Source organism: Polynucleobacter victoriensis (assembly GCF_900187875.1).
Classification (GTDB): Bacteria; Pseudomonadota; Gammaproteobacteria; order Burkholderiales; family Burkholderiaceae; genus Polynucleobacter; species Polynucleobacter victoriensis.
Genome location: NZ_FYEX01000001.1, coordinates 396,943 through 626,303, shown reverse-complemented (window position 1 = coordinate 626,303; position 229,361 = coordinate 396,943). Strand labels below are relative to the sequence as shown.

At 42.8% G+C, this 229,361-nt stretch carries 235 protein-coding genes, 2 tRNA genes, 1 other RNA gene, 2 pseudogenes and 1 riboswitch (2 of these 241 only partly in view); of the genes and pseudogenes, 142 read left to right on the top strand and 98 right to left on the bottom strand.

The features are described from left to right. A protein-coding gene (gene holA, locus CFR83_RS03270; RefSeq protein WP_207758561.1) for a DNA polymerase III subunit delta crosses the window boundary here: on the top strand, positions 1-341 show its end. The gene continues 745 nt to the left of window position 1, outside the view; 341 of the gene's 1,086 nt are visible here — the last part of the coding sequence; its start codon lies beyond the left edge, outside the window; the stop codon is at positions 339-341. 4 nt (positions 342-345) lie between these two features. On the opposite strand, the gene CFR83_RS03265 is transcribed toward holA, so the two are convergent. Continuing rightward, positions 346-903 carry a 5'-methylthioadenosine/S-adenosylhomocysteine nucleosidase family protein gene (locus tag CFR83_RS03265; RefSeq protein ID WP_088812544.1) on the bottom strand — a complete coding sequence of 186 codons (558 nt, stop codon included), beginning with the start codon at positions 901-903 and terminating at the stop codon, positions 346-348. Positions 904-915: 12 nt separating this feature from the next. On the opposite strand from CFR83_RS03265, the gene CFR83_RS03260 reads away from it, so the two are divergent. The 9 genes from CFR83_RS03260 to CFR83_RS03220 all read left to right on the top strand — a co-directional run bounded on the left by CFR83_RS03260 (position 916) and on the right by CFR83_RS03220 (position 7,863). Then, positions 916-1,434 carry an adenine phosphoribosyltransferase gene (locus CFR83_RS03260; protein ID WP_088812543.1) on the top strand — a complete coding sequence of 173 codons (519 nt, stop codon included), beginning with the start codon at positions 916-918 and terminating at the stop codon, positions 1,432-1,434. A 44-nt stretch (positions 1,435-1,478) separates the two neighbouring features. Next, entirely contained in the window at positions 1,479-2,774 is a 1,296-nt protein-coding gene (locus tag CFR83_RS03255) for a glutamate-5-semialdehyde dehydrogenase (protein ID WP_088813180.1), read from the top strand. Positions 2,775-2,847: 73 nt separating this feature from the next. Further along, the gene (locus CFR83_RS03250) at positions 2,848-3,294 is read left to right on the top strand and encodes a CopD family protein (RefSeq protein WP_243383331.1); all 447 of its coding nucleotides are present in this window, start codon (positions 2,848-2,850) and stop codon (positions 3,292-3,294) included. A 24-nt stretch (positions 3,295-3,318) separates the two neighbouring features. Continuing rightward, complete coding sequence (locus CFR83_RS03245) at positions 3,319-4,722, top strand: THUMP domain-containing class I SAM-dependent RNA methyltransferase (RefSeq protein WP_088812542.1); 1,404 nt, start codon at positions 3,319-3,321, stop codon at positions 4,720-4,722. Between the two features lie 88 nt (positions 4,723-4,810). Next, positions 4,811-5,044 carry a hypothetical protein gene (locus tag CFR83_RS03240; RefSeq protein ID WP_088812541.1) on the top strand — a complete coding sequence of 78 codons (234 nt, stop codon included), beginning with the start codon at positions 4,811-4,813 and terminating at the stop codon, positions 5,042-5,044. Positions 5,045-5,048: 4 nt separating this feature from the next. Then, positions 5,049-5,432, top strand: a complete 384-nt coding sequence (locus tag CFR83_RS03235) for a type II toxin-antitoxin system death-on-curing family toxin (RefSeq protein ID WP_088812540.1) — start codon at positions 5,049-5,051, stop codon at positions 5,430-5,432. 29 nt (positions 5,433-5,461) lie between these two features. After that, positions 5,462-5,632: a rubredoxin gene (locus CFR83_RS03230; RefSeq protein ID WP_088812539.1), complete on the top strand. Its 171-nt coding sequence runs from the start codon at positions 5,462-5,464 to the stop codon at positions 5,630-5,632. An 85-nt stretch (positions 5,633-5,717) separates the two neighbouring features. Further along, on the top strand, positions 5,718-7,016 hold the full coding sequence (hemL, locus tag CFR83_RS03225; RefSeq protein WP_088812538.1) for a glutamate-1-semialdehyde 2,1-aminomutase: 1,299 nt from the start codon (positions 5,718-5,720) through the stop codon (positions 7,014-7,016). Continuing rightward, positions 6,979-7,863, top strand: coding sequence for a symmetrical bis(5'-nucleosyl)-tetraphosphatase (locus CFR83_RS03220; protein ID WP_341476331.1), 885 nt, complete (start codon positions 6,979-6,981; stop codon positions 7,861-7,863). The genes hemL and CFR83_RS03220 overlap by 38 nt, the downstream gene beginning before the upstream one ends. A gap of 8 nt (positions 7,864-7,871) precedes the next feature. Here CFR83_RS03220 and CFR83_RS03215 read toward each other — a convergent pair whose 3' ends face one another. Continuing rightward, positions 7,872-9,392 carry a cryptochrome/photolyase family protein gene (locus CFR83_RS03215; RefSeq protein ID WP_088812536.1) on the bottom strand — a complete coding sequence of 507 codons (1,521 nt, stop codon included), beginning with the start codon at positions 9,390-9,392 and terminating at the stop codon, positions 7,872-7,874. 110 nt (positions 9,393-9,502) lie between these two features. On the opposite strand from CFR83_RS03215, the gene CFR83_RS03210 reads away from it, so the two are divergent. From CFR83_RS03210 to CFR83_RS03195, 4 genes are all read left to right on the top strand, one after another. Then, a complete protein-coding gene (locus tag CFR83_RS03210) occupies positions 9,503-10,096 on the top strand; it encodes a YqgE/AlgH family protein (RefSeq protein WP_088812535.1) in 594 nt (197 codons plus the stop codon). Next, a complete protein-coding gene (gene ruvX / locus CFR83_RS03205) occupies positions 10,096-10,521 on the top strand; it encodes a Holliday junction resolvase RuvX (RefSeq protein ID WP_088812534.1) in 426 nt (141 codons plus the stop codon). Before CFR83_RS03210 ends, ruvX begins: the two co-directional genes overlap by 1 nt. A gap of 50 nt (positions 10,522-10,571) precedes the next feature. Continuing rightward, complete coding sequence (gene pyrR / locus CFR83_RS03200) at positions 10,572-11,105, top strand: bifunctional pyr operon transcriptional regulator/uracil phosphoribosyltransferase PyrR (protein ID WP_088812533.1); 534 nt, start codon at positions 10,572-10,574, stop codon at positions 11,103-11,105. A gap of 94 nt (positions 11,106-11,199) precedes the next feature. After that, positions 11,200-12,165, top strand: coding sequence for an aspartate carbamoyltransferase catalytic subunit (locus CFR83_RS03195; protein ID WP_088812532.1), 966 nt, complete (start codon positions 11,200-11,202; stop codon positions 12,163-12,165). A 52-nt stretch (positions 12,166-12,217) separates the two neighbouring features. Here the strand turns inward: CFR83_RS03195 and CFR83_RS03190 are convergent, their stop codons facing one another. Both CFR83_RS03190 and CFR83_RS03185 read right to left on the bottom strand, forming a co-directional pair. Continuing rightward, positions 12,218-12,802: a recombinase RecT gene (locus CFR83_RS03190; protein ID WP_088812531.1), complete on the bottom strand. Its 585-nt coding sequence runs from the start codon at positions 12,800-12,802 to the stop codon at positions 12,218-12,220. Continuing rightward, entirely contained in the window at positions 12,799-13,755 is a 957-nt protein-coding gene (locus CFR83_RS03185; RefSeq protein ID WP_088812530.1) for a YqaJ viral recombinase family nuclease, read from the bottom strand. The genes CFR83_RS03190 and CFR83_RS03185 overlap by 4 nt, the downstream gene beginning before the upstream one ends. 82 nt (positions 13,756-13,837) lie before the next feature. Here CFR83_RS03185 and CFR83_RS03180 point away from each other — a divergent pair, with 82 nt between their 5' ends. From CFR83_RS03180 to CFR83_RS03115, 14 genes are all read left to right on the top strand, one after another. Continuing rightward, positions 13,838-14,083, top strand: coding sequence for a helix-turn-helix domain-containing protein (locus CFR83_RS03180; protein ID WP_088812529.1), 246 nt, complete (start codon positions 13,838-13,840; stop codon positions 14,081-14,083). Between the two features lie 2 nt (positions 14,084-14,085). Then, complete coding sequence (locus tag CFR83_RS03175; protein ID WP_088812528.1) at positions 14,086-14,934, top strand: hypothetical protein; 849 nt, start codon at positions 14,086-14,088, stop codon at positions 14,932-14,934. A gap of 46 nt (positions 14,935-14,980) precedes the next feature. Next, positions 14,981-15,295: a VanZ family protein gene (locus tag CFR83_RS03170; RefSeq protein WP_165765046.1), complete on the top strand. Its 315-nt coding sequence runs from the start codon at positions 14,981-14,983 to the stop codon at positions 15,293-15,295. A 146-nt stretch (positions 15,296-15,441) separates the two neighbouring features. Then, positions 15,442-16,503 carry a dTDP-glucose 4,6-dehydratase gene (rfbB, locus tag CFR83_RS03165; protein ID WP_088812526.1) on the top strand — a complete coding sequence of 354 codons (1,062 nt, stop codon included), beginning with the start codon at positions 15,442-15,444 and terminating at the stop codon, positions 16,501-16,503. Between the two features lie 37 nt (positions 16,504-16,540). Next, positions 16,541-17,554, top strand: a complete 1,014-nt coding sequence (gene rfbD, locus CFR83_RS03160) for a dTDP-4-dehydrorhamnose reductase (protein ID WP_088812525.1) — start codon at positions 16,541-16,543, stop codon at positions 17,552-17,554. Then, the gene (gene rfbC / locus CFR83_RS03155; RefSeq protein WP_088812524.1) at positions 17,554-18,108 is read left to right on the top strand and encodes a dTDP-4-dehydrorhamnose 3,5-epimerase; all 555 of its coding nucleotides are present in this window, start codon (positions 17,554-17,556) and stop codon (positions 18,106-18,108) included. The genes rfbD and rfbC overlap by 1 nt, the downstream gene beginning before the upstream one ends. A 64-nt stretch (positions 18,109-18,172) precedes the next feature. Further along, on the top strand, positions 18,173-19,615 hold the full coding sequence (locus CFR83_RS03150; protein WP_088812523.1) for a mannose-1-phosphate guanylyltransferase/mannose-6-phosphate isomerase: 1,443 nt from the start codon (positions 18,173-18,175) through the stop codon (positions 19,613-19,615). Continuing rightward, positions 19,612-20,976: a UDP-glucose dehydrogenase family protein gene (locus CFR83_RS03145; RefSeq protein WP_088812522.1), complete on the top strand. Its 1,365-nt coding sequence runs from the start codon at positions 19,612-19,614 to the stop codon at positions 20,974-20,976. The genes CFR83_RS03150 and CFR83_RS03145 overlap by 4 nt, the downstream gene beginning before the upstream one ends. A 2-nt stretch (positions 20,977-20,978) precedes the next feature. Beyond that, positions 20,979-21,986 carry an NAD-dependent epimerase gene (locus CFR83_RS03140; protein ID WP_088812521.1) on the top strand — a complete coding sequence of 336 codons (1,008 nt, stop codon included), beginning with the start codon at positions 20,979-20,981 and terminating at the stop codon, positions 21,984-21,986. A gap of 91 nt (positions 21,987-22,077) precedes the next feature. Beyond that, on the top strand, positions 22,078-23,103 hold the full coding sequence (locus CFR83_RS03135) for a polysaccharide biosynthesis protein (protein ID WP_165765045.1): 1,026 nt from the start codon (positions 22,078-22,080) through the stop codon (positions 23,101-23,103). Positions 23,104-23,117: 14 nt separating this feature from the next. Then, positions 23,118-24,269, top strand: a complete 1,152-nt coding sequence (locus tag CFR83_RS03130; protein ID WP_088812519.1) for a DegT/DnrJ/EryC1/StrS family aminotransferase — start codon at positions 23,118-23,120, stop codon at positions 24,267-24,269. A gap of 5 nt (positions 24,270-24,274) precedes the next feature. Then, a complete protein-coding gene (locus CFR83_RS03125; RefSeq protein WP_088812518.1) occupies positions 24,275-25,021 on the top strand; it encodes a hypothetical protein in 747 nt (248 codons plus the stop codon). 1 nt (position 25,022) lies between these two features. Beyond that, positions 25,023-26,051: a glycosyltransferase family protein gene (locus CFR83_RS03120; protein ID WP_088812517.1), complete on the top strand. Its 1,029-nt coding sequence runs from the start codon at positions 25,023-25,025 to the stop codon at positions 26,049-26,051. Between the two features lie 59 nt (positions 26,052-26,110). Further along, positions 26,111-27,055, top strand: a complete 945-nt coding sequence (locus CFR83_RS03115; protein WP_088812516.1) for a hypothetical protein — start codon at positions 26,111-26,113, stop codon at positions 27,053-27,055. A gap of 39 nt (positions 27,056-27,094) precedes the next feature. Here CFR83_RS03115 and CFR83_RS03110 read toward each other — a convergent pair whose 3' ends face one another. Beyond that, positions 27,095-27,835: a TylF/MycF/NovP-related O-methyltransferase gene (locus CFR83_RS03110; RefSeq protein WP_088812515.1), complete on the bottom strand. Its 741-nt coding sequence runs from the start codon at positions 27,833-27,835 to the stop codon at positions 27,095-27,097. A 115-nt stretch (positions 27,836-27,950) separates the two neighbouring features. On the opposite strand from CFR83_RS03110, the gene CFR83_RS03105 reads away from it, so the two are divergent. The 14 genes from CFR83_RS03105 to CFR83_RS03040 all read left to right on the top strand — a co-directional run bounded on the left by CFR83_RS03105 (position 27,951) and on the right by CFR83_RS03040 (position 41,499). Continuing rightward, positions 27,951-28,946: a glycosyltransferase family 9 protein gene (locus CFR83_RS03105; RefSeq protein WP_088812514.1), complete on the top strand. Its 996-nt coding sequence runs from the start codon at positions 27,951-27,953 to the stop codon at positions 28,944-28,946. After that, on the top strand, positions 28,936-29,466 hold the full coding sequence (locus CFR83_RS03100; protein WP_088812513.1) for a GNAT family N-acetyltransferase: 531 nt from the start codon (positions 28,936-28,938) through the stop codon (positions 29,464-29,466). Before CFR83_RS03105 ends, CFR83_RS03100 begins: the two co-directional genes overlap by 11 nt. A 26-nt stretch (positions 29,467-29,492) precedes the next feature. Then, positions 29,493-30,374 (top strand): hypothetical protein, encoded by an 882-nt coding sequence (locus CFR83_RS03095; protein WP_133062456.1) that lies wholly within the window; start codon positions 29,493-29,495, stop codon positions 30,372-30,374. Between the two features lie 92 nt (positions 30,375-30,466). Next, positions 30,467-30,922 (top strand): acyltransferase, encoded by a 456-nt coding sequence (locus CFR83_RS08450; protein WP_279304971.1) that lies wholly within the window; start codon positions 30,467-30,469, stop codon positions 30,920-30,922. Beyond that, positions 30,913-31,770 carry a hypothetical protein gene (locus CFR83_RS03085; protein WP_088812510.1) on the top strand — a complete coding sequence of 286 codons (858 nt, stop codon included), beginning with the start codon at positions 30,913-30,915 and terminating at the stop codon, positions 31,768-31,770. Before CFR83_RS08450 ends, CFR83_RS03085 begins: the two co-directional genes overlap by 10 nt. A gap of 121 nt (positions 31,771-31,891) precedes the next feature. After that, positions 31,892-33,589 (top strand): ATP-binding cassette domain-containing protein, encoded by a 1,698-nt coding sequence (locus CFR83_RS03080; protein WP_088812509.1) that lies wholly within the window; start codon positions 31,892-31,894, stop codon positions 33,587-33,589. 95 nt (positions 33,590-33,684) lie between these two features. Beyond that, complete coding sequence (locus CFR83_RS03075; protein ID WP_165765044.1) at positions 33,685-34,350, top strand: class I SAM-dependent methyltransferase; 666 nt, start codon at positions 33,685-33,687, stop codon at positions 34,348-34,350. Then, on the top strand, positions 34,347-35,144 hold the full coding sequence (locus CFR83_RS03070) for a class I SAM-dependent methyltransferase (RefSeq protein ID WP_088812507.1): 798 nt from the start codon (positions 34,347-34,349) through the stop codon (positions 35,142-35,144). The genes CFR83_RS03075 and CFR83_RS03070 overlap by 4 nt, the downstream gene beginning before the upstream one ends. A 4-nt stretch (positions 35,145-35,148) precedes the next feature. Then, positions 35,149-36,237 carry a glycosyltransferase family 4 protein gene (locus CFR83_RS03065; protein WP_088812506.1) on the top strand — a complete coding sequence of 363 codons (1,089 nt, stop codon included), beginning with the start codon at positions 35,149-35,151 and terminating at the stop codon, positions 36,235-36,237. Then, positions 36,238-36,993 carry a class I SAM-dependent methyltransferase gene (locus CFR83_RS03060; protein ID WP_088812505.1) on the top strand — a complete coding sequence of 252 codons (756 nt, stop codon included), beginning with the start codon at positions 36,238-36,240 and terminating at the stop codon, positions 36,991-36,993. Between the two features lie 15 nt (positions 36,994-37,008). Next, complete coding sequence (locus CFR83_RS03055; RefSeq protein ID WP_088812504.1) at positions 37,009-37,881, top strand: glycosyltransferase family 2 protein; 873 nt, start codon at positions 37,009-37,011, stop codon at positions 37,879-37,881. An 11-nt stretch (positions 37,882-37,892) separates the two neighbouring features. Next, entirely contained in the window at positions 37,893-39,032 is a 1,140-nt protein-coding gene (locus CFR83_RS03050; protein ID WP_088812503.1) for a glycosyltransferase, read from the top strand. 14 nt (positions 39,033-39,046) lie between these two features. Beyond that, positions 39,047-39,607: a sugar transferase gene (locus tag CFR83_RS03045; protein WP_088812502.1), complete on the top strand. Its 561-nt coding sequence runs from the start codon at positions 39,047-39,049 to the stop codon at positions 39,605-39,607. After that, complete coding sequence (locus CFR83_RS03040) at positions 39,604-41,499, top strand: polysaccharide biosynthesis protein (RefSeq protein WP_243383329.1); 1,896 nt, start codon at positions 39,604-39,606, stop codon at positions 41,497-41,499. The genes CFR83_RS03045 and CFR83_RS03040 overlap by 4 nt, the downstream gene beginning before the upstream one ends. On the opposite strand, the gene CFR83_RS03035 is transcribed toward CFR83_RS03040, so the two are convergent. Further along, entirely contained in the window at positions 41,489-42,739 is a 1,251-nt protein-coding gene (locus CFR83_RS03035) for an O-antigen ligase family protein (RefSeq protein WP_088812501.1), read from the bottom strand. The two genes, CFR83_RS03040 and CFR83_RS03035, sit on opposite strands and share 11 nt — an antisense overlap. Continuing rightward, positions 42,736-43,485, bottom strand: coding sequence for a glycosyltransferase family 25 protein (locus CFR83_RS03030; RefSeq protein WP_088812500.1), 750 nt, complete (start codon positions 43,483-43,485; stop codon positions 42,736-42,738). The genes CFR83_RS03035 and CFR83_RS03030 overlap by 4 nt, the downstream gene beginning before the upstream one ends. 105 nt (positions 43,486-43,590) lie before the next feature. Here CFR83_RS03030 and galE point away from each other — a divergent pair, with 105 nt between their 5' ends. Continuing rightward, positions 43,591-44,595 (top strand): UDP-glucose 4-epimerase GalE, encoded by a 1,005-nt coding sequence (gene galE, locus CFR83_RS03025; RefSeq protein ID WP_088812499.1) that lies wholly within the window; start codon positions 43,591-43,593, stop codon positions 44,593-44,595. A 20-nt stretch (positions 44,596-44,615) separates the two neighbouring features. Further along, positions 44,616-45,524: a DUF6492 family protein gene (locus CFR83_RS03020; RefSeq protein WP_133062455.1), complete on the top strand. Its 909-nt coding sequence runs from the start codon at positions 44,616-44,618 to the stop codon at positions 45,522-45,524. Here the strand turns inward: CFR83_RS03020 and CFR83_RS03015 are convergent, their stop codons facing one another. Further along, positions 45,525-46,577, bottom strand: coding sequence for a hypothetical protein (locus tag CFR83_RS03015; protein WP_088812497.1), 1,053 nt, complete (start codon positions 46,575-46,577; stop codon positions 45,525-45,527). A gap of 6 nt (positions 46,578-46,583) precedes the next feature. Further along, entirely contained in the window at positions 46,584-47,309 is a 726-nt protein-coding gene (locus tag CFR83_RS03010; protein ID WP_088812496.1) for a glycosyltransferase family 25 protein, read from the bottom strand. 59 nt (positions 47,310-47,368) lie between these two features. Here CFR83_RS03010 and CFR83_RS03005 point away from each other — a divergent pair, with 59 nt between their 5' ends. After that, a complete protein-coding gene (locus CFR83_RS03005; protein WP_088812495.1) occupies positions 47,369-48,688 on the top strand; it encodes a glycosyltransferase family protein in 1,320 nt (439 codons plus the stop codon). A gap of 8 nt (positions 48,689-48,696) precedes the next feature. Here the strand turns inward: CFR83_RS03005 and CFR83_RS03000 are convergent, their stop codons facing one another. Genes CFR83_RS03000 through CFR83_RS02990 form a run of 3 tightly spaced genes read right to left on the bottom strand, consistent with a single transcriptional unit; the run spans position 48,697 to position 51,534 of the window. Beyond that, complete coding sequence (locus CFR83_RS03000; protein ID WP_088812494.1) at positions 48,697-49,704, bottom strand: hypothetical protein; 1,008 nt, start codon at positions 49,702-49,704, stop codon at positions 48,697-48,699. A 1-nt stretch (position 49,705) separates the two neighbouring features. Continuing rightward, a complete protein-coding gene (locus CFR83_RS02995) occupies positions 49,706-51,175 on the bottom strand; it encodes an MBOAT family O-acyltransferase (RefSeq protein ID WP_088812493.1) in 1,470 nt (489 codons plus the stop codon). A gap of 14 nt (positions 51,176-51,189) precedes the next feature. Then, entirely contained in the window at positions 51,190-51,534 is a 345-nt protein-coding gene (locus CFR83_RS02990) for a zinc ribbon domain-containing protein YjdM (RefSeq protein ID WP_088812492.1), read from the bottom strand. A gap of 76 nt (positions 51,535-51,610) precedes the next feature. On the opposite strand from CFR83_RS02990, the gene waaC reads away from it, so the two are divergent. Both waaC and CFR83_RS02980 read left to right on the top strand, forming a co-directional pair. Beyond that, on the top strand, positions 51,611-52,690 hold the full coding sequence (waaC, locus tag CFR83_RS02985) for a lipopolysaccharide heptosyltransferase I (protein WP_088812491.1): 1,080 nt from the start codon (positions 51,611-51,613) through the stop codon (positions 52,688-52,690). A 25-nt stretch (positions 52,691-52,715) separates the two neighbouring features. Continuing rightward, positions 52,716-55,163, top strand: a complete 2,448-nt coding sequence (locus CFR83_RS02980; RefSeq protein ID WP_088812490.1) for a Tex family protein — start codon at positions 52,716-52,718, stop codon at positions 55,161-55,163. A 44-nt stretch (positions 55,164-55,207) separates the two neighbouring features. On the opposite strand, the gene CFR83_RS02975 is transcribed toward CFR83_RS02980, so the two are convergent. Both CFR83_RS02975 and CFR83_RS02970 read right to left on the bottom strand, forming a co-directional pair. After that, positions 55,208-56,695 carry a TolC family protein gene (locus tag CFR83_RS02975; RefSeq protein ID WP_243383328.1) on the bottom strand — a complete coding sequence of 496 codons (1,488 nt, stop codon included), beginning with the start codon at positions 56,693-56,695 and terminating at the stop codon, positions 55,208-55,210. 50 nt (positions 56,696-56,745) lie between these two features. Beyond that, a complete protein-coding gene (locus CFR83_RS02970) occupies positions 56,746-57,417 on the bottom strand; it encodes a protein-L-isoaspartate O-methyltransferase family protein (RefSeq protein WP_088812489.1) in 672 nt (223 codons plus the stop codon). 194 nt (positions 57,418-57,611) lie between these two features. On the opposite strand from CFR83_RS02970, the gene CFR83_RS02965 reads away from it, so the two are divergent. The 4 genes from CFR83_RS02965 (at position 57,612) to CFR83_RS02950 (ending at position 61,871) form a co-directional block, all read left to right on the top strand. Continuing rightward, positions 57,612-58,934 carry an efflux RND transporter periplasmic adaptor subunit gene (locus CFR83_RS02965; RefSeq protein WP_088812488.1) on the top strand — a complete coding sequence of 441 codons (1,323 nt, stop codon included), beginning with the start codon at positions 57,612-57,614 and terminating at the stop codon, positions 58,932-58,934. 35 nt (positions 58,935-58,969) lie between these two features. Continuing rightward, on the top strand, positions 58,970-59,671 hold the full coding sequence (locus tag CFR83_RS02960) for an ABC transporter ATP-binding protein (protein ID WP_088812487.1): 702 nt from the start codon (positions 58,970-58,972) through the stop codon (positions 59,669-59,671). Then, complete coding sequence (locus CFR83_RS02955) at positions 59,668-60,888, top strand: ABC transporter permease (protein ID WP_088812486.1); 1,221 nt, start codon at positions 59,668-59,670, stop codon at positions 60,886-60,888. Before CFR83_RS02960 ends, CFR83_RS02955 begins: the two co-directional genes overlap by 4 nt. Positions 60,889-61,001: 113 nt before the next feature. After that, positions 61,002-61,871, top strand: coding sequence for an undecaprenyl-diphosphate phosphatase (locus tag CFR83_RS02950; protein WP_088812485.1), 870 nt, complete (start codon positions 61,002-61,004; stop codon positions 61,869-61,871). On the opposite strand, the gene CFR83_RS02945 is transcribed toward CFR83_RS02950, so the two are convergent. Further along, positions 61,834-62,283, bottom strand: a complete 450-nt coding sequence (locus tag CFR83_RS02945; RefSeq protein ID WP_133062454.1) for a bactofilin family protein — start codon at positions 62,281-62,283, stop codon at positions 61,834-61,836. The genes CFR83_RS02950 and CFR83_RS02945 overlap by 38 nt on opposite strands. A 113-nt stretch (positions 62,284-62,396) precedes the next feature. Between CFR83_RS02945 and trmB the strand changes: the two genes are divergently transcribed. After that, a complete protein-coding gene (trmB, locus tag CFR83_RS02940; RefSeq protein ID WP_088812483.1) occupies positions 62,397-63,203 on the top strand; it encodes a tRNA (guanosine(46)-N7)-methyltransferase TrmB in 807 nt (268 codons plus the stop codon). A gap of 56 nt (positions 63,204-63,259) precedes the next feature. Here the strand turns inward: trmB and CFR83_RS02935 are convergent, their stop codons facing one another. After that, positions 63,260-64,651, bottom strand: coding sequence for an NAD-dependent succinate-semialdehyde dehydrogenase (locus tag CFR83_RS02935; RefSeq protein ID WP_088812482.1), 1,392 nt, complete (start codon positions 64,649-64,651; stop codon positions 63,260-63,262). A gap of 460 nt (positions 64,652-65,111) precedes the next feature. Here CFR83_RS02935 and CFR83_RS02930 point away from each other — a divergent pair, with 460 nt between their 5' ends. Then, positions 65,112-65,888 (top strand): lytic transglycosylase domain-containing protein, encoded by a 777-nt coding sequence (locus tag CFR83_RS02930; RefSeq protein ID WP_207758547.1) that lies wholly within the window; start codon positions 65,112-65,114, stop codon positions 65,886-65,888. 113 nt (positions 65,889-66,001) lie between these two features. Here the strand turns inward: CFR83_RS02930 and nusB are convergent, their stop codons facing one another. The 11 genes from nusB to glyA form a co-directional block, all read right to left on the bottom strand. Next, a complete protein-coding gene (nusB, locus tag CFR83_RS02925; RefSeq protein WP_088812480.1) occupies positions 66,002-66,490 on the bottom strand; it encodes a transcription antitermination factor NusB in 489 nt (162 codons plus the stop codon). Positions 66,491-66,526: 36 nt separating this feature from the next. Further along, positions 66,527-67,018 (bottom strand): 6,7-dimethyl-8-ribityllumazine synthase, encoded by a 492-nt coding sequence (gene ribH / locus CFR83_RS02920; protein ID WP_088812479.1) that lies wholly within the window; start codon positions 67,016-67,018, stop codon positions 66,527-66,529. Positions 67,019-67,054: 36 nt separating this feature from the next. Beyond that, positions 67,055-68,188 (bottom strand): bifunctional 3,4-dihydroxy-2-butanone-4-phosphate synthase/GTP cyclohydrolase II, encoded by a 1,134-nt coding sequence (ribBA, locus tag CFR83_RS02915; protein WP_088812478.1) that lies wholly within the window; start codon positions 68,186-68,188, stop codon positions 67,055-67,057. Positions 68,189-68,239: 51 nt separating this feature from the next. Further along, positions 68,240-68,857, bottom strand: a complete 618-nt coding sequence (locus CFR83_RS02910; RefSeq protein ID WP_088812477.1) for a riboflavin synthase — start codon at positions 68,855-68,857, stop codon at positions 68,240-68,242. 22 nt (positions 68,858-68,879) lie between these two features. Beyond that, positions 68,880-70,004 (bottom strand): bifunctional diaminohydroxyphosphoribosylaminopyrimidine deaminase/5-amino-6-(5-phosphoribosylamino)uracil reductase RibD, encoded by a 1,125-nt coding sequence (ribD, locus tag CFR83_RS02905; protein ID WP_088812476.1) that lies wholly within the window; start codon positions 70,002-70,004, stop codon positions 68,880-68,882. Positions 70,005-70,052: 48 nt separating this feature from the next. Continuing rightward, on the bottom strand, positions 70,053-70,670 hold the full coding sequence (locus CFR83_RS02900; protein WP_165765043.1) for a pilus assembly FimT family protein: 618 nt from the start codon (positions 70,668-70,670) through the stop codon (positions 70,053-70,055). Next, on the bottom strand, positions 70,642-71,103 hold the full coding sequence (locus CFR83_RS08375; RefSeq protein ID WP_165765042.1) for a hypothetical protein: 462 nt from the start codon (positions 71,101-71,103) through the stop codon (positions 70,642-70,644). The genes CFR83_RS02900 and CFR83_RS08375 overlap by 29 nt, the downstream gene beginning before the upstream one ends. Continuing rightward, the gene (locus CFR83_RS02895; RefSeq protein ID WP_088812474.1) at positions 71,060-71,698 is read right to left on the bottom strand and encodes a PilW family protein; all 639 of its coding nucleotides are present in this window, start codon (positions 71,696-71,698) and stop codon (positions 71,060-71,062) included. The genes CFR83_RS08375 and CFR83_RS02895 overlap by 44 nt, the downstream gene beginning before the upstream one ends. Then, positions 71,695-71,904, bottom strand: coding sequence for a prepilin-type N-terminal cleavage/methylation domain-containing protein (locus tag CFR83_RS02890; protein WP_088812473.1), 210 nt, complete (start codon positions 71,902-71,904; stop codon positions 71,695-71,697). Before CFR83_RS02890 ends, CFR83_RS02895 begins: the two co-directional genes overlap by 4 nt. 92 nt (positions 71,905-71,996) lie before the next feature. Beyond that, entirely contained in the window at positions 71,997-72,443 is a 447-nt protein-coding gene (gene nrdR / locus CFR83_RS02885) for a transcriptional regulator NrdR (protein WP_088812472.1), read from the bottom strand. Between the two features lie 22 nt (positions 72,444-72,465). Continuing rightward, positions 72,466-73,713: a serine hydroxymethyltransferase gene (gene glyA / locus CFR83_RS02880; RefSeq protein WP_088812471.1), complete on the bottom strand. Its 1,248-nt coding sequence runs from the start codon at positions 73,711-73,713 to the stop codon at positions 72,466-72,468. 98 nt (positions 73,714-73,811) lie between these two features. On the opposite strand from glyA, the gene CFR83_RS02875 reads away from it, so the two are divergent. The 8 genes from CFR83_RS02875 (at position 73,812) to queC (ending at position 79,987) form a co-directional block, all read left to right on the top strand. Then, complete coding sequence (locus tag CFR83_RS02875) at positions 73,812-74,579, top strand: SDR family oxidoreductase (protein WP_088812470.1); 768 nt, start codon at positions 73,812-73,814, stop codon at positions 74,577-74,579. Between the two features lie 44 nt (positions 74,580-74,623). Further along, positions 74,624-75,280: a protein TolQ gene (gene tolQ, locus CFR83_RS02870; RefSeq protein WP_088812469.1), complete on the top strand. Its 657-nt coding sequence runs from the start codon at positions 74,624-74,626 to the stop codon at positions 75,278-75,280. Positions 75,281-75,293: 13 nt separating this feature from the next. Next, a complete protein-coding gene (locus CFR83_RS02865) occupies positions 75,294-75,716 on the top strand; it encodes an ExbD/TolR family protein (protein ID WP_088812468.1) in 423 nt (140 codons plus the stop codon). Positions 75,717-75,731: 15 nt separating this feature from the next. Continuing rightward, the gene (tolA, locus tag CFR83_RS02860; protein ID WP_243383327.1) at positions 75,732-76,556 is read left to right on the top strand and encodes a cell envelope integrity protein TolA; all 825 of its coding nucleotides are present in this window, start codon (positions 75,732-75,734) and stop codon (positions 76,554-76,556) included. Positions 76,557-76,567: 11 nt separating this feature from the next. Further along, complete coding sequence (gene tolB / locus CFR83_RS02855; protein WP_243383326.1) at positions 76,568-77,881, top strand: Tol-Pal system beta propeller repeat protein TolB; 1,314 nt, start codon at positions 76,568-76,570, stop codon at positions 77,879-77,881. Positions 77,882-77,999: 118 nt separating this feature from the next. Next, the gene (gene pal, locus CFR83_RS02850) at positions 78,000-78,482 is read left to right on the top strand and encodes a peptidoglycan-associated lipoprotein Pal (RefSeq protein WP_088812466.1); all 483 of its coding nucleotides are present in this window, start codon (positions 78,000-78,002) and stop codon (positions 78,480-78,482) included. A 23-nt stretch (positions 78,483-78,505) separates the two neighbouring features. After that, positions 78,506-79,249: a tol-pal system protein YbgF gene (gene ybgF, locus CFR83_RS02845; protein ID WP_088812465.1), complete on the top strand. Its 744-nt coding sequence runs from the start codon at positions 78,506-78,508 to the stop codon at positions 79,247-79,249. A gap of 6 nt (positions 79,250-79,255) precedes the next feature. Next, complete coding sequence (gene queC, locus CFR83_RS02840; RefSeq protein ID WP_243383325.1) at positions 79,256-79,987, top strand: 7-cyano-7-deazaguanine synthase QueC; 732 nt, start codon at positions 79,256-79,258, stop codon at positions 79,985-79,987. A 105-nt stretch (positions 79,988-80,092) separates the two neighbouring features. Here queC and adk read toward each other — a convergent pair whose 3' ends face one another. The 6 genes from adk to CFR83_RS02810 all read right to left on the bottom strand — a co-directional run bounded on the left by adk (position 80,093) and on the right by CFR83_RS02810 (position 84,092). After that, a complete protein-coding gene (gene adk, locus CFR83_RS02835; protein ID WP_088812464.1) occupies positions 80,093-80,758 on the bottom strand; it encodes an adenylate kinase in 666 nt (221 codons plus the stop codon). Between the two features lie 188 nt (positions 80,759-80,946). Beyond that, a complete protein-coding gene (gene kdsB, locus CFR83_RS02830; protein WP_088812463.1) occupies positions 80,947-81,702 on the bottom strand; it encodes a 3-deoxy-manno-octulosonate cytidylyltransferase in 756 nt (251 codons plus the stop codon). A 29-nt stretch (positions 81,703-81,731) separates the two neighbouring features. Then, complete coding sequence (locus CFR83_RS02825; RefSeq protein ID WP_088812462.1) at positions 81,732-81,902, bottom strand: Trm112 family protein; 171 nt, start codon at positions 81,900-81,902, stop codon at positions 81,732-81,734. An 18-nt stretch (positions 81,903-81,920) separates the two neighbouring features. Further along, entirely contained in the window at positions 81,921-83,000 is a 1,080-nt protein-coding gene (gene lpxK / locus CFR83_RS02820; RefSeq protein WP_088812461.1) for a tetraacyldisaccharide 4'-kinase, read from the bottom strand. A gap of 8 nt (positions 83,001-83,008) precedes the next feature. Beyond that, complete coding sequence (locus CFR83_RS02815; RefSeq protein ID WP_088812460.1) at positions 83,009-83,464, bottom strand: ExbD/TolR family protein; 456 nt, start codon at positions 83,462-83,464, stop codon at positions 83,009-83,011. Between the two features lie 10 nt (positions 83,465-83,474). Next, on the bottom strand, positions 83,475-84,092 hold the full coding sequence (locus CFR83_RS02810; protein ID WP_088812459.1) for a MotA/TolQ/ExbB proton channel family protein: 618 nt from the start codon (positions 84,090-84,092) through the stop codon (positions 83,475-83,477). Between the two features lie 296 nt (positions 84,093-84,388). On the opposite strand from CFR83_RS02810, the gene xseA reads away from it, so the two are divergent. Both xseA and CFR83_RS02800 read left to right on the top strand, forming a co-directional pair. Continuing rightward, the gene (gene xseA / locus CFR83_RS02805; RefSeq protein ID WP_088812458.1) at positions 84,389-85,612 is read left to right on the top strand and encodes an exodeoxyribonuclease VII large subunit; all 1,224 of its coding nucleotides are present in this window, start codon (positions 84,389-84,391) and stop codon (positions 85,610-85,612) included. Between the two features lie 128 nt (positions 85,613-85,740). Beyond that, positions 85,741-86,319: a urate hydroxylase PuuD gene (locus tag CFR83_RS02800; RefSeq protein ID WP_088812457.1), complete on the top strand. Its 579-nt coding sequence runs from the start codon at positions 85,741-85,743 to the stop codon at positions 86,317-86,319. Positions 86,320-86,377: 58 nt separating this feature from the next. Here CFR83_RS02800 and CFR83_RS02795 read toward each other — a convergent pair whose 3' ends face one another. Further along, entirely contained in the window at positions 86,378-86,863 is a 486-nt protein-coding gene (locus CFR83_RS02795; RefSeq protein WP_088812456.1) for a YajQ family cyclic di-GMP-binding protein, read from the bottom strand. Positions 86,864-86,912: 49 nt separating this feature from the next. Here CFR83_RS02795 and murB point away from each other — a divergent pair, with 49 nt between their 5' ends. Beyond that, a complete protein-coding gene (gene murB / locus CFR83_RS02790; RefSeq protein WP_088812455.1) occupies positions 86,913-87,920 on the top strand; it encodes a UDP-N-acetylmuramate dehydrogenase in 1,008 nt (335 codons plus the stop codon). Positions 87,921-87,964: 44 nt separating this feature from the next. On the opposite strand, the gene CFR83_RS02785 is transcribed toward murB, so the two are convergent. Further along, complete coding sequence (locus CFR83_RS02785) at positions 87,965-88,855, bottom strand: AEC family transporter (RefSeq protein ID WP_088812454.1); 891 nt, start codon at positions 88,853-88,855, stop codon at positions 87,965-87,967. A gap of 27 nt (positions 88,856-88,882) precedes the next feature. On the opposite strand from CFR83_RS02785, the gene xerD reads away from it, so the two are divergent. Continuing rightward, on the top strand, positions 88,883-89,860 hold the full coding sequence (gene xerD / locus CFR83_RS02780) for a site-specific tyrosine recombinase XerD (RefSeq protein ID WP_088812453.1): 978 nt from the start codon (positions 88,883-88,885) through the stop codon (positions 89,858-89,860). 14 nt (positions 89,861-89,874) lie between these two features. Next, positions 89,875-90,474, top strand: coding sequence for a glycerol-3-phosphate 1-O-acyltransferase PlsY (gene plsY / locus CFR83_RS02775; RefSeq protein WP_423808375.1), 600 nt, complete (start codon positions 89,875-89,877; stop codon positions 90,472-90,474). An 87-nt stretch (positions 90,475-90,561) separates the two neighbouring features. Here the strand turns inward: plsY and CFR83_RS02770 are convergent, their stop codons facing one another. From CFR83_RS02770 to cadR, 5 genes are all read right to left on the bottom strand, one after another. Next, a complete protein-coding gene (locus CFR83_RS02770; protein WP_088812451.1) occupies positions 90,562-90,990 on the bottom strand; it encodes a universal stress protein in 429 nt (142 codons plus the stop codon). An 83-nt stretch (positions 90,991-91,073) separates the two neighbouring features. After that, entirely contained in the window at positions 91,074-92,753 is a 1,680-nt protein-coding gene (locus CFR83_RS02765) for a tetratricopeptide repeat protein (protein WP_088812450.1), read from the bottom strand. Positions 92,754-93,225: 472 nt separating this feature from the next. After that, positions 93,226-93,540, bottom strand: coding sequence for a hypothetical protein (locus CFR83_RS02760; protein WP_088812449.1), 315 nt, complete (start codon positions 93,538-93,540; stop codon positions 93,226-93,228). A gap of 3 nt (positions 93,541-93,543) precedes the next feature. After that, positions 93,544-93,696, bottom strand: a complete 153-nt coding sequence (locus CFR83_RS08370; protein ID WP_165765041.1) for a hypothetical protein — start codon at positions 93,694-93,696, stop codon at positions 93,544-93,546. 51 nt (positions 93,697-93,747) lie between these two features. Then, complete coding sequence (gene cadR, locus CFR83_RS02755; RefSeq protein ID WP_088812448.1) at positions 93,748-94,197, bottom strand: Cd(II)/Pb(II)-responsive transcriptional regulator; 450 nt, start codon at positions 94,195-94,197, stop codon at positions 93,748-93,750. Between the two features lie 167 nt (positions 94,198-94,364). On the opposite strand from cadR, the gene CFR83_RS02750 reads away from it, so the two are divergent. Then, on the top strand, positions 94,365-96,527 hold the full coding sequence (locus tag CFR83_RS02750) for a heavy metal translocating P-type ATPase (protein ID WP_243383324.1): 2,163 nt from the start codon (positions 94,365-94,367) through the stop codon (positions 96,525-96,527). Between the two features lie 188 nt (positions 96,528-96,715). Here CFR83_RS02750 and CFR83_RS02745 read toward each other — a convergent pair whose 3' ends face one another. Together CFR83_RS02745 and CFR83_RS02740 are read right to left on the bottom strand one after the other, a co-directional pair. Further along, positions 96,716-97,108 (bottom strand): hypothetical protein, encoded by a 393-nt coding sequence (locus CFR83_RS02745; RefSeq protein WP_243383323.1) that lies wholly within the window; start codon positions 97,106-97,108, stop codon positions 96,716-96,718. A 73-nt stretch (positions 97,109-97,181) separates the two neighbouring features. Then, complete coding sequence (locus tag CFR83_RS02740; protein WP_088812447.1) at positions 97,182-97,388, bottom strand: hypothetical protein; 207 nt, start codon at positions 97,386-97,388, stop codon at positions 97,182-97,184. Positions 97,389-97,529: 141 nt separating this feature from the next. On the opposite strand from CFR83_RS02740, the gene CFR83_RS02735 reads away from it, so the two are divergent. The 6 genes from CFR83_RS02735 to CFR83_RS02710 all read left to right on the top strand — a co-directional run bounded on the left by CFR83_RS02735 (position 97,530) and on the right by CFR83_RS02710 (position 104,338). After that, positions 97,530-97,865 carry a DUF2946 family protein gene (locus CFR83_RS02735; protein ID WP_088812446.1) on the top strand — a complete coding sequence of 112 codons (336 nt, stop codon included), beginning with the start codon at positions 97,530-97,532 and terminating at the stop codon, positions 97,863-97,865. Positions 97,866-97,936: 71 nt separating this feature from the next. Then, positions 97,937-99,220, top strand: a complete 1,284-nt coding sequence (locus tag CFR83_RS02730) for a TolC family protein (RefSeq protein WP_088812445.1) — start codon at positions 97,937-97,939, stop codon at positions 99,218-99,220. Positions 99,221-99,228: 8 nt separating this feature from the next. Next, positions 99,229-99,804, top strand: coding sequence for a hypothetical protein (locus CFR83_RS02725; protein ID WP_088812444.1), 576 nt, complete (start codon positions 99,229-99,231; stop codon positions 99,802-99,804). Beyond that, positions 99,801-100,832 carry an efflux RND transporter periplasmic adaptor subunit gene (locus tag CFR83_RS02720; RefSeq protein ID WP_088812443.1) on the top strand — a complete coding sequence of 344 codons (1,032 nt, stop codon included), beginning with the start codon at positions 99,801-99,803 and terminating at the stop codon, positions 100,830-100,832. The genes CFR83_RS02725 and CFR83_RS02720 overlap by 4 nt, the downstream gene beginning before the upstream one ends. A gap of 9 nt (positions 100,833-100,841) precedes the next feature. Then, positions 100,842-103,964, top strand: coding sequence for an efflux RND transporter permease subunit (locus CFR83_RS02715; protein WP_088812442.1), 3,123 nt, complete (start codon positions 100,842-100,844; stop codon positions 103,962-103,964). 2 nt (positions 103,965-103,966) lie between these two features. Next, positions 103,967-104,338, top strand: coding sequence for a hypothetical protein (locus CFR83_RS02710; RefSeq protein WP_088812441.1), 372 nt, complete (start codon positions 103,967-103,969; stop codon positions 104,336-104,338). A gap of 68 nt (positions 104,339-104,406) precedes the next feature. Here the strand turns inward: CFR83_RS02710 and CFR83_RS02705 are convergent, their stop codons facing one another. The 3 genes from CFR83_RS02705 to CFR83_RS02695 all read right to left on the bottom strand — a co-directional run bounded on the left by CFR83_RS02705 (position 104,407) and on the right by CFR83_RS02695 (position 105,737). After that, entirely contained in the window at positions 104,407-104,775 is a 369-nt protein-coding gene (locus tag CFR83_RS02705) for a hypothetical protein (RefSeq protein ID WP_088812440.1), read from the bottom strand. A 22-nt stretch (positions 104,776-104,797) separates the two neighbouring features. Further along, complete coding sequence (locus tag CFR83_RS02700) at positions 104,798-105,163, bottom strand: DUF6876 family protein (RefSeq protein WP_088812439.1); 366 nt, start codon at positions 105,161-105,163, stop codon at positions 104,798-104,800. A gap of 112 nt (positions 105,164-105,275) precedes the next feature. Then, positions 105,276-105,737, bottom strand: a complete 462-nt coding sequence (locus tag CFR83_RS02695) for a DUF6641 family protein (protein ID WP_088812438.1) — start codon at positions 105,735-105,737, stop codon at positions 105,276-105,278. 978 nt (positions 105,738-106,715) lie between these two features. On the opposite strand from CFR83_RS02695, the gene CFR83_RS02690 reads away from it, so the two are divergent. Continuing rightward, positions 106,716-107,282 carry a tyrosine-type recombinase/integrase gene (locus CFR83_RS02690; RefSeq protein WP_088812437.1) on the top strand — a complete coding sequence of 189 codons (567 nt, stop codon included), beginning with the start codon at positions 106,716-106,718 and terminating at the stop codon, positions 107,280-107,282. Here the strand turns inward: CFR83_RS02690 and CFR83_RS02685 are convergent. Genes CFR83_RS02685 through CFR83_RS02675 form a run of 3 tightly spaced genes read right to left on the bottom strand, consistent with a single transcriptional unit; the run spans position 107,279 to position 109,901 of the window. Further along, positions 107,279-107,953 carry a hypothetical protein gene (locus CFR83_RS02685; RefSeq protein ID WP_088812436.1) on the bottom strand — a complete coding sequence of 225 codons (675 nt, stop codon included), beginning with the start codon at positions 107,951-107,953 and terminating at the stop codon, positions 107,279-107,281. The two genes, CFR83_RS02690 and CFR83_RS02685, sit on opposite strands and share 4 nt — an antisense overlap. A 41-nt stretch (positions 107,954-107,994) precedes the next feature. After that, positions 107,995-108,468, bottom strand: a complete 474-nt coding sequence (locus CFR83_RS02680; RefSeq protein ID WP_088812435.1) for a hypothetical protein — start codon at positions 108,466-108,468, stop codon at positions 107,995-107,997. A gap of 50 nt (positions 108,469-108,518) precedes the next feature. Further along, a complete protein-coding gene (locus CFR83_RS02675; protein ID WP_088812434.1) occupies positions 108,519-109,901 on the bottom strand; it encodes a tyrosine-type recombinase/integrase in 1,383 nt (460 codons plus the stop codon). Positions 109,902-110,388: 487 nt separating this feature from the next. On the opposite strand from CFR83_RS02675, the gene CFR83_RS02670 reads away from it, so the two are divergent. From CFR83_RS02670 to CFR83_RS02650, 5 genes are all read left to right on the top strand, one after another. Further along, positions 110,389-111,450, top strand: coding sequence for a tyrosine-type recombinase/integrase (locus CFR83_RS02670; protein ID WP_165765040.1), 1,062 nt, complete (start codon positions 110,389-110,391; stop codon positions 111,448-111,450). Between the two features lie 14 nt (positions 111,451-111,464). Then, on the top strand, positions 111,465-112,244 hold the full coding sequence (locus CFR83_RS02665; RefSeq protein ID WP_088812432.1) for a hypothetical protein: 780 nt from the start codon (positions 111,465-111,467) through the stop codon (positions 112,242-112,244). Between the two features lies 1 nt (position 112,245). Continuing rightward, complete coding sequence (locus tag CFR83_RS02660; protein WP_088812431.1) at positions 112,246-112,572, top strand: hypothetical protein; 327 nt, start codon at positions 112,246-112,248, stop codon at positions 112,570-112,572. 511 nt (positions 112,573-113,083) lie between these two features. Next, positions 113,084-114,169 carry a hypothetical protein gene (locus tag CFR83_RS02655; protein ID WP_088812430.1) on the top strand — a complete coding sequence of 362 codons (1,086 nt, stop codon included), beginning with the start codon at positions 113,084-113,086 and terminating at the stop codon, positions 114,167-114,169. A gap of 224 nt (positions 114,170-114,393) precedes the next feature. Further along, the gene (locus CFR83_RS02650) at positions 114,394-115,053 is read left to right on the top strand and encodes a recombinase family protein (protein WP_088812429.1); all 660 of its coding nucleotides are present in this window, start codon (positions 114,394-114,396) and stop codon (positions 115,051-115,053) included. A gap of 2 nt (positions 115,054-115,055) precedes the next feature. Here the strand turns inward: CFR83_RS02650 and CFR83_RS02645 are convergent, their stop codons facing one another. The 4 genes from CFR83_RS02645 to tsaE form a co-directional block, all read right to left on the bottom strand. Further along, a complete protein-coding gene (locus tag CFR83_RS02645; protein WP_088812428.1) occupies positions 115,056-115,619 on the bottom strand; it encodes a peroxiredoxin in 564 nt (187 codons plus the stop codon). 167 nt (positions 115,620-115,786) lie between these two features. Further along, positions 115,787-115,862: transfer RNA gene (locus CFR83_RS02640), tRNA-Lys, on the bottom strand. Between the two features lie 44 nt (positions 115,863-115,906). Next, positions 115,907-117,229: an N-acetylmuramoyl-L-alanine amidase gene (locus CFR83_RS02635; protein ID WP_088812427.1), complete on the bottom strand. Its 1,323-nt coding sequence runs from the start codon at positions 117,227-117,229 to the stop codon at positions 115,907-115,909. After that, a complete protein-coding gene (gene tsaE, locus CFR83_RS02630) occupies positions 117,226-117,738 on the bottom strand; it encodes a tRNA (adenosine(37)-N6)-threonylcarbamoyltransferase complex ATPase subunit type 1 TsaE (RefSeq protein ID WP_088812426.1) in 513 nt (170 codons plus the stop codon). The genes CFR83_RS02635 and tsaE overlap by 4 nt, the downstream gene beginning before the upstream one ends. Positions 117,739-117,771: 33 nt before the next feature. On the opposite strand from tsaE, the gene queG reads away from it, so the two are divergent. The 3 genes from queG to CFR83_RS02615 all read left to right on the top strand — a co-directional run bounded on the left by queG (position 117,772) and on the right by CFR83_RS02615 (position 120,041). After that, positions 117,772-118,899, top strand: coding sequence for a tRNA epoxyqueuosine(34) reductase QueG (gene queG / locus CFR83_RS02625; protein WP_423808370.1), 1,128 nt, complete (start codon positions 117,772-117,774; stop codon positions 118,897-118,899). Between the two features lie 70 nt (positions 118,900-118,969). Continuing rightward, complete coding sequence (locus tag CFR83_RS02620; protein ID WP_088812424.1) at positions 118,970-119,677, top strand: AzlC family ABC transporter permease; 708 nt, start codon at positions 118,970-118,972, stop codon at positions 119,675-119,677. Then, positions 119,670-120,041: an AzlD domain-containing protein gene (locus CFR83_RS02615; protein ID WP_243383322.1), complete on the top strand. Its 372-nt coding sequence runs from the start codon at positions 119,670-119,672 to the stop codon at positions 120,039-120,041. The genes CFR83_RS02620 and CFR83_RS02615 overlap by 8 nt, the downstream gene beginning before the upstream one ends. An 8-nt stretch (positions 120,042-120,049) precedes the next feature. On the opposite strand, the gene CFR83_RS02610 is transcribed toward CFR83_RS02615, so the two are convergent. Beyond that, entirely contained in the window at positions 120,050-120,238 is a 189-nt protein-coding gene (locus tag CFR83_RS02610) for a YgaP family membrane protein (RefSeq protein ID WP_088812423.1), read from the bottom strand. A 10-nt stretch (positions 120,239-120,248) separates the two neighbouring features. Next, positions 120,249-120,587 carry an ArsR/SmtB family transcription factor gene (locus CFR83_RS02605; protein WP_243383321.1) on the bottom strand — a complete coding sequence of 113 codons (339 nt, stop codon included), beginning with the start codon at positions 120,585-120,587 and terminating at the stop codon, positions 120,249-120,251. A 188-nt stretch (positions 120,588-120,775) separates the two neighbouring features. Between CFR83_RS02605 and CFR83_RS02600 the strand changes: the two genes are divergently transcribed. Together CFR83_RS02600 and CFR83_RS02595 are read left to right on the top strand one after the other, a co-directional pair. Beyond that, positions 120,776-121,183, top strand: coding sequence for a GlcG/HbpS family heme-binding protein (locus CFR83_RS02600; protein WP_088812422.1), 408 nt, complete (start codon positions 120,776-120,778; stop codon positions 121,181-121,183). Positions 121,184-121,240: 57 nt separating this feature from the next. After that, on the top strand, positions 121,241-122,614 hold the full coding sequence (locus CFR83_RS02595) for a DEAD/DEAH box helicase (protein ID WP_088812421.1): 1,374 nt from the start codon (positions 121,241-121,243) through the stop codon (positions 122,612-122,614). Positions 122,615-122,647: 33 nt separating this feature from the next. Here CFR83_RS02595 and gluQRS read toward each other — a convergent pair whose 3' ends face one another. Beyond that, entirely contained in the window at positions 122,648-123,553 is a 906-nt protein-coding gene (gluQRS, locus tag CFR83_RS02590) for a tRNA glutamyl-Q(34) synthetase GluQRS (RefSeq protein ID WP_088812420.1), read from the bottom strand. A gap of 3 nt (positions 123,554-123,556) precedes the next feature. Between gluQRS and dnaE the strand changes: the two genes are divergently transcribed. Beyond that, a complete protein-coding gene (dnaE, locus tag CFR83_RS02585; protein ID WP_088812419.1) occupies positions 123,557-127,054 on the top strand; it encodes a DNA polymerase III subunit alpha in 3,498 nt (1,165 codons plus the stop codon). A gap of 27 nt (positions 127,055-127,081) precedes the next feature. Here the strand turns inward: dnaE and CFR83_RS02580 are convergent, their stop codons facing one another. From CFR83_RS02580 to CFR83_RS02570, 3 genes are read right to left on the bottom strand one after another with little or no spacing between them, the layout of a single operon-like run. Continuing rightward, a complete protein-coding gene (locus CFR83_RS02580; protein ID WP_088812418.1) occupies positions 127,082-128,176 on the bottom strand; it encodes a glycosyltransferase family 9 protein in 1,095 nt (364 codons plus the stop codon). A 12-nt stretch (positions 128,177-128,188) separates the two neighbouring features. Further along, a complete protein-coding gene (locus CFR83_RS02575) occupies positions 128,189-128,971 on the bottom strand; it encodes a glycosyltransferase family 2 protein (protein ID WP_088812417.1) in 783 nt (260 codons plus the stop codon). Beyond that, positions 128,968-129,729: a glycosyltransferase family 2 protein gene (locus tag CFR83_RS02570; RefSeq protein ID WP_088812416.1), complete on the bottom strand. Its 762-nt coding sequence runs from the start codon at positions 129,727-129,729 to the stop codon at positions 128,968-128,970. The genes CFR83_RS02575 and CFR83_RS02570 overlap by 4 nt, the downstream gene beginning before the upstream one ends. A 38-nt stretch (positions 129,730-129,767) precedes the next feature. Between CFR83_RS02570 and msbA the strand changes: the two genes are divergently transcribed. After that, complete coding sequence (msbA, locus tag CFR83_RS02565; protein WP_207758546.1) at positions 129,768-131,573, top strand: lipid A export permease/ATP-binding protein MsbA; 1,806 nt, start codon at positions 129,768-129,770, stop codon at positions 131,571-131,573. Here the strand turns inward: msbA and rng are convergent. The 8 genes from rng to CFR83_RS02525 form a co-directional block, all read right to left on the bottom strand. After that, positions 131,570-133,033, bottom strand: a complete 1,464-nt coding sequence (gene rng / locus CFR83_RS02560; protein ID WP_088812415.1) for a ribonuclease G — start codon at positions 133,031-133,033, stop codon at positions 131,570-131,572. The genes msbA and rng overlap by 4 nt on opposite strands. 25 nt (positions 133,034-133,058) lie before the next feature. Next, complete coding sequence (locus CFR83_RS02555) at positions 133,059-133,691, bottom strand: Maf family protein (RefSeq protein ID WP_088812414.1); 633 nt, start codon at positions 133,689-133,691, stop codon at positions 133,059-133,061. Between the two features lie 20 nt (positions 133,692-133,711). Next, on the bottom strand, positions 133,712-134,155 hold the full coding sequence (rlmH, locus tag CFR83_RS02550) for a 23S rRNA (pseudouridine(1915)-N(3))-methyltransferase RlmH (RefSeq protein ID WP_088812413.1): 444 nt from the start codon (positions 134,153-134,155) through the stop codon (positions 133,712-133,714). Between the two features lie 31 nt (positions 134,156-134,186). Next, positions 134,187-134,588, bottom strand: coding sequence for a ribosome silencing factor (gene rsfS, locus CFR83_RS02545; RefSeq protein WP_088812412.1), 402 nt, complete (start codon positions 134,586-134,588; stop codon positions 134,187-134,189). Continuing rightward, positions 134,588-135,307: a nicotinate (nicotinamide) nucleotide adenylyltransferase gene (nadD, locus tag CFR83_RS02540; protein ID WP_088812411.1), complete on the bottom strand. Its 720-nt coding sequence runs from the start codon at positions 135,305-135,307 to the stop codon at positions 134,588-134,590. The genes rsfS and nadD overlap by 1 nt, the downstream gene beginning before the upstream one ends. After that, positions 135,307-136,236 carry an oxygen-dependent coproporphyrinogen oxidase gene (gene hemF / locus CFR83_RS02535; protein ID WP_207758545.1) on the bottom strand — a complete coding sequence of 310 codons (930 nt, stop codon included), beginning with the start codon at positions 136,234-136,236 and terminating at the stop codon, positions 135,307-135,309. Before hemF ends, nadD begins: the two co-directional genes overlap by 1 nt. Before the next feature lies 1 nt (position 136,237). Next, positions 136,238-137,512, bottom strand: coding sequence for a phosphoribosylamine--glycine ligase (gene purD, locus CFR83_RS02530; protein WP_088812410.1), 1,275 nt, complete (start codon positions 137,510-137,512; stop codon positions 136,238-136,240). Positions 137,513-137,583: 71 nt separating this feature from the next. Beyond that, positions 137,584-138,306 carry a YebC/PmpR family DNA-binding transcriptional regulator gene (locus CFR83_RS02525; protein WP_088812409.1) on the bottom strand — a complete coding sequence of 241 codons (723 nt, stop codon included), beginning with the start codon at positions 138,304-138,306 and terminating at the stop codon, positions 137,584-137,586. 138 nt (positions 138,307-138,444) lie between these two features. Here CFR83_RS02525 and CFR83_RS02520 point away from each other — a divergent pair, with 138 nt between their 5' ends. The 4 genes from CFR83_RS02520 (at position 138,445) to CFR83_RS02505 (ending at position 141,365) form a co-directional block, all read left to right on the top strand. Beyond that, complete coding sequence (locus tag CFR83_RS02520; RefSeq protein WP_243383319.1) at positions 138,445-139,434, top strand: quinone oxidoreductase family protein; 990 nt, start codon at positions 138,445-138,447, stop codon at positions 139,432-139,434. A gap of 33 nt (positions 139,435-139,467) precedes the next feature. Beyond that, positions 139,468-140,346, top strand: a complete 879-nt coding sequence (locus tag CFR83_RS02515) for an NAD(P)-dependent oxidoreductase (RefSeq protein WP_088812408.1) — start codon at positions 139,468-139,470, stop codon at positions 140,344-140,346. 50 nt (positions 140,347-140,396) lie between these two features. Continuing rightward, positions 140,397-140,482: transfer RNA gene (locus CFR83_RS02510), tRNA-Leu, on the top strand. A gap of 55 nt (positions 140,483-140,537) precedes the next feature. Continuing rightward, a complete protein-coding gene (locus tag CFR83_RS02505; protein ID WP_088812407.1) occupies positions 140,538-141,365 on the top strand; it encodes a 23S rRNA (adenine(2030)-N(6))-methyltransferase RlmJ in 828 nt (275 codons plus the stop codon). A 54-nt stretch (positions 141,366-141,419) separates the two neighbouring features. Here the strand turns inward: CFR83_RS02505 and CFR83_RS02500 are convergent, their stop codons facing one another. The 3 genes from CFR83_RS02500 to lptF all read right to left on the bottom strand — a co-directional run bounded on the left by CFR83_RS02500 (position 141,420) and on the right by lptF (position 144,723). Next, complete coding sequence (locus tag CFR83_RS02500; protein ID WP_088812406.1) at positions 141,420-142,361, bottom strand: CysB family HTH-type transcriptional regulator; 942 nt, start codon at positions 142,359-142,361, stop codon at positions 141,420-141,422. 83 nt (positions 142,362-142,444) lie between these two features. Then, positions 142,445-143,605 carry an LPS export ABC transporter permease LptG gene (lptG, locus tag CFR83_RS02495; protein WP_088812405.1) on the bottom strand — a complete coding sequence of 387 codons (1,161 nt, stop codon included), beginning with the start codon at positions 143,603-143,605 and terminating at the stop codon, positions 142,445-142,447. A 2-nt stretch (positions 143,606-143,607) separates the two neighbouring features. Next, positions 143,608-144,723, bottom strand: a complete 1,116-nt coding sequence (gene lptF, locus CFR83_RS02490; RefSeq protein ID WP_165765039.1) for an LPS export ABC transporter permease LptF — start codon at positions 144,721-144,723, stop codon at positions 143,608-143,610. A gap of 115 nt (positions 144,724-144,838) precedes the next feature. Here lptF and CFR83_RS02485 point away from each other — a divergent pair, with 115 nt between their 5' ends. The 7 genes from CFR83_RS02485 (at position 144,839) to CFR83_RS02455 (ending at position 152,244) form a co-directional block, all read left to right on the top strand. Continuing rightward, positions 144,839-146,335 carry a leucyl aminopeptidase gene (locus CFR83_RS02485; RefSeq protein ID WP_088813168.1) on the top strand — a complete coding sequence of 499 codons (1,497 nt, stop codon included), beginning with the start codon at positions 144,839-144,841 and terminating at the stop codon, positions 146,333-146,335. A 10-nt stretch (positions 146,336-146,345) separates the two neighbouring features. Further along, positions 146,346-146,810, top strand: coding sequence for a DNA polymerase III subunit chi (locus tag CFR83_RS02480; protein WP_088812403.1), 465 nt, complete (start codon positions 146,346-146,348; stop codon positions 146,808-146,810). 41 nt (positions 146,811-146,851) lie between these two features. Further along, positions 146,852-147,637, top strand: a complete 786-nt coding sequence (gene lgt, locus CFR83_RS02475; protein ID WP_088812402.1) for a prolipoprotein diacylglyceryl transferase — start codon at positions 146,852-146,854, stop codon at positions 147,635-147,637. 96 nt (positions 147,638-147,733) lie between these two features. After that, positions 147,734-148,402, top strand: a complete 669-nt coding sequence (locus CFR83_RS02470) for a GntR family transcriptional regulator (RefSeq protein WP_165765038.1) — start codon at positions 147,734-147,736, stop codon at positions 148,400-148,402. A gap of 29 nt (positions 148,403-148,431) precedes the next feature. After that, on the top strand, positions 148,432-149,685 hold the full coding sequence (locus tag CFR83_RS02465) for a malonyl-CoA decarboxylase (protein WP_243383316.1): 1,254 nt from the start codon (positions 148,432-148,434) through the stop codon (positions 149,683-149,685). Between the two features lie 43 nt (positions 149,686-149,728). Further along, on the top strand, positions 149,729-150,721 hold the full coding sequence (locus tag CFR83_RS02460) for a Bug family tripartite tricarboxylate transporter substrate binding protein (RefSeq protein WP_088812400.1): 993 nt from the start codon (positions 149,729-149,731) through the stop codon (positions 150,719-150,721). 2 nt (positions 150,722-150,723) lie between these two features. After that, a complete protein-coding gene (locus CFR83_RS02455; protein WP_088812399.1) occupies positions 150,724-152,244 on the top strand; it encodes a malonate--CoA ligase in 1,521 nt (506 codons plus the stop codon). 81 nt (positions 152,245-152,325) lie between these two features. On the opposite strand, the gene CFR83_RS02450 is transcribed toward CFR83_RS02455, so the two are convergent. From CFR83_RS02450 to CFR83_RS02435, 5 genes and pseudogenes are all read right to left on the bottom strand, one after another. Further along, on the bottom strand, positions 152,326-153,147 hold the full coding sequence (locus CFR83_RS02450) for a sulfite exporter TauE/SafE family protein (RefSeq protein ID WP_088812398.1): 822 nt from the start codon (positions 153,145-153,147) through the stop codon (positions 152,326-152,328). A gap of 11 nt (positions 153,148-153,158) precedes the next feature. After that, positions 153,159-153,470: a hypothetical protein gene (locus CFR83_RS02445; protein ID WP_243383315.1), complete on the bottom strand. Its 312-nt coding sequence runs from the start codon at positions 153,468-153,470 to the stop codon at positions 153,159-153,161. Positions 153,471-153,494: 24 nt separating this feature from the next. After that, positions 153,495-153,714: non-coding RNA, 6S RNA (gene ssrS / locus CFR83_RS08495), on the bottom strand. Between the two features lie 102 nt (positions 153,715-153,816). Further along, positions 153,817-154,026, bottom strand: a pseudogene (locus CFR83_RS08490) (cell division protein ZapA); the annotation flags it as partial. Beyond that, on the bottom strand, positions 154,023-154,259 hold the full coding sequence (locus CFR83_RS02435) for a hypothetical protein (protein WP_207758570.1): 237 nt from the start codon (positions 154,257-154,259) through the stop codon (positions 154,023-154,025). The pseudogene CFR83_RS08490 and the gene CFR83_RS02435, both read right to left, overlap by 4 nt. A 12-nt stretch (positions 154,260-154,271) precedes the next feature. After that, positions 154,272-154,497: riboswitch (cobalamin riboswitch) on the top strand. 82 nt (positions 154,498-154,579) lie between these two features. Between CFR83_RS02435 and CFR83_RS02430 the strand changes: the two genes are divergently transcribed. From CFR83_RS02430 to CFR83_RS02420, 3 genes are read left to right on the top strand one after another with little or no spacing between them, the layout of a single operon-like run. Beyond that, positions 154,580-156,529: a TonB-dependent receptor gene (locus CFR83_RS02430; RefSeq protein ID WP_088812395.1), complete on the top strand. Its 1,950-nt coding sequence runs from the start codon at positions 154,580-154,582 to the stop codon at positions 156,527-156,529. Next, entirely contained in the window at positions 156,529-157,488 is a 960-nt protein-coding gene (locus tag CFR83_RS02425) for a FecCD family ABC transporter permease (protein WP_088812394.1), read from the top strand. The genes CFR83_RS02430 and CFR83_RS02425 overlap by 1 nt, the downstream gene beginning before the upstream one ends. Continuing rightward, positions 157,485-158,273: an ABC transporter ATP-binding protein gene (locus CFR83_RS02420; protein WP_088812393.1), complete on the top strand. Its 789-nt coding sequence runs from the start codon at positions 157,485-157,487 to the stop codon at positions 158,271-158,273. Before CFR83_RS02425 ends, CFR83_RS02420 begins: the two co-directional genes overlap by 4 nt. Positions 158,274-158,298: 25 nt before the next feature. On the opposite strand, the gene CFR83_RS02415 is transcribed toward CFR83_RS02420, so the two are convergent. The 6 genes and pseudogenes from CFR83_RS02415 to metG form a co-directional block, all read right to left on the bottom strand. After that, the gene (locus tag CFR83_RS02415) at positions 158,299-159,189 is read right to left on the bottom strand and encodes a helical backbone metal receptor (RefSeq protein WP_088812392.1); all 891 of its coding nucleotides are present in this window, start codon (positions 159,187-159,189) and stop codon (positions 158,299-158,301) included. Between the two features lie 5 nt (positions 159,190-159,194). Continuing rightward, positions 159,195-160,043 carry a pantoate--beta-alanine ligase gene (panC, locus tag CFR83_RS02410; protein WP_088812391.1) on the bottom strand — a complete coding sequence of 283 codons (849 nt, stop codon included), beginning with the start codon at positions 160,041-160,043 and terminating at the stop codon, positions 159,195-159,197. Positions 160,044-160,076: 33 nt separating this feature from the next. Continuing rightward, positions 160,077-160,913: a segregation and condensation protein A gene (locus tag CFR83_RS02405; RefSeq protein ID WP_088812390.1), complete on the bottom strand. Its 837-nt coding sequence runs from the start codon at positions 160,911-160,913 to the stop codon at positions 160,077-160,079. After that, positions 160,910-161,092, bottom strand: a complete 183-nt coding sequence (locus tag CFR83_RS02400) for a DUF3460 family protein (protein ID WP_088812389.1) — start codon at positions 161,090-161,092, stop codon at positions 160,910-160,912. The genes CFR83_RS02405 and CFR83_RS02400 overlap by 4 nt, the downstream gene beginning before the upstream one ends. Positions 161,093-161,121: 29 nt before the next feature. After that, positions 161,122-162,849 (bottom strand): SulP family inorganic anion transporter, encoded by a 1,728-nt coding sequence (locus tag CFR83_RS02395; RefSeq protein ID WP_243383314.1) that lies wholly within the window; start codon positions 162,847-162,849, stop codon positions 161,122-161,124. Beyond that, positions 162,849-164,513, bottom strand: a pseudogene (metG, locus tag CFR83_RS02390) (methionine--tRNA ligase); the annotation flags it as partial. The gene CFR83_RS02395 and the pseudogene metG, both read right to left, overlap by 1 nt. A 62-nt stretch (positions 164,514-164,575) precedes the next feature. Between metG and apbC the strand changes: the two are divergent. The 17 genes from apbC to CFR83_RS02305 all read left to right on the top strand — a co-directional run bounded on the left by apbC (position 164,576) and on the right by CFR83_RS02305 (position 181,323). Beyond that, positions 164,576-165,664 carry an iron-sulfur cluster carrier protein ApbC gene (gene apbC, locus CFR83_RS02385; RefSeq protein ID WP_207758544.1) on the top strand — a complete coding sequence of 363 codons (1,089 nt, stop codon included), beginning with the start codon at positions 164,576-164,578 and terminating at the stop codon, positions 165,662-165,664. Positions 165,665-165,668: 4 nt separating this feature from the next. Continuing rightward, positions 165,669-166,190, top strand: a complete 522-nt coding sequence (locus tag CFR83_RS02380) for a DUF3305 domain-containing protein (RefSeq protein WP_108720855.1) — start codon at positions 165,669-165,671, stop codon at positions 166,188-166,190. Then, complete coding sequence (locus tag CFR83_RS02375; RefSeq protein WP_088812386.1) at positions 166,190-166,831, top strand: DUF3306 domain-containing protein; 642 nt, start codon at positions 166,190-166,192, stop codon at positions 166,829-166,831. Before CFR83_RS02380 ends, CFR83_RS02375 begins: the two co-directional genes overlap by 1 nt. 67 nt (positions 166,832-166,898) lie before the next feature. Then, complete coding sequence (locus CFR83_RS02370; RefSeq protein ID WP_243383313.1) at positions 166,899-168,971, top strand: 4Fe-4S binding protein; 2,073 nt, start codon at positions 166,899-166,901, stop codon at positions 168,969-168,971. Between the two features lie 8 nt (positions 168,972-168,979). Then, on the top strand, positions 168,980-169,627 hold the full coding sequence (locus CFR83_RS02365) for a TorD/DmsD family molecular chaperone (RefSeq protein WP_088812384.1): 648 nt from the start codon (positions 168,980-168,982) through the stop codon (positions 169,625-169,627). A gap of 135 nt (positions 169,628-169,762) precedes the next feature. Next, positions 169,763-169,960 carry a formate dehydrogenase gene (locus CFR83_RS02360; protein ID WP_088812383.1) on the top strand — a complete coding sequence of 66 codons (198 nt, stop codon included), beginning with the start codon at positions 169,763-169,765 and terminating at the stop codon, positions 169,958-169,960. Positions 169,961-170,014: 54 nt separating this feature from the next. Further along, the gene (locus tag CFR83_RS02355; protein WP_088812382.1) at positions 170,015-172,996 is read left to right on the top strand and encodes a formate dehydrogenase subunit alpha; all 2,982 of its coding nucleotides are present in this window, start codon (positions 170,015-170,017) and stop codon (positions 172,994-172,996) included. Positions 172,997-173,021: 25 nt separating this feature from the next. Continuing rightward, positions 173,022-173,651: a formate dehydrogenase FDH3 subunit beta gene (gene fdh3B, locus CFR83_RS02350; protein WP_088812381.1), complete on the top strand. Its 630-nt coding sequence runs from the start codon at positions 173,022-173,024 to the stop codon at positions 173,649-173,651. Next, complete coding sequence (locus CFR83_RS02345; RefSeq protein WP_088812380.1) at positions 173,648-173,878, top strand: hypothetical protein; 231 nt, start codon at positions 173,648-173,650, stop codon at positions 173,876-173,878. Before fdh3B ends, CFR83_RS02345 begins: the two co-directional genes overlap by 4 nt. Before the next feature lie 26 nt (positions 173,879-173,904). Continuing rightward, entirely contained in the window at positions 173,905-174,936 is a 1,032-nt protein-coding gene (locus tag CFR83_RS02340; RefSeq protein ID WP_088812379.1) for a formate dehydrogenase subunit gamma, read from the top strand. A 27-nt stretch (positions 174,937-174,963) separates the two neighbouring features. Continuing rightward, a complete protein-coding gene (locus tag CFR83_RS02335; RefSeq protein ID WP_088812378.1) occupies positions 174,964-175,218 on the top strand; it encodes a hypothetical protein in 255 nt (84 codons plus the stop codon). A 119-nt stretch (positions 175,219-175,337) separates the two neighbouring features. Further along, positions 175,338-176,120, top strand: coding sequence for a formate dehydrogenase accessory sulfurtransferase FdhD (locus CFR83_RS02330; RefSeq protein WP_088813163.1), 783 nt, complete (start codon positions 175,338-175,340; stop codon positions 176,118-176,120). Continuing rightward, positions 176,104-176,700, top strand: a complete 597-nt coding sequence (gene mobA / locus CFR83_RS02325; protein WP_088812377.1) for a molybdenum cofactor guanylyltransferase MobA — start codon at positions 176,104-176,106, stop codon at positions 176,698-176,700. Before CFR83_RS02330 ends, mobA begins: the two co-directional genes overlap by 17 nt. 89 nt (positions 176,701-176,789) lie before the next feature. After that, a complete protein-coding gene (locus CFR83_RS02320) occupies positions 176,790-177,164 on the top strand; it encodes a DsrE family protein (protein WP_088812376.1) in 375 nt (124 codons plus the stop codon). A 7-nt stretch (positions 177,165-177,171) separates the two neighbouring features. Beyond that, positions 177,172-178,239 (top strand): selenide, water dikinase SelD, encoded by a 1,068-nt coding sequence (selD, locus tag CFR83_RS02315; RefSeq protein WP_088812375.1) that lies wholly within the window; start codon positions 177,172-177,174, stop codon positions 178,237-178,239. 39 nt (positions 178,240-178,278) lie between these two features. Next, positions 178,279-178,848, top strand: coding sequence for a dCTP deaminase (gene dcd / locus CFR83_RS02310; protein WP_088812374.1), 570 nt, complete (start codon positions 178,279-178,281; stop codon positions 178,846-178,848). Between the two features lie 225 nt (positions 178,849-179,073). Further along, positions 179,074-181,323 (top strand): arginine/lysine/ornithine decarboxylase, encoded by a 2,250-nt coding sequence (locus CFR83_RS02305; protein ID WP_088812373.1) that lies wholly within the window; start codon positions 179,074-179,076, stop codon positions 181,321-181,323. 114 nt (positions 181,324-181,437) lie between these two features. Here CFR83_RS02305 and argH read toward each other — a convergent pair whose 3' ends face one another. Next, the gene (argH, locus tag CFR83_RS02300; protein WP_088812372.1) at positions 181,438-182,868 is read right to left on the bottom strand and encodes an argininosuccinate lyase; all 1,431 of its coding nucleotides are present in this window, start codon (positions 182,866-182,868) and stop codon (positions 181,438-181,440) included. A 41-nt stretch (positions 182,869-182,909) separates the two neighbouring features. Here argH and hemC point away from each other — a divergent pair, with 41 nt between their 5' ends. The 6 genes from hemC to msrA all read left to right on the top strand — a co-directional run bounded on the left by hemC (position 182,910) and on the right by msrA (position 188,520). Further along, positions 182,910-183,857, top strand: a complete 948-nt coding sequence (gene hemC / locus CFR83_RS02295; protein WP_243383312.1) for a hydroxymethylbilane synthase — start codon at positions 182,910-182,912, stop codon at positions 183,855-183,857. 13 nt (positions 183,858-183,870) lie between these two features. Next, positions 183,871-184,665: a uroporphyrinogen-III synthase gene (locus tag CFR83_RS02290; protein ID WP_088812370.1), complete on the top strand. Its 795-nt coding sequence runs from the start codon at positions 183,871-183,873 to the stop codon at positions 184,663-184,665. Between the two features lie 15 nt (positions 184,666-184,680). Beyond that, on the top strand, positions 184,681-185,388 hold the full coding sequence (locus CFR83_RS02285) for a uroporphyrinogen-III C-methyltransferase (protein ID WP_088812369.1): 708 nt from the start codon (positions 184,681-184,683) through the stop codon (positions 185,386-185,388). Positions 185,389-185,390: 2 nt separating this feature from the next. Continuing rightward, a complete protein-coding gene (locus CFR83_RS02280) occupies positions 185,391-186,584 on the top strand; it encodes a heme biosynthesis HemY N-terminal domain-containing protein (protein WP_088812368.1) in 1,194 nt (397 codons plus the stop codon). An 81-nt stretch (positions 186,585-186,665) separates the two neighbouring features. Then, positions 186,666-187,967 carry a DNA polymerase Y family protein gene (locus CFR83_RS02275; protein WP_088812367.1) on the top strand — a complete coding sequence of 434 codons (1,302 nt, stop codon included), beginning with the start codon at positions 186,666-186,668 and terminating at the stop codon, positions 187,965-187,967. Positions 187,968-187,977: 10 nt separating this feature from the next. Then, complete coding sequence (gene msrA / locus CFR83_RS02270) at positions 187,978-188,520, top strand: peptide-methionine (S)-S-oxide reductase MsrA (protein ID WP_088812366.1); 543 nt, start codon at positions 187,978-187,980, stop codon at positions 188,518-188,520. Positions 188,521-188,533: 13 nt separating this feature from the next. On the opposite strand, the gene pdxH is transcribed toward msrA, so the two are convergent. Then, complete coding sequence (pdxH, locus tag CFR83_RS02265; RefSeq protein ID WP_088812365.1) at positions 188,534-189,169, bottom strand: pyridoxamine 5'-phosphate oxidase; 636 nt, start codon at positions 189,167-189,169, stop codon at positions 188,534-188,536. A 23-nt stretch (positions 189,170-189,192) separates the two neighbouring features. On the opposite strand from pdxH, the gene CFR83_RS02260 reads away from it, so the two are divergent. After that, a complete protein-coding gene (locus tag CFR83_RS02260) occupies positions 189,193-189,984 on the top strand; it encodes a tRNA threonylcarbamoyladenosine dehydratase (protein ID WP_165765037.1) in 792 nt (263 codons plus the stop codon). Positions 189,985-190,019: 35 nt separating this feature from the next. Here the strand turns inward: CFR83_RS02260 and cphA are convergent, their stop codons facing one another. Both cphA and CFR83_RS02250 read right to left on the bottom strand, forming a co-directional pair. After that, positions 190,020-192,584, bottom strand: a complete 2,565-nt coding sequence (gene cphA / locus CFR83_RS02255) for a cyanophycin synthetase (RefSeq protein WP_088812362.1) — start codon at positions 192,582-192,584, stop codon at positions 190,020-190,022. Positions 192,585-192,592: 8 nt separating this feature from the next. After that, complete coding sequence (locus CFR83_RS02250; RefSeq protein ID WP_088812360.1) at positions 192,593-194,743, bottom strand: cyanophycin synthetase; 2,151 nt, start codon at positions 194,741-194,743, stop codon at positions 192,593-192,595. Between the two features lie 154 nt (positions 194,744-194,897). On the opposite strand from CFR83_RS02250, the gene CFR83_RS02245 reads away from it, so the two are divergent. From CFR83_RS02245 to ald, 5 genes are all read left to right on the top strand, one after another. After that, positions 194,898-197,198 carry a cyanophycin metabolism-associated ABC transporter gene (locus tag CFR83_RS02245; protein ID WP_423808369.1) on the top strand — a complete coding sequence of 767 codons (2,301 nt, stop codon included), beginning with the start codon at positions 194,898-194,900 and terminating at the stop codon, positions 197,196-197,198. After that, positions 197,191-197,658 (top strand): cyanophycin metabolism-associated DUF1854 family protein, encoded by a 468-nt coding sequence (locus CFR83_RS02240; protein ID WP_088812356.1) that lies wholly within the window; start codon positions 197,191-197,193, stop codon positions 197,656-197,658. Before CFR83_RS02245 ends, CFR83_RS02240 begins: the two co-directional genes overlap by 8 nt. Positions 197,659-197,665: 7 nt before the next feature. Further along, entirely contained in the window at positions 197,666-198,811 is a 1,146-nt protein-coding gene (locus CFR83_RS02235; protein ID WP_088812355.1) for a hypothetical protein, read from the top strand. A 256-nt stretch (positions 198,812-199,067) separates the two neighbouring features. Continuing rightward, a complete protein-coding gene (locus tag CFR83_RS02230; RefSeq protein ID WP_088812353.1) occupies positions 199,068-200,441 on the top strand; it encodes an amino acid permease in 1,374 nt (457 codons plus the stop codon). Then, positions 200,438-201,553, top strand: coding sequence for an alanine dehydrogenase (ald, locus tag CFR83_RS02225; RefSeq protein ID WP_088812352.1), 1,116 nt, complete (start codon positions 200,438-200,440; stop codon positions 201,551-201,553). Before CFR83_RS02230 ends, ald begins: the two co-directional genes overlap by 4 nt. A 104-nt stretch (positions 201,554-201,657) precedes the next feature. Here the strand turns inward: ald and CFR83_RS02220 are convergent, their stop codons facing one another. The 3 genes from CFR83_RS02220 to CFR83_RS02210 are packed head-to-tail and all read right to left on the bottom strand — an operon-like array spanning position 201,658 to position 205,867. Beyond that, positions 201,658-202,641: a class 1 fructose-bisphosphatase gene (locus CFR83_RS02220; protein WP_088812350.1), complete on the bottom strand. Its 984-nt coding sequence runs from the start codon at positions 202,639-202,641 to the stop codon at positions 201,658-201,660. 14 nt (positions 202,642-202,655) lie between these two features. Further along, positions 202,656-205,247: an aminopeptidase N gene (gene pepN / locus CFR83_RS02215; RefSeq protein ID WP_088812348.1), complete on the bottom strand. Its 2,592-nt coding sequence runs from the start codon at positions 205,245-205,247 to the stop codon at positions 202,656-202,658. A 41-nt stretch (positions 205,248-205,288) separates the two neighbouring features. Beyond that, entirely contained in the window at positions 205,289-205,867 is a 579-nt protein-coding gene (locus CFR83_RS02210; RefSeq protein ID WP_088812346.1) for a TMEM165/GDT1 family protein, read from the bottom strand. A 198-nt stretch (positions 205,868-206,065) separates the two neighbouring features. Between CFR83_RS02210 and CFR83_RS02205 the strand changes: the two genes are divergently transcribed. The 3 genes from CFR83_RS02205 (at position 206,066) to CFR83_RS02195 (ending at position 208,554) form a co-directional block, all read left to right on the top strand. Next, complete coding sequence (locus CFR83_RS02205; RefSeq protein WP_088812344.1) at positions 206,066-206,494, top strand: rubrerythrin family protein; 429 nt, start codon at positions 206,066-206,068, stop codon at positions 206,492-206,494. Between the two features lie 102 nt (positions 206,495-206,596). Beyond that, complete coding sequence (locus CFR83_RS02200) at positions 206,597-207,934, top strand: (Fe-S)-binding protein (RefSeq protein WP_088812342.1); 1,338 nt, start codon at positions 206,597-206,599, stop codon at positions 207,932-207,934. Between the two features lie 23 nt (positions 207,935-207,957). Next, entirely contained in the window at positions 207,958-208,554 is a 597-nt protein-coding gene (locus CFR83_RS02195) for a DUF3501 family protein (protein ID WP_088812340.1), read from the top strand. Between the two features lie 45 nt (positions 208,555-208,599). On the opposite strand, the gene CFR83_RS02190 is transcribed toward CFR83_RS02195, so the two are convergent. From CFR83_RS02190 to CFR83_RS02180, 3 genes are all read right to left on the bottom strand, one after another. Further along, entirely contained in the window at positions 208,600-209,301 is a 702-nt protein-coding gene (locus CFR83_RS02190; RefSeq protein WP_088812338.1) for an ATP-binding cassette domain-containing protein, read from the bottom strand. Then, positions 209,294-209,989 carry an ABC transporter permease gene (locus CFR83_RS02185; RefSeq protein ID WP_165765036.1) on the bottom strand — a complete coding sequence of 232 codons (696 nt, stop codon included), beginning with the start codon at positions 209,987-209,989 and terminating at the stop codon, positions 209,294-209,296. Before CFR83_RS02185 ends, CFR83_RS02190 begins: the two co-directional genes overlap by 8 nt. 92 nt (positions 209,990-210,081) lie before the next feature. Then, positions 210,082-210,900 carry an ABC transporter substrate-binding protein gene (locus CFR83_RS02180; RefSeq protein WP_088812336.1) on the bottom strand — a complete coding sequence of 273 codons (819 nt, stop codon included), beginning with the start codon at positions 210,898-210,900 and terminating at the stop codon, positions 210,082-210,084. 72 nt (positions 210,901-210,972) lie between these two features. Here CFR83_RS02180 and CFR83_RS02175 point away from each other — a divergent pair, with 72 nt between their 5' ends. Beyond that, positions 210,973-211,986: a substrate-binding domain-containing protein gene (locus CFR83_RS02175; RefSeq protein WP_088812334.1), complete on the top strand. Its 1,014-nt coding sequence runs from the start codon at positions 210,973-210,975 to the stop codon at positions 211,984-211,986. Between the two features lie 5 nt (positions 211,987-211,991). On the opposite strand, the gene CFR83_RS02170 is transcribed toward CFR83_RS02175, so the two are convergent. Then, positions 211,992-213,416 (bottom strand): bifunctional serine/threonine-protein kinase/universal stress protein, encoded by a 1,425-nt coding sequence (locus tag CFR83_RS02170; RefSeq protein ID WP_088812333.1) that lies wholly within the window; start codon positions 213,414-213,416, stop codon positions 211,992-211,994. Between the two features lie 5 nt (positions 213,417-213,421). Continuing rightward, the gene (locus tag CFR83_RS02165) at positions 213,422-214,180 is read right to left on the bottom strand and encodes a metallophosphoesterase family protein (RefSeq protein WP_088812331.1); all 759 of its coding nucleotides are present in this window, start codon (positions 214,178-214,180) and stop codon (positions 213,422-213,424) included. A 101-nt stretch (positions 214,181-214,281) separates the two neighbouring features. Here CFR83_RS02165 and CFR83_RS02160 point away from each other — a divergent pair, with 101 nt between their 5' ends. From CFR83_RS02160 to CFR83_RS02135, 6 genes are all read left to right on the top strand, one after another. Next, a complete protein-coding gene (locus tag CFR83_RS02160; protein WP_088812330.1) occupies positions 214,282-214,659 on the top strand; it encodes a DUF2946 domain-containing protein in 378 nt (125 codons plus the stop codon). Between the two features lie 80 nt (positions 214,660-214,739). Beyond that, positions 214,740-215,318 (top strand): Crp/Fnr family transcriptional regulator, encoded by a 579-nt coding sequence (locus CFR83_RS02155; protein WP_088812328.1) that lies wholly within the window; start codon positions 214,740-214,742, stop codon positions 215,316-215,318. Positions 215,319-215,361: 43 nt separating this feature from the next. Beyond that, positions 215,362-217,356, top strand: coding sequence for a TonB-dependent copper receptor (locus tag CFR83_RS02150; RefSeq protein ID WP_088812326.1), 1,995 nt, complete (start codon positions 215,362-215,364; stop codon positions 217,354-217,356). Between the two features lie 20 nt (positions 217,357-217,376). Beyond that, positions 217,377-217,796, top strand: coding sequence for a copper uptake system-associated protein (locus CFR83_RS02145; RefSeq protein ID WP_088812324.1), 420 nt, complete (start codon positions 217,377-217,379; stop codon positions 217,794-217,796). Positions 217,797-217,957: 161 nt separating this feature from the next. After that, positions 217,958-218,440, top strand: a complete 483-nt coding sequence (locus tag CFR83_RS02140) for a copper chaperone PCu(A)C (protein WP_088812322.1) — start codon at positions 217,958-217,960, stop codon at positions 218,438-218,440. A gap of 128 nt (positions 218,441-218,568) precedes the next feature. Beyond that, positions 218,569-219,807: a BaiN/RdsA family NAD(P)/FAD-dependent oxidoreductase gene (locus CFR83_RS02135; protein ID WP_088812320.1), complete on the top strand. Its 1,239-nt coding sequence runs from the start codon at positions 218,569-218,571 to the stop codon at positions 219,805-219,807. Here the strand turns inward: CFR83_RS02135 and CFR83_RS02130 are convergent. Further along, positions 219,793-221,214, bottom strand: a complete 1,422-nt coding sequence (locus CFR83_RS02130) for an MBL fold metallo-hydrolase RNA specificity domain-containing protein (protein ID WP_088812318.1) — start codon at positions 221,212-221,214, stop codon at positions 219,793-219,795. The two genes, CFR83_RS02135 and CFR83_RS02130, sit on opposite strands and share 15 nt — an antisense overlap. Positions 221,215-221,225: 11 nt before the next feature. Further along, complete coding sequence (locus CFR83_RS02125; RefSeq protein ID WP_088812316.1) at positions 221,226-221,777, bottom strand: LOG family protein; 552 nt, start codon at positions 221,775-221,777, stop codon at positions 221,226-221,228. A gap of 97 nt (positions 221,778-221,874) precedes the next feature. Between CFR83_RS02125 and crcB the strand changes: the two genes are divergently transcribed. Together crcB and CFR83_RS02115 are read left to right on the top strand one after the other, a co-directional pair. Next, positions 221,875-222,252, top strand: a complete 378-nt coding sequence (gene crcB, locus CFR83_RS02120; protein ID WP_088812315.1) for a fluoride efflux transporter CrcB — start codon at positions 221,875-221,877, stop codon at positions 222,250-222,252. A 22-nt stretch (positions 222,253-222,274) separates the two neighbouring features. Beyond that, complete coding sequence (locus CFR83_RS02115; protein ID WP_088812313.1) at positions 222,275-222,577, top strand: antibiotic biosynthesis monooxygenase family protein; 303 nt, start codon at positions 222,275-222,277, stop codon at positions 222,575-222,577. Between the two features lie 20 nt (positions 222,578-222,597). Here CFR83_RS02115 and CFR83_RS02110 read toward each other — a convergent pair whose 3' ends face one another. The 4 genes from CFR83_RS02110 to CFR83_RS02095 form a co-directional block, all read right to left on the bottom strand. After that, positions 222,598-223,473: a transglutaminase family protein gene (locus CFR83_RS02110; RefSeq protein WP_088812311.1), complete on the bottom strand. Its 876-nt coding sequence runs from the start codon at positions 223,471-223,473 to the stop codon at positions 222,598-222,600. Positions 223,474-223,583: 110 nt separating this feature from the next. Beyond that, positions 223,584-224,885, bottom strand: a complete 1,302-nt coding sequence (locus tag CFR83_RS02105; protein ID WP_088812310.1) for a peptidase U32 family protein — start codon at positions 224,883-224,885, stop codon at positions 223,584-223,586. Positions 224,886-224,997: 112 nt separating this feature from the next. Further along, positions 224,998-225,732: a pseudouridine synthase gene (locus CFR83_RS02100; protein WP_088812308.1), complete on the bottom strand. Its 735-nt coding sequence runs from the start codon at positions 225,730-225,732 to the stop codon at positions 224,998-225,000. Between the two features lie 18 nt (positions 225,733-225,750). Then, positions 225,751-227,517 (bottom strand): cation:proton antiporter, encoded by a 1,767-nt coding sequence (locus CFR83_RS02095; RefSeq protein ID WP_088812306.1) that lies wholly within the window; start codon positions 227,515-227,517, stop codon positions 225,751-225,753. Between the two features lie 42 nt (positions 227,518-227,559). Between CFR83_RS02095 and CFR83_RS02090 the strand changes: the two genes are divergently transcribed. Beyond that, positions 227,560-229,361, top strand: partial view of an ATP-binding cassette domain-containing protein gene (locus tag CFR83_RS02090; RefSeq protein WP_088812304.1) — the 5' portion only. Its footprint extends 118 nt past the window's final position; 1,802 of the gene's 1,920 nt are visible here — the first part of the coding sequence; the start codon lies at positions 227,560-227,562; its stop codon lies off the right edge, out of view.

Below are 229,361 nucleotides of genomic sequence, written 5' to 3'. Positions count from 1 at the left end.
TCGATGGCTTGCAAGGTGAAGGTGAGCCCTTGGTCTTAATTTTGTGGTCAGTGACTGAGGAGGTCAGGTTGCTGAATCGCTTGCGTCAGGGGGTGGATCAAGGTGACAACCTATCCATGCTCATGAAAATGAATCGGGTGTGGGGTAATAAGGAGCGATTGATTCCACAGGCGCTGCAAAGACTCAATACGGATCGTTTACAAAAAGCGCTCACGGTCTTGAGTGGACTTGATAAGCAATCCAAGGGACTACAAATTCGTAAAGGTGATGGCCCTGTCTTAGAAAAACTACCGAGTGAACCTTGGGATGGTTTGAGGATGTTGGGTCGATTGTTTGCTTAAACAATCAAACCAATTTAGACAACTCTTCTAAAAATAGCTGTTCACCCGCATTCATTTTTTCTTGCCAGTGATCGCCTGAATCTTCATTCGCATCATCGGTGATGTATTTGAATGAGAGCCATGGAATTTGATGATGATTCGCTACTGCTGCGATGGCAAACAATTCCATATCCACCACATCCACTTGCTGCTGAATCAACCAATTGTCTTGTGAAGTGACAAAACTATCACCAGTGCCACAAGTGTAGATGCCAGCCTCAGAAAAATATTCGGAAGGCTTCTTACAAAAAGGAGTTGTGCCACGAGGTGCTAATGGCTCGGTTTGCATGTCACGTTGCAGTACTTTTTTGATCGGAAGAAGTCCGTGTAACTCAGGATTAATTTTTCCAACGGTACCAAAGTTGATGATGGTCTTGGGTTTAAACTTCTGTATGGCCTCAAGCGTTGCAATGGTGGCATTCACTTTACCCACCCCAGAGTAAACAATGGGAATGTCCTTTGGAATCTTGCTGGGATCTAGTTCGCCTTCTAGCGCTGTGATAATGACGTATGAATGATGCATAGGAATGCTCGAATGAATTTATTAGATTATCTACCAGTGGTACCTGATTTTCCAAAGCCTGGAATCATGTTCCGAGATATATCCCCATTATTGGCCAATGCTGCTGCTTTTAAAGAAGCGACGCATCAGTTGGCTCAAATATCTCAGGATCTTGAGTTCACACATCTCCTAGGTATTGAATCCAGAGGTTTTATTTTTGGTGCGGCGTTGGCGAATGAGTTATCCAAACCCCTCATCCTTGCTAGAAAACCCAATAAGCTACCCTTGGATGTACATCAAGAAAGCTATGGTTTGGAGTACGGCACTGATTTACTGGAGATGCAGAAAACCATTCTGCCAACAGACGCCAAAGTGTTGTTGATTGATGATGTTTTGGCCACTGGCGGGACTTTATTGGCATCAGCCAAGCTCGTCGAAAAATCGGGAGCTACGGTGGCGGGAGCCATCACACTCTTGGAAATTAGTTTTTTAGCGGGAATGCAAAAACTTGCTAATCAGGGGGTTGTAGCCAAATCGGTGCTACAGATATAGGCTAAAGGGTGCCTGCAGAGCATATTTCCTTTAAAGTAATGCCTATGAGCACTCAAAACAACACCAATACTGACGCGATTGCCTTGATGAAGGCGATTGGTCAAAAAGCACGCCTAGCCTCTCGCGCCATGGCGAAAGCTTCTACGGCTTCCAAAAACGAAGCCTTGATTCATTTGGCAGACTTGGTTAGAAAGAATGCTGAATCACTAAAAGCGACAAATGCTAAAGATGTGGAGCGTGCCAAGGCCAATGGCCAAGATGCTGCGTTTATTGATCGTTTAACGCTCACAGATAAAACAATTGCCACCATGGCCGAAGGCTTGGAGCAAATTGCCAAGCTCGCAGATCCAATTGGTGAGATGAGCAATATTCGAAAAATGCCATCAGGCATTCAGGTTGGTCAAATGCGTGTGCCTCTGGGGGTGATTGGCATCATCTATGAGTCACGTCCAAATGTCACCATTGATGCAGCAGCTCTGTGCCTAAAGTCTGGAAACGCGACGATTTTGCGTGGGGGCTCTGAAGCGATAGATTCCAACACAGCGCTTGCAAAGTTAATTCAAGAGAGTTTGGCGGCCGCTGGTTTGCCATCTGATGCTGTGCAAGTGGTTGAAACCACTGACCGCGCTGCGGTGGGTGCCATGATCACCATGAATGAGTACATCGATGTGATCGTGCCACGCGGTGGCAAGAGCTTGATTGAGCGCTTGATGAATGATGCACGTGTGCCAATGATTAAGCACTTGGATGGTATTTGTCATACCTACATTGATGTGCTGGCAGATCCTGCCAAAGCAATCAAGGTGTGCGATAACGCCAAGACGCAACGTTACGCTCCATGCAACACCATGGAAACTCTATTGGTGCATGAGGTAGCAATTAAAGAATCTTTATTACCTTTGTGCAAAATTTATCAAGACAAGGGTGTGGAGTTGCGCGTTTGTAAAAAAACAAAACAAGCGCTTGAAGCTAATGGCATTAAGAACTTAGTGGATGCGACTGAAGAAGATTGGTCAACTGAGTATTTGGCTCCAATCCTATCCATTAAAACAGTCAGCAACATGGATGAGGCGATTGATCACATCAATCGCTACGGCAGTCATCACACGGATTGCATCATCACTGAAGATTACTCTGCAGGCATGCGCTTCTTGCGTGAAGTGGATAGTGCCAGTGTGATGATCAATGCGAGCTCTCGTTTTGCAGATGGCTTTGAATATGGCTTAGGTGCTGAGATTGGTATTTCAAATGACAAGTTGCATGCCAGAGGCCCAGTTGGTTTGGAAGGTCTCACCTCGATGAAGTACATCGTGTTTGGTCAGGGTGAAGTGCGCACTTAAAGCAAGCCAAGTCTGTGAAGTAACAATAAGTTCGAACAATTAGTGGCAATGTAAACCTAAAGGGATGGTTGAGATGACAGAAGTAATGAGCAGTGCGTATTTGTATGTGAAAGCCTTTCACATCTTGTTTGTGGCCTCTTGGTTTGCGGGTTTGTTTTATCTGCCACGCATCTTTGTGAACATGGCTCAAGAAACCAACCCACAAGCGCTTGAACGTCTCTTGGGTATGTCGCATCGCTTGTACCGTTTCATGACGATTTTGATGATTCCGGCACTGATCTTAGGCCTCATTCTTTGGCTATATTACGGTGTGGGTAAAGGACCTAATTCAGGCTGGATGCACGCTAAGTTGACGCTCGTATTTATTTTGTTGGGCTATCACCACGCCTGTGGGTCGATTCATAAGAAGTTTAAGGCGGGCATTAATCAGCGCTCCCATATTTGGTACCGCTGGTTCAACGAGTTGCCGGTGGTGATCTTTTTGATTGTCAGCATCTTAGTGGTTGTAAAACCTTTTTAATCCATCTATTCATAAGGTTTTACGATGAAGTTCTTTATTGTCTGTCCAAGAGGGCTTGAGATACCACTCGCTGAAGAGTTAAAAGAAATTTCAGAACGCTCTGAAATTAAATCATTGGGTGCTTGGGTGATTGATCCACCTCCTGCGAACAGCACGGGTGGTTTGGGTATTGCGGGTCCGATGTCAGTCGCTTTGGCGATTAATCTTCATTCACGCATTGCCAGTCGTTGCTTATTGCAAATGACCCATGTTGCCTACCGCAAAGAAGACGATGTGTACAAAGCAGTCAGATCTCTCAGTTGGGAGGATTGGTTCAATCCAGATCAAACTATGCGCGTGGATTTAACGGCGCATCGTTCACCGCTGACCAGTCTTAATTTTGTCACGCTCAGAATCAAGGATGCGGTCTGTGATCGCTTCAGAGAAGTCAAAGGATCGCGACCTAGTATCGATACAGAGTTGCCTGATGTGCGGGTGCAAGCTCATCTAACGGCGACTCATGCAACGGTTTATTTGGACACCAGTGGTCAATCCCTGTTCAAGCGCGGTTGGCGCGATGATAAGGGTGCTGCACCACTCAAAGAAAACTTGGCTGCAGGCATCTTGGCACTCACTGGCTGGAAGCCTGAGCAACCCTTATTTGATCCCATGTGCGGCAGTGGCACGTTTTTGATTGAAGCGGCTTATCGTGGTTTAGGCATTCCATCGGGCTCGATACGTGCGGGCCTCATGAATCCCAAACAAGCAGAAGAGCAAGCGGCCCAGGCGCACAATCAAGCAGTCAAAGCTCAGCGGAATGAGCAAGAGAAAACAGAAGCTAGCCGGTTCACTCGATACAGACCAACGCGTGTTGACCTAGTGGGGGCTGATCAGGGCTTTGGTTTTCAGAGATTGAAACCATTCAATACGCCAGAACTAAAAAAACAGTGGGACGGCTTGTGCGAAGTAGCAAAGAAAAACATTGAGCAGGGCTTAGCGAATGCGAATAAGCTCAAGATGGCTGCGTGTGATATCAATGAGAACATGATTAGTATTGTGAAGAGTAACTGGAAGCGTGCTGGCTTGCCAGCACAATCTGGTGTGTTATCGAATGTGCGTCAGATTGATGCTTTGGTAGCAAAGTCGCCGTTTGCAGATCCTGGGGTGATGCTTTTTAACCCGCCTTATGGTGAGCGATTAGAGATCAAGGGTGGTCGTGGTGCACGAGACGCCTTGCCTAAAAACAATAACTCACCCGAGTTCATGGAGTTTTTGAATCAGTTCGGCAAGCACCTGAAGGATGATTTCCACGGTTGGCAGGTGGATGTCTTGACAGCAGATATGGGTTTACCAGGACAGCTGCGCATGAAAGAGTCTAAGCGCACACCTTTATTCAATGGCCCCTTGGAGTGCCGTTTGTTTAGGTTTGAGATTAAAAAAGCACAGTAATTAACTACCAAAGGTGGTTTTATTTGACAGATCAGTGCCATTGTCTTTATCATGAAATATCAAGAAATTTCATGATAAAGAGGTTTTTATGAAATCAAAACCAGTTAAAGAAAAATTTGCATCTCAGGCCTCCCCTGAGTTGTTGGCTGCTATGCGTCAACTCGCAGAGGAAGAGGGTAAGCAGTTTCAGGCATTGTTAGACGAGGCAATGCGAGAGTTTCTTGAGCGCAGAAATACTAATAAACCACGACAACATGTTGTTGAAGCGCTTGGTCTAAGTATTCAAGAGTTTGATAGCCTTTATCAAAAATTAGCCAAGTAATTGAATGTCAAAAATAGATTATTTAACAACCATCGAGGTTTTATCTATTCACGCCATTATGATTAAAAAATATGGTGGTGCCCCAGGATTGAGAGATCTAGGGGCTCTAGAAGCAGCGTTATTTCGGCCGCGAACAGGTTATTACTCAGATATTATTTGCCAAGCAGCGGCGTTGATGGAAAGTTTGGCTATCAATCATCCGTTTATAGATGGGAATAAGAGGGTTGCTTTTGCTGTAGTAGACGTCTTTTTGAGAATTAATAAATGTCAATTGGTTGCTGAAAATAACAAAATTCACAAAGAGATGATGAAGATGTTTGATACTCAAACATTTGACTATGATCATATTGAACCTTGGTTAAGAAAGCTTGTTGGTACCAAGCACTAGTAAAATACAGAAAACAGAGGGAAAGAATCATGGAATTTAAAACTTATATGTGTTTGATTTGTGGCTGGGTCTACGATGAAGAAGCTGGTCTTCCGGATGAAGGCATTGCTCCTGGCACTTTGTGGAAAGATGTGCCGATGAACTGGACTTGTCCAGAGTGCGGTGCACGCAAGGAAGACTTTGAGATGACGGTCATCTAAGTCATTGCGATGCAGAAAGCCACCCTCGGGTGGCTTTGAAGTTTTAAGCTGTACCTTTTTACTGAATAAATATTAATCCAAACTCATGAGCAAGAACGAAGCATTATTTTTAAGAGCCCAAAAAACCACGCCGGGCGGTGTGAACTCTCCAGTACGCGCGTTTCGTCAAGTGGGTGGTGTGCCACGTTTTGTGAAGCGTGCGCAGGGTGCTTATTTTTGGGATGCAGACGATAAGAAATACATTGATTGCATCGGTTCATGGGGTCCCATGATTGTGGGTCATGCTCATCCGGCTGTGGTCAAAGCAGTGCAAGATGCGGCTGTGAATAGTTTTAGTTATGGCGCGCCCACTGAAGGCGAGATTGTCATGGCAGAGCGCATCTGCCAATTGGTGCCAAGCATTGAACAGGTGCGTTTGGTCTCCAGTGGTACAGAAGCCACCATGAGTGCATTGCGCTTAGCACGTGGTTTTACTGGTCGTGACTTGATCATTAAATTTGAAGGTTGTTATCACGGTCATGCGGATAGCTTATTGGTGAAGGCAGGCTCAGGCATGTTGACCTTTGCTGATAGCACACAGAATGCGCCATCATCTGGCGGCGTGCCACAAGACTTGGTAAAACACACCTTGGTCTTGCCGTATAACGATGTGGAAGCTCTTGAGTTAGCGTTTAAACAAAATGCGGGCAAGATCGCCGCGCTGATTGTTGAGCCGATTGCAGGTAATATGAATCTGATTCAGCCAAGTGCTACTTTTGTTAAAGCCATGCGTGATCTCACCACCAAAGAAGGTGCTGTGCTGATTTACGATGAAGTAATGACAGGCTTTCGTGTGGCCTTAGGGGGTGCACAAAGTTTGCACGGCGTTCAACCCGACTTAACTTGTTTGGGCAAGGTGATGGGTGGCGGTATGCCAATGGCAGCCTTTGGTGGTCGCAGTGACATCATGAATAAGCTTGCGCCTATCGGTAACGTCTACCAAGCGGGTACCTTGTCGGGGAATCCTTTAGCAGTAGCTGCCGGCTTGGCTAACTTGGACATCATCACTCAGCCAGGGTTTTATGAGTGCTTGGGCACGCAAACCAAAAAGTTTGTGAATGGCCTTGCAGAAAGAGCCAAGCAAGCAGGCGTGACATTTTCAGTGGACAGTGTGGGCGGCATGTTTGGTTTGTACTTCTCTGAAAAAATCCCAACTTCTTACGCCGATGTCACAGCGAGTGATATTGAAGCATTTAAAAAATTCTTCCACTTGATGCTAGACAACGGTGTGTACTTGGCGCCGTCTGCTTATGAAGCGGGATTTATTTCGATTGCGCACGATGATGCGGTGTTAGCAGAAATGTTTAGTGCGGCAGAGAAATCATTTGCCGCATTGGCGCGTTAATTATTCAGCATTCATGGACCACATATTTGCTATCGGAGATGTGCAAGGCTGCCACCAGCAGTTAAAGCAGCTCATCAAGCAATTACCCAAGAAATCCAAGATCATTTGCGTCGGCGATTTGGTCAATCGCGGCCCTGATTCTTTGGGCGCGCTGCGTACACTCAAAGCCTTGCAGGAATCTGGGCAGGCAGAATGTATTTTGGGTAATCATGACTTGCATTTGCTCGCAAGAGACGCAGGCATTCGTGGACCTAAGTCGCTAGATACCTTGGATGACATCCTAAAAGCCCCCGATCGTAAAGAATTGATCGATTGGTTGAGACATCGTCCAATGGCTTTGTACAGTGGTAAGGACAACTTCAACACCATGTTTGTACACGCGGGTATCTTGCCGCAATGGGATGTGACAAAAACACTCGAGTTGGCCCATGAACTAGAAAAAGTCTTGCGTCATAAAAACTACGTCAAGTCGCTCGTAGAGATGTACGGCAACACGCCGAATCAGTGGAGTGACAAACTCAAGGGCGCGGAGCGCTTGAGAGTCATCATTAATTCATTCACGAGATTACGCTTCTGCACGGCAAAGGGCGTGATGGAGTTTGCAAGCAAGGAGGGTGCGGGTGACGCACCACGAGGTTACATGCCTTGGTTTGCAGTACCAAACCGAAAGACTCAAGATGCCAAAGTGGTCTTTGGTCATTGGTCAACTCTTGGCTTGCTAAAGAAAAAGAATGTCGTTGGTTTAGATACGGGTTGTGTGTGGGGTGGGCAGCTTACTGCCATGTCTTTGGGTAAAAGGCCGCAGTTCGTGCAAGTGCCAGGACTTAAAAGACCAGTAGGTCTTTGATTAAAAAATCACAAAGATTCTTTTTTGACCACTGAGTACCTAATCAAGGTGTTCTTCCTCGCCTCATCATGTTGCACAATTGGTAGGGGATAGTCTCTACCCAATCGAATACCTGCAATCTCCAGTTCAATATCGCCAGCTAACCAAGGCGCATGAATTGTTTTCTTGGATAGTTTAGAGAGTTGTGGCAAATACTTTTTAATGAATTTGCCCTCTGCATCAAATTTCTCAGATTGGGTAATTGGATTAAAAATCCTAAAGTAGGGCTGCGCATCGCAACCACTGGATGAGGCCCATTGCCAGCCACCATTGTTCGCAGCAAAGTCAAAATCATTGAGATGGTCAGCGAAATACTGTTCGCCCCAACGCCAATCAATGCCCAAGTCTTTGATGAGAAAACAAGCAACGACCATGCGCAAGCGGTTATGCATATAACCACTTTGATTGAGTTGATGCATCGCTGCATCTACTAGTGGATAACCTGTTTTGCCCTCACACCATGCTTTAAAAAGCTTCTGTGCTTTAGGGCCACTTTCCCAAACAATCTTGTCGTAATCTGGTTTGAATGATTCATGACCAGCGGTGCCATGTAAGAGTGTTTTCTTACTCACGGATGGTGCCAGTCTTGGGTGATTACTCAGAATCATGAAATAAAAGTCTCGCCAAATGAGTTCAGACAGCCAAATGGTCGCGCCCATGCTGCCGGCCAACATGCGCTGATGCGCCTCGCGCACGAGCGCTCGTATAGAAATCGTGCCAAAGCGTGAGTGTACAGACAGGTAGCTAGGACCCTTGACGGATGGGTAGTCGCGCGTTGCGTGATAGTGATCAATGCGTCCCGCAAACTCTTCAAAGAGTTGTGAGGCTCCTGACATGCCTGTGGGCAAGTAACTCTGAATACCTGTACTTTCAAAACCCATGGATGAGAGGCTCGGCATGGGTAAATCTAAGGATTTGGGGATGGAGGCAAAGCGACCGCTATCTAAATTTACCGCATGGGCATCTAAATCAGTTGCCTGTAATTTTTTCAGCCACGCGTTTTTGTAGGGCGTGAACACGGAGAACACGCCGCCCTGTCCGGTGAGCACCTCTTGGTGCTCAAAGATCACCTGGTCCTTGTAGCCATGAAACGCAATCTCTGAAGATTCAAGTGCGAGAGATACGATGCGATCACGCTCAATGGCTGCGGGCTCGTAGTCCTTGTTGGTAAAGACGGCCTGAACTCCTAGTTCCTTGGCGAGCTGCGGAATAATCTCGACTGCCTTGCCGTGACGCACGATGAGCCCGCCACCCTTGGCCCTAAGCTCTGCATCAAGCTCTTGCAGGGATTGCCAGATGAAGTCGACGCGACGATCTTTGTTAAGGTCGCGCTCCAATAGGTAAGACAAAATATCAGTATCAAAGACGAAGGCGACCCAAACCTCCTGGCAGGCCTTCACCGCCATGCGCAGCGCGTGGTGATCGTGAACCCTGAGGTCACGTCGTAGCCAAACCAAGCCTCTTGAGCCAGTGCTATTTCTGGCGGTCATATTATTGTCTCCTCGGGCGTGGGTGTTGATTCACTCTCATGGCCCATGCGTCTCATTTTATAGAGATATTCCGATTTAAGGGGAGGGGCTTAATCAGATAAAATCAGAGCATGACAGAAAAAAGCAACGACGCGCAGCACCTGGCCAATCAATTCTTGATCGCCATGCCCGGCATGGTCGACGATAACTTTGCCGGCAGCGTGGTCTACCTCTGCGACCACACGGACAGCGGGGCGATGGGCTTGGTGATCAACCGACCGACGGACGTTAGCTTGGGCACCTTGTTTGACAAGATCGATCTTCAGCTGGAGACCCAGCCGACTGCGAGTGAGCCCGTTTACTTTGGCGGGCCCGTGCAAACAGATCGCGGCTTCGTCTTGCATGAGCAGGCTGACCTACCGAAGTACAGCTCCTCATTAAGAGTACCCGGTGGCTTGGCAATGACGACCTCTAAAGATGTGCTGGAGGCAGTTGTGGCGGGTGAAGGCCCCAAGAGGTTTTTAATAACCTTGGGCTACGCCGGCTGGAGTGCTGGCCAGCTAGAGGATGAGATTGCTCGCAACGGCTGGCTGAATGTGCCGGCGCCTGCAGAAGAGATTGCGCACATCATCTTTGACACCCTGGACGAGTACAAGTACCAAAACGTCTTGGGCCTATTGGGAATTGATGTGGGATTCTTATCCGGCGAGGCGGGGCACGCCTGATGTCTGAGCAACCAACACCCAGTCAGGCTGCAGCTCAGACAAATCTGCAGACCATCTTGGCCTTTGACTATGGCGAGAAGCGCATCGGCGTTGCGGTAGGTAACACGCTCACCAGAACTGCTGAGCCCCTCAAAATTATTGAACAACAATTTCAGTACGAGCGCTTCAAAGCCATCGAGCAGGTGATCAACGAGTGGCAGCCTCAGCTGCTAGTGGTCGGCCTGCCCAAGCACCCCGACGGCGCCGAGCACGACATGACGCAGAAGGCCAGGCGCTTTGGCAACCAGCTGCACGGACGCTTTCATCGGGAGGTCGTGTGGGTCGACGAGCGCTACACCTCGGTATCAGTTGAGGGCGGGAACGATGCCCTAGCGGCTCAGCTCATCTTGCAGCAGTATCTGCAAGAGCAGGGCCGCAAAGAGTAATATCGGGGTACCATGAACTGTTCCACTAAATAGATAGCAAAAAAAGAATCATGACCAATAGCCAACACGCCATCCCACCAGCAGAAGACTTGTACCAGGCCTTGCTCTCGCAGCTCAAGGCCCTGCGGCAGGCAGGCGCGAGCTTTGAGCTGGCAGGCTTGGCCAGCGGCGGCGCTTGGGTAGCAGAGCGCTTGGCCAAAGATTTAGGCTTGCCGTACCATGGCGTCATCAACGTCTCCTTCCACCGCGACGACTACGCAGAAAAGGGCGTGAAGGCGTTCAACAGCGCCGAGGGCATGTCGACCAAGCTGCCCTTCGAAGTCGAGGGTGCTCACATCATCCTGGTGGACGATGTTCTGGATACAGGCAGAACGGTGAGAGCGGCTCTCAATGAATTATTTGACTACGGCCGGCCGGCGAAGGTCGACCTCGCGGTCTTGGCAGACCGCCACAGGAGGCAGCTACCCGTCGACGCCACCTTTAAGGGCGCCAAGGTCAAGGTGGCGGATGAGCAGATTCTGGTGCTGGACCAGGCAGAGACAGGGCGTTTTGAATTTGCGACCGAAGTAAAAGGTAAATCTTAAAAAGGTGCCGAGGCGACAAGTGAAGCAGTGGTAAAGACAACTCCAACAATAAAAAATAACTCAACAGAAGAACCGATTAAAATACTCACCTAAGATGACAAAAACGCCAAGCCAACTACAGTTAAATGATCGGGGTGAGTTAACCCACCTATTAACTTTAGAGGGATTGTCGAAGGAACACATCCTGCACATCTTGGACACCGCCCAGCAGTTTGTGGCGGTGAGCGACTCGGACAGGGAGGTAAGAAAAGTACCGCTCCTTCGCGGCAAGAACGTCTTCAACCTCTTCTTCGAAAACTCCACGCGTACTAGGACCACCTTTGAGATTGCCGCTAAGCGCTTGTCTGCAGACGTGGTCAACTTGGATATTCAAACCTCATCAACAGCCAAGGGTGAGACGCTACTCGACACCATCGACAACCTCGTGGCGATGCAGGCCGACATCTTCGTGGTGAGGCATAAAACAACTGGTGCTGCTGTAGAGGTGGCACAACACCTGCCGCCGCACGTGCACGTGATCAACGCTGGTGACGGCACGAACCAGCACCCGACACAGGGCCTGCTCGACATGTACACCATGCGTCACTACAAGCAGGACTTCACAAACATTAAGGTCGCGATCATCGGCGACATCGTTCACAGCCGAGTGGCCAAGTCAAACATCCACGCGCTGACGACTTTAGGTTGTCCAGAGATCAGAGCGATTGGTCCAGAAAGCCTATTGCCCAAAGACCTCAACATGATGGGTGTCAAAATTTACAACAACATCGAAGAGGGCTTAAAAGGTGTGGATGTGGTGATGACTCTTAGAATTCAAAAAGAACGCATGGAGGCAGGTCAAGTGCCAGAAGGTGATGCATTCTTCAAAGAGTGGGGTCTTACCAAAGAAAGACTTCAACTCGCTAAGTCTGATGCCATCGTGATGCACCCGGGCCCCATGAACCGAGAAGTAGAAATCGCCAGTGATGTGGCAGACGGTCCGCAGGCGGTGATTCTCAAGCAAGTCACCTTTGGGATTGCTGTTCGTATGGCGGTGATGTCGATTGTGGTGGGAAATTAGCTTATTAACCTAAGCTGTACTCTCACAAGTGAATATAGTGTTTGATAAATAGTTAAACTTTTGCAATCAATTGCTTTAACTCTGTTACTCTATTTTTCACTGGCGTCATTCCTTCTGGTAATTTTAAATCTACTTGTTTACCCTGGTTAATAGAGGGCTCGTTTGCAGAGATGGCTAGAGCCAGTCTCGCACATTGCTGTATCACTCTATGTCTTAGCATGCGCCTAGGCATCTGTTGCCACGATGGGTGATCGGTTCTGACTTCTTCAAAGTATTCTTTAATCACAATCGGCAATATTCTGTCATTTCGATAAATAGTGCACTCCATCCAAGTCGGTATGCCATTAATGAGTTCAGTTGAGTCTCTTAGACTCATGCCTGCATATTGAGAGTGATTGTTAATAAGCTTGGACCACCCATCAATGGTGATGAAGGGTTGATAAGTCTGGTCTTGCCCCTGAAGTAAGGCTATCTCATCCGATAGAGGATCTAACTGGTACTTATTGGCGAGTCTCAGTAGTTGTACCTGAGGATAGAGTGCTACCCCTAAGTGTTGATCTAACCAAAGTTGGACTTCTTCTGGATTAAGAGCCATGGTTTGGCAAAGTGTATTGATTGCTGTAGATAGTGCTTTCATGAGAGCTCCTTGATCACCAAGCGACGACTATGCTGGATAGGTACTTGGTATTGATGGACTAAGTCTGGATGTTCTTCAGAGAGTCTCTTGGCATCTAGTCTTAGAGATGGTTTAGGTGCCTTCCAGGTGGCTAAGGTCTGACCATGGTAGGTCAGCACTTCTGCATCTTGCATCTGTCCCATGATGCTTTGTTTGATTTGACTAATCTCCGCTTCATAGTGTTCTACTTTCTCATTGAGGGATTTGAGCTTCTTAATGAGTTCGCAAATCTCAGCAGGCGCCTCGAGTGATTTACTGACTGTTGATTTACCAAACAGAGTCTTGTAGTCAGACTGAGAGGTGGCGGCAGGAGCAATGTCAGTTAGAACATGGTTTTCCCAGAATGATTTAGCTCTTTCCAGAACCATCTGTTCTAGCTCAAGATCTCGACCAATCTCGTAGATCCTAAAGTCAGCATTACCAAATAGAACTGCTAGATCAGTTCGATCAATATTGGTGAGCATCATGTACCAAACACATTGCACTAGATATGAGAGTGGTACCTGATCACTACCAGCCTCTCCCCACTCTGATTGAGCAAAAGGATTCGCTGTCTTGCATTCCAAAATCCGTGAAGCAGAAATACGACCATTAGAACCAATCAAGGGTAAATCACCCGACAGAACAAACCGGTCAATGTGCCCATGCATGTACGAATACTCAGGGTGAACTATTGCAGCATCATGAGTCGCCAAAGACAAGCCAGTTGCTAGGGCATATTCAGAGGCGACAAAGGATTCAGCAAACTGACCAAATCGGAGTGGTAAAGAATCACGAACCGCCATTTCCTTACCAGTCTTCTCCATCCACACATCCACAGCACTGCGGTACTTTGATAAACCCAACACTGCACCCACATCCGATCCACCTAGACTTTTAGCTCGCAACAGGGCAAAATCTTGATTATTAAGCATATTTTAGGTCCTTTAGCATTTAAAAAAGTGTTAATTAAACTATTAATAATGCAATTTAACTCATTATAAGGTCAAATTAACTTTGATTACAAGTGCTCAGATTCGTGCTGCTCGTGGATTGTTAGATTGGTCTAGACGTGAGCTTGCAGAAAAGTCTGGTGTGGGCTTCTCAAGCTTGTTACGTTTGGAGTCTTTCGAAGGAGTTCCAAGTAGTAACGTCAAAACACTTGAAGCATTAAAAAAGGCATTTGAAGAGGCCGGTGTTGAATTCATAGGCACACCCGATGATCGACCTGGTGTTCGGTTGAGTGTATCCAATAAACCTTAGCCATGTTGCCAAGACGTAGACGTTCGGGTGGCCCACAAACTGATGCTGGTAAACAAGCATCTTCGCGTAATGCTCTAAAAACTGGTGCTTATTCAAGTCTAATTATTTTGCCTGGTGAGTGTGAAGATGACTTTAGAGCTTTAGAGGAGCAATTCAGTCACGACTTTTCGCCCAGAGACATTGCTGAAGCTGCAATGGTTCGCAATCTAGCGGTGATTACTTGGAAAAAGTTGCGCGTGGAAAAGTTAGAGCATGCAGGATTGATTCGTAAGTTGGGTGAGCCTTTTGAGCTACCTGAATATTTTAAAATCCAATACGATTTTGGAGGACATCCTCAAGAAAAAGTTCTAGGGCTTGCTCGTATTACAGAAGCAGACCACGTTCCAGATTGGAAATTAGGTTTTAAGCTCTTGCGGAAATTTTCAAAGCAGGGCGCAACAGTAAAGGAGTTAGACCAACTTCAACAGGGTGCTCCTATTGTGTACGAGTTTTTGTTAATAGCAGCTCGTGATCTCAAGATGGAGAATGATGACCACCTTTCATGGTCTAAACAGCAGGTGACCAATGCTTTAAATGAAAAATATGACTTCATCACTAATTTTTCCCAGAAATTCATCGCCAAATATAAAGAGCAAGAGTGGGTCGTTGATCATTTCGATAGTCTTAAAGCAATCGTTGTTGATATTCAAGAAAAGCGACTCTTAAAGTTTATTCAGTTCAATAGCGCACAACGTGTTTACGATGATCTCGATCGATCCTTCTATAAAACGCTCAGCGAGCTAAGACGTCATCAACAATGGCGACGTGACATGCAAGCCATAGATGTCACGCCCACAGAGGATGATGAGTAATTCCAATCGGCATCCTTTACTAGCACGCTTCATTTTTTGGCTGGTCATGTTGCTAATGACCACCTTATTTTTAGTCCCACAAGAGTTTGTATCTAGCGATATTTTTGATTGGTGGGACAAGGCACAACACGCCTTGGCTTTTGGCCTGCTGATGTTGCTGGGCTTTGTTGTTTACGCCAAGTATTTCTGGAGGATGATGATGAGCCTAATTCTCTATGGTGCTGTCATTGAGATCATTCAATCATGGACAGGTTGGCGGCAGGGCGATGTGATGGATGCTCTGGCGGATATGGTCGGTGTGCTAGTGATCGCTTTACCTATCCGAGGCTATCAAAACTATAGCTTACGCAGTGGGCGTTAATCACTTAAAACCTCATTTTTACAAAACGGACTAATTCTCATTTGGGTGAATAAGTTAGAGCAAGTGGCGCACGCCAATGCCGTTTCAAGCTTATTTCTCATCACGTTTATGAGAAAATGATGCCTATTATTCAATAGATATCAATCATGATTCTAGTCACAGGTGGCGCAGGTTTTATCGGGGGCAACTTTGTCTTGGATTGGTTGGCTAATCCTACCGCTGAAGGTATTGTCAACCTAGATAAGCTAACCTATGCAGGCAATCTGACTACCCTCAAATCACTAGAAAAAGATACTCGTCACGTATTCGTACAAGGTGATATTGGTGATTACGAGTTAGTACTCTCGTTACTAAAGAAATACTCTATTCGTGCAGTCGTTAACTTTGCTGCTGAATCACATGTAGATCGTTCGATTCATGGTCCCGGGGACTTTATTCAGACGAATGTGGTGGGTACGTTCAATTTACTGGAAGCTGTTCGCGTTTATTGGACAGAATTACCCGAGCCACAGAAACAATCGTTCCGATTTTTGCACGTGTCGACGGATGAGGTGTACGGATCTCTATCTCCAACTGACCCTGCATTCTCCGAAACGAATTCATATCAACCGAATAGTCCTTACTCGGCATCAAAGGCAGCATCCGATCATTTGGTGCGTGCATGGCACCACACCTACGGTCTGCCAGTTCTCACAACCAATTGTTCAAATAACTATGGACCGTATCACTTTCCCGAGAAGTTAATTCCTTTGGTGATTCTGAATGCATTGGCTGGTAAGCCTTTACCGATTTATGGCGATGGACAACAGATCCGTGATTGGTTGTATGTGAAAGATCACTGCTCAGCCATTCGTCGTGTACTAGAGGCGGGCAAATTAGGTGAGACCTATAACGTCGGTGGCTGGAATGAAAAACCAAACCTTGATGTTGTGCATACCATTTGCTCGATCTTGGATGGTTTGCGTCCAAAAACTGATGGTACCTCTTATGCCACACAAATTACTTATGTCAAAGATCGTCCAGGGCACGATCGCCGTTATGCAATTGATGCCACCAAATTAGAGCGTGAGCTTGGTTGGAGGCCCGCCGAAACCTTTGAGACCGGCATCCCAAAAACAGTGCAGTGGTATTTGGATAATCAAGAGTGGACCGAGGGAATACTGAGTGGCTCTTATCGTGAGTGGGTCCAGAAACAATACAGTAGATGAAATCATTGATTGCTAATTAATAGTTACCGACCTTTATATGTCTTACTCATCCTTTGAACTGCTAGATCATAGCCGACCCATTGTGGTGTTTGGTCGCGATGGTCAAGTGGGACGAGCATTACAAATTTGTTTAAAAGATCTCAAGGTGCCGACTGTTTTCTTGGGCCGTGCTGACTGTGATTTAACGAGTGAGTCTTCCATTGTGGAGGTATTGAATCGTTATCAACCTCAGGTCATCATCAACGCAGCTGCCTATACGGCTGTTGACAAGGCAGAAGCTGAGCGAGATCTAGCTTTTGCGATTAATGCTAAAGCCCCTGAGTTGATAGCTCGTTATATTGCTAATGTGGCTCATGGTATTTTGGTTCATTATTCAACCGACTATGTTTTTGCTGATACAAGTCAAACAGCCTACTTGGAGACAGATATTGCGGGGCCTCTAGAGCAGTTGAGTGCTTATGGCCAAAGTAAGTTAGCGGGCGAACAAGCGATTGAGGAAGCCTTTAATTTGGCGCATGATTCTGGAAATGCCAAATGTCAAGATGGGCTTCCCAGATATTTAATCTTAAGAACATCTTGGGTTTATGGTGATGGTGAGAATTTTATTCAGAAGATCTTGCGCTTAGCTGCTAAGCATGCTCAACTCGAAATTGTGAATGATCAAATTGGAGTGCCCACATCTGCTGATTGGTTAGCAAAAATGAGCATGCAGATGATTGATTCAAATATTGAGTCTGGGATCTACCATGTGGTGCCTGATGGTGAAACGTCATGGCATGGTTTGGCTGTATTGGCGATAGAAGCAGCTATTGCTCAGGGTGAGTGTCTTGATGCTAAACCTGAAAATGTTATACCTATACCAACTGTAGAATATTCGATGAAAGTCAGGCGACCTTATAACTCTCGTTTGAATAATACCAAGCTTAAGAAAGCATTATCAAGCGTGTCTTTTACGGAGAAATATCCTGAATGGCAAGATCAGGTTCGGGCCTATATTAAAGAAAATGTCGTGAAGTTTTTAAGTATGGGTATGGTTGGTGAAAGTCATTAATGTCAATAACAGTTACACCTACCAGAATTCCTGATGTTTTAATCATTGAGCCCAGAGTGTTTGGCGATGATCGCGGCTTCTTTTTTGAGTCATTTAATGAGAATTACTTCTCTGCTGCTGTAGGTCGAAAGGTTACGTTTGTACAAGATAACCACTCGCTATCCAAAAAAGGTGTATTGAGGGGGTTGCATTATCAAACACAGCAAACCCAGGGGAAGTTGGTGCGGGTGAGTTGTGGTGCAGTCTTTGATGTGGCAGTTGATCTTCGCCAATCATCAGCAACTTATGGTCAGTGGGTAGGTGTTGAACTCTCTGCAGAGAATAAGAAACAGTTGTGGATACCGAAAGGTTTTGCCCATGGGTTTTTAGTTTTGTCTGATGAGGCCGAGTTCTTATATAAAACGACTGATTATTGGCATGCTACTAGTGAGCAATGTATTGTTTGGGATGATTCCACTTTGAATATTCAGTGGCCCAATATAGATGCGGCACCAATTTTGAATGCGAAGGATCAGCAAGGACTTTCTTGGGGTCAGGTTCCTAAATTTGATTAGGTTAGAGACCTAATTAATAATGGTTTTAGCTTAAATCCTTCAACATTTCATATAAAATTTGGGGATGTCTAGCAATATCAAACCGGTCATTCTGTGCGGGGGTTCAGGCACTCGTTTGTGGCCACTTTCCAGAGAAAGCTTTCCCAAGCAATTTGTGCCTCTTATTGGTGGTCAAAGTCTTTTGGGTTTAACCATAGAGCGTGTCAAAAAACTGGGTCCCCCTATTTGCATTACGAACGAAGAGCATCGTTTCTTTGTTCAAGACTTATTAACTTCATCACTCAATGACGCTACCGATGCTGGCGCTAATATTCTTTTGGAACCAGCGGGTCGTAATACCGCCGCTGCTATGGCGAGTGCTGCTTTCATGCCAGGTATTACTAGTTCAGATCTGTTGCTATTTTTACCATCCGATCATTTTGTGCCTGATGTCGATGTGTTTGTGGCAACGATGCAGTCGGGGATTGCAGCGGCGCAAGCTGGATACATTGTTACATTTGGTGTTCAACCTAGCTTTCCAAGCACAGCTTATGGCTACATTCAGCAGGGGGGGTGTATTGAAGATATTAGTGCTGGTAGTGGTTCAACTTGTGCTGTGGAGCGTTTTGTAGAGAAGCCACCCGCAGATAAAGCCCAAGACATGTTGTTATCTGGCAATTATCTTTGGAATGCCGGCATTTTCTTGTGTCAGGCATCCGTACTAATTGATGCACTATCAAAGCATGCTTTAGATATTTTGCAGTCTTGCCAGAGTGCTATGCAAGAAGTTCAAGTGGATGGTGCTTTCGTGCGACCCAATAAAGAAGCGTTCTTAGCTTGCCGCTCTGAATCGATTGATTATGCAGTGATGGAGCATTTCGATAAAGTTGCAGTTGTGCCATTCAAGGGTGCCTGGAGTGATGTGGGTAGTTGGAACGCCGTTGCTAGTTTATCGCCAGCAGATGCATCTGGTAATCGTATCAATGGTCAAGGTTTGGCAATTCAATCGACTAATACCTACATTAATGCACCCCATCGACCTGTTGTAGCGTTGGGCACTTCTGATTTAGTGATTGTAGATACAGCCGATGCTGTTTTGGTGGCTTCTGCTGATAAGGTGGAACAGGTCAAAGAAGTGGTGGCTCAGCTTAAAAAAAATGGTACTTCTCAAGCGGTGATGAATCGTCGTGTTGCTCGCCCCTGGGGTTGGTATGACTCGATTGATATGGGGGATCGTTTTCAGGTGAAACGAATTGCTGTTAAACCGGGTGCCAGTTTGAGTTTACAAATGCATCATCATAGAGCCGAGCATTGGATTGTGGTGAAGGGCACGGCCAAGGTAACTAATGGCGAAGATATTTTCTTGCTAGAAGAAAATCAGTCGACGTATATTCCAATTGGAGCTAAACATCGTTTGGAAAATCCAGGTAAAACAGACCTAGAGATGATTGAGGTTCAATCAGGGGCTTACTTGGGTGAGGATGACATTATTCGTTTTGAAGATGTATACGGTAGGATTAAAGAATGAAAATTACGGTGATTGGTTCGGGGTATGTTGGTTTGGTGACAGGGGCTTGTCTTGCCGAGCTTGGGAATCACGTTTTTTGTTTGGACTTAGATCAGCAAAAGATTGATTTATTAAATAGTGGTGGAGTTCCCATTTATGAGCCAGGCCTGGATGCCATGATTGCCCGTAATCGTGATGCTGGTCGAATTCAGTTCTCCACTGATATTCAAGCTGCTGTAGATCATGGCGATATTCAATTTATAGCGGTAGGAACCCCGTCTAAAGAGGATGGTTCTGCTGATTTGCAACATGTCTTGTCTGCAGCGCAGCATATTGGCCAGCATATGAGTGGATATAAGGTTATTGTAAATAAATCAACTGTTCCTGTTGGAACGGCTGATCAAGTGAAGGCCACCATTAATGAGGTATTGAGCGAAACGAATAGGGTGATAGATTTTTCGGTTGTTTCTAATCCAGAATTTTTGAAAGAGGGTGCTGCAATTGATGACTTTATGCATCCAGATAGGATTGTGATCGGCACATATGAGGACGATGCAGGTTGTCAGGCTAAAGATTGGATGCGTAAGCTATATGCGCCTTTTAATAGACATCACGAACGAACCTATTACATGGATGTGCGCAGTGCAGAGTTAACAAAATATGCAGCAAATGCAATGTTGGCTACCCGTATTTCCTTTATGAATGAGTTGGCCAATTTGGCTGATTATGTAGGGGCTGATATTGATCAAGTGCGTCAAGGTATTGGTTCTGACGCCCGAATTGGGTATGGTTTTTTATATGCAGGTACTGGTTATGGCGGTTCCTGCTTTCCTAAAGATGTTCGAGCTTTGGTTCAGACTGGCAATCAATATCAACAAGATTTAAAAATACTAAAGGCTGTAGAGTCTGTTAATACAACTCAAAAGTTGATTTTGGTTCGTAAAGTGGTTAATCGGTATGGCGATGATTTAAAGGGGAAAACTTTTGCAATTTGGGGGTTATCTTTTAAGCCAAATACTGATGATATGCGCGAAGCGCCAAGCAGAATGATCATCAAAGAGTTGGTGGGCCGCGGTGCAAAAGTTCAAGCTTATGACCCAGTTGCCATGAAAGAGGCGCAACATTGCTTTAACTTAGATTTTCGTGAGTCGCCTCAAAATTTAGAGCAGATTACTTTGTGTGAGACGATGTTGTCGGCGCTTAAAGGTTGTGATGCTCTCATTCTGATCACAGAGTGGAAAGAGTTTAGATCGCCTGATTTTACGCAACTCAAAAATAGCTTGATTGATTCAGTTATATTTGATGGACGTAATCTTTATGAGCCTAATGAAATGACTAATTTTGGCTTTGAGTATTATGGTGTAGGCAGGTGTAATAGTTGATCATGTCAAAAATTATCGTTACTGGTTGCGCAGGATTTATTGGCATGCATGTCGCTTTGGATTTATTGTCTAAAGGATATGCTGTTGTTGGCGTAGATAATTTAAATGATTACTATGACCCAGTATTAAAAAAAGCTCGTTTATTTCAAATTGGGAATCAAGCCAATTTTGAGTTCTTTGAGAGCGATATTGCTAATTACAACTCTCTAAAAGAAATATTTGATCTAGTTAAACCTGATTATGTTATTCATTTAGCAGCGCAAGCTGGGGTGCGATATTCGATTCAAAACCCTCACGCATATTTTCAGAGTAACCTTTTGGGCTTTGGTAATGTTTTAGAGTGCTCACGCCATGCTAACGTTAAGCATTTGATTTACGCTAGTTCTTCTAGTGTGTACGGTGCGAATACAGAGTTACCTTATGCGGTCACTCAAAATGTGGATCATCCTGTTAGCTTATATGCCGCAACAAAAAAGTCAAATGAGTTAATGGCGCATAGCTATAGTCATTTATATCAATTGCCCACAACGGGTTTGCGATATTTCACTGTATATGGTCCATGGGGTAGACCAGATATGGCGCCTTGGTTGTTTACTGAGGCAATTTTGGCAGGTAAGCCTATTAAGGTGTTTAACCACGGCAAGATGCGACGTGACTTTACTTATATTGATGATATTGTTTTTGCAACGGTAGCTCTCTTAGAGTTGTCGCCAGGAGTTTGCTCTAGCCAGGCTTCATTAATGCCAGATATGCCAAAGACCCCTTATCGAGTTTGTAATATTGGGCATCATCAGCCAGTTGAATTATTGAAATTCATCGAATTGTTAGAGCATAACTTGGGCCAAGAAGCTAAAAAAATTCTATTGCCTATTCAAGACGGTGATGTTTTGGAAACTTATGCTGATATTTCTGAGCTTCAACAGTTAATTCAATTCTCCCCCCTTGTTAGTCTTGAGGATGGTTTGTCCCGCTGGGTGGCTTGGTATAAATCATATGCTAGGAAGACTTAGGTAGCTCTTGAGTACAATGTGATTTATCTGGTTTGCGTTAATAGATCTTAACTGGTGCCTATCTGATTAAAAAATTAAAGGAAATGAGACCTTGATTAAAAGTAAAAAAATTATCATTTTTGGGGGTACTGGCTCCTTAGGACAGGCGTTGTTGCGCAGATTGGGTGAGGAAAATGAGTTAGCTCTTTTTTCGAGAGATGAAGCTAAGCACTGGACTATTAGAAATCAATTGCCAATTGGCAATGCAACAAAATTTATTGTGGGTGATATTCGCGACTCTTCTAGAGTAGAGCAAGCATTGCTGACTTTTCAGCCACATATCATCATTATCGCTGCAGCATTAAAACAGGTTGATACATGTGAGTTATCACCTTACGAGAGTGTGCAGACCAATATATTGGGTATCAAGAATGTTAATGATGCCGTGATCAATCATGCATATAGGATGCAGAATTTGGAAACTGTTTTGATGGTTTCAACAGATAAGGCCTGCGCTCCAACCAATGTTTATGGAATGTGCAAAGCTATTGCTGAAAGAATGGTAACAAGCTCTTCGCTGATACAGGCTAAGCCTCGCTTTGTCGGCGTCCGTTATGGTAATGTTCTTGAGTCAAGAGGGTCGATTATTCCATTGTTTAGACATCAAGCTGAGTCGAATGATTGCTTTACTGTGACTCATCCTGAGATGACGCGATTCATCATGACCTTGGATCAGAGTATTGACTTGATTGAGGCTACTGCAATCGGGGCAAAATCTGGTGAGATTTGGTTGCCAAAATTAAAGGCGATGAAGATTTTAGATTTGGCAAATATTTTTGCGGATAGGTTTAAAAAACCTGTCAAAGTTGTTGGCATGAGGCCTGGCGAAAAATTGCATGAAGATTTGGTAAGTGCCCCTGAATCGGTGCGCGTTCTAGATGAGGATGGTTTCTATAAGTTATCGCCTGCGCATGCAAGCATTCCGATTGATGCAAAAGTATTCGACTATGCCTCTAATCATGACTTAATGTCTCGAGATGAATTGGAGGCCTATTTAAATTCAATTGGTATTTTTGATAAATCAATGGGGGACTTTGTTGGCCGCCAGATTGAAGAAATTGTTGATATTAAGCAATAGATTGAGGTGGCTGAATGAAGTATCCAATGTTCAAAGTGCACATGCCAGTAGATGATGCTCTAAATAAAATTGAGTCTGTTTTGCGCTCTGGATTTGTTAATGAGGGTATTGAAGTTACTCAATTTCAAGATGCTTTAAAAGATTATTTGCATGTAGATAATTTGGTTTTGATGAATTCCTGCACTAGTGCATTAACTGTGGCATATAAGATTGCTGGAGTTGGTCCTGGTACCGAGGTAATTTCAACAGCCATGACATGTATCGCAACCAACACACCAATTGAAAACTTGGGAGCAAAGATTGTATGGGCTGATGTTCTTCCGGAATCAGGATCAATTGATCCTAAGGATATTGAAAAGAAAATTACCAACAAAACTAAAGCGATTGTTTTCGTGAACTGGGCTGGCACACCTTGTGATTTGGAGGTTATCGCAAAGCTAGGTCAAAAGTATGGAATTCCTGTTATACAAGATGCCGCTCATGCATTTGGGGCAACATGGGATGCCAAGCCAATCTCTGACTACGCAGACTTTACTTGTTACTCATTTCAAGCCATTAAACATTTGTCTTCAGGGGATGGTGGCGCATTGGTATGCAAAAAGGCAGATGATTTTCAGTTAGCAAAGAAGTTGAAATGGTTTGGTTACGACCGTGATGCTGCTAAGGATGAAAAAGGAGAATGGAAAGGGCAGCGCTGGAGTGCTGATATCTGCGCTGGCGAAGTTGGATTTAAGTTCAATATGAATAATATCTCTGCTGCAATTGGATTGGCTCAAATGCCATACATTCAAGGGTTGTTAGATGCGCATCGGCATAATGCTGATGTATATACAAAAGCCTTTGCTAAAAGTTCTTTGATTATGCCGATTCAAATTCCTCAGAAAGCAAAATCTAGTTACTGGGTTTATACCTGCTTAACTTCAAGTTCTGTTGATAGGGATTTATTGCTTGAAAAACTGAATGCTGCCGGTGTGGGCGCTGGCCTAGTGCATTTATCTAATGATATGTATAGTGCCTTCAAACCCTATGAATCGAGCCTGCCTGGAACACGTTTATTTGGAGATCGACAAATTTCCTTGCCATGTGGCTGGTGGTTGACTAAAGAGAATTGTTTTGAAATTGCCCAGTTAGTTGAGGACTTAGCAGCAGAGTCGTTGAGTGCGTAAATTCAATGAATGATCTACCCAAAGTTTTTATTGGTACGCTTTATAGTGGTGAGGCTGAATATAATCACGCTTGTGATGCAATAAGTGCCCAAAAAAATACACTCATCCAACATCAAGTCATTGCAGGGTTGTCTGAGATGGAGGCACACAACGCTCTATGGAGTAGTTGGGAAAGCGTTAAATTAGATTTCGACTATTTTATAAAAATTGATGCTGATACTGTGCTGATTGATGATTTAGCAATTTCTAGAATTATAGACGTGTTTAGAGCAAATCCAAGGGTGACAGGCATTCAAATATTTTTGAAAGACTACTTTACCGATAGTCTCATAGCTGGTTTAAATTGCTTCACACCTCAAGTCATCTTTAAGCAAGCAACTAATAAATTGATGCCTGATCGAGTTGACACTAATCATGATCTTGTATTGAGTCCTTCGCAAGTACTTTCTTTGGCTCCTATAGCTTGGCATTGCCTAAATCCTCATGAAGCACAGGCATTTCATTATGGATTACACAGAAAATTAAAAAAACAAAATGCAGTATTAAAGTTGGTTGCTACTAAGTGGGTTAGCGATGGATGTCAAGATGATCCAAGAGCGTGGGCTTTAGCTGGCGCAATGAGTGCATCTTTTTGGACTAGAAAGTGTGATTACAAAGATGCGGCATTTACTAAAATATTTGAAAAGCAAAAATTAAATAAAAGTAGGCTATTGCAGGTGCGTGATTTCGCTAATCGGTTAATTGGTTCTTGATATGTCATTCAAGATAGCTATTGGACATAAAATTCAGACTGGTCCATATGGTGGTGGTAATGCTTTTGTAAAGAGTTTGTCTCAGGGTCTTGTCTTATCAGGAAATCAAGTTTTTTTTGATCTTTATGAGCCTAATTTAGATTTCATAATCATGACAGACCCCAGGGCATCTAGTCCTAATGTTAGTTTTGCCGCAAAAGCCATTCTCCAGTATTTGAAATTATTTCCTAATACTATTGTGATTCATAGAATTAATGAGTGCGATGAGCGCAAAGGTACTTATTTCATGAATTTGAGATTGAGATTGGCTAATTATTGTGCGGATCACACAGTCTATGTGGGGGCTTGGTTAAAAAAATTAAACTTGATCAATTCTTGCAATATCAATCGCTCAAGCAGTGTTATTCTTAACGGAGGTGACCAATCTATTTTTAATTCATCTGGACAAAGTGTTTGGTCTGGTGAGGGCCCTTTAAAGATTGTTACCCATCACTGGGGTGGCAACTGGATGAAGGGGTTTGATGTGTATAGTGATTTAGATAATCAATTGGCAAACCCTCTTATGCGAGAACTATTTGAGTTCACATATATTGGAAAATTACCAAAAGGATTTAAATTCAAATATGCAAATTATATTGAGCCCCTATCTGGAGAAATTTTAGCTCGGCAGTTGAAGCGCCATCATGTCTATTTGACTGCGTCAATCAATGAGCCTGGGGGTAATCATCAAATCGAGGGGGGCTTATGTGGCCTGCCGATAATTTATAGAAATAGTGGTTGTTTGCCAGAGTATTGTGATGGTTATGGTTTAATGTTTGAGCGAGAAAATATCATTGAAGCTATCCATGACATGCGGCATGGTTATCAATTTTTTTTAAATAAAATGAGTGCATTTCCTCATACTGCAAATTTGACAGTTAATAACTGGATTGCTTTGCTAGATAAATTAAACTTATCTAGGAGCACATTAATATCTTCTAGGCATCAGAGTTATATATATCATCTGCTGAATAAATACCTTATCTATTAAAGTTATATTTGTAAGAGGTGTCAGACTTTGATTGTCTATAAATGTGAGGATTGGAAGTAATGGCAAATAAGTTGCTGTATTTAGTTGATACTCTTGATTATGTCCGTAGTAATTGTTTTCAAAGGCAACTATATTCTGCTATGGAATATGGCTACGACATTGAGCCATTGGAAATTTTTCCATCATCACTGTTTCCCCTGAGGAGGTTTTCTGTTCGATTGGAACGGTATGACAAAGTTATTTCTGTACTTCGTTTGCGTACATTAAATGCAGTGTGGCCTTCACTTAAATCTTGGTTATTAAATACCCCTATCACTATTTATGATCAAGACCCATGGGAGAGTTATATAGACACTTCGCCAATTAAGGGTGTTTATAAAACTCTACAACGTGAGTTAAATGTGGAAAAAGTTTATGTAACAGCGCCTTGGTGGGCGAATCATCTTATGAATGATGGCATACCTGCATCGTTTGTTCGAATGGGGATGGAGCCTAGATTTTGTGATGTTGGACCAGGTATTAATGATAGACCAGTGATGGTTGGTTTTAGGGGGGCTATGCATGAACACAGAAGAATTGTATTCAATCAGTTGAAAAGCTCAGGAGTACCCATTGAAATCGGTGTCGGCCGGTTAGACTACCCGGATTACATGAATTATTTACAGACATTAAAATTTTTTGCACATGATGAATCTTCATTGCCTTGGATTTGTGACGGCGTAGAAATATCTAGAAGCACGGGTTGTTGGGTTAAATCAGTTGAAACAGTTGCAAGGGGTACTTTTTGTTTGCGCAACTTCCACAAGGAAGGTGAGGCATACAATTTGTCTAAATTACCGCTTATACAATGTTATCAATCACCTGATGAGGCTTCAGATTTGATTCATAAAGTAATGTCATTGCCAAATTCGGTTCAGCGAGACATGCAAGTTCACACTGTTGAACAGATTCGTACGCAGTATGATTGGCTAAATACAGCGCATAAAATTGTTACAGGGACTTGATTATTTAATTATCTAAAAGTGTGAAAAAATTACACAAACTTATGCTACCTTAATAATAAATGCCTGGCCTGTTGGCAAGATAATTGGTACCTCAGGTTTTTCTTTGAAGAATTGATCTACTGCAAGTCTTGCTCCTGGGCAGCTGGGGAAGCCGTAGTCATCGAATAATAAGACTCCGCCACAAGATAATTTAGGGTAAATAAATTCACAGCAATCCAAGATAGACTGATAAATGTCAACGTCGATATGTGCGAATGATATTTTTTCGGCATCTAAGTTTGAAAATGTTTCAGGAATAAGTCCTTGATGGAAAATAACATTAGGACATTCTTGAATTCTGTTTTTCACTGCTTCTAAGCTATTATCTGAAAAATCTCCTTCCTTATGAAGGTCAAATTTTGGGTGTGTGCTTGGCATACCGCAAAATGTGTCAAATAACCGAAGTTTTTTAGTGGTTGATGACGATCTAACTATATTAGCCAGTAGCATACCTGTGCCACCTTTGTATACACCACATTCCCAGAAGTTTCCTGGAATATTTTTTGCCTGACGTGCTAAGCTGTATAGAATCCAGATTCTTTCAGGCGAAACAAGTGTGTGTGGTTTAATTTGTGTGAGAATATTTTTGAATTCACCTAGGCCTAGCCATGGCGAAAAAAGAGGCGCGTAAAGCTCTTTATCAGGTATTTTTCTGCGTCGATTTTTAGGTAATAAATGGTTAACCACATCAATAATTATCGGAGGGAGTAATTTTCTTATAATTTTCTTAATTAGTGACATATGGGGAAAACCTTAATGCTGCGTATTTTTTGAAATTTAGCTAACTTAATTATATATTCAGAGGTATTCATTGGGTATTGGCGGAGACTTAATTTGGACCGGGGTGGTAAGAGGGGTGTCTGATAAAGATGGTCGGCCTGTTGTTGTTTGTAAAAAGCCGAAATTCACAGATTTGGTATTTGGAAGATTATTCAATGGGTATGAGTCATTGTCTGAAAATTTGATTTTTAAAGAAAACCCATACTTAATTTTTCTTCCGCCAGTATCAAAACGAAAACCGCGTTTATTTACAGTCATAGATCGATTTTTTGATCTTGTTTTTTCTCACAGTTATTTTAAGAAAAAATACGAGACATATGTATTTAAAAAATCTCAAGGTCTTGCTGATGAGGGCTGTAACAGATTAATCCATTTAGATATGTTAATTCACTCTTATGCAATATCTCAAACTGGCAATAGAATGATATGGAAAGCAGGTGGCCATGCGATTCAGGTTATAGCAAAAAATTTTCAAGTAGAAATTAACGCCCCTTCTCCAGAGATGTATTTCTCATCTGATGAGTTGAATTTTTCATCATTTTTTTTAAGTTCTAGAATTTTGGGGTCCAGTTATGTAGTTATTGAGCCGGGTACAAATATTGACTGGTTTGGCGACTTAAGAGCTTGGCCACTTGATCGATGGCAAGATCTAGTTTTTTTTATTAATAAAAAATATCCTGATGTCTCTGTTTTACAGATTGGGCTCTCCACCACAACATTGTTGCAAGGTGTTATAGATTTGCGAGGAAAAACCAGTTTTAGGGAAGCGGCACTAATAATAAAAGACTCTTTGTTGTTTGTTGGTACGGAAGGGGGCTTGATGCATGCTGCTGCCGCAGTAAAAGCAAGGGCCATAATTTTGTGGGGTGGGGTGACTTTACCTAGTTTTGCAGGCTACCCGCACTTACATAAAATTATTTCAAACTCAGTCCCCTGTGCTCCTTGCGGACAGCTAGGGTGGTGTGATAATGATAAAGTTTGTATGAATTCAATTCGGGTTGAGGTTGTTCAGTCAGAGCTTGCTAGGATGTTAAGTGAAAAAATAAATAGAGTGGACTTATATGAAAAATAGAGTGAGTAGACTTGCAATCAGGATCATGGAGAAGCGTGATATTGAGGATGTTAGACTTTTACACAATGATAATTCAGTTCTTTCTTTGCTAACTGATCCTCTGCATGTATCTGAGATATCTCAAGAAAAATGGTTTGAAGCAATCTCTGTTTCAAGGCAATCTAAGAGATACGTGGCTAGACTATTAGATGGTGACATATTTGTTGGTGTATTTAGATTGGATCAAATTGATTTGGTCAATAAATCTGTAATAGTTGGGGCAGATGTAATTCATACTTATCGCAGAGCTGGGTACGCAACAGAAATGTTCGAGTATTTTTTTGAGTATCTTTTTTTGCAGTGCGGTTTTAATAGGCTTAACTTAACTACTCTTGAGTATAACTACCCGGCGCGTAATTTATATTTAAAGCTTGGTTTTCAAGAGGAGGGCATTGAGCGCCTAGCTATTTTCCGCGATGGTAAGTACCAAAATCTTGTGCGCATGAGTTTATTGGCAACCGATTGGATGAGAAATCCTTGATATTAAAAAAATAGGTGTGTTTCAAAATGATTAGAGTTCACGTTACGGTATCTGAAAATTCGATACCATATTATGAGTATTTAGTGTCGAATTTTAAGAGGTTGAGTAGTGGTGCTAATGAGTTGATTTTCTATGCCCATTGCTTAGACTTGAAATCATTCAGGATTTTATCTGATGGACAAATGGCAGATAAATTGATTGAAGTGTATAAACATTCTCAATTTTTTGTCACTCAGAACTTTAAAGACTACCTTTGGCAAATTGCAACTTATATTGGTATTTACAGACCAATGAAAGGCTCAAATGGCCATGCAGCTGGGTTGAACTCGTCATTCGCTATCGCTGGAGGTGAGGGAATAGATATTATTAGTGACTCAGATATTGTGATGTTGATGAAAGATTGGGATGTCTGGGTTACTGATTTACTTACAGAATATGGAATCATAGGTACTAGTTATGAACCCATAGGAGGAAAGAGTTCTGGATTTGGCCTTGTTCAAACATATAAAAATAAACCAACATTAACTTGGTGTGCCCTTGCTAGTCGATATGATTGGAAGGATATTGATACCTCACCTGAAAAATCATCAAACATTAAGATAGATAGTAGTGAATTGTCTGACTTATATAATTTGCCCGTTGGCTATGAACTTGTTAGAGATGTTGGTTGGAAAATACCAGGTTTTCTATGTGGAAAATCAATACCATATCTCGCGCTTGCTCAAGTTAAGTCAGATTCGCCATTGTCTTTCATTAAGACGGGTGAAAATTATCATGAGGAGTATCAATTTAATGGTGTTCCCGTACTTGCTCATCAACGCGGGTCTCATCAACACTCATTCAGGCAGAGTGTGATTTCATCTTCTTTTTATGATGCTTGTGACAGTTATCTGAGTGCAAAATTTTGATAAAAATTTTTCCTAAAGTATTGCGTCGATTAAGTGCGATCATTCTCAGGCTTAATAAACATATATGGTTTAGTAACTCCTGCAGAATGTTTGTGTACAAGAAATTGCTTAACATCCCTATAGGTAAGCAAAGTATTATTTGGGCTGGTAATAAATTTAATGATGTCTCGAGTTTGTCTATAGCTGACAACGTCATTATTGGCCCAAATAATGTATTTCTTATTCGCGGGGGCTTGAAGATTGGTAATAATGTAAATGTATCAGGATTTAGTTTTTTTATATCTCAGGCTCATGATGTAAATGACCCTATGGGTCATACCTCATTGAGTGAAATAGTGATTAAAGATGATGCATGGGTAGCAACAAATTCAACAATACTACCTGGCGTAACTATTGGTAAGGGTGCCGTGGTTTGTGCTGGTGCAGTTGTTACAAAGAGCGTTGATGATTATGCTGTAGTTGCTGGTAATCCGGCAGTAAAAATTAAAGAAAGATGTCCGCGAATTGATTATAGGTTAAATGATGTGAGCGGAATAAAATGGCTTTAGTGGATGTTAAGGGTACAAAATCAAAAACCCTCTATCTTTTGGTTACTTGTTCTATGGATGTCAATAGAGCAAATTTGGCTAGAGCAGTAATACAGAATCTAAAAGAGCAGAATGAGGAAGTTGCTTTTTTTCGTGATTTATTAATTTTTGATAACAATTCAAAATATCAAGATCATTTTAAAGATTTCCCAGTTGGTGTCAAGGTTGCTTACTCTAACATTAATATTGGGTATTGGAGTGCCATTTACTGGGTTCTGAAAAATTATCAAAAAATTTTCCAAAGAAATTACCAGTATATTTACATCATCGAATCTGATTTGTATCATTTTGGTCTAAGAAAAATTAGCGATTGCGAACTTTTTTTAGATAAAAATTCAAATGTCGGTAGCGTTAGGACGCAAGAGTTTTCGGTTCGTTGTAGATTTTTGTATGATAAAAAATATGCGTGGTTTCCTTGGCCTAAGAAAAATTCGGTGGTGAGCCAGAGAAACGCAATAACAAACGAGAAAGTGTGGTTTAAAAAGTTATCTTCGACAGAGTCGATTTGGGTAACTAATTTTCACACTAAATTACCCGCCTTGAATCGTATGTCTGCTATGGTAAGTGTTTTTGATAGATTGGCGGCTAGCTCAACAAAAATTACTGAAATTGAATTTATGAGTTTTTATCATGATATTTACAAGCTAACGGGTTTGCTAGACGGTGGCGCATTTCGGATATTGAATGATATCAACTCCCCGGGACTATCTGGTAGCTACTCACCCCAAGAGGTACTAGATAGATCTGGATATCGAGGCACGAGAGTTGATCAAATTATTGTTGATGGCTTCGACGTCAAAGTGGTTTGAAGTATGGTCCTGGGGCTTTTAAATGTCTACTCACATCAGCTATAAATGTTACAAAGCAGGGGTTTATTCAATAGCGTATACAAAATGCACAAGGCATAGAAATGCCTCAGAAAGCTAAGTAATGAAAACAATTCACTTTCCGAATGTTAATAAATTTTTCTCAAAAGGCGCAGAATTTTTTGGAAAAAAAATCTTAGCACTTGGATTTTTATCAGTAATTGTTGGTGCCATGATATTCATCATAGAGCTTTTAATGGCATATTCAATACAGTATTTTCTTTTTGCGCTGGGTATTGGTGATCCTCAAAAAGTTACAAATGCTATAGATTTGTCAATATGGGAATTATCTTTGTTTGAAGCCTTATTATTTTTTTTGGTAGTGATTAGTACCAGGAGTATTTTAGTTTGGTTTCAAACATATAGTGCTAGCATCATTTCCGTTGAGTTCGAAACTTTGAGTAGAAAAAGGCTTTTGAACTGGTCCTTAAGTAATCGCTCGGCACAAGTGGCAGACGTTTCCAGTATGTTTAATGAAAAAATTGTTGGTGCCAGCAACTTCATTTCTTCATGTTTAGGTAGCGTTAGTCGATTGTTGGTGATGACATTGCTTTTAGTTGCTTTAATTAAGTTGTCTGTTGAGGTAACTATATTATCAATTGCAATGCTTATGCTAGTTTTTTTCCCAGCAAAATTTATCACTAAAAAGGTTAGGCTAGCATCAAATAGTATTCATCGTGAGTTAGATTTTTCTATAGAAAAAATAATTAAGGGTGTGAAAAATATATTGTTCTTGCATATTCATGGGCTTTATAAGAAGGAAATTCGTGAGGTGGATATTCATTTATCAGAGTATTTGACTCAGTATAAGAAGTATCATTTTTGGGTTGGTATGAAACATACCTTCCCTCAAGTTTTGGGTATTTGGCTTTTGTGTGCTGTTATCTTAATTAGTAAGGATCGAGAGTTAATAGCAGATGTGGTCCTGGTGCAGTTTTTTTATTTGTTTATAAGATTTATTCAAAATGCAGGTGAGGTATCAAATCTTGCATCATATTTGAGTTTAACTAGACCTAGATTTTTGGCTGTTTGGGATCGTTGGAATGAAATGAGGTCTTGGACTGACGATTGGGTAGAGGGTGGGAAAGATCCCAAATTGTTTGGTGGTTTGATAGGTTGGAGGTTTGAGGGTGTTTCGTATGCTTATCAAAATGGAGTTGATGTAATAAGTCAGTTATCAATGGATATCATGCCTGGTGAGGCATTGATTATTACTGGTCCATCAGGCTCCGGTAAGAGTACTTTCTTAAGTCTTATGCTCGGTTTGGTTAAGCCCACACATGGGCAGATATATATTCAGACTAAATCTGAATCATTTTTAATAGATGAGGCTAGACCTCAGTTGTTAAATGCTGTTGGCTATGTGGGCCCCGAAAACTTTGTGATTGCAGGATCTTTTCGCCAAAATATTCTGTATGGTTGTCAGCGGTCATGTACAGATGAAGAGCTAAAATCAGTTATTAATCAATCTGGATGCTCATACATTTTTGATTTTCCTCTTGGTATTGAGCATCAGTTGACTGAGCAGGGGGAGGGACTATCTGCAGGGCAAAAACAACGCTTAGGTTTGGCTAGAGCTTTGTTGAGAAAGCCAACAATTTTAATATTGGATGAGGCTACAGCAAACTTAGATAAAAAGGCTGAAGTGGCGTTGGTAGACACCTTGGCTGAGCTAAAATCTAGTATGACTATAGTTGCAGTTACTCATAGAGAAGAGTTATTGCGTATAGCTGATAGACATTTGACATTGCCAACAATATAACTGGGAAATATATGAGACTCTATTTGAGTATATTGAAATCGAAAATTTTTCGATTTTTTGGCAGATCGCTAAGGGTAAAAGATTCATGGGAGGGAATGCCCTCCCAGTTTCATGACATGGCCTCTTTTTTAAATTGGTTTGATGCGGCTAAATCAGTCGATGAGTCCTTGAGGAATGCTGAAATCGATTGGGATGGACGTTTTAAACAAGTAGAGCAGTTCAAGTTTGTGCCGAAAAAAAATGCCCTAGAAATTGGTTTTGGTGGGGGGCGATTATTGTCTCAGTCAGCAAAAGATTTTGGCCATGTTTACGGGGTTGATATTCATCATAACTTTGAGATGTCAAAGTTATTTTTAAATAGCCAAGGAATTAAAAATTTCACTCTACTTCATAGAGATCAAATTGACTCAGTCCCAGACGGTAGCATTGATTTTGTTTATAGTTTCATTGTTTTTCAGCATTTTGATTCCATGGATGAGGTTGATTTTTACTTGGATCAAATAGACAGAATTTTGTCTACAGATGGGGTTGCGCATATTTATTTTGGAAAAAATCAGAGTGATGGAATTAAAGTAACCTCGGAAAAAGATTTCATACTCAGGGATTGCAGCCTATTTATCAATCCTGTTGCGATGCGGGATCGCGTAAGCACTCGATTTAATGTGATTGCATATTCAGATGTGTTGCCTAAAAAATTAAATGGTGACTTTGGGGAATCTGTTCAGGCAATGATTCTTTTTAAAAAACAGGTAAACCATTGAGAAAAGATTACATATCTTTGGTAGATCTTGATGATCAAGATAGTGAAATAGACTTTATTGAGAAGTATTGGACTGGCGTCTGGGATCGAGCAGGTGGTCCAACTCAAAAATTTGATAGGGTATTTAGACAAGAAGAGTACAAGCTACTCAAAAAGTACATTACAAAAAGCAATCCATCAGATTATCGAGTTTTAGATGGTGGTTGTGGTCTTGGTCAGTGGGTGCTTGCACTGAGTTCGCTTGGGTTAAATTGTACTGGTATTGATATCAGTAAAAAAACTGTTGGGCTTCTCCAACAACTATTTCCTTTTGGTAATTGGGTTGTGGCTGATATACGTTCTACAGTTTTTCCAGATAATCATTTTGATTTTTATTATTCATGGGGAGTTTTTGAGCATTTTGAGTCTGGTCCTCGAGATTGCATTTTGGAGGCGCGACGAATTTTAAAATCAGATGGTTTACTTTTTTTGACTGTGCCATTTGATAATTTAAGGCATGCATTCGGCGAGGCAGCCGCAAAGAAAAAATTCTCAGTCGATACACGTTTTTATCAATATCGATTTACAAAGCTAGAGCTAATTCGAGAGCTAAATATAGCTGGATTTGAGGTAATCCATATCACACCAATACATAAGCGCCAGGGTGTTCTGCGATTTTTGGAGGGGGCGATTGGCTTGCCCCATGCTTGGAGATTTTCTAGAGTTCTTGCAGCTCTTTTGGCGCCAGTATGCCCAGCTTCTATTTTTGCCCACATGTTATATGTGGCAGCAAAAAAGAGTGCTAAATTAAATTAATTTTATGCATTTAAAAAACAGCATACGTTCTATGTGGTGCTTAATAGTGTCAGCGTGGACTACATTTACTGTTTTTACTTGCAAGAAGGATAGACCTATTCACCCCAAATTATTCTATGCTGGGGCAAGATCGGGAAGTTTGGGTGGCCCACTCGTCAAGGTTGCACGATTACAGCAAGTTTTTCCAGAGCATCTGACTAATTATAATGTTATCTATGCACTCTCAAATGCAGCCTACTTAAATCAATCTGCTGTAAAAGCAATTAAAAGAAAAAATATTCCATTATTGGTTAATCAAAATGGTATTTTTTATCCCGGCTGGTATTCTGGTGATTGGCGTTTTATGAATAAGAAAATGTCAATTATTTATCACCATGCAGACTATGTTTTTTGGCAAAGTACTTTTTGTAAAAATGCTGCAAATCAATTTTTGGGTTTTCGAGAAGGGCCTGGTGAAGTTTTATTTAATGCTGTGGATACAAAAATATTTATACCTACGTTATATCAAAATAGACCTTTTACTTTTTTGGTAGCAGGTAACATGAGTGATGATGTTGGTTATCGCATATTTAATGCAATCGACGGTTTTAGGCTTGCTAGAGACAGTGGATTGCAAGCTAAATTATTAATTGCTGGTAGAGTAAGTCCAAATTTAAAAAAGGCTATAGATGAATATGTGCGAAGCTATGATAGCTTCCATCAGAATATCTGTCTTTTGGGTCAGTATGAGCAAAAAAATGCTCCAAGCCTATATGCTCAAGCAGATGCTTTTATTATGACTAAATACAATGATTCATGCCCTAATACAGTTATTGAGGCAATGTCATCAGGCTTGCCAATTATTTATTCAGATAGCGGCGGCGTTCCTGAGATGGTTGGTAATCAGGCTGGTGTTCCGTTGAAGGTGCCTCAAGGTTGGGATGATATTAATCATGTTCCTAGTGTCAATGATCTTGCTGATGCAATGATTTATGTATCTAAAAATCATGCTGAAATGAGTATTGCCGCAAGAAAACGTGCTGTTGATAAGTTTGAAATTACAAACTGGTTACAGAGGCATAATAAAATTTTTCACCATTTTTTAGTTAAATAAATGAATAATATATTTATATTAATAGTTAATCTAACCTCATTTATTTGGCGAACCATTCCATCGCCTTTGAGAAGATTTTTGATTAAATCAATATTAGTTATTGATACACGTGGCTCAAATCCGGTGAACGGTTTGAAGCAATCTTTTTTTTATAGAGATGTTATTGATTGGATCATTAATGAGCGTGCAATTGTTTATGGTAATGGTATCCATCCAAAGCATGACTTGACTAAGTACCATCAATTTTTCATTAATGAAATTAGAGATGGCGACTCTGTTTTGGACGTTGGTTGTGGCTATGGTGCTGTTGCCAGAAGTATTGCAAATACTTTTCCATCTTCTCATGTTGTGGGTATTGATTCATCAAGTGAGAGGTTAACTCAGGCAATCAATTCCGAAAAATTTAGTAATTTATCTTATATACAAGCGGATGTACTACATTATAAATTTCAGAATAAGTTTGATGTTGTTGTTTTATCAAACGTACTTGAGCATATTGATGATAGGGTTGCTTTCTTAAAGCAATTAATAAAATCAACACGAGCATCAAGAATGCTAATTAGAGTTCCATTATTTGAACGGGATTGGCAAATGCCAATGAGAAAAAAAATTGGGGTGAATTACTTCTCAGATGATGATCACAAAATTGAACATACAATTTCTGAGTTTGATCATGAAGTTGATGACGCTGGTTTAAAAATTTCAAAAAAATATTTAATTTGGGGTGAGATATGGGCGATTTGTACAACACAGTAAGACATTATTAATAGTATGTCTGAAAAATTAAGTCCCCTGATTAGTGTTATTTTGCCAACGTACAACGCTGGGCCAGATTTATTTTTAGCTGTCAAATCTATATTGATGCAGACATATAATAACTTTGAATTGTTACTAATTGATGATGGATCTACGGATGAATCGCTATCTTTTTTGAAGGGTATAAGAGATGAGCGCTTAAAGATATTCAAAAATTATAAAAATATGGGTCTCTCTTATAGTCTCAACTTGGGCATTGGTTTGTCAAACGGTGAGTTCATTGCAAGAATGGATGGTGACGATATTTCTTATGTGGATAGATTTGAAAGGCAAGTTAAATTTCTTATGGCGAATCCTGAAGTTGACTTGCTGGCGACTAAGTGTGTTGTTTTTAGTGGGGGTAAGAATGAAGTGCTGGGATATTTACCCTTTGAAGAGACGCATGAAAAGTTAATTAAAAATATGGTATGGTCTCACATACCTATGCCACACCCATCATGGATGGGTAAGAGTCAGTGGTTTAAAAATCATCTATATAAATTTCCTGAGGTGGAAAGAGCAGAAGATCAGGAACTCTTGGTTAGGGCCAGTCTTAATAGCAGGTATCATACTTTGCCAAATACATTGTTGGCCTACAGATATTCAGAGCAGTCAATTCAAAAGAAATTTGTTGCAAGAAAGTCTTTATTCTTTGCAAAAAATAGTTTTTTTCTAGAGAAAAAAATGTACTTTTGTAACGTGGCTAATTTCTTAGGAACTTTTATAAAGTTAATTAGTGATTGCTTACCAATCCTAACGATTGCTAGAAATCTATTTAAAAAAAATGACCCCGTACTTTGTGATGAGAAAAAAAATTTTTCTTGCCTAATGCTTGACCTACGCCGTTAGATATTAGTTTTATGAAGAAAAAAATATGTATCGTTTGCACCACTCCATTAACTATTCATTTTTTCTTTAGGGAACATCTTTGTCGCCTTTCTGATTTTTCAGAGGTTAATTTGCTGGTTAATTTAAATAATGAAAAATTTACCCCTGACATGGGGTTGCCGGTCAAAGTGATTGACTTTCCAATCACTCGTCAAATTAATCTTTTTTCAGATATTACAGTACTGCTCATATTGATTAAGCATCTAATGTTGAATAAATATGATTTAGTCTGGGGCATTGGCCCTAAAGCTGGATTGATATCTATGCTGGCATCCTGTATTTGCCGCGTTAGATGTCGTTTATTTATATTTCAGGGCGAAGTCTGGGCATCAAAACGAGGCTTGGGCAGATTTTTGTTGAAAACACTCGATCAGTTGACGGGCCGACTTGCTACTTCAGTTTTGGCTGTTGGATCTTCTGAAAAGACCTATCTGGAATCTCAGGGAGTGGTGAATAAGGGGAAAATTCAAGTTCTTGGTTCAGGATCTATTTGTGGCGTTGATTTTAAAAAATTTCAACCTAATAAAAAGATTAAGGAAACGCTCAGATCTGATTTATTTATTCCATTGCGGGCTCGCGTTTGTTTATTTTTGGGACGAATTAATAAAGATAAGGGTATTTTAGATTTGGTGGATGCATTTAAGTTGGCCCATCAAGAATCACCCAATTTATTTCTATTGATTGTCGGCCCCGATGAATTTGGCTTGAGCCAGCTGATTCGATCTAAGCTGGCGGGTTATGAACATACATACAAACTATTAGATTTTGTACGTGATGCTGAAAAATATTATTCTTTGGCAGATTTTTTCTGCTTACCTAGTTATCGTGAGGGTTTTCCTATCTCAATACTAGAGGCTGCGGCATGTGAAATCCCAACTATTGGGTCAGATATTTATGGAATCAATGATGCATTAATTGATGGCGTCACAGGTATTCAATTTCCAGTTGGTGATATCTCTGCGTTGAAAAAATCCATGTTAAAGCTTGCAGATGACTCTGCATATTGTGAAGATTTAGGGATTGCTGCAAGGAATCGTTCTCTTTTGAACTATGAGAAAACTATGGTTTGCGATCGCTATATCAATTTTATGAGGGGATTGCTTAAAAATTAGAGATAATTGTCGCTATGAAAAGATTCTTTGATATCTTGCTAGTCATGTCTTTTGCTCCTGTTTGGCTGCCTCTTTATGGTTTAGTTTTTTTTGTGGTGCTAATTAGTTCTGGGTTTCCCGTAATTTACTGGTCAAAAAGAATTGGCAGGGGTGGTGTAATTTTCCTGATGCCAAAATTTCGTACCATGAAGCTTGATACGCCAACTGTTGCCACAGATTTATTAATCAATCCTCAGCAATATTTGATACCTTGGGGTCGATTTTTAAGAAAAACTAGTTTGGATGAGTTGCCGCAACTAATATCTGTTTTACGAGGTCAGATGTCGATTGTAGGGCCTAGACCAGCCTTATTTAATCAAGAGCAGTTAATTCGGCAGAGGGCCTTAGTTGGAATTGATATGTTGAGGCCTGGTTTAACTGGATGGGCGCAGGTCAATGGTCGTGATGATCTCAGTGACCAAGAAAAAGTTTCTTATGATCAGCAGTATCTGCAACGTCAGTCATTACTATTTGATATAAAAATAATTGGGTTGACGGTGTTGAAAGTGATTAAAAGTGATGGGGTGGCCCATTGAGTAAAAAAAATACACCAGTTTTTTTGCAAAATCTATTTATCGAGTTGCCTAGGCCGCTTAAGAAGACTTTTGTTTTAGTTGTTGATGGGCTACTTATTTTATTGGCGACCTGGTTAGCATTTTCATTACGACTAGATAGCTGGATATTACCGAAAGACAGTCAGTATTGGGCCTACTACTTAGCCTTATTATTTTCTTTGCCTACATTTATCGCTTTTCGATTGTATAAGGCAATTTTTCGTTATGCAGGTCAATTTACAATTATTGCAATAGCTAAGTCATCATTTTTTTATGGCATCGCCTTATTTATCACGCTCAATTTATTTTTTAAGCCGGAAGAAATCCCACGTAGTATTAGCATCATTCAACCAATCTTGGCTTTTTTACTAGTCAGTGCTAGCAGGTTCTCGGCTAGATTTCTACTGGGTCAAGTTTATCGGAATATTTTTGCTTACCAGAAGCGTCCCAAAGTCTTGATTTACGGAGCCGGACAGTCTGGACGGCAAGCTGCATATTCAATCAGAGCTGCCGAGACCATGACGGTCATTGGTTTTATTGATGATAATAAAATATTGCAGGGTGGCATGATTGATGGCTTAAAAGTTTATGGAGCAAACCAACTTTTGCGCTTGAAAGAAGTGGCTGGTGTGACTGATGTTTTATTGGCATTGCCTTCCATTAGGCGGTCGCGTAGAAGTGAGATTTTGGCTGAACTATCAAGGCATCATGTACATGTCAGATCAGTTCCTAATCTTGCAGATTTTGCAGATGGCACATTGCATCTAAGTGATTTAAGAGAAGTCGATATTGATGATTTATTAGGCAGAGATGTTGCTCTAGCACTCGATACTAATGACGCGCTACATGAGGGCAAGGTTGTTTTAGTTTCTGGCGCTGGCGGCTCTATTGGTAGTGAATTGTGTCGTCAAATTATTCTTCTGAGGCCTGAAAAATTAGTCCTCTTGGATCACAGCGAATTTAATTTATATGCTATCGAGCAAGAGCTTTCTGATTTGATCAAGCAAAAAGATTTAAAAATCAACATAGTTCCTAAGCTGGCAAGTGTCTTAGATCAGAAGAATCTATTTGATATTTTAAAGTTAGAAAAAGTTCAGATTATTTACCACGCCGCAGCGTATAAGCACGTGCCTCTCGTTGAATCTAATATTGCCACATCAATTAATAATAATGTTTGGGGAACTCTTCATCTTGCCAAAATTGCGCACGAATTAGAGGTTGAGAAATTTATTCTGATTAGTACCGATAAAGCTGTTAGACCAACTAATGTGATGGGGGCAAGTAAACGTATTGCTGAGATGATTCTTCAGGCTCTCGCAGATAGAAGTTCAAGAACTTGTTTTTCAATGGTTCGATTTGGCAATGTATTAGGCTCTTCTGGATCTGTGATTCCTCTCTTTAGGAAGCAGATTCAAGATGGAGGTCCCATTACATTGACTGATCCTGAAGTCACTAGATATTTTATGACCATCCCTGAGGCCGCCCAATTGGTTTTACAGGCAGCCAGAATGTCTCAGGGTGGTGAAGTATTCATATTAGACATGGGTAAGCCTGTGAAGATTTTGGATTTGGCCAAGAAATTGATTGAGCTATCTGGCTTGAGTTTGAGAGATGAGGAAAATCTTCATGGAGATATAGAAATTCAGGTGACAGGGTTAAGGCCTGGTGAAAAACTCTATGAAGAATTACTGATTGGCGATAATCCTGAGCCTACTAATCATTCTAGGATTATGATGGCAAAGGAAAGTTATGTTTCATGGGGCCAGCTTGAGATATTGTTGACAGAATTAAATAACGTTTTACTTGCTAACGATCATATGATTATTAAAAAACAATTGAGTCGTATAGTTATTGGTTATAACGCTAGTGTATAGATTGGGATGAGCCCTGATCATTTTTAGGGCTATAAATTTCTTCTCTAGACAGCATAGCCCCTAGCCAAAACCAAATAAAGTGCCCTTCATGAAATGTTGAAAAGTGTGAGTTTGCCAGGCTTGTTGCGCACCAACTGGCTAATACACTTAATCCAATTAATTTGTAAACTGGCGTCACATTCGTTGATTTAATGGCAGAAAAAATTATCCCCAAAAAAACAAGTAGACCAATGATGCCTTGCTCTACTGCTATCTTTAAATACTGGTTATGTGGATCATTTGTTTTTGTGGCTGCTGGGCCATTTAAACCTTTAATTTCTTGATTTAATGCTTCTTCAAATGATCCGGTTCCTAATCCAAATAACGGATTTTTTTTAATCATATTGATGCTATGAGTCCACCAGTAATAACGTACACCCATAGATCCAGCATCACCCTCACTCTTTACTTGAGTAAATTCTTGTATGCCTAGCTTAATTCTTTCTCTGGATGTTTGAGCGGACAAGAATAAAGCTGTTGTTATTGCACAGATTAATGTCAGAAAAATAATTTTTCTCGTTAAGCTTGTGCGGTTAATTTTATGTAACGTAAACAACAAAATTAAAACTAATGTCGCTAGATAGCCACTTCTGCCTGTAGTGATAGTTGTGATATTTAGTAAAAGTAGAATAATAAAAGTAACTGACAATATTTTCATAAGGAGCGATTTATTTTTTGCTAATGTTGGTAAGCTTAAAAAAATCGCAATTGCAAAAAAAATTCCCTGAGTGGCATGATTTTTAATCACAATCCCTATTGATGATGTGTAGAAGTATTTCTCCGGAAAAAGGTAGCTTAAAAAAGACCAGATTAGACAGATCGCTGATGTGATTAGGAAGATTTTGACTAAAAGTTCTTTTTGGGGTGAAGAAAAAATTGCTGCATAAGCAAATGGCAATATGAGTATTTTTCTCCAACCATTGACCATGCCCCAGGTTATGTTCGGGGGCGCAATGCTATAGGTCGCAGAAAAAATAATAATGCCGTAAAAAAGTAAAACGGCAATACACAGAGGAGACCGGAGGCTTTCGACAAGTCGCGCTCTAAGAAACTTTGAAGTGATTACAGTGATGACTAATAAAGCTTCAAAAAAATTAACGGCTGGCGCTGAAAAAAATAAAGCAATTAAAAGACCAATCGTGATCAATTGAGCAAGTTTTAATTGTTTAGCTTCAAGAGAATTGACAGCTGGCGTATTCATTTTTTTCTAAAGATACCTGTGATGTTGTAGAAAGTTTGCGGCAAGGTTCTTCTCTTGAGTTTTTTCCATTCAAAAATAAGCCTATTTAATATAGGACTCTTTTGGCTCCTGCTCTTATCTAGAGTGGTGGGAAACAGACCAAATACGCTGCCCTGTGTAATTAATGGTTGTCTAACCCAATATTGCTTAATCCTGCAGTCATTATCAATTTTTACAGTTGCATGATCTGCGGGCAGATAAATCTTGTTTGATTCCAGCCATGCCAATCTTTTTTGTATGGCAGGTAGGTCAGTGATGTAGCCCTCAGCTGTAGGCATATTGAGTTCGTATAAGATGCTATGGCTTAGGAAAAATTCTTTGGGCACTTTTGTATCTGCGCCACCTAAAAAAACTAAGTACTCCTGTGGTATTTTTTTGATTTCTTCTAGGAGTTTGGTTAAATTCTTGGTGAAGTTTTTGTTTAGTACAACGTCATCTTCAAAAACCAAAATTTGTTTATAGTTGTTGAGAACTGCATTTCTCCAAGCGGTGATATGCTTGAGGGTAATAGATTTAGCAGCTGGTGAAAGATTTGAGTCTTTTAAAAAAAACTGCTTATCTGTTTTTTCGTCAATATCATAAACGTCATAATTGAAAATAAACTCAAACTGTAGGTTATGTTTTTTTAGTTCATTCTGTATGTGATTAATCCTATCTGTAAATGTTTTAACAGAAAGGACATAAATTGGCGGAAATGATGTTGACACTTTATTTAGATTTTATTTGTTAATATTAACATTATAGGTCAGACTTCAATGAGCTTAGTTCCTGTGTTGACCTTCTACTTCACCTTTATACCTACTTAATTTACTATGATTCTATTGACAGGGGCGACTGGTTACATTGGATCCCATACTTGGGTTGAAATGTTAAATGCTGGCTATGATGTTGTTGGTCTTGATAACCTTTGCAACTCGAGCGATTTAGTGTTGGATAGAATACGATCAATTACTAAAATCCCCCCTATTTTTGTGAAATCAGATGTTTGTGATGAGCAAAGTTTAAGAAGAGTATTCCAGCAGTATCCAATTGATTCGGTGGTACATTTTGCTGCTTTAAAAGCAGTGGGCGAGTCAGTTCAAAAGCCAATGAAATATTACAAGAATAATGTTGGTGGAATTATTAATTTATTAAATATTTGTTCCGAGTTTTCTTGTAAAAATTTTGTTTTTAGCTCTTCAGCCACTGTATATCACCCAGAAAATCCTACTCCCTACCTCGAGGATATGCCCTTGGGGCCAGCTAATCCATATGGATGGACAAAGATGATGTGTGAGCAGGTGCTAAGAGATTATGAGCTTTTAGATTCCAAATTCAAAGTAGCATATTTGCGCTATTTCAATCCCGTGGGCGCACACCAGAGCGGATTGATTGGCGAGAATCCAATGGGTGTACCTAACAACTTAATGCCCTTCATTGCTCAAGTGGCTGTCGGGCGACGTGATTATTTATCAATCTATGGTGGGGATTGGCTGACTATTGATGGTACTGGCGTTCGTGATTACATTCATGTTTCAGATTTGGCAAAAGGACATGTTGCTGCTATCAACTATTTATTGAGGGATAAAAAATCCTTAACGGTCAATTTAGGTACAGGGCAGGGCACTAGTGTCTTGGAATTACTTAAGGCTTTTGAGATTGCAACTGGGCAAGTTATACCTTACCGAATTATTGACAGGCGACCCGGAGATATTGCAACTTCATACGCCAATGTTGATGCCGCAAAAAAAATGCTTAATTGGTATGCAAGACTGACGATTCAAGATATGTGTGAGGATGTTTGGCGTTGGCAAAAAAATAATCCAAATGGGTATTGATTGGTATAGGGTGAATTAATTTGAATAATAATTTTTTTTTATTGTGTAAGTCTTATTCTGGAGATTATTTGCGTGTTATTAATCTTTGGAGAAGTGTTCTTAAACATAATAAAGACAAGATACATTTTTATCTTTGCATACCAGAAGTTGACTACGATTTTTTTAACGAAAAATTTATGTGTGAGGGTGACTCCTCAATCACTTTAATTAAAGATGAAGATATTATTGAAAAATTGGGTCGGAGCTATTTAGAGCTTTACAAAAAAACGGATGGAAGGCTCAGCCAGCAGATAGTAAAAAGTCAGTTTTGGAAATTATTTCCTGAGCCAATTAATTATTTATGCTTAGATTCTGAATCAGTGTTTACGCATGATTTTTATATATCTGATTTTGTCAATGTGGATGGTTCGCCCTACACAGTACTGCATGAAAATAAAGATTTTTTAGAGTTTGCACTAAGTAAGAATAAAACTAAGGTTGTTGAAAACTACAATGCAGATTCAATTAGGATGATGAGTTTATTTGGGCGTAAGGGTCGTATATATGACTTTGGTCCAACACCAGTAATCTGGTCATCTAAAGTGTGGGAAAGTTTGGAAAAGTATTATCTAATCCCTCGGGGCATTAGTTTTTGGGATGCAATCATTGCGAATCCATCAGAGTTGAGATGGTATGGTGAATCTCTATTGGCATATAAAGCCATAGATTTGTATCCTATTGGTCCGCTAATGAAAGTCTACCATTATGATTGGCAATTTTTCTCTGAAATGAATTTTTATGGAGATGCTTCTGGTTCCACATATTTAGGATATCTCAAGCAGTCTAATTGGGACTTTAGTTTGGATTACGGTGATCAGGCAAAAAGGAAGTCATATTTATCGCGCATGTGGAGGTGCTTTAAATTTTATTTTTTAAAACTTTTCTCTTAATCATAAATATATTTTCTTCACTAAATTCCTGATTTTCTTTTTAAATCTATAGCCTTGAACAATTAACTTGTCATAGTCATTTAATTTATGATGTGATGGGGTGTCAATAAATACATCTTTGAATGATTTCATGACTACACATGGATTAAAGAGTGTGCTGTACGCATCCCAGTCTTTATCATGTTGAATCGTCCTATTGAATCCCAACAGAATTTCTTTTAAATCTTTATGGCCTTTGTAAAAAATACCTTTAGACCCAAGAATATCAATGTGACTTCTTTGTGGTGAGAATGCATAGGTAATCACAGGCTTATTTTTCATTGAAAACTCAGCACATGCTAGACCAAATGTTTCTCCAATTCCTCTAGCATGAATCATTCCATCTGTTGTGTTAATGAATTCAGCTTTAACTGATTGCTCGGAGTCTCCAGGTAAAAAAATCGCTCTCTGATGGTTAATAAAGCGATCAATATTCATAAATATAAAAAAAAGATCACTTCTAGTATTAATGACCTCATCGACAACTTTTTGTACAAACTTTAGGTTAAAGCTATCAGAGCCACCGTAGCATCCCAGAACTGTAGCATTTTCAGGAATGCCCAATTTTTTTCTCATATTTTCATTGGTTGGGTGAACTTCCACTATGTGTGGAACATGAGGTAATTTTTGATTCGAATATTCTTTGGCTAGCCACTTCGAAACAAAGGCGTAAATGTCACCATGAAATTCGCGGTGATGCTGCGGAAACACAGTATGTATTACTGACTTGCAGTGCTTGAATGTTTTGGCATCATTTTCACCAAATTTAATAAAGTAACCAATGTCCACACCTTGATTTTCCGCATGCTTTTGGGCGTCCCTAAATTCATGATAGCCATATACTGGAAATTGCGACTTGAATTTTTCTAGAACTTTAGGGTGTGTTGGATTATTTGCGTTGTGAATGATAATTGATTGATTTCCAAGAATTTCTTGATTGTATTTGGCATAATCATAGAGGGCGATCTCGGTCCCTCGTAAGCTGATACCCTCTGTGTGAAATGAAATTTTCATAGTGAATTAAAGCCACGGTTTTTTGCTAAAAAAACGATCGAGCATTCTATAAAAAGATCGTTTAATCTTTTTTATACCTCTGATGGGGAGTCGATCAGGTCTATCTTCAATTGTTGTGGGTTCTTCTGATGACTTAATAGGGTATGGTTTGATAGCAAAAATATTTGCTTGATGGTATTTGGCGTGTTCTAAAAAGTGATCTACTGGCTCAAAAATATTTCTGCTATGTTTTAATAAGTTTGCAGCTGCTTTGGGTTTTATTATGTATCCAGTTGTGCCTAATGGATCATGATTATTTCTTACAAGAGAGTGTGTTTCATTAATTTTATGAATAAATTCATGATCTGTTTTTGAAATTCCTTGCAATCTAATAATGTCCCAATTGACAGGAGTTGATAAGATGTCATTGACGACATTATCAAAAGATGTCGGTATCTGAAAGTCGTCTTCTAATATTAATAATGACTGATTTCTCTCACAGCATAGTTGCCAAGCTTTTTTGTGAGATAAAAAGCAACCAATTTCACTTGGGCTTAAGCTAAAGCCAAGAAGTTTTTTAACTTTCTTCTCGTTGTATTCTTCCGGGGGCGTTTCAAATAATCTACCATCCACGGCATCTAAAAATTGCCAGTCTAGATTCGATTGTTTTAACTGATCTTGAGCAGAATTTCGCCTAGCTGTAGCTCCAGTTAGTGAAATAACCACGATCAGTAAATTATTTTGCATAGTCATTGATTTGCGTTGTCTGTGTGTATGATGTTGAATGTTACAGCACTAACATCTTGGTATCTATGAAATATAAAAAATGGTTGATCATCTCTCATGCGTATAACATGGATGGCAGAGCATCTAGCTTAACTGTGACAGATAAAATTCCTTATCTGCTAGAGCAGGGAATTGAGCCAATCATAATAAGCGCGGTCACTGGTGAGAAGGATCGTCATATACCTCATTATCAGCTGCTGCCTTGGGGGCCATCAGGCTTACGTTTTGATTTTAGACATTGGTTTGCCACTAAATTTGGCCGTGGTGCGGCATATAAAATATGCACACCAATTGTTTCTATAGCATTATTACCTTTTGTAATAATTGAGAGAGTTTTGGTTGGGTTGTCTAGTCAATCATCTTGGGCTTTGCCTGCAGCACTAAAAGCAATTTTTTTGATAAAAAAGCAGCGTGTTGACTTGATATATTCATCTGGCGGAGCTTGGTCTGCACATTATGCAGCTTGGGTAGTAAAAAAAATTACAAAGATACCTTGGGTTGCAGAGATACATGATCCTATGGTTATCCGCGTTGATTCATACGATGATGGTTTAGGGGCATGTCGGGCTAAAGATGCTCGTTTTTTACAGCGATTAGAAACTTTGATTTGCAAGGATGTTGACTATGCTTGGTGGTTTACTAACGGTGCTCTAAGTTATGCTAAGAAACGTAATTTGGAGTTGGGTGATAAAGGCTTTGTTATTTTTCCAGGCTCAGAACCGCCTGGCTGCAAATTACCTTTGCCACTTGTACATCAGTACGGTGACCATCTAAATATAGCTCACTTTGGGTCTCTTGCTGCAGATAGATCTTTGGAGCCGGTTTTGTATGCGTTGAAAGAGTTGTTTGAGCAATTCCCAGAAGCTGCTAACTACATTAGATTGAATATTTATGGTGCAGGGTTGGACGAAATTTCAAAGCACGCTGTACATAAACTAAAAATGCAGTCAATCATAAATCTTCATGGCAGAGTTGAAAGCGATCCCAGTACTGGCGAAACTGGTCGTGAACGAATTATGAAAATAATGAGAGGATGTGATGTTCTTTTAGGGCTTCATGGTAAGGATGAGTGGTGTGCTGAATATATACCATCTAAGTTATACGATTATTTTTGGACTAATCGGCCAATTTGGGGGATTACAAATCGTAATGAGGAGTTAGATCAAATGTTGTCTGTGCGTGGTGGGTATTTGAGTCATACGCAAGATCCAAAATCCATATTGAGGACGCTACAGTTAATATGGGGAGATTGGCAAAAAAAATCTTTAAAGGTTCCCCTGTTTCAGCCCGTTTCACCAAAATATGCAGTCAGCCAAATTCTTAAAAAAGTTTCAGATATTAAGTGATGTGCTGATCATTCAGCACTTTTCATTTTTAAGAAGGCATACATCAATTGACCTAAGTGCAAGTAACCGCTGGTTGATAGGTGGGTATCATTTGGCAAATAGAGATCTTTAATTGTTGTTTTAGTCATCATGAAGTTGCTTAATAAATTTGGCCCGATCATTCCAATTTCGATTCCTTCCCAAAAGTCTAGTGGGATATTTCGCTGGTAGACGCTTGATTTATTTGGGATAACCAACCAACTGACCTGATACTTTGAAAAGCGAGCATTTATCTTCCTTATTTCTTGCAGCGTTTCAATCCTCACTGAACTTTTTTTGTAATCTTGGTGGTAAAAAAGTCCAAAATTGCAAAGATTATGACTAAAGAGATTGCAGCCATTGTTTATTGGAAAAATATAAGCACTCTTGGATCTTTTGTTGAGTAATTGCCATGAAGTGTGATGATGGTTTAAAAGTAAAGAGTTAATTTTTGTTTGTATTCCTGCCGCAAATTGACCTGACGTATTTATGACTGGGATAGGTTCAGAAATGGCTTTTTTATGGGTGCTAATTTGGGGCAGAGTTTTTTTAGTGTGTTGGCATTTAAGAGATTCTGCCACCTTATTTTCTACGCCAAGTTCAACTACCTCAAAAATAATATGCTTCCCAGTAAATCCTGATAAGGCTACCATCTCTTCAAAATTTTTGCATACTGGCCCAGTCAGATCCCAATGATAGGTTGCTGGCTTTAGGCCATTTTCTAACATAATGCTTTGCCATTCCAGGCTTATTGAAAAACTATCACCAATAACAAGCACGTCTGCCTGGTTGATTGGGTGTGAGATGAAATTATGCTTTTTGATAGTGGGTTGCATAATTTTTGATGAGAAATCTTTCTCTGAAAGCTTGCCGATTCTTGTTAAATCCCCAACATAATTTACCTCTGTTAACGATAGCCAAACAATTGGAGTGGATATTAGAAATAAAATACTGAACAGATAACAGGATTTTTTGATATATGAATTTCTATTATTCATGTTAGAACTGTAAATACAGAAATGGGTTGTAGCTGCCGACCCGATTAATGCAATACATCATGATGGCAAACAAAATAAGGGTGCTTAGGTAGTATTTAACTTTAACTGGAATTTGCCTAGTTTTTTCATCTAGCTTAATTAGAGATTCTTTGAGTTCATGATTGGGTTTCCCTAGCCAAATAATCAAAAAAGATACTAATAAAAGGTTATATAAAGTTGAGGGCTTTAATGTGGCAAATGCCCAGTCTAATTTGACATTTTCGAATCCGTTTAAACCAAATAAACCTCTGTAAATAGGAAGGGCTTGATCTATTTGCTCAATTCTAAATAAGACCCAAGTGAGGCAAATGATGATGAAGGTAGAGGCCCAAAAGAAAGGTTTCATCCACTTGTTATTGAAATATCTTCCTAAGCCGGTATCTGTCCATAAATGATTGATGCTTAGTAACAAGCCATGAGCCGTACCCCAAAGTATGAATGTCCAACTTGCTCCATGCCAGAGCCCACCTAAGACCATGGTGCTTAGTAGATTGATGTAGCGTCTTACGTTGCCCTTTTGATTACCGCCAAGTGGTATGTAGAGGTAGTCGCGTAGAAATGTAGATAGTGATATGTGCCAACGCCTCCAAAACTCAATAATGTTTGTAGCTTTGTATGGCGCATTGAAGTTGATTGGCAGAGATATTCCAAAAAGTAGTGATAGGCCAATTGCCATGTCTGTGTAGCCAGAAAAATCAAAGTAGATTTGAAATGTATATGCCAAAGTGCCCAGCCATGAGTTTGCAAAGCTTGGTGATGAGTTAGTAGTGATGGCATTAAAGAATGTGTCTGCATACTCACCTATTGGGTTAGCAATAAGAATTTTTTTTGCTAACCCAATAGTGAAAATGGTTACCCCTAAGGCTATGCTTTGATAGTTGAGTTGGTAAGTTTCTTTTCTTGCAAATTGCGGCATCATTTGAGCATGGTGTAAAACTGGACCAGCAATCAGATGGGGGAAGTAGGTGACAAATAATAGGTAGTGAGTAAAGTTTTTCTCTTTAACTTTACCCTGGTAGCTATCCACTAAAAAAGCAATCTGAGTGAAAGTGAAAAAAGAAATGCCAATTGGTAAAGCAATGTCTAATGGGCTTATTTTTTGTCCGCCACTTAATTGAATAAAGAAGTTGGTGTTTTCAATAAAAAAATTGGCGTATTTAAAAAATGACAAGACGGTTAAGTTAAAAATCAGCCCAAGTATTAGGAATTGTTTTTTTTGGGATTGGGATATTTTTAAACCTAATTGGTAGTTGACAATAATTGAACCAATTAATAGCGGTAGTGATTGGACGCTAAACCATGCATAAAAAATTAGAGAGGCTAGACCTAAAAATCCTGCAGCTTGGCTATGATTATTTTTTGCAATAACAAAAAAAAGTACAAAAACTATAGGTAGATAGCCAAATAAAAATTCGTAAGAATTAAAAAGCATGATTTTTAATTAACTTAAGCCTTTTTCATAAACTCGGACTTTAGCAACATGCTCTGACCATCAACTTTGCAGTCAATGTCATGGTCGCCATCCACCAGGCGAATATTCTTAATCTTGGTCCCGCCTTTAATTACTAAAGAAGACCCTTTTACTTTTAAATCTTTGATGAGCGTGACGGTGTCACCATCATTCAGTATGTTGCCGTGAGCATCTTTGTGGATGCGTTTTTCTTCAACTTCATCTTGCTTTGCTGCTTCTGACCACTCATGTGAGCAATCTGGGCAAATAAAGTTGTCGCCATCGGGATAGGTATTTTCCATGCCGCAAACTGGGCATGAAGGAATTGTTGTATTGGTCATCGTCTAATTTTAGCGCTCTAGAGCAATCATTTCGAAAAAATATGGTTAATAGCTTATTTAGGCGAAAATAGAGCTTATGAAGATTTTGATTGTTAAATTGTCCTCGCTAGGGGATGTGCTACATAACTTACCCATAGTTTGGGATTTGCGTGCAAAGCACCCTGAGGCTCAAATTGATTGGGTGGTCGAAGAGGCCTATGTTGGCTTATTGGAACCACTAAAAACAAGCCCTCAATTCAAGGGTGTTGATCGAATTATTCCGCTAGCTTTTCGTCGCTGGAAAAAGGCGCTCAAGCGAGGTGAGTTCATTCGAAGTATTCAAGAGTACATCGCTTTTAAAGCAAATCTGCAAACAACACAATACGATCTGATTATTGAAACCCAAGGTTTACTCAAGTCTGCATGGGTAACCAAATTGGCCAATCCTAAAAAAACAGCACAAGTATTTGGTTTGGCAAATCAGACAGAATTTTCTGGGTATGAACCATGGGCGCGCAAGTTTTATACAGACTCAGTGCAGGTGCCTTTTCATTGCCACGCGGTGGATCGCTCTCGCTGGGTGACTGCCTCTGCTATGGATGCGCCTGTTCCAGATCGAGTGCAATCGCCCCCTCAGTTTTATCCGCTGTCTTATGTGCAATCTTTAGTGGATGCTGCCAAATTAGGATTTGCCTCTACAAGAGTTGATCTAGGGTTTGATGTCAGCAAGCCTTATGTGATGTGCTTTCATGCCACAGCAGGTAAAAGTAAGCGTTGGAATGACGATGCTTGGGTAGCTGTGGGTAAAGCTTTGCTAGCCAAAGGCATTCAAGTTATATTGCCTTGGGGTAATGATCAAGAAAAAGAGATCAGTACTCAGCTTGCAAAAAAAATATCAGGCCATCAATTGCTGATAGGTTCTAAAGCAATTGTGCCAAACTCTTTTTCGATTGGCGATGCGTTTGGTTTGGTCGCCGGTGCGCAAATGACGATTGGCGTGGATACTGGCTTAACTCACTTATCCGCCATCTTGGGCATGCCAACCATTGAGCTGTACTGCGACTCACCTCGTTGGAAGACCGAGGGTTATTGGTCTCCTAAGATTCATAATCTGGGTGATAAGGGTCAGCCTCCATCTGCCGATGAAGTGATCGCCATCATTCAGTCAAATCTTTAATTATTTTTTATTTCATCACAAGAACATGGATTTAAGCTTGCCTACAGCAGAGCAAACTGCCCTACGCATCAATCATCAAATTGCCTCTGAAATGAGCGTGCGTCCACAGCAAATTGCTGTCTCGGTGGCCTTGATGGATGAGGGTGCAACAGTGCCTTTTATTGCGCGTTATCGTAAAGAGGTGACAGGTGGCTTGGATGACACACAACTGCGTAATATAGAGGAGCGCTTACTTTACTTAAGAGAGTTAGAAGAGCGTCGTGCTGCGATTCTGAAATCGATTCATGAGCAGGGTAAGTTAACCGATGCCTTGGTGAAAGTAATCAACGCGGCAGATACAAAGCAAGTATTAGAAGATTTATACCTGCCCTACAAACCGCGTCGCAGAACCAAGGCGATGATTGCTCGCGAAGCCGGTTTAGAGCCACTGGCCAGAAGCCTGATGGCTGATCCAAAACTCGATCCGCAGACAGAGGCCGCCAGGTACATCAACATTGAACCTGCTGCCTATGCTGCGCTCACCCCTGAGCAAATTAAAAAATCTCAAGCAGGTGAGGAGGGAGCGAAGCCCTTGGTGCCGGACGTGAGGACTGCCTTAGATGGTGCCAGAGATATCTTGGCTGAAGAGTTTTCTGAAACGGCTGAATTGTTGGCAAAGTTGCGCCACCATCTCTGGACTCAGGGCATCGTGAACTCCAAGGTCGTCGACGGCCAAGAGATGGCTGAGGAAGAAAAGTTCCGCGACTACTACGCTTACTCCGAGCCGATTCGTTTGGTGCCTTCTCATAGAGCATTGGCTTTATTCAGGGGTCGTCAATTGGGTGTGTTGCAATTGAAGTTATCACTTGAGGAATCTCAAGAGTCACTAATACCTCATCCGTGTGAGTTGATGATTGCTAAACATGTGGGCGTTGAGCAATTAGGTCGGCCTGCTGATAAGTGGTTAGCAGAGGTGTGCCGTTGGACATGGCGAGTAAAAACGTCTTTGTCGTTAGAAATGGCACTTTTTACACAATTACGTGAAGCAGCAGAAACAGAGGCGATCAAAGTTTTTGCACGCAACCTCCACGAACTCTTGTTGGCTGCACCTGCTGGACCAAAAGTAGTGATGGGGGTTGACCCAGGGATCAGGACGGGTTGTAAGGTGGCCATCGTGGATGCCACGGGCAAGCTATTGGAAACCGCCACCATCTACCCACATGAGCCTCGCAAAGATTGGAATGGTTCTCTAGCAATCTTAGGTGCGTTATGCGTCAAGCATCAGGTTTCATTGATCGCAATTGGCAACGGCACAGCCAGCCGTGAGACAGATCGTCTTGTTAAAGATTTGATGAAGTTGGTAGCAGGTAAAACAGCATTAACTTTGCAAAAAATTGTAGTCTCTGAGGCCGGAGCCTCTGTTTACTCAGCTTCAGAATTAGCAGCGCAAGAATTTCCTGATTTGGATGTATCGCTGCGCGGTGCAGTATCGATTGCACGTCGCCTGCAAGATCCTTTAGCAGAGCTTGTGAAGATTGAACCCAAAGCGATTGGTGTTGGTCAGTATCAGCACGACGTCAACCAGTTCCAGTTATCCAGAACACTGGATGCAGTAGTTGAGGACTGCGTGAACGCTGTGGGTGTGGACCTCAACACGGCCTCTGTGCCACTACTATCAAAAGTATCAGGTCTAAATGCAGGGCTTGCCAGAAATATTGTTTCGTTCAGAGATAGCAAGGGGCGCTTTAATAATCGTGAGGCATTAAAAGGGGTGCCTCGATTAGGTGATAAAGCCTTTGAGCAAGCTGCTGGATTTTTGCGTATCAGCGGTGGCGACAACCCTCTAGACCAATCATCGGTGCACCCCGAGTCTTACCCATTGGTTGAGAAGATTCTCTCTAGGATTGGTAAGCCAGTGGCAGAGGTGATGGGCGATAAAGAACTACTTAAGAAAGTCGCTGCCAATGATTTTGTGGATGAAAAATTTGGCATCGTCACTATCAAAGATATTTTGGCGGAGTTAGAGAAGCCTGGTAGAGACCCCCGCCCAGAATTCAAGACAGCAAGCTTTGAAGAGGGCGTTGAAGACATTAATCAGCTAGTCCCCGGGATGATTCTCGAGGGCGTGGTCACCAACGTCGCCGCCTTTGGTGCGTTCATTGATATCGGTGTGCATCAAGATGGCTTAGTGCATGTCTCTGCGCTGGTGGATAAGTTTGTTAAAGACCCGCACGAGGTGGTGAAGGCTGGGCAGGTCGTCAAGGTCAAGGTGCTAGAGGTTGATGTAAAGCGTCGCCGCATTGGGCTCACCATGAAGTTAAATGACGCTGCGGCGAGTGGATCATCTGGTGGAGCCAATCGATCTGATGTTGCTCGTCAAAAGGGTCACTCAACAGAGCGTGGCGATCGAGCTTCTTCTGGGTCCCCAAGGCAGGCGCCTCAGGGTAACACTGCGTTTGCAGAAGCCTTTGCAAAACTAAAGGCCAAGCAGTAAAAAAGCCAGCGACGCTGGCTTTTTAAGGTTTTGTTGATTAGTTTTTATTTAAGTAGCGCGTTGACCGCCTGTAGGTCTTCGTCGCTTAATACAGATGCCTGAGCTTTTAGTTTTAAGCCATTCAAGATTGTGTCGTAGCGTGACTTGGCTAAATCTCTGCGGGTTGTGAACAAAGTATCTTGAGCGTTTAAAACGTCAATATTGATGCGCACACCCACTTCATAACCAAGTTTATTAGAGTCCAGTGCTGATAGCGCTGATATCTCTGCAGCTTCGTAAGCCTTCACCTGAGCCAAGCCGCTCGTAAATCCCAAATAAGCCTGACGTGTTGCTTGAGCGACGCTGCGACGAGTATTTTCGTAATCAGCAAGCGCTTTGCTAGCCAGTGCAGACTTTTCACGCACCACTGATTGGGTATATCCGCCGCTAAATAAAGGGATGGTTACTTGGATACTTGCTTGGCTTGAGTACGCTCGGTAGTTCACGCCGATGCCACCGCTCTCGCTATCGTTGTAACCACGTTGTGCAATCAAATCAATGGATGGGGCATGACCGGCAATTGCGCGGTTGGTATCTTTTTGGGCAATTTCATAGGCAAGCTTGCTAGCGATGATGGTGTAGCTAACATCTTCAGCCTGTTTGATCCAACCTTGAATATCCTGATTCGGTTGAACAGCCACAGCATTTTCAATATTGATCTTGCTAGGCTTTTGATTATTTTTGAGTTTGATCTTGCGTTCTTTGGCAATGATTTCAATCTTGGCTTGTGAGCTTAGGCTCTTTAGATTGCCAATATTGCTACCAGTTAATTGTTCGAGCGCACTACGCTTAATAAGCAAATCTGCTTCTGCGGCTAACTCTTGAGCTACCACCAAGTCGTAACGAGACTGTGCCTCGTGTGTATCAGTGATGGTGGCGGTACCAACTTCGAAGTTGCGCTTTGCTTGTTCTAATTGTTCTTTGATCAAAGTCTTTTTATTGCGACTCAAATTCAAAGTATCTTGAGCATTTAAAACATTGAAGTAAGCCTCGGTGACGCGTAGTACCAAATCTTGTTCTGCAGCAGCGTATTGCGCTTCGGCAATAGATGTAGCCAAATCGCCTTGTCTAAATTGTTCCCATTTATCCCAGTTAAATAATGGCTGGGTGAGTCTCACTGACCATGCACGACTTTTGAGAGGAACTTCTGTCTCACCTTTGCGGGTGAGATTATTTTTAGTTTCGCTACCGACGGCAGTAACTTGTGGTGTTAATACAGAAAAACCTTGCCACAGTTTTTCTTTGCCTGCGATGTAGTTGTACTTCGCTGAATTAAATACAGGATCACTCAAAGCTGCCTGACGATATAGGGTCAGTAAATCACTTTCTTGAGTAGATGTAGCGTTGGCTGTTGCTACTACTTTTTGATCAGTCGGGTCTGCCGCTAGACTTGAAAAGCTAGCTGTTGAGCTAGCAAGCGCTATGGCGATTGCTAGAACCATCTTCTTTTGGTTTGGTTTGGTTGCCGACTTATTCACTGTATTTAATTTCATGAATCTCATTTTGCACCAAAGTGCTTGATTTTGCAGAAAACAGACCTGGTTTAGAAACTAAATGAGGCAGTTTTAACTTTGGCAGAGGTCAAGTTTGGTACCAAGGTCTCAAACAAGATGTTTTCTGTGAAATTTGTGGCATTCAGGCGTGTGACCAAGACGGCATTCATGACTGGTGCTTCGCCAATGAAGGCTACTAAACGACCGCCAATCGCTAACTGTTGCTTCAAACCTTCATATAAGCTTGGCATGCCACCTGATACGCAAATGATGTCGTAACTCTGATCTCCCCAACCGGTATAAGCATCACCTACCTCAACGGTCACATTGGAAATATAAGCTCTTGCTAAGTTGGACTTAGCAAGAGTCACCATCTCAGGATCAATATCAACCGATGTTACTGATTTAGCGTGAGCTGCTAAAAGTGCCGCCATATAGCCTGAGCCAGCGCCAACTTCTAAGGCTTTTTCTGTTTTCTTGGGCTTAAGAGCTTGTAAAAGGCGTGCTTCCATTTTTGGCTCTAGCATGACTTGGCAGGGATTCTTCGCGCCTGGTAGCGGTAGCTTCGTGTCAATAAAAGCCAATACCTTTTGATCAGCACTCACAAAGTTCTCGCGAGGAATTTGATGAAGGGTGCCAAGAACGTCCAAATCATCCACCTTCCATGGGCGAATTTGTTGTTCAACGAGTTTGTAACGAATCGCTTCAAAATCTTGGCTCATGCTTCTTCCTATTCAGTATGGGCGGTTAGTTTTACTTATTATTGCCAGATAAAACTTAGTGCTTTGGCTTAAATAAACGAATTTCTTCATTTTACTGGGTGGGGCAAGATTAAATTCATTTTTTGCAGCACAATTAGGAAATTGTTGATTTAACTTAAAACCCTTACCTTCATTTACTTTTGTACTATTGGCGCATGCAAAAAATAATTAATTCAATCGCAACATGGATGAGGCCCCTTCGTTCTGCATTTACTCAACATGCATGGGTACGCAGAGTGATTTATGTGGCGGCAGTTTTGATATTCCTGGCTGTGGGTTGGAAGCTCTTGGCAGGTGCCTTGGGTTGGAATGATCCTCAGTACAAAACAGTCACTGTTGAAGAAGGCCCCTTGTTGGTGACAATTAGTGCCAGCGGCACTCTGAATCCTGTTAAGTCAGTGCAGGTGGGTACCCAAGTCTCTGGTATGTTGCAAGAGATCTATGTGGACTTTAATGATGTGGTCAAAAAAGGTCAGGTCATTGCGCGCATCGATGCCCGTGAATGGCAGGCGCGTTTTGAGCAAGCCGAAGCCAATTACGTCTTGGCTAACCGCAACCATGAAAACAACAAAAGGCTTTTAGAGAAGAATTTTATTTCTCAGGCGGCGGTTGATCAAACCTTGAGTGCTTATAAAAGTGCCAAAGCTGCCATGGCGATGGCTAAAAAAGCGTTGGACGATACAGTGATTCGTGCGCCGGTGGATGGGGTGGTGGTTAAGCGTAGTGTTGAGCGTGGCCAAACGGTGGCGGCGAGCTTGCAGGCGCCCGAGTTATTCATCATCGCTCAAGACTTGTCAGACATGCAGGTCGAGACTGCGATTGATGAGTCCGACGTGGGGCGCATTACTGAAGGCATGACTGCTAGCTTTACAGTCGATGCATTTCCAGGTCGCGTATTCCAAAGCAAGGTCAAGCAGGTGCGCAAGGCACCTGTGAGTATTCAGAACGTGGTGACCTACACAGTCTTGCTCACCGCTGAAAATCCAGATTTGAAATTACTACCAGGTATGACAGCCAACGCATCGATTATTACTGAGCAAAAAGAAAAGGTATTGCGCATCTCGAACGCGGCGCTGCGCTTTAAGATGCCAGAAATGATTGCTGGCCTTGAGTCAAATAAAGCAGCAGATAAGTCGGTGAACACCTCGGCCAACAATTCTGCAGCTGGTACTACTAATAAGCCAGAGGGGGCCAAAGATCGTCCAGCCAAAGGAATGAGAGAAGGCGGTAAGCCCTACTCGGGCGCTCAAAGACCAACAACACGCAAAGTCTGGGTGTTGGAAGACGGTGGTCTTAAACCAAAGCCTGTGCAGAAAACAATTCGTGTTGGCATGAGCGACGGCGGTGCAACCGAGGTGCTACCTGATCAAGAGGGTAACTACGGCCTCAAAGTGGGTGACCAGGTAATTGTTGGCTCGAGCACTAAAGCTGGAGGTTCATCAGCTACTCCCAAGGTCACTGGCCCAAGATTGTTCTAAAGCACTTTAATAAGTCACGTCCTTTCAATCTCTCTATGGCCCTCATCGAAACTCGGCACCTAGTTAAAACCTATGGCATGGGCGAGCATGTGGTGCATGCCTTGGATGACGTGTCGATTGACATCAATGAGGGTGAGTTTGTTGCCATTGTTGGAGCATCCGGATCTGGTAAATCGACATTTATGAACATGATGGGTTGCCTCGACTTACCGACCAGTGGTAGCTATCACTTGGGCGGTGAAGATGTTGCTGCCATGGACGGCGATGCGTTGGCAGATTTACGCAACCGCCGCATTGGTTTTGTTTTTCAGCAGTTCAATCTGCTGGCCCGTACCTCTGCCATCGAAAACGTGGCACTCCCTCTCTTATACGCTAGACAAGGCCCTCTCGCGGGGCTAACCAAAGAAGAGCGCTACGAGCACGCTAAGCAACGCTTAGAGCAAGTAGGTTTAGGCGCGCGCTTATTAAATACACCTGCTCAGTTATCGGGCGGTCAGCAACAGCGAGTCGCCATTGCTAGGGCTTTGGTCAACGACCCTGATTTGATTTTGGCAGATGAGCCCACAGGGGCATTGGATTCAAAAACAAGTGCTGAGGTGATGGATTTACTCACTCAGTTAAATAAGCAGGGTATGACGGTGATTGTGGTCACTCATGAGCCTGATGTGGCCGCTTATGCCAAACGCACCATCACGTTTAAGGATGGCAAGTTATTGTCAGGCGGTGTTGCATCATGAACTTGCCCATCGCTCTTCAAGCTCTCAAAGTTAACAAGTTACGCTCTGCGTTGACGATGCTAGGCATCATCATTGGTGTAGCAGCAGTCATTGTCATGATTGCAGTAGGCAGTGGTGCGCAAGCCAGAGTCAAAGAGCAAATTGCCGGGTTAGGCTCAAATCTCATGATTCTTTGGCCAGGTTCTGTCACGACAGCCGGTGTGCGAGGTGGCACAGGGACAGCGCAAACTCTTGTTGAAGATGATGCTTGGGCGGTGATGCGCGAAATACCAGAAATACAAGTAGCTGCGCCAACCCATCGGGGTAGCGGGCAAATCGTTTGGGGTAACACCAACTGGTTGGCAGCGATTGTGGGGGCCACGCCGGAGTACTTTGAGGCGCGTGACTGGAATTTGGTGAGTGGCCGCATGTTCGAGATGGGAGAGCTAACTAGTTCAGGCAAAGTGGCGATCATCGGTCAAACAGTGGCACGAGAACTTTTTGGTGAAACAGATCCGGTTGATCAAATCATTCGCGTGCGTGGCGTGCCGTTTACCGTGATTGGACTTTTAGAGAAAAAAGGCCAGAGCATGATGGGGCAAGATCAGGATGACATCGTCATCATGCCGCTATCAACCGCGCGCAACAAAATATTTGGCGCGCTGCAGGGGCGCATCGGTCGTGTGAGCTCCATCTTTATCAAGGCGCACGACGGCGTTGACATGACAGTCGCTGAAGATAAGGTCAGGGATTTACTCAGGCAGCGTCACCGCTTAGGCCCCAATGCGCCCGATGACTTTTCACTGCGTAACTTGACAGAAATATTGCAAGCTCAAGAGGCGGCCAGCAAGGTCATGTCCATCCTATTGGCAGCGGTTGCTTCGGTGAGCCTATTGGTAGGTGGCATTGGCATCATGAACATCATGTTAGTCTCTGTGACCGAGAGAACCCGTGAGATTGGCTTGCGTTTGGCAGTCGGTGCCAGAGGTAAAGATATTCTGTCTCAGTTCTTGGTTGAAGCCATCACCTTATCCACCATTGGTGGGGTATTGGGCATTCTCTTGGGTGGCCTAGGCACGTGGCTAGTTGCTGAGTTAGCTGAATGGCGAGTAGAGCTGTCAATCTTGTCGATCATCTTAGCGGTTGGCTTTTCCGCAGTAATTGGCATTTTCTTTGGATACTACCCAGCGCGCAAGGCATCAGCCATGCAGCCAATACAAGCTTTGAGGTACGAGTAAAAAATCATAAGAATCTCGAGGCAATTCGAGTAACTACTCAAAACTCTCATCAAAATGAGAAAAAAGCTATTTGAGGTGTGTATAAAAGTGATCGCTAGCTTTATGATGCGCACATGGATATTTACTTAATTCTTAAAGCAGTTGTCTTAGGTCTTGTTGAAGGCCTCACAGAGTTCCTCCCGATTTCTTCGACTGGTCATTTGATTTTGGTGGGTGACCTGCTTAACTTTAATGATGACAAAGGCAAGGCCTTTGAAGTCATTATTCAGTTTGGCGCCATCTTGGCAGTGTGTTGGGAATATCGTCAAAAGTTAATAACCGTGGTGACAAGTATTGGCTCGAGAAGAGCATCCCAGCGTTTTGCCATGAATGTCATTGTTGCCACGATTCCAGCAATTACCTTGGCACTGTTATTCGGCAAATACATTAAGAGTGTGTTGTTTTCCCCAATACCTGTAGCCTCTGCTTTCATTGTGGGTGGTTTGATTATTTTTTGGGCAGAAGCTCGTCAAAAGAAAATTGAGCAAGGTGAGACCAATCAAGTCTTATTCACTCAGTCGATTGAGAACGTAGATGATTTGCGTTGGCGTGACGCTCTAAAAATTGGCTTAGCCCAATGTGCTGCTTTAATACCTGGGACATCTAGATCGGGAGCAACCATTATTGGCGGCATGTTATTTGGTTTACCTAGAACCGTTGCTACTGAGTTCTCTTTTTTCTTAGCAATTCCAGTGATTGCGGGAGCTACTTTGTATGAGTTGGTGAAACTGCGCCATGTGTTGGGTGAGACCTCTTCGGCAAGCTTTGGACCAGCCTTAGGCATTGGTTTTGCTGTTTCGTTTGTATCAGCTTTTGTGTGTATTCGTTGGTTAATTCGTTATGTAGCCACGCATGACTTTAAAGTCTTTGCCTGGTACCGAATTATTTTTGGCGTATTGGTGTTAGTTACTGCGTGGAGCGGTCTAGTGAGCTGGACTCATTAAAAATATTGGTTTGGCTCACGCGACTCTGTTGCGGGTCGCGTACTTTGCGATTAGCTTGCAACATCGTGCCATCCACCACGGCGCCACTCGCAATATTGAATGAGTCTGAGCTGATGTCGCCGCGCACTACGGCGCTATCAGATAAAACGATTAACTCTTTAGCAAAAATGTTGCCCAGAACAGTTCCAGCAATATAGGCTCTGTGGCAATGAATATTCCCGGTGACCACTCCAGTAGGGCCTACTGCTATGCTGCAAGTATGGTCATCAGCTGGTTCTAGGTTGCCAAAAATCTTTCCGTCAATGCGGATGCTGTCATGCACAGTCATGCGGCCGTGTATCTGAGAGCTTTTACCCACTAGGGTGTCAAAACTCTCCATGCCTTGAGGAAGTTCTTTTTTCTTCTTAAACAAAATATGACAAAAATAAAATGATTGTCATAATTATAAGGGATTAGCTCTTGGGCTAGGGCTAAGAACTTGAAAACCTAGCTAGCCATTCCCACGGCAAGACTAAAATAGCCGGCATGTCAGAAAATAAATCACCTAAGCCAGCAGAGACGCCAAGATTGCGCACTCGTTTTGAAGATGCCCAAATTGCTGTTGAAGCAGGAGCAGAGTCGGCTAATTATTTACACCGCATCAAATCCTTTGTTTTAAGAACAGGTCGTTTAACTGCTGGACAAGCTCGGGCGATTGAAACATTAGGGCCTCAATTTTTATTGCCCTACACTGGTGAAGGAATTGATTGGCAAAAAAGCTTTCATCAGGATGGCAACAATCGAGTAGCCACTTCACCTAATCGCACCAAAATCCTAGAGATTGGTTTTGGTATGGGGGAAACAACTGCCAAGATTGCTACCGCACGACCAGGTGATGACTTTTTAGCCATTGAAGTTCATGAGCCGGGTGTTGGTGCTTTACTCAAGACCATTGGTGAAGAAGGAATCACTAATTTGCGCCTCATGAGACATGATGCTGTTGAGGTTGTTGAAAATATGATTCCCGAAGGCTTTCTGGATGGTGTACACGTGTATTTTCCAGATCCTTGGCACAAAAAACGCCATAACAAACGTCGTTTGATTCAACCAGAGTTTGTTGCTTTATTAAGTAGTCGAATTAAATCAGGTGGCTACTGGCACTTGGCCACTGACTGGCAAGAGTATGCAGAGCAAATGATGGAAGTGTTATCTGCTGAGCCAACGCTTATCAATACAGGAACTTTGCCTAGTGGATATGCAGAACGTCCAAGCTATCGCCCAGTGACTAAGTTTGAAAACCGTGGCATCAGACTAGGTCACGGTGTTTGGGATTTGGTGTTTCGTAAAAAATAATTCGAAACAGAAATAATCACGAATATAAATAATCTAAAAAACTTAGATTAGTTTAATTACAAGCCCAAACACACGTATTTCATTTCTAGGTACTCTTCGATACCCCAAACACTGCCTTCTCTGCCAAGGCCAGATTGTTTTACGCCTCCAAAGGGCGCCACTTCGTTAGAAATGATTCCTGTATTGACGCCGACCATGCCAAATTCCAAGGCTTCAGCCACTCGCCAAATGCGACCAATGTCTCTGCTGTAAAAGTACGACGCTAGACCATATTCACTATCGTTGGCCATCTGTATGACTTCAGCCTCAGTGTTAAATGGAATTACGGCAGCTACAGGACCAAAGGTTTCTTCTTCAGTGATCAGCATGCCTTTTTTAACGCCAGATAAAACAGTTGGCTCATAAAAAGTGCCACCTAGCGCATGGAGTTTGCCACCGATGACCAACTGAGCCCCTTTTTGGATGGAATCTGCGACATGAGACTTCACCTTATCAACTGCTTGTTGATCGATCAGCGGCCCTAATTGGCTGCCAGGTTCTAGGCCAGGGGCGACTTTTATTTTCTTGGTGGCTTCTGCCAATTGTTGAACAAAGGCGTCGTGCAAACTTTCGTGAACATAAAAGCGGTTAGTGCATACGCAAGTTTGCCCTGCGTTGCGGTACTTAGATTGGATGGCTCCTTCAACAGCCGCATCAAGGTTGGCATCTTCAAAAACAATGAATGGCGCGTGTCCACCTAATTCCAAGGCTACTTTCTTAATTGTGGGAGCGCATTGTTCCATCAGAATCCGACCCACTGGTGTGGATCCTGTGAAAGATAGGTGTCTAACCACGGGAGACGAGCAAAGCGCTTCTCCAATTGCTATGGAGTTAGTGGCATCTGCTGTCACTATATTAATAACGCCATTTGGGATGCCAGCTTCTTTTGCTAACTCTCCTAAAGCCAATGCTGATAGTGGTGTCTGCTCAGCGGGTTTGATGACAATGGTGCAACCTGCCGCAATCGCAGGAGCGACCTTGCGGGTGATCATGGCTAACGGAAAGTTCCATGGAGTAATTGATACGCATACACCGATGGGTTGTTTAAGCACCATCATTCTCTTATCTGCCCATGGACTGGCTGGTACCGCCCCCATGACACGTTTGGCTTCTTCTGCGAACCATTCAATAAAAGAGGCGGCGTAGATAACTTCACCTTTCGCTTCTACCAAGGCTTTACCTTGTTCCTCAGTCATGAGTTTGGCTAGGCGATCAGCGTCTCGGTTGATGAGATTAAACCAGCGTCTCATGATGGCGGCGCGCTCTTTGCCAGTTTTGGTTCGCCAAATTGGTAAGGCACTCTCAGCTTTTTGGACTGCTGCTAGAGCATCAGCAGGGGTCATGTTCTTAACTTGGGCAATGACTGCTTGATTGGCAGGGTTGGACACGCTAAATGTTGAGGGGTTCATTCTGTCTCTTGGGGTTTTGCAGTTATTGTCTATTTGGTCTACTTTTTTGTTAGACCAAAGGTTAGCATGCTTATCAGGGCTTGTTAGCGATCACCTTTAAACCTCAGGTAAAACCCTAATATTTATAGGGGTAGTCAATCAATCTATCGTTTTTAGGGAAAAAATTAGACTAAATATAGGTTTTTCAGAATAAGAAATTAGTGCTTACTAACATTAAATTTAACCTTATGGGTCAACGGTTCACCCACCTTATCCACAGAACATATGGTACTTCATACAGTCTTTTAATAACTAAATAGAATAATAATTAATTTTTATATTCTTGACAGTGTATATAAGTCTTCCTAAGATGCGTCAACTGAAAGAGATGTTGCGGCGCACAAATTTTGAACTTAGTTTGAAACCAGTCACCAAAATGTTTTTTTAAATGAAGATGGATATGAAGATAAACACGTTGAATATGACTACAGCAGTGATGCAGATCGGTGGTGCCGAGTCTGAAGCACAGCTATTGGCCTTTAAAACGAAGTTTAAAAGCATTCTGAGCAGCTTATACATCGGAGCAGCCTTCCTAGTGGCAGCCCTTTGGATGAGCCAGCCTAGCAGCAAGATGGAAATGGCCACTTTACTGATACCAGCTGAAGCTTATGACATCTTAAGTACTGGATTCTCACCAGTGCCCTCAGTGGCTCAGGAAGCCTCCAAAATTCCTACAAACTTAGTAGATAGCCAAGCCATTGATCAAAATGTGCTGCGTAGCTACGCTGAGCGTCAGGCGGTGGCTCGTTATTTAGCAAATAAATACAAAATTGAACATGCTGACAGCATGAATTTTGTGGAAAAAGCCATTGCTGTCAGTCGTGAGGTGGGCTTAGACCCAACTTTGATTCTGGCTGTAACAGCGATTGAGTCTAGTTTTAACCCAGTTGCGCAGAGCAAAAAGGGTGCGCAAGGCTTAATGCAGGTCATGACTCGTGTACACGCTGAAAAGTATCAAATTTTTGGCGGTGATCACGCAGCATTAGATCCTGATGCCAATATGCGCGTAGGCTCTTTGATTTTGCGTGAGTACATTGCCAAGGGCGGCTCTTTAGAGGCTGGCTTGCGCCTGTACGTGGGCGCCTCATCAATGTTTATCAGTGATGGTGGTTACGGTGAAAAGGTCTTAGCTGAGCGTGAGCGCTTAAAACAAGCAGCTGCACTAAAAGTGGCTGTGATTCGCTCTAAAGTCCTTTAATCAGTTTTAGACATTAGATACAAAAAAGCCTGCTTATAAAGCAGGCTTTTTGTTTATGTCAGCAATTAGCAAGTTACTAATGTCAATGTGAACACAAATAGTTCTTCAATCAATCACATTTCATGAGGTCTAAGTTGTTGAGCCAATTTATCTAATACGCCATTTACATACTTGTGACCATCGGTACCGCCAAACACCTTAGCAAGCTCGACGGCTTCGTTAATGGCCACCTTAAATGGCACGCTGATATCTTCAGCAAGTTCAAAGGTGGCAATGAGAAGGGCGCCATACTCAACAGGAGATAGTTCTTCCATTGGGCGATCAACGTGTTCTTTGATTTTTCTCTCTAGGGTGTCGTAATGATTCACAACTCCAGCAAATAGATGGTCAAACAAATCCTTTTGAGCTTTTTTAAAGCCTGGATCTTCACCCAATTGTTTGGCAATCGTGGCGTAATCTGCAAAACCACCAGCGGCTTTGATCACTAACCACTGATAAACGCCTTGTAGGGCGTATTCACGGGCACGACGGCGGGGTGTTAAGGAGCGTTTCACCGTCACAGATGAAATCGGCTTATTGAGTTGTTGAGGATCAAAGTTCATAAATGGCCAAAAATACTAATTGAGAGTGATACCTGATTAATCTTCTTCAACTTCGTCATCAGGAGTTAAGCCAATTGATAAATTAGCCATTTCTACAGCGGTACGAGCGCAGTCACGACCTTTTTCAAGAACACGTGCTTCTGCTTGCTCATCGGTTTCACAAGTAAGAACGCCATTGGCGATTGGAATCCCGTAATCAAGTCCCACGCGTGTAATGCCAGCGCCTGATTCGTTAGAAACCAATTCAAAATGGTAGGTTTCACCACGTATCACAGCACCGAGTGCAATCAATGCATCAAACTCACCACTTTCAGTGAGTTTTTGTAGTGTTAGCGGAATCTCTAATGCGCCAGGAACAGTTGTAATCACAATATCTGTTTCTGCCACACCTAAAGCTAGAAGCTCCTTCACGCACGCTTCTGTGAGTGCTTCGCAAATTGGAGTGTTAAAGCGTGCTTGAACTATGCCAATGCAAAGGTCTTGACCGTTTAAGTCAGCTTCAATTCGATCAATATTTGATAGTGGCATGTGAAACCTTTATGTGATGCGTTGAGTAAAAATAACCTAAGAGGCTTTGAATGCAAGATGACCAGTGACCTCTAAGTCGTAACCTGCCATCGTTGGCAGCTTTCCTGGTTTTGCTAATAACTTCATTTTACGTATACCCAAGTCCTTCAAAATCTGCGCACCAATACCGTAAGTGCGGAAATCTGTTTTTCTTTGAGGGTTCACGGGAGCAATGCCATCAAGTTTGCCCAATTGGTTAAACCAAGCATCGGTATTAACTGCAGCAGATCCTGCGCAGTTAAGTAATACGATGGCACCTGCTTCACTTTGAGCAATTGTCTTAATAGCTTCTGTCACTGGCCATGAGTGACTGGCTGATTCTGTTTCCAATAAATCCAAAATTGTTGCGGGCTCATGCACACGCACCAAAGTTTCTTGATTAGGGTTCGGATTACCCTTGACCAAAGCAAGGTGTGCACAGCCTGTAGGGCTGTCTTTATAGGCAATGCCTTGTAATGGACCCCAAGGAGTATTGAAAGTACGAGTGCCTTGGCGGCTAATGATGCTTTCATTACGACTGCGGTAATGAATCAAATCAACAATTGTGCCGATCTTTAGACCATGCTCTTTTGCAAATTCGATTAAATCTGGAAGGCGAGCCATTTCGCCATCGTCTTTCATGATTTCGCAAATAACCGATGTTGGGCTGCAGCCCGCTAATTCTGCTAAATCACAACCTGCTTCAGTGTGACCTGAGCGAACTAAAACACCACCAGCTTGCGCCATGAGTGGGAAGATATGCCCAGGCATCACGATGTCGCGAGGCTTGGCATTGGCGGCCACTGCCACTTTGACAGTGTGAGAGCGGTCTGCTGCAGAAATACCTGTTGTTACACCTTCAGCAGCTTCGATAGAAACCGTGAAGTTAGTACCCAGTGCAGCAGTGTTATCACGCACCATTAATGGCAAATTTAATTGCTCACAGCGCTCGCGGGTGAGTGTTAGGCAAATCAAGCCACGGCCATATTTGGCCATGAAATTAATTGCTTCTGGCGTGACATGGTCTGCTGCTAGAACTAAATCGCCTTCATTCTCGCGATCCTCTTCATCAACCAAAATGACCATGCGACCAGCGCGCATTTCGGCAATGATTTCTTCTGTGGTGGCGAGAGAATAGGCTGTGCTTGACATAGACCCATGATTTTAAGGCTTTTTTGAGCGAATGCTCAGTTTTAGGGCTATTTAAGACTTAAAGCTCATCATGCGCTCAACATAGCGAGCGATCAAATCGACTTCTAGGTTCACGATGGACCCCGCCTTTAGGTACTGCAAAGTCGTGTTTTCTAGGGTGTGAGGGATTAAATTGATATGCATGAGGCAACCGTTTGCCTCGTCTTCAATCTGATTAACAGTGAGGGACGTGCCATTCACAACAATGGACCCTTTATAGGCTAGGTACTTAGCCAAAGACAAGGGTGCTCTGATGACTAAATGCCAAGATCCATCAGCGCTGTCTGTGTGCACTTGTTCGAATGTAACCACTTCGCCCATGCCATCCACATGACCGCTCACCAAATGACCGCCCAAGCGATCATTCAAGCGCAAGGCTTTTTCTAAATTAACAAAACCAGTTTTATCTAGACCAGTTGTTTTGTTCAGTGACTCTGCAGAAATATCAATAGAGAAGTGAGTGGGTGTCATGGCAATAACAGTCATGCAAGCACCCTGTAAAGCAATGCTATCCCCAAGTTGTACATCGCTCATATCTAACTTGCCGGCATTAATATGAAGGCGTAGGCCATCACCCAGTTTTTCAACTGTTTCGATTTGTCCTACGGCTTGAATGATTCCGGTAAACATAGCAGTCTCTTTTTTTGTGGGGTTATTTCTTTTTTAATCTAATCCGTAGATTATCGCCAACAGAGACGTGGTCAATCAAATCCCAGGTCTTAACATCATCTAAAGTGCTAAGGCTAGGTAAATTAGCCATGCCCACCGCATCTCCCAATAGTTTGGGCGCCATGTAGATCAGTAATTCATCAACGCAACCCTCGCGTATCAATGAGCCATTCAGCTTAAAGCCCGCCTCAACGTGTACTTCGTTGATATGTAATTTTTCTGCCAAATATTTAAATAGTGCGGGAAGATCTACTTTACCTTTGCTATTAGATGCATCAGGTAAAGCAACGAGCGTAACATTTTTTTCTCGCAATGCTTGAGACATTTTTTCAAAATGCTCAGCATCAACTTGACCACAAACAACTACTGTATGACCACCGATGGACTCATCAAGTATTTTTGCATCCAGTGGAACTTCTAAGAAAGAGTCAATTAATACACGAAGAGGTTGTCTTGGTGTTTCAATATCTCTGACATTGAGTTGAGGATTGTCTTCTTTGACAGTGCCAATGCCAGTCAAAATACAACAAGCTCTGGCTCGCCACATATGACCATCGTGGCGTGCGTCACTGCTAGTGATCCATTGACTTACACCGTTGTGTAGCGCAGTTTTGCCATCAAGACTGGCGGCAATCTTTAACCGTACCCAAGGTTTGCCTTGAGTCATGCGCTGAATAAAACCGATATTTAATTCAGAAGCTTCTTTTTCTAACAGGCCGCAACGTACTTCAATACCAGCAATGCGAAGTTTTTCAAGACCTTGAGCTGCAACCAATGGATTAGGGTCTGTCATAGCTGCAATGACTGTTGCAACCTTGGCATTAATTAAAGCGTCTGTGCATGGTGGTGTACGACCATGATGGCAGCATGGTTCTAAAGTGACATACACCGTTGAGCCACTCACATCAAAGCCTTTAGCTTTTGCATCTTTGAGTGCCACAATTTCAGCATGGTCTGATCCTGCTGCTTGTGTGTGCCCAAAACCAATGACTTGGTTATTTTTGACAATGACGCAGCCTACCCGGGGATTTGGGTTGCTGATGAATAGCGACTTCTTGGCTTCTGCCAAGGCCATATTCATGTAGTCATGGTCTTCTTGGGTATACATGGCACGTCATTAATAACAATGTGTCTCATTTTAGAGGTGATATCCACTTTACAGGCATTTTTGAGAATCTTTTCCTGGATCACAAATTCGCCACCGACCACCTGGTCCCAAAATCACGTGACGCATTAACTCGGGGTAGCTTTTATGTTGCCAAATGATTCGATTTGCCACAAATCCACCGTTATGCAGTAGTGCGGGCTCCCCACCCAAAAAACTGATGTGCCGTGCTTTCTTGGGTGCACTCATATCCGTAAATTGCTGGCTATCTTTTAAAAGATGAGTCGCGATCTGAACTTGAGCATGCAAATGAGGTTGATTGAGTGGGTACGTTTTGAGCATTATTCCTCTCATCGAGGTATCAGTAGGTTGAATAATTGCCCAGCCATTTGACCAATTCTGAGGGTCTCTTTCATTGGCTGGTTGCAGGCTAACTTTTACATTGAGTTGACGTGATAGTTGCCTTGCTAATTGCGCATCTTGAATAAAAGCATGGATCACTTCATTTAATTGCTGCTGTGCTATCTGACGACTAAATGATTCTATCAATGTGCTTGCAATGATTGCGATTAAAAAAGTGCATATCAGCACTTCAATGAGAGTAAAGCCGGTCTCCAAATCACATTGATAACTGTCACTTTCATAATTTCTTCCAATCAAGTCGTTCAATTTGCTTGAGTTTATTTTTTGATGCGGTTTGAGGGGTATCAATTCGAATCGTGCTTTGTAGTTGTACATGAGTAAGTGGTGATTTGGCTGAGCTTGTAACCTTGTAGTGTTGACTACTAATTCCTGATTTATTGCGAAAGTATTTTGGTTTGTAGGTCTCAACATCAACTTCATTATTCACATTAAGACCCAGACTCAAGTTTCTTTCGGCCTCGATCAACGATCGTTCTGCTGATATAAAAGTCTTTAGGTAATCACTCTCACTTTGAATCATTCGAATATGTGTGGCAGCAATATTCAATGCTGAGATGGTTGCTAGGCTTATGAGTAATAAAAATCCTAAGATACTTGGAATGACATAGCCAGCTTGTCTACCGAAAGCCATCTCATTAGGAATGTCGTAGTGCAAAAATCTTCTCGATTTCAAGGCCATGTCTATTTTTATGAAGTTTGATCCGTAGTTTTAATGCTTTGACTTGTTTCCAGTGGGGTCTACTTTTTGATGCTCTTTCGTTTAACTCGTAGGGTTCATGCCACTCAATACTTTGACCTCTTTTAATACCCGTCTGGATTTGCATTGATTGAACGTGCCCGATCAATGCATCATTTTGTAGATGTCCCTTTTTATTCTTGGTTTGCAAATACAGCACACCCTCACGTTGTTCATGATGACCCTGATACTGAATAAAGAATGCTTGATATCCAACTGATTCATCTGCGTGGTTGGTATAAAAAGCATCCGAGCCATCTAAGCTAGCGGAGCCCTTGCGTACCTGAAACTGACCGGTCTGGCTACTACTCATGCTAGAACTATCTTTTGCCATTAATTGAAATGTGGCACCTTTAGGCAGGCTCGCTGTTTGGATGGCTTGCCCCATCATCTGAATTGCTTGTAATGCTTCGTTGTGCAAGGTTGCTCGAACTAAGTGCCTCTCAATGCTTTGATAAAGCTGATATCCCGATTGAGTAATGCCCACCAAAATAATGCTGCCCAGCACATTTGAGACCATTAATTCAATTAGGTTCATTCATCACCCCACTCAAGTAAAGCAATCGATAGTTCATGCTCATTGCTCAGCTCGATGAGCTCAAAAAAATCATGTTCAAGTTTGAGTGAATAGCTGCTCACGAACTGTTGTGTGGAGGAAATCACAAAATACGATCCACCAAGCAAGCTAATGGCGATCAAAACTTCAATCAAGGTAAAACCGTCAGTATTTGTATGCGAAGACATCCATAGATGATGCCAACCCTGCGGCTATCTGAAAATCAGCGTTTGCTGATTTTTGTGTACGAATTTTCTGAAAATAAGTAAGGGCTGATGACTTACTTCAACTCTTTAAGCGCGCTTTCAAATGACTCAATGTCTGTAAAGCTCTTATAAACAGATGCGAAGCGAATGTAGGCAACTTTATCAAGGCGCTTGAGTTCGCGCATCACGAGTTCGCCAATTCGGTCGCTGGCGATTTCTTTTTCACCCATGGCAAGAAGACGTTCTTCGATGTTTCGGATGGCTTCTTCAACAGCTTCAGCAGACACTGGGCGTTTGCGCAATGCAATACCCATTGAATCCACAATCTTGCTGCGGTTGTACTCCACGCGACTGCCATTCTTTTTAACAATCGCAGGGAGTGCTAATTCAGCGCGCTCATAAGTGGTGAAGCGTTTGTCGCATTTTTCGCAACGGCGACGACGTTTAATGAGGTCGCCTTCTTCAGATACGCGAGTATCTAAAACTTGCGTATCTGAATGTTTGCAAAAAGGACAGTGCATATCTTCTTATGAGCCTTGTTGCCTAGTTGCTGTAAACAGGGAAGCGCTTAGTTAGAGCAGCAACTTCTTCACGAACTTTAGCAATATTGGCAGCATCATTAGGATTATCTAAAACATCAGCAATCCAATTTGCTACCTGAATAGCTTCAGCTTCTTTGAAGCCGCGTGTTGTCATAGCTGGTGAGCCTAAACGGATACCGCTTGTAATAAATGGTTTCTCAGGATCGTTAGGAATCGCATTTTTGTTGCAAGTGATGTGTGCTTCGCCCAATACACGCTCAGCCTCTTTACCAGTGATCTTCTTAGCGCGAAGGTCTACAAGCATCACGTGTGATTGAGTGCCAGAAGACACAATGCGTAAACCACGTTTGATCAAAGTTTGCGCCATGGCGTTAGCATTGATTAACACTTGTTGTTGATAGTCTTTAAAGCTTGGCTCTAGTGCTTCTTTGAAGGCCACTGCCTTAGCGGCAATCACATGCATCAAAGGACCGCCTTGCAAGCCTGGGAAAATGGCTGAGTTAATAGCTTTTTCATGTTCAGCTTTCATCAAGATGATGCCGCCACGTGGGCCACGCAAGCTCTTGTGTGTAGTTGATGTCACGATATCAGCATGGGGCACTGGATTAGGGTACAAACCAGCAGCAATCAAACCTGAGTAGTGAGCCATGTCCACCATAAAAATAGCGCCGACTTCTTTGGCTACTTTGGCAAAACGAGCAAAATCAATGTGCAATGAGTAAGCAGATGCGCCAGCGATGATTAATTTTGGCTTGTGCTCACGTGCCAAACGCTCCATGGCATCGTAATCAATCTCTTCTTTTTCATTAAGGCCATAGGCAACAGCGTTAAACCACTTGCCGCTCATATTAAGAGCCATGCCGTGGGTTAAGTGGCCACCTTCTGCCAAGCTCATACCCAAAATTGTGTCGCCAGGCTTCAAAAACGCCAAAAATACTGCCTCATTGGCAGATGCGCCACAGTGAGGCTGTACGTTGGCTGCTTCTGCGCCATAAATCTGTTTTAGACGGTCAATTGCTAATTGTTCAGCAACGTCCACATACTCGCAACCACCGTAATAGCGCTTACCTGGGTAGCCTTCAGCATATTTATTAGTTAATTGGGAGCCTTGGGCTTCCAAAACCGCTGGAGAGGTATAGTTTTCAGAGGCAATCAGCTCGATATGCTCTTCTTGACGCTTGTTTTCTGCTTGGATGGCATCCCATAATGCGGGATCAGTTTTGGCCAATGTTTGACTACGTTGGAACATGATTAGGGCTTTCTATGAGGATCGTCTATTTTGCGGCTAGCATACGCTAAACTCTGCAGACCTAAATGATACAAAAAAACCAGTAAGGAGACCAAAAAATGACTAAGTTAACAGTATTGGTGACTGGAGCCACAGCAGGCTTTGGTCAAGCGATTGCAAAACGCTATTTGGCCGAAGGTCATAAAGTGGTTGCGGCCGGTCGTCGAGTGGATCGCTTGGAACAGTTAAAAAAATCTCTACCGGCTGATCAGCAAACCCGTTTACACACAGTGGTACTGGATGTGACTGATAAAGAGGCGGTTTTTGCTCTGCCTGCGAAACTGCCGGCAGACTTTGCAGGCGTTAATGTTCTAGTTAATAACGCAGGTTTGGCCTTGGGTCTTGAGCCAGCCCATAAAGTCGATTTAACTGACTGGGAAAGAATGGTTGATACCAACATCAAAGGTTTGATGTACATGACACGTGCTTTCTTGCCAGGAATGGTGGAGCGTGGAAGAGGTCATGTCTTCAATTTAGGCTCTATTGCAGGGCGTTACCCATATCCAGGTGGCAACGTGTATGGTGGTACTAAAGCTTTTGTGCGTCAGTTCAGCTTAAACCTCAAGTCTGATTTACTGGGTACACCTATTCGTGTGACGGATGTCTCCCCAGGCTTATGTTCTGGTACGGAATTCTCAAATGTGCGCTTTAAGGGCGATGATGAAAAAGCCGCCAAAGTTTATGACGGTGTTCAGGCATTAACAGCTACTGATATTGCAGAGTCTGTTTACTGGGCATCTACTTTGCCAGCACATGTAAACATCAATGTGATTGAAATGATGCCAGCTTGCCAAGCATCTGGGCCATTGGCTGTTTATAGAAACTAAAATAGCAACACTTAAACAATTTATTACTACTGAAATTAATCGATATGCACGCTACTCAAGATTTATCAATTCTGTCGCTAGTACTTAATGCCAGTGTTCTGGTGCAATTGGTCATGCTCTTATTGCTAAGTCTTTCAGTAGCGTCATGGACCATTATTTTTAGAAAAGGCCTAGCACTCAAAGCGGTGCGCCAAGATACCGAACGCTTTGAGAGAGATTTTTGGTCAGGTGGTGATTTAAATACTTTATTGCAAGGCGCGATGCGTAACAAAGATCAAGCAGCCAGCCTAGAACGTATTTTTGAAAGTGGCATGCAAGAGTTCTTAAAAGGTAAAGAGATTGACGGTGCACGTCGTGCCATGAAAGCTGCTTACCAGCGTGAGATGGACACCTTAGAGGCTAACTTGCCATTCTTGGCATCAGTTGGGTCTGTCTCTCCATACATTGGTTTGTTTGGTACCGTGTGGGGCATCATGAACTCATTCCGTGGCTTAGCTAATGTGCAACAAGCTACCTTGGCTAGTGTAGCTCCGGGCATTGCAGAAGCATTGGTGGCAACAGCAATTGGTTTGTTTGCGGCAATTCCTGCGGTAGTGGCTTATAACCGTAATGCTGCTGACATTGATCGCTTATCAATTCGTTTTGAAACTTTCATTGAAGAGTTCTCAAATATCTTGCAACGTCAGCAACAAGTTCGCTAAATAGGGATTCCTTATGGCTAGCATCTCTAGAAAAACTGGTGGACGCAGAAGGGCGATGGCAGACATCAATGTGGTTCCATACATTGATGTCATGTTGGTGCTCTTGGTTATTTTTATGGTCACAACTCCAATGGTTAATCCAGGCATTGTGAGTTTGCCAACAGTGGGTGGTGCGCAAATACAACCTATGCCCCCTGTACTTATTAACATTTCTGCTGAAGAAGTGATTTTGATTAAGAGTGAAGGTAAGGCAGACAAAACTGTTAGTCGGGCTGAGTTAGGTGCTTTTGCACGCGAGCGTGCAGAGCTAACCCCTGATCAGCCGATGGTGATTGCAGCTGATAAATCGATCAAGTATGAAATCGTGATGGATGTCATGGCGCGCCTCAAAGAAAACGGCATCAAACGCGTTGGCTTGGCAGTTAAGAGCAACTAAACGTAGAGAGACTGAGTGAGCGCAGCCACATTCCCAGGTTTTCCATTGCGTGATCGCTTTCAGGCTGAGCCTGGAACTGGCAAGGCCTTTTTGTGGGCCATGGGGATGCACCTTTTATTAATGCTATTTTTAACAGTTGGATTGAATTGGAAGAGCCAAACGCCAGCAGGTCTTGAAGCAGAAATTTGGGATAACGTTCCAGTAATTAAAAGTGCTCCAGCGAATGTGGATCCAAAAATTGATGCCGATGAAAAAGCGGACATTGCACTAAAGAAGAAAAAGGAAGCTCAGAAAAAACCTGAGCCTAAAAAAGAAGAAGTAAAACCAGCTAAGAAAGTAGACCCTAAAGAGCTTAAAAAGCAAAAAGCTGAAGAAGAAAAATTAGCAAAACAAAAACAAGATGCAGCTAAAGAAAAAGCTAAGGCAGAGGCTGAACGCAAGGAGGCGCTAGCTCAAGATAAAGCACGTGCAGATCAATTGGCGCGTCTACGTTCTGCAGCTGGTAAAGAAGGTGCTGCTGGTGGTCGCGGTGGTGTGGTTGGTGATGGTGTGGGTGGTGGCGGTAATGCTAAGCCAGGCTACGCAGATAAAGTGCGCCGAAAAATCTTGCCACTCATTGTTTTTAATCCATCTTTGGTGGCAGGTAATCCGGCGGTTGAAGTGGGTGTAGAGTTAGCGCCTGATGGCACAATTGTGAGCAGAAAAGTATTAAAGAGTAGTGGTGATGCTGCATGGGACAAAGCTGTTTTAAGAGCCATTGATGATGCACAAACTTTGCCTAAAGATGATGATGGCAAGGTGCCTAAGCAAGTACGTTTAACGTTTAAGCCAAAAGACTAATGAGATACACAATGAAATCAATTTCAGTGATGCAAGCTTTTCTAACAAAATCAGCCAAACTTTGGTTGATGGCTGTTGCCATGATTGCCGCCTCAACTGGGGCGCATGCGCAAATGAATATTGAGATTACTGGAGTGGGTCAGTCATTATTCCCAGTGGCCGCAATGCGCTTTGTTGGTGAAAATCAATTACCCCTCAAGGTAACCGATGTGGTTCGCTCGAACTTAACAAGAAGTGGAGCTATTCGTAACGTTGAATCAGGTTCTGCAGAATTGGGTTGGGATATCAACCCTGACTACAAGTCATGGTCTGCACGCGGAGCTGATGCTTTGGCAGTAGGTAGTGTGACTAAATTATCAGATGGCCGTTTTGAGATTCGTTATCGCTTATTTGATATTCGTAAAAATGAAAGTTTAGGTGGTTTAGTTGTTACTGTTACTGCTGATGATTTGCGTTTGGCAGGTCACAAAATTGCCGATGACATCATTCAAAAGATTTTGGGTGAGCGAGGTATCTTTTCAACACGCTTATCCTACGTGATTCGATCTGGTAAGAGCCATCGTTTGGTGATTTCTGATTCTGATGGTGAAAATGCTCGTCCTGCGCTCTCAAGTAATGAGCCTATTATTTCGCCAACATGGTCACCAGATGGCAAAAAGGTAGCTTATGTTTCTTTTGAGTCACGTAAGCCAGTGATTTATGTACATGAGTTAGCAACAGGGCGTCGTACTGTTCTTTCTAATCAAAAGGGTAATAACAGTGCGCCATCATGGTCAATGGATGGTAGCCAATTAGCGATTGCTTTATCGAAAGATGGCAATACTCAGATTTATAAAATCAATGCCAATGGTTCTGGTTTGCAACGTTTAACTCGTGGCTATTCGATTGATACAGAGCCACAGTGGTCGCCTGATGGTAAGTGGATTTATTTCACGAGTGATCGTGGTGGCAGCCCGCAAATTTATCGTATGCCTGTAGAGGGCGAATCTGCTGGAGCTGCTCAACGCGTTACCTTTAAGCATGGCTTTGTGACTAGTCCACGCTTGTCGCCTGATGGTAAAAATTTAGCCTACATTGCCAGAGTTTCTGGCGCTTATCGTTTGCATCTACAAGATCTAGCAAGTGGTGAAGTTGTGGCTTTAAGTGATGGCATTCGTGATGAGACACCTACTTTTGCCGCCAATGGTCGTTACATTCTGTATGCCATGCGCTCCGGCAATAAGCCGGTTCTCATGGCAGTATCAATTGACGGTAAAAATAAACAAATGTTAAGTTTGCCTGGGGCTGATATCCGCGAGCCTGCCTGGGGCCCATTCATGGATTAATCAAATGAATCTGAAAAAGTGCTTATTTCAGATTGATTTGATACGATAGACACAAATTAAGTGAAAAATTGTTTTTTCACTTAACAAAATCATTTAAATATTAAATTTGGGGAAACAAATGAAACAATTTTCAATCGCTCGTCGCGCAACATTATTGTTGTCCGTGGCTTTGTTAACAGCTTGTGCATCAGGCGTTAAGTTAGATGATGTTGATGGTAAGGGTGGCGCTGGTACTGATTACAGCTCACAACCTTGGAATGATCCAAAGAGCCCATTGTTCAAGCGCAGTGTTTATTTTGATTTTGATAGTTATGCGGTTAAGGCTGAATATCAAGCAACTTTGCAAGCACACGCCAACTACCTAAAGGCTAATAAAGATCGCAAGATCAAAATTGAAGGTAATACAGACGAACGCGGCACAACCGAATACAACTTGGCACTAGGTCAACGTCGTTCAGAAGCTGTGCGTAAATCATTGTCATTGCTAGGTGTGTCTGACTCACAAATGGAAGCGGTGAGTTTTGGTAAAGAAAAGCCCAAAGCACAGGGTAGCAATGAGGCTGCATGGCAAGAAAATCGCCGTGCTGATATTGCCTACTAATTTTGAAAGAGAAAATAAACCGTATGCAGCAGTCACAACGTTTTAATTTTCTGCACACTTCAACAGCGGCTTTGGCCGCTGTTGTTTTTGTTGCATTGAGCGGCTTTAGTCAACCAGCGCTGGCGTTGCTAGAAGATAACGAAGCGCGCAAAGCCATTTTGGATTTGCGGGCACAAGTTAGTGCTGCACAAAAATCTCAGATTGAGATGCAAAGTCAGCTAGATGAGTTAACTCAAGAAAACGCTAAATTGCGTGGTCAAACAGAGTTACTTGAAAAGCAAGTACAAGAGTTAACAGCCCAGCAAAAAACTTTTTACCAAGATTTAAATGGGCGCATGAAAAGTTTTGAACCTCAAGTGATGGAGATTGAGGGTGTACAGGGCAAAGTTCAACCTGGTGAGCAACAGGCTTATGAGGCTGCTTTAAAAGCTTTCCAAGATGGCAATCTTAAAAAAGCAGATAACGGCTTTCAGAGCTTTGTTAAAAAATACCCAGACAGTCCTTATTGGCCCTTGGCACAATTTTGGTTAGGAAACTCTGAGTACGCTCAAAAAGACTATAAGACAGCCATTGCCACATTACAGTCCATGGTTAAGCGCTACCCATTGCATGCTCGTGTGCCGGATGCATTGCTAACTCTTGCTAATAGTCAAATTGAGTCAGGCGCAAAACCTGCAGGTAAAAAAACTTTGGAAAACTTGATTGCTAAACATCCAGATAGTGAAGCAGCTGGTTTGGCTAAGCAAGCATTAAAACGTCTTAAATAATATTTTATGTCTGTTGATTTTCAGTCGATGCATGCCAGACAGCCAAACGCACCAGCAGTAGTGCTGTTATCGGGTGGTTTGGATTCGGCAACTGTATTGGCTATAGCAAAAAAGCTAGGCTATGCACCATATGCACTCTCCTTTAGATATGGCCAACGCCACTCCTCAGAGTTGGATGCTGCCGTGCGCGTAGCGCGCTCAATTGGTGCTGTTAGACACGAGATCATTGATTTGGATTTAAGGCGTTTTGTGGGTGGTTCTGCATTAACGGATGATGCGTATGCAGTGCCAACCAGTCCTGGGCCGCAAGATGAAATTCCGATCACCTATGTGCCAGCACGCAACACCATCATGTTGTCAGTAGCGTTAGGCTGGGCTGAAGCATTAGGGGGCTTGGATATTTTCTTTGGTGCTAATGCCGTCGATTACTCCGGATATCCAGATTGTCGACCTGATTACGTTAAATCTTTTGAAGCGACTGCTAATTTGGCCACCAAGGTTGGGGTTGAATCACATGAAGAGTCAACTCGATTCAGAGTTCATGCGCCAATCATCAAAATGAGTAAAGCAGAAATCATCAAAACTGGTATCGAGCTAGGCGTTGATTTCTCACAAACAGTTTCTTGCTACCAGGCTAATTCAGAAGGCTTGGCTTGTGGGCAATGTGAGTCATGTCGCTTGCGAAGAGAAGGTTTCAAATCTGCTGGGATCTCCGATCCAACACACTACGCCAAATAAAAAACCCGGTTAGTTCAATTTAACCGGGTTTTTTATTTGTTAACTTAATGAATCAGCTTATTAAATCATCTCAATAAAGCTAGTTAATCAAGCAAACAAACTGAATTACTTAAGAGCAGCAAATACGCTGGTTGTAATAGCCTCAACAGAGCCAGTGCCCTCTACCTTGCGGTATGCAGGTGCTGGTACCTTGGCAGCTGGATCACCATTCTTAGACCAGCTTGAGTAGTACTCAACCAATGGACGTGTTTGAGCGTCATAAACGTCTAAACGTTTCTTCACAGTTTCTTCTTTATCGTCTTCACGTTGAATCAAGTCTTCACCTGTTTCATCGTCTTTACCCGCCACTTTCGGTGGGTTAAACGTCACGTGATAAGTGCGGCCAGATGCAACGTGCACGCGGCGACCACTCATACGATCAATAATTGCGCTAAATGGCACATCGATTTCTAGAACGTAATCAATCGGTACGCCCGCATCTTTCATCGCTTGAGCTTGAGGAATTGTGCGTGGGAAACCGTCGAACAAATAACCTTTGGCGCAATCAGCTTGAGTTAAACGGTCTTTAACCAAACCGATGATGATTTCATCAGAAACCAAGCCGCCTGCATCCATCACTTTTTTAGCTTCAATACCTAATGGTGTGCCTGCTTTAACAGCAGCGCGCAACATATCGCCTGTAGAAATTTGTGGAATACCAAATTTCTCACATATAAATTTAGCCTGCGTTCCTTTACCGGCACCTGGTGCGCCTAATAGGATCAATCGCATGGTTAACTCCCTTTTTCTTGTTTGTAGGTATTGGTTGAATTGAAAAAAGACAAGAGTAGGTTGTTTTTTTGACAACAAACTGACTCATGCCTTTATTTAGTAATTTTCCCATTATTTAGCCTGAAAGCCAATTTTTGAGCCTCAGGATTTCCCTAAATTAGGGTAATTTTTGGCATTTTTTTGCTGATTTAGGCTTTTTGTGCAAAAACTTGGCGCACGCGCTCGAGGTCTTCTGCTGTATCAACACCTGGGGGTGGGGCTGAGTCTGTTAGCAGTACCTGAATCGTATAGCCGTACCACATGGCTCTTAGCTGCTCTAATGATTCAGCTTCTTCGATGGGTGCCGGTGCTAGCCCAGAAAATTCTTTTAAAAAACTCGCTTTATAGGCATACATGCCAATGTGGCGATAGCACTGCGCTTGGAATTTATCAGCGTCCCTTGTAAACGGAATAGGCGCTCTTGAAAAATACAATGCTCTGCAGTTCTTATCCATTGCTACTTTGACGGCATTAGGATTATTTACCTCTGCCGCATCATGAATTTTTAGTGCTGCTGTAGCAATCTGAGCATTAGGGTGTTCTGCCAATGTTTGCGCAACTTGGGTAATTAATTCGGGTGGTATTAATGGTTCATCACCTTGGACGTTCACCACGATTTCATCATCGCCAAGATTTAGTTTGCTTGCCACTTCGCTAAGACGGTCAGTGCCCGTCGGATGATTCTTGCTTGTTAACATCACATCGAGACCATGTGCTTTGCAAGCATCAAAAATACTTTGGTCATCCACTGCTACCACTACGCGAGTTGCACCAGATTGCAAAGCGCGCTCTGCAACTCGGACCACCATCGGTTTACCACCAATATCGGCTAAAGGTTTATTCGGTAAACGCGTAGATGCCAGACGTGCTGGAATCACTGCGATGAATGGTATTTTTGATGTCATTAAATAGTTGTCTCAAATAGACGGATGTCTTATTTCTCGCCCAGGTTGCGCGCTTCTGCAACCAACATCACTGGAATACCATCACGAATCGGAAAAGCCAATTGATCAGCTTTGCAGACCAATTCATTATTTTCAACATCATGATGCAATGGCGATTTGCAAATAGGGCAAACCAAAATATCTAGTAAACGTTTATCCATGATTGTTTGATGTATTGATTAAGGGCGTTTCAGAATATCTACCATTTGATCGACAAAATCATTTGGTAGGTCAACTGTCACAGGTAACACCCAAATACGCTCATCATCCTTGTAATCGTTGAGTTGCATGCATTTTACGGCATCCTTCTCCGTGATGAGTATCACTTTTTCGGTTCTATCTCCAAAAGGATTACTTAAAAAGTCGAAGTGGTCGGGTAGGGGTAGTTCATTAAACTCAAGGCCAGCATCTTTGAGTAACTGAAAAAACTTTTTTGGGTTACCAAGACCTGCAGCAGCTAGTAATTGTTGTTTGCTTGGCGCTCCACTATCAAATAAATCACTAATAGCAGTTAATGAAATTTGACGAGATGGTTCTTTGAGTTGGTAGATATTGCCAATCTTAATCTCTAAATCAAAACTAGGCGCATCCTGAAAGTAAGGGCCAGTAGATTCTGTGAGCCCTAGATTGAAAGTGAAGTCGCGTGGGCGACTTGCACTTTCTCTAAGTGGGCCCGCTGGCAATAAAAATTGATTGCCTTCGCCTCTTGCATCACGAATAACTAATTCAATATCGTGGCCACCCTCGCGGGCAGGCCAACGTCTTAGCTTGTAATGTTGCAAGCCATCATCACTGATGATCACATTTACATGCGGATATTGTTGGAGTAGTTGTTGTCCTGCACTGACTCTGTTTGGGTGAACAAAAATAGGTATATTCAAGTGTTGAAGTTGTCTGGCCATGTAACACGGTTCATCACCAACAATACTGGGTAATGATGAGGTGGTGACTTCTGTGGCTTCTTGATTAGAGCCTTTGTAACCCCTAGAAATAATTCCTGGACGAAAGCCTTTGGCATGAAGTGTTTTTGCAAGCGCTAGCACGGTTGGTGTTTTGCCTGTACCACCCACGCGAATATTGCCAACAATCACAACGGGTACAGGTAACGCGCTGCTTTTAATGATGCCTAAATCGTATAAAAACCTTCTGATTGAGCTCGCTATCCCGAATACTTTTGAGAGCGGCCATATCGCTAAAGCTTTGAGACCTTTCTTCTCCCAGTACTGGGGTGCTTGTGTCAGACTTTGATTGGCGCTCATGAGCTTAATTATTTGCTTTTAGATTGGGTGGCAAAAACAACATTAGGTAAGTTGGCGTTTCTTGCTGCTTCCATCACTAGCATCACTGATTGATGTGGTGCTTTCCCATCAGCAGCGATGATCACATTGGGACCATTATCACCACCAGTATTTTTGGCAGATGCTGTTAGAACATTAGTTAGTTGATCTAGTGCAATACGTTTGCCATCAATTGCAACACGGCCATCAGAAGAAATTGCCACTGCAATATCTCTGGGCTTTCCTTTTGCAGCAGCACCCTCTGCGCTTGGTAAGGTAATGGACAGTTCTTGGTAGCGCGTGAACGTTGTAGAGATCATTAAAAAAATCAAAATCACCAACAACACATCAATAAATGGAATCAAATTAATTTCAGGCGCAGTTTGGTCGCTGGTGGTAGATACACCATGAAAAAAACTCTTTTTGCGAACACTGTTAAATAGCATTTAAGTTGAATCACTTCATTAAATGACGCAGTAATTTTTTTGCTGCCGCTTCGCATTCGCGTTGACGCTTTTCAATCATGGCTTTCAAGCCGCGCCATCCTGCGTAGGCAGGTATGGCAATTAGTAAACCAAAAGCAGTGTTGTACAAAGCAATTGAGATGCCATGCGCTAGTTGTTGTGGATTAGCACCAGTGCCTTGTTGGCTACCGAAAATTTCAATCATGCCAACCACTGTGCCAAATAAACCTAGTAATGGCGCGATTGTTGCAATGGTTGCTAGTGCACCCATGTAGCGCTCTAGCAAAATAGTTACTTCAGCCGCTGCTTCTTGCATAGCCTCAACAATCTTTTCTTCGTCTGATGACTGTGCTTTTGCAAGTAAAGCTGCTGACAAAATTGTGCCCAGTGGCGCAGCACTGGCTAGGGTATCTGTAGCTTGTTGAGCGCTTTGTGAATTTTTTAATGCTCCCGAATCTGCTAACTGAATAGCGCCATCAACTAAATGTGGGGGTGCTATGCGTTTTGCTTGTAGGAACCAAATTCGTTCAATCAGAATGGCTAAAGCCACAATTGAGGTCAATAAAAGAGGCCATACAGGCCAACCGGCGGCGATTAGGATGCTATACATACCCTATACTTTAAACGAAGGTTCTATGTGCTCAGAATTCAATGATTAAAAACAGACATCAAGGTTGTGGATAACTCTGTGAAAAACTTTCTTTAAGTTGCTTTCTAAGCCATTGATTCTTCGTAGAGGTATGATTTTTTAAAAATACTGATTTTAATTAAGTTTATATAAATCAATATGTTGCACCATAGTTACTGGATCTGAGCAGCTTTTATGTGTTTTTGTCTAGGACTAAATTAGGCTTGTGGATAGTTTTTAGGCTAAGACCCTTATAAATACGAAATTGACGGTAAAAAATGACAGAAATATCAAGGCAGATTATCGGGGTTGGGGATCTAAACCGCACCATTGCTGGTGTTTTAGAGACGCACATCGGTAATGTCTGGGTTAGAGGGGAGATTTCTAACTTCAAGGCTTATGACAGCGGGCATTGGTACTTTTCTTTAAAAGATGCCGACGGGCAGATTCGCTGTGTAATGTTCCGTGGCCGTAATGGTCAAGTTGGTTTTGTCCCTAAAGAGGGCGATTTAGTAGAAGTAGCTGCTAACTTAGGTGTGTATGTTCCTAGGGGTGACTTGCAGTTAAACGTTGGATTGATGAGGCGTGCAGGTCAAGGTGGTCTTTATGAAGCGTTTTTGAAGTTAAAAGAAAAGCTAAATAAAGAAGGTCTCTTTGATGAGGCAAAAAAGCGCCCATTACCAAAACATCCAAAAGCCATAGGTGTCATTACCTCAGCCCAAGCGGCTGCCCTAAAAGACGTTTTGAGTACTTTGGAGCGCCGCGCCCCTCACATCCCCATCATTGTTTACCCAAGCCTAGTTCAAGGAGCTGATGCACCTGCTGCATTGAGCCTAGCTTTAAATCGTGCGTATCTTGATGCCAAACAAGGCGATATTGAGGTCATCCTATTGGTAAGAGGCGGTGGCAGCATTGAAGACCTTTGGTGTTTTAATGACGAGCAACTCGCTCGAGTGATTGCTAAATCACCGGTACCCATCGTCTCAGGCGTTGGACATGAAACGGATTTCACAATTGCAGATTTTGTCGCTGATCTTCGGGCGCCGACGCCAACTGGCGCTGCTGAGTTGGCAACCCCTAATAGAGATGCATTATTGCAAGACTTAGATGTTTTAGCGCAGCGCATGAGCGTTAGGCTGACTCAAAGAATTGATAAAGAAGTGCAGCGTTTGGATCAATTGGCATTACGTTTAAATCATGCCTTGCCAAATCCTGATCGCATGAGAGAAAAAGCGCAGCAATTAACAGTGCGTTTGAATCAGGCTTGGCAGGTCAATATACAAACTCATCGCCAACAGCATCAAACCTGGCGCAATCATTTGGAGTTATTAAGCCCTCAGCGCACATTGGATCGTGGTTACGCTGTTTTATTGGATGCAGAGGGGCAAGCGATTAAGAGTGCACAGCAAATTCAACAAAAACAAAGCTATGAACTACGTCTTGCTGAAGATTGCTCGGATATCACTGTATCTGAAGTCAAGAATATTCGAGTGAGCCAATAACTATTGCTTGTGATCTGTTTGGGTGGTTTGCACGAAATATTCATAAATCATGGATAATTTGGCTTGCTATAACTTAAAGACCTAATTAGGTTTTTAATCTTTTATAAATATTGCAAAGGGGAATTTATATGGCATCAATATTGCAATCATTACAACGCACAGTTTTGGCTGGTTTTGTTTTATTGATTTTGATCGTTCTTGGTGTTGGATCAGTGAATTTTGATCATGCTTGGGGTGCATTTGTGGTTCGTTGGTTGCACGTGTTGGTAGGTGTGATGTGGATTGGCTTGCTTTGGTACTTCAACTTTGTACAGATTCCATCAATGCCAAAGATTCCAGATGAGCAAAAACCTGCGATTAGTAAAGTAATTGCCCCAACGGCTTTGTTCTGGTTCCGCTACGCTGCGCTATTTACTGTGGTAACAGGTTTATTGTTGGCTGCTGCTAACGGCTACCTAGTTCAAGCTTTGACATTCCAACAACCAGTTGTAGCAATTGGTATTGGTATGTGGTTGGCTCTTGTGATGGCATTTAACGTTTGGTTCATCATCTGGCCAAATCAGAAAAAAGCTCTAGGCATTGTTCAAGTGGAAGCTGCTGAAAAAGCTGCTGCTGCACGTTTAGCAATGTTGACTTCACGTTTTAATACGATGTTGTCAGTACCAATGCTCTATATGATGGTTGCACAGCAAAACGCTGGCTTGTAATCAACTGAAGCATCAAAAAAAGAGGAGCCTAGGCTCCTCTTTTTTATTATTGATTAGATTAATCCCTAAAGTTATTAAAGCCCAATGGCGCTTCTTCAACATCTTTACGAAGCATGGCCATGGTTGTTTGTAGATCATCGCGCTTAGCACCTGTTACACGCACTGCATCGCCTTGGATACTTGCTTGTACTTTGATCTTGCTATCTTTGATGATGCGCACAATTTTCTTGGCAAGTTCTGTGCTGATACCTTTTTGGATTTCAACAATTTGTTTAAGTTTGTCGCCAGATATTTTCTCAAGCTTGCCGTCTTTTAGAAAACGCACATCCACATTGCGCTTAGCGAGCTTGGCTAAAAGTACATCACGCACTTGTCTGAGTTTGAAATCATCATCGCCAAATAGGGTTAATTCTTCACCTTTTTGTTCAATTCTTGCATCAGATCCCTTGAAGTCAAAACGAGTAGAAATCTCTTTATTAGCTTGCTCAAGAGCATTTTTTACTTCAATCATGTCTGGTTCACAAACAACGTCAAATGAGGGCATAGTTCACCTAAAAATCAAAAGTAAAGTTAATCACAGTTAAGATTGTGGCATGAAGATCGATTTACACGCTAGTTTGCGTGCTCACAACACCTTTGGATTTGATGTATCCGCTCAGTATTTGGCTTATTTAGAGAATAAGTCAGATGTGGTGGAATTTATATCTAAAGCAGAGTCTGACAGGCAGCCTTGGCAGGTCTTTGGGGGCGGTAGCAACTTGGTTTTGGCAAAAGATTTGCCAGGCTATACAGCCCTCATGCAAATAAAAGGCAAATCTTTATTAAAAGAAACTGCTACACACTTTTATGTTGAAGCCATGGCAGGTGAGTCTTGGCATGACTTCGTTCAGTGGTCGCTTGATATGGGATATCCAGGATTAGAGAACTTAGCTTTAATACCTGGTACGGTAGGAGCAGCTCCCATACAAAATATTGGTGCTTATGGTGTAGAGCTCCAGGAAGTATTTGAGAGCCTTCAGGCATTTGATAAAAGTCGCCATGAATTTGTTACTTTAAATAAACAGGATTGCAAGTTCTCATACCGTCATAGTATTTTTAAAGATGAGCCCAATCGTTATGTGGTGATTTCAGTTTGTTTTGCCTTGCCAAAACAATGGGAAGCAAAACTGGGTTATACAGAATTGGCAAAAGCATTTACTAATCAGGATTCATTAAAGCCCATCGACATCTTTCATCGAGTGTGCGAGATTCGAAGAAGTAAGTTGCCAGATCCTCAAGTGATTGGTAATGCCGGTAGTTTCTTTCATAACCCTGTGGTCACCAATGAGTTGTATCAACAGTTAAAGCAGCAATTCCCTCAACTAGTTGCCTACCCTAGTGGGCAAGAATGGAAGTTAGCTGCTGGCTGGTTAATCGATCAGTGCGGCTTTAAGGGATATAAGTTGGGGCAAGTAGGTGTTTATGAGAAGCAAGCCTTGGTGCTTGTTAATCATGGCAGTGGCACTGGAGGAGAGTTGCTGCAATTAGCGGAGCAAATTAAAAAGAAGGTTAAAGAAACTTTTGATGTTTCTTTAACCGTTGAGCCCGTTATCTTTAACTAACCGCGAGTGTGAGAGTGAGCTAGTGAGGTAGAGTGATTGTGTTGTCAGAGGAACATTAGCCACATTGGTAAAGTTACCGCAGCAGCTAAAGTCATCACAGAAATACAAATAGCCACAAGTGGTCCATCGCCACCCATTCTGTTGGCAAGCACATAGGCACTCGTTGCAGTAGGCATTGCTGCAAATAGCACCACGCTGTTAAGTTGAGCTTGGGGTAAATCAAAATATTTGCCAAAAAATAATGCAATGGCCGGGCAGGCTAACAATTTAATGCCGGTCCAATATGCCACTAGTGCGCCATCTTTTTTGCTTTTAACCCACATGAGTCCTGCGCCAACACTTAGTAAGCCTAGGGCAATAGAGGCCGCACCTAAACGCGATAAGCTGAGCGCCAAATAGTCAGGCATTCTTAGCCCAAGAACATTGCTAATTAATCCAAGGACGGTTGCAATGATTAGAGGATTTTTAATTAATTCTTTGAAAATGTGTGACTCTGAGTGTTTAGCTAAGGACCAAACTGCTGCTGCATTAGCAATTGGTACCAAGCAGCCACTAATTAGTGCCATTAACGCTACACCTTCTTCGCCGGCTAGTCTGCCAGCTGCAGCAAAGGCAATGTATGAGTTAAAGCGAAAGGCCGTCTGAAATCCTGAGGACCAGCTTAAGTCTGTTGGCTTAAAGATCCATTTGGAGATAAAGCTAAGCCCCATCGCTGAAAAAAAGGCGATGGCTGCCACAAAAATCATGGTGTAGGTGCCACCCCAATCAAACCTAGTTTGATTGATGGCATTGAACAAAAGTGATGGGAATAACAAGTAGTAGACAAGCTTTTCAGCGCTTGTCCAAATGTTCTTATCAAGATGTGTAAAGCGTACTAAGATGAACCCAAGCAAAATGAGTAAGAAATCAGGAAGTAATAAAAAAGCTGGATTCAATGTCGTCTCTTTTAGAATGAAACCTCAATGGTAGTTAAAAAATCAACTTCTCGCACGCATGATGACTATCAGGATTCTAAGCCTGTTAGTAAGAAGCTTGTTGTCAGCATGGAGGCGATTGATTTGTTTTGCGACACTTGTTGGTTAGAGGATGGTTTATCTAAGAACAGTCTGAGTGCTTATCGTCGAGACTTACTCTTATTTGCACGCTGGTTAGATGATGAAACATCTAAAACGATTTATGAAGCAAATTCAGCAGATGTGATGGGGTATATCGCCCATCGCAGAGCTGATAAAGCAACCACAGCCAACAGGCGTTTAACAGTATTAAAGCGTTTTTATCGTTTAGGTATTCGTAAAAACTTAGTTAAAGCTGATCCCTGTCTAAATCTAAGAGCAGCTAAACAAGCCCCAAGATTTCCTAAGACTTTGAGTGAGTCTCAGGTAGAGGCATTGCTAGGTGCACCAGATACAGATACACCGTTAGGTATCAGAGACAGAACCATGCTTGAATTGATGTATGCCAGTGGTTTGCGTGTATCGGAGATGGTTGATCTAAAGACTATTGAGGTGGGTCTTAATGAGGGGGTTGTGCGCGTTATTAGTGGTAAAGGTGGCAAAGAACGTTTGGTGCCATTTGGAGCGGAGGCCGCCACTTGGTTGAAAAAATATTTAGAAGTGGCTAGACCTCAGTTGCTAGATACAAAAGCACAACACAAAGCTACCCAAGATTTATTCTTGGCAAGACACACCGGCCAGGGTATGACTAGGCAAGCGTTTTGGCACATCATTAAACGCTACGCCACATTAGCAGGCATTGATGTGCCACTTTCACCCCACACTCTAAGACATGCCTTTGCAACACATTTGTTAAATCATGGTGCTGATTTAAGGGTGGTGCAATTATTATTAGGTCATGCAGACATATCCACTACACAGATATACACTCATGTTGCACGTGAGCGTTTAAAGAATATTCATCAACAGCATCACCCTAGAGCGTAAACATGAACTTGTCGATTTTTAATGCATTAGTAATTTTGGGAGCCTACTTGATTGGCTCAGTCTCCTTTGCTGTAGTGGTTAGTAAGGTAATGCGATTACCTGATCCGCATAGCTATGGTTCCGGTAATCCAGGAGCTACCAATGTATTACGAACTGGTAATAAATTAGCTGCCATTCTGACCTTGCTGGGTGATGCAGCTAAAGGTTATGTGGCTGTTGTTATAGCGAGAGTTTTAATTGGTGTGGAGATTGATTCTTGGGGCTTACCTACTGTTGCTGCTGCTGCTTTTATTGGACATTTATTTCCAGTTTTTCATGGCTTTAAGGGTGGCAAAGGCGTTGCAACAGCCTTGGGTATTTTGTTAGCAATTGATTGGGTATTAGGCCTTACTACTTTATCGACGTGGTTGATTGTGGCTGTTTTCTTGCGCTATTCATCACTAGCAGCTTTGGTATCTGCGGTATTTGCACCGATCTATTTCATTTTTCTATTTGGTGTACAACCAATGGCCATTGCGATTGCTGTGATGAGCGCCTTATTAATCTGGCGCCACAAAGCCAATATACAAAAATTGTTAAGAGGTGAAGAAGGCAGGATTGGTTCTAAAAAATAAGAAGCCAGAAAATAAAAAGCTCACAAAAAACGCTGCCCAATTAACAGGCAGCGTTTTTTGTGAGCGAGTAAAAAATATCAGCGAAAACTATTTAACGATTAATACGGGCTGTTTTGCTTGAGATAGCACTTGAGTGGCAATCGAACCCATGATCAAGTTCATGAGTGAACTGCGACCATGAGAGCCCATCACAATCATGTCGGCTTTAGCTGTTTTTGCTTCAGCCAAAATCGTATCGGCCACATGACCAACTTTTTGTACTAATTTGTACTGAATTTTTGCTTTATCTAATTTTGCAGTGGCTGATTTAATTGCTGCCTTACCCTGATCAGCATACCAATCCGCGATTGATTTCTTAGGAATATATTGCGTCACTTCTGGTGGAATAACATCTGGTTCAACATGAAGAACAACTAAACCTGAACCTTTGCCTTCAAACATGGCGGAGTGAGCGATTAAGTAATCAATGGCTTTTGCACTGTGTTTTGATCCGTCGATCGATACTAGAACCTTCATCAAATCTCCTTTAAATAATTTTTATTGATCTGTAATCTGATATTAAGCTAAATTCATCAAAAAATCTCTATTAAATTTTCAGGTTAATTTTTTGGCTCTGAAGCTTGCAATTGATTTTTTATGAAATCGACTTCAATTTGATTTATTACTGAGTCCCAGTTCCCAATTGATTGTTGTCTAAAAATTTTTACGGATGGATACCACGGTGAATCATCTCTATCTAAAAGCCATCGCCAGTCGGGAGCCCATCTTGACATTAAAAATGTCTTTTTGTTCATCGATCCGGCCAAATGAACTAAAGACGTACAAGTGCTAATTATGATGTCCATGCAACCAACTATTTCAGCGGTATCAGTGAAATCACTTAAATAATTTCCTAGATAGTTAATCTCGGGGTGTTCTTCTAGATATTTTTGATCATCACTCAGAAGATAATTTTGTATTAAGAAAATATTGCCATGTTTACACAGGGGTTGAATTTTTTCTAATGGGATTGATCTTTCTGCATTAGTCTGTTGATTGGTATTGCCAGATATTGCTAGCCCAATATTAACCTTAGATTTTGATAAGTTTAATTTATCAATCCATTTTTTAATATCTTCGGTAGCCACAGTAATAACCGGTTTTATTGCGGGAATTGTTTCAAGTCTGGTGCCAAATAATTTTGGGAGTGACAGAAGAGGGATTTGAAAATCATATATATTTTCTTCAGATGTTTTGTGTATAACGTTACAGGATAAGTTTGCTTGCATTAATTTTTGAAGTGACTTCTGTACTTCAAAAGTTACATTTGCTCCCAAGTCAATGAGTTTGGAAATGTATCTAGAGAATTGAATGGTGTCACCATAGCCTTGTTCGTGCCAAACAAGAATGTTTTTATTGGTTAGGTTATCTAGAGATTCAAGTTCTTTAATATTATTGTGATGATATTTGTCGGCATTATTTCTTTTCCATCTGTAACTATATAAGTCCCATCCATCTCTAAAATTGCCTATTGTGAGTAAAGCTAATGATTTATTCCAATATGAGTCAAATAAATCAGGTTTTATTTGAATGGCTTGATCGTAGTGAGATAGTGCCTCATCGAAGCGCTTCAGATTTTTTAGTGCTTCACCTTTATTGGACCATGCTTCTGCAAAAGTGGGTTGTAGTTGAATTGCTTTGTCGTAATGAAATAGTGCTTCCTCGAAACGCTTTAAATCATATAGAGTCAAAGCTTTGTTGTACCAGGCTAGAGTGAATGTAGGTTGAAGTTGAAGAGCACGATCGTAGTAATTGAGTGCTTCAAGATGGCGTTTTAGGTCATCTAAACATTTTGCGATATTGAAATAGAGTTCGTAAGAATTTTGATTAAGTTTTAGACAATCTAGGTAGCAAGAGAGTGCTTCTTGAGTTTGTCCTAAGTGACCGTATGTGGTTGCTAAATCATGAAGTGCTTCAAAAAAAACACCAGCTTTTTCAATAGATTGTTTGAAAGACCCGACTGCCTTTTCGTATAGATTGAGTTTTAACTGGGCTGAACCCAAATAATAAAGTGCCTCAGGGGAGCAGTCCTCTTTGGAGCACGATTTTTCTAGTAATTGATAGGAAGTATTGGAATCCCCCTTGTTTCCGTAGATGTAAGCTAGTAATTCGTTTGCTTTTGAGTTATTTGGATCAATCTTAATAATGGTATTGAGGATATGTTCGGCAAATTGATAGTTATTACTTCGAAAGTAATGTTCTGCTAAAGCTAGGGATTGTTTTTTTTCTGAATCATTCATGATGGATGATTCTAATTCATTACAAGATGTTGATAATTTCAGACAGAAAATTTAGCCAGCCCAGCTTTTTGCTCCGTAGACTTGATGGGGTATATGAAGAAAAAACCACTAAAGTTCTCACTTTAGTGGTTTTTGTATTCGAAGGCTCAAAAGCCTTGATTTGGTGGGTCGGGCGAGACTCGAACTCGCGACCAACGGATTAAAAGAAGTCGTGGCTCTTAAAAACCTCATATAAATCAATTAGTTGTGAAGTTAAAAAGTCACTGTGCGATTGACTGTGCGATTGCTTTTTGGTGGAAAGTTCGAATCTGAGGGTCGGATTTCAAACTTTCAACCCTCGATAGAGCTAATTTGATTCCGACCCGGGCTACCAAGAATCTCAATAGCCCACTTGTTGGGCAATTTTATTTCTATTGCTGGTGCTTGGTGGTAAAAAGCAGTTATGACCACTGTTATTCGAAACATCAAATTATTAGTAGCGCTTACTATTGGGTAGCTTCCCGCTGCCAGACTTTCCAATTACAAAATGCTTATCTTTGTGAATATAGATATGAAGATATTGTTCATTTTTATGGGTGCCAATCACTACTTGTAAGAAAGGCTCATGATTTGCTCTATCAAAAGATTCGGTAAAGCTGGTGTAATCTAGTTCATTGGGATGGCTTTGAGCTATTTCACGAATTCTATTGGTAATGCCTTCTACTAGCTTGCAGTATTCATTATGAAAGTCTGGATCAGAATGTCTGACCTCTTCAATTGCAATCGCATGTAGCGCACTATTGGCCATAATTTATTTCAAGACCTCTATATGAACATGGGCGTCTAAATCCTCAAGGGCGCCACGACCATCAATGCCTGCAAGGGTCAGAGCTTCTTCTTTAAAGTCTTCAAGACTGGGATGTGTGCCATCGCCACCTAGGCTGACGATGTAAGTCCAAAGCACTTGGCCGTAGTTCGTCCGAAGCCGTCACTGGGGAGCAAGGCTCATAGCAAATCAGTGCGCCCCATGCAGATGTCGGGCACCCCGCTTGGCCACCGGTCCAGCCTCTTTGGAGGCCTGAGCAATTCCGGAGAGAACACCACATTCACTGACGGAGCCACTTCCAGCACAACCAGATCGCAATTCGACAAGCAGCCTCTGCAAGACTTTCAACTCTTTGATTCGAACAGTCACATGTTTGATGTGCTCATCAATCAGGGCATTGATGTCGGAGCAGTCGTGCGGGGGGTCATCTTTCATGCGCAACAGCGCCCGGATCTCGTCCAAAGCCATGTCGAGGCCACGGCAGTACCTGATGAACGAAAGTCGTTCAACATGTTCAGGTCCATAGACACGGTAGTTGCCCTCAGTCCGTCCTGGCTGCGGCAATAAAGCTTCACGCTCGTAGTAGCGAATGGTCTCCACCTGAGTGTCGGTGGCCTTAGCGAGTTCGCCAATCCTCATTGAATCCTCCATCGGCAATCAGAGCCATTTTAGCTTCTTGACATTGAAGTGGCTACAGGGTTTCTAATACATCCAAAGGGGAAGAAATCATGAATTCATGTTGCGAATGCACAAAGTCACAGCCACCACAGACTGAGAACTGCTGCTCTGTATCAGCTTGCGCGTCCATGGCGCAATCTGAGCAAGACATGCAGGCTAAACACTCAGACCAGCCACAAAAAAAGTTCCGAATTTCCAACATGGACTGCGCCTCAGAGGAGTCCGAGATCCGGCGAGCGGTCGATGGGATCCCGGGAATTGATGCGCTGCGATTCGATCTGGGGGCACGGGTACTGACCATTTCTGGGAGCAGCACCGCCATACCCGATGCACTGAAGGCGATTCGAATGGCAGGCTTTAAGCCTGAGCCAATCGAAGAAAAGGTCCACACAACTTTGGGAGCGTACTCAGAAGCTCCGACCTTTTGGCAGGCTTGGGGAAAACTTCTGACCGCGCTCGGCTTGGCGTTGGCAGCCGAGTCGATCGCGTACGCATTCCCTGCGACGACTTGGATCAAAGCCCTAGGCATGGGCATCGCATTGGGGGCCATCTTCCTTTCAGGCTTCGGAGTCTACGGAAAGGGTCTGGCTGCGCTGCGGCAGGGACGATTGAACATCAACGCCCTCATGGCAGTAGCCGTCACAGGTGCCTTTTTGATCGGCCAGTGGCCTGAGGCTGCCATGGTGATGGCGCTCTATGCCATTGCAGAAGCCATCGAAGCGCGCGCGGTCGATCGTGCGCGAGGCGCCATCAAAAGTCTTCTCGCCTTGTCACCCGAACAAGCCGAAGTACGTCAGGAGGACGGCAGTTGGATTCGCATGAGCGTCAAGTCCGTTGCCTTGAACTCAGTAGTGCGAATTGCTCCGGGTGAGCGTATTCCTCTGGATGGAACCGTGTTGGTGGGCCAGAGCGCGGTGGACCAGTCACCCTTGACAGGAGAAAGCTTGCCAGTAGACAAGGAACCGGGTGACGAGGTCTATGCAGGAACCATCAACCAGGCGTCTGCCATGGAGATTCGGGTCATATCGCCCGCCTCAGACAGCACGCTCAGTCGGATCATCAAAGCCGTCGAAGAGGCTCAGGCCACTCGCGCACCGACGCAGCGTTTCGTAGACCAGTTCGCCGCCATTTACACGCCAGCCGTTTTTGCTCTCGCGCTACTTGTTGCCCTGCTGATGCCTTGGTTGGCAGGACTTACATGGCTGCAAGCGGTCTACAAAGCATTGGTCTTGCTCGTGATTGCCTGCCCTTGCGCCTTGGTCATATCCACTCCTGTCTCGGTAGTGAGTGGTCTGGCAGCAGCTGCACGACGGGGCATTTTGATCAAGGGTGGCGTCTACCTTGAGGAAGCTCGAAAGATCAAAGCCGTCGCCTTGGACAAAACCGGCACCATCACCGAAGGCAAGCCCAAATTGGTTGCATTCGAGACCATCGCGACTGATGAGCCTGAACAACGTATAGAGCTGCTCGCAAAAAGCTTGGCTGCGCGCTCGGATCACCCCGTCTCGAAGGCGATTGCTCAAGGCCTGGCGCTTCAACCACGCGAGGTTAAAGCGTTTGAAGCGGTTGCGGGCCGTGGCGTTCAGGGGGCCATCGATGGGCACCCCTACATCTTGGCGAATCACCGCTGGATCGAGGAGCGTGGCCAATGTTCTTTGCAATTGGAGGCACGCCTCGCTGTCCATGAAAAAGTCGGCAGAACCGTGACCATTTTGGCCAATCGCGACCGGGTCATAGCCCTCTTTGCAGTGGCGGACACGATCAAGCCATCATCGATAGAGGCAATCGCGGAGATGAAGGCGTTAGGGGTCGTTCCTATCATGCTGACTGGTGATAACGATGCAACGGCGCGTACGGTCGGGCACGAGGCAGGCATTTCAGAGGTCAGAGGCAACCTGCTGCCAGAGGACAAGCTCAAGGCCATTGAGGAGTTCGAAGGACGATACGGTGTGACAGCCATGACGGGCGATGGAATCAATGATGCCCCGGCACTTGCAAAGGCGAACATTGGCTTTGCGATGGGCGCTGCGGGTACTCACACGGCCATGGAGGCAGCAGATGTCGTGGTCATGAACGACGATCTGCGTCGTTTGTCAGAAACCATTCGACTATCCCAGAAGACCCATGCCATCCTTTGGCAAAACATCAGCCTTGCCTTGGGCATCAAGCTGATTTTTCTGCTCCTGGCTGTGTTTGACGATGCCTCCATGTGGATGGCCGTCTTTGCAGACATGGGGGCAAGCTTGCTGGTGGTGTTCAATGGACTGCGCCTACTCAAGGCAGCCAAGTGAGAACTACCAGGACCTGGCCATTCTGTTGATTGACACTCAGCAGCACCGCGTGGGCGTGGCCTGGTGACTCAGATCACAAGCCAGTGCACGGGGTGGCTTTCTGGTGTCGGTTTCAGCCTAGACCGGACCTCCGGTGCGTTCACGCCGATGACTGCTTTTGGCCTGCAGTCAAATCAAGCTGAACCAAATCACACAAAGGCAAGCATCTTTTTCTGATCTTCCCAATCGCGTGGCAGGGGCTCATGACGCCCACGGATCGTCTGCAGATTCAGATGCCGTGGCTGGGAACCATCCAGGATGGCTTCAATGATGTCGGGTGCCAGATGCGTCATGCGCAGGACCTCCGCAACCGAACCGGGCTCTAGCTTGAATGAACGAGCCAGATCTTTCGCCGTGGCGTACTTGCCCTCATCAAGCAAGCGCTGCCAATAAAACGCCTTGCCCAGCGTTTTGATCATCGGAATGTCCATGCCGCCTGACATGACGTTCGCACTGGAGCCCGACGGTGGGGTCAAGAGCTTGCGGTTTTGTTTGCGACGGATCGTCAGCGGGACCATCGTCACACGTTGCGTGCCATCCATGATTTGCCGCGCCGCCCCCCCACTTCAATGCGCACATTGCACAACCTTGGATTGCCTTGATATGCCTCGCTCGTCATGCCATCACCTCCTCTGCATACTCTTTGGCTTCTTCCACATAGGGGTGCGCCACGATGCTTGGGTCAAGCCAGATCCAACCATCTTCACGCCAGTGGATGTCCAGGCTACCGTCCCTGAAGTCCACGCGTTCGATGAGCAACTGCGCAATGCGTTGTTGCTCTGCCGGGAACAACTGCTTCCAGACATCGGCAATCCTGCGCATCGACACCACCACTTGGTCCTCTTGAAGATCTGCGGATCGAACGTTTTAAGCTATTTTGACAATCTTGATGGAAGAGGCTTTCAAATAGCTCGATTTCTGGGTTTTGTGCAAAATCCCCCCAAAATATGTCAAAATAGTTTAATGAGAAATCTGTTCATTTCAATCATCTTAGTATTGGTAGGGTTGCAAACTTCGTTTGCTGCCGTTGCTAGCTATTGCGAACATGAGCAAGTTTCCAGCACTCATCCAGGGCACCATCAGCACGAGCATCAAAAAGCTCCTGAGAAGTCTGATTCAGGAAAAAGCACAGATGCTGACTGTGGCGTATGTCATTTAGCCCATAACCCTTTCTTTCCTAATTCATCAGATTTTGTTGTTGTGCAGCAAGATTTTACGTTTGCTCTTGTGGGCAAACAGTCGCTGTCAAGCCCCATACTCCCCCAACCTGACAAGCCCAATTGGACCCATCTCGCTTAAGTTAGCGAGGAAGTAGTCCCTCTAGTTGCATTTCTCGCTAACTCTAATTTGATTAATCAATTGGAGTTTTTATGTTGCGAGAAAAATTGGGCGAACTTCGTCTATATTTCGGTTTAGTTTTTTGTCTGTTGTGGTTGATATGCCAACCGTACGCATTTGCGGGGGAAGCTATACCCGCCAAAATAGGGCTAAAGGCGCTCTATGAAGCTGCATGGGATCGTCAGCCCGAGTCCAAGTCTTACCAATATCGAGTTGACGCAGCTATTGCGAAGCAAAAGGTAGCTAGTAGCTACTTGGCTAGCCCTGCATCGATAGAGGTGGCTCAAAAATCTGACAAAGCCAACAGTAATCAAGGGGCAAGCGAGACAATTGCTGGCTTGGGATTTCCACTTTGGTTGTGGAATGAACGCTCAAACTCCATAGGCTTGGCTGATGCTGAATATAAAAAGCTATTGTCTCAGTACTATCTGTCTCAACTCAGGGTGGCAGCAGATGTTAGAGATGCTTACTGGTCGTACCGCCGAACAAAAATTGAGTTTGATCTGGCTAATAGTCGCTTTGAAAATGCAAAAGCTCTAAGCCTTGATGTTGAAAAGCGATTTAAGGTTGGAGACTTATCTCGCGCGGATCTTCATCAAACAAATGGTGCTCTAGCAAACTCTGAAGCCAGTCTAGCCGAAGCGCAGGCAAATTTGATTAATGCCGAACAAAGAATGCGGGCATTATTTGGCGGTGAAAAAATCAAGGCACTCGAAAGTGTCTCGAGCTCAAAGTTCATGGAGCCAATTCCCAAGATCCCGGATAGCTTGACTAGCCTGGACGTTAGTCTTCCAGTAGTTGTTGCGTTACTGGATCAGCTTGATGTAGCTAGAAAAGCTGTAGCCTTAGCGAAATCTCAGACTCGAACTACACCTGAGCTGCAAATTCTTACTACGAGAGGCCGTGAGGTCTATGGAGTGCCATTCCAGCAATCAATCACCATTGGGATTCGTATTCCTTTTGGTTCTGATGCTCGTTACGAGAATAAGCTAGCTATTAGTACTGCCGAGATGGTTGAGGCAGAGTCGCAACTTATCTTCGAGCGTGAGAAAGCGCTGGCAAATGTGGAATCAAAGGCTTTGCTAGTCAAAACCGCACAAATTAAATTGAGCGCATCTGAAAAAAGGGCTTTACTAGCAAATGAAACACGCATCTTTTTTGACAAGTCATTTCGTTTTGGAGAAACCGATTTGCCAACCCGCCTGAGGGTTGAGCTCGAAGCTACAGATGCCAATCGTCAAGTAGCTGACGCAAAAATCAATTATGCGGTTGCTGTTTCTAATTTAAGACAAGCGCTTGGCTTGTTGCCTGAATAAGGGTTTATATGTTGAACTATTTGAAACGTCACTTAATGAGTAGGGCTTTGATTGTATTTGTCGGGATGATGGTTTCTGGACTTGTGTATGCAGGACCAGGCCACGACCATGGCTCAACCACAGATATCGTTCAGAGTGGAGCTTTTTTCCCGCGGTTTTACGCCGATTCTGAGCAATATGAAGTTGTTGGCATAGTAAAAGAAAAGCTAGTCGAGGTGTATGTAGATCAATTTTTAACTGGCAGGCCCGTGCTCAATGCTGATATTGAGATGAATTTTGGTGGTCAAGTTATTAAATTGAGCTCTACTAATAATGGTACGTACGAAGGTTATCTAACAAAAAGTTCTAACAGCAATTCAATTGCAGTGACTTTGACTATCAAAGAGGGTGATGCCGTAGATATTGTGGCAACCACTTTTAATGGTGAGCATATTGATCGAGGAATTTGGAATTGGCAGCTTACTTTGAAGTTGCTTATCTCCATTCTTCTTTTGGCTTCTCTTGGGTACCTTGCCTTCAAATACCGTCATTTAATACTTTCTAAATACAAGGAAACCCTAGTTCGAATCAAGGAGCGCAAATGAATCTCTCTAAATTTTCCTCGCAATGTGTGCTCGCAACCACTTTAATGTTATCGATCAGTGTTGCGAGGGCCGGCTCTGATCACGGCCCAGGTGATACAACTCAGATTTCTAGTTTGGATATCCCCAAAAGACAGGCTAGTGGCAATCTTTTTATTCCCAAACCAGCACAGCGCCAACTGAAGGTGGAAACGGAACAAGTTATGCCAGGGGAATTCCCCAAAACCCTTGATTTGGCTGGCAAAGTCATTATGGATCCAAATTATGGTGGCAAAGTTCAAGCAATTGTGGCGGGTAGAATTACACCTGGACCCAATGGGTTCCCCCTTCCTGGGCAAAAGGTAAAGCAAGGGGAAGTGCTTGCCTATGTAACGCCAGAGGCTGGACCATCAGGCAGTCGCTCATTGGCGGAAAGTCGTTTGAAGCGATATCGCGAATTGGCTGACACTATTCCGCGAAAAACTCTAGAAGAAGCTCAAGCGGCAGTGGCAAATGAGGAGCTCAGAGCTCCAGTAGCTGGAGTGATTTCAACAATGGGTGTTGTCTCTGGTCAGGTGGTAGAGCCAAGACAGCTCATTTTTGAGGTAGTTAACCCTAATCGTCTATTGGTTGAGGCATTAGCGTATGACGGAAAAATATTAAAAGACATTGCTGGTGGCTATATTGCCTATGACGGCAAAACTATCCAACTTAACTATCTTGGTGGTGGGCAATCATTGAGAGAGCAAGCTCTACCGATTACCTTTTCTGGTAAGAGCGAAGAATTAATTGGTATACCAGTAGGTCAACCATTGCGTGTTTTCGTAAGCACCTCGACGCAAACTAAGGGTCTCAAAATTCCACTCTCAGCAATCGTAAAAAATGCCGCAAATCAAAATACAGTTTGGGTAAAGGGATCCCCAGAAGAGTTCGAGCCGAGAGTTGTTTTATACGAACCGCTTGATGGTAAGTATGTCATTGTGACTTCCGGATTGACTGATAAGGATCGGGTAGTTACAAACTCAGCCTCATTAATTAATCAGATTCGATAGGGGCTGATTATGTTTACTTGGATACTTAACTTTAGTTTAAAAAATCGCCTAATTGTCATTTTGCTAGGCGTAATTGTGATGTTCTACGGGGCATTTTCGTTAAAACAGATGCCTGTAGATGTTTTTCCAGACTTAAATAAGCCCACTGTAACGGTGATGACTGAGGCTGGCGGAATGGCCTCCGAGGAAGTGGAGCAATTAATTACCTTCCCTCTGGAAACTGTCATGAATGGCTTGCCAGGGGTCGAGTCAATTCGATCAACTTCTAGCGCGGGTTTGTCATTTATCTACATCACATTTAAATGGAGTACGGATATTTATCGCGCTCGCCAGATGGTGAGCGAGCGCTTAAATACGATGGACAATACATTGCCAAATAATGTCAATCCTCGCATGGGGCCGATTAGCTCCATTATGGGTGAGATTATGCAAATTGCGATACCTGTAGATGAGGAAATAATTTCGCCTATGCAAGTACGGGAGTACGCCGATTGGGTGCTAAGGCCACGTCTAATGGCAATCCAGGGTGTTGCTCAGGTGATAACGATTGGCGGTCAGGTTCGACAGTTTCAAGTTCAGCCAAATACTCGTCGCATGTCTGAGCTTGGCATTACCGCTCTTCAGCTTGAAGAGGCATTACGAGGCCACTCGTCAAATAGTTCGGGTGGTTTTATTGAGGTTAATAGCAAAGAGTACTTAATTAGAAATATTGGTAGAACCTCTAGTTTGGAGGATTTACGAAATTTAGCAATCACTACCAAAGGTAGTCAGCCGATACTGCTAAAACAAATTGCTGACGTAGCTTTTGCCCCGGCCGTAAAAAGAGGTGATGCAGGTTATGGGGGTAAAGGCGCAGTCATTTTAGGAATTCAAAAACAACCTGCATCTGACACGATTGAGTTAAGTCAAAAAATTGAGCAGGCTATTGCTGAGTTAAAGCAAGGTCTCCCTGTTGGCATGGAGGCTCCAAGAGTTACTTTCAGGCAGGCTACATTCATAGAGGCTTCAATTAGCACCTTAGAGGCTAAGTTGATTGGGGCATCAATATTTGTTGCCATCATCTTGTATTTCTTTTTGGGCACAATTCGACCGGTTTTAATTTCATTAACGGCAATCCCGGTTTCCATATTAATTACAGCGTTAATTTTTAGGTACTTTGGGTTTTCAATTAACACAATGACTCTAGGGGGTCTTGCAATTGCTATTGGTGGTTTGGTAGACGATGCTGTTGTCGATGTCGAAAATATTATGCGTCGACTACGGTTAAATTCCAAAAGGCCTGTGGATGAGAGGGTGGGTGTATTGGAGGTGGTCCGCTCTGCTTCTATGGAGGTTCGTACTGGAATTATTTACGCAACAATGATTATTGTCCTGGTTTTTATACCGCTGTTTGCTCTATCTGGGATCGAGGGGCGGCTATTCACACCTCTGGGGATAGCCTTCATTGTTTCAACGGTTGCCTCCCTGGTTGTTTCGGTAACAATCACACCAGTTTTAAGTTACTACCTATTGCCATCAATGACCAACTTGAGTCATGGCGACACAAAGCTGCTTTTATGGCTAAAGGCAAAATATCGGAACCGTCTTGAAAGTTTCCTAATGAGTCCGAAGCGATTTATCGCTTATGCCTGTGGCCTTGTCTTGGTCTCGGTTCTGAGTCTACCGTTTATGCCAACGTCATTTCTGCCGCCATTTAATGAGGGGACTCTCTTAATTGGTTTGAGACTTAATCCCGGGGTTGCTCTAACTGAATCATCTGCGATTGCAAGGCAGGCTGAATTACTAGTAATGCAGGTGCCAGAGGTTACCTATGTTGGCAGACGAAGTGGCCGTGCTGAATTAGATGAACACGCAGAAGGGGTTCATGTGAGCGAGCTCGACGTCGGGCTTAAACCGGCCAGTGAATTGAATCGATCCATGGCTGATATACAGGCTGATATTCGAAAGCGTTTGATTAATATCCCTGCTGCAATTGCGATAGGACAGCCGATTTCTCACCGTATTGACCATATGTTGTCTGGAGTTAGATCACAAATCGCCATTAAGATCTTTGGAGATGATCTTGATATTTTGCGTAGTCAGGCTGATTTATTGCGCACAAAGTTATCGGGAATTTCTGGCATAGCTGATTTAGAAATAGAAAAGCAAGTGTTAGCGCCACAAATTAAGGTTCGTATTAATTACGATGTTGCTTCCCAGTATGGTGTTTCCACTTCTCAAGTTATGGAATTGCTGCAATCAATGGTTGAGGGTGAGAGGGTTTCACAAATAATTGAAGGAAATAAGCGATTTAATCTTGTGATGAAGCTGCCTGACACGTCTAGAACAATAGAGGGCTTATCTGATATTTTGATCGATACACCAACTGGGCGCATTCCTTTATCAAGAATTGCCTCTATCGAGGATAGTGATGGGCCCAATCAAATTAGTCGGGACGACGGCAAAAGAAGAATCGTATTGTCAGCCAATACATCTAATCGAGCTTTGTCTGAGGTGGTTAAGGACATACAGATGGTGGTTGATCAACAAAAATTACCAGAAGGATATTTCATTACTTTGGGCGGTCAATTTGTGGCTCAAGAACGGGCTTCGAAATTGATAGGCTTTTTATCAATAGGCTCATTGTTATTAATGTTCGCTGTTTTATATAGCAAATATCAATCCGTACGTTTATCACTAATGATTATGAGCAATATACCGCTTGCAATGATTGGTGCGATTATCGGGCTATGGCTCTCCGGCCAGCCTTTATCGATTGCTGCACTTGTAGGATTTATTACTTTAGCCGGGGTTTCTGTTCGAAATGGGATTTTAAAAATCAGTCATTATTTGAATTTGATAAAGCTCGAGGGTGAGGCATTTGGAAGTCAAATGGTTATTCGCGGATCTATGGAGCGCCTGGCTCCAGTCTTGATGACTGCATTGGTTACAGCTTTTGCACTGGCGCCTCTATTGTTTGAGGCTGAGCGACCAGGAACTGAGGTTTTGCATCCTGTTGCTGTGGTTATTTTTTTTGGATTAATCAGCTCAACATTACTTGATACTTTTCTAACCCCCGCAATGTTTTTGTTGTATGGCAAACGAGATGCAGAAAAATCTCTTAATAATCTGAATATAAATGAAGGATATTAAATATGAAGAAAATGAGTATATTAGCTATTTTATTGATAACCCTGTTTAATTTAAGCTATGCCGCTGGTGATCACGAGACCAAACCGCTGTATGGGGGAAAAGTTTCTGTTTTTAAGGATATTGATATTGAGCTTGTGGCAAGAAGTAACGAGTTAAAAGTCTACTTGCGTGATCATGGTAAACCAATTCAATTGAAGCGTGGGACTGCCAAAATTACCTTATTGCAAGGTGGGTCTACAAAAAATTATGAGTTACCACTTAAGGGCGATCATTTCGAACTGACCGGTAGTTTTCCGGTAGCAAAAGATAGCAAAGCAGTCGTCGTTATCCAGTCAGAGGATAAGGTTATCACCGCTAGATATACCCTCGATTAGTAATGAGCTTAAAAATTAGTGGATTCGAAAAATGGGTGATGTATGGGTGGTGGGTCCGGCAAGATTTATTAACTCGAATACACAACAACCTTATTCCCATCCTCAATCCTCACCACAATAGCACCAGCCTTTTTCTTCCTTAAAGCTGCTGCTAAGGCGTCATTAAAGTTGCCATAAGTGCCCGCGGTCATCCACGCCGTATAAGCGTTGTTCATCTTGTACTGCGCCTTGAAACTATTTGACTGCATTTTGTGTGTGCTCTCTACTTTAGTAAGTTCTTGCTGTCCAGCTTGAATCTTTTGCCTAGCCCGTTCTGCTTTAACTGCTGCTTGTGCGTTTTTAGCTTGATCTTTAAGGGCTTTGATCCGAGCTTGTGGTGGAGTTAAAGGCTTTGTTGAGCTGGTGGGTTTGAAAGTTTTAAATTCATAAAATCGCATCAAGTATTTAGCGATCTAGCTTTTAATATTCACTGGGCAGCATGATGATCCAGCGTTCCTCACCCCAGCAGGCATAGAGTCTCATGCTGTCCAGCGGAAAGTCCGTATAACGAATGTGCTGCTTGGCCAGTACGTTGCCATTGCCATCATCAATCACTAGCTCAGCACCTTGTTTGACTTTGACTAACTTGCAGCCTGCAAAGGTCTCTTTCTTAGGTAAATGCAGGATATGACTAGCGATCGCATCCATGAGCCAATAGCAGCCTACAGTTTCCGCAAGATACTTAGTGCCATCGGTCAACATGACCTTGGGCCACAGGGGGTAGTAATACTGGGTGCCAGTAAATTGGTCCAATTGATTCAAAATCTGGTGTTTTTTAAGATTCATTTTTGCTATGCCTTGTCGGTAAAAAAGTATTCCTTGCGGTAATACTTAGAAACGAGGCAAAACCCAGCGATTTTGACTCGTTTGATGTATTTATGAAGTAAGTAACGCCTGCTTATTTGCCAAAGTTCGCTTTCAGGGCACCACTAGCTTTCTCAATGGCTGCATCTAAGCTGCCTTTAGTCACAGCATCTTTAATCAGCCCTAGAGTACTTAGTAGCTCGTCAAAGTCTTTGACTGCAATAGTCGATTTGCCAGGCTTTAGTTCAAGCTGCTTAGCGCCATAACGAATGGCAAAACAGAGTTGTCCATCGATATCCACAAACCACCAGGGTTTTAAGCGCTTATCAACTTCTATACGACGACTATTGCCTTCAAAGTCTTTCACGGTCTTGTGTTTACGTACAGCAAAAGCGGTGTTTTCTAACTTAGCCTTAACTAGCTGTTCTTGTTCCCATAGTTTTGCCAGCAATTTATTACGCCTTTGCACGACAGGGGGTTGATGTAAGGGCTTAGTAGATGTGACAAGATTTAATGTATCTAAAGAGGGTGCTGATACTGCTTTTGTGGTTGCCATGTTTTCTCCATAAGATGAGTTAAAAATGCGAGGGCAACACAACAATATGGCCAGAAAAGGGGTCTGGACAACCGAAAAAGACTGGTTTTTAGCCTTGTGAACACGTTCTAAAAAATATTGCACATCTTTATGTTCAGGCTAAATAAATCTGTAGAAAGCAGTTAAGAAGTAAACCAGTAAGACATAAAGGTTGGCACGCCGAAGGTAATAGTGCTGCGAAACCCGTTCTGATGTGTGACGGTACGCAATTCGGATCCCTTACTATCTGGCCTCATTGCACTACCCAAGACCCTGGCTGTTTTGGATGCTTTAAACGACACCCCGGGGGGAGTAGCGTTTGCAATGTTGTATGAGTTGGTAACGTAGAGATACGTGAATGTAGGCAAATTTTGAAGAAATTCATATAGGCTGAAAGTGAGTGGGATCGCCAATGAAATAACCCCACAAGCTAATTTACAAAGGTTCCTGATATAGACCGTAAATTGGCTGCGTATGACGGCACGTAATAGGAGATAGCAATACCTGCCTATCTTGCACCAGCAAGTTGTGTGTATATCAGTTGAAAACCTCAGTGAAAGGTTGAGCATAAGTTGAGCCCTTTAACAGGGCTTGGCTTGTGCTTCCTAGTGAAAGAGAAAAAAGAAAAAGAAACAAATGTGCCAAGCGGAGCGCGGGCACAAGCGAACTTCAGTTCGCTCTCACAATGCCACATAAGATTGCCAGATTGAAGCCATATATTCGTGGCGTATCTGCCACGAATTTCCACAAAATCCCCATGAATTTCAACTCAACACATTATTGTTGAATTGTGTTGAGTGCTTGTAACCACTTGAAAATCAAGCGGTAATTTTTCAGTAAATTACGGTTGAAATCCCCATCAATTTGAGTGTATTTGTAGCTAATTTCGGTAGGAATTTGGCATATCTGACTACAAAATATAAGTACATATAAGCAAAAGCAGTGATCAACGGAGGATATATGGCACAAGCAAGAACATTAAGTGATAGTGAGCTAGAAAAAGCATTGAACTATGCAGCAACGACTAAAGCAGGGCTGCGTAATCGCGCAATACTGCTATTAACGCATTTAGCTGGTATGCGTATAGGAGAGGTGGCTAGTGTGCGCTACTGCGACGTTTTAAGCAGCGATAACCAGGTATTAAGTGAGATTCACTTGGCAGCCAGTCAAACCAAGGGTAGTAAAAGTAGGGTGGTTTTGTTATCCGAGCGTATGCAAGCTGAATTAGCCCATTACATTGCCACTTATCCACCGAAAAGCCTGAATAAACCATTATTTCCCACTCAAAGATCATCAGGTTTTACGCCAAATACTCTAACTCACGTGGTTAATGGCTTATATAGACAAGCGGGATTAAATGGGGCAACGACCCATAGTGGACGCAGAGGGTTTTTAACCAAACTAAGTGAAAAGGGTGTATCTGTGCGGGTAATGATGCAGCTAGCGGGGCATAGTCAAATGAGTACTACCCAGCGTTATATTGACACTAGGCCAGACATATTGCGTAACGCTGTCGAGTTAATTTAAAGATTTTTTGGAATGATAACTACTTCTTGCTCGTTTCTCCTGTTGGTATAAAACAAAGCTTCTTGCTTTGTAAATTTTCTTGATTGAAGTGGAACATCTCCAAAATTCAATGCAAACCTTTGTTGAAATTTTTGCGCAACATTCCTATCTAGCGTCCAGCTATATCCACTAAGTTCTCCTGCTCTATATGCCGTAAATTCATCAGGAAGTACTGCTATTAATTCAGGTAAGGAGGGATGAAATCTAAATATCTTTTCCCAATTTTCTTTTCTAATGCCATCGGTTGTCAGTTCTTGCTCTGTCCAGCACTCAATTAAGAATTCCCAATGTTCTTGCAAAGTCATTGATGTTTGACATTCCTCAAGCAGCATTAAAATTTCTTGATCATAGAATTGGGGTGTTACCGTTGAGACTAATTCAAATGCATCTTTTGATGAGAGAATTGGTTTTTTAAGTATAGAGCTGTTAATTTTTGATCGAGCTATTGCAATTTCAGCGGATCTTTTAGTGCCTTCAGGGTCAATTAATGACCTATCAATGCCGCAAAAGAAGCGTGAATAAATTATTGGAAAATCACTCCCTTCCGCTGGAAGGTAGTAAAAATGATCTTCTCCTATCTCTTCAATATACTCTTGCCATATATTAAGTTGCTGCTCAGACATTCCAAACATAATATTTCCTATATTTTTTAGTTATAAAAAATAACATCATTTCAGGCATATCCAGCTAAGCTTAACTGTTTTTCAACATCCCTAAAGGCCAGCTCTATGTTGGCCTTTTTTACATCCTTTGCACTAGGTGAGACAAAGACATATCGACCTTGAGTGGTTACTTTGATCTCTACTTGACCTAGTTTTGTATTAAACCCATATATCGCAGTAAACCTAGGTACCAATTCCCCTTTATATGACTTATGCGTGACCGTTAACTTGGCTTTTGCGGCTTTAGGCAAAGTCCAATAGTCATTTAAATCCGTATCGCAGCGCTTAATCAAAGTCTTCACTGCTTCTAGGGCATCTTTTCTAGACAGTTTCTTGAGTTGTGGCAACTCCTTGGTCAAATCCTCGCCGCTATCTAATCTAGTCTTCACTTGTTTGAAATGCGATAAATCACAAGCTCGCTCTAGGCTCTGTTTTAAGGCACTATTGGCTTTGCGTTCAAAGAAAGTTTGAATAAATGGGGTCATCAGATCACCATAGCCGTGAGGTATTGAGCAAAGTGGGGTGTATTCATGATTTACGCCGCCTTGCTTACTGCTTTGTTAAGTTCATCTTTAAGTTCTTTGGTGGCCCTGGCGTTTGCTTCAACCAATGGCAAGTAGATGCCAGTACTTGCGCCAACCAAGCTAATCACATCATTACGCACTGGACTTGGATTCATAAACCGAAGAATCTCATCCGTTTGTGCTTCTTGATTGCTTGGAATCACGCCGGCAAGTTGTTCGGCCACCATTAAAGGTCTGAGGTGGCTGTAATGACGCTCAATCATGAGAATTGAGGTGCCCATTTGCTTTGCTAGCAATCCAAAGCTAATTCCCTCTAGAACTCGTTGAGTTGCATAGTAGTGACGCAGACTATATAAACTTCTGGGTTTGCCATCCTTATCACCTTTGTCTAAACCCGACTCCTTGAGGCAGTCCCCAAACGCATTGACTAGGTTATATGGCAAAGTGCCATCGCGCATACGGAAGATATGTTTATCTTCTTTTTTGGCAATTAATTGTTCCAGTGTTAAATCTTTGTATTCTGGCTGTAGTTCGCGTAGCTTATCTAACAATGGCCAAAGCTCATTGCGAGCAACAAGCTCCCGGCTACCTCGCTTACCTTCAGGTACGGTAACGTGAATAATGCGCATACTAGGTTTTTGAATAAACTCAATATGCTTCCATTTCAAGTTTTTTGTTTCTGTCCCTGGCCGCACTCCAGTGCAAGCAATAAAAGTCACATATAGGCCTAGCAGTTCCCGTAAGTAACGAGTCTTAGTTGCTCGTCCTTGCGCTGACCACTTGTGAATGAATTGTTGCAGTTCAATTAACTCGTCGGTGCTAAAGATGCCGCGAACTTCTGTAGCTTCACCGGTGTTCTTGGTGCTAGGTCTTTGGCTCTCACTCATATAGCCTTGCTCAACTGCGTAATCAAAAACGCAATTAAGAGCGGCATTGTGATTATTTTGCGTAGAAGCTTTTAATTCGTAACCAACCTTTTCAGTGCGCCAGCGATGAAAGTCAGAAATCAGGGCGGGGGTGATGTTATCTACGTGATAGTTGCCAAAGAATGGAGTAAGGTAGCTATCGATTGCGCGATAGTAGTCTGCATAGCTCTTTTTGCCCGTGCCAGCTTTTACTTGCGCTTTGAGGTTGCCGCTAACAACTTCAGCAACTGCTTTGAACTTTTTACTAACCACCGATAAGCCGCGCTTCTCTAATACTCGTGCTTCATGAAATAGGTCTTCAGCAATCTTCTTGGCATCAGCCAAATTGCTTGTTTTGCTGGTGATTCGCAGCCACTTTTTCCTAGAGCCAATTTTGTAATGAATTTGCCAGATGCTGGAATCTGAACGGCGCTTTAGGCGCAGTTCATGGGGTCTTAGGATGACCGTGGAGTCGGCTGTAGCTCGCATCTATAAGGGCTTTAAGTTATTAGCTACAGTTTATAGAAGATTTTGATAAACAGCAAATAATTGAACCGTGCGATTGGTGTGCGATTGAAATTTGTACAAAAAATAAGCAAAAAAAATGACTTGCGGTTAGCAAGTCATTGTTTCTAATACAAATTTGTGGTGGGTCGGGCGAGATTCGAACTCGCGACCAACGGATTAAAAGAAGACCAATCCGTTGGATAGGTTTTTAGAACCTTATTCCTAAAGGCTATAAAGGGAGGTATACTAAAACCACTAAAGTAACCACTAAAGTCGTTCGAGTCCTATTTTGACTACCAAACCGAAAAAACCTATAAAAATAAAACCTAAAGGTAGTGGAGCTATTCCTATACCCGATACGGTGGAGACGGTTCCTGGTTATCCAACCAAACTCAAATTCTTTAAGGTTTATTGTTCTCGGTACTATTGGTCTCGTGTTTACATCAACGGATCCTACAAGGTCCGAAGTTTGAAAACTGAAAGTCGTAAAGAAGCTATCAATCTAGCTAAAAAGTTCTACGAGGACTCGCTGGTGGGTGTTCGTACGGGTCAATCAAAGGCTCCCAAGAGTCGTACCTTCAGTAATGTCGGAATAGCTTATTTGGAGTCCATTAATACGGCTGGAAGTCGGGTATACAAAGACGATTCAAATAGGTTCAAAAAAGAACTAATCCCTCATTTTGGTGAAAAAGACATTGGTGAGGTTTCAAATTCAGATATTTCTGACCTCATTAAGAAACTCCAAAATCGTGGACTATCACCAGCCACTGTTAATCACTACATCATCGTTTTAAGAAAAATTCTCAAATTTGCTTCTGATAATCGTTTGATTCAGTCGATTCCGAATTTCCCAAGAATCAAAGGTAAGACCACATCGGTTACGAAGAGGGATTATTTCGACCAGAAAGAATATAAGACACTCACTGATACGGTTGATAAGCTAGTTAAAAAACAAGAAAAAGTTCGTGGGGTATTAATTACTGAAGAGATGAGATATTTGATTCAGTTCATGGTGAATACATTTATTAGACCGAGTGACCTTCGTGTTCTAAAACATCAACACATTAAGGTAATGATTAATCCTGATGAACCTAATCCCAAGTACAACAAATACCTTTTGTTAAGTCACCCAGCCACGAAGACTACAGATCAAGAGGTGGTGAGTATGTATGGAGCTGAAGGGGTTTATAAGAAGTTGTCTGATTACCAAAAGAAAAGGGGATTCGGTAAAAACACAGACTATCTTTTCTTACCTGAATACAAAAATAGAAATACGATGATGAATATTCTGAGTCGGTTATTCAGAAAGATTGTTGAAGAGGCTGGAATCACTGGTGAAGGTGAAAAACACACTCTTTATTCATTACGACATTCAGCCATCATGTTTAGATTACAGTTGGGTAATGTCAACACATTACAACTGGCTAAAAATGCTCGTACATCACAGGCTATGATTGAGAAACATTATGCTTCCCGACTAACGAATTTGATGGGTCTTAAAGAGTTACATAGTTTTAAGACTGTGAAATAGAAAGGAATTGATTTATGGAACAACTTCTTCAATGTAATAACTGGGACTTAAGTTCAGCTAAAAATATTTCATGTGAATTAGAGAAATTTGTACAAGATGGTGCTTGTGTCTTCAAAAACCAAGTTATAGGTTCGTCGAATTATAGTTTTGATGAAGATGATGGTTTTGGAATGTCCGATTCAGAGCTTTTGATTTCAAATTCATTTGGAAAAATTACTTGGGTTGATCAGTCACAAGTTGAGTTGGGAAAAGTTTATTCTATTGTTGATGGTCAAGTTAATTTAGACATGAATTTTGTTTTTGAGGTATTTGATACATGGCTGGATTATTGTGACAAACATTGGGATGAGGTGACCTCTTCAGCTTATTTCCCGATTAGTTCAATACCCATTGATCAGGGTTTGCTTTTCTATGTAATTGGTCATGTTTATAGGGGTATTGATAGAGCTGACCCTACTTACTCAGAGGATGTTGATGTTGATATAGCTTTACAGATTGGGAGGGTTCTTAAGTTTTGTCTATTTTATGGTGAACATGAACCTCATGAAACTAAAATTATGAGAATGATGAAAATCATTGGTAAAAATCCTGATTCCAACAATTTATCTATAGAGATGATGTCTGAATTAAGCTTATTGAATAAGGATGTCACATTAAAAATGAATGACAAACATTATTCAAAATTTATCATTGATGGATTAAAGAGTTTCTCGGAATATTCAGGCTACCCATTAGATAAGCTTTATACATATAACGCTTTTTTGCTTGGTGAAAATAGTCCATTGGCTAGTTGATATGAAATATATTTTTATAATTGGTTCTTTGTTTTTGGTGGGGTGTGTCCAAAAGACTAGTAACTCTGACCTATTTTTGAATCAAAATAACTGTACAACTTTGGGTGGCGATCGTGTGGCTATTGTTGACGGGGAAATTAAACTCAAATCCGATAATTATCTAATAGGAAAAATTACGGTTCTTGATAAAAATACTATATCTGTTATTGATGACACTGGGGTAAGAGAAACCCTCAATGTAAAAATTGATACAAGAAATGGTAAACGCTTACTTTATTCAATCATGGATGATGGTAAAAACATACCATTTGCTTGTGGGTTGGATTGATTTACTTAATCACCACCACGATAGTCCTAGTATTCTGACTCTGACTTATTGTGAACGACTGTTGTGTAGATCGTTTTATTGTCTCGATCAACTTTTCTTTCGATATCAGTAGACCCGTTTTGTTGATTTGATTGGCTAGTTGATCCGACATTTTTCTTTACCTTTTTCTTATTAAATTCAATCCATTCAACAAAGCTCATCATCAGAACATCTCCTTTCTGGCTCTTTGAAAGTTCTCTGAATTGTTCCAATGTTCGTTTAGAAAGCGTTTTAGACAGTATCTAACGACCTCTGAACGGTTATGACCGAGTCGAACACAGAGCTCATCAAATTTATTAACGAAACTCTCCGTAGCTCTAATTCCTAGTATTTGATTTCTAATTAAAGGATTGTTGTTCACGCTAACTCCGTTTTTTTGTGGTTTTTTTATTTAGGAGTTTTTTTACCAAAGTAAAAATAATGAATAAATATATGTAAAGGAGGGAGTAAGGTAAATGTTACGATTTGAATTATGAAAGAAAATAAACAAATTGATTTGGAAAGACTTCGTAAAGATTCTCACGGAATGATGAAAGCCATTTCACGAGAAGCGATGAAGTATCAATTTGTGGCTGGTTCACATAATTCTATTAAGTTAAGACGCTCGCTCGCTTTAATTGAAAGACTAGATTTAGTTAATAAAACTTTACTTTCGACTGATATTCATAAAGTTCATAGTAAAAGATTGGCTGATCGATATATCAACAAGTGGAATAAATTTAAGAAGTCAAAGATTGATAGCTGGTCTAAGTTACCGTTAAAGATTCGTAAACAAATTCCAAAACCAAATGATTGTGGGCTTGCCTCTTCACATCTACGATTTTTTACTTTGATTGATTCTGTAACAGAAGTAAATCATAAGTCTGCTTTAGGTGCTGTTAAAAAAATGAAGACAGAACTTTTAAAGAAATTAAAACTTCATAGAGGATTATGGTGTGTTGGTGTTGTTGAATGTGAAGTTATCTCATTAAAAATGATGAAAGAAATTCAGCGAGTTGGTAAAAATACAAATTCAGAAAAAAGAAAACTTGGTGTGTGTGATGTGCTGGCTACCGACATCAAGAATTCAATCTATAGAAATGAAGATAGTCTTTTTTTAATTCACTTTCATGGAGTACTACTCTCTACTAAAGAAGAAACCTTCACTTTGTTTAATGATAGTTTGAGAAAGTCAAAACAATGGTCTAAAGCACCTAGACAGATTGAAATTAAAAAATTAAGTGAATCATTTGGAGGTAAAGGTAAAACAACGGATAGGAATCTAAAGGATATTTCAACTTACATTACAAAAGGTGGAAATGACTGGTGTTTCAATAAGTCTTATTTGAGATATAAGATTGGATTTGAATTAGATGATTCAGAGGTGATTGATGAAACTACTTGGGTTCTTAAAAACTGGCGTCGTAGTGAACAATTAAGAAAAGAACATTCGGAAGATGGTATTGAAGATTCCTTATCAATGACACCTAGTGAAATAGCAGAATTAACACTTTTGATAGATCAAATAATGTCACTTAATCGGACTAGAACTGGGTATCTTATTTCGACTGGTTCTTAGCTTTTACAGGGTGTACTTTTTAAACCCTCTGGAAGCCTTATAGATAAAGGGTTTGTATTTAATAAACTCATTACTACACCCTAATTTGGGATTTTTACCTCGTTTTTAACCCCATTTTTCACCTTAAATTCAAGGATTACTACAGTAATCCATCAATAGTTGTTGTCTTTGACCTGAAAACCATCAATAGTTAGTAAAAATCTTAAGTGTTTACGAGGTGAAAAATGACTGTTTTTGGGTATGTTCGTGTTTCAACTGTACAACAGGCTACTGAAGGTGATTCGTTAGATTCTCAAACTAGACAAGTTTTGAGTTATTCAATTTCAAGAGGTCTAGAGTTGAGCGAGAGTGATGTTTTTGTCGAGAGAGGGGTTAGTGGTGGCTTGGAGTTTAATTCCCGTCCAGAGGGCTCTCGACTGTTAGAAGTTATAAAGTCTGGTGATGTTTTAATTTTTCCTAAGTTAGATCGTGGATTTAGAAACACACGAGACGCCCTCAATACACTACACCTGTTAAAAGAGAAAGGTGTTTCAGTTCATTCGATTGATCTCGGTGGTGATGTAACTGGTAATGGTGTGGGAGCTATTATTTTTACAATCTTGTCAGCTTTTGCTTCTTTTGAAAGAGAAAGAATTGCTTCACGAATCAGCGAGGTGAAGCAAATGAGAAAATCCCAAGGGTTTTATGTGGGTGGTCGTCGTGGTTTTGGATTTAATGTGAAGGATGGTAAGAAAGTCCCAAATAGCAAAGAACAAAAGTTGATAGCTGAAATGAAAAAGAAAAAAGCCAACGGTGAATCAATGTTGGCTATTCATAGGTGGCTTAACAACGAAATGGGTACTAGGCTGAACTATTCATCACTTCGTAAGTTGTTGGTGGAATAAGACTATTTTTGATAATGGTTTTCAAGATAATCAATTACCCAAGCTGGATCACTGTCACTGGGGAATATGGGATAGTGAACAGCCACAATTTTTCCATCTTTAGCAATGATGGTTACTCTTTTTAAGAGAGTCATTCCACCAGCTAAAAAGGTCGGAAGTTTGAGGGCTTTTTGAAATTTGAAATCAACATCACTAACTACTAGAAACGGTAAGTGGAGTCGTTCAGCCATTTCTTTTTGATAGTCAGTGGTCTGAACGCTTAATCCAAGTACTTCAGCTTTTAATGCTTTTAACTCTTGATAGTGATCTCTAAATGAGCAACTTTGTGGAGTACACCCTCTAGCCCCAGGTATTTGATCCCACCCTTCAGGTAAAGGGACATCAGGTTGACCTGTCATTGGGTAACAGTAGATAACTAAAAAATCTTTGAAAGATCCAATATCAATCAGCTCTTCGTTGGTGGCTGGAAGTGACAAGCTTGGTAAGCTTGTTCCAACTAAATGTTTGACTGCTCCATCATCTTGAGGGATTGGTAAGTTTTCTGGAATTTTTGTTAGGTCAACCATTTTTAGGGTCTATCTAATTTTTTAATCATATTAAAGAAGATATGAAAGAAAGATTGAAATTGGGTTTGAATCTTACCTCTATTGAATTGAGGATATCTGAAATGAAAAAAACCACTAAAGTTCTCACTTTAGTGGTTTTTGTATTCGAAGGCTCGAAAGCCTTGATTTGGTGGGTCGGGCGAGACTCGAACTCGCGACCAACGGATTAAAAGTCCGCTGCTCTACCGACTGAGCTACCGACCCAAATCTGCGAAAAAGAAGATTATAGCGGACTTTTTAAATTAGAGCTAGATTTGTCTAGATTTTGCGACGGGAGGATTCTTGGCAAAGTAACTTCGAATGCCTTTTACTATTGCCAAGGCAATCTGTTCTTGGTATTCCACATCATTGAGTCGAGCTTCTTCTTCTGGATTGCTAATGAAAGCTGTCTCAATCAATATTGATGGAACATCTGGTGCTTTTAGTACTGCGAAGCTTGCTTGCTCTACATGCTTTTTATGTAATTTGGCAAAGCCACCAATTTGTTTTAATACCGCATCGCCTAGCTTCAGACTGTCTTTAATTTGAGCGGTGGTGGACATGTCTAAAAGTAGTTGAGCCACCTGTTTATCTTGCGACTTAATATTTAAACCTCCAATTAAGTCCGCATTATTTTCTTTATTGGCTAACCACCTAGCTGCTGTACTAGTAGCCCCTTGTTGAGAGAGAGCGAACACAGAAGCACCTTTTGCATGAGGTTGAACGAATGCATCAGCGTGTACTGAGACAAACAAGTCAGCTTGTACTCTGCGTGCTTTATTGACGCGAGTATGTAGTGGTACAAAATAATCGCCATCGCGTGTTAAATATGAACGCATATCTGGCTCTTGCTCAATTTTCTCTTTGAGTTTTCTGGCAATCGCTAAAACAATATCCTTTTCGCGCGAGCCACCTTTACCAATTGCGCCAGGATCTTCACCGCCATGCCCAGGATCAATCGCAATAGTTAATAGGCGCTTATAAGGTGACTTAGCATCACTTGTTTGAGCGCTGTCATCTTTATTGCTCTTGTCTTGCTTATCTTGCTTGAGAGCTTCTTTCCTGGCGATGGCGCCAATAGGGTCTTCAAGATCCAAGGCGGCTGATTTTTTTGAGCTACTACGTACCAGTTCCATCAGTGGGTCATTAGCAACGGTTGGGTATAAGTCAAACACCAAACGATTTTGGTAGCTGCCAACTGGTTCTAATGAAAATAATTGTGGCTGAATACTCTCTTTTAAATCAAATACCAATCGAACTACTCTTGGCTGAAATTGACCTACCCGAACTTGAGATACATACGGATCGTTGCTTTTTACTTTAGCGACTAACTCTTTGAGTGTGTTGGTGAGCTCTAGTCCCTCAACATCTACGACCAAACGATGGGGGTTGGTCAAGAGTTGATGACTGACCTTCAGCACTTCATCTGATTCCAATGTCACGCGTGTGTAGTCTTCTGCTGGCCACATGCGCACTGCTAATAACTTTGCACCAAAGGCTAATTGAGATGGCCCTAAAAAAAGCAAAGCACTCGCTTTTGCAATATTTTTTAGTAAATCGCGACGCTTGGCGTTTCTGGGGATGAATTTCATAAAGCTTCTGTGAGCGATTTGCCGGCAGGGCTGATAGCTTTGATGATTAATTCACGAGTCTCATCATCATGCATGGTGAGGTGCAGCTCTGCGTCAACTGCCGGTAATGTTCCCTCGGCTTTTTCTGGCCACTCGACGATGCAAATACCCGGATTACTAAATGTTTCTCTAAATCCAGCATCCAGCCATTCTTCAGCGTAGCGCATCCGGTACAAATCGAAATGATGCAAAGAAAATTGAATGCCATCAGTTGCTAATTCATAAGGTTCACACAAAGTGTAGGTGGGGCTTTTAACTTTACCTGTGTGACCTAATGCTTTTAATAGATACCTAGTAAACGTCGTTTTACCAGCACCCAAATCGCCAATTAGTGATAGATGCAAGGCAACAGCAGTGTTTAACTTGCTTGAATTAGATTTTTTAATCAAAGCAGACATCACACCTGCTAATTTCTCAGCAATTGCTGCTGTTTGTGCTTCTGACGATAAAAGAAATGTTTTTTCTGTCATGGCGACCTACAATCTCACCAAGGAGCATAAATCGTGACGCAAGAAAAAATAACGACTGCAATATCTGTAGATTGGATCCAAGATATTTCTTGGATTAGAGATGCAGCCCGTTCTCTTGGATTTGGCGATATCAGAGTTTCTGACACTGATTTGAGTCAGGCCAGCGAGCGTTTGAAGGAGTGGTTGAAGGCAGGTCGTCACGGTGATATGAATTATATGAGCGAGCGAGCTCATTTGCGTGCTAATCCTGCAGAACTTCAACCAGGAACCATTCGAGTCATCACAGCTCGCATGGATTATTTGCCTGATAACACGGAAATTCGGCAATCTGTTGATTGGCGCGATATGGAAATGGCCAAGGTCGAAAACCCAACGCAAGCTGTTGTGGCCATGTATGCACGTGGCCGCGATTATCACAAGGTCTTACGCCAGCGCCTGCAAACATTGGCAGAAGAAATTCAGAAAAAAGTCGGCTCTTTAGGCTATCGCGTCTTTGTTGATTCTGGCCCAGTCATGGAAGTTGAGTTAGCCCAAAAGTCTGGTCTGGGATGGCGGGGTAAACATACTCTTTTATTAAACAGGGAAGCTGGCTCGATGTTCTTCTTGGGGGAAATCTTGGTTGATGTGCCTTTCCCAGTTGATGAGCCGATTACCAGTCATTGTGGTGAATGCTCTGCATGTATCAATATCTGTCCTACGGGAGCTATTACCGCACCTTATCAATTAGATGCGAGACGTTGTATTTCATATCTGACGATTGAGCACAAAGGATCTATCCCGCTAGAGCTAAGGTCTTTGATGGGTAATCGTATCTATGGTTGCGATGATTGTCAGTTGGCTTGCCCTTGGAATAAGTTTGCACAAATGACAGCTCTGCCAGATTTTTTACCTAGGCATGGTTTAGATCAGGCGTCACTGCTTGATTTGTGGTCATGGTCAGAAGAAGATTTCTTATCTCGTCATGAGGGTAGCCCCATTCGGCGTATTGGTTATCAAGCTTGGCTCAGAAACTTAGCTGTGGGCATTGGTAATGCCTTGCAAGCTACATCGCTTAGCAAAAGCCAAAAAGAGCAGATACGTGTAGCGCTCATTAATAAAAGAGTATCTGTGAGCCCAATGGTTCAAGAACACATCGATTGGGCTCTAAATGCAGGGCTCTAAATTCTGGACGCTAAATACTTGACTAAATAGTTCATCAAACCAAAATCAAAAAAAACAATAAACTCCTTTCATGAGCTTGAACAAAGAAGTTGTCTTACGAGGAGCTAAAGATGCTTTCGGTGCACCAGCTGCCGTTTTATTTGCCGGCATGGTGGGCTTTGGTGCGATGGGGCAAGCCAATGGTTTAGATATTTGGTTAACCAGTGCCACCAGTTTCTTTATGTTTGCATTGCCTGGTCAAGTGGTCTTAATTGAGATGCTTGTTTTGGGGGCTTCAGGTGTAGCGATTGCATTTGCTGTGACTCTAACAGCCACAAGATTTTTTACTATGTGTTTGACGCTGTTCCCGCAGTTTCCAGAAAAACAACGCAGTTCTTTTTACTATCTATTGGTTCACTTCATGGCCATGACTTCATGGGCTATTGCCATGAAAGATTTTCCAAAAATTGAACCAGATAAGCGCTTATCGTATTTCACGGGTTTTGCATTGGTCTGTTGGGGTGTATCAACACCAGGAACAGCCTTGGGTTATTTGATAGCAGGGCAGGTGCCAACTTATCTAAGTCTTGGCATGGTATTTATTAATCCACTGTTTTTCTTATTAACCTTTACAGAGGTAAAGCCCAGAGCTAATCGCATTGCTATTTTGTTGGGTGCTGTGATTGGTCCAGTGTCATATCTCTGGTTTCCTAACTATTCATTACTAATCGCGGGTTTGGTGGGTGGCACCATTGCATATAGCGTTGATCTTTCTCTGAGGAAAAAAGCAATTGCCTGAAACGACTGATCTATCAAATATGTTCAATGATGCAGGTATGTGGGCTGCATTAATTGCAGCTTGTTTAGGCACTTACCTATGGCGTGGCTTGGGTGTTTTCTTGTCAGGAAAAATCAGTCAAGACAGCGAAATCTTTAAGTGGTTGTCTGCTGTCACTTATGCCATGGTGGCTGCTTTAACGCTCAGAATTATTTTGTTACCTGTGGGTCTTTTGAGTACGGTGCCGATTTATGTACGCTTGACCGTTAGTGTCCTGGCATTAATCGTGATGTATTCAAAGCCTGGAGAGAGAATGGTGCCCGCATTGTTAACGGGCACCTTGGTGCTAGTGCTGTATGCGCTAGCAGTCAATTACATCAATTAATCTCTCGATTAATCTTTACTGCAAGTTTTGATGCCAAGTAATGGGTAGGCTGGGCAAAAACGGAAGATGCCTGTAGCCATTGGAACTAAACCAATCCAACCCCATGTGCCAACCACACCAGTGATTGCAAGAATCACTAAAAGTGCGCCAACAGTGATACGTAAAACGCGGTCGATACCGCCAACATTGCATTGCATCGTGCTCTCCTTATTTTCCACAATATGTGGCATACAGTAATTCCATCACTGACATCGCGATGGGACTAGAAATCTTGTAATAAATATGTTTGCCATCTCTGCGTGTTGATACAACATTCTCTTCGCGCAACACAGCGAGTTGTTGAGACAAAGTAGGTTGCTGAATATTGGTGGCTTCTTCTAATTCACCTACGCGTTTTTCACCTTGGCTTAATTGGCAAAGCAACATCAAGCGATCGCGATTGGCCAATGTCTTCATCATGCGACATGCGTTATCTGCGTTAGCGCGCATTAGGCTGATATCTAGGTGTGGCATCGCTTCATTGGTTTGAACTACTTGCGTATCCATATCAATTACTCTCTAAGAAAGATTCATTAATTACATTATATATTATATTTAACTATAAATAGATTAATTAATTGATTCTTATCAAAAATCATTCAGCGTCTGAAGGAAGTCACAAATTCAGGTATCGTAGAAAACACAAAAACAGATAGAACAATTATTAAAACCATAAAAATCGATAGGAGACGGTCGTGCCAAGTCAAAAAGCTTATTTAAATCAATCGGATGTAAAAAAAATCCTTGCAGCAGCGGATGCTCATGCGGAAAAAAACAATTGGGGTGTGAGTATTGCAGTTGTCGATGACGGTGGACATTTATTGGGTTTCACAAGACGCGACGCTTGCCCAACCATTTCTACCTACATCGCCCAAGAAAAGGCTAAAGCATCAGCTCTTGGGCGTCGTGAGACCAAAGTATATGAAGACATCATCAATGGTGGTCGTCAGTCATTTTTAAACGCCACAGCGGTTTTACAGGGCACGCTAGAGGGTGGTGTGAACATTGTGGTGGATGGTCAAACGATTGGCGCCATAGGTGTTTCTGGGGCTAAATCAGATCAGGATGCTGAAGTGGCCAAAGCAGGTATTGCTGCTTTGTAATGCAGCCATATCAAGAAAATCCCAGTCAATGACTCACAGGCCTCATAATAGAGCCCTGTGAGTACAGAACAAAACAATACCGAACTAACTTTTGCTGAAATTGGCTTTGCTGAGCCAATTTTGAGAGCCGTCTTAGAGCAAGGTTATACAAAACCTACCCCGATTCAGGCGCAAGCCATGCCTCATGTGATGCAGGGCAGAGATGTCATGGGCGCAGCACAAACTGGCACAGGTAAAACAGCAGCGTTTGTTTTACCAATTCTGCAAAATATTTTGCCAATGGCCAGCAGCAGTGCTTCACCAGCAAGACATCCGATTCGTGCTTTGGTATTAACGCCTACACGTGAACTAGCTGACCAAGTAGCAGATAACGCATTCAAATACGCCAAGTACACAGACATCAGAACTGCTGTGGTGTTTGGTGGTGTAGATATGTCAGCACAAACTAGCTTATTACGCTCAGGTGTTGAGCTATTGATTGCAACGCCAGGCAGATTACTTGATCACATCACCCAAAAAACAGCCAATTTGTCACAAGTGCAAATTTTGATTTTGGATGAAGCGGACCGCATGTTGGATATGGGCTTCTTACCAGACTTGCAACGCATCATCGGTTTGATTCCTGCGCAGCGACAAACGCTATTGTTCTCAGCAACTTTCTCACCAGAAATTAAAAAATTAGCGCAAAGTTATTTGCGTGATCCTGTGACGATTGAAGTGGCTAGACAAAATGCTGCAGCAGACACTGTCCGTCAGGTGATTCATATGGTGCCGTCTGAGCGCAAAAAAGATGCTGTCGTAAAAGTTCTTAACGCGCGTATTCAACAAGGTCTTTCTCGTCAAGCGATTGTTTTTACTAATAGCCGCATTGGTTGCAGCAAGTTGGCAAGTGCATTAGAGAGAAGTGGTATCAAGGCTGGTGCGATTCATGGCGACAAAAGCCAAATTGAACGCATGCAAATTTTGGAGTCATTTAAAAATGGTTCCATGGATGTTTTGGTGGCAACTGATGTGGCTGCCAGAGGTCTTGATATTGCTGATATGCCCTGTGTGATCAATCACGAGTTGCCATTTAATGCAGAGGATTATGTTCATCGTATTGGTAGAACCGGTCGTGCTGGTGCGCAAGGCGATGCAATTGCTTTGGTAGACGCCTCTGAAGAAAAGTTATTGGCTGATATTGAAAAGCTGATGAATCGCAAGCTCATCAGAATGCCTGTGCCTGATCCAGCTGGTGGCCCAGGTGCCGATCCATTCTTTTACATGCCTTATCAAGCAAAAGATAACAAAGCTGCCATAGATAAAAAAGATACTAAAGATGCAGCATCAAATGCTTCAGCGAATATCTCTAGCAACCCATCCATTAAGCCTGGGCCTAAATCAAATAAACCAGTTGCAGCACTATTGGGTGGCTTTAAAAAACCCAATTAATTTAATTAAGAAAAATTCACTCAACAAGCTTAATTAAGCGAATTTAATCAAACCCTGACTTAAAAGGGTTTGATAGTTGCTAAGGGCAACAGTCAACCACTCAGAAACGCTTAAATCAATCTCAGCACTACTTTTTGCCAATAGTCGATGGTCGGTGAGGCCAATATGAAGTGCAGCTGCGCTGAGCGCATTTAAGACGTTTTTAGAACTGCTGACATCGATAGCTGTTGCTTTGGTTTGCTTGCTGAGTTTTTCTTGGTTGTTATCAAGAACTAAGGGTAAGTGAACATAGCTAGGAGTTTGGTAGCCAAGTTCTTGTTGTAAATAAATTTGCCTTGGGGTGTTATCTATCAAATCGGCCCCACGAACAATATGAGTAATTCCTTGTAGATGATCATCGACCACTACTGCTAACTGATAAGTAAAAATTCTGTCAGCGCGGCGCAATACAAAATCCCCTACAGTTGATTCAATCTCAGCATCGTGAACATACAAACGCCAGGCGCAAGGTTCTATGATGTCTGTGCGCTTGCGACATGTTCCTGGGTAAATCAATTCACCATGACGATCTTTTTTTCGACCTGATGCTAGTTGCGCATCTTCAATTTGTTTTCGGGTGCAACGACATCCGTAAGCTTTATTAGAATCAATCAGCTTTGTTAAGGCATCGCTATAACAATGGGTTCGTTTGAATTGATATTCAATCTCCTCGTCCCAGCTTAAACCGCAGGCTGATAATTGTTGAATGATTGTCTGATCGGCACCTGGCACGCATCTTGGCAAATCAAGGTCTTCGATCCGTAAAAGCCACTTTCCGTCATGGGCTTTCGCGTGGAGCCAACTACCTAAAGCGGTTGCGAGCGACCCGGCGTGGAGAGCGCCTGTGGGTGAGGGTGCGAAGCGACCGCGGTATTGGGTTTTGAACATAGCTAAAATCATCTCATGTCTTTAAATACCAGCTTCGTCCATTTACGACTCCACTCGGAATATTCCATTGTGGACGGGGCTGTACGCATAGATGATGCCATTTCTGCGGCGGTCAGTGATCAAATGGGTGCTTTGGCCCTCACAGACTTAGGAAATGTCTTTGGTTTAGTTAAGTTTTATCAGTCAGCGCGTAAAGAAGGTCTTAAACCTATTGTTGGTAGTGATGTATGGATCAGTAATCCTGAAGATCGAGATAAACCATATCGCTTGCAGTTATTGGTAAAAAATCATCAGGGGTATTTAAACCTTTGTGAGTTATTAACAAAAGCATCATTAACCAATCAGTACAAAGGTAGGGCGGAAGTTGATCTAAGTTGGTTCAAAGAGCATGCTGAAGGTTTGATTGCTCTATCGGGCGCAAGGTTTGGTGATGTTGGTGTTGCTTTATTAGCAAATCAAGAAGATGAAGCTCTAAATAGGGCAAAAGTTTGGGCGAAGTATTTCCCAGGCTCGTTCTACATTGAAATTCAGCGAGCAGGCCATCCGCAGGATGAAGCTCAGTTGCATGGGGCAGTCCATCTAGCGAATCAACTCAAGTTACCGGTAGTGGCGACTCACTCGATTCAGTTCATGAAGCGTTCTGACTTTACAGCGCATGAAGCCCGTGTTTGTATTGCAGAAGGTGAGATTCTTGCTAATCCTAAGCGGGTTAAGAAATTCTCTCCTGAGCAATATTTCAAAAGCCAAGCAGAAATGCAAGAGCTATTTGCCGACTTGCCGGCAGCCATTACTAACAGTGTTGAAATTGCCAAACGTTGTAACTTATCTTTAACGCTTGGTAAACCACAGTTACCTGATTTTCCAGTGCCTGCAGGCATGACGTTGGATGATTATTTGATGGAAAAAGCCATGGAGGGCTTATCCAAACATTTAATCCATTTATATCCCGATGAAGCTGAAAGAGAAAAGCAACGTGCTAACTATGAAGTGCGTTTGAAGTTTGAGGCAAGAACCATTTCACAAATGGGTTTCCCTGGTTACTTCTTGATTGTTGCGGACTTTATTAACTGGGCAAAAAATAATGGTGTTCCTGTGGGGCCTGGCCGCGGATCTGGTGCTGGTTCTTTGGTAGCCTATTCATTGGGTATTACAGACCTAGATCCACTGCGTTACAACTTACTCTTTGAGCGTTTCTTAAATCCAGAACGTGTATCCATGCCTGACTTTGATATCGACTTTTGTCAGCATGGGCGCGATCGTGTGATTGCCTACGTAAAAGAAAAATATGGCAAAGATGCGGTGAGTCAAATTGCCACATTTGGCACGATGGCAGCACGTGCAGCGATTCGAGATGTGGGTCGAGTTCTTGAGCAGCCCTATGGTTTTGTGGATGGCATTTCTAAACTCATTCCTAATAAGCCTGGCCAACAGGTGACCATTGAGCAAGCCAAAAAAGATGAAAAACTTCTAGCAGAGCGAGAGTCGCGTGAAGAAGAGGTTAAGCAGTTGCTCGGCCTAGCGCAGCAGTTAGAGGGCATGACTCGTAACGTTGGTATGCATGCCGGTGGTGTATTGATTGCACCGGGCAAGCTCACAGACTTTTGTCCTTTGTACACCCAAGGATCAAAAGATGGTGGTGACGCTGGTGTGGTTAGCCAATTTGATAAAGATGACGTAGAAGCAGTCGGTCTCGTGAAGTTTGACTTTTTGGGTCTTACAACATTAACAATCATAGATTGGGCTGAAAGATACATCCATCAGTTATATCCAGACAAAAAAGATTGGCGAGTTGGTCAAGTGCCACTGGACGACCCTGCCGCTTTTGAAATCTTAAAAAATGCCAACACAGTTGCAGTGTTCCAGTTAGAAAGTCGTGGCATGCAAGGCATGCTTCGTGAGGCAAAACCAGACCGCTTTGAAGACATCATCGCCTTGGTGGCTCTGTATCGTCCTGGTCCTATGGACTTGATCCCATCATTTATTGCTCGTAAACACGGCAAAGAACAAGTTCATTACCCAGATCCTCGTGTTGAGCCTGTTCTACGAGAAACCTACGGCATCATGGTGTATCAGGAACAGGTGATGCAGATGGCGCAGATCATCGGCGGTTACTCTTTGGGTGGTGCGGACTTATTGCGTCGTGCAATGGGTAAGAAAAAGCCAGAAGAAATGGCAGAGCATCGCCAGTTGTTTAGAGATGGTTCTGGTAAGAGTGGATTAAAGCCTGATAAGGCTGACGAAATTTTCGACTTGATGGAAAAGTTCGCAGGCTATGGTTTTAATAAATCTCATGCGGCAGCTTATGCCTTGTTGGCTTATCACACCGCTTGGTTGAAAGCTCATTACCCAGCAGAATTCATGGCAGCCAACATGTCATTGGCGATGGATGACACGGATAAGGTAAAGATTCTTTATGAGGATGCCTTAGCTAACAAGATCAAGATCTTGCCGCCAGATGTGAACACCAGTGTGTATCGCTTCATGCCATTGCGTGAAGATGAAAACAATAAAGAACAAGCGGCCACCATGATTCGCTATGGTTTAGGGGCTATTCGAGGAACGGGTGAGGGTGCCATTGAGCAAATTATTCAAGCTAGAGCTAATGGACCTTTTGTTGATTTATTTGATTTCTGCTTAAGATTAGACCGTCGAGTTGTGAACCGACGCACGATGGAGGCCCTGATTCGTGCGGGTGCATTTGATTCTCTCTATGGTGGCTTTGACTCACGCTCTACCTTATTAGCATCCTTGCCAAGAGCTATGGAAGCCGCTGATCAGGCTGATGCGTCTGCTCAGCAGGTGAGTCTCTTTGATATGGCAGGATCTGCTGACGAGCACAAACCAGAATTAGTTAAAGAAGAGCCTTGGTTCGAGAAGCGACGTTTGCAAGAAGAGAAGGCGGCTTTAGGCTTGTACCTGACTGGGCACTTATTCGATGCTTATCGAGATGAAGTAAGTCATTTTGTACGTACCAAATTAAATCAGTTGACCGAGGGCAAAGATCGTTTAATCGCAGGCATCATGACCTCTACCAGAAGCATGATGGGCCCGCGTGGCAAATTAATGATTGCTACCATCGATGATGGCACAGCTCAACTTGAAATGACTATCTATAGTGAATTGTTTGAGCCTAACCGTTACTGGCTCAAAGAAGATGAACTCATCATCGCTAAAGTCAGTGTTACTCCTGATAAGTTTTCGGGCGGTATGAGAGTGGTTGCAGAATCCATCATGGATGTCACCACGGCACGACTAAAGTTTGCAAGAAGTCTGCATGTACAGTTGCAGCAAGGTATCGACATCCAAGGATTTAAGCAGCAAGTTAACAACTTTGTGGGCAAAAAACCTCAAGGCTTATTGATGACAGCAGATGTCATTAGTAATGGCAGTGTTTGCTTGGTTCAATTCCCAGAGACTTGGAAAATCTATCCTGATGATGAAAGCATCAGAGGCTTAAGTATTGCTCTCAACAAGTCTGGTGGACAGGGCAATGTTGAAGTGAAATACGCCTAGATAATCAAAAAATAAAAAAATCAAACTTTAACCACAGTTAATTCCATAGCTTCTAACAGCTTCTATCACTTGGCTAACTGGCAGATTGACTAAGCAATCACTGCGACTATCTGATTTATCCTCGCAACCAGCTTTACGGCAAGGAACGCATTCACCAGGGCCTTGCAAAATAGTCACATTACCAATTTTTTGGCGAGAGCCTCTAAGTTGATAAGGTTGTTTCCCAACAAACCCATTGGGCCATGGACCAAAATTGGTGGGTGGCGTTGCACCAAATAGCGTGATAGTTGGCGTATTGCAAGCTGCAGCTAGGTGAGTCACAGATGTATCAACACCAATATAAAGTTTCGCTTGGCGCAATAAGGCTCCCAATTGATCCAGTTTTAATCGACCGTCTAAATTAAGAATCTTGCTTTTGGCGGTGTCGCTTAACAAATCAATAATGGATTGATTTAATTCTCGATCTTGTGCGATTGGAGCGCCACTTAAAACCACTTGATATTCATTGGGTAGTGATTCAATTAATTGCACCCAGTTAGCCAGAGGCCAACGTTTGTATGCAGTTAATGGCGTTGGGTGAATCACAATGAATGATTCTTTAAGTTCTTTAGAAATCTCAGAGGGGAGGGGCGTAGCAGCAGGGGGAGTAACGCTAATCTCTTGCCCAAATAATAGATTTTCATCACAAAATTTTTCTAATAAGCGAATTTTTTCTGTAATGACATGCTGATGAAAGTAATCAACCTCAACTGTATGAAGGCAAACTTTTTTCTTCCACCAATTCAATTTAGGCTCTGTGGGAATCATTCCGACACGATGTTTGGCGGCTACTAATCCATAAAGGTAAGCTCGATCACTGGGTTGAGTAATAACTGCCAAGTCATATCGCTTAAACAATCTAAAGAATTGCCCTAAATAATCCTTGAACTTAAGTCTTTGCTTTGTGCCTATGACTTGATGAATGTCTGGATTACCACTTAGCATTGATAGGCTATTTTCAAATCCAAAAAAATCAATTTGAGCATCTGGCCAAATTCTTTTAGCAGCACTAATTAATGGTGTTGTGATCAGTGTGTCGCCAATTTGGCGTGTGGCAATGATGATTATTTTTTTAATACGCATGTGGCAACTATGTTACTTGGCTTTTGCAAGTATTTTTGCTCTAACAATGGCTGCATTTTTTTCGGCATTTTCTTTGTTGGCCATTTTGTGCCACAAATGGAATACTTCAGTGCTCCAGGCGCCTGATTTTCTCTTAATTCCAGCTTCATTAAGTCTGAAAACAAAATCAGCATCCTCATGCCCCCAGCCTATTAAGGTTTCATCAAAGCCATTAATTTTTAGTGCATCATTCTTCCAGCAAGCTAAATTGCAACCTTTAATACGGCGCCATTCGAATTTCTTATATTTTCTAAATAAGTTATTTGGTATTTTGATATACAAAGGCAAAATTTTATTTAGTTGTTTTTTGAAAAGATTTACTAAAGCCTTGGCTTTAAAGTCATCGTAGTTCCATTCGCGACTACTGCAAATTTGATCCGTAATAGTTTTTTCTAAGAGCACTCTGCTACCTGTAACCATGTAACCTGGCTCAGATAGTTTTTTGTGTTGTTCAATAAAGTCTGGTTGTACGGCACAATCGCCATCTAGGAATATTAAGTAATCTCCTCTTGCTGATTGAGTGGCTAAATTTCTAATTTGAGCAAGCCTAAATCCTAGATCTTCATGCCAAACATGCTGAATAGTATTTTTTCTTTTATTTATGTGATGTGTCACTAGCTCTCTTGTTTCGCTACCTGAGCCATCATCAGCAATAATTATTTCAAAACCTTTATCGGTTTGTTTTTCTAGGGATTGAAGAACTATATCCAGTGCATCTGGGCGGTTATAGGTTGCAATAATGACGCTGATTTTCATTTCTTATCTTTATTGGCTTCTTGTATTAACCATATTTTCAGGTATCTGTAATAGCTACCCTCAGCATTTGAGATTGCTAATGCTAGACCTTGAGAGCCGTCTAAAAAACCTCGGCGTAGGAAGTATGTTCTGAAGAATGCCCATAGCCCATGACCCATTGCCTTGCCCACAGATGAGCGTTTACCTTTCAGATAGGCTTGCTCTGCAGATGCAGTTGAATAGGCGTCAACTTTCTTTAACACCTGAGAGAAGTCTCTAAAGCTATAGTGCAAAAAATGTTTCTCCAGCTTAGCTACTGGACCATCCGGTAATAGACGCTCATGAACTAAATGATCAGAGAACTTTGCTGTACCGCGTTTAAACAAGCGATCGACATAATCTGGGTACCAACCAGAATGTTTCATAAAACGACCGCAGTACCAAGAAGATCTTGGAATGGCATAGCAATTAGCAGCATCTTTTGATGAAATCACTGTCAAAATCTCTTCTTTGAGTTCTGGGGTGACTCTTTCATCGGCGTCAATTGATAGCACCCATTCTTGAGTTGCCAAGTTAAGAGCACGATTTTTTTGGGGGCCAAAGCCCGGCCAATCGCTTGTTATTTCTAGTTTTGCGCCAAATGATTGAGCAATTTCCTGAGTTTTATCGCTACTTTGGCTATCAACGACGATAATCTCGTTAGCAAAAGAAACGCTCTCAAGGCAGTCCTTGAGATTGGCTTCTTCATTTTTGGTAATTAAGATGACTGATAAGCTCATTAAGCGATGTTAGCACCGTGTAGGTTACGATTGAGGTTATGGATTCAAATAGTATCAATATTAAGACTCAAACTGCGCTAAAACGCATCTTAAAATATGCGCTGCCTCACAAATTGGCAGTGGTATTGGCATTACTGGGCTTAGGCATCGTTGCCGCTTCAGAAACTGCTATTCCTGCACTCTTGAAACCATTATTAGATAGAGGTTTCAGTGGCAAGTTGGATGACAAGCTGTGGCATGTTCCAGCATTTTTGGTGGGTTTGGCATTTATTCGTGGATTTGCCCAATTTGGCTCTAATTACGCTCTAAGCCATTTAACTAATTCTGTTTTATACAAATTACGTGAGCAGATGTTTCATCGCTTATTGCAAGCGCCTGCTGATTTATTCATGAATCGTTCTGCTGCATCGTTGATCAATGCGCTTGTCTTTGAGGTCAATGCAGTACTTCAGGTGATTACCAGTGTTGCTATGAATCTCGTTAGAGACAGTCTAACCGTGATTGGTTTGATGGCGTATCTCTTCTATCTCAACTGGCGCCTAACCCTTTTGATTTTGATTATTTTCCCAATCATTGGTTACATCGCTAAATTAATTAACACTCGTTTACGTAGGCTTCATAAAGTCAGTCAAGATATGACTAATGAGCTTTCCTATGTTGTTGAAGAAAGTGTTGGTGGTTATAAAGTTGTAAAACTGCATGGCGGCCAAGCATATGAAAAAGAACGCTTCTCATTGTTGGCTAACAAATTGCGCCGTTACTCGATGAAGATTGCTGTGGCGGGTGGTTTGAACCAACCTATTACACAATTCATCGCTTCAATTGCCTTATCAGGGGTGTTGTTGGTGGCCTTGTTTCAATCATCAATGGCTGAGACCACGGTAGGTGGATTTGTTGCTTTTGTGACTGCCCTTATTTTGATTATTTCTCCCTTAAAGCATCTGGCAGATATCAATCAGCCTCTGCAACGAGGTATTGCCGCTGCAGACATGATCTTTAAATTGATGGATCAGCCGATTGAGGAAGATTCATCACGCAGGGCTAATGCTGTCAAATTAGATAAAGCTCGGGGTGATCTTGAGCTCAAGCAAGTCAGCTTTGGCTATTCTGGTTCAAGTGCATTGGGTGCAGATGACTCTGGTGAAGTTAAAAAAGAAGTTCTTAAAGGCATTGATCTAAGAATTCCAGCGGGTGAGGTGGTGGCTTTTGTTGGCCCATCTGGTAGTGGCAAATCCACCTTGGTTAATTTATTGCCTCGCTTCTTTAATCCAACATCTGGCGCAATTCATCTAGATGGAGTGGATATTCAAGAAATCGATCTCAAAGACTTGCGCCGTCAAATGGCTTTTGTGAGCCAAGATGTGGTTTTATTTAATGACACCATTGCTGCTAACGTTGCCTATGGTGCTACTAGCCTAGAAGAGATTGATCGAGGCAGAGTGCATGAAGCATTGCATGCTGCCAACTTGGCAGAACTAATTAAAGAATTGCCTGAAGGGATTGATTCTGAAGTGGGTGATAACGGCAACCGACTATCAGGTGGTCAGCGTCAACGTTTGGCGATTGCTAGGGCTATTTACAAAGATGCCCCAATCTTGATTTTGGATGAAGCAACTTCTGCTTTGGATTCTGAGTCAGAGCGTCAGGTACAAGATGCCTTGGAGAGGTTGATGGAGGGTCGTACAACTCTAGTGATTGCTCACCGTCTCTCAACCATTGAGAACGCCAACAGAATTGTCGTGCTTGATCATGGCCGTGTTGTGGAGAATGGCTCTCATGCAGAGTTGATGGCGCAAAATGGACTGTATGCAAGCTTGCATCGCTTGCAGTTTTCACAAGCTTAATTCAGAACAATATCGTACTGTTCTTGATTAAAGCTAGATTCGGCTTGTAAGCGGATGGGTTTGCCAATAAATTCAATTAACTGAGCAAGGTGACCGCTTTCTTCTTCTAAGAAGCGGTCAATCACATCAGCGCTGGCAATAATCCTAAATTCTTTGGGATTGAACTGACGGTGTTCACGCAGCACTTCTCGCAAAATTTCATAGCAAATACTTTGAGCAGTTTTAACCTGACCCTTGCCTTGGCAAACTTCGCATGGCTCACATAGCAAATGAGCTAAAGATTCACGGGTGCGCTTGCGAGTCATCTCTACCAAACCTAATGATGAGAAGGGGTTGGCTGAGGTTCTGATCTTATCTCTGGCTAAATTTTTATTCAGCTCATCAAGCACAGCATCTTGATGTTCTTTGCTGTGCATATCAATAAAATCAATAATGATGATGCCGCCCAAATTACGCAAACGTAGCTGGCGCGCAATGGTTTGGGCTGCCTCTAAATTGGTTTTATAAATCGTATCGTCAAAAGTGCGAGCTCCAACAAAGCTGCCAGTATTTACATCAATCGTCGTCATTGACTCCGTTTGATCAATCATCAAATAGCCGCCTGACTTAAGATCAACGCGTCTACCTAGTGCGCGATTAATCTCTGATTCGGTGTCGTATAAGTCAAATAAAGGGCGCTCGCCACGATATAGAACTAACTTGCTTTCTTGATTGGGTGTGAAGTCTCTTGCAAAGGTTGTGAGTTTTTCAAAATTCTCTGCTGAGTCAATGCGGATCTGACCCGTTGCATCAGTCGCTAAATCTCTTAAAACACGTTCTGCCAAGCTTAAATCTTGGTGTAGCAAGCTTGGTGCGGATAAACGCAGACTGCCTTCTTGAACTTTTCTCCAAGTAGCGCTTAGGTATCTCAAATCATTCTGTAATTCTTGATCATCAGCATCTTCAGCACTGGTGCGCAGAATATAACTGCCTTGCTCACCAATTGGCATTAGTGCCTGAAAGCGTTTCTTTAGTGCATCACGATCTTCGAGATTATCAATTTTTTGAGAAATAGCAATTTGATTGCCATTATCTTCTTGTGGCAGGTATACCAAGTTGCGCCCAGCAATACTGATGTGCGTGCTTAAGCGGGCACCCTTGGTGCCCAGTGGATCTTTTAACACCTGAACCAAAATCGTTTGACCATCAAACACCAGTTTTTCAATCGGAGTGTTATCAGGTTTAGAGTTTTTTGGCATCCAAAGATCGGCCACATGTAAAAAGGCAGCCTTATCTAAACCTATGTCCACAAAAGCAGATTGCATGCCTGGTAAGACGCGAGTTACTTTACCTAAATACACATTACCGACAATGCCACGACTTTGACTTCTTTCAATATGAAGTTCTTGTACGGCACCTTGCTGAATAATCGCAACGCGTGTTTCTTGCGGGGTAATGTTGACTAGAATCTCTTCGATCATTGCGATGGGTGATATTGGATGGTTTTTAGTTTTGTATAGAAAACTTTATACCAGTTTCTTGAAGTAACTGGGCGGTTTCATAAAGAGGTAGACCCATGATGCTGCTAAAACTGCCAGAAATGTGACTAATCAATGATCCGGCGATGCCTTGTATGCCATAAGCACCTGCTTTACCCATAGGCTCTTTGCTAGCGATATAGGCATCAATTTCTGCATCACTCAAGCTTTTAAAAGTAACGGATGAGCTGGAGACTAAAACTTTTGGCTTAGAACCTTGATTGGCGAGCAATGCAATAGCTGTGTGAACCTGATGTGTTTTGCCACTTAATATCTGAAGAATTCTTTTGGCATCTGTCTCATCTTCAGGTTTACCCAAAATAATTTCTTTGTCATTCAAAACAATTGCCACGGTTGTATCTGCGCAAAGAATGGGTGCCCAAGGTAATTGACGTTTTAGTAAGCGTTGCTCTGCAGCGTCTAACTTGGCCAAAGTAACCCGTTCTACATAACTCAGTGCAGATTCATTGGGTATATGAGTTTCTAGAGATTCAGCATCCTCTGAGGCATCTGCTAGTAATAGCTCGAACTTCACACCAATTTGATGCAAAAGTTCTTGGCGTCTTGGGCTTTGGGAGGCTAAATAAATATAGGAGTGCATCTATTAGAAGTAATTCAGATTCAAACCCGGTGATAAGGGTGGCCTTGCAGAATCGTCCAAGCTCTGTAGAGTTGTTCAACCAAAATGACTCGTGCCATAGCGTGTGGCAAGGTCATACTAGATAAGCGCATCATGGATGCAGCTTCTTTCTTTAGTTCGGGGTCTAGACCATCAGCGCCACCAATTAATAGGGCAATATCTTTACCGTCTTGGCGCCAAGCACTCATTTGATTAGCCAAGTCTTTGGTGGAAACATCCTTGCCACGTTCGTCTAAAGCAATAATGTGTACACCCTTGGGTAAAGCTTCTCTGATCTTGATAGCTTCTTTGGCGGGGTTTAAATCAGGTTTTAGTTCTTTGATCTGTATGGCGCAGTCTGCAGGCATGCGCTTTACATAGTCTTGGGTGGCAGTTTCTGCCCAAGCTGGCATTTTGTGACCAACTGCAATCACCCACAGTTTCATGGCTTAAAAAAGGAGTTTTAAGCCAATGGGCTTAATCGTCCTCTTCGTCCTCAGGTTCGCTAGCAAAGCGTTTTGATTTACTAGCTTTGCCACCCAACTTAACGCGCACGGGTTTGTCACCCCAAATGCCTTCTAGTTGGTAGTACGAGCGCAGCATTGGTTGCAAAATATGTACAACGATATCGCCGCAATCAACCAATACCCATTCACCAGTCTCCATACCTTCTACAGAGATCACTTCGCCGCCTTTTTCTTTCACGGCTTCTTTGACAGACATCGCCAAAGATTTTGTTTGGCGGTTGCTATTGCCAGTAGCAATGATCACGCGATCAAAAAGGTCGCTAATTTTCTTCGTATCAAATACACGAATATCTTCAGCCTTGACATCTTCAAGCGCATCAATGATCACACGTTGTAGTTTTGGAATATCCATCATTCATTTCTATAAAGACCATTGGCTTCGATGTAATCGAGTACCAAGGGTGGTATTGCATCTGCCAATTCATCCCATGACGTATTGTTGTAGAAACTATCACGGAGTGCACTGGAGGAAAGATTAATTTGCAGGCTTTGATCAAACAAAACATGCCCTAATGGGTTCAATTGTAACAATTGAGGGTCTTGGGTCTGTTTATCACCAAAAACCGCATGAGTGGCTTCATTGCTATTGCTAACAACATTAAGACTATTACCCAAATCTGTTTCTGGGCGACTGGCTACCGCGAGGTGAACATATTTGGGTAATTCTGGCCACTGATGCCATGTTTTGATATTTGCCCAGCTATCAGCACCCATTAGCCACGTAATAGATACATCAGGGCCATACAGTGCGCGGATCTCTTTGGCAGTATCAATCGCGTAGCTAGGACCTTCTCTGGCCATCTCCAGGGTGCTGATTTCAATCTTGGTGTAAATGTGGTGATCTACAAACAAGTCATGCAGGGTTTCAATGGCGTATTCACTCATAGCCAAACGATGTTTGGCTGGGGTGATATCACTGCTCTTTTGCCATGGTTGACCAGCTGGCATCCAAATAATGTGATCTAACTGCAACACTCTTGAAAAGTGTTCTGCTAAACGTAAATGTCCCCAATGCGGTGGGTCGAATGTGCCACCCAAAATTCCTATGGCTTTACGCTTTTTAATATCCATTAAAGATTGATCCAATCTTTAGGTTTTAAAAAGTCGGTGTAAAGACGTGCTTCAGGACTATTGGCAGTTGGTTTCCAATCGTAGCCCCAACGAACTACTGGTGGCATTGACATCAAAATTGATTCTGTGCGACCACCTGATTGCAGGCCAAACAGAGTGCCTCTATCGAATACCAAATTAAATTCCACGTAACGACCGCGACGGAAAGCCTGGAATTCTCTTTGACTTTCTGTGTATGGGTCGTTTTGATGTTTTTTAACAATCGGCAGATAAGCATCTAAAAAGGCATCACCGACTGAACGAGTCATTTCAAAACTCTTTTCAAAACCTAACTCGCTAAAGTCATCATAAAAAATGCCACCAATGCCACGTGGCTCATCACGATGCTTTAAATAGAAATACTCATCACACCACTTTTTAAAACGAGGATGTAATTCTGGGTTGTATGGATCCAAAGCATTTTTGCAAGTTTGGTGGAAATGTTGGCAGTCTTTTTCGTCGCCGTAGTACGGCGTTAAATCCATGCCACCACCAAACCACCAAACAGGTTCTTTACCTTCTGCTTGTGCAATAAAGCAACGCACATTCAGATGCACTGTTGGTATGTGTGGGTTACGTGGGTGAAACACCAATGACACACCCATGGCTTCAAAAGCACGACCTGCTAATTCAGGGCGATGTGCTGTGGCAGAAGGGGGCATGGCATCGCCACGCACATGTGAAAAACCAACGCCACCGCGCTCCAAAATATTGCCATCTTCCAAAATGCGAGATCTGCCATCACCTTTTAATTTGGCATCAGCAGGTTTTGTCCAGGCATCTGTAATAAATGGTTTGCCATCTACTTCACCCATCGCATCTGTGATGCGATCTTGCAAGCCTAGAAAATAGTTGCGAAGGGTATTGGTATCAATCACAGTGTTGGACATATCAAAGAGCTCTATAACCAATATCGCGACGGAACTGGGCACCATCAAACTTAATTTGATCTAAATGAGCATAAGCTTTCTGTTGCGCACCTTTAGTTGTGTGATCTAAGCCAACCACACACAATACGCGACCGCCAGATGTCTTAAGTACGCCATCTTCCATCGTGGTTCCCGCATGGAAAGTCACATGATTCTCATCATCGGCAGGAATACCAGTAATCACATCACCCTTGCGTGGTGTCTCAGGGTAATTGTGCGCAGCCATCACTACGCCTAAAGCAATGCGAGGATCCCACTCTAGTTCAACCTGATCTAGCTTGCCGTCAACGGCAGCATCAAGAGCTGTTAAAAAGTCGCTACGCATGCGAGACATAATTGGTTGAGTCTCAGGGTCTCCCATGCGGCAATTGAACTCCAATGTTTTTGCTTTGCCGCTTGAGTCAATCATCAAGCCTGCATATAAAAAACCAGTAAATGGAATACCATCTGCAGCCATGCCTTTCACAGTTGGCAAGATGATTTCTCTTAGAGCTCTTGCGTGTATCTCTGGTGTCACAACTGGTGCGGGAGAGTAGGCGCCCATGCCACCTGTATTAGGACCTTGGTCGCCATCTAAGAGACGCTTGTGATCTTGGCTGGTTGCAAGCGCTAAAACGTTCTTGCCATCGACCATTACAATAAAGCTAGCTTCTTCACCTTGTAAAAACTCTTCGATCACCACGCGAGCGCCTGCATCACCTAGCTTATTGTCAGATAGCATCATGTCAATAGCACCGTGAGCTTCTTCTAATGTCATGGCAACTACTACGCCTTTACCGGCAGCCAAACCATCCGCCTTAATCACAATCGGTGCACCTTTGGCATCGATATAAGCATGTGCTTCTGTGATATTTGAAAACGTTTGATATTCCGCTGTCGGAATATTGTGGCGTTTCATAAAGGCTTTAGCGAAGTCTTTAGAAGACTCTAATTGGGCAGCCTTTTGAGTTGGTCCAAAAACGCGTAAACCTTGATTTCTGAAAATATCCACAATGCCACCAGCTAATGGGGCCTCGGGACCTACCACTGTCAAATGAATTTTTTCTTCTTGAGCAAATGTAGCCAATGCATTAAGGTCAGTGATTGGTAGGTTCTCAATGCCCATATTCTTAGCAGCCGCAGTTGCTGTGCCACCATTACCTGGCGCAACAAATACCTTTTGTACTTTTGGTGATTGAGCTAGTTTCCAAGCTAATGCATGTTCGCGACCACCAGAACCAACAACTAAAATTTTCATAAATACTTTCGTTTATTCAACTGACTCTAACTAACTTAATAATCTGACGCGGCGTTCAATAGAAAAGATTTTTACTCCATTGACGCATTTGTAAATACTTCTTGAACATCATCCAGAGCTTCAAGGGCATCTAATAGTTTTTGCATTTTGATGGCGTCATCACCAGACAGTTCTGTATCTGCATCTGGACGCATCGTTACCTCACCTAATTCAGGGGTAAAACCTTTAGCGATCAAAGCTTCTTTGATAGAAGTAAATTCATAGGCTGGGGTAACCACCTCAATAGAACCATCTTCTTGAGGAATCACATCATCAGCGCCTGCCTCAAGAGCGGCTTCCATTAATGCGTCTTCAGATGTGCCGGGTGCAAAGAACATGCGGCCACAGTGCTTAAACAAAAACGCCACTGAACCATCAGTACCTAAATTGCCACCATGTTTTGTAAAAGCATGTCTTACTTCAGCTACTGTGCGTGTGCGGTTATCTGTTAGTGCGTCAACAATCACGGCAGCACCATTAAGACCATATCCTTCGTAACGAATTTCTTCGTAGTTAACGCCTTCTAATGAACCTGTGCCACGCTGAATCGCTCTTTGCACGTTATCGTTAGGCATGTTCGAATCTTTAGCTTTATCAATCGCTAAACGTAGGCGTGGGTTGGTGGCAATATCTCCGCCACCCATTTTGGCTGCTACTGTGATTTCTCGAATTAACTTCGTCCAGATCTTGCCTCGCTTTTCGTCTTGGCGACCTTTGCGATGCTGGATATTGGCCCATTTGGAATGACCGGCCATAAATACTCCCGTAGATAACTTTTAGTAAAGAATTGCTATATATTTAGCTAAGTACGTAATTTTAGGCAAATTGAGGCTTGATTACCTAAAAAACCAAAAAAATTAAACAAAAACAGTTAATAAAAGCAGGAGACAAACATGAGTGTGATGCAATCTAAAGCTATCAAAATGATGGAAGTGGGTGGTCCAGAGGTCCTCAAGTGGGTAGATATTGAGGTGGGTGAGCCCGGTCCTCAGGATGTCAGAATTCGACATGAAGCCATTGGCCTTAATTACATCGATGTTTATTTCCGTAAAGGGGTGTATCCACAACCCTTACCAGGTTGGTTGGGCATGGAGGCTTCCGGTGTTATTGAGTCGGTGGGCTCTGAGGTAAAGCATTTAAAAGCAGGTGATCGAGTTGCTTATGCTGGTAAACCTGCTGGAGCTTATAGCCAGATTCGTGTGATGCCGGCAGATATTGTTGTCAAATTGCCAGATGCCATTTCATTTGAAATGGGTGCAGCCATGATGTTGCAGGGTTTAACTGTTCAATACTTATTAACAGACAGTTATCAAGTAAAGCCTGGTGATACGGTTTTATTTCATGCGGCAGCGGGTGGAGTGGGCTTGATTGCTATGCAATGGTTAAAGCTATTAGGTGCCACTGTGATTGGCACCGTGGGCTCAGAAGAAAAAGCTCAACTGGCTAAATCTTATGGTTGTGACCACACCATCTTGTATAACAAAGAAGATTTTGTAAAACGTACGCGCGAGCTCACCAATGGTCGTGGTGTGAATGTGGTTTATGACTCGATTGGTAAAGACACTTTCATGCAGTCTTTGGACTGCATCATGCCAAGAGGCATGATGGTCACTTACGGCAACGCCTCTGGACCTGTTCCTCCGATTGATGTTGGTATCTTGGGTGGTAAGGGTTCATTGAAATTAACAAGACCAACTGTCATGACCTACGCGCATGACAGAACTTTGTTGGAGCCCATGGCTGCTGATTTATTTGACAAGGTTATGAGCGGCAAAATCAAGATTGAAATTAATCAAAAGTATCAATTAGAAAATGCTGCGCAAGCCCATCGTGATTTAGAAGATCGAAAAACTACGGGCTCAACAATCTTATTGCCTTGGTAATACAAATAGACACTTAAAAATTAGAGGATACAAATGAGCACGATTGCATTCATTGGTCTGGGCAATATGGGTCGCCCCATGATTGGTTATTTATTAAAAGCGGGCCACCAGCTAAGGATTTATGCCAGACGTCCTGAGGTCTATCAAAACGAAGCCAAGCATTTGGTGGATGCTGGGGCAATCCCTTGCGCCTCTCCTGCGGAGGCTGCTGATGGAGCCGATTTCATTATTACCAATGTGATGAGTACCCAAGACGTTGCTGAGGTTTTACATGCAGGTAAAAATTCTGTCATAGCCACTGCTAAGCCTGGAGCAATTTGTATAGATCACAGCACCATTGATCCTCAAGGCACGAAAGAGATTGCTGCCATTATGGCTGGTAAAAATGTTAGCTATGTTGATGCACCTGTCAGTGGTGGTGTGAAAGCTGCAACCGAGGGCACATTGGTCATGATGTTAGGTGGTGCTGATGCAGACGTGGCAAAAGTGAAAGAGATTGTTAAAAACTACGCCAAAACAATTACGCATATCGGAGCGGTTGGTCATGGGCAGGTTGCCAAGTTATGCAATCAGATTGCCCAGGTGATCAACATTCAAGGGGTTGCTGAATCCTTGCGATTTGCAGCATCGAATGGGGCAGATTTACAGAAGGTATTTGAGGCAATTTCTGGCGGGATGGCCGGTAGCCGCATGCTCGATTTAATGGGTCCGAAGATGGTGGGTAGAGACTTTAAAGCTGGCATTGAGGCGCGTTTACATGCCAAGGATTTCTTCTTGGTAAAAGATGCTGCCCAGGCAGCTAATTTGGACATGCCAGCCTTGCAAACAGTGGCTCGCCAGTTAGAAAAGCTCATGGATGCTGGGTGGGGGTACGACGATACATCTTCACTTCTTAAGGTACTTGAGGCATAATAGCGGTCTTACCTGCAGTTGGTGCTTAAAAAAGTACTTAAAAGGTGCATGCCGCGGTGGTGAAATTGGTAGACACAGGAGACTCAAAATCTCCCGCCCAAAAGGTGTGACGGTTCGAGTCCGTCCCGCGGCACCAAAATTGCATCCATGTCATTCTGACCAACACTCATTTCAGTTAACTACACAGACCAATGCTTGCATACCGTCACGCTTTTCATGCAGGCAATCATGCTGATGTCTTAAAGCATTGTGTGCTTCAGCAAATTTTGATGTACATGAATCAAAAGGATAAGCCTTATTGGGTCATCGATACCCATGCAGGTGCTGGCATGTATTCATTGGCATCTGACTATGCCAACACAAAATCAGAATATCTAGATGGTGTGGCACGTTTGTGGGATTGTGATGATTTGCCGCCAGTGTTGCGCGAGTACATGAACTTGATTCAGTTATGTAATAACAAAGGGGATTGGAGTTTGTATCCAGGTTCACCTGAAGTTATTCGCAGAACCATTCGAACAGATGATCGCATGCGCCTCTTTGAGTTGCATCCAACTGACTTTGATATCTTGCAAGAAAACTTTGAGCGCGATCGTCAGGCTAAATTATTCAAAAGCGATGGGTTTGCATCATTAAAAGCCTTATTGCCGCCACCAACTCGCAGAGCTGTGATCTTTATGGATCCACCCTACGAGATTAAAACTGATTACCCTAAAGTAGTTGATGCTCTACAAGAGGGTTTGGCAAGATTTGCTGAAGGTGTGTATGTCGTTTGGTATCCGATTTTGACAAGAGGCGACCACATTCGCATGCTCGAGTCACTACGCAAGTTATCAGAAAAGACACTCAACATTGCGATGACAGTTCAAGAGCCTGATGAAAAAGGTTTTGGCATGTTGGGTAGCGGTCTTTTCATCATTAATCCGCCTTGGACTCTCAAAGACACAATGCAGGAAATCATGCCATATTTGGTAGAAAAGCTAGCCCAGTACCCTGGTGCTAGCTATGAAATCTCATAAAAAAAATCAAAACCAAAAAATAAAAGACTCAATAAAAATAAGCAGTGTTTTTAATTAAATCTGGTAATCCACGTTTTCGCCAGACATGGCCTGATCGACTAGCTTGCGAGTCAAGGTTGGTGAGAACAATTCAATAAAGGTATAAACAAAAGAGCGTAGGTAAGCATTTTGTTTGACGGCAATCTTGGTGACGTTATTGCCAAACAAGTGACCTGCTGGAATCACTCTTAAATTGCGATCGCGTTCAGCGTCATAAGCAACTCCAGCCACAATGCCAATACCCATACCAGTTTCTACATAAGTTTTGATTACGTCCGCGTCAATAGCCTCTAACACCACATCAGGTCTTAGATTTTTGCTGTTGAACGCTTTATCAATCTTTGTTCTACCAGCGAAGGCTTTGTCATATGTAATGATGGGATATTCCACCAAGTCTTCCAAAGAAACATTTTTCTTAGATAGAAGAGGGTGTTCTGGCTGAACCGCGATCACGTGTTGCCATTGATAACCTGGTAGAGCTAACAGACCATCGATACCAGCAATACCCTCGGTAGCAATCGCAATATCTGCTTGATCGTGAATCAACATATCAGCAATTTGTTGTGGGCTGCCCTGTTGAATGCTCACGCGTACTTTAGGAAAGCGCTTGGTGAATTCAGTTAATACTTTAGGTAAGGCGTAACGCGCTTGTGTATGGGTGGTGGCAATCACAAAGTTACCCTGATCTTGAGCGGCAAAATCTTTACCCACGCGTTTGAGTGTTTCAACTTCGATCAAAATTCTCTCGATAGAAGTCAGGATGCGCTTGCCTGGTTCAGTTAGGCTTCTAATTCTTTTGCCGTGGCGGCGAAAGATATCAACGCCTAACTCATCCTCAAGTTCCAAAATTGCTTTTGAGACGCCTGGCTGAGACGTGAACAGAGTCTTAGCTGCCTCAGTGAGGTTGAAGTTTTGTCGAACGGCTTCCCTGACAAATCTAAATTGATGTAAGTTCATGAGCAATCATCTCTATATGTATTAAATCGTATATTAAATCGATTTAATATTATTTGTAGAAATAATGCAAAAAACTTAAATACTCAAACTTTGGAAACCCAGCGTATGCCAACCAGTGCCAAGATGAAGTAGATCATCGCTGGTGTAATGGCACTCACCAATGCAGGCCACTCCCCAAGCAAGCCTAAGTGAGAAAACAGGCTATTAAAGAGTTGGAAACTGATGCCGAGCATGATGCCGCCGAAGACTTTGTAACCAATAGCGCCTGAACGAGTTTGCAGGTAAGCAAATGGCAAAGCCAATGCCAACATCACCAAAATTGTGAAGGGGTAAATCACTTTTTTCCAAAAAGAAATCGCGTAACGCTGATAGTCCTGCTTATTTTCTTTAAGGTGATTGATGTAATTGAATAAATCAATGATCGACAGACGATCTGGTTTGATCAGAAGGGCTCCGAGTAACTGAGGGCTAACTTCTGTCTCAATATCTAAGGTATCTGTTTTTTTGATTTGTGTTGTAAAGCTGGGATCTAAATGATTGCCACTGGCAATTTCAGTAAATCTTGTTTCTGTAACGTCTTTTAGTCGCCACATACCGCCGCCAATAAACTCTACAGTCTCTGCTGTACGAGTTACTAGCAGACCATACTGGTCATTAAATTCGTACATTCTAAAACCGCGTATAAGCTGGCTGCCTTCTAGAGAGCCCACATTGATATAACGAATTCCGTTCTTTACTTCACCTTTGCCATCGCTGCCACGAAGCTTATCTTTGATCCAGGCCCCAGAGCGAAATTCCAGCGCTTCTTTACCTTGATTAAGAGCGCTAAGACGAATATTTTTTGAAAGACCCTCGGTAAATGGCCCTAGTACCTCACTCATTAATAAAATTAGCAAAGCAATTGGTGCTGCTATTTTCATCAAGGTCACTAAAGCTTTTTTTGTATCTAGGCCAGCAATACGCAAGATGGTGTATTCGGAGAGTGCAGCCATATTGGCCATCACATAAATGCCACCAATCAAACCAGCTATAGGAATAATTTCAACTAAGCGACTTGGTACACGCATTAAAACTGTTAGAAATGCTAACGCCACTGAATAAGTGGTATTGGTATCTTTGATTTCTGCAATGAAATCAAAGAAAACAAATAATGAGGTGAGGGCAAACAGAATAAAAGCAAATGACAAATAAATTTGTTTTGCTATGTAGCGCTCATAAACAAGAGGAAATAATTTTTGCCACATGATTAATGACCTTTGGCCTTTTTCCACTTAAGCCAATGATGCTGATAGTTACGTAAAGTCACGGACCTGTTTTCTCTAAAGTACAAGAACGCTAGACCTAGTATCACGGCAATCACATGTGGCAACCATGCGGCAATAGAGAAATTAATTTTTCCAACTCTTACCCAAGCCTGCATCAAATTTAAAACGTTTGAGTATGAGAAGTAAATTAACACGGCCATGATTAGGCCGGTGTAACGACCTTTGCGTGGGTCTGTGTATGACAAGGGAATGGCAATAATCACCAAAGCTAATGACATCATTGGCACTCCAATGCGCCAAAGAATTTCCGCAAGATTCTGAATGCTTAAGTCTTGTAACAAAACCCAAATTGGCATAGTGTTCGGGCTGGTGATATCTGGATTGACAACTTTATCTTCTAATTTAACTGTGTATTTATTAAATTCAGTGATTCTGAAGTCTGTATTTCCAGGTGTGCCCTCGTAGCGGCGACCTAGTTGAAGTGTGAGGGTCTTATCGCCATCAGCATTTCTCTCGATGAAACCTTCTTTGGCAACTGCTACGCGCTGTTTATCTTTACCAAAGTCAGTAACAAAGACATTTTTTATGATTTCTGTTTCTGGATTAATACTCTCAATAAAGAACACTCGATTGTTGCCAGATGATTCTCTAAATTGTCCTGGAGCCAGCATGGAAATGTCATCACGTTGTTGGAAACGTTGCTTGATGGTGGCTGACTGTTGGTTTGCCCATGGGGATATGAAAATTGAGAGAGCAGCAATTGCAAATGCAACAGGTATAGAAAAGTAAATAATTGGTTTGAGGATGCTAAACAAACCAATGCCTGCACTTTGCCAAATGACCATTTCTGAATCTTTGTACCAACGAGTTAGCACAATTAAAATAGCGATAAAAAGTGAAGCCGTAAGTAATATTGGTAAATAATTGATCATGCCCAGACCAATTAGTACAACAGCATCTTTCGGATTTGCTAGACCGCTGGTGGCGTTAGCTAATACTCTTACCACTAAATTTGTTAAAACGAGCGTGACCAAAACCATGAACACCACACCTGTGGTGAAATTGAGTTCTTGTCGTAGGGCTCTCTTAAAAATCATAAAAAGCGAAGCTAGGCGATAATTGAAAGTATCAAAAATTCCCTTGTATAAAGGAAAGCACATGGAATGTAGCACGAAAGTATTTGCAGAGGGCTCTTTAGGCATTAAAGCCCAAATGAATCAAGCCACAGCATGCCTTGTTTTGGCATTTGATGGGTTGGCGATTAAGAGCCCTAAAAAATTAACTGGTCCATTAGCTACCCTCAATACTGCCACCCACGGTGCAATTGCAAAAGCAGTTGAGCAAGGTGATTTAGAGTCAAAAGCAGGTAGTACCTTGTTATTAACTTCTACAGATGCTTGGGCTAAATTAGGCTTAAAAGCAGAGCGTTTGCTCCTGGTTTCTACCGGGGATGAGCCAAAGTCATCAAAGGCTAAAGTTAGCAACCCAGGTTTTTCTAAATGGATGCAGGCTGGTTTAAAAGTATTAACAGCTACTAACGCAAAAAATGCTTTATGGGTTTTTGAAGATCTATCTGCAAGCGATGGCTTAACTCAAGCGCGTTTGTTGGTTCAATTGGCTCGTGATCATGTTTATAAATTTGGCGCACGTCACACACATCTAAAAACCAAGCCAAGTGACAAGCCATCGAAGCTGACTCAGTTAACCATTGCAAGTCATGCAAAAAATAACAAGGATTTGCAAAAAGCTGTGGCTGAAGGCATGGCAATTGCAAATGGCATGGATCTCACAAAAGATTTGAGTAACTTACCCCCAAATATTTGTACCCCTAGCTATTTGGCTCAAACAGCCAAAAAGCTAGGTAAAGAATTTGGTTTTAAAGTCGAAGTGTTGGGTCGTAAAGAAATCGAAGCATTAAAAATGGGTGCTTTCTTGGCGGTGGCTCAAGGTGCTTTGACACCCCCACAGTTCATTGTGATTCGTCATCAAGGTGCCGCTCTTAAAGAGGCGCCAACAGTATTGGTAGGTAAAGGTATTACGTTTGATACTGGTGGTATTTCATTAAAGCCGGGCGAGGGCATGGATGAGATGAAGTACGACATGTGTGGTGCTGCATCTGTGTTGGGAACCATGCAAGCAATTGGTGAGCTTAAGCTTAAGCGTAACGTGATTGGTGTTATTCCAACTTGCGAAAACATGCCATCAGCTCACGCCACGCGTCCTGGTGACATCGTGACCAGCATGTCTGGTCAAACAATTGAAATTCTTAATACCGATGCTGAAGGTCGTTTAATTCTCTGTGATGCATTGACTTATGTGGAGCGATTTAAGCCTGCGGCAGTGATTGATATTGCGACCTTGACTGGTGCTTGTGTGATTGCCTTGGGTGCGGTGCATTCAGGTATGTTCTCTGATGATGACGCGTTGGCTGAAGGTTTATTAAGTGCGGGTAGAACCTCTCAAGACACGGTCTGGCGCATGCCTTTGGATAGTGCTTATCAAGAGCAGTTGAAATCAAATTTTGCAGATATGGCAAATATTGGTGGTCGTCCTGCGGGCAGTATCACGGCTGCTTGTTTCTTGGCACGCTACACAGAAAAATATACTTGGGCGCATCTAGATATTGCAGGTACGGCTTGGAAGAGTGGTGCGGCTAAAGGTGCAACAGGTAGACCAGTACCTTTGTTAGTTAACTATCTTTTGGCCTAAGTCATAACAGATGGCCAGAATAGATTTCCATAGCCAAGTTAATAACAAGCCGCTCTATAGTTGCCGCTTGATTCGTAAAATCATGGCAAGTCCGCGTGAGGACTTGCCCATGAGAAACATCGTGGTGGTAGGCTCAAAAGAATTCTTGCGCGAGCTAGATACTCAGTTATGGACATTTAGCGCCTCAGACTTTTTACCTCATGCCTGGGGTGCTGATGATTTTGCAATCGAAACCCCTATTGTTTTAGTGGAAAGTTTTGAGGCTCCAGAGTTGGATGCCTTACCTCATGGTGATGTCTTGATTCATGTGGGTAGAAATTTACCTAAATCTGTTGAAAACTTAGCGGCAAGATTTCCGCGTATTGTTGAAATAGTTTCTACTGATGAGGCAGATCGCCAAGCAGGTCGTGAGCGTTACAAAGCTTATCGTGACCAAGGACATGAGTTGCATAACTTTGATCAAAGTGGTCAGTGATACTAACTACAAAAATAATGAAGACTCACAGAAAGTAAATCATGCCCTTGATGCACCCACAATTTGATCCAGTTGCTATTAGCGTGGGACCGATTGCCATACATTGGTATGGCTTGATGTATTTGTTGGCTTTTGCACAATTTCTACTATTGGGTAAATGGCGTGTTGGACAAGTTCAATATCAATCTCAAGGTCTTAGCTATAAATACATCGAAGATCTTTTATTTGCTGGCGTGGTGGGTGTCATTCTGGGTGGGCGTTTAGGGTATGTGATTTTTTATATGCCTGGTCACTACTTGGCAAATCCTCTAGACGTACTAAAAGTATGGGAAGGCGGCATGTCTTTCCATGGTGGTTTCTTAGGTGTTTTGGCAGCCATGTGGTGGACCGCTAGAAAAGAAGGTAAAACATTTTTTCAGGTCACAGATTTAATTGCGCCATTAGTTCCTTTTGGTCTGGCATTTGGTCGATTAGGTAACTTTATTAATGGTGAACTTTGGGGTCGTCCTACAGATCTTCCATGGGCGATGGTGTTTCCTCAGGCAGGTGATATGTTGGCACGACATCCATCGCAGCTGTATCAGTTTGTTGGCGAAGGTCTATGTCTTGGATTTGTTCTCTGGATCTACGCTGCCAAACAGCGCACAGTGGGGCAGGTATCAGGAGTCTTCTTATTGGGCTATGGACTTTTCAGATTCTTAGCTGAATTTGCCCGTGAACCCGATAGCTTCCTGGGCTTGTTAAGCCTTGGTCTAAGCATGGGGCAGTGGTTATCGGTACCGATGATTGGCTTCGGTATCTATCTAATTTTTAGAAAACCTCATTAAGTCTTTTTAACTATCTAGGTAGTTTCCCTCCTTACCCCATGTTTTAAGGGTTTTTACTAATGTATTCAAAAATGTATACAAAATACATTGATGAATATGACATTAAAAGTAGTCAAAACAGCCCTTTATGTAGAAGTCACGGAACGCTTGCGTTCCATGATTGCGGGTGGTGTTTTGTCTCCTGGTTCATGGATCGATGAACAAAAGTTGGCAGAAGAGCTGGGTGTATCTAGAACGCCATTCAGAGAAGCTATTCGTATTTTGGCTTCAGAAGGCTTATTAAGAATTGAGCCACGTCGTGGTTGTTACGTCACCGAGTTAACTGAAAAAGATCTTGATGAAATATTTCCTCTAATGGCAATGTTAGAGGGGCGTTGTGCTTATGAAGCTGCAGAGCGAGCTAGTGATGCACAGATACAGTCTTTAGAAAACCTACACAACAAACTAAAAGCCTACGCCAAAGAAAAGAAAATTGATCAGTACTACGCAACCAACCGTGAGATACACATTGCTATACAAACTCTAGCGGGTAATGAGTGGCTAACTCACATGGTGCATGACCTAAGAAGAATCTTAAACTTATCTCGGCACCGTAGCTTGCATCACAAAGGACGTATTGAGGAGTCTTGTAGAGAGCACTTAGGTATTTTTGACGCGCTCAAAAAACGCGATGCGCAAAACGCTGAGCAGTTAATGAAGTTGCACATTCTTAATCAACGTGAGGCCTTAAAGCTCCTTAAACTAGAGCAGAGGTTATCCGCATGATTTTGGATAAGTTACTTAAGGCTAGGCATATGACCAAAACGGTCAATGCCACGAAGCGTCTTTTGTCTGAGCGTGGAGAATCCAATGCTGCCAGCATGGCCAGTGATGTGATTGAGAACTACAACACCTTGGATGATGAGCAAAAAGCACAGTACTTTCATTACTTGGCTGAAAAATTTAACCCTAGTGCTGCAGATGTATTGAGTGCTGCACAAATTTATGCTGATGACCCAAGTGCTGATAATCTAGTTTGGTTGATGAAAGTATCAGAAGCGCCAAGACAAGAACTTCTGCGTCGCTTAAATCGTGCGCCTGGTGGCACGCACATGATTATTAATATGCGTCAGCAGTTACTCAAGCTCTTGCCTAAAAAACCTGAGCTCAAAGCTGTCGATGCGGATATGCAGCATTTATTGAACTCTTGGTTTAATCCAGGGTTTTTAAAAATGCATCAGGTTGATTGGAAATCTCCTGCACACATATTAGAAAAAATTATTCAGCATGAAGCAGTGCATGAGATAGATGGCTGGGATGACTTGCGTCGTCGTTTACAACCTGATCGTAGGTGCTTTGCATTCTTTCATCCGCAGTTGCAAGATGAACCCCTGATTTTTGTTGAAGTAGCACTTTTGCCAGACATTCCAGAATCAATAGCACCATTGGTGGATAAAAAATCTGCACCAGTTGAACAGAATCAATATAAATGTGCTATTTTTTATTCGATCAGTAACTGTCAGCCTGGTTTACGCGGCGTGTCTATGGGTAATTTTTTGATTAAGCGGGTTGCTGATAGCCTGAAAAAAGAATTTCCAAGTTTGAAAACATTCTGTACCTTATCTCCCATACCGGGATTCATAGACTGGTTGCATGGTGGCGCTGACTTGCCTTTAGAGCAATTAAAGCCCGCAGTCATTGAGAGATACAAAGAGGCAATTAAATTATTTAACTTAAAAGATAAATCTTGGAGTGATCGTTTGCAGGATGGCTGGCATCCTGAGCGCGCTAGCGCGAAGGAAAAAGAGGCTTTACTGGCACTTTGCTCAATTTATCTCATGCATTATTCACCTAAGCGTGGTGGAAATTCAGTGGCTAAGTTTCACTTGGGTAATGGTGCGAAATTACACAGGATTAATTGGTCTGCTGACTTATCTAAAAAAGGGATTAAACAGTCAGCAGGTCTGATGGTGAACTATTTATATGATTTGGATAAGGTGGAAGATAACCACGAACGTTTTGTAAATGGCGAAGTTATTTATTCAAGAGCAGTTTCTCAATTAATTTAGCAATATGAACAACGAAATTTAACTGGAGTACGAGGAGACAACCATGAAAAAACCAGTAAATGTAGTAAAGGCACTGAGTGCCGTAGCAGCAGTTGTGGGTTTAATCGGTGGTTCAGGATTGGCAGTAGCTGATCCTAATTGGCCAAGTAAGCCAATCACCATCATTGTTCCATTCCCAGCAGGTGGTGGCACAGATGCGTTTGCAAGACCTTTGTCTGCCCATTTAACCAAACAAATGGGTAAGCAAATTGTGATTGATAACCGTGGTGGTGCCGGTGGCACTCTAGGAGCAGGTATTGCAGCAAAGGCCGCACCAGACGGCTACACCTTCTTTATGGGTGGTGCACACCATGCGATTGCTCCAACGATGTATCAAAAATTGGACTATGACATTGAGAAAAGTTTTGTTCCAGTCATGTTGCTGGCAACACCGCCACAAGTAGTGGTGATCAATGCTCAAAAAATACCTGTCACAGATTTAAAAGGTTTGATTGAGTATGCGAAAAAAAATCCTGCCAAACTAAATTACGGCAGTGCTGGTAACGGTAGCTCCCATCACCTTGCTGGTGAGTTATTCAAGATGCAAACGAAAACATTTATCACGCATATTCCATATCGTGGTGCAGGTCCTGCCTTGTCAGATTTAATTGCTGGTCAAGTGGAAATGATGTTTGATGGTTTGGGTTCATCTTCACAGCACATCAAATCTGGAAAAATTAAAGCGTTGGCGGTGGCCGCAACAAAGCGCTCTCCAGCTTTCCCTGATGTGCCAACTGCAGCGGAAGCAGGCGTGCCTGGTTATGTTGTAAGTACCTGGTATGGTTTATGGGCGCCAAAAGGCACACCTAAAGAAATCGTTGACAAGATGACTGCTGAAGTTACAAAAGCACTCAATAGCCCTGAGTTGAAAAACTCTTGGCTAAACAACGGTTCAGAAACACCTAGCTTAACTGGTGAGGCCTACGGTAAGTTTGTTAACGCTGAGATCAAACGTTGGGCTGATGTTGCCAAAGCCTCAGGCGCAAAAATGGACTAACCATGAACCTATATGAACTTTTAGAAAAGGGTTTCCCTAGAGATAAATCATCGTGCGCAATTGAGACGCATGATGGTTTGTACTACAGTTGGGATGACTTAGAAAAAGCTACATCTAAGATGGCTAACTTATTGGCTGGCTTAAAGTTGCCACAAGGCTCACGTGTCGCTGTTCAAGTTGAAAAGTCACCTGAGGCACTTTTCTTATATTTGGCAACTTTAAAAGCTGGCTTGGTTTATTTGCCACTAAATACCGCTTACCAAGCTGCTGAGATTGAGTATTTCTTAGGTAATGCTGAACCAGCAGTTGTGGTGTGCAGTCCTAAGAATCAATCCTGGGTGTCTGATGTGGCAAAAAAATGCGGCACTAAGCATGTGTACACATTGGGTGACGACAGATCGGGTACGTTATTAGAAAAAGCAGGTAAGTTATCTGATCGATTTAAAACGGTTAAAAAATCTGACGATGATTTGGCTGCCATCCTCTACACCTCAGGAACTACTGGGCGTAGTAAGGGAGCCATGCTCACTCATAAGAACTTGGGAAGTAATGCCAAGGTATTGCAAAAGTTCTGGGGTTGGAAAAAGGGAGATGTGTTGTTGCACGCACTACCAATTTTCCATGTGCATGGTCTATTTGTTGCTTCTCATGGCGCATTGCTAAACGGCAGCAAGATGATTTGGTTGCCGCGTTTAGATACCAAAGAGCTAATTAAGCACATGCCTCGTTCTACAGTCATGATGGGTGTGCCAACTTTCTACGTGCGCTTATTGCTAGATAAAGAGTTCACCAAAAAAACTGTCAGAAATATGCGTTTATTTATTTCTGGATCAGCGCCATTACTCACAGAAACATTTAATCTCTTTAAAGAGAGAACGGGGCACACCATTCTTGAGCGTTACGGCATGAGCGAGACGGTGATGTTGGTATCGAATCCGTATGGAGGTGCTCGAGTGGGCGGCTCTGTGGGATTGCCGTTGCCTCAAACACAAGTCAGAGTTATCAAAGATGATGGCAAGTTATGTGGTGTGAATGAGATTGGTAACGTTGAGGTCAAAGGACCGAATGTGTTTAAAGGTTACTGGCGCATGCCAGAAAAGACCAAAGAAGAGTTCACCAAGGATGGTTGGTTTAAGACTGGTGATGTTGGACGCTGGGGTGGGGAGACAAGTGCCGGTAAGGTGCCAAACAACTACTTATGTATTGTTGGAAGAAGTAAAGATTTGATTATTTCTGGTGGTTACAACGTGTATCCAAAAGAAATTGAAAGCTTTATTGACGACATGCCAGGTGTTGATGAGAGTGCTGTGATCGGTGTGCCACATCCAGACTTTGGTGAAGCGGTGGTTGCTGTGGTTGTTGCAAAACCCGGCGCCAAGCTCAATCCAGAGAGCATGATTGCCGAGTTAAAAGGCAAGATTGCGAACTTTAAAGTGCCTAAGCGTTTGATTGTTGTTCCTGAGCTCCCCAGAAATACCATGGGTAAGGTTCAGAAAAATATTCTGCGCCAAACATACGCATAAAAATAACAACTGGTAAAAAGAATAAGGCCTTCAGATGAAGGCCTTATTTCTAAGTAGATTAAAAATTAATCTTGGACTAGCTTAATAAAGACCAAAACTAATAAGCCCTTTATTAAGCATATAAGCTGCTAAACAGAAAAGAACCAAAGCGAACACTCGTTTGAGTTGAGCGACATTTAATTGGTGGGCAACTTTGGCACCCAGTGGTGCAGTTAAAACACTAGCTACTGCAATCGATGCAAGAGCGGGTAAATAGACATAGCCTAGAGAGCCTACAGGCAGGTTAGGGTTGCCATAGCCACTGATGATGTAGCCAATCGCGCTGGCTAGCGCAATCGGAAACCCCAGAGCTGCTGAGGTGGCTACAGCGTTATGCATGGTGATATTGCACCAAGTCATAAATGGCACGGAAACAAATCCGCCACCGGCACCCACTAAGCTAGATAAAAATCCAATAAAACTACCTGCGCCAAACATGCCTACCTTGCCAGGTAACGTGCGACTAGGCTTAGGTTTTTTGTTCATAAGCATTTGGTAGGCAGAAAAACCCACAAATGAGGCAAATATGAGTGATAGCCACGCGGTCTTCAGCATGGCAAATAACTTGCCACCACCAAGTAGACCGCCAATCAAAATACCTGGAACTAAGGTAATCACAATATCCCAGCGTACTGCACCACGTTTGTGGTGAGCTCTGACTGATGATAAAGATGTAAATAGAATTGTTGCCATTGATGTGGCAATAGCAACGTGCACTACTACCTCAGCTGGAAATCCATACATCGTGAACAAAAAAGTTAGGAAGGGAACCATGATCATGCCCCCGCCAATACCCAATAAACCTGCAGCAAATCCAGTGAAACTACCCAGTACTGCCAACGCCCCAACTTGTACAAGTGTCATGGCTGTACCAATTATTTGAATTTATAAAATTGCTGATTTAAGTAGGCAACTAAGTCAGCTTCATCTTCTGGGAAGAGGTCTAGACGTAGTTGAGTGTTGCACATCCCAACCTGAGACTTAAGGCGCTTAATATCTTTGACCTTGCGATCAGATCTTGTGTAAATAATATCGCCATTACCTAGACCTGATTTTTCAGCATGACATTGGTAGCATTTTGTTTGGTGCAATGTTTTGCCATTATTAACATCAGCAGCATAAGCACCGTTACTTACCAAGCTGATTGCTGCGATGAAACCTATTCTTAACATTATTTTTTTTAGCATTGCAGTCTCCTTGTTAATCGTATTAGATTCCCCACCTTAGCCGCTAGGCCGTCATCCTGAACCCAGTAGGTTCAAGGCGGCATGGCAATAATGTTTCGGGTGCATCAAGTCTTTCAGGGAGAATATTGCCAAAAGCAATACCCTATGAGCAACGAGACGCTCGCGCCCACACTATATGGCCCACGCCAGATGCTTGCGCATCGGTTCAAGGAACTATTGGCCTTGGCGCACCAGGTAGGGAAAGCATTTTCAGCGCAGAATCAACCGATGCTTCAATCTGATCAACTTTGCTTTGCAAAGTACTAATCTGATCAAGAGATGCACCAGGGTTTTCTGTGTTGCTGAGATTCATTTTGGCAGCCTGCAAATCACCAGCCAATTTGATAGCTGTCATGATGGCGGCACGCTCAATGCTGCGGTTGCCAGCAGATAGGGCTGCTTCTAGTTGTTCATCAACTATTGCAGCAGCTGCTCGCAAGCTAGCTTCATGTTCTGGAGTGGTGGCAAAAGCAAACTTTTGGCCAGCTAGGGTGAGTTCAATACGATGTTGGCTCATTGCTCATCCTTGTGTGCAGAGGCTAAAAGGTCTAGTTGACCACTATCGCTTTGGCTTGGTAGCTTATTTAAGATATTTTGGATACGCGCTTGGGCATCCTCAATCTTGGTTTCTAGCGCCAAGCGTTCTTTATGGGATTGCGCCACAGCATCTAGCAAAGCCTTGGTTTTACCTTCTAGGCGTTCTAGGCTGTCTTGCAAACGGCTATAAGAGTTGTTTGTAAGTTCTGACATAGGCATATTGTATATACTACACGCGTTCTTAGGTGCTCTTGATAGATAGCAATTTATCAAAGTTAAACGGGAAACAGGGGTTTTTCAATCAATAGATTAAAGGATAACCTGTGCTGCCCCCGCAACGGTAAGTGAACGCACGAAAGTGCCGGCTCAATCGAATACCACTGGCTTAGGCTGGGAAGGTCATTGAGTTAGTTTCATAAGCCCGGATACCGGCCTGGAATGGTTCACCTAGCTACGGGGACGTTGCTTAGTGATGAAGGTCCCGTGCTTGCGGGGGAACAAGCCAGAGGCCATATTTTTTGAAAGTTAATCCTATGTTTACCAAACCAACCAAGGTTGCGCTCGCCTGCGCTACTACTTTTGCGACTTTGTCAGTTGCCCAAGCTCAAGCTAACAATACTATGCAACCAGTTGTTATTTATGGGGCTAGATTTGCTGATGAGTCAAATAAAGCGTTACCTCAAAATACTGTGATCAGTTCTGAGGATATTTTAAAAAGTGGCATGACAAATATCCCTGAAATTTTGCAAAAGATTGGCGGGGTACCAACAAAGCCAAATTTATATGGAACTCAAGACCTGTCCTATGATTTGAGAGGTTATGGCGTTAACAGTGACCAAAACTTAGTGGTGGTAATCGATGGTGTTCGAATTTCAGAGAATGAACAGGCTGTTGCAAAACTGTCATTAATTCCAGTTGAGTCTATTGATCAAATTGAAATTATGCGTGGGGTGAATAGTGTTTTGTATGGTGAGGGAGCCACTTCTGGGGCTATCTATATCAAAACAAAATCGTCAGATGCTGATAGGGCAGTAGTATCTGCTGGGGTAGGGAATAACAGTACTAGAGAGGGCACAGCATATTTATCAAAGAGTATTGATAAGGTAAGCGTTGCTACTTATGCAAGAGTTAATGAGTCAGATAATTTTAGGAATAGAAATAAAGTTCTAAATAAAAGTGGTGGTTTAGATATTGCGACTGCGGTAGACGGTGCAACCAAGTTAGGAATCAAATTCTTTGCTGATGAGCAGAGCACGGAGTTGCCTGGAGCAATATCTAGAGCTAACTTTTATATCAATCAAAAACAAGCCAGGTATCCATTTGATAGTGCCACTTATCTTGGGAAAACCATATCTGCTTTTATTGACAAAAAAATATCATCTGGCCTAGAGCTTAGAGTGGATGTTAGTCGCAGAGAGGCGGACAGAAGTTCTATTAATTGGACTAACAATACCGGCCCTTCTTCAGGAACTTTGTATGACTATTCTTCAGATGTGAATTCAGTAAATCCTCGTTTGAAATTTATAAATTTTGCAGGATTTAAAAATGATTTAACGGTTGGAGCTGATTTATCAAACTGGGATTACACCTATAAAACAGGTTCAACTAATGAACGTGCAAAACAAAAAAATCGTGCTCTATATGTTAGGGATGACATCCATTTTTCAAATCTTCAAAGAGTGGTTTTAGGGTATAGATCAGAAAAATTCACTAAATCAACCTTCGACCCGGCGGCCGGTAGTCAGGGATTCGATAGAAATCTTGATGCCTATGAGTTTCAATACATCAAAGGATTGTCTTCTAACCTAAATGCCTATGGAAAGCTGGGTACTGGATATCGAATTCCAAACGTTGATGACAATAGAAATACATATTGGAATAGCTTGCCATATCCCGCATCTTTGGAGCCTCAGAGATCAAAAGATTATGAATTGGGTGTGAATGGGGTTGATAAAAATATGCGCTATGGGATTAGGTTTTTTCATAGCTTAATTTCAAATGAGATTATCTATAGCGAAAATGATGAGAGAAACATTAATTTATCTCCAACAAAAAGGGATGGTGTGGAGCTTGAGTTTGCTGCAGACGTTAATTCAGCAACTAATATTTATGGATCATTTCAGCTTGTAAAAGCGCAGTTTAGGGATGGGCTGAATGCTGGCCAGAGAATTCCGTTGGTTCCAAATTACACGGCTAGATTGGGTATGGATTACAAACTAAATGCTCAACAAAAATTTGGCGTAATTGGGCGTTATGTGGCAAGTCAAAAATCAGATGGTGACTTTGATGCTACAGCTATCAGAATTCCAGGTTATGCCATCACAGATATAAGTTATTCAGCTCAGTACAAAAACTGGTTATGGACTGCGTACGCAAGTAATATCTTTGATAAGAAATATTACAGTTGGGCAAGTAAATGGGGATCTGTCTATCCTGATGCAGGTTTATCACTTAAGATAGTTGGTCGTTACACCTTTAAATAATGCCCATATCTAAAACCACCACTCTCATCTTGCTAGCGATTCTCTCGCTGGCATCGGTGGTTTTAGCCTTATTCATTGGCAGTGTCTCTGATGCAGATGCTGCCATCATTTACCAGTTGCGTTTACCTAGGGTTCTGGCGGCCTTTGCGGTTGGGGGCTTATTGGCAATGTCTGGAAGTCTCTTACAAGTTTTGACTCGCAATCCTTTGGCCGAGCCATCAGTTCTGGGTGTTTCAGGTGGCGCCTCAGTAGGGGCGCTAGCGGTACTCATGTTGGGTGGCGCAGGAACTATTTGGGTTGCAGGTGGTGCGTGGCTGGGCGCCGTTACAGTCATGATTCTCTTGTGGGTTTTGGTCGGTGGTTTTTCTGCTCACCCATCAAGACTCTTATTGGCAGGCGTCATGGTTGCAACAGGTTGTGGAGCTATCACGACTCTCATGATTGCTTTTGCGTCGAATGTGGCTATGCCTGGCATGATTCATTGGCTCATGGGTGATCTAGATTCTGTGATGAGTCTAGAGTCAGTTGGTGCTATCTTGGGCGTTTGGTTATCGGTGCTCATTATTGTTTGGCGACTATCGCCAAAAATTCATATATTGCAGTTAGGTACGGATAAAGCCATGACATTGGGTATAGATGTTTCATATATTCAGTGGGTCATGGTTCTTTTGTCTGCTTTATCGGCAGCATCTGCAGTATCAATTGCTGGTTCAATTGGTTTTGTTGGTTTACTAGTACCTCATATTCTCCGTGCTCTGATTGTGAAACAGCATGGCCCAGATCAGCGATTCTTGTTGCCTGCCTCAGCCTTATTAGGTGGAACCTTCTTGGTCTTGTCGGACATGTTTGCAAGAGCCGTGATTGCGCCATCCCAGTTACCTGTTGGCGTGATTACCGCTTTGATTGGTGTGCCAAGTTTCTTATGGATCCTCTCTCGTTTTAGGCAGTGGAGTTCATGATGACTAATGACGCTAACCAAGATTTGCCAGTTGTATTGGAAACCAAGAACTTAAATGTTCAGGTTCCAGGCCGAGCACTGATTGACAACTTAAATTGGCAAGTGAGGCAAGGTGAGAGATGGTGTTTGATTGGGCGCAATGGTGCTGGTAAATCAACGCTATTAAAAATCATCGCAGGTATACAGCCAACTAGTTCGGGTGAAGTTTTATGGCAAAACCAAGCAATTGCCACTTACACACCAGAGAATCTTGCAAAAGTAAGAGCCTATGCCGAGCAATCTCCAATAGCTGGGGTTAGCTTGAGAGCGATTGATATTGTTCTGGCAGCGCAATGGCCATGGAGCGAAACAGAGTCGACTAGTTATCAGTTGGCAATACAAGCTCTAAAAACGTGTGATGTTGATTATTTAGCGAATAGTCAGTGGCAGACATTGTCAGGTGGTGAACGTCAAAGAGTGGCTATAGCCGCTTGTTTTGCACAAAATACCAAGGCCTTGATTTTGGATGAGCCTACCTCTCATTTGGATGTGGGGCATCAAGTTTCTTTATTAAATACCCTCATTGAAAGAAGTCAGACTTGCCAGCAAACAGTTATTGCTAGCTTGCATGAAATTTCTCTAATTGGCCGTGGCTTTACTCACGCATTACTGCTCATTGAAGATGGCTCTTACTTAGCTGGCTCTGTTTCAGAGGTGGTCAATCCTGTTAATCTGCAAAAATCTCTAGGCCACCCAATCGCCGAAGCTACAACGGCCTTAGGTCAAATAATCTACATACCTGCTTAAATAATTTAAAACGCTAGCGCTAGATCTAGCGAATCCTATCGATTTCTGAGCAAATCCTTTTAGCCCCTTGCATGATGCGAGTTGATGGCCTACTGATCATGTCGCCATCAATATCGATAAAGGCTTTCTTTTGTGTTGCAGCCAATTGTGGTATTGAAGACCACATCGACCAGTCTGTTTTCATTTGCTGAGTATCAACTGCAGTAAAAATAATTTCTGGATTTGCTTTTACGACAGCTTCACGACTAACTGTGGCTACTAGAAGTTTTTCTTTGGCAAATAATTGCTCGCCACCACAAATATTAATAATGTCAGCAATCAAATGATCTTGGTTGAGCGTCATCAGTGGTTGAGCCCATACTTGGTAAAACACCCTTACTTTTCTTTTGCTTTTATTTTGGTATTGATTCTTTAGTTCAGTAATTTGAGCTCTGAAGGTGTCAGCATTCTTTTTGGCAATAGCCTCTGTTCCTAGTAGTTTGCCAATCGTTTCAATATCGCTAGCAATATCGGTCAGTTTTTTGGGTTCAACGGATACCACCTGAATCGAGGTAAAAGTTTTTTTGATCGATTCAATTTGACTCTCTGGTGTGCCGCCGCGCCAGTAGATGATTAGATCTGGGCGCAGTTGTTTCATTTTTTCTAAATCAATAGATCTTGCATCACTGGTAATCGGTAATTTTTTGACTGATTCTGGGAAGTTGCTATACACACTGACACTGATGAGGCGATTAGCTCCTCCAGCAGACTCAACCACTTCGCTTAAATGTGGAGCTACGGTAATAATGCGTTGAGGATAGGGCGCCTGTTTGTTTTGCGCCAAGCTGATTGAGCTCGTAACAATACTAAAGCTAGCGAAGAGTCCTAGGACTAATGATTTAGCGTTCAATGCCGTTAAATAGCGTTGAATGCTCATGAGGTTTAAATCTCTAGGTTATCGATTAAGCGAGTTTTGCCCAATTTGGCAGCTGCTAGAACAACCAACTGCTCATTGGCTGACAGTTCTACATCGTTAGCACTTAATAAATCTTTGCGTTTACGCACAGAAATGTAATCAGGTAACCAACCTCTAGAACTTAACTTCGCGCAGGCCTCTTGCTCAATCTTAGAAATATCTGCTGCAGTCAGTTTGCCTTGCAACACCTTATCTTGAACTTCTTTTAGTGTTTGTATCAGTTGAACCGCTTCAGCGCGTTCTTCTACAGATAAATAACCGTTTCTGGAAGATAGAGCCAAGCCATCTTCAGCGCGCACAGTCTCAGCTGGAACAATGTCTACGGGTAGGGCTAATTGGCGACACATCTGACGAATCACCATCAATTGTTGGTAATCCTTTTTGCCAAACACTGCTACCTTCGGTTGAACACAAGAAAATAACTTTAGAACCACGGTGCAAACACCTTGGAAAAATCCTGGGCGGAATTCACCTTCGAGGATTTTTCCTAAGTTTTGTGGTGGTTCTACACGGTACTCTTGTGGCTCTGGATATAAATCTTTTTCTGTAGGGGCAAATAAAACATACACCCCTTCTTTTTCTAGTTTCTCAACGTCTGCTTCAAAAGTGCGAGGATATTTATCAAAATCCTCATTAGGGCCAAATTGCAAACGATTCACAAAAATACTAGCAATTACCGGGTCGCCATGCTGGCGCGCTAAGCGCATCAAAGATAGGTGACCTTCATGCAAATTACCCATGGTTGGCACAAATACTGCACGGTTTTGGCCACGTAATTGATCACGCAAGTCTTGAATGTTGCTAATAATCTTCATTGATTATTCTTTTTCTAAGATTAATTGGCTAAATTAGTTTGGTGAGTAAGCAAGGCGCACATAAATCGGTGCGTATGGCTCTGCTTGAGTGATTTCAATCAGAGACTCTCTAGAGAGTTCAAGCATCGCAATAAAGTTCACCACCACCATCGGTGCACCTTTGCCTGTGGCAATAGCTTCTTCGAACAAGTCTGTAAATTCGATAAAGCGCTCACCTTGTAAGCGGCGCAAGATGCGTGTCATGAAGTCGCGCACAGATAACTGCTCACGAGTAATGGTGTGATGTTGATTTAACTTGGCGCGATAGAGAACGTCTCTCCAAGCCGCCTGAATATCTAATGGATTAATGTCTGGCCAAGTCACTGCAACAGTGGTGTCAACATGGCCATTTGCTTTGTAGAAGTCACGGCCTAAGACTGGCATTTTGTCGAGTTCTTGGGCAGCTAGTTTCATGCGCTCGTATTCAAGTAAGCGTCTAACTAGTTCGGCACGTGGGTCTTCGACTTCCTCGTCGCTGTCAGCTTTCTTCATTGGCAAGAGCATGCGTGATTTGATTTCAATCAGCATGGCAGCCATGAGCAAGTATTCAGCGGCAAGCTCTAAGTTGGTTTGACGAATTTGTTCAATATAACCAAGATACTGCTTGGTTACTTCCGCCATCGGAATATCCAAAACGTTAAAGTTTTGTTTGCGAATCAGGTATAGCAAAAGGTCTAGAGGGCCTTCAAAAGCCTCTAAAAAAACCTCTAGGGCATCTGGTGGAATGTACAGATCTGTGGGGAGCTGAAACAACGGCTCGCCATATAACCTGGCAAACGACTCAGACATGCCATCCGTGACTTCCGGAACAGCGGTTAGCAAATCACTCATTGATAAACGTAAGCTTTTTGCTTAACGCGAGCCATTTGGTTGCGTTTTTGTTCGTCAGGGGTGGTTGGGGCTTTATCCCATAAAAGGGCGCGACCTTCCTGCTGAGCCTTTTCTAGCTGAGGTTTTTGAGCCTTCAGCTCTTCCAAAAAGAGGGTGATATTTGATTTGTAATGAGCCATAGTGTGTCAATTGTAGCGACTTAAGGAGCCTAGCTTCCTACATTTAGCTTACAAGCGTCTGCGGCCACTTTTTTGGCCTGTAAAAAGGCACTAGGTAGGTCATTTAGGCAGTTCTCTTCCCCAATCTCATCAATGAAGCCACTACGTGCCATGAGTGATGCTGGTTGAGCATTGGCTGAGCACACAATCAGCGTGCTACCTAGCTTTTTAAGAGACTTATTGAGAGCTTTTAGTGCATCGATGCCGCTTGTATCAATATTGATGAGTTGATGCATTTCCAAAATCATCACTTTAGGTACTTTGTGATTAGGATTAGACGCATCAATTAAATCTTCAACTTTATCGATCGCTCCAAAGAACAGTGAGCCATAAATTCCATAGGCTTTGACAGTATCTCTTAGATCAAATTCATCCGGTAGTGCCAAATCATCATCACTATGAAAATCTTCAGGTAACTCTAGTTCTTCGATTTGAGTGAGAGATGAAATTCTGTAGATAAAAAAGATGCAGGCCAAAACTAGACCTACTTGAACGGCTACTGTTAAATCAAAAATAATCGTTAGGAAAAAAGTACCTAACAAAATAAATTTATAAGTGATGTTGAACTGCTTCAAACGTTTGAACTCGTCAACATCAAACATATTCCAAGATATGTAAAGCAAGATACCCGCTAAGCAAGCCATTGGGATGTGGCTGGCTAGTGGAGCAGCCATCAACATAATTAACAGAATCACAACAGCGTGGATTAAGCCAGAGACTGGGGTCTTTGCACCCGCTTTGGCATTTGTGGCAGTTCTGGCAATGGTTCCTGTGACAGGTAATCCACCAAAGAACGGCACAACAATGTTAGCAATGCCTTGACCAATTAGTTCTTGATTGGGGTTATGTTTATCGTCACTCAAATTATCAGCAACGCGAGCGCATAGCAAAGACTCAATCGCACCCAATAAAGCAATTGTTAATGTGGGCGCAAATAACTGTTTAGCGGTTTCCCAGTCCAGAGCAGGAACTTTGGGTGTTGGGATGCTGTTGGGTATTTCACCAAAACGACTACCAATTGTCTCGACAGGTAAATCTAAGAAGTCAGCAATGATTGTTACAGCAATCAAGGCGATGATGATGCCTGGTACTAATGTGATGGGTTTCCAGAGACGACCCAATAGAGAAGTAATTTTTGGCCAAAGAATAATTAATGCCAAAGTGCCCAAACATGTGAGGCTGGCAGCCAAGCTGGCTGTATCTGCATATCTAACAAATGCATTAATTTGTGAGAAGAAATCAGATGGCAGCTTGTCGATTTGTAAACCAAGGGCATCTCTGATTTGCGACAAGCCGATCAGTACCGCAATGCCACTTGTAAAACCAATGATGATCGCAACAGGTATAAAACGAATTAAGTTGCCTACTTTAAAGAGCCCCATGGTGACTAACAACATGCCAGCTAAGAATGTTGAAAGTATTAAGTTAGCAACACCATATCGCTCAACGATGGCATACACAATCACCACAAAGGCGCCAGCTGGGCCACCAATCTGTACTTTGCTGCCACCAAATGCAGAAATTAAAAAGCCACCAATCACTGCAGAAATTAAACCCGCTTCTGGTTTAAGTCCTGATGCAATTGCAAAGGCAATGGCAAGGGGTAAGGCAATTACCCCGACGGTGATACCGCTACTTAAGTCTTTGATAAAAGTGTGGCTATCGTAGCCTTTGATGGCGTCAACGATTTTTGGTCGAAAACGCATCAAATTCATCATTGTTGATTAGCCGCTATCAGTTGATCAATCATGGCAGGATCAACTCGTGTCATCAAATGTTGATAAGGATTGATGGCCTTCTTAGAAGACAAGGGTTGATTGATGTCGTCCCAGGTCATTGGGGCAATATTGAAGAACTTTTCAACGCCAGCGGCCACATTAGGAACAACAGGCTTTAAGTACAAGCTTAATCTTCTGAATGCTTCTAAAGTAATGCTGCAAATAGTTTGTAGCTCTTGCTCTTTACTTGGATCCTTGGCGATTTCCCAAGGCTTATTGCTATCAACAAAGCCATTGACTGCATCAGCCAATTCCATCACACGACGTAATGCTTTAGCAAACTCGCGAGTCTCATATAAATCAGCAATTTCATCTTTAGCATCTGCTAATTGCTGAAGAAGTGGATGGCTCATTGCGCTGTCATCAACAATGCCACCAAAGCGTTTGACTAAGAACCCAGCGCTGCGGCTAGCAATATTGATGTATTTACCCAATAGGTCGCTATTAACGCGAGCAGTGAAGTCTTGTAGATTTAAATCCAGGTCTTCCATGCTGGCATTTAATTTGGCAGCGAAGTAATAGCGCAACCATTCTGGATTAAGGCCACACTCAATCACGCTATGGGCAGTAATAAATGTGCCACGTGATTTACTCATCTTTTCGCCGTCAACTGTTAAGAAGCCGTGAGCAAACACATTCGTTGGTGTGCGATAGCCAGAGAATTGCAAAGTGGCTGGCCAGAATAATGTGTGGAAGTACAAAATATCTTTACCAATGAAGTGGTATTGCTCAGTTGTGGTATCTGGTTTGACCCACTCTTCAAAGTTCAGACCTTTTTGTTGGCAAAGATTTAAAAAGCTCGCGTAGTAACCGATTGGGGCGTCTAGCCATACATAAAAATATTTGCCGGGGGCGTCTGGAATCTCAAAACCAAAATAAGGAGCGTCGCGGGAGATATCCCAATCGCCCAACTTACTCTCACCAGGTTCGCCCACCCATTCTTTCATCTTGTTGCGAGCTTCAGCTTGCAACGGTGTTTTAACTTGTGTCCACTCTCTTAAAAAAGACTCGCAGCGCGGGTCTGACAATTTAAAGAAATAGTGATCAGACACTTTACGTATTGGAGTGGCGCCACTTACTACAGAAAAAGGATTTTTTAAATCTGTTGGCGCGTAAGTGGCCCCGCATTTCTCGCATGAGTCGCCATATTGATCTTTTGCACCACATTTAGGGCATTCGCCTTTGATGAAGCGATCTGGCAAGAACATTTCCTTCACCGGATCATAGGCTTGTTCAATCGCGCGTTTCTCAATTAGGCCAGCATCACGGAGCTTGAGATAAATCTGTTCAGATAGTTGTTTGTTCTCATCACTATCTGTTGAGTAATAGTTATCGAAAGACACCAAGAAATTATCAAAATCTCTCTTATGCTCTTTCCAAACGTTGGCAATCAGTTCTTTAGGAGTAAGACCTTCCTTTTCAGCGCGAAGCATGATTGGGGTACCATGCGTATCATCAGCTCCAACGTAATGAACTTCGTGTCCGCGCATTCTTTGGAAGCGGACCCAAATGTCAGTTTGAATATATTCAACCAAGTGACCAATATGTATTTGGCCATTGGCGTAAGGAAGGGCAGAAGTAACTAAAATTCGACGCATAGACATAGATTTTAGTCTGCGGATATAGTTGAGAGCTGAAAAAGTAAAAAAACCTCTAGGAGATGGGTGTGTCTGTAACAGTAGAAAATATACAAAATGCGCTTAAAAGCGTTATAGATCCTAATACTGGCAAAGATTTGATTAGCTCAAAGTTCGCCAAAAACATCAAAGTTGAAGATGGTGATGTGACCCTAGATGTGGTTTTAACCTACCCAGCTAAGAGCCAAATTGACCTTATTCGTAAGTTGGTTATTGGCGCTCTAAGAGAATTGCCAGGCGTTAAGAATGTCAGCGCCAATGTCACTATGAACATCGTGGCTCATGCTGTGCAGCGTGGTGTGAAGTTATTGCCAAACGTTAAAAATATCATTGCCGTGTCGAGTGGCAAGGGTGGTGTTGGTAAATCGACTACCGCGGTGAACTTGGCTTTGGCCTTGGCAGCCGAAGGCGCCACAGTGGGTATTTTAGATGCGGATATTTACGGCCCAAGCCAGCCAATGATGTTAGGTATTACTGGTCGTCCTGAATCTATTGCAGAAAATACCATCGAACCTATGGAGGGGCATGGTTTGCAGGCTAGCTCAATCGGCTTTTTGATTGACCCAGACAATCCAATGGTATGGCGTGGTCCCATGGTGACATCTGCTTTAGAACAGTTATTGCGCCAAACTAATTGGCGAGATTTAGATTACTTGGTTGTGGATATGCCACCAGGAACTGGTGATATTCAGTTAACTTTGTCTCAAAAAGTACCTGTCACGGGTGCAGTGATTGTTACCACTCCCCAGGATATCGCATTGTTAGATGCTCGCAAGGGTCTAAAAATGTTTGAGAAGGTGGGTATTCCAATTTTGGGCATTGTTGAAAACATGAGCATCTACGTGTGTCCTAACTGTAACCATCAGGAACATATTTTTGGCGAAGGTGGCGGTCAAAAAATGTGTGATGAGTACGAAACAACATTCCTGGGTAGCTTGCCATTGAACTTATCTATTCGCGAACAAGCGGATGCCGGTCGCCCTACAGTGGTTGCGGATCCTGATGGGGCTATAAGCGGCATTTATAAGGCAATAGCACGCAAGATAGCCATACAAGTTGCTGAAATGTCGAAAGATATGACCAGCAAGTTCCCTAGTATTGTGGTTCAAAACACCTAAGCTTATGAAGCTACAGCTTGCCGTTGTGATGCGTAAGGAGTTGATTGATAACCCTTGGCAATCACATCGGTGGGTTTTAGATGAGGTGGTGTTTGATGTGGGGCAGTTTTCACACAAGTCTCCCGACTTTACTATCGCCAATCGTCCCGCTATATGTATGCGGCAAGATGAATCAGGTGAGCGTTGGCTTTATACCGGATTTGAACTGGAGCTCTTTAAGGATGAAGCAGAGGGGTATTACCTTAATGCAACTTCTACCAGGCCAGCATGGTTTGTGATGTGGCGGATGGAAGATCATCCCAATGGCCAGGATCCACTTGCAGTTCCTCATTTCTTAAGTGTTAGTTATTACGAAGCTGGGCGATTGTTAGACGGTGGTGAGACTGTTGAAAATGTCCCCTTGGATGCGGAAACATCAGCGTGGTTATCTGATTTTGTGACCGAGCATTACAAGCCTGAGCCCAAAAAACGTGCTCGTCCTGTTTCTTTCAAAGGTGCTCATCGCCCTAAAGACGAGGCTAGCTAATGGCAGGATTTTTAAATCGTTGGTCTAAGCGCAAGGCTGGAATCGAAACTGACGAATCCTCAGATTTAAAAAAGCAGCCGAACGTAAGTTCGTCAACCATTTCTGAGCGGGCAGAAGTTTCTTCGTTGCCAAAAATAAACAGCGATGGTGTTTCTTCAACGGATGAAACACCTAAAGAGGCGCTCCCAACTTTAGAGGATGTTCTCAAATTAACCAAAGACTCAGATTATTCGGCTTACGTTAAACCGGGCATAGATCCTGCTGTTCAGCAAGCAGCTATGCAAAAGCTTTTCTCGGATCCTCACTACAACATCATGGATGGCTTAGACATTTACATTGATGATTACTCCAAGCCAGATCCCATTCCTTTGGAAATGCTCAAACAATTGAATCAATCTCAATTACTTGGTTTATTCAAGACGTCAGAGGAAGACAAAAATAACCAGACAAATTTCGATCGTGATGTGCAGGGGAATAATCAGGAGCAGCAAACGCAAAACGCGTTACCTGATGAAACCCCTAGTGACATAAACAGCATTGATTCGGCAAAATCACTAGAATTGAACAACTCGCAAGAAGTAACAAATACGAACCAAGCAAGCCTGCTGATTAAGCACGTTAATAAACATAAAAGCCAATAAATGCCATTTAAATGGCTAAAGGTAGAGGATGACAAAAAAAACGCTCGTTTGTAGTTGTAATCAGACCATGCCCTTGGATGTTTCCCAAATAGCAAAAGGCTTGGGCTTAGAGGCTAAGGACCTATCTCTTAGTAACGCTTTGTGTCGTCAAGAAATTGGCGCATTTATTGGGGCCAGCCAAGGATCTGATGAGATTGTCTTGGCTTGCACACAAGAAAAGCGATTATTCGAAGAAGTGGCATCAGAACAAGAAAAGCCTTTGGTTGCGCCAATCAAATTTGTAAATATCCGTGAAACAGGCGGTTGGTCTGCAGAGGCAAAGAGTGCAATGCCGAAGATAGCTGCTTTATTAGCTAAGGCTTCGCTTCCTGATCCTGATCCTGTTAATACAGTCAGTTATCAGAGTGGTGGTCGGGTATTGATTGTTGGACCAGGCGATGCTGCTATAGAGTGGGCTAAACGTTTATCAAAAAATTTAAGTGTAGGCGTGCTTTGTACTGAGGGTGGCGTGCTACCTCAAGAAAGAGACTTTCCGGTATATAGCGGCACAGTAAAAAATTTAAAAGGTTATTTGGGTTCATTTCAGGTTGAGTGGCTGCAAGAGAATCCTATTGACCTGGAATTATGTACGCGTTGTGGCGCTTGTGTAGATGCTTGCCCAGAGAGTGCAATTGATTTGAGCTATCAAATTGATCTTACCAAGTGTAAAAGCCATCGCACATGCGTCAAAGCTTGCTCATCAATTGGGGCAATAAATTTTGACCGAGTTGACACCAGTCGCACTGAGTCATGGGATTTAATTTTTGATTTATCAAAAGACCCTATTTTAAAAATGAGTCAGCCTCCTCAGGGTTATTTTGCGCCTAAAGGAGATCCAATTGATCAGGCAATTGCAGCATCTGAGTTGATGGGGATGGTGGGTGAGTTTGAAAAGCCAAAGTTCTTTTCTTACAACGAAAAAAATTGCGCACATGGACGTAATGGGCAAATAGGTTGTTCAGCATGTATTGATGTTTGCTCAACTGCTGCAATTGAATCTCAGTTTAGAGATGGCAAGGGTATTGTTAAAGTTAATCCAAACCTTTGTATGGGCTGCGGAGCTTGCTCCACAGTTTGCCCTTCAGGTGCAATGCGCTACAACTACCCAAGTGTTCCATACCAAGGGCAGCAGATTAAAGCGATGTCGAAAGCCTATAAGGCGGCAGGCGCAAAAATGGCTCCCACCTTGTTGTTGCACAGTAATTCTGGTGGGCAAGAATTAGTTCATAACTTAGGGCGTTTGGCCGCAACCAAATCTAACCAGTACAAGGGTTTACCTTCTCACGTTATTCCATTCGGTTTGCATCACAGCGCCTCTACAGGTATTGATTTATGGTTGGGTAGTTTGGCGCATGGTTTTGCTCAGGTAGTGATCTTGTTAACTGGTGAGGAAGCTCCTGAATATCAACAAGCGTTAATGAAGCAAGTAGAAATTGCGCAATCTATCTTAGATGGGTTGGGTTATGCAAAAGATGCCATTACTTTATTGCAGGCAGAGGATGCGCCCGCCTTACAGAAGGCGCTTGGATTTTTATCGGCCAGAGAGTCTTTATGTCCATTAGCAACTTTTGCATTTGCTAATGAAAAACGAGAAACACTTGAGGCGGCACTTGAGCACTTAATGCTTCACGCAACCAAGAAAGTTACCGCAGAACAACCACTGGCCTTGCCCGCTAGTTCTCCTATTGGTGGTGTGTTGGTTAACCAAGATGCTTGTACCTTGTGTATGTCTTGCGTTGGCGCTTGCCCCGAGAGCGCATTACGTGACAATCCAGAAGCGCCTCAACTATCTTTTATTGAGCGTAACTGTGTGCAGTGTGGTTTGTGTGTTGATACTTGCCCAGAAAATGCATTGACGCTATCACCGCGGTTGCAGATCACTGAAATAAGAAAGAAGGCAGTAGTTCTGAATGAGACGAAGCCATTCCATTGCATTAGTTGTGGGAAACCTTTTGGCACTCTAAAAATGGTTGAGTTAATGCTTGGAAAGTTGTCACTACATGCTGCTTTCTCAGGGGAGGCTATGGAGCGCCTAAAAATGTGCAGTGATTGTCGTGTTGTCGATATGATGAATAAACCAAATGATAACGATGTGGTCTGATAAAAAGCATGGATAAAAATCTTGATAAAGAAGTTACTGAGCTAAGTTCTGACGGTTTAGAAGAGGATGTGGCAAGAGCTGATCTTTATGGTTTGCTAGCGCAACTCTTTTATAAAGCTCCTGATGATGATTTATTACATCGTATTGCAGCTTCTGCTGCATATGGTTCTGGGGCTGATGCGCCGGACAACGCTGCCTTAACCCAAGCCTGGGATCAACTAGTTAAGGTTTCGTCAGCATCTAATGCGCAAGAGTGGGCCAATGAATATCAAGAGTTATTCATTGGTATTGGTAAACCAGAAGTTTTTCTTTATGGATCTTATTACCAGACTGGGTTTTTAAATGAGAAGCCCTTGGTGAGATTGCGCGACGCTCTACAAGAGCTTGGGCTTGAAGCTGCTGAAAATATTACCGAAAGTGAAGATCACATTGCTTCACTGTGTGAGGTGATGCGTTATTTGATTGCAGGTGATGACTTATCAATTGCTAACTTAACTCAACAAAAGAAATTCTTTGATGAGCACATGCGCTCATGGCTAGTTGATTTGTGCGATGCAATAGAAAATCATCCGAGCGCTAATCACTACAAGGCAGTAGGGTCATTAGCCAGAGCTTTTTTTGAAGTAGAGAGCTATGGCATGGACATGGTGGAGTAGCACTAGGGAAACCCCCTATCAAAATTTGTATTTGTCTTGTGCAAAGAATTTCATATGGGTTTATAGTTAATTCATAAATGCAAGTATTACTTTTATAACTTAGTAATAGATTGTTAAGAATTAAAGGAGATAGACATGAGTGAAAAAAATCACAAAGAGTCACGCAGAAAATTCTTTGTTTCAGCGGGGGTCACTGCTGGTGCAGTCGCTGTAGTTTCTCAAACACCTCTTGGGACTGCGATTGCTGAGCAAGCATCAAGCATGATCGAAGACAATAAGGGTTACAAAGTTTCCGATCATATCCGCAAGTATTACAAAACTACGCTCGTTTAATTTTTTAATTAACGAGCGTTTTTTTATTTCTCTTGATTTCTAAAGGGTCTAGCCATGAGTCTGATTCGTAAATCATCACAGCAAGCTGTTGCTGCCTCTCGTCACACTTCACAAATGGTGGGTAGCTTAGCGCGTAGCCTCCAATCAGCGATACCTATGATGGATCGCCGCACATTCTTAAAACGCTCTGGCGTGGGTGTTGGAGTTGGTTTGGCGGCGTCACAATTAACCTTGGTGCAAAAAGCAAAAGCGACTCCAGGCGCTAAGCTTGATGGCAAAGGTAAGATTGAAGTGAAGCGTACGGTCTGTACACACTGTTCAGTTGGTTGTGCTATTGATGCTGTAGTTGAAAACGGTGTTTGGACTCGTCAAGAACCTGTATTTGATTCACCGATCAATCTTGGTGCGCACTGTGCAAAGGGTGCTGCAATTCGTGAGCACGGCCATGGTGAGTTCCGCTTGAAGTATCCGATGAAACTGGTTAATGGCAAGTACGAAAGAATCAGTTGGGATACTGCTCTTGATGAAATTACCGCAAAGATGAAGAGCCTCAAGAAAAAATCTGGCCCTGATTCTTTATTCTTTATTGGTTCATCAAAATACAACAACGAGCAAGCTTATCTATTACGCAAGTTTGTTTCTTTCTTTGGTACTAACAACACAGACCACCAAGCACGTATTTGCCACTCAACAACTGTTGCCGGCGTTGCGAATACCTGGGGTTATGGTGCGATGACCAACAGCTATAACGACATGCAGAATTCAAAAGCTGCAATCTATATTGGTTCAAATGCTGCTGAAGCCCATCCAGTATCAATGTTGCACATGTTGCATGCCAAAGAAGCTGGTTGCAAGATGATCGTGGTGGATCCACGCTATACGCGTACAGCTGCTAAAGCAGACCAGTACGTACGCATTCGCTCTGGTACAGATATCCCATTCTTGTTTGGTGTGTTGCATCACATCTTCAAAAATGGTTGGGAAGATAAAAAGTACATCAATGATCGTGTTTACGGCATGGATGAAATTAAAAAAGAAGTACTTGAAAAGTGGACTCCAGCCAAAGTTGAAGAAGCCTGCGGAGTGCCTGAGGCTGAGATGTACAAAGTTGCCAAGACGCTTCATGAAAATCGTCCAGGCACGATTGTTTGGTGTATGGGTCAAACGCAGCACACCATTGGTAATGCGATGGTGCGTGCATCATGTATCTTGCAGTTAGCGTTAGGTAACGTAGGCAAGAGCGGTGGCGGTACTAATATTTTCCGCGGACACGATAACGTACAGGGCGCTACAGACGTAGGCCCTAACCCAGATTCATTGCCAGGCTACTACGGCTTAGCAGCTGGATCATGGAAACACTTCGCAGGTGTTTGGGGTGTTGATTATGAGTGGATCAAAGCTCAGTATGCGCCAAACATGATGGAGAAATCAGGTACAACTGTTTCTCGCTGGGTGGACGCAGTATTAGAAAAGAATGAGCTAATTGACCAGGATAGTAACGTGAAGGGCGTGTTCTTCTGGGGTCATGCGCCAAACTCTCAGACTCGTGGTTTAGACATGAAAAAAGCCATGGACAAGTTGGAGTTATTGGTTGTGGTTGATCCATACCCAAGCGCTACAGCGGCGATGGCTGCGATGCAAGTTGAAGGTGCTCAAGTTAATAAAGATCGTGCTGTTTATTTGTTACCAGCAGCTACTCAATTTGAGACCAGTGGTTCAGCAACCGCATCTAATCGATCTATTCAGTGGCGTGAGAAAGTGATTGATCCATTATGGGAATCAGTGCCAGACCACGTGATCATGCAAGCAATGGCTGACAAGTTAGGCTTTGGTAATGAGTTATCAAAGAACTACAAGATGCTTAAGAGCAAGTTTGCTGGTAAGGATTGGAAAGAGCCTGAAGTTGAATCTATTTTGCGTGAAATCAATAAGTCAGTTTGGACAATTGGTTATTCAGGACACTCTCCAGAGCGCTTAAAAGCACATATGCGCATGATGCATGTGTTTGATGTGAAGACTTTGAAATCTAAGGGTGGTAAGGATCCAGTGACAGGGTACGACACGACTGGTGATTACTTTGGTTTGCCATGGCCTTGTTATGGCACTCCTGAGATGAAGCATCCAGGTAGCCCAAATCTTTATGACACCAGCAAGCATGTGATGGATGGTGGAGGTAACTTCCGCGCCAACTTTGGCGTGGATAAAGATGGCAAAAATCTACTTGCTGAGAATGGTTCACACTCTAAGGGTGCTGACATCACAACTGGATACCCAGAGTTTGATCATGTCTTAGTTAAGAAGTTAGGTTGGTGGGGTGAGTTAACTGAAGCTGAGCAAAAGGCAGCTGAAGGTAAAAACTGGAAGACTGACGTTTCTGGTGGTTTGATTCGTGTGATTATGAAAAACCACGGCTGTCATCCATTCGGTAACGCTAAGGCTCGTGCCGTGGTTTGGAACTTCCCTGATCCAGTGCCTCAACATCGTGAGCCACTATACGGTACACGTCCAGATTTGGTTGCTAAATACCCGACTCATGATGACAAGAAGGCTTTCTGGCGCTTACCAACTCTCTACAAGTCTGTTCAACAAAAGAACATTGAAGATAAGTTGTATGAGAAGTTCCCAATCATCCTTACTTCAGGTCGTTTGGTGGAGTACGAGGGTGGCGGTGAGGAAACACGTTCAAACCCATGGTTGGCAGAGTTACAACAAGATAACTTTGTTGAAATTAATCCTGCAGCAGCCAATAAACGTGGCATCAGAAATGGTGAGTACGTTTGGGTTAAATCTCCAACGGGCGCCAAGATCAAAGTGAAAGCTTTGGTGACGGAGCGTGTGGGACCGGATACCGCATTCATACCATTCCACTTCTCTGGATGGTGGCAGGGTAAAGACATGCTTGATGCCTATCCTAAGGGTGCTGCGCCAATCGTACGTGGTGAGGCTGTCAACACGGCAACTACCTACGGTTACGACAGTGTGACGATGATGCAAGAGACAAAGACAACAATTTGTCAGATTGAAAAGTTCGCTTAATAGAGACTGAATTTAGGAGACGATGATGGCAAGAATGAAATTTATCTGCGATTCAGAGCGCTGTATTGAGTGTAACGGTTGCGTTACAGCGTGTAAGAATGAGCATGAAGTGCCTTGGGGTGTTAATCGCCGTCGAGTGGTGACGATTAATGATGGTCAAATCGGTGCTGAAAAGTCAATCTCAGTTGCCTGTATGCATTGTTCAGATGCGCCATGTATGGCGGTTTGTCCAGTTGATTGTTTTTACAGGACGGATGAGGGCGTTGTGCTACACGACAAAGATATTTGCATTGGTTGTGGCTATTGCTCATACGCATGTCCTTTTGGTGCACCTCAATTCCCAGGTACAGGAACTTTTGGTCTACGTGGCAAGATGGATAAATGTACGTTCTGTGCAGGTGGTCCAGAGAAAAATGGTACCCAGGCTGAGTTTGAGAAATATGGCCGCAACCGTTTAGCTGAAGGTAAATTGCCTGCGTGTGCAGAGATGTGTTCTACCAAAGCATTGATTGGTGGTGATGGTGACGTGGTTGCAGATATTTTCCGCAACCGTGTTGTTAAACGTCAATCAAACGGCAAGGCAGCTGGAGCTAACGTGTTTGGTTGGGGTACAGCTTACGGTAAACCACAACAACCATCAGGAAATAAATCATGATGAAAAAAATCTCATTAATTGCCTTGGTTGCAACGTCTTTCACGCTAGCTGCATGCTCTGAGAAGCCTCAGGGTGTTGTTGCGGCGAAGAAAGGTGATGAAAAATCTCATGTGGCTGCTGATAATAATTACGTGGTTAAGGGTTGGACATCGGGTGATCCTGCGAGTTGGGAAAAGCAATTAAAGACTCGTAGTCTTGGCCAAGATGATTATGTGAAATCTAAGTAAGTTGATAGAGTAATTTAGGAGACAGTATGAGAATTACAATAAAAAACTTACTCGCTAGCCTGGTGCTTTCATTAGCGGCAACGGCTGTTTTTGCTCAAGGAGCCGCTCCTGCGGCAAAGCAGCCAATTGAGTCAGTTAACATTCTTGAGGTGAATAAGGATGCTCAGGCTCAACGTGAAAAAGCAGAGAGTCAACCAGCCAACAATCAGCCGATTTGGAAGAGTGCTAACTCTGATCAAGCTCACTATGTGAGTATTCCTAACAAAGAGGCAGGTGTATTAATCCAAAAATCTGGTCAGCAATGGCGTTTAATCCGCAATGGTGTAATTACAGTGTGGGGCGGTTGGCTGATAGTGATCATGGCCGGATTAATTTTGACTGTATTTGTTGTTAAAGGAAAAATTAAGCTTCATGAGCCGATGACTGGCCGATTGATGAAACGCTTTAGCGGTTTAGAGCGCTTCTCACATTGGTTGATGGCTTTTAGCTTCATTGCCTTAGCAATTTCAGGCTTACTGATTCTTTTTGGCAAACATTTCTTATTACCAATCATGGGTGGTACAGCATATGGTGCTCTTTTGCTGGTTATGAAGAATATCCATAACTTCACAGGACCACTATTTACCGCAAGCATACTTTTGTTCTTTGTTATCTTTGTTAAGGATAATTTACCTAGCAAAGATGATTTGCATTGGTTGGCCACTTTTGGTGGTTTGCTATCTGGTAAACATATTCCTTCACACAGATTCAATGCCGGAGAAAAGATCTGGTTTTGGGCTGGTGTGACTATCCTTGGCATGGTTGTATCTGGATCTGGTTGGGTGCTAGATATGATTGTTCCTAATATGGAATACTGGCGTGGCACGATGCAACTTGCCAATATCATTCATGGTGTTGCGGCAATATTGATGACGGTCATGGCAATGGGCCATATCTATGTTGGCTCAATTGGCATGGAGGGTGCTTTACAGGGTATGAAAACAGGTTATGTTGATGAGGCTTGGGGTAAAGAGCATCATGAACTTTGGTATAACGATGTTAAGTCTGGAAAACTATAAGAACCTAGAGCTAAGGAAGAAACAGATATGAAAAAAATTTCACTATTACTCGTTACTTTATTAACTTCTGGTTTTGTGATGGCAAAGTTGCCGACTCCAACTCCTGAGCAAGCTGCCGCAGCTGATTTGGCAAAAGCGAAGACTGCTCATGGTGATAAGGTGGGTGCTTACAAGTTATGTTTGGCGCAGAATGAGGTTGCCAATAAATACAAAAAAGCAGGTACAGCAGCGCCTGGGGCATGCACCAATCCAGGTCCCTTTGTCCCACCAGCGACGAATTAATTATTGGCAAGGAACTAATATGTAGCTAAGCCAGCTTAGCTACATATTTCTTTTTAGGCACACATCCATTGGTCAAATTAACTAACGCAGTTGCTCCACTCATCCATGAGGTTGAAGTCATGGATGAGCAGGGGCGAAAAAAAATTGGTCATATACCTGGTGAGCGGCCTCTAACAATTTACCTTGATAAAAAAGAGTTGGTTACTCTCATGACCATGGGTGGTGCTCCTGAAGCATTAGTCTTGGGTTATTTGCGTAACCAGCGCTTGGTTTCCTCGGTAGGTGTGATTGAGAGTATTCAGGTGGATTGGGAGACTGAGTCTGCTGCGGTAAAAACAAAATGCAATACCGTTGATGTTGAGCAAAAGACTAGCCGAAGAGTGGTTACAACCGGATGCGGTCAGGGTACGGTGTTTGGTGGCTTATTGGATGATATAGATAAGATACATCTTTCTGAAACTGCTCAAATCAACCAGCTTGCTGTATATGAAGTTGTAGATCATATTAGAACTAAACCTTCAATTTATAAGCAAGCGGGCTCAGTGCATGCCTGTGCAGTTTTCAAAAACTGCGGTGATCATGCTGAGTTATTGCATTTTGTTGAGGACGTCGGTCGACATAATGCTGTTGATTCAATCGCGGGACTCATGTGGTTAGAGGATCAGCCTGGGGATGATTTAATTTTCTATACAACCGGGCGTTTAACATCGGAGATGGTCATCAAGGGCGCTCAAATGGGTATTCCCTTTTTATTGTCTAGATCCGGTGTAACGGCAATGGGTCTTGAGATGGCCAATAAATTAAATCTAACTTTATTTGGTCGTTGTAGCGGTCAACATTATTTAATCTACAGCGGTATTAATCGATTTATTGGAAATACTAGTGATGTCCATACCGCATGATTTGATTTCTGGGTTAGTTCTATCTGGTGGTCAAGGTAGAAGGATGGGCGGCACAGATAAAGGATTGCAGCCTTTTAAGGGGGCGCCGATGGTGATGCATACCATTTTGCGTCTCGAACCTCAGGTGGGTATTGTTAAAGTAAATGCCAATAGAAATTTGGCAGCATATGAGTCATTAGGTGTTGCGGTTATTTCTGACGTTATTGGAGATTTTGCTGGACCTTTAGCAGGTTTCCAAGCTGGTTTGGAAAATTGTGAGCACCCGTACCTGGTGACTGTGCCATGTGATTCGCCTAAATTCCCTTTGGATTTAGTCGACAAGCTATCTCAGGCATTAATTATTCAGGATTTAGATTTGGTTTACGCTGCCACACTTGAAGATGGTGACATTCAAACCCATCCTGTTTTTGCGTTGATGAAATCTACGGTTATTTCTACTCTTACCCCATTTCTAAGTGGGGGCGGTCGAAAAATTGATAAATGGTTTCAGTCGATGAAAACTGCGTATGTTGTGTTTGACGATGCGGCGGCTTTTGCTAACGTCAATACAATTGATGAATTAAGAGCGCTACAAACTTAAATTAATTTCTCCAGAGCTGTCCCAAAGTTAAAATAAACATCAACTTACTCTAAATAAATATTAGGTTGATGACGAAATATTGAGGGCTGGTGAAACATTTAATAATTCAACTTTGGCAAGCTAGCCTGGAAAAGCCAGACTTAGCCACAACTCCATTTTTAATGGCATCTACTGCTGCTGCACTTGATATTCATGTTCAAGTACACATGATTGGCGCTAGTGTTGAAATGTTTGTTAAAAATAACGAGCGTCGTCATCAGACAATCCCGCCAATGAATAGGCGTTTATCGGATTTTATTGATGATGCCATGCGAACTGGTGTGAAGTTTTATCCGTGTAGTACTGCTATGCGCGATAGAAATTTACAGTTAAGCGATTTGATTGATGGTGTTGGAGAAATTATCGGCATGGTCACGATGTTAGATCGTGCCACTCAAGACAACACCACTGTATTAACTTTTTAGGAATCATATGTTTGCAGCAAATCAACAAGATAAACCACGTTTAACCTCTCTTTCTCATGGTGGTGGTTGTGGTTGCAAGATTGCTCCAGGTGTTTTGGCAAACCTATTAAAGACTGCCATTCCGTTTGCTGTTCCATCAGAGTTATTGGTTGGCACTGAGACTGCTGATGACGCTGCTGTTTATCAAATTAATGATCATCAAGCATTAATTGCTACGACTGATTTCTTTATGCCGATTGTTGATAACCCAAGACACTTTGGGCAGATTGCAGCAACGAATGCAATATCTGATATTTATGCGATGGGTGGAACGCCATTGATGGCATTAGCAATTGTGGGTATGCCTATCAATGTATTGCCCCATGAAGACATTGCTGAAATCTTGGATGGAGGTCGTGAGATCTGTGCTAAAGCTGGTATTCCTGTGGCTGGTGGCCATTCAATTGACTCTGTTGAGCCCATCTATGGTTTGGCCGTGATTGGCATTATTGATCCGAAGAATCTTAAGAAAAATGCCACAGCTAAAGCAGGAGATGTTTTGGTATTAGGTAAACCTTTGGGTGTGGGTATTTATTCGGCCGCGCTTAAAAAGGAAAAATTAGACCTAAGCGGTTACGAACAAATGATCGCCAACACAACCAAACTCAACACGCCAGGCAAAAAGTTGGCGGCAATCACAGGTGTTCATGCTATGACTGATGTCACGGGCTTTGGTTTGTTAGGGCATGCATTAGAAATCTGTAAAGGCTCTAATGTCCAAGGGCAAATTAATTATGCTGATCTGAAAATATTGCCTGGGGTCAAAGAATTGGCGCAGCAAGGATTTATCACGGGGGCCTCAAATCGTAACTGGGCAAGTTATGGTGCTGATATTGAGTTATCAACAGATTTGACCCCAGTTGATCAGGCAATTTTGACAGATCCTCAAACCAGTGGTGGTTTACTGGTGGCATGTGATCCAGCTGTGCTTGGTGAAGTTTTAGAAATATTTGCAGAAGAAGATTTTGGTGATGCTGCGGTGATTGGCCAGTTATCTCCTCAAGCCGAAGGGCGTTCTTTTTTAAGGGTTATTTAAAAATAGAGCTCATTTAATAGATATGTCAAAATACAACTTATGACTATTAAATCTGACCGCTGGATCCGCCGCATGTGCGAAGAGCACGACATGATTTCTCCATTTGAGCCTGGCCAAGTGCGCCAGTCTACTGATGGTCAAAAAATTGTTAGTTATGGCACATCGAGTTATGGCTATGACATTCGTTGTGCGGATGAGTTCAAGATTTTTACCAATATCAATAGCACCATTGTTGATCCAAAGAACTTTGACGATAAATCTTTCGTTGATTTCAAGGGTGATGTTTGCATCATTCCACCTAACTCCTTTGCTTTAGCTAGAACGGTGGAGTATTTCAAGATTCCAAGAAGCGTCTTAACGGTATGTTTAGGTAAGAGTACCTACGCTCGTTGCGGCATCATTGTGAACGTGACTCCATTTGAACCTGAGTGGGAAGGTTACGTGACACTAGAGTTCTCAAACACCACACCATTGCCAGCAAAAATTTACGCTGGTGAAGGTTGTGCCCAGGTTCTATTCTTTGAGAGCGACGAGATTTGCGAGACTTCTTACAAGGATCGTGGCGGCAAATATCAGGGCCAGGTGGGCGTAACGCTACCAAAGACCTAAAAAATCGCCTAGAGCCTTATCTAGTGTTAGACCAAGCTTAAGCACCTAAATAGGTGCTTTTTTACTGGATTTTCATCCGGGCGCCTTATTGAATCATTAAATTAGTTCGTTTAACGCAACATTTCTTGAAATAAATTCAGCGAAATCTTGTATTTATATATATAGTCACGTTTTTAAGAAAAAAGACCCTCAAAATAACGAGGTTTAGCTAGGTAGGGAGTCACCATGAAATTTCGTTTTCCAGTAGTCATTATTGACGAGGATTTCCGCACTGAGAACATCTCAGGTTCGGGTGCGCGCGCCCTGGCTGAAGCTATTGAAACTGAGGGTATGGAAGTGCTTGGTTTGACCAGTTACGGTGACCTTACTTCATTTGCTCAACAAGCGGCTCGTGCATCTTGTTTCATCCTCTCAATTGACGATGAAGAATTCGGCTCTGGTTCCGCAGAAGAAATTGATGTGGCTCTAGAAGGTTTGCGTGCATTCGTGGTGGAAGTGCGTAAACGTAATGAAGAGATTCCAATCTTCTTGTATGGTGAGACTAGAACATCTCGCCACATCCCCAATGATGTTTTGCGTGAGTTACATGGCTTCATTCATATGAATGAAGACACGCCAGAGTTTGTGGCGCGCCACATCATTCGTGAAGCTAAGGTTTATTTAGATTCATTGGCGCCACCATTCTTTAAAGCATTAACGCATTACGCCTCAGATGGTTCTTACTCATGGCACTGCCCAGGTCACTCTGGTGGCGTGGCTTTCTTGAAGAGCCCAGTGGGTCAAATGTTCCACCAGTTCTTTGGTGAGAACATGTTGCGTGCTGACGTTTGTAATGCTGTGGATGAGTTGGGTCAGTTGTTAGACCATACTGGTCCAGTAGCAGCAAGTGAGCGTAATGCTGCACGTATTTTTAATGCTGATCACTTATTCTTTGTAACAAACGGCACGTCAACATCAAACAAAATTGTTTGGCATTCAACTGTGGCTCCTGGCGACATCGTTTTGGTGGACCGCAACTGCCACAAGTCAATTTTGCATGCCATCATGATGACGGGAGCGATTCCTGTGTTCTTGATGCCAACGCGCAATCACTACGGCATTATTGGTCCAATTCCTAAAGAAGAATTTGATTGGAAAACGATCCAGAAGAAAATTCAGAACAATCCATTCATTACTGATAAAAATGCCAAACCACGCGTTTTGACAATCACTCAAAGTACATATGACGGTGTTTTGTACAACGTAGAAATGATTAAAGAGATGTTGGATGGCAAGGTGGATACCTTGCACTTCGATGAAGCTTGGTTGCCACATGCAACATTCCATGACTTTTACAAGAACATGCATGCGATTGGTAAAGATCGCCCACGCTCTAAAGAGAGCATGGTGTTCTCAACTCAATCAACACATAAATTATTGGCTGGTTTGTCTCAAGCATCACAGATCTTGGTACAAGACTCTGAGTCTAATAAATTAGACAACGATTGCTTTAATGAGTCTTATTTGATGCACACATCAACTAGTCCGCAATACGCGATTATTGCGTCTTGTGACGTGGCAGCAGCCATGATGGAGCCTCCTGGTGGTACAGCCTTGGTGCATGAGTCAATTGCGGAATCATTAGACTTCCGTCGTGCGATGCGCAAGGTGGATGAAGAGTGGGGTGCTGATTGGTGGTTCAAGGTTTGGGGCCCAGAGTATCTTGCTGAAGAAGGTATTGGCGAAAGAGAAGATTGGGTATTGCAAGCGGATGAGCGTTGGCACGACTTTGGTAAGTTGGCCAATGGCTTCAATATGTTGGACCCAATTAAGGCGACAGTCATTACCCCAGGCTTAGAGATGGATGGCGACTTTGCTGATACGGGTATTCCTGCCAGCATTGTGACCAAGTACTTAGCTGAGCATGGCGTGATTGTTGAGAAGACTGGTTTGTATTCATTCTTCATCATGTTCACTATTGGTATTACCAAAGGGCGCTGGAATACCTTGGTAACAACTTTGCAACAGTTCAAAGACGACTACGACAAGAACCAACCTTTATGGCGCGTTCTTCCTGAGTTTGTGACCAAGCACCCACGCTACGAGCGCATTGGTCTAAAAGATTTGTGTCAACAAATTCATCAGGTATACAAAAAGTACGATGTGGCTCGCATGACAACAGAGATGTACTTGTCTGACATGGTGCCAGCAATGAAGCCATCAGATGCTTGGGCAAAGATGGCGCATCGCGACATTGAGCGTGTGCAAATTGATGAGCTAGAAGGTCGCGTAACAGCTATGTTAGTAACGCCATACCCACCAGGTATTCCTTTGTTAATTCCTGGTGAGCGCTTTAACAAACGCATCGTTGATTACTTGCGATTCACACGTGACTTCAATGAACAGTTCCCTGGCTTTGAAACTGATGTACATGGTTTGGTCAAGGGTGATCTTAACGGTCGCAAAGAGTACTACGTGGACTGCGTTAAAGACTAATAGTTTTTAACCCAGTAAGAAAAACAAAAAAAGGCTCATTAGATGAGCCTTTTTTCATTCGTCAATTAACTAAAAATAATTAATCAAACTTTCCTTGACTAGATATTCGCTAGCTTACTTAAGATTCTTGCGGTAAGTAGCAATTGCTTTCTTAACTTGCTCAGGAGCCGTGCCGCCTGTGTGATTGCGGCTATTCACAGAACCTTCGAGTGTTAGGAAGCCAAAAACATCATCACCAATTAATTTGGCTTTATCACCAAGGTCGCAAGCTGCTTGCAAATCAGCTAACGATAAATCTGCCAAATCGCAACCTTTGTTGGAGCATGCTTTAACCGCATGCGCAACAGCTTCGTGAGCGTCACGGAAAGGCAAACCTTTTTTAACCAAGTAATCAGCAAGGTCAGTGGCTGTCGCGAAACCTTGAAGAGCGGCGGCACGCATCACATCAGCTTTCACTTGGATGTGAGGCACCATGTCAGCAAAAATGCGCAAAGTGTCGCGTAGCGTATCTGCAGAATCAAATAAAGGCTCTTTATCTTCTTGGTTATCTTTGTTGTAGGCCAACGGTTGGCCTTTCATCAAAGTTAATAAAGAAATCAAATTGCCATTCACGCGGCCTGTTTTGCCACGCGCTAATTCTGGAACGTCTGGGTTCTTCTTTTGCGGCATGATTGAGCTACCAGTGCAGAAGCGGTCTGGTAAATCAATGAAGCCAACGCGCGGACTCATCCAAAGAATCAATTCTTCAGATAAGCGAGAGATATGCGTCATCACTAGTGAAGCAGTGGCGCAGAACTCGATAGCAAAGTCGCGATCAGAGACTGCGTCTAATGAGTTTTGGCAAACGCCTTCAAACCTAAGAGTCTTGGCAACACGTTCGCGATCAATTGGGTAGCTAGTTCCTGCAAGAGCAGCCGCACCTAGAGGTAAACGATTCACACGCTTGCGGCAATCAGCCAAGCGCTCAGCATCACGTGCAAACATCTCGGCATAAGCCATCACATGATGACCAAAAGTAATCGGCTGAGCTACTTGCAAATGAGTAAAGCCAGGCATGATTGTTTCAGCATGCTTTTCCGCTAAACCTAATAAGCCAGAGCGCAATGACGTTAATTCTGTTTGTATGTCATCAATCGCACCGCGTAACCACAAACGGATATCAGTGGCGACTTGGTCATTGCGTGAACGACCAGTGTGTAGACGTTTGCCTGCATCGCCAACTAATTTAGTCAAGCGTGCTTCGATATTTAAGTGCACGTCTTCAAGAGCGAGTTCCCATACAAAAGAACCTGCTTCGATTTCAGAGCGTATCTGAGTCATGCCTTTTTGGATCTGAGCCAAGTCGTCTGCACTGATAATTTTTTGTGCAGCTAACATCTCGGCATGAGCCAAAGAGCCTTGGATATCTACCAAAGCCATGCGTTTATCAAAATCAACAGAAGCGGTATATCGTTGCACGAGTTCCGCTACAGGCTCGGCAAAACGAGCCGACCAAGCTTGGTCTTTGTTGTCTAAAGAGTTCTTGTTTTTGTCTAAATCTGCCATAAACACAAGTATATTGCCTCAAAGGCCTTATCCTTATGGTTATGACACAAATTTCTTATCCTAAAAAACTAGTTATTGCCTCCCGTGAGAGCCGTTTGGCCATGTGGCAGGCTGAATATGTCCGTGATTGCTTGAAAAAGCTCTATCCAGAGTGCGATGTGAGTATTCTGGGGATGACTACCCGGGGTGACCAAATTTTGGACCGTACCCTCTCTAAAGTGGGCGGTAAAGGCCTTTTTGTGAAGGAGCTTGAGGTGGCTTTGGAAGAGGGGCGGGCCGACTTGGCAGTCCATTCTTTAAAAGACGTACCAATGCAGCTACCCGAGGGATTTGAGCTGGCTTGCATCATGGAGCGAGAGGATGCCAGGGACGCCTTTGTTTCAAACGACTATGGCTCTTTGGCTGATTTGCCTGCAGGGGCCGTTGTAGGAACGGCTAGTTTGCGCCGTGAAGCCTCTTTAAGGTCAAGATATCCCCATCTCAACATTCAGCCTTTACGAGGCAATTTAGACACTCGTTTGGGTAAATTAGATAAAGGTGAGTACGCCGCAATTATTTTGGCAGCGGCCGGTCTTAAGCGTTTGGGTATGGCTAGCCGTATTCGTAGTCTCTTGGCTGCAGAAGATAGTTTGCCAGCGGCTGGCCAAGGTGCTTTGGGTATTGAGATTCGTGCCGGTAGACCTGAGATCCAGGCCTGTTTAGCGCCACTCAACCATGCCCCATCGGCTATGGCAGTCAGTGCAGAAAGAGCCGTTTCTAGAGCTTTGGGTGGTTCTTGCGATGTACCTTTGGCTGCTTACGCAACCTGGGAAGATGCGACTAATTTGTACTTGAGAGCATTTGTGGCCAGTACGGATGGTCAAAAAATTTGCCGTTCTGAGAAAAAATTATCCTTAGCCAGTATGCAAGAGGCCGATGCCATGGGCTTGCAAGTGGCTGATGATTTGATTGCTCAGGGTGCCAAAGATTTATTGCCACCAAGAGAATAAGCAAAACATCACAATGGCTCAAATTGTTTTAACTCGCCCTCTAGGGCAATCGATGCGATTAGGGGAGTTGCTAGCTCAGCAATTACCTGAGTTAAAACAAATTCAGTTGCCGTTGTTATCGATTGTTCCCAATGAAAGTCCCCAAGACGCTAAGCGTTTGCAAGAGTTGCTACCCAACATTCATTTAGCAGTATTTGTAAGTCCTAACGCCATTGAATGCACGATGCGTTTGTTAAAGGCTGATTGGCCAACAACAGTCCCTATTGCTGTGGTGGGTGGTGGCAGTGTTGAAGCTTTGGAGCGTCGCGGTATTACTGTAGACAATGGCTATCAAATTTATTACCCCAAAGAGCCAGAAAATTGGGATTCTGAAGGTCTTTGGGCTGAACTTAAAAAGGTATCGGTTCATTGGGCTAATCAGCACATCTTATTTTTAAAAGGTGCTGGTGGTCGCGCATGGTTGAGTGAGCAATTATTGCGTGAGGGGGCTCAGATCCATCATTTGGAAACTTATCGCAGGGTGCCCTTATCAAAAGACGCTCCGGTTTGGCAGTTACTAAAAACTGTGTCGCCAGAAGAAACAGCTTGTTTAATGACATCTTCTGAAGGTGTACGGCACATGACTGATGTACTCAAGGAAATGCAGCCATGGGGGCAGGAGTGGTTAAATTTAGCCACTATGATTTGTTCTCATCCTCGTATTGCACAAACTGCTAAAGAATTAGGTTTTAAGAAAGTAGAATGCTGTAATGCTGGAGATAATCAACTTGTCTTAGCTAGTCAACGTTGGATTCAACAATTGAAGTGAATAAAAGAGGCTTAAATGACCGCTGAATTAAACAATGCGCCAGTAGGTAATTCTAAAAAAGATAAATCTGATGCTCTAAGTCAGGGTTTATGGAAAGCATTATGGATTGCCATTGCCGTTTGTATTCTTTGGTTAGGTTTTGAAGGCGGGATTCGTTTGTATCATCGCCCAGCTCAATTAGATGGTCGCGTTGCTGAGTTGGAAGCCAAATTAGCTACTGTGATGGCACATGAGGCAGATTTAGAAGCTGTACTCAAGGGCAATCTTGAGGCCGAGAAAGTCATTGCACCGGTTGCGGCAAAAATGACAGCGGTGTTAAATCAAATCAATCAGTTACCTATGACAGCGCTGCCTGCAACTCAAGCGGTAACTCCTAGTGCTTCTCCGAAAGCGCCATCTCTAACAGATAAAGTATTTTCAGCTATTCAGCGCATGAGTGATCAATTGGTGCGTGTACAAGTGGTGGGGGATATTAAAGATCTTGCTTTAACGCCAGCTGCCCAAGACTTGGTTCGTCAACAATTGCGTTTAACGATCTTGAGTGCTCGCATGGCTTGGTTATCGAATATGCCTCAAGTGGCAAAAGAAGATTTAACGCAAGCACAACAGTTGTTGACCAAGCATTTTCAGGCTCAATCTACAGCAGTTGTTAATGTGCAAAAAATGCTAGTTGATATACAAGCTGATATTGCTAAGCCAGTAGTGGCTAAGAAGGGCCCATAAAAATGCGTAGCGCACTTTGGTTAGCTTTCTTATTCGCATTAGCGGTTGTAGTGGCGCTATTTGCGAGCAGCAATGGTGGTCACATCACGATTTATTTTCCGCCGTATCGAGTAGACACAAGTCTTAATTTCTTTATTGCGGCTGTTTTAGGTGTTTTTTTAGCCGGTCTTGTTGCTTGGCGCACCTTTGCAGCGATTTTGGATTTACCCAAGCAAGCAGCAGCCTATCGTCGCAAGCAACGTGAAGCTCGTGCTGTTGCGCATTTATCTGAAGCGATTGAGGATATTTTTGCCGGGCGTTTTTCAAAAGCTTTAAAAGCTGCAGAAGCCGCTAGTGCAAATAGTGCGATGGCTGAAACTGCAGCGCTCTTAGCAGCAAGATCTGCACATCGCTTGAATAAATTTGCACTTAGAGATGAGTGGTTGGCAAAAATTAAATCAGCCGATAAACAGCAGGCACGTTTAGTAGCCATGGCTGATATGCAAATGGATTCAAATGATGCAGATGGTGCTTTAGCAACCATTGATCAATTGCAAAAAGGTGGATCGCGTCAACTCTTTGTGCAGCGTATTGCTTTACGCGCGAATCAGCAATTAAAACGTTGGGAAGAGGTTTTACGTTTAACGCACAGCTTGAGTAAGCGTGAAGCGATTCATCCGGTCGTGGCGCAAAAAACAGTACAAGAAGCTGTGGCTAAATTGGTTCAGCAAAAATCTTCTGATCACGAAGCTTTATTACGTATTTGGAAAAACTTACCTAAATCAGATCGCAAAGCATCTAGGGTTGCTTTGGTGATGGCCAAAGGTTTGTTGGCAACAGGTCAGCAAGATTTGGCCAGAGAGTTAATTGAAGAGTCTTTGGATGATCAATGGGATGAAGTTCTATTGGGTGTTTATCCAGAGTGTTTGCCAGCAGGTTCAACGACTTTGGTTCTGGTCCAAAAACTAGAAACCTGGATGACTAAGTATCCAAGTGAGCCTGCTTTATCTTTGGCTTTGGGTAAGTTATGTTTGGCGCAAAAGCTATGGGGTAAATCCAAATCCAGTTTGCAAGGTGTGGTGCGCGACTCCAAAGCTAAACCAGGCATGAAGGCAGAGGCTCATATGACTTTGGCTAAGTTACACGAAGCCTTGCAAGAGCCAGCAGAGGCGGCAGAGCGGTACAAGTTGGCCGCCCAAATCTACGCCAGCATCTAAATAATGCCAGTCACCTAAGGTGATTGGCATTTTTCTTAAATTTAAAAGACCTCTTAAAAATACTGTATATTTATACAGTATATGAGTCAGGTAGCTAATTCACATCTACGTGCTTTGTACGTGGACTTTAATTCTTATTTCGCCTCTGCTGAACAGCAGATGCGTCCGGAGTTGCGTGGTCAACCGATTGGTATTGTGGCTGTTATGACTCCCAGTACTTGTTGTATTGCAGCAAGTGTTGAGGCTAAGCGTTTTGGGGTCAAGACTGGGACGGGTGTTAGAGATGCCAAGCGTTTGTGCCCAGAGATTCAGTTTGTTGAAGCAAGGCCAGAAGAATATATTTGCTTGCATCATCGTTTGCATGAAGTCATTGAGTCTTGCCTGCCAGTGACTGCTGTGCGATCCATTGATGAGATGTGGTGTGAGTTAAAGGGCAGTGATCGATTGCGGGCGAATGCAGAAAGATTAGCCATACAGATCAAGGAAAAAATATATTCTGAAGTGGGCGATTATTTGCGTTGTTCGATTGGTATCGCGCCCAATCGTTATTTAGCTAAAACTGCTAGCAATATGCAAAAGCCCAATGGCTTGGTGGTTATTGAAAAACTTGATTTGCCACAAGTGCTTTTTCGTTTGAGCTTGAGAGATCTCAATGGGATTGGGCATGCCATGAACGAGCGTTTGATAGCTAATGGTATTGATTCTGTAGAAAAACTTTGCATGGCTAGCAAGTTAAAGCTCAGAAAAGCATGGGGTGGTATTGAGGGTGAGAGGATGTGGGCGCGCTTAAGAGGTGAGTGGGTGCCTGATCCGGCTACTGAAAAATCATCGGTCTCGCATTCACATGTTTTGCCGCCTGAGTATCGCGACTATACGGGAGCATTTTCTGTGGCACATCGTTTGTTGCAAAGAGCAGCCGCTCGTTTAAGGGATTATGGGTTTGCCGCAGAATACTTAGGCGTAAGAGTGAAGTTGATTGTGAGAGGGTCTAAACGTTCAGAGCACTCGTATATCAGTTGGGGCGAAGGTTGTTCTTTGGCTGCGACCAATGACACCACCGTTTTGTTAAAGACACTAGAAGCTATTTGGGCCAATTACCCTCGCGATGGACATGTGCAGCCAATGGCAGTGGGAGTGGTTCTTAGTGAATTAAGAGATGCTACTGGAATTACTTTAGGTATGTTTGACGATGATCGCCATGAATTGAATCAGGTATTAGATGCTGTGAACTTGAGGTATGGGAAAAATGCTTTGTATTTTGGTGGCGCACATCATGCTTTAGAAAGGGGTGGTCCGCGGATTGCTTTTAACCATATTCCGGATTTAGAGCTAGAGCAAGGTGGTTTAGGAGTCTGGTCTGCAGGAAAACCTGGAAAGCATTAGGATTACTTTTATGAGTGAATCTAATTTACAAAAAGCGACCTTAGGTGGTGGCTGCTTTTGGTGCCTTGAGGCTGTTTATCAACAGGTGCGCGGAGTCGTTCATGTTGAATCAGGTTATACAGGTGGTCAGACCTTAAATCCTGACTATGACTCAGTTTGTACGGGCAAAACAGGCCATGCTGAGGTTGTGCAAATTGAGTTTGATGCGGGTGTCATTAGTTACCGAACAATATTGGATATATTTTTTGCTATTCATGACCCAACCACGCTTAATCGTCAGGGAAACGACGTAGGTTCTCAGTATCGCTCAGTGATTTATGCGCATGACTCTCAACAGCGCACGATTGCCCAAGAAGTAATCCAACAACTAACCAAAGACAATATTTTTGATCAGCCGATTGTGACTGAGTTGGCAGATTTGCCGACTTACTACAAGGCAGAGGAATATCACCAGAATTATTTCAATGACCATCCTGATCAGGGATATTGTGCTTTTGTGGTGAGCCCTAAAGTCAGCAAATTCAGAAAGCAATTTGCTGCACTACTGAACTAATTAGAACAATTCTTTAGGGCGCTAAACGCTGGATTTTCCAGGCATCGTTGTCTTTGATGTACTGAATACGATCATGTAAACGAGAAGGGCGACCTTGCCAGAACTCTAGTGCTTCTGGCTTGACCCTAAACCCACCCCAATGAGGTGGTCTTGGTGGATTTAAAGCAAACTTAAGAGCGTATTCAGCTGCTTTGGTAACTAATTCAGTACGACCTTTGATGATGCGACTCTGTGGTGATGCCCATGCTCCAATGCGTGAGTCTAGTGGGCGAGAGTGAAAGTAATCATCGCTTTCTTGATCTGAGAGTTTTTCAACAGAACCTTCTACTCGAACTTGTCTTTCTAGTTCAGGCCAAAAGAACAAAAGTGCTGCATGAGGATTGGCTGTAAGAGCCTGACCTTTACGACTTTCATAATTGGTAAAGAAAACAAAACCAGCTTGCGTGACTTCTTTGATGAGTACAACACGAGCGCTTGGTTTGCCATTAGCATCCACAGATGCCACTGTCATGGCATTAGGTTCAGGTAATTCTGCATGACGAGCTTGGTCAAACCAAATATTAAATTGGTCAATCGGGTTCGCTTGGACATCCTCTTCCGAGAGGCTGCCTTTCATGTAGGATTTTCTTAAATCAGCTAACTTGGTCATGGGCTAAGTATATAGTCTTGGGTATGGAAAAGAATCAAAATAGACGTTTTGGTGGGGTTGCTCGTTTATATGGCGAGGATGGCCTAGAGGCTTTTGAGCACGCCCACGTCTTGGTTGCCGGTTTAGGTGGGGTTGGGTCATGGGCTCTAGAGGCTCTTGCTAGAAGCGCTGTGGGCGAGGTCACTTTGGTGGATTTTGACCACATTGCAGAAAGTAATGTGAACCGTCAGTTGCACGCTACCCAAGAGAACTTTGGTAAATCCAAGGTAAAGGCCATGGCTGAGCGCATATTAGCAATCAATCCAAGTATCAAAATTAACGACGTTGATGATTTTTTAAGTCCAGAGAATCTGGACGAGCACCTACAAAAAAATGCGAATAATTCTTTGTTTGTGGTTTTGGATGCCACAGATGATGTGAAGATGAAAATTGCGCTGGCTGCTTATTGCAAAAAAAATAAAACAAGTGGCAAGGATGGCATTCCTCTAGTGGTCTGCGGTGGTGCTGGCGGTAAATTAGATCCCAGTCGAATTGTTGCAACAGACTTGGCTAAAACCACGCAAGATCCATTGCTATCAAAAATACGCTACACACTAAGAAAGCTTCACGGCTTCTCTAATGATCCTAAAAAGAAGTTGGGTATTACCGCCATCTATTCTGATGAGCCAAGGCAGGGTGTTGCTACGGGCGGTTTGGCTTGCTCTGGTTACGGTTCGGCTGTGACGGTGACGGCTACCTTTGGTTTTATTGCAGCAGCTGAAGTGCTTAAGCTAGTAAAAGCAAAATACTTAAAAACTCACTTGCCTAATAAGTAAGCTACCTAAGAAGTAAGCAAGCTAAATAGGAAGAACTATTTAACGCTTGTAGCAATATGAGCTAAAGCTTCTTCGACTTGGTCTACAAGAATCAAGCAAATATCTTCAGCAGAGATTTGTGCCAAGGCTTTGTCGATGGCTAAAAACTCACCATGAAACTCTTCAATTTTTTTCACTTGTTTTGAGTTGTTGAGGCCTTCGCGCATGATGCCAATCACTTCACCGTCTGGGCGACCACGTTGGCATTGATCTTCATACAAAATCACGTGATCAAAGTACTGGCCCAAAATTTCAGTCTGACGGCGTAAGTCTTCGTCGCGACGATCGCCAGCTCCGCTGATGACCACCATGCGGCGCTTAGCCGGCATATTAATGATGGTCTCTGATAGGGCAATAATGGCGTCAGGATTGTGACCATAGTCAGCGATGATGGTGGCGCCATTGTGTTGGAATAAATTAAATCGACCAGGTACTGTTTGAGCATCACTCACAAATGAGCTAAGACCCTCTGCAATGATGTCCCAGTTGATGTTTAGCGCCCACGCTGCACCCACAACACCTAAAACATTTTCAACTTGGAAGCCAATCGTGCCATTCGCAGTAATGGGTACTTGTAGCAAATCAATGTGAAATTCTTTTTTACCTTCAACTGCCACAATCTTTTTGCCATCTACAAATACAACGCGCTTACCTTGAGCGCGGTGTTTAGCGATTACTGGATGGTTGATATCTTTGGCAAAGTAGGTGACCTCAGCAGGGCAGACCTTGGCCATCTTGGCCACCATAGGATCGGCAGCATTTAATACAGCCATGCCGCCTGGTGCAACGTTTTGCACAATCACGCGCTTGACTGCGGCTAGTTCGGCTGCAGTGTTGATGTAATTCATGCCAAGGTGATCGCCTTCACCCAAATTGGTCACAATCGCTACTTGGCAACGATCAAAGCCTAAACCTTCTCTTAGAATGCCGCCACGAGCTGTTTCTAAAACTGCTGCATCAACATCAGGGTGCATTAAGACATTGCGAGCACTCTTAGGACCGCTGCAATCACCCGTATCAATTCGGCGACCGTTAACGTAAACGCCATCAGTTCCTGTGTGACCCACGCGAAGCCCATTTTTTTCAAACAAATGGCTCATGAGTTTCACAGTGGTTGTTTTACCGTTGGTCCCTGTAACAGCTACTACAGGAATGCGACCATCATCATTTTTGCCAAACATTGTAGAAATGATGGCTTCGCCCACTGGGCGACCTTTACCATAAGAAGGGTGCAAGTGCATGCGCAACCCTGGCGCAGCGTTTACCTCAACAATGCCGCCGCCTTGTTCTTCTAAGGGGCGGTAAACATTGTCACAAACTACATCCACGCCACAAATATCAAGACCCACCATTTGTGCTGCAGCTACCGCTGATGCTGCTAAATCAGGATGAACATCATCTGTTACGTCTGTTGCTGTGCCGCCAGTGCTTAAGTTGGCGTTATTGCGTAGTGTTACGCGCAAACCTTTTGGTGGCACCGAGTCAGGGGTTAGATTTTGATTCTTGAGCGTTGCAATGGCGATTTCATCAATACGAATCTTGCTTAGTGAGGTGGCATGACCGTCACCGCGAAGGGGATCTTTATTTACCTCTTCAACTAATTCACGAACAGTGTTTTTATTGTTACCAATTACATATGGGGGTTCGCGGCGTGCTGCTGCAACCAATTGTCCACCGATGATGAGTAAGCGGTGATCATGTCCTGGCATATAGCGTTCAACAATCACTTCAGATGAAATGGCTGAAGCTGCTTTAAATGCAATATCAATTTGCTCGCGGGTATTGATATTGACTGCAACACCTTTACCCTGGTTACCATCCCGTGGTTTGATGGCAACTGGCGCATTAATTTCTAGATAAGCCTGCCACGCTTCATCAGCTGTTGTAACGATGCTGCCTAACGGCACTGGAACACCAGCAGCATGCAAGAGGTTTTTGGTGAGTTGCTTGTCTTGAGCAATGGATTCTGCAATCGCGCTGGTAACGCTTGTCTCTGCTGCTTGGATGCGACGTTGCTTACTACCCCATCCAAGTTGCACCATGCTGCCTTCAGTAAGACGGCGATAAGGAATGCCTCTAGCAATCGCAGCATCCACAATTGAACCAGTACTTGGCCCTAAACGAATATCTTCATCAAGTTCTCTGAGTTGCTTGAGGTATTCATCTAAGTGTGAGCCGTTATCAATCAGTGCAGAACGACATAGTTTTAAAGCTAAATCTAAAGCAAGGCGACCAACTTTTTCTTCGGTGTACTCAACCACCACGATATACACGCCATCATCAGGAGTGGCCATGGTGCGACTGAATGTGACAGGGCAGCCTGCTTGAGCTTGTAAGTCTCTTGAGCAAACTTCTAGCGCATGCGCCAAAGAGACTGTTTCATTTTGTCCGTAAGATCTAAGTGGTCCTAACTGTGGAAAGCGTTCGCGTAATCTGGTTTCAAAGCCGGAGATATTGGTGATGATTTTCTCGTTCTCTTCGCACTTCACCAAAGCTTCTAAAGCGGTGTGTCTGCCCCATAAATTAGGACCTCTTAGTGCGCGGATACGTGTTAGTTCCATAGTCTTGGCTAGTTATATGTTTGTAGACCTGTTGCAATAATGTCTTTGGGTGTATTTAAAGCCCAAACTGCAGCGACTGCAGCAAGTACGCTTTCTAATGTATTTGCTTTGCTGCTTGATTGCAAAAGAGGAATACTTGCAATACGAATCAATCGATCTTGTTCAGTGCCTTGAGCAAGAACAATTGTGTCATTTTCAGTAAACACCGCTCTGCCACCTTTAGCAAGATGACTTTGAGTAATGTCATTTAGACCGTGTTTGCTGAAGAAAATTACTTCGCCATCTGATAGTTCTGCCATTTTTGCAACGGCTTCATCGTCAGCGTTTAAAACTGCTGCGCCTGTTGGTAGAACCACATCCACTTGAGTGCGCATCACGTTATAAATTTGTTCTGGTTCGGTGATAGAGCACTCTGGTACCGTATCTGTTGGATCGAGATTAGTCACAATGCCAACTGCGCAACGATCGTAGGCAAGACCTTCATTCAAAATTGTGCGGCTATCATTTTCAAAGACCGCAGCTTCTACTTGGCGATTTAACAAAATACGATTGCCACTAGTCCAGTTAGCGCAATTGCCAGGTGTTTGTAAACGTTGGTTGAAGTAAGCCCCCTTGCTGCAAGCAAGACCTACTTTCATACCAGTGAGTTGCATGAGGTGAGTGGTAAGTTGTGCCACCATGGTTTTGCCACGTGAGCCCGTTACTCCCACAATCGGAATTCGGCCATCTGTGTGATTGGGGAACAGGTGCTCAACAATTGCTGCGCCCACTGGTTGAGGTTCGCCTACCGCAGGTTTTAGGTGCATGATCAGACCTGGACCAGCATTTACTTCAACGATTGCACCGCCTTGTTCTTCAAGAGGCCTAGAAATATCTTCTGCTACTAAATCAATACCGGCAATATCCAAACCAATCACTCTAGCAGCGAGTGCTGCTTGCGCGGCCACTTCTGGGTGAACAAGGTGTGTGACTTCGAAAGCCATGTTGCCAGAACCTTGAACCAATACTTGCTGGCCTACAGCAGGCACTGAGTCGAGCGTTAATTTTTGTCTTGATAATTCAATTTCTAATTTGGTATCAAATACCACAGGGCTGAGTGGCAATATCTCAGCATCACCTCGACGCGGATCTGTATTGATCTCTTCTTCAATCAGTTGACGAATCGTGCGCTTGCCATCACCAATGGCCCATGCAGATTCACCTTTGGCTGCCGCCACCACTTTTTTACCAACTACTAAAAGGCGATGTTCGTTGCCAGGGATGTAACGCTCCACCATCACGCCACTACCTTCATTGAGGGCGTCATCGTAGGCTTTTTCAATTTCTTCTTGTGTGCTTAGGTTGGTAAATACGCCGCGTGCGTGGTTGCCATCGTAGGGCTTTACCACCACCGGTCCACCAATATCTTGCGCAGCTTCCCATGCGTCGCTTGGACTTTCTACCATGCGACCCTCAGGTACTGGTACGCCGCAAGATGCCAATAAAGATTTGGTCAAATCTTTATCTCTTGAGATGCCCTCGGCAATGGCGCTGGTTAAATCAGTCTCTGCTGTCCAAATACGGCGTTGTTGATTGCCGTACCCAAGTTGAACTAAGTTGCCTTCAGACAAACGTATTGATGGAATTCTTTTTTCACGGGCGGCATCAACGATACAACCTGTACTTGGTCCCAAGTACAAGCTATCGACCATATCTTCGATTTCTTTAATCGCTGCAGGAACGTCGAATGGTTTGTTCTCAATCGCTGCCATGACTAAATCACGAGCGTGATACAAAGCAGTTTCTGTGATCTTCTCGTGCCATGCACGAACCACTACTTTATAAACGCCACGTTTATTGGTTTCGCGTGCTTTGCCAAAGCCGCCTGGCATGCCAGCTAAATTTTGTAATTCAAGGGTTACATGCTCAAGAATATGAGCGGGCCATGTGCCTTCTTCTAAACGTTTGATAAAACCACCGCGCTCGCCATAGCTGCAACGATGTTCTATCAAAGTAGGTAACCAAGCGCAAAGACGCTCGGTAAATCCAGGAATAGTGTTAGATGGGCAATCCTCTAGATCACCAATATCTACCCATGCTTCAAGCACGGGGCGATAGGTCCACATACTGGGTCCTTTTAGGACCTTTATATCTATGATTTCTATAGTTTTTTTACTCATGCGGGCCGGAAGTGCCAAAAATACCTAATTGTACTTTGTCGTATAACGATTTGGACAGTTTTTGGTTGACATAAATTGACATAAAAAAGGTAAATATTTACTCCATTAAATTTGCGATAATTGCGTACTTATAAAGATAAAAAGTATTTTTGCCTTGACCTCTCCTGACTCTAGCCTTATTGACCGTTTAGCCAATCATTGGCGTGTTGCTTTGCCATTGATTTTGAGATCTGGCGAAGAGGTAATCCTAGCCCTTGAGCTAGATTTAAATCAGCAATTACAGTTTTCGAGCGGATTGGTGTGTTTAACCAATCAAGGTCTGATTGCTTTTGACAATCAGCATGATGTATCAACTGCCCAAGATTCAAGCAAATGGAATTATTGGAACTTTGCCGATGATCTAAAGCTTCATTTGCATGATCATGCGGGTGTTGCAAGTCTTGAGTTATTTAATCAAGACGGTCGTCTAGCTTTATGGCGTTTTACATTAGCTCAAAATCCAATTGCTAATCGACTCTTGCAGCAATACAAAATTGAGTTTGCTAAATCAATGGGTCATGAGTTGGAGAGTGGTTTAGAGCAAACGCAACCATTGTGCCCGAGCTGTTGGGTGCCGTTGCCACCTGATCAAGATGAGTGTCCTGCGTGTACCTCAGAAAATCTAACCCCACCATCTACTTGGACATTGTTTAGGTTGTGGCGTTTTGCAAAACCTTATCAGGGACAGTTGTTCGCTGGATTTTTATTAACTTTGGCTTCAACTGCAGCAACACTGGTGCCGCCGTATCTAACGATGCCATTGATGGATGACATTTTGTTGCCATACCAAAGTGGTCAGCCGATTAACTATGAGTTAACAGCTTTTTATTTGGGCGCCTTATTTCTTGCGGCTCTTCTCGCTTGGGGCTTAGGTTGGGCTAAAACATATATCTTGGCTTTGGTGAGTGAGCGGATTGGCGCTGATTTAAGAACCAGTACATATCAACACTTGATGAAGTTATCTCTGGAGTATTTCGGCGGCAAACGAACAGGTGATTTGATGGCTCGTATTGGTTCGGAGTCTGATCGCATTTGTTTATTTTTGTCCTTGCATTTATTAGATTTCGCAACAGACGTCTTGATGATCTTGATGACAGCAGTCATCTTGGTGTCTATTGATCCATGGTTAGCTTTAGTGACATTGACACCTCTACCATTTATTGGGTGGGCGATTCATGTGGTGCGCGATAAGTTGCGTTACGGCTTTGAAAAAATTGATCGTATTTGGTCAGAAGTAACCAGCGTATTGGCCGACACGATTCCAGGTGTGCGAGTGGTTAAAGCATTTGCTCAAGAAGAGCGCGAGACAGAACGTTTCCGTTTAGCCAATCAACACAATTTAGCAGTTAATGACCGTGTGAATAAAGTCTGGGCATTGTTCTCACCAACGATTACCTTGCTCACAGAAATTGGTTTGTTGGTTGTTTGGGCATTTGGTATTTGGCAGATTTCGCATGACTCAATCACTGTGGGTATGCTGACCGCGTGTTTGGCGTATATCGGTCGTTTTTATACGCGCCTAGATTCAATGAGTCGCATTGTGTCGTTTACTCAGCAAGCGGCAACAGGTGCAAAACGCATTTTTGATATTTTGGATCACGTCTCTAGTGTTCCAGAGCCAGCTAATCCAATCAAATTAAATAAAGTTGAAGGCAGAATTGAGTTGCAAAACGTGGGCTTTCGCTACGGTAATCGCTCAGTGACTCGAGGCATTAATTTGCAGATTGCGCCAGGAGAAATGATTGGCTTAGTTGGGCATAGTGGTTCAGGCAAGAGTACCTTGGTGAACTTGATTTGTCGTTTCTATGACGCTGCAGAAGGCACGATCAAGTTGGATGGGGTGGACATTCGTTCAATTGCTGTAGCTGATTATCGCCGTCATATCGGCCTAGTATTGCAAGAGCCATTTCTATTCTTTGGCACGATTGCTGAAAATATTGCTTATGGCAAACCAGGGGCAACGCGTGCAGAAGTGATTGCTGCCGCCCGTGCAGCCCATGCGCACGAGTTTATTTTGCGATTGCCGCACGGCTACGATTCTTTGGTGGGTGAGCGTGGTCAATCATTATCTGGTGGTGAGCGTCAGCGTATTTCAATTGCTAGAGCTTTATTAATTGATCCGCAGATTTTGATTTTGGATGAGGCTACCTCATCTGTAGATAGCACGACTGAAAAAGAAATTCAAAAAGCGCTAGATAATTTGGTGAAAGGTCGTACAACCATTGCGATTGCGCACCGTTTATCCACACTGCGTAAAGCAGACCGTTTAATCGTTCTTGATAAGGGCGAGGTCATTGAAGAGGGTGGTCATGATCAATTGATGGCATTGCAAGGTGTATATCGCCGGATGTACGATACGCAGGCAAGGCAAGCAATGGATGCTGTTGATGCTGAGCTAGGAGTGACGCATGGCTAATACATTCACTTTGAGTAGAAATTCTTTTGGTTATCTTTGCTTGCAGGATCAAGCAGGGGTGACTCATGAGCAAGTAGTCCCAGTTAGAGCATTTCCTATTAGTCACCCTAATGAGTCGATTGCGATCGTTGATCGCGATGGTCATGAGTTGGTATGGTTAGATTTTTTAGATCAAGCGACAGAGCTTAATCAGCAACTAATTAATGAAGAATTGGCTAGTCGAGAGTTCATGCCAGTGCTAACAGGAATTGAAGATGTTTCAACATTTGCCACTCCAAGCACTTGGACAGTTAAAACAAATCGCGGTCACACCCAATTTATCTTGCGAGGTGAAGAGGATATTCGCCGGGTTAATAAAACCATGTACTTGGTTTCAGATACACATGGTGTGCAGTATCTCATTCAAGATATTCAGGCTTTAGATAAACATAGCCGTCGCCTCTTAGATCGTTTCTTATAAGATCATCATGACTGCGACTCAATTGAACATTCCTTTTGAAACGCGCGGCATAGAGTTTGTATTAACAACGCAGCAAGACCAAATTATTAATCTGCAGAAAATGCAGGAACATCTACGCAAATACTCTTTGTGGGATTGCGTCAATCATGATAGTTTTGAGACTAATGGCACCTATTACAACCGTTTCTCTCTAAAGCAATCATATAAAGATCAGTGGGCGCCTAACTGGGATACCACTCGCTTATATGCGAGCATGTTCATTGATGGTCGTGACAATAAAGACGATTTGGATAAAGAAATCTTGGTGGCCATGTTATTGGCGACTATTCCTTTTACATTCCCAAGCTACGAAGAGCTGATTTCAGCTATTCACATCAGACATTACGTAGTAGATGCTGGTTATCGTGCTGCTTTGAACTTCGATACTGAAGCGGCCGAGCGACCTACTGATTACTGGCATTACGATGAAGAGGCTGGGTTTTTGCTCAACAAAGGCAAATCTATTATTGATGCCTTGGTCAAAGCTACGCAGCCAGAGGATATTAGTCAGGCCTATTCATTTTCTTGCTACAGAGCTACTGAGTACGTCATTCTGCTGAGTATTGCTAAAGAATTAAAAAATGCTAATCCTGCTTTATTAAAGCGACTCGAAGAACGTTCAGAAAATAGAGCGATTAGGTCTGGTGAGTTTCATGAGGTTTTTTTAAAGGAATATGGCTCAATAGACAATCCATTCCCAATGAAGTATTACGTTCCTGGTGATCGCGTTTGGTTCCGCAATCCTGATGACCGTTCCTCTGATATTTCTGGGTATGAAGGTTCTTGGGTGATATATCTAGGGCATAACCTATTCACTAATTTCTGGAAACGAGATCAGCCTTTCACACTTGAAACAAAGTGTGTAGAGGTATATCACTGGAAAGATGGCGCATACCTTGATGCCCATGGTGAGTTGCAGATGAATGAATCAATTGTTGAGTCATGTGTGACAGAATCCATGAGTGACCCACAGACATACAAGATGATTATTGAGCGCATGATGCGTTACCGCGACCCAAAAGGTGTTTACGATCAGGGTGGCTGTATTGATACTTCTAGAGAATCGCCACGTTTGGTCTGCGTTGGCACATCTGATATCACTATCCCAGATTAAAAACTCACTAAATCTCACTTTTTCGAGATTACTTTGTTGTAGGAATTTTCTGATTCTTTTGTAGGAAATTTCTTATTCTTGTGTAAGAAGAAATGACACCGTATCCACAAGACCCTTATCTTTGCTGAATCTTCAAAATAACCCTCTGACATATTTGTCAGATTAAATATATTCAATATTTATTAGCCATATACAACGCAGTACATGGCTCCTATTCTGCTCACTCTATTTTCCGATTGATAACTAGAGGAGAGAAATGGTGCATGACAACCATGGTTTAAAGAGAAGTCTACAGCCGCGACATATACGTCTGATGGCATTAGGGTCCACGATTGGCGTAGGACTATTTTTAGGTTCGGCAACGGCTATTCAGTTGGCTGGCCCATCCATTATTTTGGGTTACATATTGGCTGGTTTAGTTGCTTTTATTGTTTTAAGAGCTTTGGGTGAGATGGCTGTACATGAACCAGTCGCTGGTTCTTTTGCTCACTATGCTGGTAGATACATTGGACCGCTAGCAGGTTATTTGGTTGGTTGGGGTTATTGGACTTATTGGATTGTGGTGGGCTTAGCTGAAGTCACTGCAGTTGGCGTTTATATGACCATGTGGTTTCCAGATGTGCCTCAATGGATTTGGGCTCTCAGCTCCATCATCGCCATGGCAGGTATTAATTTTGTTGCCGTAAAGGTTTTTGGCGAATTTGAGTTCTGGTTTTCTCTAATCAAAGTCGTTGCGATTATTTGCATGATAGCAATTGGTTGCGCCATGATTTTCTTTGGTCTTGGTAATGGTGGTGAGCCAATTGGTATGGCTAATCTTTGGCAGCACGGGGGCATTTTCCCGAATGGAGTGGGTGGATTCTTACTCTCATTGCAAATGGTCTTGTTTGCCTATGTTGGTATTGAAATGATAGGTTTATCTGCTGGAGAAGCCGAGAACCCAACTAAAACAATTCCGATGGCGATTGACTCTTTGGCGTGGCGTATTTTGATTTTCTACGTTGGCGCATTGTTTGTGATCATGGCCATCTTCCCGTGGCATCAAGTTGGTCAACAAGGCAGCCCATTTGTAGCAATGTTTGAGAGCATGGGTTTGCGTGAGGCTGCTGGGGTGATTAACTTTGTGGTGATTACCGCAGCTTTGTCATCTTGCAATGCAGGCTTATTTAGTGGCGGACGCTTGTTGTTGGGCCTATCAAAAGTAGGTAATGCTCCAAAAATATTTTCTGAGTTATCTACTGCAGGTGTGCCTGCCAAAGCCATTGTGATGACTGCCTTATTACCCACATTGGGCGTGGCATTGAACTACTTTGTGCCAGAGAAAGCATTCCAGTGGATCACCGCCGCTGTGACCTTGATTGGTCTGTTGGTATGGATTGCGATCTTGTACACGCAAATTCGTTTCAGAAAATCTTTATCTAAAGAAGAGGCGGGTGCTTTGCCATACAGAGCCATCTTGTGGCCATACGGTTCTTGGTTTGCCATTTTCTTTGTGGTCTTTGTGATTGGCTTGATGGCTTATTCAGAAATGACCCGTATGGCTTTCTATGTGGGGCCACCGATTTTGATTGGTTTAACAGTTTTGTATTTTGTTTTTGGTTTACATAAAAAAGAGAGGAGAACATCATGATTGTGGGAGTGCCTAAAGAAGTTAAAAATCACGAATACCGTGTTGGCTTAACACCAGACTTAGTTAGTGAGTTAAAGCGTTGGGGTCACGACATCTTGGTTGAAAGAAAAGCTGGTGAGGCAATAGGTTTTATGGATGAGCATTATGTGATGGCTGGTGCATCCATGGTGGATTGCCCTAAAGATGTATTTGCGCAAGCTGATATGGTGGTTAAAGTCAAAGAGCCTCAGCCAGAGGAGTGCATGATGTTGAGATCAGGACAAACTCTGTTCACCTATTTGCATTTGGCGCCTGACCTGAATCAGACTCAAGCCCTGATTCAATCTAATGCAATTTGCATTGCTTATGAGACGGTTACAAGTGCTAACGGTAGATTGCCTCTTCTAGCTCCTATGAGTGAGGTGGCTGGCAGAATGTCTGTACAAGCGGCTGCACATCATTTAGAAAAATCAAATGGTGGGCGAGCGTTATTGTTGGCTGGCGTACCTGGAGTGTCCGCAGCAAATGTGGTGATTTTGGGTGCTGGGGTAGTAGGTAGTTCAGCTTTACAGATGGCGGTAGGTTTGGGGTCTCATGTAACTATTTTGGATAAAAACATTGATCGCTTAAGAGAGTTGGACGCTATCTACGGCAATAGAATCAATACACTCTATTCAAGTATGGCTGACATTGAGCGTTCAGTCTTAAGCGCTGATGTCGTGATTGGTAGTGTTCTAGTACCGGGCGGGTCGGCGCCTAAATTAGTCACGAGAAAGATGGTCTCTGAAATGAAACCTGGTTCTGTGATTGTGGATGTGGCAATTGACCAAGGAGGTTGTTTTGAAACATCTCATCCAACTACCCATCAAGAGCCCACTTATCAGATTGATGATGTGATTCATTATTGCGTTGCAAATATGCCTGGCGCAGTAGCTAGAACATCAACAATGGCTTTAACAAATGCCACCGCACCATTTATTTTGGAGTTGGCTAATAGAGGTGTTCATCAAGCACTAAAGGCAAACCACCATTTATTAAATGGGTTGAATGTCTATCAAGGTAATGTGACTTGTGAAGCGGTTGCAAGAGCTCATGGATTAGACTACGTGGCACCTGCGGCAATTTTGCATTGAGCAAAATAAAGAAATAAGTCACTCAACAAAAAGCCTCATATCTAATATGAGGCTTTTTTCATAGAACTAAAAATTTAAGATCAAACTCAAACCTAAGCTCAAACTTAAGCTTGATGATATTTCTGAATCAAATCTACTTCGTTTTTTGAGCCCAAAACAACAGAAACACGTTGATGTAGTTTTTCTGCTGGCAAAGTCATGATACGTTCTTTGCCATTAACAGATGCTCCGCCGGCTTGTTCAATTAAAAAGCTCATTGGGTTGGCCTCGTACATCAAACGCAGCTTGCCTGGTTTGCTTGGGTCACGTTTATCCCATGGATACATGAATACACCACCACGGCACAAAATGCGATGCACATCAGCCACCATAGAAGCAATCCAACGCATGTTGAAATCTTTTTGACGTGTGCCTTCAACGCCAGCAAGACACTCATCCACATAGCGTTTAACTGGTTGATCCCAGTGACGCATATTCGACATATTGATGGCGAATTCTTTGGTATCAGGAGATATTTGAATATTCTCTTTGATTAATAAGAACTCACCAGTTTCGTGGTCCAAGGTAAACATATGGACGCCTTGACCGGTGGTGTAGACCAAAGTTGTTTGTGGGCCGTACACGACATAACCTGATGCCACTTGGTCAACGCCAGCTTGCAAGAAATCTTTCTCGGTTAAATCGCCAGCTGTCTTTTTCTTCAGGATAGAGAAAATCGTACCAATCGATACGTTGACATCGATATTGGATGAGCCATCGAGTGGGTCAAATAGTAGTAAAAAACTGCCATTCTTGTTGGCAGGGAAGATTGTTTCCATTTCTTCTGAGGCCATGCCTGCCAATGTGGCATCTTTACCGCAAGCTTCTAAAAGAATGTCATTGGAGATGATGTCTAGTTTTTGTTGAGTTTCACCTTGCACATTGCCACTGCCTGCCGAACCAATAATTCCAGCGAGCGCACCTTGTTCTACCTGTTTGGCAATTAATTTGCAGGCATTGGCTACTGATACGAGTAAAGATGCTGGAATATTGGCATCTTTGCTGCCTAGTGAGGTGATGTGCTGTGTAAAGGTGGTGCCTTGCGACATATATTTCTTTCTAATCAACTATTAAGTGCTTTTTGAATCACTTCAGCTACATCTGAAGATAAATTCATTTGCTTAGATATGAATTCTAGTGCTGATTTCATATGAACTTGATAATTTGGTGCAAATTGTTTCCAGCGATCCAGAGCTCTTGCCAATCTGGCTGCCACTTGGGGATTGATGTGATTGAGTTCAATCACATGCTCTGCCCAAAATTGGTAGGTTTCTGCAGAAGGTTGATGGAATGCGCCAGGATTATTCATGCAGAACGCATGAATCAAGCTACGAGCTCGGTTAGGGTTTTTAATATTAAAGTCTGGATGCTTTCTGAGCGCTAAAACATTTGTTAGAACGGCGCTTGTATCTTGAAGATCAATCTGACGGGTGGCTTGTAAAGCAAACCACTTATCAATCACCAAGGCGTCTGATTTAAATTGCTCATGGAAGTTGCTCAAGCATGCCTGTGCATGACTTAATGAGAAATTCACTAAAACTGCTAGAGCACCATATTGATCAGTCATGTTGTTGGCTGATTGGTATTGTGCAAAAGCGATGTCATCAGTCTTTGTATAACCGCTATCTGCCAACATATTCAAAGCCAAGTTTTTCAATGATCGTTTGCCGGCACTTTTGGCATCTGGTTTATAGCTGCCTGGAGTTTGATGTTCTTGGTAAGCCCAGAGCCAATCATCTTGTAATGCAGTGGCTAGCTGCCCACGAACTTGACGACGTGCTTGATGAATCGCTTGAGGATCAATCACGCTCACTTGTTCGTACAGATAACTCTCAGCAGGCAATGTAAACAATAAATCCTTAAAGGCTGGATCTAAAGCAGCATCACGCAAAATTGCTCTGAGCGCTGATACAAGCTCGGCGTCTAGTGCCTTACCATTAAGGATGCTTCTCATGAAAAGCTTTTGCGCAGCTTCCCAGCGATTGAATGCATCATCATCTTCTTTTAGCAAGATGAGCAATTCAGATTCGGGTTGCTCAAAATCTAGAACAACCGGTGCAGAAAAGTTTCTGTTGATCGATAAAACAGGCTTCTTAGAAAGTCCTGGCACTGTAATTGTTTGTGATGATTCTGTTAGTTCAAATAATTGTTCTGAACTTGCTGAGTCACCAATCAAACGGTACAGCAATGGGATATGAAAGGGCTCTTTTTTATCTTGTCCTGGAGTCGCTGGGCAAGATTGAGTCAATGTCACTTGGTAAGTGCCTGATACAAATGATTCTTCTACTTTCACGCGTGGAGTACCTGCTTGGCTATACCAACGCTTAAATTGTGTGAGGTCTTTTTGATTGGCATCTGCCATCGCTGCAACAAAATCATCACACGTGACTGCTTGACCATCGTGACGCTTGAAGTACAAATCCATGCCTTTGCGAAAACCCTCACGACCTAAGAGAGTTTGTTGCATGCGCACAACTTCAGAGCCCTTTTCATAAACAGTGACTGTGTAGAAGTTATTGATTTCTTGGTAACTGTCTGGGCGAATAGGGTGAGCCATTGGGCCAGCATCTTCTGGGAACTGTACTTGGCGTAATACACGAACATCTTCAATTCGTTTGACTGCTCGACCAGATTCACTGCCCATTTGATCCGCTGAAAACTCCTGATCTCTAAAAACAGTCAGACCTTCCTTAAGGGATAGTTGGAACCAGTCTCTGCAAGTAACGCGATTACCTGTCCAGTTATGGAAATACTCATGAGCTACAACGCTCTCAACGTTGCCGTAATCAACATCACTGGCAGTCTCTGGTTTGGCTAAAACAAACTTAGTGTTAAAGATATTTAAGCCTTTATTTTCCATGGCTCCCATATTGAAGTCGCCAACTGCAACAATCATGAAGCGATCAAGGTCAAGTTCTAAGCCAAAGCGCTCCTCATCCCACTTGATTGAGGCAATCAAAGAGTCCATAGCATGCTCAGTTTTATCTAAGTCTTTGGATTCAACCCAAACTTGGAGGAGTTTCTCTTTGCCTGATTGGCTCTTAATGGTGCGTTGAATGGCTTGCAGCTTGCCTGCAACTAGCGCAAATAAATACGATGGTTTAGGAAACGGATCTTGCCAAACAGCGCTGTGCCAACCATTGCCTAACTCTTCTTGTTTGATTAAGTTCCCGTTCGATAACAATACAGGGAAATCATTTTTAAGAGCGCGCAGTGTTACCTGGTAAGTGGCCATCACATCTGGGCGATCTAAGAAGTAAGTGATTCTGCGAAAGCCTTCTGCCTCACATTGCGTGAAGAAGTTGCCATTGGATACATACAACCCCATTAGGGTAGTGTTTTTTTCTGGTGCGTTGGCGCTAGTGATGCTTAGTTCAAAGTTGTCTGGCAAATTATGCAGTGTCAAACTTTGTGGGGTTAATTCATATTCGCGAATAATTTCACCGTTGACGCGCACGCTGACCAACTCTTGTTCTTCACCATGTAATACCAATGGTTGATTTTGGCTACCAGCACTTCTTTGCATCATCATGCGATTGACCACAATCGTTCTTGCTGGAATGAGTGCAATATCTAAGTCAACTGATTTGATGGTGAAAGCAGGTTCTTTGTAATCACTTCTCAAAAAAGTAACTGGTGTTTCTGTTCGTGCCATCAGGTGTCTCTCTAATTATTTAGTGGTGCTGTTGTATCTCATTAATACTGAATCAATAAAGTGCCCACACCAATTGCTATAAAAATAATTGCAGCAATGCTGTGAACCCATTTGATTGGTAAAGCCCTAGTAAATTTCTTGCCCAACCAAACAGCAGGAGCATTTGCAAGCATCATGCCAACCGTTGTGCCTGTTACCACCGCCAGTAAATCATCATAGCGAGCTCCTAAAGCCACAGTAGCGACTTGGGTTTTATCTCCCATTTCTGCCATGAAAAATAATGACGTGGTGATTGTGAAAACTTTCCAACTATTGTGTGTGGTGGGCGTGTTTTCATCGCCGTCTAACTTATCTGGAATAAGTAGCCATAGACCTAGGGCGATAAATCCAGCACCCAGGATCCAACGCATCACATCAGGGCTTAGCCATGCAGAAATGGCGCTACCTAAAAGGGCCGCTAGGGCATGATTCAAAATAGTGGCAATAAAGATGCCCCCAATAATGGCCCAGTGATGATCTTTGTACTTAGCGGACAGCATTAAGGACAAAAGTTGGGTTTTATCCCCGATTTCAGCCAAGGCAACAATGCTTGTGGCTAACAAAAAATAATTAAAATCCATTTAAAAACAATAGGTTATTGGATTAAATCCAATTTAGTTAAAAACTATCATAAAAATTAATAAATACAATTTAACTATCAATCTGTTTTAGACATAAACTACGCCCGTCTAGTTTGATAGCTACCAACGGTCAATTTTTACAACGTAGATAGCTATCGTAACCGACTTAGAAGTTCAATCTATCGATAGGAGTGAAATATGCCAACATTAAAAGGTAGTAAAACTGAACAAAGCTTGAAAGACGCATTTGCGGGTGAGTCTCAAGCTAACCGTCGCTATTTGTATTTCGCGAACATGTGTGACATCGCTGGTGAGAATGATGTTGCAGCATTGTTCCGTTCTACAGCTGAAGGCGAAACAGGCCATGCACATGGTCACATGGAGTTTTTGATTGAAGGTGGCGCAGGTGAGCCTGGTACAGGTATGCCTGGTCGTACACCAAAAGAAGCTCTAGAAGCAGCTATTCATGGTGAAACACACGAGTACACAGATATGTATCCTGGCATGGCCAAGATTGCTCGTGAAGAAGGTTTCGATGAAATCGCTGACTGGTTCGAGACTTTGGCAAAAGCAGAGCGTTCACACGCTAACCGCTACCAAAAAGCTCTTGAGGCACTAGGTGCTTAATTAAGGCTTTTTAAGGAGCTCTGAGGTTTTGACCTCGGAGCTCTCATAAAGAGTCTTATTAATCGAAAATTTCCCAAACAACAACTACAAAAGGAAGAGATCATGAGTCAACGTGAAGGTAACTTAGAAGCTCCAACCAGACACCCATTAGATTGGAAGAATCCTGATTTTTATAATCAAGATTCTCTCAATGCGGAAATGGAACGCGTCTTTGATATTTGTCATGGCTGTCGCCGTTGCGTGAGTCTTTGTGGCTCATTTCCGACGCTCTTTGATCTAGTTGATGCCACTGCAGATGGTGAGGTTCATGGTGTTGATAAAAAGGATTACGACAAAGTCGTCGATCAATGCTACTTGTGTGATCTTTGCTACATGACTAAGTGCCCATATACGCCGCCGCATGTTTGGAACTTAGACTTCCCGCACTTGATGTTGCGCGCTAAGGCAATCAAACATAAAAATGGTGAAACCAGCTTCAGAGATAACGTTTTATCTTCAACAGATAAATTAGGTAGCTTTGCGGGTATTCCAATCGTCACGCAAACCGTGAATGCTGTGAACAGCACTAAGGTGATGCGTAACGTGATGGAAGCAACTTTAGGCGTTGATAAAAATGCTTGGATTCCTAGCTATGCGCCACAAACTTTTAAGCAAGTGGCAAAAGAGTCAGCTGCATGGCCAGTTAAAGATGGTGAAAAAACACCTGGCAAAGTGGCTGTGTACTCAACATGCTTTATCAACTACAACGAGCCAGGCATTGGTCAGGATTTATTGAAGCTATTGGCTCACAATGAGATTCCATACAAGTTGGTAGAGAAGGATGCTTGTTGCGGTATGCCTAAGTTAGAGTTGGGTGACCTTGAGTCTGTGGCTAAGAATAAAGATATCAATATTCCACAATTGGTGAAGTTGGCCAGAGAGGGTTATGCCATCGTCACCCCAATCCCATCATGCACATTGATGTTTAAACAAGAATTGCCATTAATGTTCCCAGATGAAGAAGATGTGCAATTGGTGAAAGATGCGATGTGGGATCCGTTTGAGTACTTTATTGCACGCAATAAAGATGGTTTGCTAAAAACTGACTTTAAGGTTGAGTTGGGTAAAGTGAGTTACCACGTGCCATGTCACTTGCGTGTACAAAACGTGGGTAAGAAAACTGCAGAAACTCTACAAATGATTCCTGGTACTGAGGTGAATGTGGTCGAGCGCTGCTCTGGACATGCTGGTACTTGGGGTGTCAAAAAAGAGTTCCACAAGACTGCGATGAAGATTGGTAAGCCAGTATTTAAAAACATGGCAAGCACAGAACCAGACTTCATTAGTTCTGACTGTCAGTTGGCTGGTCATCACATTGAACAAGGTATTGAAGAAAACGGCATGAAGAAGTCACAAATGGCTCATCCGATTTCTCTTTTGGCTAAGGCTTATGGCCTTTAATCAACATTATTAGGAGTGGGTAGATGGAGACAACAATGGGAAAAATTAAGCGCGAAGAACTCTTAACATTAGAAGCTTATTACAAAGCGCGCCCAGAGATGCGTCAGCAAGCAATTGCAGAACGCAAAAAGAGAACAGTCATGTTAGGAGAGCATCTCAATATGATTTTCGAGAGTAAATTCTTGATGCAGTATCAAATACAAGAAATGTTACGTGTTGAAAAAATCTTTGAAGATGAAGGTATTCAGGATGAAATGGATACCTACAATGCTCTAGTGCCTGATGGCACGAACTTCAAAGTAACCATGAAGTTGGAGTATGTCAATGAAGCAGATCGCAAGATTGCTTTAGCCAAACTGATTGGTGTGGAAGATCGAGTTTTTGTTGAAGTAGAAGGGCAACCTCGTGTCTACGCCATTGCCAATGAAGATCTTGATCGTACAACTGCAGAAAAAACATCATCAGTTCATTTCTTAAGATTCGAGTTGACTGATGATATGAGAAAGTCATTAAAAGGCGGGGCGCAGATGAAGGTGGGCTGTGATCATAAAGAATATCCATTCCACGTTGAGTCTTTACCTGCAGAAACCTTGGCTTCATTGATTCAAGATCTGAATTAACAAGCTAATTAGTAAAAATAAATAATGCCGCTGATGCGGCATTATTTATTTCCAGCCTAATTCTCGATGAATAAACTTCTTGGCTTGATCTGATTGAGGGTGTTTAAAAAAGTTTTCTGTATTCGAAACTTCTAAACACTGACCATCTGCTAAGAAAACAACCTGATCGGACAGTGATTGCACTTGGCCAAGATGGTGAGACGTAAATATCACGCCGCATCCTTCTAGAGCCAGATTTTTAATAATGGTCTCTACTTGCTCCGTGGTACTAGGATCAAGATTGGCGGTTGGTTCATCGAGCAAAATCACTTGAGGGCGTTGCAATTTTGCGCGGGCTAAGCTTAAGCGTTGGCGTTCTCCGGCAGAGAGCTTAAGGGCAGATTGATTTTTTAAGTGGCTCAAGCCTACAGATGCTAACGCTGAGTCAATATCACTTTCAGTAATTTTGGTGTTTGATGAGCTATCTCTCACCATGGCTAAGTTACAGCGAACACTGGCCTTGATAAGTGGTGTGTGATGAAGCACTAAAGCAGAACCTAATTGCTGAGAGCCTGGTGAGTAACTACCTTCATCAGCTTCTATCAAACCATGTAATAGTTTTAATAAAGTTGTTTTACCTGAGCCGTTAGGACCTATGACTGCTGTGATCCCAGTAGTTGGTATGTGTGCCGTAATAGATAGTATCTGGCGTTCATCCCTAGAAACGCTGATGTCATGCAGGGTAATCATCGGTTGGATATTACCCATAGCGACGCTCGGCAATTGATTTAATGACAGAAGTCATTAAATTAGCAAAAAGAACTACCCCCAGTAAAACGATGCCCAGTGCTAGAGCCAAAGGTAAATCACCTTTGCTGGTTTCAAGTGCAATAGCAGTTGTCATGGTGCGTGTAGCGCGGTCGATGTTGCCGCCAACAATCATTACAGCGCCGACTTCGGAAATCGCTCTTGCAAAGCCGGCAAGTAAGGCAATCGATAGGGAAAAACGGCAATCCCACATCAGCCACTTTAGTTTTGCTAAAACTGGTAAGCGTAGTGCTGACATTGTTTCTCCGTGGATATGCCAGGCATCCTCAATCGTTTGGCGAGTCAGGGCTGCAATCAGTGGTGTGGTGAGGACACTTTGTGCCAGCATCATCCCCTTGGGCGTGAACAACCAGTTCAACTCGCCAAGTGGACCAGTTCTTGAAAGCAGTAAATAAATGACTACCCCAACAATCACCGTTGGAACACCCATTAGGCTATTGAGAACAACTACGATGCCTTGCCTGCCTGGAAAATTTTTAATGGCGATGAGGGCACCCAAAGGCATGCCAATCACACAGCCAATCACAAGTGCGGTGAGACTTACTTGTAAAGAAACAAAAACAATACCAAGTAAATTGGCATCCATTGTTTCTAACAGAGAAAAAGCATCGCTAAAAGCTGTGAACATGACGCTAGCTTAATGGTTTTTCAGCCCCGCATGAGAGCGGGGCTGAAAGATTAGGAATAAATGCTACAAAAGTTAATAATTATTGTTAGTAATTATTTGGCGTTAGGGAAGAATAGTTGTTCCCCGCCCACTTGGTAGCTAGCAATTGTGGCTTGACCTTCTTTTGAGATGATCCAGTCAATGAATGCTTGACCCTCAACGTGTTTCACGTGTGAGTGTTTACGCGGGCTAACTAACATCACGCCATATTGATTAAATAACCTTGGATCACCTTGCACCAAAATTGCTAGGTCGCCACGGTTTTTGAATGTGAGCCATGTAGCACGGTCTGACAAGATGTAACCATTCATACCAGAAGCGGTATTAAGAGCGGGACCCATGCCTGAGCCAGTTTCTTTGTACCAAGGTTGTGTTGCTGAAACATCAACACCAGCAGCCTTCCAGTAACGTAATTCAGCAGCGTGTGTGCCGCTCTTGTCGCCACGTGACACAAATGCTGATTTGGAATCTGCAATCTTTTTAAGCGCAGCTTGAATATCTTTGCCGCCATTAATTTTGGCTGGGTCAGCCTTAGGGCCGATGAGTACAAAGTCGTTGTACATCACTTCAATACGGTTTGGCGCAAAACCTTCTGCTACAAACTTTTCTTCAGCAACTTTATCGTGAACAAACACAACATCTGCATCACCGCGGCGACCAATATCGAGCGCTTGGCCAGTACCAACCGCTACCACTTTGACCTGAATACCTGTTTTTTTCTCAAAAACAGGTAATAAATGTTTGAATAAACCAGATTGCTCTGTCGAGGTTGTAGAAGAAACCACAATGCTCTTTTGAGCATTTGCCAAGCTAATGCCTGAAAAAGCAAAAATAGCCAAAACACTTAGTCTTAAAACGGAACGTCGTTTCATATTGTCTCCAAAGTAAATATAGCTATATCATCAACAAACATTTAGACATTATCAATATGCAACAAATTTCATATGCAAATTAAGATAAAACCGAGCGTTCATATCCATAGAAAGCACCAAAGGCTTACCGATACCATCGATTTGACTTGGGTGGCGGGTCTATTGAGGGGGGTTCAGGATGGTAGATCCTTGCAATCTGCAGCTGAGATCATGGATATGTCTTATCGAACTTTGTGGAATCGTTTGAAAGCCGCAGAAAAAGCCTTGGATTGTCGATTGTTAATGAGTGTTAAAGGCCATGGCTCAACATTAACAACTGCAGCTAGCACGCTATTGCAAATTGTTGATGAGGTTGAAAAAGAATTTGCCGGTGTTAGCAAAGAGCAAGAGAAACGCCTGCAGGCAAGGTTAGAGCATTTGAATGACGATGATCATAAAAAGTGGTTGTTGTGTGCAAGTAATGACCCAATTCTTGAAGACGCCATTAATGATCTAAATGCTTTTGAGTTGCGCACGATGGGCTCCGGCCAATCATTAGAGCGCTTGCTTTCAGGAGACGCTGATTTGGCAGGTTTTCATGTGCCAGATGATGACAGTATTGCTGAAGTTCGTAAGCGCCTATCCTCAGAAGGGGTGCAGGCATATCCAGTGATGCGCAGAAGCCAAGGTTTGATTGTGGCGAAAGGCAATCCTTTAGGGATTAAACAGTTAAAAGATTTGGCTAGACCTGAAGTTAGGTTTATTAATAGACAACGTGGTGCTGGCACTCGTCAGTTGCTAGATAAGTTATTGGATGCACAAGGCGTTGCAGCACAAAAAATTAAAGGCTATCAACGAGAAGAGTTCACACATACTGCGATTGCAACGGCCATTCTTGCTGATACTGCAGACGTTGGTGTTGGTCTGAAGAGTGTTGCCATTGAGTATGGTTTAGGCTTTATTCCGCTTGGTGATGAAACCTATTTCTTGGCAATGTCACCACTCATGATCAAGCGCAGTGCTGTCAGTGAATTGATTCGAAAAATCAGAGCTGCAGCCGGATCCAAGCCAGGCTATCAAGAAGTCAAACTACGACAAAAGAAATAATTGATTTAAGTTCTAACAATGTGAACGCTACAGTGAGCTTCTTCGACAATCTTTGTCATTGAAGTTCTCCACGGTGCCACCTTGTTTGGAATCTTATGTGAGGCGCCAATCATGATCATGGCAGCATTGTTGTCATTGGCAAATTCAACAATGCGTGATGCAGGATCTAATGCTTCGAGAACATGGAAAGATACACGTTCAGTACCCATCTTGAGGGGCTTTGCCCACTCCATTAGTTGGACCAAGTGATTGCGCACAATACCTGAGGCAGTTTCTGATTCTTTATTACCTTCAAATGTAGGTGTACCAGAAATAGTACTCAAGCAAATCAAGCGACTTTCTGGGTAGGCAAGTAATAAATGTTTGGCGGCATTTTGCATGCGCTCGCGCAACACTTCATCGTGTTGTCTGGTGTCGATCGCCACGATTAATACTGGTGCAGTATCTTCTACAGCACTTGGGCGTGGGCATTCTGAAGGTTGGTAGCCAGCAGCTTTAAACCAACGTTTCATATTGTCCCAAGTGCTATTGGGATAAATCTTCTCAGCTCGATGAGTTAACTGAATACTTTGCGGATTTTTCAGAATATGCCCTAAGCGCTTAGCACTTTGGTAGCGATCATCTGCTAAAGGTTCTAAGCACCGCAAGACAACTTCTTGTAGCCATGGTGGAATTTCTTTACGGATGGCTCGTGGGGGTAGTGGTTCGCTCCACATTCTTTTCTTTAAACCACTTACTGTTCCTGGACAACCAAATGGGTATTCGCCAGTCAGCATTTCATAGAGCATTGCACCAATGGCAAAAATGTCACTTCGCCAGTCGTTGCGTATACCCATCACTTGCTCTGGAGAAATATACGGTGCAGAGCCAATCCCTTTGTACATAGCTTCGACCAGTAAATCTGGGTAGCGCGCATGGTGAGCCAAACCAAAGTCAATCAATGCAATTTGATTGTCGGGCCTCACTAAAATATTTTCAGGTTTGATGTCTAAGTGAATAACGTCTTGCGCATGCAAAGTAGCAATGGCTGTAGCGACGTTAGAAACAATCTGAATTGTTTTTTCAATATCACTCAGCTTGCCGCCGTCTTCCTTAATAAGCTTATCTAAGGGAACGCCATCTAAATGTTCCATGGCGATGTAGGGCTTTTTGGCCATATTGCCAGTGCCTGCCACTCTTGGAACATAAGGGCTCTTGATGGCCTTCATGATATTTAACTCAGTCTCAAAGCCAATCAAGCTCTCAACTGGTTGATCGCGACCTACGCGAGGAACTTTGACGAGGATAGGGTAATCAACACCTTCTTTGGTGGCCTGGTAAAGAACAGCCATGCCACCTTTATGGATCGGCTCACCAATCAAAAATCCATCGACTTCGTTACCTTCTTGGAATATTTCGCGAATTGACTCTAGATCTTTATTGATAGGCATCTGAATTACTTACCAGTTAACAAACGGTTGGCTAGCTCGGCAGGAAGGCCTGCTTGATGAACCTTGTCGGCAGCCTTGTACTGATCGTAGTCTATGCGATTAAAGGTAATAACTTCTTGATCTGGTTCAAATAAAGCGTAATTGGCGGCTGGATTGCCATCACGAGGTTGTCCTAGTGATCCTGTCACAGTGACCCATTTTCTGTGCTTAGGCATTGGCATTACTTCGCCATTGCCTGGCATAAAGCGGATTAACTTGCCAACTGCGCTTTGGTAATAAACAGTTGGCTCATGAACGTGGCCCACAAAAGTATATGGAGTGCCGGCAGCTTCGGAGCAATGCCAAGCAGCTAAGCCATCATGGATATAGCCCCATTTATGAGGGTTAGACGCATTCGCGTGCACATATGAAATATCTTCATCTTTCACAATTAAAGGTAGACCCTTTAAAAACGCGACATGATCATCACCCAATTGGTCTCGTGTCCACTGTATTGCTGCCCAAGCATTGGCATTCATGCGGGTAGAGTGGTCTGTAAAGACCGCCTCATCATGGTTGCCTAATACGGCAATCGCTTTTTTCTTATCAATTAATTCGGCAACTTTTTCAATAATGGCAACTGGGTCAGCGTTGTACCCCACAAGGTCACCTAAGAAAACAAATTGATCAGCCCCTTGATGCTCGGCATGCTCAATGCATGCCTCAAAGGCTTCTAGATTGCTGTGTATATCAGCGAATAGGGCAATTTTGCGTTCGGAAGACATTTTTTAATAATAGGTTATCTAGTCTTCTATTTTCTGACAAAAATGCCTGATTTTGGAGCGATTCGCTAAAAAGAACGCTAAATCATATAAAATCGCTGACTATGGGAATTTCTATCAAACGTCACTTGATTCATTGGATGGCCATCGCGGCTATTCTGATGGGAGCATTGGCGCCGTCGATTTCCCAAGCAATTGCAGTAGCTGATACTGGCAAAGGTATTTCTGTTGAGGTTTGTACAACTTCTGGCGTCAAAATGACCCAGGTGATTGATGCAAGTAGCTCAGATGATCAACAAGTTGCCAATGAGCACTGCCCATTTTGTTTAGTTCACGGTGCATATGTTTTACCAATTGATAACGCTTTGAACTTCGCTGAGCCACAAGCACACAACATTTACCCTCAGCTTTTCTACAAGTCACCTAAGCCATTATTTGCTTGGGTTGCACTTCCTTCTAGAGCACCTCCAACACTCGCTTAATTCTTAAGGGAACAACTATTACTAGTTGTTCGGTATGGAATGCGCTTGCGCATTCAAAACAAGATTAAAGCGAGTAAGTCATGGAAAAAATCATTAGTTACAAAGCGGGCGATTTAATTTACAAGTCTGGCCAAACTGGCCCTGCATATAAAGTTATCACTGGCACGGTTAGGCTTGATCATGCGCAAGCCAGTCACAAATCAGTATTTGCGAATTTGGCAATTGCTGGGGATTTGGTGGGTGCAGAAGTTTTGTTGCGCAAACCTTATGCATTTGAAGCTCATGCATTAACTGATTGTGAAATTTCCGTCTGGCAGGAATCAACAATTCTGTTGGCGGACGCATTAGCTGAGCAATTAATCAAATCAAGCTGGCGCCAATCTGATGTTGTATCGCTCAGATGCGGCATGGCCATGGAGCGCATTCTGAAGTTTGTTCAGTTGCTCAGTAACAAAAGTGCAACAGAAAAAACTGAGAACTTATCTTTGCCCCCACTCAAAGAAACTGCAGACATCACAGACTTAACCATTGAGACAGTCTGCCGTTGCATTGCCAGCCTCAGAAAGCAAGGCGTCTTAGTGCCAGTACAAGGCACAAGAGGCAATCTCAGAAATCAATTCACGGTATCAGTGGAATCGATGCAGGCTATTGCTGCTTAATCAAAACAACGAAAAAAACATTATTTTTTAACAGGAAGAAGTCATGAAAAAAACCTACATAACCCTCACCCCAATTGCTCTAGTAGCAACAATGATGATGTCGCAAGCTTATGCTAACCACACAGTCTTAGATGATGTGGTGGTAACTGCTACACCAATGACAGCGCCAGCAACTATCGAGTTAAATCCTAAGGTGCCGCGTCAACCTCTACCTGCTCACGACGGAGCTGATTTCTTGAAATCTGTTCCTGGTTTCAGCGTGATGCGTAAAGCAGGTGCTGACGGTGAGCCAAATTTTCGAGGTATGGGTGGTTCAAGGGTAAATATTCTTGCTGATGATCAAAATATTTTTGGTGGTTGTGGTCAGCGTATGGATGCTCCAACTGCATACATTTTCCCTGAAATCTATGACAAAGTAACAGTTATCAAAGGTCCGCAAACTGTTTTATATCCTGGGCATGGTTCAGCAGCAACTGTTCGTTTTGAAAAAGAGCAAAAGGTCTATGACAAGCCTGGTTACGACGTTCATGCCTCTGGTTTAGTTGGCAGCTTTGGCAGACATGATGAAGTTGTCGATGCGAATATGGGTAATAAAGATTATTTCGCCACATTTACAGGTTCAAATTCAAAGTCTGATGACTATAAGGATGGTGATGGAAATAAAGTGCACTCTAAATATCATCGTTACAGTGCATCAACATCCTTTGGTGTAACACCAGATAACAACAAACGTTTTGAAATATCAGCTGCAAGAAGTAACGGCTATGCAGCTTATGCTGATAGAACGCTAGATGGAACAAAGTTCTTGCGTGAAAATATTGCGGGTAAAGGTCAAATTAAAAATATATCAGACGTAGTTGAAAAAATTGAATTCCAAATATCTAGAAATACTATTTTTCATACCATGTCTAATTCAATGCGTTCATCCTCCGTCAGTGGAATGGATGTGACACATGAGACAAATGCTGCAAGGCTATCTGGCGATTTATCTTTGAGATCTACTACCAAAATGAAGGTTGGTGTTGATTACTCTGAATCTACTCATGCTGGAAATATGAGTTTGGGAAGTGCATTAGCTGATGACTCACTATTTAAAAATATTAGTATGTTTGCTGAACTTACCGAAAAATTGAATAAAACAGACAGATTGATTGCTGGTTATAGAGGAGAGTCATGGGATGTAACTGATAAGCGTTCCAGTGGAATGATGGGCTCAACAACTGCAGGCCAAACTCGTAAAGAGTTTACTAATAGCGGTTTTGCTAGATATGAGTCTGAGTTAAATTCAATCCAAAATTCAACAGCATATATTGGATATGGTAGATCAGAAAGAATGCCTGATTACTGGGAGTTAATCTCAAATAAGCAAAATTCATCTGGTGATAGTGCCTTGATGAGTACCAAAACTGAGAAAACGAATCAAGTTGACTTTGGTTTAATACATAAATCATCTAACTTTAATTCGAGTGCATCAGTTTTCTACAACAAGATTAATGATTTAATCCTAGTTGATAGTAGGTCTGGCTATACATCGGGTATGTATGCAACTCCATCATCAAGAAATATTGACGCTCATACTTATGGTGCTGAATTAACTGCTGGCTACGTGTTAACTAATGTGATTAAGCTCAATTCCAGTTTAAATTACGTGAAGGGTAAAAATGAAACTGATGGTCTGCCTTTGGCGCAATTGGCTCCTTTGGAAGGTAGGTTTGCAGTTTCATATGATGATAAGGTCTATTCATATGGCGCTTTATTGAGACTGGTTGCTAGAAAAAATGATGTGGCTATTGGTCAGGGTAATATTTCCGGTAAAGATGTTGCGCAATCAGGTGGCTTTGGAATTTTTTCGCTAAATGCAGGATATAAGCCAAATAAGAAGACTTTAATTGCTGCTGGTGTAGATAACTTGTTTGATAAAAGTTATGCCGAGTTTATTAGCAGGGCTGGATCATCTGTAACGGGTTATACACAAACCACCCGCGTTAACGAACCAGGCCGTACCGCTTGGTTAAAAGCAACTATCGCCCTAGATTGATTCTAGGTAAAAGGATTCGCATGAGATTTTTATTGAAAATTGCTGCTCTATCATTATTCTGTATTCAGAGTGCTTTTGCTCAGTCTCCTGATCAAGAGCAAATTAAACAGTTAATGAAGCATCAGTTTGATAAACCTCATGCGCCTTTATCAGTTGCTCCAATTGCTGTGGTTGGTGACCATGCTCTAGCTAGCTGGATTCAGATTGATTCTGGCGGTAGAGCACTATTGGTTCGCCATCATGGTAAGTGGTCAATTGCCTTATGTGGCGGTGATGGCTTAACTCAGGTCGATGTCTTGGAAAAAACTGGTATGTCTAAGCAAGTAGCAGCTCAGTTATCTAAGCAGTTGGTTGAAGGTGAGTCTAAGCTATCGCCCAAACACAAAAAGATGTTCTCTATGTTTAAAGGAGAAGTAAAGGTTGATCACCATCAACACTAACTTCTTGTTGTCGTTTTATATTCAAAAGTATGACTGATATTGAAAAAACTGTAGTGTATGTAACCGCCTATTTGGCAATTCTGATTCTTGGATTTATTAAAGTGGTTGCTAGTAGTAGAAAATAAGTAACCACTAAAATAAATCAAATAAAGGAGATATAAATGAAAAAATTATTAAGCGCTGTAATGGTTGCAACTGCTTTTGTTGCTGGTTCTGTATTGGCTGATAATGACATTAAGATTGGTTCTTTAAAAATCGAAGATGCCAAAGCACGTGCTACTGTGCCTGCTCAAAAAATGAGTGGCGGTTTCATGAAAATCGAAAACAAGGGTGGTGCAGATAAATTATTAGCTGCTTCATCATCTGTTTCAAAAGCGGTCGAATTGCACACCATGTCTATGGAAGGCAATGTCATGAAAATGCGCGAGATCAAAGCGATTGAGATTCCTGCTAATGGCAAGGTTGAGCTTAAGTCTGGTGGCTTGCACTTGATGTTCATCGACTTAAAAGAACAACTAAAGCCTGGCTCAACTATCAAGGTGAAGCTCAAGTTTGAAAAAGCTGGTGAGGTAGAAGTGCCATTCAAAGTCATGGGTCACCCAGCTCATGGCGAACCAGGGCATGACCACTCTAAGCATCACTAATCTTTACGATTTAAATGCCAAAGCCGTATGTATACATACGGCTTTTTCTTTTGTTGATTACTAAAGTCCACTCCTTGCCAAAATACAGGTAAAGTTGAGCCTCTTTCAAAGATTAAAAGTAACTATTGATGTCAGCAGAGCGTGCGAACAATTGGGATGCCATTGTGATTGGCGGTGGAGCCGCTGGTTTATTTTGTGCTGGCGTTGCAGGGCAATTAGGCCAAAAAGTCCTTGTGCTCGATCATGCAGAAGTTCTTGGGGAGAAGATTCGTATCAGTGGTGGTGGGCGATGTAACTTTACTAATATGCATAGTGGGCCAGCCAACTTTTTGTCTTTAAATCCTAATTTTGTTAAAAGTGCTTTATCCAAGTTCAAGCCAAAAGACTTTATTGAATTAGTTAAAAGCTACAACATCCCTTTTCATGAAAAACATAAAGGACAGTTGTTTTGTGATGTATCTGCTAAGCAGATAGTTGATATGCTCTTTGCAGAGTGTGCCAAGGGCGGTGTTGTGATTAAAAACCCTGTCACAGTAGAGTCGATTCATCAACTTGATCAAACTGATGGTGTTGGAGCATTGTGGCAAGTGGTCACCAATCAGGGCATACAAACAACTAAAGCGATTGTGATGGCCACGGGTGGCCTACCAGTGCCGGCGATTGGGGCAACTGACTTTGCTCTAGATATTGCTAAACAATTAAATTTGCCAATAGTTGAGGTAAGGCCTGCTTTAGTTCCCTTGTCATTCACATCCGATGAGTTTGCTAATCTGAGTGAGTTATCGGGTTTGAGTGTTCCAGTCAAAGTTAGTTCTGGTCAGAAAGGGCAGCGTTATGGTGTTTGCTACTTTGATGAGGATTTATTGCTAACGCATAAAGGTCTTTCGGGGCCTGCGATATTGCAAGGCAGTAGCTATTGGCATGAAGGCGAAGTCATTCAGATTAATTGGTTGAATGATGTTGATTGTGATGAACTGTTCAATGATGATGCTAATCGCCTCAAACTCACTGAGAACATCTTAGGGATAGTTTTCCCCCAACGCTTGGCTAAAGCGTTTGCGGAGCAAAAGAATTTATTGGGTCGTAAATGGGCAGAGGTCGGTAAAAAAGACCGTCAAGCTCTTAAAGATCTCTTAACTCGATGGTCAGTTAAACCCGCGGGGACTTTGGGGTGGAAAAAAGCTGAGGTCATGTTGGGTGGTGTGGACACCAAGGCTTTAGATGGTCAAACCATGATGTCTAAGCAACATCCTGGTTTGTATTTCATAGGTGAGTGTGTTGATGTCACAGGACATCTGGGTGGGCATAACTTCCAATGGGCTTGGGCAAGTGGGTTTGCCTGCGCACAATCACTAGCAAGGAAATAAGTCGCCTTTTTGTGGTGTTACGACATGAGTCCAGCGTAACTCCTCTTTAATTACTTCAGCGAAATTACTACTTGCATGTGATTCACCATGAATCACGAACACCTTATCAGGCGCCTGTTTAAACCCTTTAAGCCATCTGAGCAAACCTTCTTGATCTGCGTGAGCAGATAGACCACCAATCGTATGAACGGAAGCCCTCACAGCCACTTCTTTACCCATCACTTTGACTGTTGGTGCTTTATCTACTAAACGCCTACCCAATGTACCCATAGCTTGGAAGCCTGTAATGATGATGGCATTTTGGCTATGTGGAAGATTCCAGGCTAGGTGATGAACAATGCGACCAGCTTCGCACATGCCGCTGGCAGAAATAATAATTGCACCACCTCGAATACGATTCAGTGCTTTAGATTCTTCAACATCAGCCACAAATTTAAGATCAATGGCTTGTTGATGTTCTTTGAACCAAGTAAATAAGCTTCTGGCTTCCTCATCTAAATCTTCAAAATACTTCTCTGTTAGGTGTGTGGCAGCGGTTGCCATCGGAGAGTCTACCCGAATATTTAGGTGGGGTAGTCGACCTTTTTTTACCAAGCCAATTAGGATTAGTAATATCTCTTGTGTTCGACCCACCGCAAATGCAGGCATCAGGATATTGCCGCCGTGTTTCATGGTGTCATTGATGACGCTCACCAATTCTTCTTCGGTTGCCTGAATACTTCTGTGTAAACGATCACCATAAGTTGATTCAACCAACAAAACATCAGCAGACTCAATCAAGTCGGGATCAGGCATCAGTGGGCGATTAAACATACCTAAGTCACCAGAAGATACGATTCTCTTTTTACCTTCGACACCATCCGTTTGCTCAATATCAATCACTGCAATTGCAGAACCTAAGATGTGACCTGCATTTCTGAAGTGTGCTGCAATCCCTGGTATGGGTTCAAATACTTGCCCATATTCAACCGCCTGAATCTGATTCAGGCATTCTGTGGCTTGCTTGACTGTATAAAGAACAGTGGGCAAATCGCCGCGCCATTTACCCAGTTTTTGTTTGCGCTCAGCACGCTCAAAGTCATTTTCTTGTATGTGTGCGCTATCTAATAGAAGTATCTTGAGTAGTTCTTTAGTGGCTTTAGTGCAATAAATCGTACCCCTGAAACCTTGTGCACATAATCGCGGTAGTAATCCGCTGTGATCAATGTGTGCATGAGTCAGAAACACGAAATCTAGATCTGTTGGGTCAAAGGGTAGTGCTTCAAGATTCTTGTCGTCCGCATCTCTACCACCCTGAAACATGCCATAGTCAATCATGAAGCAGAATGCCTGACCTCGAGTCTCACCCTCAAGGTAATGGCGAGATCCAGTTACTTCACCGGCGGCTCCAAAGAACTTAATATGCATAGGAACTTTGATTAACTTTTTAATGATGTGTTGAGTAAGGCAATGATGTCAGTAACATTATTCATAATCTCAGCGCCATTTAAGTGATCGCCATTTAAAAAACCATGCTTATCAGCATCTTTTAAAAAATCTAGTAACTTATCGTAGTAACCGCCCCAGTTAGCAATGATGATTGGTTTGGTGTGCGAGCCAATTTGCATACCAGTCCACACTTCAAAAAGTTCATCTAAGGTGCCAAAGCCACCTGGTAGCACCACAAAAGCATCTGATTTTTCCATCATCAAACGTTTGCGCTCGATGATGTCGTCAACCACAAATAATTCTGATAACTCTTGTTGAACAGGCTCTCGTGCAGTCAACCCTGTGGGAATAATCCCTGTGACAGAGCCGCCTACTTCAATGGCTGACCTTGCAACGGCACCCATTAAGCCAAGACGACCACCACCAAAAACAATGCCATAGCCAGCGTTGGCCAGAGCTCTGCCTAAATCATTAGCTTTGGCAATCGTATCTAGGTTATCGCCATCTCGTGAGCCACAAAATACGCAAATATTCTTTTTCATGCCTCAAGCATAATCCACTCTGATGCCCATTTTGAATAAAGGGTGTCTCGGGTTAAGATTTGCCTAGTGATTAATTACAGTTAAGAAAGAACTTTGTATGTTGCCATCCATATTAGCGATTAGTGCCGGAGCTTCATTGGGGGCTTTGCTGCGCTGGGCACTGGGTTTGAGCTTCAATGCAATTTGGGCCACCATGCCGCTTGGCACGCTGGTGGCTAACTTGGTGGGCGGTTATCTAATTGGGTTGTCAATTAGTTACTTTGAGGCAAACGCTGGTCTGCCAACTGAGATGAAGTTATTCATCATCACAGGTTTTTTGGGTGGCTTAACAACTTTCTCAACATTTAGTGCGGAGGTTGTGGCGATTCTTCAATCAGGGTCATACGTCAGAGCTTTTCTAACGATTGGTTTTCATGTTTTGGGTTCGTTGGCTCTCACATTGCTAGGCATGGCTACTTATCAGTGGCTTAAGTAAATTCAAATAAGGAGACATTAGAGTGATTTTAGAAATTGTTGATATTAGTATTGATCCAACAAAAAAAGCAGATTTTGAAAAAGCTGTAGCAGCTGGTATTGCAGATGCTATTGCGCCAGCAAAAGGTTTTCGTGGTTATAAGCTTAATGCCGGTATTGAAAAGCCAGGTCGCTATATCTTGATGATTTATTGGGATACCTTAGAAAACCACACAGTTGATTTTAGAGAGTCAGAGGCTTTCCCACGTTGGCGTGGACATGTTGGCCCATTCTTCTTGGCGCCACCTACTGTTGAGCATTTCACGCTTGCTCACAAGTCTGAGTAACTTTTTCCTAAATAATAGAGTTATGAACTGATGGCAGATGTTGTGATTTGATGCGTCAGCTCAACATCACAAACATCTAGTTCGCCATAAATAGGCATTGCATCTTGAGGCGAAGGTGCAACTGCAAGTGGTATGTGACCTTCAGTTGCTAGCAAACCTGAGGTAGGATCAAGACCTATCCAGCCGGCACCCGGAATAAATACTTCACACCAAGCATGCAGCTCTGCAACTTGCTCTTGAGAGCTTTGTGGGCTGTTCAGGTTATGCCATTCGGGTTTCACTTCAATTAAGTAACCAGACACAAAGCGAGCAGCTATTCCTAATGATCTAAATAACTGAACGAGTAACCAGGTTGAGTCACGGCAGGAGCCGTAGCCTAGTTCTAATGTTTGCTCAGCAGTTTGAACGCCTGGCTCATAACGAACCAGATAACGAATCCTGTTAAACACCAACTGATTGAGATAAACGATGTACTCAATACTGCGACGGCGTTCTTTGGGAATCTTTTCGGCAAATGCTTTGAATAAAGAACCCGTCTCAGATACTGTTAGATATTGAGATAACTCGTTCTTTAATGATGCTTCGTAGCTAAACGGATGGTGAACAGCTGAAGGATCTAAGAAAAAATCAAACGGATTGATAGGTGCCAACTTTGCTGCAATCGTCACATGAATCTCTAGATAATTTGTTTTGTCATCGAATGTAACTTTGGCAGTTTTGTTAGAAAAATCATCGCTTAGCCATTCAATGTTTTTTGGATTGGGCGAGATTTCTAACTTGTAATCAGCAATCGATGTTCGGCAGTGGGGAGCGGGATGCAGTTTGACTATCTGCGGACCTAAGCGCACGTCTTGGCTATAGCGGTATTTCGTAGAGTGAGTCAGTACTACATTCATGTAAAGAGCTTATTGAAAATGATTGCTGGGTTACCTTAAATCAATGGGGCTACAAAGCCCCATTGATTCCCTAATAGTTTTTACCAACTGCTTAGACAAGAAATGGCGTTTTAAGCTTCCATAATCGGAATTTGCTCAAGCTTAGACGCATTATCTTGGGTTGTATAACGTGCTAAAAAAGCACCATTAGAGCTTAATGGCAACTTGGCCCAAACTGTGTAGCCTGCGCCTGGTACAACTCGCATAGGTTCACCCTTAGTGCTGAAGATTTCCTCAAGAACAAGGTCTGTGTTACCACTTGGTTGAATGATTTCTAATTTATCGCCAACTGCAAAGCGATTCTTAGCTTCAATCTTCACTAATTGTTTTTCCTGATCGACTTCAACCACATTGCCAACGTAAAGACTGCGACCTGAGAGTGAGAAGCCACGTAAATAGTTTTGATGATCTTTGTCAGGATGACGCACGTAGAAACCGTCTGTGTAACCACGATTGGCCAAACCTTCTAGGTGACCCATTAATTCAGGATTAAATGGACGACCTGCGACAGCATCATCAATTGCTCTGCGATAGGCTTGAGCCGTGCGTGCCACGTAGTAAGGTGACTTGGTTCTACCTTCAATCTTGAAAGAGTCAATACCCATTTCTGTGAGGCGTTGAACGTGTTCGATGGCGCGTAAATCTTTAGAGTTCAAAATATATGTGCCATGCATATCTTCTTCGATAGGCATCCATTCACCTGGGCGATTACCTTCTTCAAGAAGGTAAATGTCACCAGTAGCATCTTCGGTAGCTTGAGCCACTTTGTAATCCCAGCGGCATGAGTTAGTACATGTGCCTTGGTTAGGGTCGCGGTGATTGAAGTAACCAGACAATAAACAGCGACCAGAGTAGGCGATACACAAAGCACCATGAATAAATACTTCGATTTCCATTTCTGGACAATCTTGGCGAACAGCCTCAATTTCATCTAAAGATAGTTCGCGTGACAAAATCACTCGGCTCACACCCACTGAGCGCCAGAATTTTGCAGCGTGACCATTCACGGTATTTGCTTGTACTGATAAATGAATCGGCATATCAGGCCAGTTCTCGCGAACCAACATAATCAAACCAGGATCAGACATGATCAATGCATCTGGTTTCAGAGCAATCACTGGCTCCATATCTTTTACATAGGTGCGAGTTTTTGCACCGTGAGGGAAGATATTAGAAACGAGATAAAAATTCTTACCTTGAGCGTGAGCAGTGTCGATACCTTCACGCAATACTTCTAGATTGCCAAAGTCATTGTTGCGCACGCGTAATGAATAACGTGGTTGGCCAGCATAAACAGCTGTCGCACCAAAGGCGAAGGCTGTGTTGAGCATGGCAAGACTGCCAGCAGGGGCTAAAAGTTCAGGTGTTTTCATAGCCCGTATTTTAGGTGTTTTCGGACTTTTTTGCCCGCTAAGCCCTTATAAGACTTGGGAATATTTCAGAATGTGAACCAAAACAGACGATTTTTGGCACGAAAACCACTATTTAGAAGCGCTCGTTGGGTCCTAAATGGCGCCATTGGCCGACAGGCAAGTTGCCTAGTGGGATTTGTCCAATACGAATGCGTTTGAGGCCAATGACCTTTAAACCAACTAATTCGCACATGCGACGAATTTGGCGTTTTCTTCCTTCGCGTAATACGAAGCGCAATTGATCAGTATTTTGCCAGCTGACTTTGGCTGGTTTCAGCGCGACATCATCTAGCTTGAGTCCGTGGTTTAACAAGCGTAGACCTTCGGCTGTTAATGAACCTTCGACACGGACCAAATACTCTTTTTCAATTGGGCTGTTTTCGCCAATCAATAATTTTGCGATGCGACCATCTTGGGTTAGCACCAGTAAACCGCTCGAATCAATATCTAGACGACCAGCCGGTGCTAAGCCACGTGTATTGAATTTGCCAGGTAGGTTGGCTGAGAGTTGGTGAACAAATTGATTTTCTGGGGTAATCAGAGAGGCAGCTGGTTTGTATTCTCGATCTTCATCAAAGTGAGAAATGTAGCCAACTGGCTTATTCAGAATAATGGTGTAGCGACGTGCTTGCTGAGCAATTGCCGCTTTCTTTAATTCAATCTTTTGATGGGGGTAGGCACGAGCGCCTAATTCACTCACCACTTCGCCGTCGACCAATACCAAGCCTTGCTCAATATAGTTATCGGCCTCTCGTCTTGAGCAAATGCCTTGCTCTGACATCAATTTTGAAATGCGTACTTTTTCCACAGGCAGATTATCGCTTACTTATTGGCTATTCTCTTTAAATGACTCAGTAAGTGCAATTTGAAGTTTGGCGTGGATTTTGACTAATTGCTTGCGCAGTAAGTAAATTACAGTGCCCATAAAGATTGCCAAAATAAACAACATGCCAACTGGTGGCAGGATGCTAGAGCTAAGTGCTGAGACTAATAGTAGTAGTGCAATGATGGCCAATACCGGCATCATCTGAGCAAACAGTTGATGAATCGCTGCGCGATCACTCTCTGAGTAATTACCTGAGTTACTGCGCACATCTGCAAGCAACAAGCCTAGGGCTTCTAATTTTCTGTAGATGGCAAACATGAATGGTGCTGATAGCAAAAGACTCATGCCCCACATCGCTGCTTGTTGATAAGTTTCTGTGAACCAAGGTAGATGCCCAGTGTCCACGTATTCATTAATGAAGGTAAATAGTTTGGTGGCTGATAAGAACAGAGCAATCACCACGCAAGTATTAACAAATACATGAAAACTAATTCTTCTAACAAAAGGTCTTAAATCGCTACGTAACTGATTATCGGAACGAATCTCGCTCATCCACTCGGAGTATTGAACAAGCACATTTTTAACGGGGCTCGGTATGCGTGTTCCCATCCATTGACTAAAAGGATCTGACCCTTTAATTAAATAAGGGGTGAATAAAGTTGTGATTGTTGATACCGCCACCACAATTGGGTACAAGAAATCACTTGTCACATTCAGCGCTAAACCAAGTGAGGCGATGATGAAAGAAAATTCACCAATCTGAGCCTTACCCATACCCACGCGCATAGATGTGATGCCGTCGTGGCCCGTAATAAATGTGCCCATGCTACAAGTGATCACTTTGCCCACAATCACAGCAAAGCTAATTAAGGTAATTGGTAGGGCGTATTTCCAGATAACGCTGGGATCTAGCAATAGGCCAATGGTGACGAAGAAAATCGCAATGAACATGTCTTTAACAGGTTCAATTAACTTTTCAATCGTATGTATATGACGTGACTCAGCCATCATTGCGCCGACCAAGAATGCGCCAAGAGCCACGCTATATTCCATTTTCATGACTAGCAAGCAAAAGCCAAAGCAAAGACCCAATACAGTAACTAGTAGCATCTCTTTGCGCTGAAACTTCGCTACTAAATTTAGTAAGCGCGGCACCAACAAAATGCCAACTGCCAACGAAATAGTCATAAAGAGGATTAGCTCACCCACAGTCATTGCTGCATCGATAGCTTCTAGCTGGCCAGTGGTCGCAATACCTGTGAGCATCACAATCAAGCTAATGGCCAAAATATCTTCAACAATCAAGATGCCATAAATTAAATTCGCAAACTTTTCTTTTTTAAGGCCGAGCTCTTCGAGAGCTTTTACGGTGATGGTCGTTGACGAAATCGCCATCATGGCGCCTAAGAAAATTGAATCCATCGGCGTCCAGCTAAAAAAGCGACCGATTTCATAGCCCACCCAAATCAACACAATGATTTGTGCGGTGGCAGCGACAAAGGCAGTGGCTCCCACTTTTGCTAATTTACGTAGACTAAATTCAAGCCCCAAGCCAAACATCAAAAACACTACGCCAAGCTCGCCTAAAGTACGAATAGTTTTTTCATCAGAAATAAATGGCACGGCAGATGTGTATGGGCCGATAATGAGGCCCGCAATGATGTAGCCAAGGACTACCGGTTGTTTGAGGTAATGGAAGATCACGGTGACAACGCCGGCAACCAACATAATCACGGCCAAGTCTTTAATGAAATCTACTCCATGCATCGTTTTTTCTCTCTTTTTTAATTCAACCGCGATAATGTCATTATGGCTTTAATTGTTCTCAATGATGCAAAACTGGCTTTTGGCCACGTTGACCTACTAGCAAACACTAATTTTTCACTAGAACCTGGTGAAAGAGTGGGTTTGATTGGTCGTAATGGCACTGGTAAATCGTCTCTACTAAAAATTTTAGCGGGTTTAGAGAAACTTGACGATGGAACCTTGCAATATCAGCAGGGTTTAAGGATGGCGTATGTGGCCCAAGAACCTGTATTTGATCCAGAAGAGACAGTCTTTCAGGCTGTTTCTGAAGGTGTGGCGGTTGTAAAGGCATTGCGTGAGGAGTATGAGGAGCTAAGTGTTGCTGAGTGGAATGATGACTCACATCATCGTTTAGACCAGATTCAATCTCAATTGGAAGCTATGAGTGGCTGGAATTGGGAGCAGCGTGTTCATGAGACCTTGAATCGACTTCATTTAGACCCAGATATCAAAATCGGCTCTTTGTCAGGGGGCAATCGCAAGCGTGTGGCTTTGGCGCAGGCTTTGGTGGCTGTGCCAGATGTATTGTTCTTGGATGAGCCAACTAACCATTTGGACTTGGATTCCATTACATGGTTGGAGGAGTTACTTAAAGCCTTTAAAGGATCAGTGGTTTTAATTACCCATGACCGAGCATTCTTAGATGCGGTGAGTACACAAATTGTTGAGTTGGATAGAGGTATTTTAAGAACCTATCCAGGCAACTTCACAGCCTATGAACTACTCAAAGAGCAGGAGTTGGCCTCTGAAGCTTTAGCCAATGCCCGAGCAGATAAATTGCTTGCCCAAGAAGAGGTATGGATTCGAAAGGGAGTTGAGGCTAGAAGAACACGAAGTGTGAGTCGCATTGCCCGTTTAGAAAAACTTCGCGAAATGCGTGCTGAACGAAGAAATGCAATGGGACAAATCAAGCTCTCTGTTGCCTCTGGCAATCGCAGCGGCAAGATTGTGGCTGATCTTGAGAGCGTCAGCAAAGCGTATGACAGACCAATTGTTAAAGACTTTACTGCCACGATTTTGCGTGGCGATAAGGTGGGTCTATTGGGCCCTAATGGTGCTGGTAAAACCACTTTATTAAAGTTGATCTTAGGTGTCATCACTCCTGATGCTGGTGCAGCGACGATGGGGTCACAAATTGATGTGGCTTACTTTGATCAGATGCGTGAGGGTCTAGATCTAAATGCCACTCTCGAGGATTACATCAGTCCTGGTAGTGAGTGGATTGAGATCAATGGCAATCGCAAACATGTCAAAAGTTATCTAAATGACTTCTTGTTTGCTCCTGAGCGAGCAGCTTCACCGGTCAGTACCTTATCTGGTGGTGAGCGTAATCGTTTGTTATTAGCCAGATTATTTGCAAGGCCTGCCAACGTTTTGGTGCTAGACGAGCCTACCAATGATTTGGATATAGATACCCTAGAGCTGCTAGAGCAATTACTCCAGGACTACAAGGGCACTGTCTTCTTGGTAAGCCACGATAGAGCATTCTTGGATAACGTTGTAACTAGCATCATCGCTTATGAAGGTGATGGCTTTTGGCGAGAGTATGAGGGTGGTTACGAGGATTGGAAGATCCAGAAAAAACGCAGCGAAGATTACAAGAATCAATCAAATCCTGTAGAACCACCAAAGGCCGCAAAAGTAGAAGTTACAGAAACTCAAAAGCAAGCAGTTAAGCCGGCAAAGTCAAATGTTCAGAAGCTCAATAGTAAGGAGCGTCAAGAGCTGGAGAGCATACCCGGTCAAATTGATGCTTTAGAAAATGAGCAGGCTGGTATTGGTGAAAAATTAGGTGACGCTGAGTT

Bases quoted from the DNA above. Each gene is read 5' to 3' on its own strand.
- CFR83_RS03265 (WP_088812544.1), bottom strand. From the start codon at position 903: ATGCATCATTCATACGTCATTATCACAGCGCTAGAAGGCGAACTAGAT.
- CFR83_RS03260 (WP_088812543.1), top strand. From the start codon at position 916: ATGAATTTATTAGATTATCTACCAGTGGTACCTGATTTTCCAAAGCCT.
- CFR83_RS03255 (WP_088813180.1), top strand. From the start codon at position 1,479: ATGAGCACTCAAAACAACACCAATACTGACGCGATTGCCTTGATGAAG.
- CFR83_RS03250 (WP_243383331.1), top strand. From the start codon at position 2,848: ATGACAGAAGTAATGAGCAGTGCGTATTTGTATGTGAAAGCCTTTCAC.
- CFR83_RS03245 (WP_088812542.1), top strand. From the start codon at position 3,319: ATGAAGTTCTTTATTGTCTGTCCAAGAGGGCTTGAGATACCACTCGCT.
- CFR83_RS03240 (WP_088812541.1), top strand. From the start codon at position 4,811: ATGAAATCAAAACCAGTTAAAGAAAAATTTGCATCTCAGGCCTCCCCT.
- CFR83_RS03235 (WP_088812540.1), top strand. From the start codon at position 5,049: ATGTCAAAAATAGATTATTTAACAACCATCGAGGTTTTATCTATTCAC.
- CFR83_RS03230 (WP_088812539.1), top strand. From the start codon at position 5,462: ATGGAATTTAAAACTTATATGTGTTTGATTTGTGGCTGGGTCTACGAT.
- hemL (WP_088812538.1), top strand. From the start codon at position 5,718: ATGAGCAAGAACGAAGCATTATTTTTAAGAGCCCAAAAAACCACGCCG.
- CFR83_RS03215 (WP_088812536.1), bottom strand. From the start codon at position 9,392: ATGACCGCCAGAAATAGCACTGGCTCAAGAGGCTTGGTTTGGCTACGA.
- CFR83_RS03210 (WP_088812535.1), top strand. From the start codon at position 9,503: ATGACAGAAAAAAGCAACGACGCGCAGCACCTGGCCAATCAATTCTTG.
- ruvX (WP_088812534.1), top strand. From the start codon at position 10,096: ATGTCTGAGCAACCAACACCCAGTCAGGCTGCAGCTCAGACAAATCTG.
- pyrR (WP_088812533.1), top strand. From the start codon at position 10,572: ATGACCAATAGCCAACACGCCATCCCACCAGCAGAAGACTTGTACCAG.
- CFR83_RS03195 (WP_088812532.1), top strand. From the start codon at position 11,200: ATGACAAAAACGCCAAGCCAACTACAGTTAAATGATCGGGGTGAGTTA.
- CFR83_RS03190 (WP_088812531.1), bottom strand. From the start codon at position 12,802: ATGAAAGCACTATCTACAGCAATCAATACACTTTGCCAAACCATGGCT.
- CFR83_RS03185 (WP_088812530.1), bottom strand. From the start codon at position 13,755: ATGCTTAATAATCAAGATTTTGCCCTGTTGCGAGCTAAAAGTCTAGGT.
- CFR83_RS03175 (WP_088812528.1), top strand. From the start codon at position 14,086: ATGTTGCCAAGACGTAGACGTTCGGGTGGCCCACAAACTGATGCTGGT.
- CFR83_RS03170 (WP_165765046.1), top strand. From the start codon at position 14,981: ATGTTGCTAATGACCACCTTATTTTTAGTCCCACAAGAGTTTGTATCT.
- rfbB (WP_088812526.1), top strand. From the start codon at position 15,442: ATGATTCTAGTCACAGGTGGCGCAGGTTTTATCGGGGGCAACTTTGTC.
- rfbD (WP_088812525.1), top strand. From the start codon at position 16,541: ATGTCTTACTCATCCTTTGAACTGCTAGATCATAGCCGACCCATTGTG.
- rfbC (WP_088812524.1), top strand. From the start codon at position 17,554: ATGTCAATAACAGTTACACCTACCAGAATTCCTGATGTTTTAATCATT.
- CFR83_RS03150 (WP_088812523.1), top strand. From the start codon at position 18,173: ATGTCTAGCAATATCAAACCGGTCATTCTGTGCGGGGGTTCAGGCACT.
- CFR83_RS03145 (WP_088812522.1), top strand. From the start codon at position 19,612: ATGAAAATTACGGTGATTGGTTCGGGGTATGTTGGTTTGGTGACAGGG.
- CFR83_RS03140 (WP_088812521.1), top strand. From the start codon at position 20,979: ATGTCAAAAATTATCGTTACTGGTTGCGCAGGATTTATTGGCATGCAT.
- CFR83_RS03130 (WP_088812519.1), top strand. From the start codon at position 23,118: ATGAAGTATCCAATGTTCAAAGTGCACATGCCAGTAGATGATGCTCTA.
- CFR83_RS03125 (WP_088812518.1), top strand. From the start codon at position 24,275: ATGAATGATCTACCCAAAGTTTTTATTGGTACGCTTTATAGTGGTGAG.
- CFR83_RS03120 (WP_088812517.1), top strand. From the start codon at position 25,023: ATGTCATTCAAGATAGCTATTGGACATAAAATTCAGACTGGTCCATAT.
- CFR83_RS03115 (WP_088812516.1), top strand. From the start codon at position 26,111: ATGGCAAATAAGTTGCTGTATTTAGTTGATACTCTTGATTATGTCCGT.
- CFR83_RS03110 (WP_088812515.1), bottom strand. From the start codon at position 27,835: ATGTCACTAATTAAGAAAATTATAAGAAAATTACTCCCTCCGATAATT.
- CFR83_RS03100 (WP_088812513.1), top strand. From the start codon at position 28,936: ATGAAAAATAGAGTGAGTAGACTTGCAATCAGGATCATGGAGAAGCGT.
- CFR83_RS03095 (WP_133062456.1), top strand. From the start codon at position 29,493: ATGATTAGAGTTCACGTTACGGTATCTGAAAATTCGATACCATATTAT.
- CFR83_RS03085 (WP_088812510.1), top strand. From the start codon at position 30,913: ATGGCTTTAGTGGATGTTAAGGGTACAAAATCAAAAACCCTCTATCTT.
- CFR83_RS03080 (WP_088812509.1), top strand. From the start codon at position 31,892: ATGAAAACAATTCACTTTCCGAATGTTAATAAATTTTTCTCAAAAGGC.
- CFR83_RS03075 (WP_165765044.1), top strand. From the start codon at position 33,685: ATGCCCTCCCAGTTTCATGACATGGCCTCTTTTTTAAATTGGTTTGAT.
- CFR83_RS03065 (WP_088812506.1), top strand. From the start codon at position 35,149: ATGCATTTAAAAAACAGCATACGTTCTATGTGGTGCTTAATAGTGTCA.
- CFR83_RS03060 (WP_088812505.1), top strand. From the start codon at position 36,238: ATGAATAATATATTTATATTAATAGTTAATCTAACCTCATTTATTTGG.
- CFR83_RS03055 (WP_088812504.1), top strand. From the start codon at position 37,009: ATGTCTGAAAAATTAAGTCCCCTGATTAGTGTTATTTTGCCAACGTAC.
- CFR83_RS03050 (WP_088812503.1), top strand. From the start codon at position 37,893: ATGAAGAAAAAAATATGTATCGTTTGCACCACTCCATTAACTATTCAT.
- CFR83_RS03045 (WP_088812502.1), top strand. From the start codon at position 39,047: ATGAAAAGATTCTTTGATATCTTGCTAGTCATGTCTTTTGCTCCTGTT.
- CFR83_RS03035 (WP_088812501.1), bottom strand. From the start codon at position 42,739: ATGAATACGCCAGCTGTCAATTCTCTTGAAGCTAAACAATTAAAACTT.
- galE (WP_088812499.1), top strand. From the start codon at position 43,591: ATGATTCTATTGACAGGGGCGACTGGTTACATTGGATCCCATACTTGG.
- CFR83_RS03015 (WP_088812497.1), bottom strand. From the start codon at position 46,577: ATGAAAATTTCATTTCACACAGAGGGTATCAGCTTACGAGGGACCGAG.
- CFR83_RS03010 (WP_088812496.1), bottom strand. From the start codon at position 47,309: ATGACTATGCAAAATAATTTACTGATCGTGGTTATTTCACTAACTGGA.
- CFR83_RS03005 (WP_088812495.1), top strand. From the start codon at position 47,369: ATGAAATATAAAAAATGGTTGATCATCTCTCATGCGTATAACATGGAT.
- CFR83_RS03000 (WP_088812494.1), bottom strand. From the start codon at position 49,704: ATGAATAATAGAAATTCATATATCAAAAAATCCTGTTATCTGTTCAGT.
- CFR83_RS02995 (WP_088812493.1), bottom strand. From the start codon at position 51,175: ATGCTTTTTAATTCTTACGAATTTTTATTTGGCTATCTACCTATAGTT.
- CFR83_RS02990 (WP_088812492.1), bottom strand. From the start codon at position 51,534: ATGACCAATACAACAATTCCTTCATGCCCAGTTTGCGGCATGGAAAAT.
- waaC (WP_088812491.1), top strand. From the start codon at position 51,611: ATGAAGATTTTGATTGTTAAATTGTCCTCGCTAGGGGATGTGCTACAT.
- CFR83_RS02980 (WP_088812490.1), top strand. From the start codon at position 52,716: ATGGATTTAAGCTTGCCTACAGCAGAGCAAACTGCCCTACGCATCAAT.
- CFR83_RS02975 (WP_243383328.1), bottom strand. From the start codon at position 56,695: ATGAAATTAAATACAGTGAATAAGTCGGCAACCAAACCAAACCAAAAG.
- CFR83_RS02970 (WP_088812489.1), bottom strand. From the start codon at position 57,417: ATGAGCCAAGATTTTGAAGCGATTCGTTACAAACTCGTTGAACAACAA.
- CFR83_RS02965 (WP_088812488.1), top strand. From the start codon at position 57,612: ATGCAAAAAATAATTAATTCAATCGCAACATGGATGAGGCCCCTTCGT.
- CFR83_RS02960 (WP_088812487.1), top strand. From the start codon at position 58,970: ATGGCCCTCATCGAAACTCGGCACCTAGTTAAAACCTATGGCATGGGC.
- CFR83_RS02955 (WP_088812486.1), top strand. From the start codon at position 59,668: ATGAACTTGCCCATCGCTCTTCAAGCTCTCAAAGTTAACAAGTTACGC.
- CFR83_RS02950 (WP_088812485.1), top strand. From the start codon at position 61,002: ATGGATATTTACTTAATTCTTAAAGCAGTTGTCTTAGGTCTTGTTGAA.
- trmB (WP_088812483.1), top strand. From the start codon at position 62,397: ATGTCAGAAAATAAATCACCTAAGCCAGCAGAGACGCCAAGATTGCGC.
- CFR83_RS02935 (WP_088812482.1), bottom strand. From the start codon at position 64,651: ATGAACCCCTCAACATTTAGCGTGTCCAACCCTGCCAATCAAGCAGTC.
- CFR83_RS02930 (WP_207758547.1), top strand. From the start codon at position 65,112: ATGACTACAGCAGTGATGCAGATCGGTGGTGCCGAGTCTGAAGCACAG.
- nusB (WP_088812480.1), bottom strand. From the start codon at position 66,490: ATGAACTTTGATCCTCAACAACTCAATAAGCCGATTTCATCTGTGACG.
- ribH (WP_088812479.1), bottom strand. From the start codon at position 67,018: ATGCCACTATCAAATATTGATCGAATTGAAGCTGACTTAAACGGTCAA.
- ribBA (WP_088812478.1), bottom strand. From the start codon at position 68,188: ATGTCAAGCACAGCCTATTCTCTCGCCACCACAGAAGAAATCATTGCC.
- CFR83_RS02910 (WP_088812477.1), bottom strand. From the start codon at position 68,857: ATGTTTACCGGAATCATTCAAGCCGTAGGACAAATCGAAACAGTTGAA.
- ribD (WP_088812476.1), bottom strand. From the start codon at position 70,004: ATGTATACCCAAGAAGACCATGACTACATGAATATGGCCTTGGCAGAA.
- CFR83_RS08375 (WP_165765042.1), bottom strand. From the start codon at position 71,103: ATGGCCTTGAAATCGAGAAGATTTTTGCACTACGACATTCCTAATGAG.
- CFR83_RS02895 (WP_088812474.1), bottom strand. From the start codon at position 71,698: ATGAACCTAATTGAATTAATGGTCTCAAATGTGCTGGGCAGCATTATT.
- CFR83_RS02890 (WP_088812473.1), bottom strand. From the start codon at position 71,904: ATGTCTTCGCATACAAATACTGACGGTTTTACCTTGATTGAAGTTTTG.
- nrdR (WP_088812472.1), bottom strand. From the start codon at position 72,443: ATGCACTGTCCTTTTTGCAAACATTCAGATACGCAAGTTTTAGATACT.
- glyA (WP_088812471.1), bottom strand. From the start codon at position 73,713: ATGTTCCAACGTAGTCAAACATTGGCCAAAACTGATCCCGCATTATGG.
- CFR83_RS02875 (WP_088812470.1), top strand. From the start codon at position 73,812: ATGACTAAGTTAACAGTATTGGTGACTGGAGCCACAGCAGGCTTTGGT.
- tolQ (WP_088812469.1), top strand. From the start codon at position 74,624: ATGCACGCTACTCAAGATTTATCAATTCTGTCGCTAGTACTTAATGCC.
- CFR83_RS02865 (WP_088812468.1), top strand. From the start codon at position 75,294: ATGGCTAGCATCTCTAGAAAAACTGGTGGACGCAGAAGGGCGATGGCA.
- tolB (WP_243383326.1), top strand. From the start codon at position 76,568: ATGAAATCAATTTCAGTGATGCAAGCTTTTCTAACAAAATCAGCCAAA.
- pal (WP_088812466.1), top strand. From the start codon at position 78,000: ATGAAACAATTTTCAATCGCTCGTCGCGCAACATTATTGTTGTCCGTG.
- ybgF (WP_088812465.1), top strand. From the start codon at position 78,506: ATGCAGCAGTCACAACGTTTTAATTTTCTGCACACTTCAACAGCGGCT.
- queC (WP_243383325.1), top strand. From the start codon at position 79,256: ATGTCTGTTGATTTTCAGTCGATGCATGCCAGACAGCCAAACGCACCA.
- adk (WP_088812464.1), bottom strand. From the start codon at position 80,758: ATGCGATTGATCCTATTAGGCGCACCAGGTGCCGGTAAAGGAACGCAG.
- kdsB (WP_088812463.1), bottom strand. From the start codon at position 81,702: ATGACATCAAAAATACCATTCATCGCAGTGATTCCAGCACGTCTGGCA.
- CFR83_RS02825 (WP_088812462.1), bottom strand. From the start codon at position 81,902: ATGGATAAACGTTTACTAGATATTTTGGTTTGCCCTATTTGCAAATCG.
- lpxK (WP_088812461.1), bottom strand. From the start codon at position 83,000: ATGAGCGCCAATCAAAGTCTGACACAAGCACCCCAGTACTGGGAGAAG.
- CFR83_RS02815 (WP_088812460.1), bottom strand. From the start codon at position 83,464: ATGCTATTTAACAGTGTTCGCAAAAAGAGTTTTTTTCATGGTGTATCT.
- CFR83_RS02810 (WP_088812459.1), bottom strand. From the start codon at position 84,092: ATGTATAGCATCCTAATCGCCGCCGGTTGGCCTGTATGGCCTCTTTTA.
- xseA (WP_088812458.1), top strand. From the start codon at position 84,389: ATGACAGAAATATCAAGGCAGATTATCGGGGTTGGGGATCTAAACCGC.
- CFR83_RS02800 (WP_088812457.1), top strand. From the start codon at position 85,741: ATGGCATCAATATTGCAATCATTACAACGCACAGTTTTGGCTGGTTTT.
- CFR83_RS02795 (WP_088812456.1), bottom strand. From the start codon at position 86,863: ATGCCCTCATTTGACGTTGTTTGTGAACCAGACATGATTGAAGTAAAA.
- murB (WP_088812455.1), top strand. From the start codon at position 86,913: ATGAAGATCGATTTACACGCTAGTTTGCGTGCTCACAACACCTTTGGA.
- xerD (WP_088812453.1), top strand. From the start codon at position 88,883: ATGGTAGTTAAAAAATCAACTTCTCGCACGCATGATGACTATCAGGAT.
- CFR83_RS02770 (WP_088812451.1), bottom strand. From the start codon at position 90,990: ATGAAGGTTCTAGTATCGATCGACGGATCAAAACACAGTGCAAAAGCC.
- CFR83_RS02765 (WP_088812450.1), bottom strand. From the start codon at position 92,753: ATGAATGATTCAGAAAAAAAACAATCCCTAGCTTTAGCAGAACATTAC.
- CFR83_RS02760 (WP_088812449.1), bottom strand. From the start codon at position 93,540: ATGGCCAATAGTGCGCTACATGCGATTGCAATTGAAGAGGTCAGACAT.
- cadR (WP_088812448.1), bottom strand. From the start codon at position 94,197: ATGAGGATTGGCGAACTCGCTAAGGCCACCGACACTCAGGTGGAGACC.
- CFR83_RS02750 (WP_243383324.1), top strand. From the start codon at position 94,365: ATGGCGCAATCTGAGCAAGACATGCAGGCTAAACACTCAGACCAGCCA.
- CFR83_RS02745 (WP_243383323.1), bottom strand. From the start codon at position 97,108: ATGGATGGCACGCAACGTGTGACGATGGTCCCGCTGACGATCCGTCGC.
- CFR83_RS02740 (WP_088812447.1), bottom strand. From the start codon at position 97,388: ATGCGCAGGATTGCCGATGTCTGGAAGCAGTTGTTCCCGGCAGAGCAA.
- CFR83_RS02735 (WP_088812446.1), top strand. From the start codon at position 97,530: ATGAGAAATCTGTTCATTTCAATCATCTTAGTATTGGTAGGGTTGCAA.
- CFR83_RS02730 (WP_088812445.1), top strand. From the start codon at position 97,937: ATGTTGCGAGAAAAATTGGGCGAACTTCGTCTATATTTCGGTTTAGTT.
- CFR83_RS02725 (WP_088812444.1), top strand. From the start codon at position 99,229: ATGTTGAACTATTTGAAACGTCACTTAATGAGTAGGGCTTTGATTGTA.
- CFR83_RS02720 (WP_088812443.1), top strand. From the start codon at position 99,801: ATGAATCTCTCTAAATTTTCCTCGCAATGTGTGCTCGCAACCACTTTA.
- CFR83_RS02715 (WP_088812442.1), top strand. From the start codon at position 100,842: ATGTTTACTTGGATACTTAACTTTAGTTTAAAAAATCGCCTAATTGTC.
- CFR83_RS02710 (WP_088812441.1), top strand. From the start codon at position 103,967: ATGAAGAAAATGAGTATATTAGCTATTTTATTGATAACCCTGTTTAAT.
- CFR83_RS02705 (WP_088812440.1), bottom strand. From the start codon at position 104,775: ATGCGATTTTATGAATTTAAAACTTTCAAACCCACCAGCTCAACAAAG.
- CFR83_RS02700 (WP_088812439.1), bottom strand. From the start codon at position 105,163: ATGAATCTTAAAAAACACCAGATTTTGAATCAATTGGACCAATTTACT.
- CFR83_RS02695 (WP_088812438.1), bottom strand. From the start codon at position 105,737: ATGGCAACCACAAAAGCAGTATCAGCACCCTCTTTAGATACATTAAAT.
- CFR83_RS02690 (WP_088812437.1), top strand. From the start codon at position 106,716: ATGGCACAAGCAAGAACATTAAGTGATAGTGAGCTAGAAAAAGCATTG.
- CFR83_RS02685 (WP_088812436.1), bottom strand. From the start codon at position 107,953: ATGTTTGGAATGTCTGAGCAGCAACTTAATATATGGCAAGAGTATATT.
- CFR83_RS02680 (WP_088812435.1), bottom strand. From the start codon at position 108,468: ATGACCCCATTTATTCAAACTTTCTTTGAACGCAAAGCCAATAGTGCC.
- CFR83_RS02675 (WP_088812434.1), bottom strand. From the start codon at position 109,901: ATGCGAGCTACAGCCGACTCCACGGTCATCCTAAGACCCCATGAACTG.
- CFR83_RS02665 (WP_088812432.1), top strand. From the start codon at position 111,465: ATGGAACAACTTCTTCAATGTAATAACTGGGACTTAAGTTCAGCTAAA.
- CFR83_RS02660 (WP_088812431.1), top strand. From the start codon at position 112,246: ATGAAATATATTTTTATAATTGGTTCTTTGTTTTTGGTGGGGTGTGTC.
- CFR83_RS02655 (WP_088812430.1), top strand. From the start codon at position 113,084: ATGAAAGAAAATAAACAAATTGATTTGGAAAGACTTCGTAAAGATTCT.
- CFR83_RS02650 (WP_088812429.1), top strand. From the start codon at position 114,394: ATGACTGTTTTTGGGTATGTTCGTGTTTCAACTGTACAACAGGCTACT.
- CFR83_RS02645 (WP_088812428.1), bottom strand. From the start codon at position 115,619: ATGGTTGACCTAACAAAAATTCCAGAAAACTTACCAATCCCTCAAGAT.
- CFR83_RS02635 (WP_088812427.1), bottom strand. From the start codon at position 117,229: ATGAAATTCATCCCCAGAAACGCCAAGCGTCGCGATTTACTAAAAAAT.
- tsaE (WP_088812426.1), bottom strand. From the start codon at position 117,738: ATGACAGAAAAAACATTTCTTTTATCGTCAGAAGCACAAACAGCAGCA.
- CFR83_RS02620 (WP_088812424.1), top strand. From the start codon at position 118,970: ATGAGCTTGAACAAAGAAGTTGTCTTACGAGGAGCTAAAGATGCTTTC.
- CFR83_RS02610 (WP_088812423.1), bottom strand. From the start codon at position 120,238: ATGCAATGCAATGTTGGCGGTATCGACCGCGTTTTACGTATCACTGTT.
- CFR83_RS02605 (WP_243383321.1), bottom strand. From the start codon at position 120,587: ATGGATACGCAAGTAGTTCAAACCAATGAAGCGATGCCACACCTAGAT.
- gluQRS (WP_088812420.1), bottom strand. From the start codon at position 123,553: ATGATTTTAGCTATGTTCAAAACCCAATACCGCGGTCGCTTCGCACCC.
- dnaE (WP_088812419.1), top strand. From the start codon at position 123,557: ATGTCTTTAAATACCAGCTTCGTCCATTTACGACTCCACTCGGAATAT.
- CFR83_RS02580 (WP_088812418.1), bottom strand. From the start codon at position 128,176: ATGCGTATTAAAAAAATAATCATCATTGCCACACGCCAAATTGGCGAC.
- CFR83_RS02575 (WP_088812417.1), bottom strand. From the start codon at position 128,971: ATGAAAATCAGCGTCATTATTGCAACCTATAACCGCCCAGATGCACTG.
- CFR83_RS02570 (WP_088812416.1), bottom strand. From the start codon at position 129,729: ATGAGCTTATCAGTCATCTTAATTACCAAAAATGAAGAAGCCAATCTC.
- msbA (WP_207758546.1), top strand. From the start codon at position 129,768: ATGGATTCAAATAGTATCAATATTAAGACTCAAACTGCGCTAAAACGC.
- rng (WP_088812415.1), bottom strand. From the start codon at position 133,033: ATGATCGAAGAGATTCTAGTCAACATTACCCCGCAAGAAACACGCGTT.
- CFR83_RS02555 (WP_088812414.1), bottom strand. From the start codon at position 133,691: ATGCACTCCTATATTTATTTAGCCTCCCAAAGCCCAAGACGCCAAGAA.
- rlmH (WP_088812413.1), bottom strand. From the start codon at position 134,155: ATGAAACTGTGGGTGATTGCAGTTGGTCACAAAATGCCAGCTTGGGCA.
- rsfS (WP_088812412.1), bottom strand. From the start codon at position 134,588: ATGGATATTCCAAAACTACAACGTGTGATCATTGATGCGCTTGAAGAT.
- nadD (WP_088812411.1), bottom strand. From the start codon at position 135,307: ATGGATATTAAAAAGCGTAAAGCCATAGGAATTTTGGGTGGCACATTC.
- hemF (WP_207758545.1), bottom strand. From the start codon at position 136,236: ATGTCCAACACTGTGATTGATACCAATACCCTTCGCAACTATTTTCTA.
- purD (WP_088812410.1), bottom strand. From the start codon at position 137,512: ATGAAAATTTTAGTTGTTGGTTCTGGTGGTCGCGAACATGCATTAGCT.
- CFR83_RS02525 (WP_088812409.1), bottom strand. From the start codon at position 138,306: ATGGCCGGTCATTCCAAATGGGCCAATATCCAGCATCGCAAAGGTCGC.
- CFR83_RS02520 (WP_243383319.1), top strand. From the start codon at position 138,445: ATGAGTGTGATGCAATCTAAAGCTATCAAAATGATGGAAGTGGGTGGT.
- CFR83_RS02515 (WP_088812408.1), top strand. From the start codon at position 139,468: ATGAGCACGATTGCATTCATTGGTCTGGGCAATATGGGTCGCCCCATG.
- CFR83_RS02505 (WP_088812407.1), top strand. From the start codon at position 140,538: ATGCTTGCATACCGTCACGCTTTTCATGCAGGCAATCATGCTGATGTC.
- CFR83_RS02500 (WP_088812406.1), bottom strand. From the start codon at position 142,361: ATGAACTTACATCAATTTAGATTTGTCAGGGAAGCCGTTCGACAAAAC.
- lptG (WP_088812405.1), bottom strand. From the start codon at position 143,605: ATGTGGCAAAAATTATTTCCTCTTGTTTATGAGCGCTACATAGCAAAA.
- lptF (WP_165765039.1), bottom strand. From the start codon at position 144,723: ATGATTTTTAAGAGAGCCCTACGACAAGAACTCAATTTCACCACAGGT.
- CFR83_RS02485 (WP_088813168.1), top strand. From the start codon at position 144,839: ATGAATCAAGCCACAGCATGCCTTGTTTTGGCATTTGATGGGTTGGCG.
- CFR83_RS02480 (WP_088812403.1), top strand. From the start codon at position 146,346: ATGGCCAGAATAGATTTCCATAGCCAAGTTAATAACAAGCCGCTCTAT.
- lgt (WP_088812402.1), top strand. From the start codon at position 146,852: ATGCCCTTGATGCACCCACAATTTGATCCAGTTGCTATTAGCGTGGGA.
- CFR83_RS02470 (WP_165765038.1), top strand. From the start codon at position 147,734: ATGACATTAAAAGTAGTCAAAACAGCCCTTTATGTAGAAGTCACGGAA.
- CFR83_RS02465 (WP_243383316.1), top strand. From the start codon at position 148,432: ATGACCAAAACGGTCAATGCCACGAAGCGTCTTTTGTCTGAGCGTGGA.
- CFR83_RS02460 (WP_088812400.1), top strand. From the start codon at position 149,729: ATGAAAAAACCAGTAAATGTAGTAAAGGCACTGAGTGCCGTAGCAGCA.
- CFR83_RS02455 (WP_088812399.1), top strand. From the start codon at position 150,724: ATGAACCTATATGAACTTTTAGAAAAGGGTTTCCCTAGAGATAAATCA.
- CFR83_RS02450 (WP_088812398.1), bottom strand. From the start codon at position 153,147: ATGACACTTGTACAAGTTGGGGCGTTGGCAGTACTGGGTAGTTTCACT.
- CFR83_RS02445 (WP_243383315.1), bottom strand. From the start codon at position 153,470: ATGCTAAAAAAAATAATGTTAAGAATAGGTTTCATCGCAGCAATCAGC.
- CFR83_RS02435 (WP_207758570.1), bottom strand. From the start codon at position 154,259: ATGTCAGAACTTACAAACAACTCTTATAGCCGTTTGCAAGACAGCCTA.
- CFR83_RS02430 (WP_088812395.1), top strand. From the start codon at position 154,580: ATGTTTACCAAACCAACCAAGGTTGCGCTCGCCTGCGCTACTACTTTT.
- CFR83_RS02425 (WP_088812394.1), top strand. From the start codon at position 156,529: ATGCCCATATCTAAAACCACCACTCTCATCTTGCTAGCGATTCTCTCG.
- CFR83_RS02420 (WP_088812393.1), top strand. From the start codon at position 157,485: ATGATGACTAATGACGCTAACCAAGATTTGCCAGTTGTATTGGAAACC.
- CFR83_RS02415 (WP_088812392.1), bottom strand. From the start codon at position 159,189: ATGAGCATTCAACGCTATTTAACGGCATTGAACGCTAAATCATTAGTC.
- panC (WP_088812391.1), bottom strand. From the start codon at position 160,043: ATGAAGATTATTAGCAACATTCAAGACTTGCGTGATCAATTACGTGGC.
- CFR83_RS02405 (WP_088812390.1), bottom strand. From the start codon at position 160,913: ATGAGTGATTTGCTAACCGCTGTTCCGGAAGTCACGGATGGCATGTCT.
- CFR83_RS02400 (WP_088812389.1), bottom strand. From the start codon at position 161,092: ATGGCTCATTACAAATCAAATATCACCCTCTTTTTGGAAGAGCTGAAG.
- CFR83_RS02395 (WP_243383314.1), bottom strand. From the start codon at position 162,849: ATGATGAATTTGATGCGTTTTCGACCAAAAATCGTTGACGCCATCAAA.
- CFR83_RS02380 (WP_108720855.1), top strand. From the start codon at position 165,669: ATGAAGCTACAGCTTGCCGTTGTGATGCGTAAGGAGTTGATTGATAAC.
- CFR83_RS02375 (WP_088812386.1), top strand. From the start codon at position 166,190: ATGGCAGGATTTTTAAATCGTTGGTCTAAGCGCAAGGCTGGAATCGAA.
- CFR83_RS02370 (WP_243383313.1), top strand. From the start codon at position 166,899: ATGCCCTTGGATGTTTCCCAAATAGCAAAAGGCTTGGGCTTAGAGGCT.
- CFR83_RS02365 (WP_088812384.1), top strand. From the start codon at position 168,980: ATGGATAAAAATCTTGATAAAGAAGTTACTGAGCTAAGTTCTGACGGT.
- CFR83_RS02360 (WP_088812383.1), top strand. From the start codon at position 169,763: ATGAGTGAAAAAAATCACAAAGAGTCACGCAGAAAATTCTTTGTTTCA.
- CFR83_RS02355 (WP_088812382.1), top strand. From the start codon at position 170,015: ATGAGTCTGATTCGTAAATCATCACAGCAAGCTGTTGCTGCCTCTCGT.
- fdh3B (WP_088812381.1), top strand. From the start codon at position 173,022: ATGGCAAGAATGAAATTTATCTGCGATTCAGAGCGCTGTATTGAGTGT.
- CFR83_RS02345 (WP_088812380.1), top strand. From the start codon at position 173,648: ATGATGAAAAAAATCTCATTAATTGCCTTGGTTGCAACGTCTTTCACG.
- CFR83_RS02340 (WP_088812379.1), top strand. From the start codon at position 173,905: ATGAGAATTACAATAAAAAACTTACTCGCTAGCCTGGTGCTTTCATTA.
- CFR83_RS02335 (WP_088812378.1), top strand. From the start codon at position 174,964: ATGAAAAAAATTTCACTATTACTCGTTACTTTATTAACTTCTGGTTTT.
- CFR83_RS02330 (WP_088813163.1), top strand. From the start codon at position 175,338: ATGGATGAGCAGGGGCGAAAAAAAATTGGTCATATACCTGGTGAGCGG.
- mobA (WP_088812377.1), top strand. From the start codon at position 176,104: ATGTCCATACCGCATGATTTGATTTCTGGGTTAGTTCTATCTGGTGGT.
- selD (WP_088812375.1), top strand. From the start codon at position 177,172: ATGTTTGCAGCAAATCAACAAGATAAACCACGTTTAACCTCTCTTTCT.
- dcd (WP_088812374.1), top strand. From the start codon at position 178,279: ATGACTATTAAATCTGACCGCTGGATCCGCCGCATGTGCGAAGAGCAC.
- CFR83_RS02305 (WP_088812373.1), top strand. From the start codon at position 179,074: ATGAAATTTCGTTTTCCAGTAGTCATTATTGACGAGGATTTCCGCACT.
- argH (WP_088812372.1), bottom strand. From the start codon at position 182,868: ATGGCAGATTTAGACAAAAACAAGAACTCTTTAGACAACAAAGACCAA.
- hemC (WP_243383312.1), top strand. From the start codon at position 182,910: ATGACACAAATTTCTTATCCTAAAAAACTAGTTATTGCCTCCCGTGAG.
- CFR83_RS02290 (WP_088812370.1), top strand. From the start codon at position 183,871: ATGGCTCAAATTGTTTTAACTCGCCCTCTAGGGCAATCGATGCGATTA.
- CFR83_RS02285 (WP_088812369.1), top strand. From the start codon at position 184,681: ATGACCGCTGAATTAAACAATGCGCCAGTAGGTAATTCTAAAAAAGAT.
- CFR83_RS02280 (WP_088812368.1), top strand. From the start codon at position 185,391: ATGCGTAGCGCACTTTGGTTAGCTTTCTTATTCGCATTAGCGGTTGTA.
- CFR83_RS02275 (WP_088812367.1), top strand. From the start codon at position 186,666: ATGAGTCAGGTAGCTAATTCACATCTACGTGCTTTGTACGTGGACTTT.
- msrA (WP_088812366.1), top strand. From the start codon at position 187,978: ATGAGTGAATCTAATTTACAAAAAGCGACCTTAGGTGGTGGCTGCTTT.
- pdxH (WP_088812365.1), bottom strand. From the start codon at position 189,169: ATGACCAAGTTAGCTGATTTAAGAAAATCCTACATGAAAGGCAGCCTC.
- CFR83_RS02260 (WP_165765037.1), top strand. From the start codon at position 189,193: ATGGAAAAGAATCAAAATAGACGTTTTGGTGGGGTTGCTCGTTTATAT.
- cphA (WP_088812362.1), bottom strand. From the start codon at position 192,584: ATGGAACTAACACGTATCCGCGCACTAAGAGGTCCTAATTTATGGGGC.
- CFR83_RS02250 (WP_088812360.1), bottom strand. From the start codon at position 194,743: ATGAGTAAAAAAACTATAGAAATCATAGATATAAAGGTCCTAAAAGGA.
- CFR83_RS02240 (WP_088812356.1), top strand. From the start codon at position 197,191: ATGGCTAATACATTCACTTTGAGTAGAAATTCTTTTGGTTATCTTTGC.
- CFR83_RS02235 (WP_088812355.1), top strand. From the start codon at position 197,666: ATGACTGCGACTCAATTGAACATTCCTTTTGAAACGCGCGGCATAGAG.
- CFR83_RS02230 (WP_088812353.1), top strand. From the start codon at position 199,068: ATGGTGCATGACAACCATGGTTTAAAGAGAAGTCTACAGCCGCGACAT.
- ald (WP_088812352.1), top strand. From the start codon at position 200,438: ATGATTGTGGGAGTGCCTAAAGAAGTTAAAAATCACGAATACCGTGTT.
- CFR83_RS02220 (WP_088812350.1), bottom strand. From the start codon at position 202,641: ATGTCGCAAGGCACCACCTTTACACAGCACATCACCTCACTAGGCAGC.
- pepN (WP_088812348.1), bottom strand. From the start codon at position 205,247: ATGGCACGAACAGAAACACCAGTTACTTTTTTGAGAAGTGATTACAAA.
- CFR83_RS02210 (WP_088812346.1), bottom strand. From the start codon at position 205,867: ATGGATTTTAATTATTTTTTGTTAGCCACAAGCATTGTTGCCTTGGCT.
- CFR83_RS02205 (WP_088812344.1), top strand. From the start codon at position 206,066: ATGCCAACATTAAAAGGTAGTAAAACTGAACAAAGCTTGAAAGACGCA.
- CFR83_RS02200 (WP_088812342.1), top strand. From the start codon at position 206,597: ATGAGTCAACGTGAAGGTAACTTAGAAGCTCCAACCAGACACCCATTA.
- CFR83_RS02195 (WP_088812340.1), top strand. From the start codon at position 207,958: ATGGAGACAACAATGGGAAAAATTAAGCGCGAAGAACTCTTAACATTA.
- CFR83_RS02190 (WP_088812338.1), bottom strand. From the start codon at position 209,301: ATGGGTAATATCCAACCGATGATTACCCTGCATGACATCAGCGTTTCT.
- CFR83_RS02185 (WP_165765036.1), bottom strand. From the start codon at position 209,989: ATGTTCACAGCTTTTAGCGATGCTTTTTCTCTGTTAGAAACAATGGAT.
- CFR83_RS02180 (WP_088812336.1), bottom strand. From the start codon at position 210,900: ATGAAACGACGTTCCGTTTTAAGACTAAGTGTTTTGGCTATTTTTGCT.
- CFR83_RS02175 (WP_088812334.1), top strand. From the start codon at position 210,973: ATGCAAATTAAGATAAAACCGAGCGTTCATATCCATAGAAAGCACCAA.
- CFR83_RS02170 (WP_088812333.1), bottom strand. From the start codon at position 213,416: ATGCCTATCAATAAAGATCTAGAGTCAATTCGCGAAATATTCCAAGAA.
- CFR83_RS02165 (WP_088812331.1), bottom strand. From the start codon at position 214,180: ATGTCTTCCGAACGCAAAATTGCCCTATTCGCTGATATACACAGCAAT.
- CFR83_RS02160 (WP_088812330.1), top strand. From the start codon at position 214,282: ATGGGAATTTCTATCAAACGTCACTTGATTCATTGGATGGCCATCGCG.
- CFR83_RS02155 (WP_088812328.1), top strand. From the start codon at position 214,740: ATGGAAAAAATCATTAGTTACAAAGCGGGCGATTTAATTTACAAGTCT.
- CFR83_RS02150 (WP_088812326.1), top strand. From the start codon at position 215,362: ATGAAAAAAACCTACATAACCCTCACCCCAATTGCTCTAGTAGCAACA.
- CFR83_RS02145 (WP_088812324.1), top strand. From the start codon at position 217,377: ATGAGATTTTTATTGAAAATTGCTGCTCTATCATTATTCTGTATTCAG.
- CFR83_RS02140 (WP_088812322.1), top strand. From the start codon at position 217,958: ATGAAAAAATTATTAAGCGCTGTAATGGTTGCAACTGCTTTTGTTGCT.
- CFR83_RS02135 (WP_088812320.1), top strand. From the start codon at position 218,569: ATGTCAGCAGAGCGTGCGAACAATTGGGATGCCATTGTGATTGGCGGT.
- CFR83_RS02130 (WP_088812318.1), bottom strand. From the start codon at position 221,214: ATGCATATTAAGTTCTTTGGAGCCGCCGGTGAAGTAACTGGATCTCGC.
- CFR83_RS02125 (WP_088812316.1), bottom strand. From the start codon at position 221,777: ATGAAAAAGAATATTTGCGTATTTTGTGGCTCACGAGATGGCGATAAC.
- crcB (WP_088812315.1), top strand. From the start codon at position 221,875: ATGTTGCCATCCATATTAGCGATTAGTGCCGGAGCTTCATTGGGGGCT.
- CFR83_RS02110 (WP_088812311.1), bottom strand. From the start codon at position 223,473: ATGAATGTAGTACTGACTCACTCTACGAAATACCGCTATAGCCAAGAC.
- CFR83_RS02105 (WP_088812310.1), bottom strand. From the start codon at position 224,885: ATGAAAACACCTGAACTTTTAGCCCCTGCTGGCAGTCTTGCCATGCTC.
- CFR83_RS02095 (WP_088812306.1), bottom strand. From the start codon at position 227,517: ATGCATGGAGTAGATTTCATTAAAGACTTGGCCGTGATTATGTTGGTT.